At 51.9% G+C, this 189761-nt stretch carries 175 protein-coding genes, 2 tRNA genes and 8 pseudogenes (1 of these 185 only partly in view); 94 read left to right on the top strand and 91 right to left on the bottom strand.

Features of this window, described 5'->3' with window-relative positions:
- Positions 1-111: 111 nt before the first annotated feature.
- The 5 genes and pseudogenes from ACJHYR_RS07360 to efeU form a co-directional block, all read right to left on the bottom strand.
- A pseudogene (locus tag ACJHYR_RS07360) lies at positions 112-459 on the bottom strand (hypothetical protein); the annotation flags it as partial.
- Positions 460-1045: 586 nt separating this feature from the next.
- Entirely contained in the window at positions 1046-1834 is a 789-nt protein-coding gene (phoH, locus tag ACJHYR_RS07355; RefSeq protein WP_000533533.1) for a phosphate starvation-inducible protein PhoH, read from the bottom strand.
- A gap of 625 nt (positions 1835-2459) precedes the next feature.
- Entirely contained in the window at positions 2460-3731 is a 1272-nt protein-coding gene (efeB, locus tag ACJHYR_RS07350; protein ID WP_001586893.1) for an iron uptake transporter deferrochelatase/peroxidase subunit, read from the bottom strand.
- A gap of 5 nt (positions 3732-3736) precedes the next feature.
- Positions 3737-4864, bottom strand: coding sequence for an iron uptake system protein EfeO (gene efeO / locus ACJHYR_RS07345; RefSeq protein WP_000154380.1), 1128 nt, complete (start codon positions 4862-4864; stop codon positions 3737-3739).
- 57 nt (positions 4865-4921) lie between these two features.
- On the bottom strand, positions 4922-5752 hold the full coding sequence (gene efeU, locus ACJHYR_RS07340) for an iron uptake transporter permease EfeU (protein WP_001586891.1): 831 nt from the start codon (positions 5750-5752) through the stop codon (positions 4922-4924).
- A gap of 1190 nt (positions 5753-6942) precedes the next feature.
- On the opposite strand from efeU, the gene ACJHYR_RS07335 reads away from it, so the two are divergent.
- The gene (locus ACJHYR_RS07335) at positions 6943-8286 is read left to right on the top strand and encodes a hypothetical protein (RefSeq protein WP_072837508.1); all 1344 of its coding nucleotides are present in this window, start codon (positions 6943-6945) and stop codon (positions 8284-8286) included.
- A gap of 147 nt (positions 8287-8433) precedes the next feature.
- Here the strand turns inward: ACJHYR_RS07335 and putP are convergent, their stop codons facing one another.
- Together putP and ACJHYR_RS07325 are read right to left on the bottom strand one after the other, a co-directional pair.
- Positions 8434-9942, bottom strand: a complete 1509-nt coding sequence (gene putP, locus ACJHYR_RS07330; RefSeq protein WP_001586888.1) for a sodium/proline symporter PutP — start codon at positions 9940-9942, stop codon at positions 8434-8436.
- Between the two features lie 158 nt (positions 9943-10100).
- Positions 10101-10310 (bottom strand): hypothetical protein, encoded by a 210-nt coding sequence (locus ACJHYR_RS07325; RefSeq protein ID WP_000979512.1) that lies wholly within the window; start codon positions 10308-10310, stop codon positions 10101-10103.
- Positions 10311-10364: 54 nt separating this feature from the next.
- Here ACJHYR_RS07325 and putA point away from each other — a divergent pair, with 54 nt between their 5' ends.
- Positions 10365-14327 carry a trifunctional transcriptional regulator/proline dehydrogenase/L-glutamate gamma-semialdehyde dehydrogenase gene (putA, locus tag ACJHYR_RS07320; RefSeq protein WP_059327878.1) on the top strand — a complete coding sequence of 1321 codons (3963 nt, stop codon included), beginning with the start codon at positions 10365-10367 and terminating at the stop codon, positions 14325-14327.
- Positions 14328-14366: 39 nt separating this feature from the next.
- On the opposite strand, the gene rutR is transcribed toward putA, so the two are convergent.
- The gene (gene rutR / locus ACJHYR_RS07315; protein WP_000191701.1) at positions 14367-15005 is read right to left on the bottom strand and encodes an HTH-type transcriptional regulator RutR; all 639 of its coding nucleotides are present in this window, start codon (positions 15003-15005) and stop codon (positions 14367-14369) included.
- 287 nt (positions 15006-15292) lie between these two features.
- On the opposite strand from rutR, the gene rutA reads away from it, so the two are divergent.
- Genes rutA through rutG form a run of 7 tightly spaced genes read left to right on the top strand, consistent with a single transcriptional unit; the run spans position 15293 to position 20735 of the window.
- On the top strand, positions 15293-16384 hold the full coding sequence (gene rutA, locus ACJHYR_RS07310) for a pyrimidine utilization protein A (RefSeq protein WP_042028155.1): 1092 nt from the start codon (positions 15293-15295) through the stop codon (positions 16382-16384).
- Positions 16384-17076 (top strand): peroxyureidoacrylate/ureidoacrylate amidohydrolase RutB, encoded by a 693-nt coding sequence (gene rutB / locus ACJHYR_RS07305; protein ID WP_072837509.1) that lies wholly within the window; start codon positions 16384-16386, stop codon positions 17074-17076. The genes rutA and rutB overlap by 1 nt, the downstream gene beginning before the upstream one ends.
- 11 nt (positions 17077-17087) lie before the next feature.
- Positions 17088-17474 carry a 3-aminoacrylate deaminase gene (gene rutC, locus ACJHYR_RS07300; RefSeq protein ID WP_001126796.1) on the top strand — a complete coding sequence of 129 codons (387 nt, stop codon included), beginning with the start codon at positions 17088-17090 and terminating at the stop codon, positions 17472-17474.
- Positions 17475-17481: 7 nt separating this feature from the next.
- Complete coding sequence (gene rutD / locus ACJHYR_RS07295; RefSeq protein ID WP_001586885.1) at positions 17482-18294, top strand: pyrimidine utilization protein D; 813 nt, start codon at positions 17482-17484, stop codon at positions 18292-18294.
- Positions 18291-18881, top strand: coding sequence for a malonic semialdehyde reductase (locus ACJHYR_RS07290; RefSeq protein WP_001586884.1), 591 nt, complete (start codon positions 18291-18293; stop codon positions 18879-18881). The genes rutD and ACJHYR_RS07290 overlap by 4 nt, the downstream gene beginning before the upstream one ends.
- Positions 18882-18891: 10 nt before the next feature.
- Positions 18892-19386 (top strand): NADH-dependent FMN reductase RutF, encoded by a 495-nt coding sequence (gene rutF / locus ACJHYR_RS07285; RefSeq protein ID WP_001028095.1) that lies wholly within the window; start codon positions 18892-18894, stop codon positions 19384-19386.
- A 20-nt stretch (positions 19387-19406) separates the two neighbouring features.
- Positions 19407-20735, top strand: a complete 1329-nt coding sequence (rutG, locus tag ACJHYR_RS07280) for a pyrimidine utilization transport protein G (protein WP_059327877.1) — start codon at positions 19407-19409, stop codon at positions 20733-20735.
- 82 nt (positions 20736-20817) lie between these two features.
- Here the strand turns inward: rutG and ACJHYR_RS07275 are convergent, their stop codons facing one another.
- Positions 20818-20925 (bottom strand): general stress protein, encoded by a 108-nt coding sequence (locus ACJHYR_RS07275; RefSeq protein WP_001273654.1) that lies wholly within the window; start codon positions 20923-20925, stop codon positions 20818-20820.
- 372 nt (positions 20926-21297) lie between these two features.
- Between ACJHYR_RS07275 and wrbA the strand changes: the two genes are divergently transcribed.
- Together wrbA and ACJHYR_RS07265 are read left to right on the top strand one after the other, a co-directional pair.
- Entirely contained in the window at positions 21298-21894 is a 597-nt protein-coding gene (gene wrbA / locus ACJHYR_RS07270; protein ID WP_001151437.1) for an NAD(P)H:quinone oxidoreductase, read from the top strand.
- Between the two features lie 20 nt (positions 21895-21914).
- Positions 21915-22142, top strand: coding sequence for a YccJ family protein (locus tag ACJHYR_RS07265; RefSeq protein WP_001143120.1), 228 nt, complete (start codon positions 21915-21917; stop codon positions 22140-22142).
- A gap of 37 nt (positions 22143-22179) precedes the next feature.
- Here the strand turns inward: ACJHYR_RS07265 and agp are convergent, their stop codons facing one another.
- On the bottom strand, positions 22180-23421 hold the full coding sequence (agp, locus tag ACJHYR_RS07260) for a bifunctional glucose-1-phosphatase/inositol phosphatase (protein WP_001400190.1): 1242 nt from the start codon (positions 23419-23421) through the stop codon (positions 22180-22182).
- A 291-nt stretch (positions 23422-23712) separates the two neighbouring features.
- Positions 23713-24972, bottom strand: a complete 1260-nt coding sequence (locus ACJHYR_RS07255) for a YccE family protein (protein ID WP_042028131.1) — start codon at positions 24970-24972, stop codon at positions 23713-23715.
- A gap of 259 nt (positions 24973-25231) precedes the next feature.
- On the opposite strand from ACJHYR_RS07255, the gene cbpA reads away from it, so the two are divergent.
- Positions 25232-26152 carry a curved DNA-binding protein gene (gene cbpA, locus ACJHYR_RS07250; protein ID WP_000420641.1) on the top strand — a complete coding sequence of 307 codons (921 nt, stop codon included), beginning with the start codon at positions 25232-25234 and terminating at the stop codon, positions 26150-26152.
- Complete coding sequence (cbpM, locus tag ACJHYR_RS07245; protein WP_062882333.1) at positions 26152-26457, top strand: chaperone modulator CbpM; 306 nt, start codon at positions 26152-26154, stop codon at positions 26455-26457. Before cbpA ends, cbpM begins: the two co-directional genes overlap by 1 nt.
- Positions 26458-26549: 92 nt before the next feature.
- Here the strand turns inward: cbpM and torD are convergent, their stop codons facing one another.
- From torD to torC, 3 genes are read right to left on the bottom strand one after another with little or no spacing between them, the layout of a single operon-like run.
- On the bottom strand, positions 26550-27149 hold the full coding sequence (torD, locus tag ACJHYR_RS07240; protein WP_024042224.1) for a molecular chaperone TorD: 600 nt from the start codon (positions 27147-27149) through the stop codon (positions 26550-26552).
- Complete coding sequence (gene torA, locus ACJHYR_RS07235; protein WP_042028126.1) at positions 27146-29692, bottom strand: trimethylamine-N-oxide reductase TorA; 2547 nt, start codon at positions 29690-29692, stop codon at positions 27146-27148. The genes torD and torA overlap by 4 nt, the downstream gene beginning before the upstream one ends.
- Positions 29692-30864, bottom strand: coding sequence for a pentaheme c-type cytochrome TorC (gene torC, locus ACJHYR_RS07230; RefSeq protein WP_001586877.1), 1173 nt, complete (start codon positions 30862-30864; stop codon positions 29692-29694). Before torC ends, torA begins: the two co-directional genes overlap by 1 nt.
- Before the next feature lie 129 nt (positions 30865-30993).
- Here torC and torR point away from each other — a divergent pair, with 129 nt between their 5' ends.
- On the top strand, positions 30994-31686 hold the full coding sequence (gene torR, locus ACJHYR_RS07225; protein ID WP_001120117.1) for a two-component system response regulator TorR: 693 nt from the start codon (positions 30994-30996) through the stop codon (positions 31684-31686).
- Here the strand turns inward: torR and torT are convergent.
- Positions 31659-32687: a TMAO reductase system periplasmic protein TorT gene (gene torT / locus ACJHYR_RS07220; RefSeq protein WP_001264958.1), complete on the bottom strand. Its 1029-nt coding sequence runs from the start codon at positions 32685-32687 to the stop codon at positions 31659-31661. The genes torR and torT overlap by 28 nt on opposite strands.
- Positions 32688-32769: 82 nt before the next feature.
- Here torT and torS point away from each other — a divergent pair.
- Together torS and ACJHYR_RS07210 are read left to right on the top strand one after the other, a co-directional pair.
- Positions 32770-35513, top strand: a pseudogene (torS, locus tag ACJHYR_RS07215) (TMAO reductase system sensor histidine kinase/response regulator TorS).
- 71 nt (positions 35514-35584) lie between these two features.
- Complete coding sequence (locus tag ACJHYR_RS07210) at positions 35585-36658, top strand: 4Fe-4S binding protein (RefSeq protein ID WP_000818458.1); 1074 nt, start codon at positions 35585-35587, stop codon at positions 36656-36658.
- A gap of 48 nt (positions 36659-36706) precedes the next feature.
- Here ACJHYR_RS07210 and ACJHYR_RS07205 read toward each other — a convergent pair whose 3' ends face one another.
- The 4 genes from ACJHYR_RS07205 to cspG are packed head-to-tail and all read right to left on the bottom strand — an operon-like array spanning position 36707 to position 37486.
- Entirely contained in the window at positions 36707-36880 is a 174-nt protein-coding gene (locus tag ACJHYR_RS07205) for a GnsA/GnsB family addiction module toxin (protein ID WP_001019197.1), read from the bottom strand.
- Positions 36870-37100 carry a protein YmcE gene (gene ymcE, locus ACJHYR_RS07200; protein ID WP_001309400.1) on the bottom strand — a complete coding sequence of 77 codons (231 nt, stop codon included), beginning with the start codon at positions 37098-37100 and terminating at the stop codon, positions 36870-36872. The genes ACJHYR_RS07205 and ymcE overlap by 11 nt, the downstream gene beginning before the upstream one ends.
- Complete coding sequence (locus tag ACJHYR_RS07195; RefSeq protein ID WP_071524879.1) at positions 37075-37263, bottom strand: cold-shock protein; 189 nt, start codon at positions 37261-37263, stop codon at positions 37075-37077. The genes ymcE and ACJHYR_RS07195 overlap by 26 nt, the downstream gene beginning before the upstream one ends.
- Positions 37264-37273: 10 nt before the next feature.
- Positions 37274-37486, bottom strand: coding sequence for a cold shock protein CspG (gene cspG, locus ACJHYR_RS07190; protein WP_000066490.1), 213 nt, complete (start codon positions 37484-37486; stop codon positions 37274-37276).
- A gap of 285 nt (positions 37487-37771) precedes the next feature.
- Here cspG and cspH point away from each other — a divergent pair, with 285 nt between their 5' ends.
- Positions 37772-37984, top strand: coding sequence for a cold shock-like protein CspH (gene cspH / locus ACJHYR_RS07185; protein WP_000087763.1), 213 nt, complete (start codon positions 37772-37774; stop codon positions 37982-37984).
- On the opposite strand, the gene appA is transcribed toward cspH, so the two are convergent.
- The 10 genes from appA to hyaA form a co-directional block, all read right to left on the bottom strand.
- Positions 37972-39282, bottom strand: a complete 1311-nt coding sequence (gene appA, locus ACJHYR_RS07180; RefSeq protein ID WP_001314609.1) for a bifunctional acid phosphatase/4-phytase — start codon at positions 39280-39282, stop codon at positions 37972-37974. The two genes, cspH and appA, sit on opposite strands and share 13 nt — an antisense overlap.
- A 79-nt stretch (positions 39283-39361) precedes the next feature.
- The gene (gene cbdX, locus ACJHYR_RS07175) at positions 39362-39454 is read right to left on the bottom strand and encodes a cytochrome bd-II oxidase subunit CbdX (RefSeq protein WP_000270305.1); all 93 of its coding nucleotides are present in this window, start codon (positions 39452-39454) and stop codon (positions 39362-39364) included.
- A gap of 12 nt (positions 39455-39466) precedes the next feature.
- Positions 39467-40603 carry a cytochrome d ubiquinol oxidase subunit II gene (gene appB / locus ACJHYR_RS07170; protein ID WP_059327875.1) on the bottom strand — a complete coding sequence of 379 codons (1137 nt, stop codon included), beginning with the start codon at positions 40601-40603 and terminating at the stop codon, positions 39467-39469.
- Positions 40604-40614: 11 nt separating this feature from the next.
- Positions 40615-42159 carry a cytochrome bd-II oxidase subunit 1 gene (gene appC / locus ACJHYR_RS07165; protein ID WP_000263562.1) on the bottom strand — a complete coding sequence of 515 codons (1545 nt, stop codon included), beginning with the start codon at positions 42157-42159 and terminating at the stop codon, positions 40615-40617.
- A gap of 133 nt (positions 42160-42292) precedes the next feature.
- Positions 42293-43150: a hydrogenase expression/formation protein gene (locus tag ACJHYR_RS07160; RefSeq protein WP_000004927.1), complete on the bottom strand. Its 858-nt coding sequence runs from the start codon at positions 43148-43150 to the stop codon at positions 42293-42295.
- Positions 43147-43545 (bottom strand): hydrogenase-1 operon protein HyaE, encoded by a 399-nt coding sequence (gene hyaE / locus ACJHYR_RS07155; RefSeq protein ID WP_001578118.1) that lies wholly within the window; start codon positions 43543-43545, stop codon positions 43147-43149. The genes ACJHYR_RS07160 and hyaE overlap by 4 nt, the downstream gene beginning before the upstream one ends.
- Entirely contained in the window at positions 43542-44129 is a 588-nt protein-coding gene (hyaD, locus tag ACJHYR_RS07150; protein ID WP_000003627.1) for a hydrogenase 1 maturation protease, read from the bottom strand. Before hyaD ends, hyaE begins: the two co-directional genes overlap by 4 nt.
- Positions 44126-44833, bottom strand: a complete 708-nt coding sequence (hyaC, locus tag ACJHYR_RS07145) for a Ni/Fe-hydrogenase b-type cytochrome subunit (RefSeq protein ID WP_001186413.1) — start codon at positions 44831-44833, stop codon at positions 44126-44128. Before hyaC ends, hyaD begins: the two co-directional genes overlap by 4 nt.
- Positions 44834-44851: 18 nt before the next feature.
- Positions 44852-46645, bottom strand: coding sequence for a Ni/Fe-hydrogenase large subunit (hyaB, locus tag ACJHYR_RS07140; RefSeq protein WP_000107386.1), 1794 nt, complete (start codon positions 46643-46645; stop codon positions 44852-44854).
- Positions 46642-47760 carry a hydrogenase 1 small subunit gene (gene hyaA / locus ACJHYR_RS07135; RefSeq protein ID WP_001058323.1) on the bottom strand — a complete coding sequence of 373 codons (1119 nt, stop codon included), beginning with the start codon at positions 47758-47760 and terminating at the stop codon, positions 46642-46644. Before hyaA ends, hyaB begins: the two co-directional genes overlap by 4 nt.
- 426 nt (positions 47761-48186) lie before the next feature.
- On the opposite strand from hyaA, the gene ACJHYR_RS07130 reads away from it, so the two are divergent.
- From ACJHYR_RS07130 to tusE, 3 genes are all read left to right on the top strand, one after another.
- Positions 48187-48274 (top strand) — tRNA-Ser (locus ACJHYR_RS07130).
- 206 nt (positions 48275-48480) lie between these two features.
- Complete coding sequence (yccA, locus tag ACJHYR_RS07125; protein ID WP_000375136.1) at positions 48481-49140, top strand: FtsH protease modulator YccA; 660 nt, start codon at positions 48481-48483, stop codon at positions 49138-49140.
- 90 nt (positions 49141-49230) lie between these two features.
- Positions 49231-49560: a sulfurtransferase TusE gene (gene tusE, locus ACJHYR_RS07120; RefSeq protein ID WP_000904442.1), complete on the top strand. Its 330-nt coding sequence runs from the start codon at positions 49231-49233 to the stop codon at positions 49558-49560.
- Here tusE and yccX read toward each other — a convergent pair.
- Positions 49557-49835, bottom strand: coding sequence for an acylphosphatase (yccX, locus tag ACJHYR_RS07115; protein WP_000048224.1), 279 nt, complete (start codon positions 49833-49835; stop codon positions 49557-49559). The two genes, tusE and yccX, sit on opposite strands and share 4 nt — an antisense overlap.
- A gap of 94 nt (positions 49836-49929) precedes the next feature.
- On the opposite strand from yccX, the gene rlmI reads away from it, so the two are divergent.
- On the top strand, positions 49930-51120 hold the full coding sequence (gene rlmI / locus ACJHYR_RS07110; RefSeq protein ID WP_059327873.1) for a 23S rRNA (cytosine(1962)-C(5))-methyltransferase RlmI: 1191 nt from the start codon (positions 49930-49932) through the stop codon (positions 51118-51120).
- 57 nt (positions 51121-51177) lie between these two features.
- Entirely contained in the window at positions 51178-51495 is a 318-nt protein-coding gene (hspQ, locus tag ACJHYR_RS07105; RefSeq protein ID WP_001295356.1) for a heat shock protein HspQ, read from the top strand.
- Positions 51496-51539: 44 nt separating this feature from the next.
- Here the strand turns inward: hspQ and ACJHYR_RS07100 are convergent, their stop codons facing one another.
- Positions 51540-51953: a CoA-binding protein gene (locus tag ACJHYR_RS07100; RefSeq protein ID WP_000665218.1), complete on the bottom strand. Its 414-nt coding sequence runs from the start codon at positions 51951-51953 to the stop codon at positions 51540-51542.
- A 172-nt stretch (positions 51954-52125) separates the two neighbouring features.
- Here ACJHYR_RS07100 and ACJHYR_RS07095 point away from each other — a divergent pair, with 172 nt between their 5' ends.
- On the top strand, positions 52126-52788 hold the full coding sequence (locus tag ACJHYR_RS07095) for a DUF2057 family protein (RefSeq protein WP_000847791.1): 663 nt from the start codon (positions 52126-52128) through the stop codon (positions 52786-52788).
- Between the two features lie 95 nt (positions 52789-52883).
- Positions 52884-53342 carry a methylglyoxal synthase gene (gene mgsA, locus ACJHYR_RS07090; protein WP_000424181.1) on the top strand — a complete coding sequence of 153 codons (459 nt, stop codon included), beginning with the start codon at positions 52884-52886 and terminating at the stop codon, positions 53340-53342.
- Positions 53343-53373: 31 nt separating this feature from the next.
- Here the strand turns inward: mgsA and helD are convergent, their stop codons facing one another.
- Positions 53374-55428 (bottom strand): DNA helicase IV, encoded by a 2055-nt coding sequence (gene helD / locus ACJHYR_RS07085; RefSeq protein WP_001305911.1) that lies wholly within the window; start codon positions 55426-55428, stop codon positions 53374-53376.
- Positions 55429-55550: 122 nt separating this feature from the next.
- Between helD and ACJHYR_RS07080 the strand changes: the two genes are divergently transcribed.
- Both ACJHYR_RS07080 and yccS read left to right on the top strand, forming a co-directional pair.
- On the top strand, positions 55551-55997 hold the full coding sequence (locus tag ACJHYR_RS07080) for a YccF domain-containing protein (RefSeq protein ID WP_001261235.1): 447 nt from the start codon (positions 55551-55553) through the stop codon (positions 55995-55997).
- Positions 55998-56006: 9 nt separating this feature from the next.
- Positions 56007-58169 (top strand): YccS family putative transporter, encoded by a 2163-nt coding sequence (yccS, locus tag ACJHYR_RS07075; protein WP_000875037.1) that lies wholly within the window; start codon positions 56007-56009, stop codon positions 58167-58169.
- On the opposite strand, the gene sxy is transcribed toward yccS, so the two are convergent.
- Complete coding sequence (gene sxy / locus ACJHYR_RS07070) at positions 58132-58761, bottom strand: CRP-S regulon transcriptional coactivator Sxy (protein WP_000839153.1); 630 nt, start codon at positions 58759-58761, stop codon at positions 58132-58134. The two genes, yccS and sxy, sit on opposite strands and share 38 nt — an antisense overlap.
- Before the next feature lie 218 nt (positions 58762-58979).
- On the opposite strand from sxy, the gene sulA reads away from it, so the two are divergent.
- Entirely contained in the window at positions 58980-59489 is a 510-nt protein-coding gene (gene sulA / locus ACJHYR_RS07065; RefSeq protein WP_059327871.1) for an SOS-induced cell division inhibitor SulA, read from the top strand.
- A 355-nt stretch (positions 59490-59844) separates the two neighbouring features.
- Positions 59845-60897, top strand: coding sequence for a porin OmpA (gene ompA, locus ACJHYR_RS07060; protein ID WP_001305912.1), 1053 nt, complete (start codon positions 59845-59847; stop codon positions 60895-60897).
- A gap of 76 nt (positions 60898-60973) precedes the next feature.
- On the opposite strand, the gene matP is transcribed toward ompA, so the two are convergent.
- Positions 60974-61426: a macrodomain Ter protein MatP gene (gene matP / locus ACJHYR_RS07055; RefSeq protein WP_000877161.1), complete on the bottom strand. Its 453-nt coding sequence runs from the start codon at positions 61424-61426 to the stop codon at positions 60974-60976.
- 185 nt (positions 61427-61611) lie between these two features.
- Here matP and ACJHYR_RS07050 point away from each other — a divergent pair, with 185 nt between their 5' ends.
- Together ACJHYR_RS07050 and fabA are read left to right on the top strand one after the other, a co-directional pair.
- Positions 61612-63372, top strand: coding sequence for a Lon protease family protein (locus ACJHYR_RS07050; protein ID WP_001586869.1), 1761 nt, complete (start codon positions 61612-61614; stop codon positions 63370-63372).
- Between the two features lie 68 nt (positions 63373-63440).
- Positions 63441-63959, top strand: a complete 519-nt coding sequence (fabA, locus tag ACJHYR_RS07045; RefSeq protein ID WP_000227927.1) for a bifunctional 3-hydroxydecanoyl-ACP dehydratase/trans-2-decenoyl-ACP isomerase — start codon at positions 63441-63443, stop codon at positions 63957-63959.
- A gap of 69 nt (positions 63960-64028) precedes the next feature.
- Here the strand turns inward: fabA and rmf are convergent, their stop codons facing one another.
- The 6 genes from rmf to rlmKL all read right to left on the bottom strand — a co-directional run bounded on the left by rmf (position 64029) and on the right by rlmKL (position 72067).
- Positions 64029-64196: a ribosome modulation factor gene (rmf, locus tag ACJHYR_RS07040; RefSeq protein ID WP_000828648.1), complete on the bottom strand. Its 168-nt coding sequence runs from the start codon at positions 64194-64196 to the stop codon at positions 64029-64031.
- A gap of 255 nt (positions 64197-64451) precedes the next feature.
- Entirely contained in the window at positions 64452-65015 is a 564-nt protein-coding gene (gene pqiC / locus ACJHYR_RS07035; RefSeq protein ID WP_000759128.1) for a membrane integrity-associated transporter subunit PqiC, read from the bottom strand.
- Positions 65012-66652, bottom strand: coding sequence for an intermembrane transport protein PqiB (gene pqiB / locus ACJHYR_RS07030; RefSeq protein WP_000445541.1), 1641 nt, complete (start codon positions 66650-66652; stop codon positions 65012-65014). Before pqiB ends, pqiC begins: the two co-directional genes overlap by 4 nt.
- A gap of 4 nt (positions 66653-66656) precedes the next feature.
- Positions 66657-67910, bottom strand: coding sequence for a membrane integrity-associated transporter subunit PqiA (pqiA, locus tag ACJHYR_RS07025; RefSeq protein ID WP_000333164.1), 1254 nt, complete (start codon positions 67908-67910; stop codon positions 66657-66659).
- A 129-nt stretch (positions 67911-68039) separates the two neighbouring features.
- Positions 68040-69947, bottom strand: coding sequence for an ABC transporter ATP-binding protein (locus ACJHYR_RS07020; protein ID WP_072837506.1), 1908 nt, complete (start codon positions 69945-69947; stop codon positions 68040-68042).
- Positions 69948-69958: 11 nt separating this feature from the next.
- Positions 69959-72067 (bottom strand): bifunctional 23S rRNA (guanine(2069)-N(7))-methyltransferase RlmK/23S rRNA (guanine(2445)-N(2))-methyltransferase RlmL, encoded by a 2109-nt coding sequence (rlmKL, locus tag ACJHYR_RS07015; RefSeq protein WP_059327868.1) that lies wholly within the window; start codon positions 72065-72067, stop codon positions 69959-69961.
- 243 nt (positions 72068-72310) lie between these two features.
- Here rlmKL and ycbX point away from each other — a divergent pair, with 243 nt between their 5' ends.
- The gene (gene ycbX, locus ACJHYR_RS07010) at positions 72311-73420 is read left to right on the top strand and encodes a 6-N-hydroxylaminopurine resistance protein YcbX (protein WP_072837505.1); all 1110 of its coding nucleotides are present in this window, start codon (positions 72311-72313) and stop codon (positions 73418-73420) included.
- Here the strand turns inward: ycbX and zapC are convergent.
- Together zapC and pyrD are read right to left on the bottom strand one after the other, a co-directional pair.
- Positions 73417-73959, bottom strand: a complete 543-nt coding sequence (gene zapC, locus ACJHYR_RS07005) for a cell division protein ZapC (protein ID WP_001305913.1) — start codon at positions 73957-73959, stop codon at positions 73417-73419. The two genes, ycbX and zapC, sit on opposite strands and share 4 nt — an antisense overlap.
- A gap of 173 nt (positions 73960-74132) precedes the next feature.
- The gene (gene pyrD / locus ACJHYR_RS07000) at positions 74133-75143 is read right to left on the bottom strand and encodes a quinone-dependent dihydroorotate dehydrogenase (protein ID WP_001305914.1); all 1011 of its coding nucleotides are present in this window, start codon (positions 75141-75143) and stop codon (positions 74133-74135) included.
- Between the two features lie 236 nt (positions 75144-75379).
- Here pyrD and ssuE point away from each other — a divergent pair, with 236 nt between their 5' ends.
- From ssuE to ssuB, 5 genes are read left to right on the top strand one after another with little or no spacing between them, the layout of a single operon-like run.
- The gene (gene ssuE / locus ACJHYR_RS06995) at positions 75380-75955 is read left to right on the top strand and encodes an NADPH-dependent FMN reductase (protein ID WP_001263931.1); all 576 of its coding nucleotides are present in this window, start codon (positions 75380-75382) and stop codon (positions 75953-75955) included.
- Positions 75948-76907 carry an aliphatic sulfonate ABC transporter substrate-binding protein SsuA gene (gene ssuA / locus ACJHYR_RS06990; RefSeq protein WP_001244355.1) on the top strand — a complete coding sequence of 320 codons (960 nt, stop codon included), beginning with the start codon at positions 75948-75950 and terminating at the stop codon, positions 76905-76907. Before ssuE ends, ssuA begins: the two co-directional genes overlap by 8 nt.
- Entirely contained in the window at positions 76904-78049 is a 1146-nt protein-coding gene (gene ssuD, locus ACJHYR_RS06985) for an FMNH2-dependent alkanesulfonate monooxygenase (protein WP_072837504.1), read from the top strand. Before ssuA ends, ssuD begins: the two co-directional genes overlap by 4 nt.
- Before the next feature lie 11 nt (positions 78050-78060).
- On the top strand, positions 78061-78852 hold the full coding sequence (gene ssuC, locus ACJHYR_RS06980; RefSeq protein ID WP_000235189.1) for an aliphatic sulfonate ABC transporter permease SsuC: 792 nt from the start codon (positions 78061-78063) through the stop codon (positions 78850-78852).
- The gene (ssuB, locus tag ACJHYR_RS06975) at positions 78849-79616 is read left to right on the top strand and encodes an aliphatic sulfonates ABC transporter ATP-binding protein (RefSeq protein ID WP_001090481.1); all 768 of its coding nucleotides are present in this window, start codon (positions 78849-78851) and stop codon (positions 79614-79616) included. Before ssuC ends, ssuB begins: the two co-directional genes overlap by 4 nt.
- 205 nt (positions 79617-79821) lie before the next feature.
- On the opposite strand, the gene pepN is transcribed toward ssuB, so the two are convergent.
- The gene (gene pepN / locus ACJHYR_RS06970) at positions 79822-82434 is read right to left on the bottom strand and encodes an aminopeptidase N (protein WP_072837503.1); all 2613 of its coding nucleotides are present in this window, start codon (positions 82432-82434) and stop codon (positions 79822-79824) included.
- A gap of 265 nt (positions 82435-82699) precedes the next feature.
- Here pepN and pncB point away from each other — a divergent pair, with 265 nt between their 5' ends.
- The 4 genes from pncB (at position 82700) to aspC (ending at position 88537) form a co-directional block, all read left to right on the top strand.
- Positions 82700-83902, top strand: a complete 1203-nt coding sequence (gene pncB, locus ACJHYR_RS06965; protein WP_001305916.1) for a nicotinate phosphoribosyltransferase — start codon at positions 82700-82702, stop codon at positions 83900-83902.
- A gap of 168 nt (positions 83903-84070) precedes the next feature.
- Complete coding sequence (gene asnS, locus ACJHYR_RS06960; protein WP_000117881.1) at positions 84071-85471, top strand: asparagine--tRNA ligase; 1401 nt, start codon at positions 84071-84073, stop codon at positions 85469-85471.
- A gap of 602 nt (positions 85472-86073) precedes the next feature.
- Positions 86074-87162 (top strand): porin OmpF, encoded by a 1089-nt coding sequence (gene ompF / locus ACJHYR_RS06955; RefSeq protein ID WP_000977917.1) that lies wholly within the window; start codon positions 86074-86076, stop codon positions 87160-87162.
- A 184-nt stretch (positions 87163-87346) separates the two neighbouring features.
- Positions 87347-88537 carry an aspartate transaminase gene (aspC, locus tag ACJHYR_RS06950; protein WP_000462687.1) on the top strand — a complete coding sequence of 397 codons (1191 nt, stop codon included), beginning with the start codon at positions 87347-87349 and terminating at the stop codon, positions 88535-88537.
- A 50-nt stretch (positions 88538-88587) separates the two neighbouring features.
- On the opposite strand, the gene gloC is transcribed toward aspC, so the two are convergent.
- From gloC to cmoM, 7 genes are all read right to left on the bottom strand, one after another.
- Positions 88588-89235, bottom strand: coding sequence for a hydroxyacylglutathione hydrolase GloC (gene gloC, locus ACJHYR_RS06945; RefSeq protein WP_001109449.1), 648 nt, complete (start codon positions 89233-89235; stop codon positions 88588-88590).
- 26 nt (positions 89236-89261) lie between these two features.
- The gene (locus ACJHYR_RS06940) at positions 89262-89810 is read right to left on the bottom strand and encodes a YcbK family protein (protein ID WP_001295932.1); all 549 of its coding nucleotides are present in this window, start codon (positions 89808-89810) and stop codon (positions 89262-89264) included.
- A 180-nt stretch (positions 89811-89990) separates the two neighbouring features.
- Positions 89991-91838 carry a L,D-transpeptidase gene (ldtD, locus tag ACJHYR_RS06935; RefSeq protein WP_000926003.1) on the bottom strand — a complete coding sequence of 616 codons (1848 nt, stop codon included), beginning with the start codon at positions 91836-91838 and terminating at the stop codon, positions 89991-89993.
- 260 nt (positions 91839-92098) lie between these two features.
- Positions 92099-96559, bottom strand: coding sequence for a chromosome partition protein MukB (gene mukB / locus ACJHYR_RS06930; protein ID WP_000572624.1), 4461 nt, complete (start codon positions 96557-96559; stop codon positions 92099-92101).
- Positions 96559-97263 carry a chromosome partition protein MukE gene (mukE, locus tag ACJHYR_RS06925; protein WP_001295931.1) on the bottom strand — a complete coding sequence of 235 codons (705 nt, stop codon included), beginning with the start codon at positions 97261-97263 and terminating at the stop codon, positions 96559-96561. Before mukE ends, mukB begins: the two co-directional genes overlap by 1 nt.
- Positions 97244-98566, bottom strand: a complete 1323-nt coding sequence (gene mukF / locus ACJHYR_RS06920) for a chromosome partition protein MukF (RefSeq protein ID WP_001288850.1) — start codon at positions 98564-98566, stop codon at positions 97244-97246. Before mukF ends, mukE begins: the two co-directional genes overlap by 20 nt.
- Positions 98563-99348, bottom strand: a complete 786-nt coding sequence (gene cmoM, locus ACJHYR_RS06915) for a tRNA uridine 5-oxyacetic acid(34) methyltransferase CmoM (protein WP_001298300.1) — start codon at positions 99346-99348, stop codon at positions 98563-98565. Before cmoM ends, mukF begins: the two co-directional genes overlap by 4 nt.
- 135 nt (positions 99349-99483) lie before the next feature.
- On the opposite strand from cmoM, the gene elyC reads away from it, so the two are divergent.
- On the top strand, positions 99484-100239 hold the full coding sequence (gene elyC, locus ACJHYR_RS06910) for an envelope biogenesis factor ElyC (protein WP_000899598.1): 756 nt from the start codon (positions 99484-99486) through the stop codon (positions 100237-100239).
- Here elyC and ACJHYR_RS06905 read toward each other — a convergent pair whose 3' ends face one another.
- From ACJHYR_RS06905 to ACJHYR_RS06840, 14 genes and pseudogenes are all read right to left on the bottom strand, one after another.
- Positions 100240-101133, bottom strand: a complete 894-nt coding sequence (locus tag ACJHYR_RS06905; protein WP_000436922.1) for a YcbJ family phosphotransferase — start codon at positions 101131-101133, stop codon at positions 100240-100242. It abuts the gene before it with no gap.
- 153 nt (positions 101134-101286) lie between these two features.
- Positions 101287-102033 (bottom strand): 3-deoxy-manno-octulosonate cytidylyltransferase, encoded by a 747-nt coding sequence (gene kdsB / locus ACJHYR_RS06900; RefSeq protein WP_059327867.1) that lies wholly within the window; start codon positions 102031-102033, stop codon positions 101287-101289.
- The gene (ycaR, locus tag ACJHYR_RS06895; protein WP_000350058.1) at positions 102030-102212 is read right to left on the bottom strand and encodes a protein YcaR; all 183 of its coding nucleotides are present in this window, start codon (positions 102210-102212) and stop codon (positions 102030-102032) included. Before ycaR ends, kdsB begins: the two co-directional genes overlap by 4 nt.
- Positions 102213-102263: 51 nt before the next feature.
- On the bottom strand, positions 102264-103496 hold the full coding sequence (ycaQ, locus tag ACJHYR_RS06890; RefSeq protein ID WP_072837502.1) for a crosslink repair DNA glycosylase YcaQ: 1233 nt from the start codon (positions 103494-103496) through the stop codon (positions 102264-102266).
- Positions 103497-103532: 36 nt separating this feature from the next.
- Positions 103533-104519: a tetraacyldisaccharide 4'-kinase gene (gene lpxK / locus ACJHYR_RS06885; RefSeq protein WP_000570555.1), complete on the bottom strand. Its 987-nt coding sequence runs from the start codon at positions 104517-104519 to the stop codon at positions 103533-103535.
- Positions 104516-106264 carry a lipid A ABC transporter ATP-binding protein/permease MsbA gene (msbA, locus tag ACJHYR_RS06880; protein ID WP_000551266.1) on the bottom strand — a complete coding sequence of 583 codons (1749 nt, stop codon included), beginning with the start codon at positions 106262-106264 and terminating at the stop codon, positions 104516-104518. The genes lpxK and msbA overlap by 4 nt, the downstream gene beginning before the upstream one ends.
- A 36-nt stretch (positions 106265-106300) precedes the next feature.
- Positions 106301-108565 (bottom strand): annotated as a pseudogene (locus ACJHYR_RS06875) (ComEC family protein).
- 206 nt (positions 108566-108771) lie between these two features.
- On the bottom strand, positions 108772-109056 hold the full coding sequence (gene ihfB, locus ACJHYR_RS06870; protein WP_000167336.1) for an integration host factor subunit beta: 285 nt from the start codon (positions 109054-109056) through the stop codon (positions 108772-108774).
- Positions 109057-109215: 159 nt separating this feature from the next.
- A complete protein-coding gene (gene rpsA / locus ACJHYR_RS06865) occupies positions 109216-110889 on the bottom strand; it encodes a 30S ribosomal protein S1 (RefSeq protein WP_000140327.1) in 1674 nt (557 codons plus the stop codon).
- A gap of 110 nt (positions 110890-110999) precedes the next feature.
- Positions 111000-111683, bottom strand: a complete 684-nt coding sequence (cmk, locus tag ACJHYR_RS06860) for a (d)CMP kinase (protein WP_000125016.1) — start codon at positions 111681-111683, stop codon at positions 111000-111002.
- Positions 111684-111855: 172 nt separating this feature from the next.
- On the bottom strand, positions 111856-112620 hold the full coding sequence (gene ycaL, locus ACJHYR_RS06855; RefSeq protein ID WP_001305926.1) for a metallopeptidase YcaL: 765 nt from the start codon (positions 112618-112620) through the stop codon (positions 111856-111858).
- 169 nt (positions 112621-112789) lie between these two features.
- Positions 112790-114073, bottom strand: a complete 1284-nt coding sequence (gene aroA, locus ACJHYR_RS06850; protein WP_000445212.1) for a 3-phosphoshikimate 1-carboxyvinyltransferase — start codon at positions 114071-114073, stop codon at positions 112790-112792.
- Between the two features lie 70 nt (positions 114074-114143).
- Positions 114144-115232, bottom strand: a complete 1089-nt coding sequence (gene serC / locus ACJHYR_RS06845) for a 3-phosphoserine/phosphohydroxythreonine transaminase (RefSeq protein ID WP_000057148.1) — start codon at positions 115230-115232, stop codon at positions 114144-114146.
- Between the two features lie 198 nt (positions 115233-115430).
- Positions 115431-116123 carry a DUF421 domain-containing protein gene (locus ACJHYR_RS06840; protein WP_000642852.1) on the bottom strand — a complete coding sequence of 231 codons (693 nt, stop codon included), beginning with the start codon at positions 116121-116123 and terminating at the stop codon, positions 115431-115433.
- Between the two features lie 129 nt (positions 116124-116252).
- Between ACJHYR_RS06840 and ycaO the strand changes: the two genes are divergently transcribed.
- The 5 genes and pseudogenes from ycaO to ACJHYR_RS06815 form a co-directional block, all read left to right on the top strand.
- A complete protein-coding gene (ycaO, locus tag ACJHYR_RS06835; protein WP_001305927.1) occupies positions 116253-118013 on the top strand; it encodes a 30S ribosomal protein S12 methylthiotransferase accessory factor YcaO in 1761 nt (586 codons plus the stop codon).
- 405 nt (positions 118014-118418) lie between these two features.
- The gene (gene focA, locus ACJHYR_RS06830) at positions 118419-119276 is read left to right on the top strand and encodes a formate transporter FocA (RefSeq protein WP_000642546.1); all 858 of its coding nucleotides are present in this window, start codon (positions 118419-118421) and stop codon (positions 119274-119276) included.
- A gap of 54 nt (positions 119277-119330) precedes the next feature.
- Complete coding sequence (pflB, locus tag ACJHYR_RS06825; protein ID WP_001292809.1) at positions 119331-121613, top strand: formate C-acetyltransferase; 2283 nt, start codon at positions 119331-119333, stop codon at positions 121611-121613.
- Between the two features lie 191 nt (positions 121614-121804).
- Positions 121805-122545: a pyruvate formate lyase 1-activating protein gene (gene pflA / locus ACJHYR_RS06820; protein WP_000111043.1), complete on the top strand. Its 741-nt coding sequence runs from the start codon at positions 121805-121807 to the stop codon at positions 122543-122545.
- 98 nt (positions 122546-122643) lie between these two features.
- Positions 122644-122754 (top strand): annotated as a pseudogene (locus ACJHYR_RS06815) (LysR family transcriptional regulator); the annotation flags it as partial.
- Here ACJHYR_RS06815 and ACJHYR_RS06810 read toward each other — a convergent pair.
- Positions 122755-124185, bottom strand: a complete 1431-nt coding sequence (locus ACJHYR_RS06810; RefSeq protein WP_000918505.1) for an APC family permease — start codon at positions 124183-124185, stop codon at positions 122755-122757.
- Between the two features lie 209 nt (positions 124186-124394).
- The gene (locus ACJHYR_RS06805; protein ID WP_000109291.1) at positions 124395-125543 is read right to left on the bottom strand and encodes an MFS transporter; all 1149 of its coding nucleotides are present in this window, start codon (positions 125541-125543) and stop codon (positions 124395-124397) included.
- Between the two features lie 314 nt (positions 125544-125857).
- Here ACJHYR_RS06805 and ycaC point away from each other — a divergent pair, with 314 nt between their 5' ends.
- Positions 125858-126484 (top strand): isochorismate family cysteine hydrolase YcaC, encoded by a 627-nt coding sequence (gene ycaC / locus ACJHYR_RS06800; RefSeq protein WP_000165876.1) that lies wholly within the window; start codon positions 125858-125860, stop codon positions 126482-126484.
- 35 nt (positions 126485-126519) lie between these two features.
- Here the strand turns inward: ycaC and dmsC are convergent, their stop codons facing one another.
- The 5 genes from dmsC to ACJHYR_RS06775 all read right to left on the bottom strand — a co-directional run bounded on the left by dmsC (position 126520) and on the right by ACJHYR_RS06775 (position 132160).
- Positions 126520-127383: a dimethyl sulfoxide reductase anchor subunit DmsC gene (gene dmsC / locus ACJHYR_RS06795; protein WP_000534637.1), complete on the bottom strand. Its 864-nt coding sequence runs from the start codon at positions 127381-127383 to the stop codon at positions 126520-126522.
- Position 127384: 1 nt separating this feature from the next.
- Positions 127385-128002 (bottom strand): dimethylsulfoxide reductase iron-sulfur subunit DmsB, encoded by a 618-nt coding sequence (gene dmsB / locus ACJHYR_RS06790; protein WP_000213098.1) that lies wholly within the window; start codon positions 128000-128002, stop codon positions 127385-127387.
- Positions 128003-128012: 10 nt separating this feature from the next.
- Positions 128013-130457, bottom strand: coding sequence for a dimethylsulfoxide reductase subunit A (gene dmsA / locus ACJHYR_RS06785; RefSeq protein WP_000850305.1), 2445 nt, complete (start codon positions 130455-130457; stop codon positions 128013-128015).
- Positions 130458-130753: 296 nt separating this feature from the next.
- A complete protein-coding gene (locus tag ACJHYR_RS06780; protein ID WP_029399967.1) occupies positions 130754-131749 on the bottom strand; it encodes a tyrosine-type recombinase/integrase in 996 nt (331 codons plus the stop codon).
- A gap of 69 nt (positions 131750-131818) precedes the next feature.
- Complete coding sequence (locus ACJHYR_RS06775) at positions 131819-132160, bottom strand: helix-turn-helix domain-containing protein (RefSeq protein ID WP_000025789.1); 342 nt, start codon at positions 132158-132160, stop codon at positions 131819-131821.
- A gap of 103 nt (positions 132161-132263) precedes the next feature.
- On the opposite strand from ACJHYR_RS06775, the gene ACJHYR_RS06770 reads away from it, so the two are divergent.
- The 8 genes from ACJHYR_RS06770 to ACJHYR_RS06735 all read left to right on the top strand — a co-directional run bounded on the left by ACJHYR_RS06770 (position 132264) and on the right by ACJHYR_RS06735 (position 134797).
- Positions 132264-132785: a Cox family DNA-binding protein gene (locus ACJHYR_RS06770; protein ID WP_001206784.1), complete on the top strand. Its 522-nt coding sequence runs from the start codon at positions 132264-132266 to the stop codon at positions 132783-132785.
- 8 nt (positions 132786-132793) lie between these two features.
- Positions 132794-133000 (top strand): hypothetical protein, encoded by a 207-nt coding sequence (locus tag ACJHYR_RS06765; protein WP_029399966.1) that lies wholly within the window; start codon positions 132794-132796, stop codon positions 132998-133000.
- Positions 133001-133282: 282 nt separating this feature from the next.
- Positions 133283-133591 carry a DUF4761 family protein gene (locus ACJHYR_RS06760; protein ID WP_029399964.1) on the top strand — a complete coding sequence of 103 codons (309 nt, stop codon included), beginning with the start codon at positions 133283-133285 and terminating at the stop codon, positions 133589-133591.
- A 38-nt stretch (positions 133592-133629) separates the two neighbouring features.
- A complete protein-coding gene (locus ACJHYR_RS06755; protein ID WP_029399963.1) occupies positions 133630-133872 on the top strand; it encodes a DUF4754 family protein in 243 nt (80 codons plus the stop codon).
- Positions 133869-133994 carry a hypothetical protein gene (locus tag ACJHYR_RS06750; RefSeq protein ID WP_024211217.1) on the top strand — a complete coding sequence of 42 codons (126 nt, stop codon included), beginning with the start codon at positions 133869-133871 and terminating at the stop codon, positions 133992-133994. The genes ACJHYR_RS06755 and ACJHYR_RS06750 overlap by 4 nt, the downstream gene beginning before the upstream one ends.
- 80 nt (positions 133995-134074) lie before the next feature.
- Positions 134075-134368, top strand: coding sequence for a hypothetical protein (locus ACJHYR_RS06745; RefSeq protein WP_029399961.1), 294 nt, complete (start codon positions 134075-134077; stop codon positions 134366-134368).
- Positions 134369-134378: 10 nt separating this feature from the next.
- Entirely contained in the window at positions 134379-134588 is a 210-nt protein-coding gene (locus ACJHYR_RS06740) for a hypothetical protein (RefSeq protein ID WP_000125224.1), read from the top strand.
- Positions 134585-134797: a hypothetical protein gene (locus tag ACJHYR_RS06735; RefSeq protein ID WP_000095507.1), complete on the top strand. Its 213-nt coding sequence runs from the start codon at positions 134585-134587 to the stop codon at positions 134795-134797. The genes ACJHYR_RS06740 and ACJHYR_RS06735 overlap by 4 nt, the downstream gene beginning before the upstream one ends.
- Before the next feature lie 39 nt (positions 134798-134836).
- On the opposite strand, the gene ACJHYR_RS06730 is transcribed toward ACJHYR_RS06735, so the two are convergent.
- Positions 134837-135319 (bottom strand): hypothetical protein, encoded by a 483-nt coding sequence (locus ACJHYR_RS06730; RefSeq protein WP_029399959.1) that lies wholly within the window; start codon positions 135317-135319, stop codon positions 134837-134839.
- 234 nt (positions 135320-135553) lie between these two features.
- Between ACJHYR_RS06730 and ACJHYR_RS06725 the strand changes: the two genes are divergently transcribed.
- The 10 genes and pseudogenes from ACJHYR_RS06725 to ACJHYR_RS06680 all read left to right on the top strand — a co-directional run bounded on the left by ACJHYR_RS06725 (position 135554) and on the right by ACJHYR_RS06680 (position 142199).
- Complete coding sequence (locus tag ACJHYR_RS06725) at positions 135554-136108, top strand: DNA-binding protein (RefSeq protein WP_077248670.1); 555 nt, start codon at positions 135554-135556, stop codon at positions 136106-136108.
- Positions 136109-136428: 320 nt separating this feature from the next.
- A complete protein-coding gene (locus ACJHYR_RS06720) occupies positions 136429-136653 on the top strand; it encodes a derepression protein (RefSeq protein WP_410233106.1) in 225 nt (74 codons plus the stop codon).
- Between the two features lie 68 nt (positions 136654-136721).
- Positions 136722-137135 (top strand): hypothetical protein, encoded by a 414-nt coding sequence (locus ACJHYR_RS06715; protein WP_029399955.1) that lies wholly within the window; start codon positions 136722-136724, stop codon positions 137133-137135.
- A gap of 5 nt (positions 137136-137140) precedes the next feature.
- Positions 137141-139651, top strand: coding sequence for a replication endonuclease (locus ACJHYR_RS06710; RefSeq protein ID WP_029399953.1), 2511 nt, complete (start codon positions 137141-137143; stop codon positions 139649-139651).
- Complete coding sequence (locus ACJHYR_RS06705; protein ID WP_000196517.1) at positions 139648-140079, top strand: hypothetical protein; 432 nt, start codon at positions 139648-139650, stop codon at positions 140077-140079. The genes ACJHYR_RS06710 and ACJHYR_RS06705 overlap by 4 nt, the downstream gene beginning before the upstream one ends.
- Positions 140076-140270, top strand: coding sequence for a hypothetical protein (locus tag ACJHYR_RS06700; RefSeq protein WP_000086827.1), 195 nt, complete (start codon positions 140076-140078; stop codon positions 140268-140270). Before ACJHYR_RS06705 ends, ACJHYR_RS06700 begins: the two co-directional genes overlap by 4 nt.
- 11 nt (positions 140271-140281) lie before the next feature.
- Positions 140282-140596: a hypothetical protein gene (locus ACJHYR_RS06695; RefSeq protein WP_001080487.1), complete on the top strand. Its 315-nt coding sequence runs from the start codon at positions 140282-140284 to the stop codon at positions 140594-140596.
- Position 140597: 1 nt separating this feature from the next.
- Positions 140598-140807, top strand: a complete 210-nt coding sequence (locus ACJHYR_RS06690; protein ID WP_000951718.1) for a hypothetical protein — start codon at positions 140598-140600, stop codon at positions 140805-140807.
- Positions 140804-140938, top strand: a pseudogene (locus tag ACJHYR_RS06685) (hypothetical protein); the annotation flags it as partial. The gene ACJHYR_RS06690 and the pseudogene ACJHYR_RS06685, both read left to right, overlap by 4 nt.
- A gap of 550 nt (positions 140939-141488) precedes the next feature.
- Positions 141489-142199 (top strand): hypothetical protein, encoded by a 711-nt coding sequence (locus ACJHYR_RS06680; RefSeq protein ID WP_223942718.1) that lies wholly within the window; start codon positions 141489-141491, stop codon positions 142197-142199.
- 66 nt (positions 142200-142265) lie between these two features.
- On the opposite strand, the gene ACJHYR_RS06675 is transcribed toward ACJHYR_RS06680, so the two are convergent.
- Both ACJHYR_RS06675 and ACJHYR_RS06670 read right to left on the bottom strand, forming a co-directional pair.
- A complete protein-coding gene (locus ACJHYR_RS06675) occupies positions 142266-143321 on the bottom strand; it encodes a phage portal protein (RefSeq protein WP_000087835.1) in 1056 nt (351 codons plus the stop codon).
- Entirely contained in the window at positions 143321-145072 is a 1752-nt protein-coding gene (locus ACJHYR_RS06670; RefSeq protein ID WP_029400547.1) for a terminase large subunit domain-containing protein, read from the bottom strand. Before ACJHYR_RS06670 ends, ACJHYR_RS06675 begins: the two co-directional genes overlap by 1 nt.
- Positions 145073-145226: 154 nt before the next feature.
- Here ACJHYR_RS06670 and ACJHYR_RS06665 point away from each other — a divergent pair, with 154 nt between their 5' ends.
- From ACJHYR_RS06665 to ACJHYR_RS06590, 16 genes are all read left to right on the top strand, one after another.
- Complete coding sequence (locus ACJHYR_RS06665) at positions 145227-146063, top strand: GPO family capsid scaffolding protein (RefSeq protein ID WP_029400548.1); 837 nt, start codon at positions 145227-145229, stop codon at positions 146061-146063.
- A 28-nt stretch (positions 146064-146091) separates the two neighbouring features.
- Entirely contained in the window at positions 146092-147231 is a 1140-nt protein-coding gene (locus ACJHYR_RS06660) for a phage major capsid protein, P2 family (protein WP_077248672.1), read from the top strand.
- Positions 147232-147233: 2 nt separating this feature from the next.
- Complete coding sequence (gene gpM, locus ACJHYR_RS06655) at positions 147234-148010, top strand: phage terminase small subunit (RefSeq protein WP_045145341.1); 777 nt, start codon at positions 147234-147236, stop codon at positions 148008-148010.
- A gap of 102 nt (positions 148011-148112) precedes the next feature.
- Complete coding sequence (locus ACJHYR_RS06650) at positions 148113-148607, top strand: head completion/stabilization protein (RefSeq protein ID WP_045145342.1); 495 nt, start codon at positions 148113-148115, stop codon at positions 148605-148607.
- Positions 148607-148804 (top strand): tail protein X, encoded by a 198-nt coding sequence (locus ACJHYR_RS06645; RefSeq protein ID WP_045145344.1) that lies wholly within the window; start codon positions 148607-148609, stop codon positions 148802-148804. The genes ACJHYR_RS06650 and ACJHYR_RS06645 overlap by 1 nt, the downstream gene beginning before the upstream one ends.
- Complete coding sequence (locus tag ACJHYR_RS06640) at positions 148798-149088, top strand: hypothetical protein (protein ID WP_000256049.1); 291 nt, start codon at positions 148798-148800, stop codon at positions 149086-149088. The genes ACJHYR_RS06645 and ACJHYR_RS06640 overlap by 7 nt, the downstream gene beginning before the upstream one ends.
- Before the next feature lie 53 nt (positions 149089-149141).
- Positions 149142-149630, top strand: a complete 489-nt coding sequence (locus ACJHYR_RS06635; protein WP_202116435.1) for a lysozyme — start codon at positions 149142-149144, stop codon at positions 149628-149630.
- 56 nt (positions 149631-149686) lie between these two features.
- On the top strand, positions 149687-150034 hold the full coding sequence (locus ACJHYR_RS06630; protein ID WP_157919014.1) for a DUF2570 domain-containing protein: 348 nt from the start codon (positions 149687-149689) through the stop codon (positions 150032-150034).
- 131 nt (positions 150035-150165) lie between these two features.
- A complete protein-coding gene (locus tag ACJHYR_RS06625) occupies positions 150166-150630 on the top strand; it encodes a phage tail protein (protein WP_000920257.1) in 465 nt (154 codons plus the stop codon).
- A 57-nt stretch (positions 150631-150687) separates the two neighbouring features.
- Positions 150688-151302 carry a phage virion morphogenesis protein gene (locus ACJHYR_RS06620; protein WP_024211221.1) on the top strand — a complete coding sequence of 205 codons (615 nt, stop codon included), beginning with the start codon at positions 150688-150690 and terminating at the stop codon, positions 151300-151302.
- Positions 151299-151880 carry a phage baseplate assembly protein V gene (locus ACJHYR_RS06615; RefSeq protein WP_000990789.1) on the top strand — a complete coding sequence of 194 codons (582 nt, stop codon included), beginning with the start codon at positions 151299-151301 and terminating at the stop codon, positions 151878-151880. The genes ACJHYR_RS06620 and ACJHYR_RS06615 overlap by 4 nt, the downstream gene beginning before the upstream one ends.
- Complete coding sequence (locus tag ACJHYR_RS06610; protein ID WP_001354617.1) at positions 151877-152227, top strand: GPW/gp25 family protein; 351 nt, start codon at positions 151877-151879, stop codon at positions 152225-152227. Before ACJHYR_RS06615 ends, ACJHYR_RS06610 begins: the two co-directional genes overlap by 4 nt.
- Positions 152228-152230: 3 nt before the next feature.
- Entirely contained in the window at positions 152231-153127 is an 897-nt protein-coding gene (locus ACJHYR_RS06605) for a baseplate J/gp47 family protein (RefSeq protein ID WP_072837457.1), read from the top strand.
- Positions 153120-153683: a phage tail protein I gene (locus tag ACJHYR_RS06600; protein WP_072770464.1), complete on the top strand. Its 564-nt coding sequence runs from the start codon at positions 153120-153122 to the stop codon at positions 153681-153683. The genes ACJHYR_RS06605 and ACJHYR_RS06600 overlap by 8 nt, the downstream gene beginning before the upstream one ends.
- Before the next feature lie 3 nt (positions 153684-153686).
- A complete protein-coding gene (locus tag ACJHYR_RS06595) occupies positions 153687-155789 on the top strand; it encodes a tail fiber protein (protein WP_072837458.1) in 2103 nt (700 codons plus the stop codon).
- Positions 155789-156400 carry a tail fiber assembly protein gene (locus ACJHYR_RS06590; protein WP_045146043.1) on the top strand — a complete coding sequence of 204 codons (612 nt, stop codon included), beginning with the start codon at positions 155789-155791 and terminating at the stop codon, positions 156398-156400. Before ACJHYR_RS06595 ends, ACJHYR_RS06590 begins: the two co-directional genes overlap by 1 nt.
- 70 nt (positions 156401-156470) lie before the next feature.
- Here ACJHYR_RS06590 and ACJHYR_RS06585 read toward each other — a convergent pair whose 3' ends face one another.
- The 6 genes and pseudogenes from ACJHYR_RS06585 to ACJHYR_RS06560 all read right to left on the bottom strand — a co-directional run bounded on the left by ACJHYR_RS06585 (position 156471) and on the right by ACJHYR_RS06560 (position 162647).
- Positions 156471-156959, bottom strand: coding sequence for a phage tail protein (locus ACJHYR_RS06585; RefSeq protein ID WP_000979935.1), 489 nt, complete (start codon positions 156957-156959; stop codon positions 156471-156473).
- Between the two features lie 1127 nt (positions 156960-158086).
- Positions 158087-160282 (bottom strand): annotated as a pseudogene (locus tag ACJHYR_RS06580) (phage tail tape measure protein); the annotation flags it as partial.
- Positions 160269-160424 (bottom strand): GpE family phage tail protein, encoded by a 156-nt coding sequence (locus ACJHYR_RS06575; RefSeq protein WP_001115715.1) that lies wholly within the window; start codon positions 160422-160424, stop codon positions 160269-160271. The pseudogene ACJHYR_RS06580 and the gene ACJHYR_RS06575, both read right to left, overlap by 14 nt.
- An 8-nt stretch (positions 160425-160432) precedes the next feature.
- Positions 160433-160795, bottom strand: coding sequence for a hypothetical protein (locus ACJHYR_RS06570; RefSeq protein WP_000662443.1), 363 nt, complete (start codon positions 160793-160795; stop codon positions 160433-160435).
- 50 nt (positions 160796-160845) lie between these two features.
- Positions 160846-161364: a phage major tail tube protein gene (locus ACJHYR_RS06565; protein WP_045146048.1), complete on the bottom strand. Its 519-nt coding sequence runs from the start codon at positions 161362-161364 to the stop codon at positions 160846-160848.
- Positions 161364-162647, bottom strand: coding sequence for a phage tail sheath family protein (locus ACJHYR_RS06560; RefSeq protein ID WP_045146050.1), 1284 nt, complete (start codon positions 162645-162647; stop codon positions 161364-161366). Before ACJHYR_RS06560 ends, ACJHYR_RS06565 begins: the two co-directional genes overlap by 1 nt.
- A gap of 161 nt (positions 162648-162808) precedes the next feature.
- Here ACJHYR_RS06560 and ACJHYR_RS06555 point away from each other — a divergent pair, with 161 nt between their 5' ends.
- Together ACJHYR_RS06555 and ACJHYR_RS06550 are read left to right on the top strand one after the other, a co-directional pair.
- Positions 162809-163900: a contractile injection system protein, VgrG/Pvc8 family gene (locus tag ACJHYR_RS06555; RefSeq protein WP_223715960.1), complete on the top strand. Its 1092-nt coding sequence runs from the start codon at positions 162809-162811 to the stop codon at positions 163898-163900.
- Positions 163901-163943: 43 nt separating this feature from the next.
- Complete coding sequence (locus ACJHYR_RS06550) at positions 163944-164195, top strand: ogr/Delta-like zinc finger family protein (RefSeq protein WP_029400762.1); 252 nt, start codon at positions 163944-163946, stop codon at positions 164193-164195.
- 142 nt (positions 164196-164337) lie between these two features.
- Here ACJHYR_RS06550 and ACJHYR_RS06545 read toward each other — a convergent pair whose 3' ends face one another.
- Positions 164338-164553 (bottom strand): hypothetical protein, encoded by a 216-nt coding sequence (locus ACJHYR_RS06545; protein WP_001236182.1) that lies wholly within the window; start codon positions 164551-164553, stop codon positions 164338-164340.
- A gap of 677 nt (positions 164554-165230) precedes the next feature.
- On the opposite strand from ACJHYR_RS06545, the gene ACJHYR_RS06540 reads away from it, so the two are divergent.
- Complete coding sequence (locus tag ACJHYR_RS06540; protein ID WP_000078913.1) at positions 165231-165371, top strand: Hok/Gef family protein; 141 nt, start codon at positions 165231-165233, stop codon at positions 165369-165371.
- A 2580-nt stretch (positions 165372-167951) separates the two neighbouring features.
- On the opposite strand, the gene serS is transcribed toward ACJHYR_RS06540, so the two are convergent.
- The 5 genes from serS to lrp form a co-directional block, all read right to left on the bottom strand.
- Positions 167952-169244: a serine--tRNA ligase gene (serS, locus tag ACJHYR_RS06535; protein WP_000886683.1), complete on the bottom strand. Its 1293-nt coding sequence runs from the start codon at positions 169242-169244 to the stop codon at positions 167952-167954.
- Positions 169245-169334: 90 nt separating this feature from the next.
- Entirely contained in the window at positions 169335-170678 is a 1344-nt protein-coding gene (gene rarA, locus ACJHYR_RS06530) for a replication-associated recombination protein RarA (protein WP_000067755.1), read from the bottom strand.
- A 10-nt stretch (positions 170679-170688) separates the two neighbouring features.
- Complete coding sequence (gene lolA / locus ACJHYR_RS06525) at positions 170689-171300, bottom strand: outer membrane lipoprotein chaperone LolA (protein ID WP_001305929.1); 612 nt, start codon at positions 171298-171300, stop codon at positions 170689-170691.
- Between the two features lie 158 nt (positions 171301-171458).
- Positions 171459-175526, bottom strand: coding sequence for a DNA translocase FtsK (ftsK, locus tag ACJHYR_RS06520; RefSeq protein WP_042018323.1), 4068 nt, complete (start codon positions 175524-175526; stop codon positions 171459-171461).
- Positions 175527-175660: 134 nt separating this feature from the next.
- The gene (gene lrp / locus ACJHYR_RS06515) at positions 175661-176155 is read right to left on the bottom strand and encodes a leucine-responsive transcriptional regulator Lrp (protein ID WP_000228473.1); all 495 of its coding nucleotides are present in this window, start codon (positions 176153-176155) and stop codon (positions 175661-175663) included.
- A 544-nt stretch (positions 176156-176699) separates the two neighbouring features.
- On the opposite strand from lrp, the gene trxB reads away from it, so the two are divergent.
- The 9 genes and pseudogenes from trxB to ACJHYR_RS06470 all read left to right on the top strand — a co-directional run bounded on the left by trxB (position 176700) and on the right by ACJHYR_RS06470 (position 183389).
- On the top strand, positions 176700-177665 hold the full coding sequence (trxB, locus tag ACJHYR_RS06510) for a thioredoxin-disulfide reductase (protein ID WP_000537432.1): 966 nt from the start codon (positions 176700-176702) through the stop codon (positions 177663-177665).
- Between the two features lie 122 nt (positions 177666-177787).
- Positions 177788-179554, top strand: coding sequence for a heme ABC transporter permease/ATP-binding protein CydD (gene cydD, locus ACJHYR_RS06505; RefSeq protein ID WP_001043583.1), 1767 nt, complete (start codon positions 177788-177790; stop codon positions 179552-179554).
- A complete protein-coding gene (cydC, locus tag ACJHYR_RS06500) occupies positions 179555-181276 on the top strand; it encodes a heme ABC transporter ATP-binding protein/permease CydC (RefSeq protein ID WP_001202195.1) in 1722 nt (573 codons plus the stop codon).
- A gap of 41 nt (positions 181277-181317) precedes the next feature.
- Entirely contained in the window at positions 181318-182022 is a 705-nt protein-coding gene (gene aat / locus ACJHYR_RS06495; protein WP_072837460.1) for a leucyl/phenylalanyl-tRNA--protein transferase, read from the top strand.
- A pseudogene (locus ACJHYR_RS06490) lies at positions 182023-182167 on the top strand (hypothetical protein); the annotation flags it as partial.
- 59 nt (positions 182168-182226) lie between these two features.
- Positions 182227-182379, top strand: a pseudogene (locus ACJHYR_RS06485) (hypothetical protein); the annotation flags it as partial.
- Positions 182307-182525, top strand: a complete 219-nt coding sequence (gene infA / locus ACJHYR_RS06480) for a translation initiation factor IF-1 (protein WP_001040187.1) — start codon at positions 182307-182309, stop codon at positions 182523-182525. The pseudogene ACJHYR_RS06485 and the gene infA, both read left to right, overlap by 73 nt.
- A 253-nt stretch (positions 182526-182778) precedes the next feature.
- Positions 182779-182866 (top strand) — tRNA-Ser (locus ACJHYR_RS06475).
- A 124-nt stretch (positions 182867-182990) separates the two neighbouring features.
- Positions 182991-183389 carry a hypothetical protein gene (locus ACJHYR_RS06470; protein WP_012602745.1) on the top strand — a complete coding sequence of 133 codons (399 nt, stop codon included), beginning with the start codon at positions 182991-182993 and terminating at the stop codon, positions 183387-183389.
- Between the two features lie 117 nt (positions 183390-183506).
- Here ACJHYR_RS06470 and clpA read toward each other — a convergent pair whose 3' ends face one another.
- The 3 genes from clpA to yljB all read right to left on the bottom strand — a co-directional run bounded on the left by clpA (position 183507) and on the right by yljB (position 186307).
- Positions 183507-185783, bottom strand: a complete 2277-nt coding sequence (gene clpA, locus ACJHYR_RS06465) for an ATP-dependent Clp protease ATP-binding subunit ClpA (protein WP_000934041.1) — start codon at positions 185781-185783, stop codon at positions 183507-183509.
- 30 nt (positions 185784-185813) lie between these two features.
- Positions 185814-186134, bottom strand: coding sequence for an ATP-dependent Clp protease adapter ClpS (gene clpS / locus ACJHYR_RS06460; protein WP_000520781.1), 321 nt, complete (start codon positions 186132-186134; stop codon positions 185814-185816).
- A gap of 98 nt (positions 186135-186232) precedes the next feature.
- Positions 186233-186307 (bottom strand): protein YljB, encoded by a 75-nt coding sequence (gene yljB, locus ACJHYR_RS06455; protein WP_001406719.1) that lies wholly within the window; start codon positions 186305-186307, stop codon positions 186233-186235.
- Between the two features lie 149 nt (positions 186308-186456).
- Between yljB and cspD the strand changes: the two genes are divergently transcribed.
- A complete protein-coding gene (cspD, locus tag ACJHYR_RS06450) occupies positions 186457-186681 on the top strand; it encodes a cold shock-like protein CspD (RefSeq protein WP_000410785.1) in 225 nt (74 codons plus the stop codon).
- Between the two features lie 71 nt (positions 186682-186752).
- On the opposite strand, the gene macB is transcribed toward cspD, so the two are convergent.
- Entirely contained in the window at positions 186753-188699 is a 1947-nt protein-coding gene (macB, locus tag ACJHYR_RS06445) for a macrolide ABC transporter ATP-binding protein/permease MacB (protein WP_000188187.1), read from the bottom strand.
- Positions 188696-189761: the 3' portion of a macrolide transporter subunit MacA gene (gene macA, locus ACJHYR_RS06440; RefSeq protein ID WP_001544419.1), read on the bottom strand. It continues 50 nt past the right edge of the window; 1066 of the gene's 1116 nt are visible here — the last part of the coding sequence; the start codon falls outside the window, past its right edge; it ends in the stop codon at positions 188696-188698. The genes macB and macA overlap by 4 nt, the downstream gene beginning before the upstream one ends.

Here is a 189761-nt window from a genome sequence, read left to right as displayed (position 1 = left end):
CATACTCCTCCGGCAGAAGCAGAAAAAGCTTATTATGCTTCCATCGGAAACGATGATCTGGCAGCCTGAGTTCACAGATAAAACACTCTCCAGGAAACCCGGGGCGGTTCACTGGCAATGGATATGACAATAATGTCCAAACCATTTCTCCAGATTATCAAAATAGATTTTTTCACAACGCGTAATTAACCACTCTTTTCCTTCCAATAAAATACCTTCGGCAACCATTCCCTGAAATAACTCATCTCGTTCTTGCCAACGAGAGTCACGATAGGTTTTCTGCGGTGTATAGCTCCTTGTCGACGCCTTAGCAGCAGGGGAAGTTGCAGAGGAAGGGACTGGTTGCGATTTAGTGATGATTACCGATGAGGCAACTTTTCGGAGTGTCAATTTTCTGGCAACAGCAAAACCGGCGACAAATGCAATTGTCAAACAAGTTACAAAAACCATAAAGCTCATAATTAATCTTCACCTATCCATGTTGATTATATTTCATTACTAACGCTACTCGCTGTAGCGAGTTACATGCCAACAATTCAACGATCTATATATAGTTAGTATCATGTTTTGATTATTACAACCATCCCTATTTTGCCATTGCGGCTTGCCGTCCACAAAAAATAACAACACACAATATTAGCCAAAAAATTAATTAAGATTAACCTTATATTTTTAATATTATCCCTAAAAAAAATCAGGAGAATATATTCGGTGTTAATCAGTCAGTCAAATTTTGGCCCATTGTTGATTAAACCTCATACGCAAAATTGGCACCAGACCTCCTGTACAGGTTGAATGGCTGGAAAAAGATAGGCAGATACTCGCTTTTTGGGCTTCTGGAAGAAAAACTCTCCGCGCTGGCGGCATTACACTGGTCGGGTGCTATGACGAAAAATGCCTGGTAAGAGTATCTAAACCAGAATTCATTTCAGCTTATCAACACGCTCAAAGTCGCCCCCCTGAACGTTAACCTGAAGTGAAAGTCTTTGCTGTTAATGAAATAAAACAAAGCCCGGTTCGCCCGGGCTCTGCGCCGATAATACACTTAACTGTATGCATGTAGCGTACGTTGGCAAAGTGCCGAACGTACGCAATCCTCTTTACCGAATCGGACGATGCCGACCATTTCATCTTCTTCGAAACGTTCCAGCGCGTCACTTAATCCGGAGCACACGCCGCGAGGCAAATCGCATTGCGTGATATCACCGTTGACGATAACCGTCACGTTCTCCCCGAGGCGGGTTAAAAACATTTTCATTTGCGCGGCAGTCACATTCTGCGCCTCGTCAAGAATGACGACTGCATTTTCAAAGGTACGTCCACGCATATAGGCGAACGGCGCAATTTCCACCTTCCCTATTTCCGGTCGCAGGCAGTACTGCATAAAAGAAGCCCCTAAGCGCCGGACCAGCACGTCGTAGACCGGACGAAAATAGGGAGCAAACTTTTCTGCGATATCTCCAGGTAAGAAGCCAAGATCTTCATCGGCTTGCAGAACTGGACGGGTGACGATAATCCTGTCGACATCCTTATGTATCAGGGCCTCTGCCGCTTTTGCTGCGCTGATCCAGGTTTTTCCGCACCCGGCTTCGCCCGTGGCGAATATCAGCTGCTTACTCTCAATAGCCTTCAGATAGTGCAATTGCGCTTCATTTCGCGCGAGGATGGGCGAGGTATCGCGACTGTCGCGGGCCATACCAATGGCTTCTACGCCGCTCATCTGCACAAGCGAGGTGACCGATTCTTCTTCACGCTGCTTATGGCTGCGCGAATCCCGTCTCAGCACACGTTTTGCCTCGCGACGAGCTTTGATCACTGCTTTTTGTCTTCCCATGGAGAGCACCTTGAGTTGTTTGTATTCATCACACGCGCCGTTGGCAGCGCGATTATGCGCACGAACATCAGAGGGTTGGCTTCCTTGTAAGCCATAGTTTGCTTTTGGATAAAATGCCGAAAAACGGCTACGCGCACCGTTTACGGCGTCGGTAACACAAGAAAAGAAAGGATGAGGTTGAAAATGCAAAGTGACGAGATGACTACCGGAGGAGAAATCTCCGCGAGTGGTGGCGCGTTGATTATCTAAAACATGTCCACTACAGGACGTTACCATCCGCGATCTCCATAGTGACTGACTATCACTGCCGGGAACTTCCGCTGCTACTTAATAATTACAACAGATCTCGCATTCATTGCAACATTATATTCACTTATATTTAACTATAAAACATCATTTCAGTGACATTAGTTTCTACTGGAAAGATGACAGAGTGATGACAGTGATAAAAAAACTGTGTGCTTTCAGCAGGATTCGCAGGGCTGGTAAAAGCTTGCCGGATGCGGCGTGAACGCCTTATCCGGCCTACCGACCCGCACCGATTGTAGGCATGATAAGACGCGCATGCGTCGCATCAGCGCACGAACGCCTGGTGCGGCACGAACGCCTTATCCGCCTGAAAACATTAAACCCGCAATAACGCGCTTCCGAGATAATCGTTCGTGTCCTTCACCCCCGGCAGCGCAAAAAAATAACCGCCGCCGATAGGTTTAACGTATTCCTCCAGCGCTTCGCCATTGAGCCTTTTTTGTACTGTCAGGAAGCCTTTTTCCAGATCGTGTTGATAGCAGACAAACAGTAGCCCCATATCCAGTTGTCCGGAGTTGGTGACGCCCAGTGAATAACTGTAGCCACGACGCAGCATCAGGCTGGACTCACTCTCCGCCGTGCGGGGATTCGCCAGCCGGATATGGCTGTCCAGCGCGATCACCTTCCCCTCCGGATCGCTGGCGTAATCAGGCACATCATGCTCATGCTGCATTCCCAGCGGCGCGCCGGTTTGCTTATCACGCCCAAATATCGTCTGCTGCTCTTTCAGCGGCGTTCTGTCCCAAAACTCCACCCGAAACTGAATCAAGCGTACTGCCTGATAGCTGCCACCGATTGTCCACGCAGGCTCCTGCTGATCTGCCGTTACCCACACCACTTTTTGCATCAACTTATCATTCTGGCTATCGGGATTGGCAGTGCCGTCTTTGAAACCCAGCAAATTAATCGGCGTCTCTTTGCCTTTACTACGCGCCGCGTGATCGGAAATAAACCCTTCCCGCTTCCAGCGCACACTGAGCAAATCCGGCGTGTGTTTGATGATATCGCGCAGCGCATGGATCACCGTATCCTGGGTGTTGGCGCAAATTTGTAGCAACACATCACCATGACATAATGCTGCATCAAGCGAGTCGTTGGGGAAACGCGTCATCTTCTGCAACTTTTTCGGCATCTGTGGCGCAAGACCAAACCGTTCATCAAACAACGAGTGACCAACTGACAACGTGATGGTGAGATTATCGGGCGCAATGTAGCCGCCAAGAATGCCAGAATCGAGTGGTGGCAGGCGCGGATTTGGCGTTTCTGGTGCCGCTCCGCCCTGAGTCAGAAAAGCAAAACGCTGAGTCAACAAGCGAAACAACCGTTCAAGATCGGCTTTATCGCTGGCAAGCACATCAAACGCCACCAGCATCATTGCGGCCTGTTGTGGCGTCAGGATCCCTGCCTGATGCTCACCATAAAACGGTTGTTTCTCATTGCGTGCATCCGGTGAAAGCGTGCCCGGTGCACTTTGCGTTTTTTGTGCATGAGCGACCGGACAACTTCCTGCCAGCGCCAGCGCACCAATCCCTTTCAGTAAACGTCGGCGTGACGGTTCATTCACGCCGTTTTCATCTTCATACTGCATAACGCTTAATCCAGTCCCAGCACACCGCGAAGTTGCGCCAGATCTTCCGCCAGCGCAGTAATCGGCCCTTTCAACGCGTTCCGGTCGGCATCGGTCAATTTGTCGTAGGTTTCAAAACCGTCTTTAGTACGGTATTTCGCCAGAATGGTATCGACCTTTTTGAAATTGGCATCGACTTTTGCCAGCAGTTCCGGGTTGGCCTTTTGCAGTTGTGGACGCAGCAGATCGACAATTTTCTGCGAGCCTTCAACGTTAGCCTGGAAATCCCACAGATCGGTGTGGCTGTAGCGATCTTCTTCACCGCTGATTTTGCTGGCTGCCACTTCCTCAATCAGTCCGGCTGCACCGCCGACCACTTTTGAAGGTGGGAAAGCCAGTTCACTGATGCGTTTTTGCAAATCGACCACATCGGTATAAAGCTGGTCAGCGTACTTATCCATCCCTTTGGTGGTGTTGTCGCCAAACAATGCTTTTTCCAGACGGTGGAAACCGGTGAATTTTGGATCGGCGGCTTTTTGCTCGTAATCATCTTCACGGGCGTCAATGCTACCATCCAGATCGGAGAACAGTTCAGCAATCGGTTCAATGCGCTCATAGTGCTGGCGCGTCGGCGCATACAGTGCTTTTGCTTTTTCGATATCGCCTGCTTTAATCGCGTCGGTAAAGGCTTTGGTGTCGGTCACCAGCTGCGTGGTTTCCGCCATGACATACGCTTTATATGCAGTAATTGCACCACCAAGACTTAACAGCGCATCACTTTGCGCCGCATCCGCCGTTGCCTCACCTTTGACAATCAACTTCCCTTTCGGGTTAGTCAGCAGACCGCAGGTCATATCGTATTCGCCAGGCTGTAAATTCGCCGTCATTTTCTGGCTAAAGCCAGGGGCGATATTTTCTCGCTCTTCCACCACCATCACGCCTTTGAGGATCTCCCACTCCAGCGCCTTCTGGCTGTGGTTCTGAATAATGAACTGTGTTTTCCCGGCGTTAACCGTAATGGTCATCGGCTCGCACTGCTTATCCGTCACGGTCACTTTGACTTGCGGAATATCGGCGGCGTTAGCCATAAAAGCAGAAGAGAACAGCGCAGCCACGCTCAACTGCAATGCGTTACGGCGGAAGTTAATGGTCATGACGAGACTATCCCTTTAAAGTATGTTGTAACTAAGCAAGAGTTTGCGTCGTATTTGCTACGCGGAGCGAGACGCTGTCGCCCCTGCGCGTGGTGGCAGGGCAAATGCCACCAGCGCCGGGATGAGATAAATAAACCAGACGGCGACTTCGCTGACACTTGGCGCTTCCTGATAGCCAAAAAACCCTTCCATCAGCGTGCCAAACAGCGAGTGAGTTGACAGCACCGCGCTCATATCGAAGGCGATTTCCTGAAAGTGGTTCCACAATCCGGCTTCATGAAATGCGCGAATGGCACCAGCTGCCAGCCCAGCGGCGACGAAGAGAATAAACAGACTGGTCCATTTAAAAAATGCACCAAGATTGAGGCGAATACCGCCCCAGTAGAGCAGGAAGCCAAGCACCACGGCTGTAGCAAGACCGAGCATTGCACCCAGCGGCGGCCAGATCCCGACATCTTGTTGAAATGCCGCCAGCAGGAAAAAGACCGACTCCAGCCCTTCCCTTGCAACGGCAAAAAAGACCATCATCACCAGCGCCCAGCCATGATGATTTCCACGCTGCAATGCGCTATCGACTGCCTGTTCCAGTTGCACTTTGACGTTGCGCGACACTTTGCGCATCCAGAAAACCATCCAGGTAAGGATCACCACGGCGATCACCGCCACGATACCTTCAAACAGTTCCTGTTCTTTTTGCGGAAATTCGCCGGTGGTTTCGTTAATGAAGATACCCAAGCCCAGGCACAACGCAGCGGCAAACAGCACGCCAATCCACATCACACCAATCCATCGGCCTCGCTGGGTACGCTTAAGATAGCTGGCAATCAAACTGACAATCAGCGCGGCTTCAAGTCCTTCGCGCAACATAATGAGAAACGGAACAAACATGCCACCCACCCTTAAACGTTTTTCTGAGTCAATCTATGCAAAGAAAAGTAAATCGCAGTGATAGCGATTATCATTACGATAAAGAAAAATACAAGCGGAATGTTTATAAAATGATGTTGGAATGTAAAAATGAGGAGATCAAATCCGGAGAAAAAAGCGATTATTTTAAGGTATTTAGCTGACTTTTCGCCCGGCAGATGAAGCTTGCACGAATGTTGGTGGCGACAAACTCGCTGCAGCGTGCCCCGAAGGGTTGAATTTTCATTTTGTCGTTTCACAAAAGAACGTTGTTTTTTGCTTATTAATAGATAGTGATAAGGTTGTGAATAAAATTATACCTCATCTCCTCATCGAATTTTTCGCCCCAACCTAAACAGGAGAAAACGTGTATTTAAGCCTGGAATGAGCGATTTTTGATAGTGCGTAATTAACCCCAAAAACTATAATCCTCCTTATTATATTTCCAGTGATATCATTTTATGGCTAATGCTATATACAATTCTACATCACGATAAAACGAAGCAGGATGCGAATTAAAAAAGTCACATAGAATAAAAATAGAAATCTTAACCAAAAGTAAGAGATTCTCGTGAAAATCAATCATCAAACACACTAACACATAAAAATCAATAAGCTGATAATTACTCAAAGCTTTTTACTCACGATTTTTTACTATATTATTACAACCCCACTAGTATTGAATACAGAAAGAGAAGGAATAAGATGAGACGCCACTGTTTTCAGATGAACCCTGTAATTAGGGTCGAGCATATAATCCATCTATTTCTCGGTCGATGAATTTGAAAATCTTACGCGTTAATTTTCCCTCTGGCCAAGGGCTAACATCGAATTAACAACAAGGCTCACGAATAATTGTAACTACGTACTTTATGAAACACAGGAAGAAATTATTATTTACCGCGATGATTCAAGGCGTAAAAAAAATAACAATCTTCATGAAACTCACCCCGATGGCAGCATTGTAAATTCGCCAATAACTGGCATTCCTCCTGCTTTTTACGGGTGCTTTCGTAGTTACACCATTAACACCAGAATGAGCGGATTGATTACTACATCAAGAACGCATCCGAAGTGTACATCCTAGTGCGCAGACTGAATCGCCCGGAGCCATGCGGATGGCTACGACTTAATACGAATCATTAACCCTGTAAGGATACGGAGAGCATGACATGAGACCAATATCCAACCTCAATACGAGCGCAGCAACCTATATTCCACCGCAGCAACTCCCGAGTAGTTGTCTGGAAACTTTGTCGCTTCTGGTGCAGATGAATAATTATATCAAAAGGGATGCGGACTACAGCACGGGCATGGCTGTTACTCCACTGGTTCCTGAAGAGGTTCACTTGCTGGCTGTTGCGATGACAACCGAACTACATCGACATCAGTTTCAACCGGTGGTAAATGCAAATGATCTGCAACTTCCTGAACCGTTCACCTTCGATGTTGCCGGTTTCACCATCACCTTCACGAAGACGCAAGAGCATGACAACACGGGCACTCTCGTGAAAATTGCAGTCAGTAAGAACGGTGTATGCACCAGCACAAATATTGCTCTTGAGCTGTTTCACTCCATCGTCACAACACTGATGTCACGCAGTCAGTATGGAACATTTGATCTCTGGTCCGTACGGCCAATACTCACGGATGAAAGTCAAAACAGGGTGCATGAAGCAGCTCGCTACTCCCCGGCCCAACAATACGGAGGAGAAGAAACACACATTACCAACAACGGCATGCGAGAATTTGGAAATATGTCCCCGCTGGCGTGGCGTAACGATGGGGAATTACAGCAATCGTGTAATACAAGCAACTTCCCACCAAATAATGCAAATGACGACATAAACAACACCAGGCAGACCACCGAGGACCAGCCAGAGGCGGACGAGCCACATCAATATGTTAAATTGACTGTCGACGACATGCGAAAATGGGCGGCTATGGACCAGCAGGCGCGAAACGATCTAGGGGGAGTTCAAGGATGGTGTACGCGCAATCATTTTAATATCAAAAATGCCAGGAATTACCTGACCGATCACGGCCTGAACTACGCGGGAGAGGTAAAGGTAAACGGGCCGCATGAATATGCCAAATTCACCCTTGAACATATCCGCCAGTGGGCAGCCTTAGACAAGAAGGTGCGAAAACCGGTTGGTTATTTAGAAAAGTGGTGTAAGGAAAGAAACCTCTCGCGGACTACTGCCAGGAACTACCTGAAGAACGACGGGCTTACCGCCCTGGGTGAGTTGAAGCTGAAAGGGCCGCAGAAATGTGTCTCTTTCACCTTCGGGGACATCGTGCAATGGGCGAATATGAGTCAGGAGGATCGTGACCGCGCAGGGGGAGCCCACAAGTGGAGTAAAGGACGGGGCTTCCAGTGGTCTACTTCCAGATCCTACCTGAAATTGAGCGGAATGACGGTGCAAGGCGCGAAAAAACTGGCGTGGCTGCAAAGTAGCGGGAATATGTCGAATCCACACTATCTCGCCCAACCTACCAGCCGCAGGACATAAGCTGAAGGTACCGATAGCGGCAATTTTGTTCATCTGAGCCAGGTGGCAAATAGCAATTGCCCCCGAACGCTCCCTGCCAGGCAATTTATACGGCATGGCAGGGAACATTCGGATTAAAAAGCAAAAGATAAATTATTGCTCTTCAGCTTACCCTTCCTGCAACCGTGACGGCGGAGCCGAATGATAGTGCGCATCGGCCTCGGCAAAGCGTTTTTGCATCGCCGCTGACGGCGCTTTACCCAGCAAACTAAACACTACAATCCCGATACTACCAAAGATGAAGCCCGGAATAATTTCGTACAGTCCCAGCCAGCCGAACTGCTTCCAGACGATAACCGTCAGCGCACCGATGATCATCCCCGCCAGCGCACCGTTGCGCGTCATGCGTGACCACATCACCGAGAACAGCACCACCGGACCAAACGCTGCGCCAAAGCCTGCCCACGCGTAGCTCACTAAGCCCAGCACGCGGTTTTCCGGGTTTGCCGCCAGCGCAATGGCCACCAGCGCCACCACCAGCACCATCACACGCCCTACCCACACCAGCTCTTTCTGGCTGGCCTGTTTACGCAGAAACGCTTTGTATAAATCTTCGGTAATCGCACTGGAACATACCAGCAGCTGGCAACTTAACGTTGACATTACCGCTGCCAGAATCGCCGACAGCAGAACCCCGGCAATCCACGGGTTAAACAGAATTTGCGCCAGTTCGATAAACACGCGTTCAGCGTTCTGGTTTACCGCACCTGCTACCGCCGGGTGCTCATTAAAGTAAGCGATACCAAAGAAGCCGACAGCCACCGCCCCTGCCAGGCAGAGGATCATCCAGGTCATACTGATACGACGCGCATGGACAATGCTGTGGTGAGAATCCGCCGCCATAAAACGCGCCAGGATGTGCGGCTGCCCGAAGTAACCCAGCCCCCAGCCCATCAGCGAGATAATGGCAACAAAGTTCAGCCCTTTGAGCATATCGACGTTTTCGATGCTCTTTTGTTTGATCACTTCCAGCGAGTCGCCAAACCCACCAACGCTAATGATTACGATAACCGGCGTCAGGATCAGGGCAAAAATCATCAGGCTGGCCTGTACAGTGTCAGTCCAGCTCACCGCGAGGAAACCGCCAATAAAGGTGTAAAGGATCGTCGCCGCAGCGCCCGCCCACAGAGCCGTTTCGTAGCTCATGCCAAAGGTACTTTCAAACAGACGCGCGCCTGCCACGATGCCCGAAGCGCAATAAATGGTGAAGAACAGCAAAATCACCAGCGCGGAGATAATACGCAAAATACGGCTTTTATCTTCAAAGCGCCCGGTGAAATAATCCGGCAATGTTAAGGCGTTATTGTTGTATTCGGTATGCACACGCAACCGCCCGGCCACCAGCTTCCAGTTAATCCACGCGCCTAATGTCAGGCCAATGGCGATCCAACTTTCGGAAATCCCGGAAAGAAAAACTGCGCCCGGCAACCCCATTAACAGCCAGCCGCTCATATCCGACGCACCCGCCGATAATGCCGTCACGAATGGCCCAAGGCTACGACCGCCCAGAATATAGTCGTCGAAGTTTTTCGTTGATCGCCAGGCGATAAACCCAATCAATATCATGCCAAAGATATAGACACAAAATGTCACCAACATCGGTGTGCTAATAGCCATCTAAAGTCTCCAAAAAATTATTATCGGCAATGTCGAAACTTGCCGTTATATCTGCCACCGGAACGGGGTAACAGAGTTTATGTTTTACCAGGGCGACCGTATCCTGCCGGAAGCGCTGGTTATTCACAATCGATTTAACACACCATTTACATTAAATTTTAGTGCTCAGCGACACTATTTTTCATCAGGTTGCACTCTCTCACATTTTTTGCGGTTGCACCTTTCAAAAATGTTAACTGCCGCAGAGAAAAAGTCTGAGTTATTTTTTTAATCCCTGTCATATCGATTTCTATTATTAACATTTCATTCATTTTTAAGCTTGCTACGCAGGTCACATTTAACATAGTTGCACAAAGTTGCAACATCATGGATATTTCACGATAACGTTAAGTTGCACCTTTCAGAACAACAGGAGTAATGGCATGGGAACCACCACCATGGGGGTTAAGCTGGACGACGCGACGCGTGAGCGTATTAAGTCTGCCGCGACACGTATCGATCGCACGCCACACTGGTTAATTAAGCAGGCGATTTTTTCTTATCTTGAACAACTGGAAAACAGCGATACTCTGCCGGAGCTACCTGCGCTGCTTTCTGGCGCTGCCAATGAGAGCGATGAAGCACCGACTCCGGCAGAGGAACCACACCAGCCTTTCCTCGACTTTGCCGAGCAAATTTTGCCCCAGTCGGTTTCCCGCGCCGCGATCACCGCGGCCTATCGCCGCCCGGAAACCGAAGCGGTTTCGATGCTGCTGGAACAAGCCCGCCTGCCGCAGCCAGTTGCTGAACAGGCGCATAAACTGGCATATCAACTGGCCGATAAACTGCGTAATCAAAAAAATGCCAGTGGTCGCGCAGGTATGGTCCAGGGGTTATTGCAGGAGTTTTCGCTGTCATCGCAGGAAGGCGTGGCGCTGATGTGTCTGGCAGAAGCGTTGTTGCGTATTCCCGACAAAGCCACCCGTGATGCGTTAATTCGCGACAAAATCAGCAACGGTAACTGGCAGTCACACATTGGTCGTAGCCCGTCCCTGTTTGTTAATGCCGCCACCTGGGGGCTGCTGTTTACCGGCAAACTGGTTTCCACCCATAACGAAGCCAGCCTCTCCCGCTCGCTGAACCGCATTATCGGTAAGAGCGGTGAACCGCTGATCCGCAAAGGTGTGGATATGGCGATGCGCCTGATGGGCGAGCAGTTCGTCACTGGCGAAACCATCGCGGAAGCGTTAGCCAATGCCCGCAAGCTGGAAGAGAAAGGTTTCCGTTACTCCTACGATATGCTGGGCGAAGCCGCGCTGACCGCCGCAGATGCACAGGCGTATATGGTTTCCTATCAGCAGGCGATTCACGCCATTGGTAAAGCGTCCAATGGTCGTGGCATCTATGAAGGTCCGGGCATTTCAATCAAGCTGTCGGCGCTGCATCCGCGTTACAGCCGCGCCCAGTATGACCGGGTAATGGAAGAGCTTTACCCACGTCTGAAATCACTCACCCTGCTGTCGCGTCAGTACGATATTGGTATTAACATCGATGCCGAAGAGGCCGATCGTCTGGAGATCTCCCTCGATCTGCTGGAAAAACTCTGTTTCGAGCCGGAACTGGCAGGCTGGAACGGCATCGGTTTTGTTATTCAGGCTTATCAAAAACGCTGCCCACTGGTGATTGATTACCTGATTGATCTCGCCACCCGCAGCCGTCGCCGTCTGATGATTCGCCTGGTGAAAGGCGCGTACTGGGATAGTGAAATCAAGCGCGCGCAGATGGACGGCCTTGAAGGTTATCCGGTTTATACCCGCAAGGTGTATACCGACGTTTCATATCTCGCCTGTGCGAAAAAGCTGCTGGCGGTGCCGAATCTAATCTACCCGCAGTTCGCAACGCATAACGCCCATACGCTGGCGGCAATTTATCAACTGGCGGGTCAGAACTACTACCCGGGTCAGTACGAGTTCCAGTGCCTGCACGGTATGGGCGAGCCACTGTATGAGCAGGTCACCGGGAAAGTTGCCGACGGCAAACTTAACCGTCCATGTCGTATTTATGCTCCTGTCGGTACCCATGAAACGCTGCTGGCGTATCTGGTGCGTCGCCTGCTGGAAAACGGTGCTAACACCTCGTTTGTTAACCGTATTGCTGACACCTCTTTGCCACTGGATGAACTGGTTGCCGATCCGGTCACTGCTGTAGAAAAACTGGCGCAACAGGAAGGTCAAACTGGATTACCACATCCGAAAATTCCCCTGCCGCGCGATCTTTACGGTCACGGGCGCGACAACTCGGCAGGGCTGGATCTCGCTAACGAACACCGTCTGGCATCGCTCTCTTCTGCCCTGCTCAATAGTGCACTGCAAAAATGGCAGGCCTTGCCAATGCTGGAACAATCGGTCGCGGCTGGTGAGATGTCGCCCGTTATTAACCCGGCAGAGCCGAAAGATATTGTGGGCTATGTGCGCGAAGCCACGCCGAGTGAAGTAGAACAGGCGCTGGAAAGTGCGGTTAATAACGCACCAATCTGGTTTGCCACGCCTCCGGCTGAACGCGCGGCAATTTTGCATCGCGCTGCCGTGCTGATGGAAAGCCAGATGCAGCAACTGATTGGTATTCTGGTGCGTGAAGCCGGAAAAACCTTCAGTAACGCCATTGCCGAAGTGCGCGAAGCGGTCGATTTTCTCCACTACTACGCCGGACAGGTGCGAGATGATTTCGCTAACGAAACCCACCGTCCATTAGGGCCTGTGGTATGTATCAGCCCGTGGAACTTCCCGCTGGCGATTTTCACCGGGCAGATCGCTGCCGCACTGGCGGCAGGTAACAGCGTACTGGCAAAACCGGCAGAACAAACGCCGCTGATTGCCGCGCAAGGGATCGCCATTTTGCTGGAAGCGGGTGTACCGCCAGGCGTGGTGCAATTGCTGCCAGGTCAGGGTGAAACCGTGGGCGCGCAACTGACGGGTGATGATCGCGTGCGCGGGGTGATGTTTACCGGTTCAACCGAAGTCGCTACGTTACTGCAACGCAATATCGCCAGCCGCCTGGACGCTCAGGGTCGCCCTATTCCGCTCATCGCTGAAACCGGCGGCATGAACGCGATGATTGTCGATTCTTCAGCACTGACCGAACAGGTCGTCGTGGATGTACTGGCCTCGGCGTTCGACAGTGCGGGTCAGCGTTGTTCGGCGCTGCGCGTGCTGTGCCTGCAAGATGAGATTGCCGACCACACGTTGAAAATGCTGCGCGGCGCAATGGCCGAATGCCGGATGGGTAATCCTGGTCGCCTGACCACCGATATCGGTCCGGTGATTGATAGCGAAGCGAAAGCCAATATCGAGCGTCATATTCAGACCATGCGTAGCAAAGGCCGTCCGGTGTTCCAGGCGGTGCGGGAAAACAGCGAAGATGCCCGTGAATGGCAAAGCGGCACCTTTGTCGCCCCGACGCTGATCGAACTGGATGACTTTGCCGAATTGCAAAAAGAGGTCTTTGGTCCGGTGCTGCATGTGGTGCGTTACAACCGTAACCAGCTGCCGGAGCTGATCGAGCAGATTAACGCTTCCGGTTATGGCCTGACGCTTGGCGTTCATACGCGTATTGATGAAACCATCGCCCAGGTCACTGGCTCGGCGCATGTCGGTAACCTGTACGTTAACCGTAATATGGTGGGCGCAGTGGTGGGTGTGCAGCCGTTCGGCGGCGAAGGGTTGTCCGGTACCGGGCCGAAAGCAGGCGGTCCGCTCTATCTCTACCGTCTGCTGGCGAATCGCCCGGAAAGTGCACTGGCAGTGACGCTCGCGCGTCAGGATGCAGAGTATCCGGTCGATGTGCAGTTGAAAGCCGCATTGACTCAGCCGCTAAATGCACTGCGGGAATGGGCGGCAAACCGTCCAGAATTGCAGGCGTTATGTACGCAATATGGCGAGCTGGCGCAGGCAGGAACACAACGATTGCTGCCAGGGCCGACGGGTGAACGCAACACCTGGACGCTGCTGCCGCGTGAGCGCGTGTTGTGTATTGCGGATGATGAACAGGATGCGCTGACTCAGCTCGCCGCCGTGCTGGCGGTGGGCAGCCAGGTACTGTGGCCGGATGACACGCTGCATCGTCAGTTAGTGAAGGCATTGCCATCGGCAGTCAGCGAACGTATTCAACTGGCGAAAGCGGAAAATATAACCGCTCAACCCTTTGATGCGGTGATCTTCCACGGTGATTCGGATCAGCTTCGCGCATTGTGTGAAGCCGTTGCCGCGCGGGATGGCGCAATTGTTTCGGTGCAGGGTTTTGCCCGAGGCGAAAGCAATATCCTTCTGGAACGGCTGTATATCGAACGCTCGCTGAGTGTGAATACCGCTGCCGCTGGCGGTAACGCCAGTTTAATGACGATCGGTTAAACAGGTAGCCGGAGGATGTTACAACCTCCTCCGGCATCTTTAACGTGGTCGAATCCCCTCAATAATAATTCGCTGCACGTTTTCAACCGTTTGATTGAAAAATACCTCATCGCGCAACGTCGCGCCTGTCACCGCCTCCACCTGAGGGGCGAAATCGGCGTAATGTTGAGTGGAAGCCCAAATCATAAAAATCAAATGCTGCGGGTCAATCGGCGCGAGTTTGCCGCTTTTTACCCAACCGGCAATCAGCGCCGATTTCTCATCAATTAATGCCTTCAAATCGCCCGTCAGTTCATCCATTAACAGCGGCGCGCCTGCCAGCATCTCCATACAGAACAGGCGCGAAGCCTGCGGATAATCGCGTGAGACTTCCAGCTTCAGACGGATGTACTCTTTGATCGCCGCCAGCGGGGCGAAATCTTCACGAAACGCTTTTAACGGTGCCAGCCAGATATCGAGAATCTGCCGCAGCACGGCAATATACAGCGCCTCTTTTGACGGAAAGTAATACAGCAGATTGGTTTTTGAAACACCCGCCAACTCTGCGATCTGCTCCAGCCTTGTGCCGTGAAAACCGAATTGTGAAAAAGTGTCCAGTGCTGCGCTAAGAATCGCTTTTTTCTTCGCGCTCACTGCGCGCGAACGTTTACCCGTTGTTTTCACTGCGCCTTGCGTCATGCGCTCTCCCCTCTTGTAGATTGGCAACAGGATAGCAAAACCCCTGCCCGGCCTCGACCTTCTGCACTTTCATCGCGCACGGATGCATGTTTTATGTGCAACTGTTTTGACCGTTTAGTCCACTTTTTTCCAGATATTTTAGACAACTTAACATTAACATATTAATAACATTCACTTTTTAAAAACTGGCATCCGCTTTGCAAACAAACCATTACGCGGCTGAAAAGGATATGCAGGATGCAGCGCCCCGTCTGACTTTCACTTTACGAGACGAAGAGAGGTTGATGATGAAAATTGGCGTATTCGTACCTATTGGCAACAACGGCTGGCTCATTTCGACCCACGCGCCGCAGTACATGCCGACCTTTGAACTGAATAAAGCCATTGTGCAAAAAGCGGAGCACTACCATTTCGACTTCGCCCTGTCGATGATCAAACTGCGTGGCTTTGGCGGCAAAACTGAGTTCTGGGATCACAACCTTGAGTCGTTCACCTTGATGGCGGGGCTGGCAGCCGTGACCTCGCGCATTCAGATTTACGCCACTGCCGCCACCTTAACGTTACCTCCGGCAATCGTCGCCCGTATGGCCACAACCATTGACTCCATCTCTGGCGGGCGTTTTGGCGTCAACCTCGTGACTGGCTGGCAAAAGCCCGAGTATGAGCAGATGGGTATCTGGCCTGGCGATGACTATTTCTCCCGTCGTTACGACTATCTCACCGAATATGTTCAGGTGCTGCGCGACCTGTGGGGCACGGGCAAAAGCGATTTTAAAGGCGATTTTTTCACCATGAATGATTGTCGCGTCAGTCCGCAACCGAGTGTACCCATGAAAGTGATCTGCGCCGGGCAAAGCGACGCTGGCATGGCGTTCTCCGCTCAGTATGCCGATTTCAACTTCTGTTTCGGCAAAGGCGTAAATACACCCACGGCTTTCGCCCCGATCGCTGCGCGGATGAAACAGGCCGCAGAGCAAACCGGGCGCGACGTTGGCTCTTATGTGTTGTTTATGGTGATTGCCGACGAAACCGACGATGCCGCTCGCACCAAATGGGAACACTACAAAGCGGGCGCGGATGAAGAGGCGTTAAGCTGGCTAACCGAACAAAGTCAGAAAGATACCCGCTCCGGTACTGACACCAACGTCCGTCAGATGGCCGATCCCACTTCGGCGGTAAACATCAACATGGGGACGTTAGTCGGTTCTTACGCCAGTGTTGCTCGCATGTTAGATGAAGTCGCAAGCGTGCCTGGTGCCGAAGGCGTGCTGTTGACCTTCGATGATTTTCTGTCGGGAATCGAAACCTTCGGCGAGCGCATTCAACCACTGATGCAGTGCCGCGCCCATCTCCCTGCGCTGACTCAGGAGGTGGCATGATGACAATCTTAACCGCTCGACCGGAAGCCATTACCTTCGATCCGCAGCAAAGTGCGCTGATCGTGGTGGATATGCAAAACGCTTATGCCACGCCAGGCGGCTACTTAGATCTCGCCGGGTTTGATGTCTCAACCACTCGCCCGGTCATTGCCAACATTCAAACCGCCGTGACCGCGGCACGAGCAGCAGGGATGCTGATCATCTGGTTTCAAAATGGCTGGGATGCACAGTATGTCGAGGCTGGCGGCCCCGGCTCACCAAATTTTCATAAATCGAACGCCCTGAAAACCATGCGTAAGCAGCCGCAGCTACAGGGGAAATTGCTGGCGAAAGGCTCCTGGGATTATCAACTGGTGGATGAACTGGTGCCGCAGCCTGGCGATATTGTGCTGCCGAAGCCACGCTACAGCGGTTTCTTCAATACGCCGCTGGACAGCATTTTGCGCAGCCGTGAAATACGCCATCTGGTTTTCACTGGCATCGCTACCAACGTCTGCGTCGAATCGACGCTACGCGATGGCTTTTTTCTGGAGTATTTCGGCGTGGTGCTGGAAGACGCAACACACCAGGCGGGGCCGGAATTTGCACAGAAAGCCGCGTTGTTCAATATCGAAACCTTTTTTGGCTGGGTAAGCGACGTCGAAACGTTCTGCGACGCGCTTTCTCCCACGTCCTTTGCTCGTATCGCTTAAGGAGTTTAACGATGCCAAAATCCGTAATTATTCCCGTTGGCAGCAGCGCACCGCTGGCTCCCTTCGTTCCCGGCACGCTGGCTGATGGCGTGGTGTATGTCTCCGGTACGCTGGCTTTTGATCAACATAATAACGTGCTGTTTGCCGATGACCCAAAGGCGCAAACCCGCCACGTTCTGGAAACCATCCGCAAGGTGATCGAGACGGCGGGTGGCACGATGGCGGACGTGACCTTCAACAGCATCTTTATTACCGACTGGAAAAATTACGCCGCGATTAACGAAATCTACGCCGAGTTTTTTCCGGGTGACAAACCGGCGCGATTCTGCATTCAGTGCGGACTGGTAAAACCTGACGCGCTGGTGGAAATCGCCACAATTGCGCATATCGCCAAGTGAGGCCGCGATGAAACTTTCACTCTCACCTCCCCCTTATGCTGATGCGCCCGTAGTGGTGTTGATTTCGGGTCTTGGCGGTAGCGGCAGTTACTGGTTACCGCAACTGGCGGTGCTGGAGCAGGAGTATCAGGTAATCTGTTACGACCAGCGCGGCACCGGCAATAATCCCGACACGCTGGCAGAAGATTACAGTATCGCCCAGATGGCAGCGGAACTGCATCAGGCGCTGGTAGCCGCAGGGATTGAGCGTTACGCGGTGGTCGGCCATGCGCTCGGTGCGCTGGTGGGAATGCAGCTGGCGCTGGATTATCCCGCGTCGGTAACTATGCTGGTCAGCGTTAACGGCTGGCTACGAATAAACGCCCATACGCGCCGCTGTTTTCAGGTTCGCGAGAAGTTACTACATAGCGGCGGCGCGCAGGCATGGGTGGAAGCTCAGCCATTGTTCCTCTATCCCGCCGACTGGATGGCGGCCCGCGCACCTCGCCTGGAAGCTGAAGACGCGCTGGCACTGGCGCATTTTCAGGGCAAAAATAATTTACTGCGTCGACTTAACGCCCTCAAACGCGCTGACTTTAGTCGCCATGCGGATCGCATCCGCTGCCCGGTGCAAATCATCTGCGCCAGTGATGCTCTGCTGGTGCCATCAGCATGTTCCAGTGAACTTCATGCCGCCCTGCCCGATAGCCAGAAAATGGTGATGCGCTATGGCGGACACGCCTGCAACGTGACCGATCCCGAAACGTTTAATGCTTTGTTACTCAACGGGCTTGCCAGCCTGTTACATCACCGTGAAGCCGCCTGTAAGGAATTGCTATGAACGAAGCCGTTAGCCCTGGTGCGCTTAGCACCCTATTCACCGATGCCCGCACTCACAACGGCTGGCGGGAGACACCCGTCAGCGATGAGACGTTACGGGAGATTTATGCCCTGATGAAATGGGGGCCGACATCAGCTAACTGTTCTCCGGCACGGATCGTGTTTATCCGCACTGCAGAAGGAAAAGAACGTCTGCGCCCGGCGCTTTCCAGCGGCAATCTGCAAAAAACCCTGACCGCGCCCGTCACCGCGATCGTCGCCTGGGACAGTGAATTTTATGAACGGTTACCACAGCTGTTTCCTCACGGCGATGCCCGCAGTTGGTTTACCTCCAGCCCACAACTTGCCGAAGAAACAGCGTTTCGCAACAGTTCCATGCAGGCGGCCTATCTGATCGTCGCCTGCCGGGCGCTGGGGCTGGATACCTGCCCGATGTCCGGCTTTGACCGTCAACACGTGGACGACGCCTTTTTTACGGGCAGCACGCTGAAGAGCAATCTGCTGATTAATATCGGCTATGGCGATAGCAGCAAGCTTTATGCGCGCCTGCCACGTCTGTCCTTTGAAGAAGCCTGCGGGCTGTTGTAAGGAGCAAACTATGAACATTGTCGATCAACAAACTTTTCGCGATGCGATGTCCTGCATGGGCGCGGCGGTCAATATCATCACCACGGACGGTCCAGCCGGGCGCGCCGGGTTCACCGCCAGCGCCGTCTGCAGCGTGACCGATACGCCGCCCACATTACTGGTGTGCCTGAATCGTGGGGCGTCCGTCTGGCCGGTATTCAATGAAAATCGAACGCTATGTGTAAATACACTTAGCGCCGGACAGGAGCCGCTTTCAAACCTTTTTGGCGGCAAAACGCCCATGGAACACCGCTTTGCCGCCGCCCGCTGGCAGACTGGTGTGACCGGATGCCCGCAACTGGAAGAGGCACTGGTTTCGTTTGACTGCCGTATCAGCCAGGTGGTGAGCGTCGGCACCCACGACATTCTGTTTTGCGCCATCGAAGCGATTCATCGTCACGCCACCCCCTACGGGCTGGTGTGGTTTGATCGCAGTTATCACGCGCTGATGCGCCCTGCTTGTTAACCTCCTTAAGGAGACAGCTGATGGCAATGTTCGGTTTTCCTCACTGGCAGTTAAAATCGACCTCTACAGAGAGCGGCGTGGTCGCGCCGGATGAACGATTGCCGTTTGCTCAGACGGCAATAATGGGCGTTCAACACGCGGTGGCGATGTTTGGCGCAACGGTGTTAATGCCGATTCTGATGGGGCTGGATCCCAACCTTTCCATTTTAATGTCGGGGATCGGCACGTTACTGTTTTTCTTTATTACCGGCGGGCGCGTCCCCAGTTATCTCGGCTCCAGCGCGGCTTTTGTCGGCGTGGTGATCGCCGCGACGGGCTTTAACGGTCAGGGCATTAACCCGAATATCAGCATTGCGCTGGGCGGGATTATCGCCTGTGGGCTGGTTTATACCGTCATTGGCCTGGTGGTGATGAAAATCGGTACGCGCTGGATTGAACGACTGATGCCGCCAGTGGTGACGGGTGCGGTGGTGATGGCGATTGGCCTGAACTTAGCGCCTATCGCAGTGAAAAGTGTATCGGCTTCGACCTTTGATAGCTGGATGGCGGTAATGACAGTGCTGTGTATTGGGCTAGTGGCGGTGTTTACCCGTGGCATGATCCAGCGATTATTGATTCTCGTAGGATTAATTGTCGCCTGTCTGCTGTATGGCGTGATGACCAACGTTTTAGGGCTGGGAAAAGCCGTCGATTTTACTCTCGTCAGCCATGCTGCCTGGTTCGGTTTGCCACATTTTTCCACTCCTGCTTTTAATGGTCAGGCAATGATGCTGATTGCGCCCGTGGCGGTGATTCTGGTGGCAGAAAACTTAGGTCATCTCAAGGCGGTCGCCGGGATGACCGGACGCAATATGGATCCATATATGGGGCGGGCATTCGTGGGCGATGGGCTGGCAACGATGCTTTCCGGCTCTGTCGGCGGTAGCGGCGTGACCACCTATGCTGAAAATATCGGTGTGATGGCCGTGACAAAAGTCTACTCGACGCTGGTGTTTGTTGCTGCTGCCGTCATCGCCATGCTGTTGGGCTTTTCGCCGAAATTTGGCGCGCTGATTCATACCCTTCCAGCACCGGTGATTGGTGGTGCATCAATTGTTGTGTTCGGGCTGATTGCCGTCGCAGGCGCAAGGATCTGGGTACAAAACCGTGTCGATTTAAGCCAGAACGGTAATTTGATTATGGTCGCAGTAACCTTAGTGCTGGGCGCGGGTGATTTTGCTCTCACGCTGGGCGGTTTTACGTTGGGAGGGATCGGTACAGCCACCTTTGGCGCGATTTTACTCAATGCGTTGTTAAGCAGAAGGTTGGTTGACGTTCCACCGCCAGAAGTTGTTCATCAGGAGCCATAAACAGAAAACCGCCGGGGTTACCGGCGGTGATGACTTTTTGACGAGTTTCAGACAAAAATACATTCGTCATGGATTAGCCCGGCTAGTTGTCGCTTTTACCGTGACTGCTCTTGCCACCTTTTTTACCTGCTTCTGATGCTCTTTCGCGGTCTTCTGCAAAATTGCCGGAACCGCCACGATGGTTTGCCATTACTGACCTCCGTCTGGGTATAGACATCATATTGCATAGAATTAACGCGGCGTATGGCAGCTGCCATATTTTCGCTACGTGGGACTAAGCTTAGTGAACTGACGCGGGCAGACCCGCATTTAGTAATATCCTGCAACAGCTTCTTAGCGAGAATAGATATCATCTCCAATAATTATCCATAAGCCGCTCTTATGATTAAAAAAACGCAATGAGATAAAAATGTGTCATTTTGCGACAAAATTACGTGCTTGTGAAAGTTGTTATAAATCAAATAAGTGGTTGTGAAATTTGCACTCTGAAAAGGACGTCTTATCTTTAAATAAGTGGTAGCGAATCGCTACGGAATAGAGATAACACGAGGAGTGGTTAGAAATGGCTAAAGTTCTGGTGCTTTATTATTCCATGTACGGACATATTGAAACGATGGCACGCGCAGTTGCTGAGGGTGCAAGCAAAGTGGATGGCGCAGAAGTTGTCGTTAAGCGTGTACCGGAAACCATGCCGCCGCAATTATTTGAAAAAGCAGGCGGTAAAACGCAAACTGCACCGGTTGCAACCCCGCAAGAACTGGCCGATTACGACGCCATTATTTTTGGTACACCTACCCGCTTTGGCAACATGTCCGGTCAAATGCGTACCTTCCTCGACCAGACGGGCGGCCTGTGGGCTTCCGGCGCACTATACGGAAAACTGGCGAGCGTCTTTAGTTCCACCGGTACTGGCGGCGGTCAGGAACAAACCATCACATCCACCTGGACGACCCTTGCGCATCACGGCATGGTGATTGTCCCCATTGGCTACGCAGCGCAGGAATTATTTGACGTTTCACAGGTTCGCGGCGGTACGCCGTACGGCGCAACCACCATCGCAGGCGGTGACGGCTCACGCCAGCCAAGCCAGGAAGAACTGTCTATTGCTCGTTATCAAGGGGAATATGTCGCAGGTCTGGCAGTTAAACTTAACGGCTAATCTTCAACAGGAGGATACGCATGCCAACTCAAGAAGCGAAAGCTCATCACGTCGGTGAATGGGCATCTCTGCGCAATACGTCGCCGGAAATAGCCGAGGCCATTTTCGAAGTCGCCGGGTACGACGAAAAAATGGCGGAAAAGATTTGGGAAGAAGGTAGCGATGAAGTGTTAGTCAAAGCCTTTGCTAAGACCGATAAAGATTCGCTTTTTTGGGGCGAACAGACCATCGAACGTAAAAACGTTTAATACGCGACTCCCCCGCTTCTCGCGGGGGAGTTTTCTGTTATTTCACCGCTTCATTCAACACGCTATCAAACTTATCCATTGGGCAGAAACCGTTGGCATCTATCGGACAACCGCTTAATTCCAGCGTCACGCGCTGCGCAGGTGCCTGAAGGGTTAACGCATCGGCATTACGTAACTGTTCCGCACTCTGGTACACATATTCAATTTTCATCAAATCGCGATTGGCTTTGCTGTCATGCCAACGCTGGAAAACGATTTTGCCGCCAATCGGCGTGCGTTCGTTCTGGTCATGCAACTGATACGGTTTGAAATCCAGCGCCGTTAATAGAGAGGCAATGTTGGAGTCGTGCCCAACTAACACCGTGATTTTCGGTGCGCTGGTGCGATCGGTGACCAGGGCTTTGTCGATATAACTGACCAGCGGTTTCGCAACATTGCGCGCCACTTCCGGTGAGGTAAACAGGCTGTCCTGGTAACCGTTTTTCAGCTTCGACAACACCTTCCACTGCTGGTCAGATTTGATTTCTCCCCAGGCCACCTGATCCATCGGAAAACCTTCGTAATATTGCAAAGTAAACGCATCTACCAGCGAGTTGCCGACTTTCAGCGGCCCGGAAACACCTGGTTCTTGTTGATACTTCGCGCTAAAGGTATTTTTGCCATCCACCAGCGAACATTGTTGTTTCTCTTTACAGGCAGGGGAATCTTTATAGTTAACGATTTTTTCCAGTAGCTGGTAGCTGTCGGTAAGCTGGAGTTTACCGAGCTCTTTCTCCATTGCCGCCACCGCCTGTTCACTGAATGCGGCGGAATCATCGGTGATCACTGGGTTAAAGGTTGGGTCCATAGTGCCCATTTTTTCCTGATGATGAACAGGAATATCACACCCGGGGAATGCGCCGGTAATAAAGAACTGTGCAGTCGCAACGGTACGTTGCAGACTATTGGCATAGGCATATACGGTGTCCGGCGGCGGGCATTCCCCCGATTTTACCATCCCCTGCTCTGCCAGCCATTCACGCATGTAATGGCCCATATACACTTCGAGCACGCCACCTTTGGTGGTGAGTTGCCCACCGGGGACGTCCCATTCTGGCCATTTATTCGGCGTCGACTGCTCCAGCACACTGCCATTGTTCGCCAGCGGCGCACGTAAGTTATGGCGGCTCATCATGAGCACTTGCTGTAGCTGATAGCCTTCCGGTACGGTTTGTGCCTGAGCATTTGAAGCGAGTAAAACTATCCCTGCCACAGTTGCGGCGATTAGCGTTTTGTTCATTCCTGGCACCTCTTTTGTTATCAATCACTAAAGAGTGTGACAGAAATATGACTTTTTTCCGGGAACAGGTTCGCAAAATGGCTTGTTGAAAACCTGTTTTTCTATATACATCTTCAAAAACAGGCAAGGTTTGACGCAAACTATGCCTGATTAGCCCCTGCCTCGCGTACGCCGCTGATAATTGCACCTGTGGCTAAACAGAATATCTGCGGCGTTTCCAATACAGAGACAATATTTACCAATAAAAAAGTGTGAGACTAATAACAATGGTTTTAGCATATGCCTTTGCCATTAAATTGCATAACGATTTAAATAGTCAAGTTGCGCATTCATTTCCTTATTGTTTAACTTGTAAGCCTGAGCAAAAAGTTCAGGAGGGAGGTAAACGTCATAATGATTGCCAGTATTCATTAAATAACCACACTCAAGGTCTTCATCTGTTGAAAAGGATTCGTTCCCCAAGGAAATTGATGCCACATTACTGGTAACAATAAACGATGAGCAAATGCTATCTGAAAGAGCAGTGAGGAAATTTTTCACCTCATTAATCCTCTTCTCTGGGTCGGTGTCTAAAACAAGGTGTGTCTTGTTATCATTAAATATAAACTCGGGTAAATGCAGTATGCATTTTTTGTCATTCAAGCAACTATCAATAAATTCTTTTTTAAAAAACAAAAAACTCCATGATAAAAAACTACCCCGCCCCTGAATTTTGTTGTCAGATTGTAGATCAACGCCAAATAACGTCTTTACATCTTCCCTGAGATTATAGAATGCCGTATCAACAAGAACCTCGATCGTTTTTTTATCAACCATTTTAATGAATTCGTCGTAAACTTCCTTTTGCGTCTTATAACTGACCAGCGCCCATGAATAATCATGTTGTTTTAAAACCAGTATAGCTCTTAACAGACAATATCCATCGCCATCTACAGGAGCATATTTTAATCCTAATGCCTGGTTAGTTTCACTCTGAATAAAAGATATACCAGACAAATCAATGCCAGAATCCAAATCAGATATTCCCGGCGTATTTATCCGCTCTGGCTGGATACTCATATTTTCATTATCATCTAAACAATACTCAGAAAAAACATCATCACACGCAGTAATGTTTTCAATATATTCCATAAAGCCATACCAATAATAACCTTTAAAATCTGTGATAGACTCTGCCCCTCTGCCCGGTAAGGACACTCTAACAATATTAACATCTTCAACATATTGTATAGTATATGTAATACCTCCTGAAACCCCTGAATAAATTTGTTTATCATTAGTACGCAATGTTTTCATAAATAATGATAAATCATTATCATTCTGTATTTCCTCAAATTCTTTTTCTAGTGAATCGCATTCCAGGCATGGAATGTAGTCTTCAGCTTGTTGACGTCTGATTTCTTTATACAACTGAATAAAACACACAAGTGTGTTTTCAAAAAGCGTGATTGAATATTTTTGATTTTTTTCGTGCTCATTTTTTATATTGCTCCATGCTTCTTTCAAATAATTATTTGCAGTGCAACTAATTCCATGTATATTACTACTCATATATAGCGCCTATAAAATTTAATAAATAATGACGCCCCAGTTAAACTTAAAGTGCCTGTTTCAACTATCAAAAATCGCTCACCCTTTTTCACCTGTTTAAAATATGTTCAACACCCCACCTTGAGGCGACCTCCTCTCCGCGATGATTTCAATAACATATTCTGTGTTGGCATATGAAATTTTGAGGATTACCCTACACTTATAGGAGTTACCTTACAGGGGTTCCTTCAATTTGAGTTGATTTACGCGAGATAACGCTATGGAATTAAAGGATTATTACGCCATCATGGGCGTGAAACCGACGGACGATCTCAAGACAATCAAGACCGCCTATCGTCGACTGGCCCGCAAATACCATCCTGATGTCAGCAAAGAACCGGATGCCGAAGCCCGCTTCAAAGAGGTCGCTGAAGCCTGGGAAGTGTTAAGTGATGAACAACGTCGCGCTGAGTATGATCAGATGTGGCAACATCGCAACGATCCGCAATTTAGCCGTCAGTTCCAGCATGGCGACGGTCAGAGTTTTAACGCCGAAGATTTTGACGATATCTTCTCGTCAATTTTCGGTCAGCATGCCCGCCAGAGCCGTCAACGCCCCGCCACACGCGGCCACGATATTGAAATCGAAGTGGCGGTATTCCTCGAAGAAACGCTTACTGAGCATAAGCGTACCATCAGCTATAACCTGCCGGTTTATAACGCCTTTGGCATGATCGAACAGGAAATCCCGAAAACGCTGAATGTGAAGATCCCGGCGGGCGTCGGCAATGGTCAACGCATCCGCCTGAAAGGCCAGGGGACGCCGGGCGAAAACGGCGGTCCAAATGGCGATTTGTGGCTGGTGATTCATATTGCGCCACATCCGCTGTTCGATATTGTCGGCCAGGATCTGGAAATTGTGGTGCCGGTTAGCCCGTGGGAAGCGGCGCTGGGTGCTAAAGTCACCGTTCCAACACTGAAAGAAAGCATTTTGCTGACTATCCCACCTGGCAGTCAGGCCGGGCAACGATTGCGCGTTAAAGGCAAAGGTCTGGTGAGCAAAAAACAGACCGGCGATCTGTATGCGGTACTGAAAATCGTGATGCCGCCGAAACCGGATGAAAACACTGCCGCGCTGTGGCAACAACTGGCAGACGCCCAGTCGTCTTTTGATCCACGTAAAGATTGGGGGAAAGCATGATGGCTAATGTTACGGTGACTTTTACTATTACCGAATTTTGCCTGCATACCGGCATCTCTGAAGAGGAGTTGAATGAAATTGTCGGTTTGGGAGTGGTTGAACCGCGTGAGATCCAGGAAACAACCTGGGTATTTGACGACCATGCCGCCATTGTGGTGCAACGCGCAGTACGCCTGCGTCATGAACTGGCTCTGGACTGGTCGGGGATCGCGGTGGCGCTGACGTTAATGGATGATATTGCGCACCTGAAGCAGGAAAACCGCCTGCTACGCCAGCGGCTTTCCCGGTTTGTAGCTCATCCGTGATGTGTGTTTGCCGGATGTGTTGACGCATCCGGCAACTGCGCCCTGATGCCTGATGCGACGCTAAACGCGTCTTTTCAGGCGCACAAACGACGTTATCTGTTTTGGTGGTCGCTCTCCACTAACACCAGCAATAACTGGCTTAGTGCCGCGTAAAAACCAAAGCTGTCATACTGACGACAACGCGCAACAAACTCTGGTAACCATTGCCACAGCGCCGTCAGTGTTTTTTCCCGCAAACCGTCGATTCTTCGCGCAGGAACGCTCCCCTCTCCCAGCGAAAAATGCAGATGACTCAACAACTCGAGATAGATCGCCAGATGATCTGCCGGTTCGTTGAAATTGCCGCTGGTTTCCATCCCTGCCTCAACTAACAAACGTTTAATCTCTTGCTCGTCCTGTTTGTAGGCCGATGCATACGGCAGCGCAGCTTGTTTGTCGGTCATCAGAAACAGGCCGCAAAAGTCAGCGGCCAGTTCCAGACGGGCATCGTCACGTACGGTCAGGGCTGCAATACGGTTTTCCAGCTCATTCACCGCCGCAGTGAGCGGCGGTTCACTTTTCAGCAACGAAAACCATTCAGCCATCTGCGCACTGGCGATTTGCGTCAGTTGTTCATCGTCCAGTTCACGGGAGAACAACTGCGCCAGCCAGGCGTAAACACAGGCAATCTGTTGTGCTGTCAGCGTGGTCATGATTTCACCTGCGACGCGGGAACATATTCGCACTGCGCCACCATCTCAACAGGGCCGTTAAACGCCGTCACCTGCTCCACTGTTCCGTTGTACTTCTCAATTTCCACCAGCGTGGTATGCGCACTGGTCGCCTGCGCCAGCTGAGAAGTACCGATGTCGATGGTCAACACGTTGGGGTTACCGTATTTGCACAGCGCACCAGGCTCGCCGCCTTTATCTGGATCGTACCATGCCCCTTCATGAATTCGCGCCACGCCGGGTGCATAACGGTCAGAAACCACTGCCCCTGCCAACACCTGACCACGAGCGTTAAAGACGCGTACCACATCACCGTTACGAATACCGCGTGCGCTGGCATCCTGCGGGTTAATGAACACTGGCTCTTTGCCCGCTACCGTATATTGCTGACGCAGCGTTTCCGACTCACATAACTGCGAGTGAAGTCGGAAATCAGGATGCACAGATTGCAGATGCAACGGATACTTCTGCGAGCCAGGCCCACCGTGGGAGCGTTCGATTTTCTCAAACCACATCGGATGCCCCTGACAATCGTCGTAGTTCATATCGGCGATAGTTTTCGAGTAGATCTCAATCAGGCCACTCGGCGTGCCCAGCGGTTCGAGATCCGGATCTTCGCGGAATGCCTGGTGACGAACAAACATCTGCGGATGGTCAAACTCGACATACTCTTTGTTATTCCAGAAGTCATCAAACGCTGGCAGATGAACGCCGCGTCCTTTGCCCTGTTGTACACCTTCCTGCCAGATGCGTTTCAGCCAGCCCATTTCGTCCAGCCCTTCGGTAAAGGCTTCTTCGCGATTAAAGCGACGGCACAGCTCGCGGAAAATATCGAAGTCGTTGCGCGCCTCGAACTGCGGCGGCACGACCTGTTTCATGGCGATAATGCCACGGTTGGAGTGGTTGCCGTACTGGTCGAGATCGTTACGCTCAAACTGCGTGGTCGCAGGCAGTACGATATCGGCAAAGCGGCAGGTTGAGGTCCACTGATTATCTATGGCGATAACCGTTTCCAGCTTACGCCAGCCTTCAATAATGCGGTTGATCTGCTGATGGCGATGGAACGGGTTAGTTCCGGCAAAAATACACATTTTCAGCGGCGGCAGTTTTACCGATTTACCGTTCCAGTTGATCACTTTCCCCGGTTCGAGGATCGCATCGACAAAACGGGCAATCGGAATGGTGCTGCTGTAGCCTTTGTAATCACTGTTGTCGTGAACAGGCGGAATCGACGAAGAGCCGGAGAAACCACTCAGAATAACGCCTTTACGCCCCGGCGTGCCTGCGCCGTTATAGTGCCAGCCAAAACCAAAGCCACCACCTGGCAGGCCAATTTGCCCCAGCATCGCCGCCAGAACGACAATCATCCACGCCCACTGTTCACCGTGCTGCATACGCTGAACGCACCAGCCAGCAATAATCTGCGTTCTGTTCGCCGCCATCTGCCGCGCCAGCCCACGAATGGTTTCGGCATCAATGCCGGTCAGTTTTTCAGCCCATGCGGCATCTTTCGGCTGACCGTCTTTCTCACCCAGCAGGTACTGCAGGAACTGCTCAAAACCTACACAGTAGTTAGCGAGGAAGTTTTTGTCGTACAGGTTTTCACTGTACAGCGTATACGCCAGCGCCAGTTGCAGCGGCACGTCAGTTTGCGGGTTAACCGCTATGTGCTTCACATGCTCGCGCCCCAGATACTCATGGGTGGATGTGACAACCGGATCGATGCTGATGACCTCAATTTCACCGGCGGCGACTTTCGCTTTTAGCTGCTCGTAATATTCATAAACATCGTGATCCGGGCACCACCAGTTCGCTTGCTGGTTTTTCAGCAAATCGGAGCCCCACAGCACAATGGTTTTGCTGTTCTGCAATACCAGCGGCCAGGAGGTTTGCTGTTCATACACTTCCATCGAACCGACTACGCGCGGCAGGATCACCTGCGCAGCACCGGTAGAGTAATCTCCGCCCGTACCAACGCTATTACCATGCAAGGCAATCGCTTTCGCCAGCATCCCCGAAGCGTTATGGAACATCCCCGTCGATTGCCAACCACTGGCGGTCAGCAAGGCACTCGGCCCGTGCGTTTTCTGCACACGTTCCAGTTCTTCATAGAACATGTCGAGGGCTTCATCCCAACTCACGCGCACAAAACGGTTATCACCGCGCTGGGAGGTGTCGCTCAGATGGCGCTTACGCAGCCAGTCCACACGTACCATCGGGTAACGAATACGCGCCGCGTTGTGTACGTGATCCGGCAATCCGGCGATCATTTTCGACGGATATTTATCCAGTTCGAACGGTTTTGCCGCCACAAAGCGACCCTCCTTCACCGTCGCGCGGATAGCCCCCCAGTGCGACCCGGTAAGAATGCCCTCTTTCGAGGTGACAGCCTCAGTCGCCGCTTGCGCCGCAGTCGCACTGCGCGGCGTTAACAATGACGGCCCCAGCATCCCGGCGACGGTTAAGCCGCCGAGTTGTGCCAGAAAACGCCGACGTGATGCCTGAAAGAGATCGTTATTGTTCATTATTTTTCTTCCTTCTTATCGCCGTGAGCCTTACCTGCGGTGTCAGACGCATTCATTTGCAGATATTTCAACAAGGTGCGTTCTTCACGTTTATCGAGGCTGGTAAAGCCAATCATGCCGTTGAGCGTGCCGATCCAACCGTTAGCGTCAAAGTGAGAGATTTCCGGTGCGCCGTGGCACTGGTTACAGGTGCCGTTGTACAACGAATCAGCATAAGCCCAGATCGGTTTGATATCGTTCACCATGTCACCTTTCTTCATCCACGCAGTGGCCTGCAACTTGCTCCACTCGGTATCAGTGTCGGCAACGGTGGTTTTCTCCAGCGTTTTCACCTGCTGCTGCACATCACCACGAATCGAGGCAACAAAGATGCGTTTGCCAGGGAACTGGGTGAGTACACGCTGACGTCCGGCGCTTTCTGTCCAGCCGGTAATTTCAATTTGCAGCCAGTCGCCGTCACGTTTAAGGACTTTCACTTCCGAGGCAGGCAGCAGAGAACCAGAGGCTTCTTTATCGCCTTTCGCCGCATAAATCGGCTTAATATCAATGGAGTACAGTGTGTCGCCACTGCCATTAGCACTGGCGCGCAGCTCATCGAACTGCTTACGGAAGCCGCTACTCATATCCGGCAACTGGTGGGCAATACCTTTATGACAGTCGATGCAGGATTGATTATCTTTCGCTGCCACCTTCATCTGACGCGCCGCTTCAGGATGCTGCTTCGCATGATCCATCGCGTCGTAGTTATGGCAGGAGCGGCAGGTTGCCGAGTTGTTTTCTTTCATTCGCGCCCATTCACGCTCGGCAAGTTCCGCGCGTTTGGCTTCGAATTTTTCAGGTGTATCAATAGAGTGGGCAATAAAGGTCTGGTAGATATCGTTGCTCGCTTCCAGTTTGCGCTTCACCATGCCTGGAATATCCGGCGGGATATGACAGTCATGGCATTCAGCTCGCACGCCGGAGGCGTTCTGGAAATGCACCGACTGTTTATATTCTTCATACACCGGTTGCATACTGTGGCAACTGACACAAAATTCGGTTGTGCTGGTGACTTTGATCCCAACGTGTGGCAATACAATCAGCGCAATGCCAATCACAATCCCAATAGCGACCAGCGCCAGTACCGACCAACGAGCACTGGGTCGGCGTAGCGCGTTCCAGAATTTCCGCATAATAGCCCCTGTAAAATTATGGTTTAGTGAAGCGATCTTAATGAGTAAATATGAACAGCGGCACTGGTCAGGATGAACGGCTTACGGCAGAATATGAACAGATATGAACAGAATGAGTAAAACTCTCTGATGCCACATCACATTGTTATTGTTGAAGATGAGCCGGTTACCCAGGCGCGATTACAATCCTACTTCACTCAGGAGGGGTATACCGTTTCCGTTACGGCGAGCGGTGCCGGGCTGCGGGAAATTATGCAGAATCAGCCGGTGGATTTAATTCTGCTGGATATCAATTTGCCCGATGAAAATGGCCTGATGTTAACTCGCGCCCTGCGAGAACGCTCAACGGTAGGGATTATTCTGGTTACCGGACGCAGCGATCGGATTGACCGTATTGTTGGGCTGGAAATGGGTGCAGACGATTATGTCACCAAACCGCTGGAACTGCGCGAACTGGTGGTACGAGTGAAAAATCTGCTCTGGCGAATCGACCTCGCGCGACAGGCGCAACCACTCACTCAGGACAACTGCTATCGCTTTGCGGGTTATTGCCTGAATGTGTCGCGCCATACGCTGGAGCGAGATGGCGAGCCAATTAAACTGACCCGCGCAGAGTATGAAATGTTGGTGGCATTTGTGACGAATCCGGGCGAAATTCTCAGCCGTGAACGTCTGCTGCGTATGCTTTCTGCGCGTCGGGTGGAAAACCCTGACCTGCGCACCGTCGATGTGTTAATTCGTCGTTTACGCCATAAACTCAGCGCGGATTTACTGGTGACGCAACATGGTGAAGGTTATTTCTTAGCCGCTGATGTGTGCTGATAATAATAGACCGGACGAAATCCCCCCGGTGACAGCGAGCGGTGGATATGTTCGCGGTCGGCATTTTTCGGCGTCAGAACTAAAATCGGTGGGCTGACATTATCAGACACCGATTGCCCCTGTAATTGCCTGATGGCCTGCTCAACCGCCAGTTCCCCCTGCCAGACCATTTGATCGCTGGCAGCCATAATCACTCTTCCCCGCTTCAGCCCGCGATACACCTGATGTGAAAGATAAAACGATACCACGGTAAGCGGCGTTTTCAGGTTACGCCCTTCCCCCATTGCCGCCTCTGCCGCAATGGCCGTTCCGGCAACGACGTCGATTTCTGGATGGCGCTCCAGCATCTCCTGCAACAGGTTACGCTGGATTTCAATATCGTTATCACCAAGCGCAATATCAACAATACGCACCGGGCTTCCGGCAATGGCTGCGCGAAAACCCTCGACCATCTCCTTACTGCCCCCGGCGTTATCGGGTCCGGGCATCAACAGCACGTTCAGTGGTTTACCGTGCGCCCATTGCACCAGATATCGCCCAGGTTGATAGCCCATCTGAAACCAGGGTACACCAACGCGGCTTTTCACCTGGGGAGCATCAATAGCATTTACCAGTTCGATCACCGGCAGACTTGCTACCTGCTTTTGCAGGTCGGGAAATGACGTCGTGCTACTACCGAGCAAAATGGCCTCTGCGCCCCACTGTTTACACTGGTCGATTTGTGCTTGCTGGGTAGCCAACTGGCTGTAGCCGCCTGCCTCCAGCACTTTTAAATCCACACCGTAGCGGCGAGCAGCCTCCTGCATACCATAGTTCAACGATAACCAGTATGAATCTTTCAGGCTGGGATAAAGCGCGCACAGTTTCCATGCGCGTTTGGCTTTAAGCGGCGTAGAGGCTTGTACCGTGTAATGCTGCGCATCATGCCAGCGCAACAGGTTATCAGCCGAAAATGCCGACAACATGAAAAGGGAAAGAAGTAAAAATAGCAGTACGCGCATGATAGCCTCATCAATAATAAGGCTTTATGCTAGATGCATTCCACTTTGCGACTCAACCTTTTTCACCTTAAGTGCACCGACCGTGAATTTAACCCTGACCCGAAGACTCTGGATGGGCTTTGCCCTGATGGCGCTGTTAACCCTGACCAGTACCCTGGTGGGATGGTACAACCTGCGCTTTATCAGCCAGGTGGAAAAAGACAACACTCAGGCATTGATTCCTACCATGAATATGGCGCGCCAGTTGAGCGAAGCCAGCGCCTGGGAACTTTTCGCCGCGCAGAACCTGACCAGTGCCGATAACGAAAAGATGTGGCAGGCGCAGGGGCGAATGCTCACCGCACAAAGCCTGAAGATTAATGCGTTGCTGCAAGCGTTACGGGAACAAGGTTTTGATACCACCGCTATTGAACAACAGGAGCAGGAGATCTCCCGTTCGTTACGTCAGCAAGGGGAACTGGTGGGGCAGCGTTTGCAACTGCGCCAGCAACAACAGCGACTCAGTCAGCAGATAGTCGCCGCCGCCGATGAGATCGCACGCCTGGCGCAAGGTCAGGCGAATAATGCGGCAACCTCCGCCGGAGCGACCCAGGCCGGGATTTACGATTTGATCGAACAACATCAGCGTCAGGCCGCAGAAAGTGCACTCGATCGGCTGATTGATATCGATCTTGAGTATGTTAACCAGATGAATGAACTGCGCCTTAGCGCCCTGCGGGTGCAGCAAATGGTGATGAATCTGGGGCTGGAACAGATCCAGAAAAATGCGCCAACGCTGGAAAAGCAGCTCAATAATGCGGTGAAAATTCTGCAACGTCGGCAAATACGCATTGAAGATCCGGGAGTTCGTGCTCAGGTTGCAACAACGTTAACTTCCGTTAGCCAATATAGCGATTTGCTGGCGCTGTATCAGCAGGACAGTGAAATCAGTCATCGCCTGCAAACTCTCACGCAAAATAACATCGCCCAGTTCGCGCAGTTTAGTAGCGAAGTCAGTCAACTGGTCGACACCATTGAGCTGCGTAATCAGCACGGTCTGGCGCATCTGGAAAAAGCCAGTGCACGCGGGCAGTACAGCTTGTTATTGCTGGGGATGGTTTCACTTTGCGCACTGATTCTGATCCTCTGGCGCGTGGTTTATCGCTCAGTCACGCGTCCACTTGCCGAACAAACGCAGGCGCTGCAACGCTTACTGGACGGTGATATCGACTCCCCTTTTCCGGAAACCGCTGGCGTGCGGGAGCTGGACACCATCGGGCGGCTGATGGATGCGTTTCGCAGCAGTGTTCATGCACTGAATCGCCACCGCGAACAGCTGGCGGCACAGGTCAAAGCGCGTACAGCTGAATTGCAGGAACTGGTGATAGAACACCGACAGGCACGGGCGGAAGCAGAAAAAGCCAGCCAGGCAAAATCGGCGTTTCTGGCGGCGATGAGCCATGAGATCCGCACACCGCTGTACGGTATTCTCGGCACCGCACAGCTGCTGGCAGATAACCCCGCACTTAACGCCCAGCGCGATGATTTGCGCGCAATTACTGACTCTGGTGAATCGTTGCTGACCATCCTCAACGATATTCTCGATTATTCGGCTATCGAAGCAGGCGGCAAGAATGTTTCGGTCAGCGATGAACCCTTTGAACCGCGCCCGCTGCTGGAAAGTACCCTGCAATTAATGAGCGGACGGGTGAAAGGTCGCCCGATTCACCTGGCAACAGAAATTGCCGACGATGTACCGACTGCGTTAATGGGCGATCCGCGGCGTATTCGTCAGGTCATTACCAACCTGTTGAGCAACGCTCTGCGTTTCACCGACGAAGGGCACATTATCCTGCGTAGTCGCACTGATGGCGAACAATGGCTGGTCGAAGTGGAAGACAGCGGCTGCGGTATTGATCCCACGAAACTGGCTGAAATCTTCCAGCCATTTGTTCAGGTTAGCGGCAAACGCGGCGGCACCGGGCTGGGGCTGACTATCAGTAGCCGTCTGGCCCAGGCGATGGGCGGCGAACTGAGCGCCACCAGCACACCGGAGGTTGGAAGCTGTTTTTGTTTACGCTTGCCGTTACGTGTTGCCACTGCCCCCGTGCCAAAAACAGTCAATCAGGCGGTGTGTCTGCACGGTTTACGTTTGCTGTTAATTGAAGATAACCCGCTAACCCAGCGAATTACCGTTGAGATGCTGAACAACAGTGGTGCGCAGGTCGTTGCTGTTGGCAATGCCGCGCAGGCTTTAGAGGCACTGCAAAATAGCGAACCGTTTGCTGCCGCACTGGTGGATTTTGATCTACCGGATATCGACGGCATTACGCTTGCCCGACAACTGGCACAGCAATATCCGTCGCTGGTTTTGATTGGCTTTAGCGCCCATGTCATCGACGAAACGTTGCGCCAGCGTACCAGTTCGCTATTTCGCGGGATTATCCCTAAACCGGTGCCGCGTGAAGTGCTCGGTCAGTTACTGGCGCACTATCTCCAACTGCCAGCTAATAACGAACAACCGCTGGATGTATCGCAACTCAATGAAGATGCTCAGTTAATGGGGACGGAGAAGATCCACGAATGGCTGGTATTATTTACACAACATGCCCTGCCGCTTCTCGATGACATCGACATTGCCCGCGCCAGTGAGGATAGCGAGAAAATAAAGCGTGCCGCGCATCAGCTAAAAAGCAGTTGCTCGAGTCTGGGAATGCGTAGCGCCAGCCAGCTATGCGCACAACTGGAGCAGCAGCCATTATCTGCCCCCCTTCCACACGAAGAAATTACACGCAGTGTTGCCGCTCTGGAAGCATGGTTAATAAGAAAGACCTGAACACGATTTGAATCAATATCAGCCAGTTAAGAACAACTAGAATAGTGGCATTTGGTATGCAACTTAACGGACTGGCAAAATCATGGCAGAGAAAAAAAGAACCCGCTGGCAGCGGCGGCCAGGCACGACGGGCGGCAAATTACCGTGGAATGACTGGCGCAATGCCACGACCTGGCGTAAAGCGACGCAATTATTACTGTTGGCAATTAATATTTATATTGCCATCACGTTCTGGTATTGGGTGCGCTATTACGAAACGGCAGGTAGTACGACATTTGTCGCCAGGCCAGGAGGCATCGAAGGCTGGCTACCGATTGCCGGTCTGATGAATCTGAAATATAGCCTTGCAACAGGCCAGTTACCGTCCGTCCACGCCGCCGCGATGCTGTTATTGGTCGCTTTTATCGTCATCAGTCTATTACTAAAAAAGGCCTTTTGTTCATGGTTATGCCCGGTTGGTACGCTTTCTGAATTAATCGGCGATCTCGGTAACAAACTGTTTGGTCGGCAATTTGTCCTTCCCCGCTGGCTGGATATTCCTCTGCGCGGCGTGAAGTATTTGCTGTTGAGTTTTTTTCTCTATATCGCGTTATTGATGCCCGCTCAGGCGATTCACTATTTTATGTTGTCGCCCTACAGCGTGGTGATGGACGTTAAAATGCTCGATTTCTTTCGTCATATGGGGACCGCGACATTAATCAGCGTGACCGTTTTGCTGATTGTCAGTCTGTTTATTCGCCATGCCTGGTGTCGTTATCTTTGCCCATATGGCGCGCTGATGGGCGTGGTTTCGCTATTGTCGCCGTTTAAGATTCGTCGCAATGCCGAAAGTTGTATCGATTGTGGCAAATGCGCAAAAAATTGCCCATCGCGGATCCCGGTCGATAAATTAATTCAGGTACGAACCGTGGAATGTACCGGTTGTATGACTTGCGTAGAGTCATGTCCGGTAGCCTCAACATTGACCTTTTCACTGCAAAAACCTGCGGCAAATAAAAAAGCCTTTGCGTTGTCTGGCTGGTTAATGACGCTACTGGTTCTGGGGATTATGTTTGCGGTGATTGGTTACGCAATGTATGCGGGAGTATGGCAAAGCCCGGTGCCGGAGGAATTGTACCGACGCTTAATTCCCCAAGCGCCAATGATTGGGCACTAAATTAGCAACAAGCGGAACATCACCTCGCACGGGGTGATGTTCACAAAATCACATTATTTTGATTTTGACATCATAACTTTCAAGCCCGGTCATTTTTTCTCGTGCGGTGAAGCGAATTTCAGAGACTTCTTTCCCTGTATTCTTGTTCAGCTCGGCGATTTTTTGCGCGATAAAGTCAGCGATTTCCGTTTCGGCTTGTTTTTTTAACTCTTCAATATTCACTGTTAACCTCTTCTGGTCTTAAAAGACAGCAACACGCCAGTAAGGTGTTGGTTCCCGGTACCCTGGTCAGGTAAGAAATGTTATAAGCCATCTCCCCGAAAGATTCAATAATCAACAGGTTATCGCTTACTATACATACAGCGTTGAAGAAAAATAAGGCTGATATAAAAAAGGCTCCACGAGGGAGCCTGATATTATTTTGTGAAATCCAGCGGCGCATGGTCAGTGCGTATTTGCAGCGCGACGTTATCAAAGGTGATCATCGTCGATTTACAAAAAATACACTTTGCCCCTAAAGGATTTCGCTCCGTCACATCGAATGCTGATGTGCGGTACTGTGAACCATGACAACATGGACAGCGGAAATGGAGATGTTGAGTAATAACGGCAACCTTAGAGCGTAACAACGTTCGCTGCCGCGGGACCACGTTGCCCCTGCTCAATAGAAAATTCAACTTTCTGATTTTCGTTCAGCGTGCGGAATTCATTGCTCTGGATGGCGGTGAAATGGACGAAAACGTCTTTGCTGCCATCATCAGGAGTGATAAAGCCAAAACCTTTATCTGCGTTAAACCATTTTACTAAACCAGTCATTTTATTAGACATATTTTACTTCCTTCATTTTGGGCCTTTTGGCAAACAGGGCTTTAATACAGAAACTACTTAGTGTTCAGGAGAGAGACTCAAAAGAAGGGGATAATGCCTGATAATGAGAACTGCTTTAGTAAACTACTTTGTATGCTGTCTGTCTTTCAAACCGACGCAGCTATTAACGCATGATAATTGAGATTAATCAAATTTTATTTTAGCCGTCCGGCGGTCTTAAATATCGCTGGCTTTATTTTATTAACCCCGTATAGTGCAGCGCAGTATTTTCAGTAAGGAATTTGTTTGTCCCGTAAAATGACAGGAATTGTCAAAACCTTTGATCGCAAAAGCGGCAAAGGATTCATTATCCCCTCCGACGGTCGTAAAGAAGTCCAGGTCCATATTTCCGCATTCACTCCCCGCGACGCAGAAGTGCTTATACCAGGATTACGTGTGGAATTTTGCCGCGTAAATGGCCTGCGAGGACCAACAGCGGCAAATGTTTATTTGTCTTGATGGAGAGCGCACGCCGGTATGCGTGCTTCATTCACGATTTGCGTAAAACCTGCCAACGAACACATGCCCTGCGCATTTCGCTCTTCACATCCTGCCAGGGTCAGTTTCACCTCTCCGGGCGGCGTATTTAATGACAGCGGCGTTTTATCACGCATCTGCTGTAAAGTCTGGAAGACCAGCGAAACCTGAATCCACTGGCTGTTATCGCTTAGCCGACGCCAGCGTTCAAACACCAGTTCCCCCCCTGGCGGCGTGTTATCCGGCTGACCTGGAAGCGTCCAGTTGAGCTCCAGTGCGCCGCCGAGATTTGCCAGATTAGTATCGTGTCCGGCAATAAACAGCACTGAAGTGGGTAATGTCACACCATACGCCTGTTTTTGCGGTGGATGGGGCGTCAACGCTGCCATGATCAAATCCAATAACGGGGTGGCGCGACTGCGGGCAACCTCTGGCGTGCGTTGTAGTAAATAAAATTGCGCGTTATGCAAACTTAGCAAGGTGTTCCACTGGTGTGAATCAGTGATCCTTCCCCACCCCGGCTCCGGCATTCCCTGTGCTTGTTGCAGGAGAAATATTTCCGTCAGCATTGATGCGAGGCTTACCGCACCGGTTAATGAAACATTGTCGGCGCTCACCTTGAGTTCCGATGGTAATGCCTGCGTTAATGAACAGCTTTCGTCCTGTTTCTCACGGTTAAGGCACAAGTTTGATTGCGGAAAATTAAGCACCCGTTCCAGTTCGCGAAACGCCGTTTGCCGATGCCCGGTAAAGTCAGCAATTGACCCTCCTGCCCTGCTGAGGATCGCGTCAGTCACGTTCGCGTTATCCAGTTGGCAAACGCCAGTTTTTAGAGGATTAAATAACGGATCGGGACTGGACGTATCTGCCTGGGTATGTACGGTTATTGCACAGTCAGGTGCCAGCCCGGCGGCGAAGGCTTCGCCTGTTTTACGGGTACGCTCGTCGACATCAGCAATAATCGCGACCTGACCAGGCTGCGGGCAGCCCTTTTTCGTCAGCAATCCGTCGGCTACCAGACGCTGGCGTTGGTAATGTCCGAGATAGGCGATCAGCTCACCACCGCGCGGTGTCAGCCAACCCAGTTTTACCGGCCAGGTTGGCCATGCGTCTGGGGTGACATCCTGCATCAGTTGCGTGGCCTTGGTTGGTGCACGCACACCATGACGACTGACAATCACCACACTTTCCAGCTTCAGCTCCGGCTCACTCTGAGCGAATGCAGATTGCGGGGTTAACGGAATCAGAAGAGATAAAAATGGGATCAAGATCGCTTTCATCGATATGTTTCCGCTTTTCATATCCGACATTATTGATTGCCTGATACGACGCTAATGCGCCGCATCAGACTTACGTTCGTTAACTTTTCAATCGCGGGTCCAGCCATACCAACACAAGGGTGGAGAGCGAACACATCAACAAAATGCCGACGAACCAAAGTAAATACCACATTGTTCCTGCTCCTTAGTACAGCTCGTTTTCGTTACGGCGGAGAGTTTCTGTTGTCATGCGCCCCCACATTTTGTAGTAGCTCCAGAGAGTGTAGAGCAACACAATGGGCAAAAATATCAGCACGATTACCAACATGATGCTCAGCGTCAGCTGACTGGAAGTACTGTCCCACAACGTCAGGCTGGAGATCGGACTCACGCTTGACGGCATGACAAAGGGGAACAGCGTGATGCCTGCCGTGAAAATCACGCCAAATTGCATCAATGACGCCATCAAAAATCCCCAACCCGGGCGACCACGATAAATCGCCATCACCGTCAGCAATGGGCAGAAGAACCCCAGCAGCGGGAAGATCCACAGAACGGGCGATTCGACGAAATTATTCATCCAGGCACCAGGTAGCACTGCCACCAGTTTCATTAACGGATTGGAAGAACCGTTAGCATCCTGGGCGAGCAGTACAAAGCCATCAATACCGACCCACAGCCAGTAACCCGCCAGCAAAAAGCACAGCATCACCAACAGTGCAGCGCGTTTAGTCGCCAGCTGTGAACGCAGATGAATCGCACCAACAGTTTTTAGTTGTAACCAGACGCCACCTTGCAAAATCACCATCCCAAGGCTGAGCAATCCGCACAATAAAGGGAATGGCGTCAGCAGTTGCCAAAAGCTGCCGAGATATTCCACGCGTAATTGCGGTGTGAAGGCAAACGGCACGCCGAGCAGCAAGTTGCCGAAGGCAATACCGAAGACTACCGGCGGCACCAGACTGCCGATGACCAGACCGGCATCCCACATTTTACGCCAGCGTGCATCGGCAATTTTTCCGCGATAATCAAAGGCCAGCGGGCGGAAGAACAGCGAGCACAGCACCAGGATCATCGCCACATAAAAGCCGGAAAACGCCGCTGCATACACTCTGGGCCAGGCGGCAAATAATGCCCCACCTGCGAGGATTAACCAGACCTGATTGCCTTCCCAGTGCGCGCCAACGCTGTTTATCACTATCCGACGTTCATCATCATTACGCGCCACCAGCGGCAGCAGACAGCCGATCCCCATGTCAAATCCGTCGGAGATCATAAAGACCACCAGGATCACGCCAATCAGCAGCCACCAGATGAAGCGCAATGTTTCATAATCAAACATGATTTTCTCCTTTACCCCTGTTGCTGCGTCGGTTGTTCACTCTGCATCGCGCTCGGCCCCAGACGGGCATATTTCTGCATCAGGTAGACTTCGGCGATTAAGAACAGGGTGTAAAGCCCTACGATCATGATCAGTGAGAAAGCCAGTTGTCCTGTGGTTAAAGCGGAGTGCGCGAAGTATGTCGGTAAGATGTCCTGTATCGCCCACGGCTGACGACCAAACTCGGTCATAAACCACCCGGCTTCAATCGCAATCCACGGCAGCGGCAAACTCCAGAGCGCCATTTTCAGCACCCAGCGATGCTGGTCGATTTTGCCACGCAGCGTCTGGACAAGCGCAATAAGCATCACCAGTAGCAGCAGGGAACCACAGCCCACCATGATGCGGAAACTCCAGAATACCGGCGCAACCTGAGGTATCGCGCCACGCATCGCCGCCTGGTACTGTGCGGCTGTGACATGATTCATATCCGGCGCATAGCGGGAGAGCAACATGCCGTAACCAAGGTCGCCTTCCAGCTCCCGAAATGCCTGCAACACATGCGGCTCACGATTGCCTTGCGATATTTCCTGCATTAACAGCCAGGCCATACGTCCGCGTTGCAAGCGTGGGTAGGTTTCAGCCATCAAATTCTTCAGACCCGGCACGGGTTTATCTAATGAGTGAGTGGCGAGGATCCCTAGCAGCGCGGGAATTTTGATGGCAAACGCATTGCGTTCTTGATCCTGTTCCGGCCAGGCAACCACATGGAACGGCGCAGGTGCCGGTTCCGTTTGCCATTCCCCCTCCATCGCCGCCAGTTTTACTGGTTGTACTTGCGCGACTTCATACGCAGAACTGTCTCCGAGTTGCAGCGTACCGATAATCGCCAGAGTACCGAAGACGGAACCGATGGCAAACGAGCGTAATGCAACATCGCGCTCCCGTCCGCGCAGTAAATACCAGGCGCTGATCGCCATAATAAACATGGCCCCGGTCACGTAGCCCGCCATTACGGTGTGCACAAATTTCACCTGGCTGACCGGGTTAAAGACCAGCTCGCTGAAGCTGGTCATTTCCATGCGCAGGGTGTCGATATCAAAATGCGCACCGGTCGGGTATTGCATCCAACCGTTGGCATTCAATATCCACAACGCAGAGAGATTTGAACCGAACGCCACCAGCCACGTCACCAGCAGGTGCTGGTATTTATTCAGCCGTTGCCAGCCGAAGAAGAACAGCCCGACAAAGGTGGATTCGAGGAAGAAGGCCATTAATGCTTCCATCGCCAGCGGTGCGCCAAAAATATCGCCCACATAGTTGGAATAGAATGACCAGTTAGTACCAAACTGAAACTCCATCGTCAGGCCGGTAGCCACGCCAAGAGCAAAGTTGATACCGAAGAGCTTACCCCAGAAGCGCGTCATATCGCGGTAGATTGTTTTGCCGGTGACCACGTAAATGGTTTCCATGATAGCCAGCAAAAAAATCAGCCCCAGGGTAAGGGGTACAAATAAAAAGTGATACAGCGCGGTCAGAGCAAACTGCCAGCGCGATAAATCAATGACATCCCACATGCGCACTCCTGTAGGCGAAGAGAGAAAAATAACCCGTTAATGGTAGATCTCCCTCTTTATCCTGAAACTCTACGACCAGAGGTATTCGCCGATTGCGATATTCATAAGCCTGAAAGCGATACTTACCGTCTTTTTACGTCGGTGCAGCTTCCGCCAGCCACTGACATACCTCGCTAAGCCGCTGCGCAGAGTCGACCAAATCTTCTGGCGCTGCCAGCACCACTTCCGGTATTGGGCAGATTTCATAACTTTCCAGTAACGGGCCTTTTAAGGTGTCCGTACAGCGTAAATGCCAGACATGGCGTAACCCCGTGGCGTTGATATAGCTCTCGCCATAGCCAATGGTACGAATCTGAATATTTCCCGGCCCACAGAGACGTGAGAGAAAAAGCCGGTCAGCCTCGCTGATGGGTAATTGCGTCAGATTAATGCTGTGCGGCTGCGCGTCGGGGTTACGTACATGCGCCAGTAACTCATGCGCCAACGGTAGGCCATTCATCAGGCCATCAATGGGCGGCGGTAACAGCGAATCTGTCGGCAAGAGATTTTGCGTTGCCGCCTGCCACAACGCCAGCGGCGCGCAGCCAGCCTCCAGTTTGTCCTCCAGCAACTTTTCGCCGCGACGTCTGCGCACCCGCCATAATCCGCAGAAGATCGCCTCCTGTATTTCACTTTCACTGTCGTCAGCCTGCTGAATGCGCACTGACACTTCCCCTTCCCCGAGAAGTGTATTGATAAAGTGACGATCGTCGGCGTTGAGATTTAACAGATCGACTGCCAGCACCTCGCCCAACGGCGGCTGGCATTCGCTTAGTTGATGTTGTAACTCGTTTAACAGCGCAATCACCTGCGGGCTGTGAGCACATTGCTCCAGGGCCGCCATACTCGGTTCACCATTCACCCGACAGGTGATCGGCAGTGGATTCATGCTGAAACTGTCATCGTTCGGTTGCGTTCCTGGCCCCAGCAGATGGAAAAAAGTTTCGCTCATGAGGCACGCTCCTGTTGTGGTTCGACAAGCCCACGCATCAGGTTTATCAGTTCCGCCCACGGGTGAATACCATTCAGCACGCCGCGATAGTTTCCGCCGGTAAACACTAATGTGGCGGGAAAGCGAAAGACGCCAAAGCGATCGCCGATGGCTTCGCTCTGCTCAAGGTCAGCAATCGCTACCTGCCATGTAAAGTCTGGAAACTCGCGCAATAATTCGCCAATCATTACCGGATTATCGCTGACCTCTGGCGTGCGTTTCGGGTCACTGCTTAATAACACCACGCCGTCTGGCGCTTGCGTAAGCCAGTCGTCAAGACGGGATTCACTGACCGGCGTCCAGCCGCGCGCCAGCATTCGTTGCCACAACGCATCAAATGGCGTGTCGTTGCTCATCTCTGCTCCTCCAGCGTCATCCGGTACTGGCGCAAGCGAATGCCTTCATAATTTTCCATCGACAGACAGTCATAATTGAGACAGCGCGATTCATTAGCCGGTTGCGGCACAATTCCCCATGCAGCCAGCTGCGCCAGCGCCGCCTGTTCCGCTGCGGGCAGTTGCTCCCGTGCCAGTTCGCTCAGGCTACCGCCGTAGTCGTCGAGCATTGCGGGTTGCAGACCGACGAGGGCAATATGTGCTGGCAAATGACCACGTATATCCGCCAGCGCCAGCACTTCGGAGAAGCTGTTCTGGTGCAGGCTCATTTTCTTCGCGCTGAGATAAGCCGGAATGCGTTCTCCGGCATATGTTCGCAGCGTTCCGGGTTCCAACCCGTAATCAATGGCGTCGAGAATCAGCAAGTGGCTGGCGCTTTCGACATACCCCAGCAAGTTCAGTCCCTGAGTGCCGCCATCAACAATCTCGACTTCATCGGGCCAGTGGTAATGGGCATACAACCGTTCCGCCACCCGCACGCCGAAGCCTTCATCGGCCCACAGCAGATTGCCCAGCCCCATTACCACCACGCGTTGCTCGCTCATGAACGCTCCTTGTTACTTATTTTGCCAAATTTGTGGCTACGGTAGCCGTTGACCATGGTGGAGATCACTGTGTCGTCGGACATGATGTCTTCACGCAGCGCCATGTAGACATGACCGATCACAAACGCGCCAATCAGCCACATCCCCAGCCGATGCCAGCTGTGAATGTCCATTGAGTTGCCGCCCGTCCAGTAGAAAAATTCCACCACATAACGGAACGGCGCAAAAATAGCGTACTGGCTGTGTTCGCTGTACAGCGCAAAGCCGGTGATGATCATAAAAACTGACATCAGGAAATAGCCGAACATCGCCGCCTGGGCGATGGGGTTATGGCCTATATCGGCACTCGGACGTTTTGCCAGAAACAGATACCAGCGGATTTCATACCACACGCCCTGCCACCAGCTTTTACGCCATACCGGCACGATAAACAGCTCGCGGGAGTAACGATTGCCAACAAAAGCCCAGTAGATCCGCATCAGCAAGACCACGGTAAAAATCATCCCGGCGCTGAAGTGAATTAACCTGATGTAGCCCATATAGAACAGATACGTCGCCTCGCCGCTGACGGAAGGTAGCGGCTTGCCGATAAAGTAACCGGTGACCATCAACACCGCCATGCATAACACCGTCAGCCAGTGCCATATCCGCACGGGTGCTTCAAAGACATAGTGACTGACAACGTTGTCGCTTTTCTGTTGCATGATGATTCTCCTTCGCTGTTAACGCACCTGCACGGAGATCAGCTCGCTACCGTCGTCGCCCAGCACGTGTGTTGAACAGGCGAGGCACGGATCAAAGCTGTGCAGAGTACGCAGGATCTCCAGCGGTTGCTCGGGGATCGCCATTTTGGTGTTCATCAGCGCCGCTTCATAAGCGCCAATTTGCCCTTTAGGATCGCGCGGGCTGGCGTTCCAGGTGGTCGGCACCACGCACTGATAGAGATCAATCTTGCCATCGCGAATGGCAGCCCAGTGGCCTAACGCCCCGCGCGGCGCTTCGGTAAAGCCGACGCCACGGCACTCTGTCGGCCAGGTTGTAGGTTCCCATTTTTCAGTGGAAGCAGTGGCGAGATTGCCGTTTTTCAGATTGGTCATCAGCTTATCGAAGAAATACTGCAACTTACCTGCGGCCCACTGCGCTTCGTGCGCGCGACACAAAATGCGGCCCAACGTTGACTGGATGCCGGAAAGCGGCAGGTTCAACGCTGACATCATGCGATCGACCGACTCAACGGTCGCCGCATCGCCTTTGTGATAAGCGATTAACGTGCGTGCCAGCGGCCCCACTTCCATCGCGTTACCGCGCCAGCGTGGCGCTTTGATCCACGAGTAGCGTTCCTGTTCATTCAGCTGCTGAATGTTGGTATCGCTGCCTTTGACATCGCCGGGGTTGTACCACGGGTCGGTGATGCCATCGAACGGATGACGCCCAACCTGATCGTTGGGATAACGATACCAGGCGTGATCGACAAACTCCTGCACCTGCTGCGGATCAACCAAATCCACTGGCAGCACATTGTTGAAGTCGCCGTTAATCACCGCGCCGCCAGGCATCAGCAGACTTTTCTCACCAAAGTCGTTGGCAATATCCGGGAATGCGCCATAGCTGAGGACGCATTTATCAGAAAGACCCGTGCCGATTTCGCTCCACGGTTTGTTGAACTGACCAATGGCTAAGGCGTCGGGGATCATCACGTTGTTAATGAAATCCGCCGTGCGGGTGATAATCGACTGCACCAGGTTCAGGCGTTCCATATTGACCGCCCCGACCGCGCCGCTTTCGTCAATGTTAATGGCGCAAGGCATCCCGCCGACAATCCAGTTTGGATGCGGGTTTTTACCGCCAAAGACAGCGTGGATTTTGACAATTTCACGCTGGAAATCGAGAGCTTCGAGATAGTGGGCAAAGCCCATCAGGTTGGCTTCTGGCGGCAGTTTGTACTGCGGGTGCCCCCAGTAGCCATTGCGGAAGATCCCCAACTGGCCGCCTTCAACGAATTTCTTCAGGCGATTTTGTACGTCGAAGAAATAGCCAGGGGATGATTTCGGCCAAGAGGAGAGACTTTGCGCCAGTTCGGAGGTTTTCCGCGGGTCGGCTTTCAGCGCATCTAACACATCGATCCAGTCCATCCCGGCAAGCTGATAGAAGTGCACCAGATGATCGTGGCACCAGAGCGTTGCCAGCATAATGTTGCGGATGATATTGGCGTTGTCCGGCACTTTAATACCGATGGCATCTTCGATGGCGTAAACCGAAGCCAGGGCGTGTACGCCAGTACAGACGCCGCAGATACGTTCAACGAACGCCCACGCATCGCGCGGGTCACGCCCTTGCAGGATGATCTCCAGCCCGCGAAACATGGTGCCGCAGGAGACGGCATTGGTGATCACATTCTGATCGTTAATATTCACTTCGCAGCGCATGTGGCCTTCAATGCGCGTAATCGGGTCGACCACCAGGCGGCGTCCGGCATTATTGATGGTGTATCCCTGAGTTTCGTACTGAGTGCTCATGCCTGTTTATCCTCATTGCCTGGCTGATGTTCGGTTTCTGTAGGTTGCTGGTTATGACGTCTGCGCTGGTCAACGGCGCTGGCGACTGCGTGCACACCAACAGCCGCTGCCACCACGCCAAGCGCGGTTAAACCGACGGTGTCGGCGGTGGAATGAGTACCCATTTGTGGAATATCTACCACGCGGCTGTAGAACGAACCGCGATCCCAGAAACCATTTTCCGCACAACCCAGGCAGCCGTGACCTGACTGGATCGGGAAGGAAACGCCATCGTTCCAGCGTGTGGAGGAACAGGCGTTATAGGTGGTAGGCCCTTTGCAGCCCATTTTGTACAGGCAGTAACCTTTGCGGGCAGCGTCATCATCCCAACTCTGGACGAACTCTCCGGCGTCGAAATGAGCGCGGCGATAGCATTTATCGTGGATTCGCTGACCATAGAACATCAACGGACGGCCCATTCTGTCGACATCTGGCAAGCGATCAAAGGTCACCATGTAAGTAATGATGGCGCTCATCACATCCGGGATCGGCGGGCAGCCAGGTACTTTGATAATAGGTTTGTCGGTGATGACTTTGTCGATAGGCGTTGCCTGCGTCGGATTGGGTCGCGCGGCCTGCACGCAGCCCCAGGACGCGCAGGTTCCCCAGGCGATAATCGCGCTGGCTCCGGCAGCGGCACGTTTGAGTTTCTCAATAAACGGTCGACCGCTGCTGATACAGAACATCCCCTGCTCGCCCAGCGGCGGATTACCTTCTACTGCGAGGATATATTTGCCATTGTATTGCGTGATGATGTCTTCAAAGACTTCTTCCGCCTGGGTTCCGGCGGCAGCCATCAAAGTATCGTCGTAATCGAGGGAAATCAGGGAAAGGATGACGTCCTTTGCCAGCGGGTGAGCGGAGCGGATAAAAGATTCGGTACAGCAGGTGCATTCCAGACCGTGGATCCATACCACCGGAATGCGCGGTTTGTTCTCCAGCGCCCAGGCAATCTTTGGTGCCATTCCCGCGCCTAAGCCCAGCGACGTGGCAGCCAGACTACAATATTTGAGAAAGCTGCGCCGGGTAACGCCCTGACGCCGCATGGCCTGGTAAAATGTTTCCTCGTTATTCATATCGCACGTCTCTTCTCCTTGCGACACCGGCAGGACACCGGGCGCTTATGGTCGGCAAGCGACGTCCCTGTAGCAAGGCAAACCATCGCTTCACGTGAGATGCTGAAAACGAAAGCTCATCCTTCTGCACTGGCGCACGTCGCCAGAAAGTAATGTTAATAAAGCGTAGTGAAATTTTTGCACAAAACAATAAAAACTGTGTGGATTTATCTTTTAGCGATAAAAATGGACCTATTTTTCTTTTTGCCGGGCGGTGGGGATGTTTAGCCAGTTGCTAAACGAGTAAAAGAGAAGGAATTCATGGTGATGAAATGATCAATCTGCTGTTATTTCACGCTATCAATGCACTTTTGGCTGTTTTTCAGGCAAACAAACAAATTAGGGGTTTACACGCCGCATCGGGATGTTTATAGTGCGCGTCATTCCGGAAGTGTGGCCGAGCGGTTGAAGGCACCGGTCTTGAAAACCGGCGACCCGAAAGGGTTCCAGAGTTCGAATCTCTGCGCTTCCGCCAAATAAGATAAGGGGTTAGCTAAATGCTAACCCCTTTTTCTTTTGCCTGTCGAAATTCTCAGGGCGTTATATTTGCTTAATGACCTGATAATCCGCTGTTAAACCTGTTCCAGATCAAATGCGTAAAGATGGGTAAAACTTCTGGGTGCCCTTACGCATTATCATTATGCTGCTTAATTAATTACATCTGTCATAGAGAGTGACTCAATGGATCGTATTGTTAGTTCTTCACATGACCGTACATCGCTGCTTAGCACCCATAAGGTGCTGCGTAATACCTATTTTCTGCTGAGCCTGACGCTGGCCTTTTCGGCGATTACCGCAACTGCCAGTACGGTGCTGATGCTGCCATCTCCGGGTCTGATTCTGACGCTGGTGGGTATGTATGGTTTGATGTTCCTGACCTATAAAACGGCGAATAAGCCGACCGGGATTATCTCCGCATTCGCCTTTACCGGTTTTCTGGGTTATATCCTCGGACCAATTCTGAACACCTATCTGTCTGCCGGAATGGGTGACGTAATCGCTATGGCACTGGGCGGAACGGCGTTAGTGTTCTTCTGCTGTTCTGCATATGTGCTGACCACCCGCAAAGATATGTCATTCCTTGGCGGTATGCTGATGGCGGGTATTGTGGTGGTGCTGATTGGTATGGTTGCTAATATCTTCCTGCAACTGCCTGCTCTGCATCTGGCGATCAGCGCGGTCTTCATTCTGATCTCCTCTGGCGCTATTTTGTTTGAAACCAGCAACATCATTCATGGCGGTGAAACGAACTATATTCGTGCCACGGTTAGCCTGTATGTTTCGCTGTACAACATCTTCGTCAGCCTGCTGAGCATTCTGGGCTTCGCCAGCCGCGATTAATCTCGCCCAGGGTTACTTACCGAGCCTCGCTTTATGCGGGGCTTTGTTTTTTGTTACACTGCCGCCAGTCTGATTAAGGTAGTAATAATTATGCTGATCTTCGAAGGTAAAGAGATAGAAACGGATACCGAAGGCTATCTCAAAGAAAGCAGCCAGTGGAGTGAGCCGCTGGCAGTGGTGATTGCAGAGAACGAAGGGATTTCGCTGTCGCCAGAACACTGGGAAGTGGTGCGTTTTGTACGTGACTTCTACCTGGAATTTAATACGTCTCCGGCGATTCGTATGCTGGTAAAAGCGATGGCGAATAAATTTGGTGAAGAAAAAGGTAACAGCCGCTATTTATACCGACTGTTTCCGAAAGGTCCGGCTAAGCAAGCCACCAAAATTGCTGGCCTGCCAAAACCGGTAAAATGTATTTAATGGATACGAAAATCGGTTAATTCCCCCGAGGGATGATGCGGCTCGCTGAGCACCCGTTCTACACGCGCAGAACGCGGGCCGCCACTCTTTAACCACTGCATTAATTTTTCTACCTGCCCTTCTTCACCGCAGGCAACCACTTCCACGCTGCCATCGTCAAGATTTTTGGCGTACCCGGCTAATCCCAGTTTTTTCGCTTCGTACTGCGTGGTATAGCGAAATCCAACGCCCTGAACTCGCCCGTAAACCCAGGCAATTATGCAGACTTTCGACATTGCTGCTCTCCTTATCCTTAATGGACGCGTTGCAAATCCATGGAAAACTCCGGACAATGACGCCCATTTCTTTGCATCGACAGAAAAGTAAATTATGAGTGTACGTTTAGTGTTAGCCAAAGGGCGCGAAAAATCATTACTTCGTCGCCATCCGTGGGTCTTTTCCGGGGCCGTTGCCCGCATGGAAGGTAAAGCCAGCCTCGGTGAAACCATCGATATTGTTGATCATCAGGGAAAATGGTTAGCACGCGGCGCTTATTCGCCAGCTTCGCAAATCCGGGCACGCGTCTGGACGTTTGACCCGTCTGAGTCTATCGACATTGCTTTTTTTTCCCGCCATTTGCAACAAGCACAAAAATGGCGTGACTGGCTGGCGCAAAAAGATGGCCTCGACAGCTATCGTTTAATCGCCGGTGAATCTGATGGCCTGCCGGGTATTACTATCGATCGTTTCGGTAATTTTCTGGTGCTGCAACTACTGAGTGCTGGCGCAGAATATCAGCGCGCGGCATTAATTAGCGCCCTGCAAACGCTGTACCCGGAATGTGCGATTTACGATCGCAGCGATGTTGCGGTACGTAAAAAAGAAGGGATGGAGCTGACCCAGGGCCCCGTCACCGGCGAGTTGCCGCCTGCCCTGCTGCCGATTGAAGAACACGGCATGAAGCTGCTGGTGGATATTCAGCACGGACACAAAACGGGTTACTACCTGGATCAGCGTGATAGCCGCCTGGCTACCCGCCGCTACGTTGAAAATAAACGCGTACTGAACTGTTTCTCCTATACCGGTGGTTTCGCCGTATCGGCACTGATGGGCGGTTGCAGCCAGGTTGTCAGCGTTGATACCTCCCAGGAAGCCCTGGATATTGCACGGCAGAACGTTGAGCTGAACAAACTGGATCTGAGCAAGGCTGAGTTTGTCCGTGATGATGTCTTTAAATTGCTGCGTACTTATCGCGATCGCGGTGAAAAATTTGACGTTATCGTGATGGACCCGCCGAAGTTTGTTGAGAATAAAAGCCAGTTGATGGGCGCGTGTCGTGGCTATAAAGATATCAACATGCTGGCGATTCAGTTGCTGAATGAAGGCGGTATTCTCCTGACTTTCTCCTGTTCCGGTCTGATGACCAGCGATTTATTTCAGAAAATCATCGCGGATGCCGCAATTGATGCCGGTCGTGATGTACAATTTATAGAGCAGTTCCGTCAGGCAGCCGATCATCCGGTGATCGCTACCTATCCGGAAGGGCTATATCTGAAAGGGTTTGCCTGTCGCGTCATGTAACTTGAAATGTGGAATTTTACCCTTATATCAAAGGTAAAGATTTCCCGGGAGGTGACTATGATTGCCAGCAAATTCGGTATCGGCCAGCAGGTCCGCCATTCCCTGTTAGGTTATCTCGGAGTGGTCGTGGATATCGACCCGGTTTATTCGCTCTCTGAACCGTCGCCTGATGAGCTGGCGGTGAATGACGAGCTTCGCGCCGCTCCGTGGTATCACGTGGTGATGGAGGACGATAACGGCCTACCGGTTCATACCTACCTGGCTGAAGCCCAGCTAAGTAGCGAATTGCAGGATGAACATCCTGAACAGCCATCCATGGATGAGCTGGCGCAGACCATCCGCAAACAACTTCAGGCCCCGCGTCTGCGTAACTAATCCCTGAACAAATCCCCGGAAGGTTTTGGCCTTCCGGGGATTTTTTATTTGGCCAGGCCCAGGCGAGGGATCTCAATAGCCGGGCAGCGATCCATCACCACATTTAACCCGGCATCCCGTGCCAGTACTGCCGCCTGCTCATTAATCACCCCCAGTTGCATCCAGAGGGTTTTCGCGCCAATGGCGATCGCTTCCTGCGCCACGCCCCACGCCGCTTCTGAATTCCGGAAAACATCGACCATATCGACTTTTTCCGGAACTTCTGCCAGCGTGCCATACCCCTGCTGGCCCAGCAGCGTTTTGCCGGCAACTTTTGGTGAAACCGGAATGACGTGATACCCCTGGTCGAGTAGATATTTCATCACGCGATAGCTGGGACGATCGGGTTTGTCGCTTGCCCCCACCAGCGCAATGGTGTGAGTGGACGTTAAAATGCCTGCAATATCGGTTTCTTTCATTATTTCCTCCAGACTGTTTAACAAAGTGTACGACAAAGCCGACATGCCAACCATGCAGCTAATACGAATGAATGAGAGCAAAAGCGGGAAATATGTCTATATGTTAGTAAGTATGATTAAAGAAAAATTTTGACACATTATTATTCGGGCGGTCTTTTGACAGGAGCTACCTATGAAAACCGGCATCGTGACCACCTTGATTGCATTATGTTTGCCGGTATCCGTTTTTGCCACCACGCTGCGGCTTTCAACCGATGTCGATCTTCTGGTACTCGACGGTAAAAAGGTTTCCAGCTCTCTGCTGCGCGGTGCGGACAGCATTGAACTGGATAATGGACCGCATCAGTTAGTGTTTCGCGTTGAGAAGACGATTCATCTTTCCAATAGTGAAGAACGGCTGTATATCTCCCCACCGCTGGTGGTCAGTTTTAATACCCAGCTCATCAACCAGGTCAATTTTCGCCTGCCTCGTCTGGAGAATGAGCGGGAAGCTAACCATTTTGATGCCGCGCCGCGCCTTGAATTGTTGGATGGCGATGCGACGCCGATTCCGGTAAAGCTGGATATTCTCGCCATTACCTCAACGGCAAAAACGATTGATTATGAGGTCGAGGTTGAACGCTATAACAAATCCGCGAAACGCGCTTCACTACCGCAATTTGCCACGATGATGGCAGATGACAGTACGCTGCTTTCGGGTGTTTCCGAGCTGGATGCTATTCCACCGCAGTCTCAGGTGCTCACAGAACAACGGCTGAAGTATTGGTTTAAACTGGCTGACCCACAAACGCGAAATACTTTCCTGCAATGGGCGGAAAAACAACCATCTTCCTGAGATTTTTGTGCCTGTGCGCAGGCTTTTTCGGTCTTTCTCTTGCAGCGATAAGTGCTTACAGTAATCTGTAGGAAAGTTAACTACGGATGTACATTATGGAACTGACGACACGCACTTTACCTGCGCGGAAACATATTGCGCTGGTGGCACACGATCACTGCAAACAAATGCTGATGAGCTGGGTGGAACGACATCAACCGTTACTGGAACAACACGTACTGTATGCAACAGGCACTACCGGTAACTTGATTTCCCGTGCAACCGGCATGAACGTCAACGCGATGTTGAGTGGCCCAATGGGGGGTGACCAGCAGGTTGGCGCATTGATCTCAGAAGGGAAAATTGATGTATTGATTTTCTTCTGGGACCCACTAAATGCCGTTCCGCACGATCCTGACGTGAAAGCCTTGCTGCGTCTGGCGACGGTATGGAACATTCCGGTCGCCACCAACGTGGCAACGGCAGACTTCATTATCCAGTCGCCGCATTTCAACGACGCGGTCGATATTCTGATCCCCGATTATCAGCGTTATCTCGCGGACCGTCTGAAGTAATATTGCACAGGTGGCAAACGCCACCTGTTTCTTACGGTTTTCTCGCCACCGGCACATCCAGATTTTTCAGTATTTCCACAAAGGGAGAGGGATTCTCTTTGTTAAACAGTGCCCATACCCGATGGCGTGCCCGGGTCAGCGCCACGTACATTAACCGCCGTTCTTCAGCGTCCGGGAAATCCTCAACCGGTGGCAGTAGCGCCTCTTCCATAATCGACTCCCGCGCCGCAGCCGGAAAACCATCACTTCCCTCCTGCAAGCCAACGATGATGACGTAATCCGCCTGTTGCCCTTTGCTGGCATGAATGGTCATAAAGTCGATTTGCAACTTCGGCCAGCGTGTTGCCGCTTTTTCCAGGCTGGCAGGCCTCATGTGATGGTAACGCGCCAGGATCAGAATGCGCTCTTCCGGTTTGGCATAACCAGAGAGCTTATCCAGCAAAGCGTCAAGATGGCTCTCATCCAATAACGTGACGGCTTTTTTGTCTCCATTGGTTAAGCTGTTTAGCGGCTTTTTCAGCTGGCCTGGGTTCTGCTGAATAAACCGGTTTGCCACCTCACCGATACGACTGTTAAAACGGTAAGTCGTGTCTAAATCGCAGCGATCGCCTTCACCAAAGTTTTCATGGAAAGCGGTGGTGAGCGACATTTGCGCACCGCTGAAGCGATAAATCGCCTGCCAGTCATCACCAACGGCGAACAACGTCGTCTGACTGTTTTGCTTGCGTAATGCCGCTAACAACGCTGCGCGCTGCGGCGAGATATCCTGAAATTCATCAACCAGAATATGCTTCCACGGGCTGATAAAGCGACCTTTCTCCAGAATCACAATCGCCTGGTGAATCAGGCCCGAAAAATCGACAGCGTTTTCTGCCTTCAGCGCACCTTTCCAGGCTTTTAATAACGGGGCCATCAACTTGATACGTTTACTGAACAGATCGCGAATCTCTTCGGGTGCACTGGCAATCATTTCTGCCTGTGCGCCACCGTGCATCCGCATCAGACTTACCCAACGATCGAGGCGTGAGGCAAGACGACGCTGTAATTTTTCATCATCCCAGAAGTTACCTTCTGGCACTGACCACTGCATTTCTTCCGTCAGCCATTGCCGCCAGCCCTTCGCCTGCGCTTTCTTTTCGCTGCATTGCTTGCGCCACTCAGCAATAAAGAGTTCATGACGGGCAGCGGTATCATTTTCCAGTTTGCTGACTATCGGAACTTTTTTGCTGCCCTGCTGAATAATATGCAGCGCCAGCGCATGAAACGTGCGTGCGGTAATGTCTTCGGTATGTAGCCGTTCGCGAATACGCTCGTCCATCTCTTCAGCGGCTTTGCGACCAAACGCCAGCAATAAAATTTGCTCAGGGGACGCTTCACCACGCGCCAGCAACCAGCCTGCACGGGCCACCAGCACCGACGTTTTTCCGCTTCCTGCACCAGCCAGCACTAACAGAGAATGCTCGCCATTAACGACTGCCCGGGCCTGCGCCGGATTCAGCGGTGAAGACTCGACCTGGCGGAAAAAATCTGCATACTCGGTAAGCATGGCTTCTGTATACGCCTGGTTATGCTGCAACCGAGCGCTTTCAATATCTTTCAACCAGGCCTGACATTTACGCCACGCCTCACGGCAGTTATCGAATTCTTCCAGTCGGTTAACCGGCAACGGCAACGCCGACAAAGCCTGGCGGATTTGTTGCTGAATGCCAGAGGTTTGCTCACGCGTCAGCCATTTATTTTCTCCAGTGCGCGTGGCAATCAAATCCAGTTGCTGGAGTAAAACACCAGACGCAATTTCGCTCATCTCGCCACTCCACCGCCGCCAGTGAGCATCAAGATGATGGTAAAAACGCTGCGTCTCGCCCCATTCGGTGCCGTGCAGACGCACCACTTTTTCGTCCGGCAGTACAAATTCCAGCTCGCCCCATACCAGACCGCGCTTACAGTGAATCGCCAGTAATTGATTGAAAGGAATAAGGTATTCGTGGCGATCACCGGAGACTTTAATCCCGGCATTGAGGATCACCGCCCGATCGTAAGGGTGCTGTGCCAGACGTTTTCCAAGCGTTGTCGCTTTCAGTTCCATGACTCTGTAGATCCACACGAAATGATTTCTTATCAGTGTAACCGTCAGAGAAAACGTGCTCCAGCCCAAAAAAACGTTACAATTGCCGCCCATTACTGAAAACCACAGTAAAGCGAGGTTTTATGCGTACCGTTTTGAACATTCTGAACTTTGTGCTTGGCGGATTTGCCACCACTCTGGGCTGGCTGTTGGCGACTCTGGTCAGTATTGTGCTGATTTTTACCTTACCGCTGACACGATCCTGCTGGGAGATCACTAAACTGTCTCTGGTGCCTTATGGCAATGAAGCTATTCATGTCGATGAACTGAACCCGGCTGGCAAAAATGTGCTGCTGAATACTGGCGGTACGGTATTGAATATTTTCTGGCTGATTTTCTTTGGCTGGTGGTTATGCCTGATGCACATTGCAACGGGCATCGCACAATGTATTTCCATCATTGGCATTCCTGTCGGCATTGCGAACTTTAAAATTGCCGCTATCGCACTATGGCCGGTCGGTCGTCGCGTGGTATCGGTAGAAACAGCGCAAGCTGCGCGTGAAGCCAATGCACGTCGTCGTTTTGAATAATCCACTAATATGGCCTTTATGCTAAGTCCTTTGCTCAAACGCTATACCTGGAACAGCGCCTGGCTGTATTACGCGCGTATTTTTATTGCGCTTTGTGGAACCACAGCGTTTCCGTGGTGGCTGGGTGATGTAAAACTGACGATTCCGCTGACGCTGGGGATGGTGGCAGCGGCGCTGACCGATCTCGATGACCGGCTGGCGGGACGTTTGCGTAACCTCATCATTACGCTGTTCTGCTTTTTTATCGCCTCGGCCTCAGTAGAATTGCTGTTTCCCTGGCCCTGGCTATTTGCAATTGGCTTAACGCTCTCTACCAGCGGCTTCATTTTGCTCGGCGGTCTGGGTCAACGCTATGCAACAATTGCCTTCGGTGCGTTACTGATCGCCATTTACACTATGTTGGGGACGTCACTGTATGAGCACTGGTATCAGCAGCCGATGTATCTGCTGGCCGGTGCCGTCTGGTACAACGTCCTGACACTTATTGGTCATCTACTGTTCCCGGTCCGCCCGCTGCAGGACAACCTGGCGCGTTGCTATGAACAACTGGCGCGTTACCTTGAGCTCAAGTCACGCATGTTTGATCCTGATATTGAAGATGAAAGCCAGGCACCGCTGTACGATTTGGCTCTCGCCAACGGTCAGCTGATGGCGACATTGAATCAGACGAAACTCTCGCTGCTGACCCGCTTACGTGGCGATCGTGGTCAACGGGGAACGCGTCGCACGCTGCATTATTACTTTGTCGCGCAGGATATTCACGAGCGTGCCAGCTCTTCTCATATTCAGTATCAAACATTGCGTGAACATTTTCGCCACAGCGACGTGCTGTTCCGTTTTCAGCGGCTGATGTCGATGCAGGGCCAGGCGTGCCAGCAACTGTCACGCTGTATTTTGCTGCGTCAGCCTTATCAACATGATCCGCATTTCGAGCGCGCTTTTACGCATATTGATGCTGCGCTGGAGCGGATGCGCGATAACGGCGCACCTGCCGATTTACTCAAAACACTGGGATTTTTGCTGAACAATTTACGCGCCATTGATGCCCAACTGGCAACAATTGAATCAGAACAGGCCCAGGCACTGCCCCATAATAATGACGAAAATGAGCTCGCTGATGACAGCCCGCACGGATTGAGTGATATCTGGCTGCGTCTTAGCCGTCACTTCACGCCGGAATCCGCCCTCTTCCGTCATGCGGTAAGAATGTCGCTGGTGTTGTGCTTCGGCTACGCCATCATTCAGATAACCGGAATGCATCACGGGTATTGGATCTTGCTGACAAGTTTGTTTGTCTGCCAGCCAAACTATAACGCCACGCGCCACCGCCTGAAGTTAAGGATTATTGGTACGCTGGTAGGTATCGCCATTGGCATTCCTGTGCTGTGGTTTGTACCGTCACTGGAAGGGCAACTGGTGCTACTGGTTATTACCGGCGTGCTCTTTTTTGCCTTCCGTAACGTGCAATACGCCCATGCAACGATGTTCATCACACTTTTGGTGCTACTTTGTTTTAACTTGTTGGGTGAAGGTTTTGAAGTGGCGTTACCTCGCGTAATCGATACGCTGATTGGTTGTGCCATTGCGTGGGCGGCGGTGAGCTACATCTGGCCTGACTGGAAGTTTCGCAATCTGCCGCGCATGCTCGAACGTGCCACCGAGGCCAACTGTCGCTATCTCGATGCCATACTGGAGCAATACCATCAGGGGCGTGATAACCGTCTGGCGTATCGTATTGCCCGCCGCGATGCACACAACCGTGATGCTGAACTGGCGTCGGTGGTATCAAATATGTCCAGCGAGCCGAACGTTACCCCGCAAATTCGCGAGGCCGCGTTTCGGTTGCTGTGCCTTAACCATACGTTTACCAGCTATATCTCAGCCCTCGGTGCTCACCGGGAGCAGTTAACTAATCCTGATATTCTGGCGTTTCTTGATGACGCAGTTTGCTATGTTGATGACGCGCTACATCATCAACCTGCTGATGAAGAACGCGTCAATCAGGCATTAGCTGGCCTGAAACAGCGAATGCAGCAACTTGAACCGCGGGCAGACAGCAAAGAACCTCTGGTCGTACAACAAGTCGGGTTATTGATTGCATTACTGCCAGAGATTGGTCGTCTGCAACGCCAGATTACTCAAGTTCCGCAGGAAACTCCTGTTTCGGCGTAAGAGAGTCAGCCCATTCTGCAAGCTCCTGGCGGCGTGCCACCGGGAGCGCAGCTTCATGAATGCCGATAATGGCCCCTTCAAGCATAAACAGAATCTTTTCTGTCACCAGACTGTTTTGCTGCCGCAGTCGCAACCAACACATTTTTGCCCCAAGTATACGTAACGCCCGTACATCCTTAATCCCCACCTCCCCGAGAATCGCTTCCAGATGAAAAGACATATTGGGCAAATCTTTCAGTCTTTCCCGGGTATTGCGCGTGCTTTTCTCTTTCAGCGCTGCATCGAGAGAATATTTCGACAGACGCACCAGCTTCAGTTGATTTCGCCATAGACTTTCATCAACCCGATAGTAATTGAGGGTAACGGATCGGCCACACTTTTTATATGTCAGCCAGACAGGCGGATGTTTTACACAGTACTGTGCACTTTGCTCACAAGCACGAAGATACAACTCACCATCAGAAACCATCGCAAACACCGTGTCGTCAACGGTCAGGCTGTAACTACCAAACAATGATCGGTATTCAATTGTGCCCAACGTTGCCAGGTATTCTTGTGATTTATAGATCCGCTTATAGGAGAGGCTTTTCATAAAATTCCTTTTAAAATCATAACATAAAAGAATGATTCACATTAACGGATCCGTTAACTACGAAAATAGGCAACTTATTCTTAAGGGGCAAGATTAATTTATGTTTTCCCGTCACCAACGACAAAATTTGCGAGGCTCTTTCCGAAAATAGGGTTGATCTTTGTCGTCACTGGATGTACTGTACATCCATACAGTAACTCACAGGGGCTGGATTGATTATGTACACTTCAGGCTATGCACATCGTTCTTCGTCGTTCTCATCCGCAGCAAGTAAAATTGCGCGTGTCTCTACGGAAAACACTACAGCCGGGCTTATCAGTGAAGTTGTCTATCGCGAAGATCAGCCCATGATGACGCAACTTCTACTGTTGCCATTGTTACAGCAACTCGGTCAGCAATCGCGCTGGCAACTCTGGTTAACACCGCAACAAAAACTGAGTCGGGAATGGGTTCAGGCATCTGGGCTATCCTTAACAAAAGTGATGCAGATTAGCCAGCTCTCCCCTTGCCACACCGTGGAGTCAATGGTTCGCGCTTTACGCACGGGCAATTACAGTGTGGTGATCGGTTGGTTGGCAGATGATTTGACTGAAGAAGAGCATGCTGAACTTGTTGATGCGGCAAATGAAGGTAACGCTATGGGGTTTATTATGCGTCCGGTAAGCGCATCCTCTCACGCAACGAGACAACTTTCCGGGCTAAAAATTCACTCTAATTTGTATCATTAAGTAAATTTAGGATTAATCCTGGAACTTTTTTTGTCGCCCAGCCAATGCTTTCAGTCGTGACTAATTTTCCTTGCAGAGGCTTGTCTGAAGCGGTTTCCGCGATTTTCTTCTGTAAATTGTCGCTGACAAAAAAGATTAAACGTACCTTATACAAGACTTTTTTTCATATGCCTGACGGAGTTCACACTTGTAAGTTTTCAACTACGTTGTAGACTTTACATCGCCAGGGGTGCTCGGCATAAGCCGAAGATATCGGTAGAGTTAATATTGAGCAGATCCCCCGGTGAAGGATTTAACCGTGTTATCTCGTTGGAGATATTCATGGCGTATTTTGGATGATAACGAGGCGCAAAAAATGAAAAAGACAGCTATCGCGATTGCAGTGGCACTGGCTGGTTTCGCTACCGTAGCGCAGGCCGCTCCGAAAGATAACACCTGGTACACTGGTGCTAAACTGGGCTGGTCCCAGTACCATGACACTGGTTTCATCGACAACAATGGTCCGACCCACGAAAACCAACTGGGTGCAGGTGCTTTTGGTGGTTACCAGGTTAACCCGTATGTTGGCTTTGAAATGGGTTACGACTGGTTAGGTCGTATGCCGTACAAAGGCGACAACATCAACGGCGCATACAAAGCTCAGGGCGTTCAGCTGACCGCTAAACTGGGTTACCCAATCACTGACGATCTGGACATCTACACTCGTCTGGGTGGTATGGTATGGCGTGCAGACACCAAGGCTAACGTACCTGGTGGCGCATCCTTTAAAGACCACGACACCGGCGTTTCTCCGGTCTTCGCTGGCGGTGTTGAGTACGCGATCACTCCTGAAATCGCTACCCGTCTGGAATACCAGTGGACCAACAACATCGGTGACGCACACACCATCGGTACTCGTCCGGACAACGGCCTGCTGAGCCTGGGTGTTTCCTACCGTTTCGGTCAGGGCGAAGCAGCTCCAGTAGTTGCTCCGGCTCCAGCTCCGGCTCCGGAAGTACAGACCAAGCACTTCACTCTGAAGTCTGACGTTCTGTTCAACTTCAACAAAGCAACCCTGAAACCGGAAGGTCAGGCTGCTCTGGATCAGCTGTACAGCCAGCTGAGCAACCTGGATCCGAAAGACGGTTCCGTAGTTGTTCTGGGTTACACCGACCGCATCGGTTCTGACGCTTACAACCAGGGTCTGTCCGAACGTCGTGCTCAGTCTGTTGTTGATTACCTGATCTCTAAAGGTATCCCGGCAGACAAGATCTCCGCACGTGGTATGGGCGAATCCAACCCGGTTACTGGCAACACCTGTGACAACGTGAAACAGCGTGCTGCACTGATCGACTGCCTGGCTCCGGATCGTCGCGTAGAGATCGAAGTTAAAGGTATCAAAGACGTTGTAACTCAGCCGCAGGCTTAAGTTCTCGTCTGGTAGAAAAACCCCGCTGCTGCGGGGTTTTTTTTCGCCTTGCGTAAATTGAACTGACTTTCGTCAGTTATTCCTTACCCAGCAATGCCTGCAGATCCTGCTTCAAAGAAGACATTTTATTCGCGTATTTCTCTTTGTTTTCCGCATCTTCAATCAGCTGAACAATCGTTTCAGAAAGCGTTTTACCGCGACGCTGCGCAAGACCAGCCAGACGTTGCCAGACAATAAATTCCAGATCGATCGATTTTTTGCGCGTATGCTGGTGTTCCGCATTAAAATGGCGCTTCCGTCTGGCCCGAATGGTTTGCTTCATGCGATTGACCAGTTCCGGATTCATATGCTTGTCAATCCAGCCATTTACCAGCACGGGTTCATTTTCCAGCGAGAGCAACACATCGACGGCTTCCTGGGCGGCACTGGCTTCTATGTAACGGGTGATTAACTCCCCTTCGCGATGCTTCTTCACCAGATACTTCCATTTCCAACCGCTTTCAAGATTTTCAAGTTGTTGATATTTCATAGCGATCTCAATGTTACCGTGTAACTCTTTACAGAATATCAGCTTTTTCGGCCAGTGAAGAAAAGAATCTCCATCCTGTGAGCTTTAACGCCCATGCCAGGAGTATTGTCGGTGCTTTCTACGTGTGCTGTAGTGCCGGTTACGGTATAATCGCAGCTTTGACAACAGACTAAAAAACATCAACTTTGACCATTACGAAACTTGCATGGCGTGACCTGGTTCCTGATACCGATAGCTATCAGGAAATATTTGCTCAGCCACATTTGATTGACGAAAACGATCCTTTATTCAGTGATACTCAACCGCGACTGCAATTTGCGCTGGAGCAGTTGCTGCATACCCGAGCATCCTCCTCTTTTATGCTGGCGAAGGCCCCGGAAGAGTCTGAGTATCTGAATCTTATTGCCGATGCCGCGCATGCGCTACAAAGCGATGCAGGCCAACTGGTGGGCGGTCACTATGAGGTTTCCGGGCACACCATCCGCTTACGTAACGCAGTGAGTGCAGATGATAATTTTGCGACTTTAACGCAAGTTGTCGCTGCCGACTGGGTAGAAGCGGAACAACTCTTTGGCTGCCTGCGCCAGTTTAATGGCGACATTACCCTGCAGCCAGGTCTGGTGCATCAGGCAAATGGCGGTATTCTCATCATCTCTTTGCGTACACTGCTGGCGCAACCTCTGCTGTGGATGCGGCTGAAAAATATCGTTAACCGCGAGCGTTTTGACTGGGTTGCGTTTGATGAGTCGCGCCCTCTCCCCGTCTCAGTGCCTTCGATGCCATTGAAGCTGAAAGTCATTCTGGTAGGCGAACGCGAATCATTGGCTGATTTCCAGGAGATGGAACCAGAGCTTTCAGAGCAGGCTATTTATAGCGAATTTGAAGACACTCTGCAGATTGTCGATGCGGAGTCAGTAAGCCAGTGGTGTCGCTGGGTGACATTAACCGCCAGACATAATCACTTACCTGCACCGGGAGCGGATGCCTGGCCGGTACTTATCCGCGAAGCAGCACGCTACACCGGTGAACAAGAAACACTTCCGCTTAGCCCGCAGTGGATCCTCCGCCAGTGTAAAGAGGTCGCCTCCCTGTGCGATGGCGACACCTTCTCCGGCGAGCAGCTAAACTTAATGCTGCAGCAGCGTGAATGGCGTGAAGGTTTCCTCGCTGAACGCATGCAGGATGAGATCCTTCAGGAGCAAATCCTGATTGAAACCGAAGGCGAACGCATCGGGCAAATTAACGCCCTTTCGGTCATTGAATTTCCGGGTCATCCACGCGCTTTTGGCGAACCTTCTCGCATTAGCTGCGTTGTGCATATTGGCGATGGTGAATTCACCGACATCGAACGCAAAGCGGAGCTTGGCGGCAATATCCATGCGAAAGGGATGATGATCATGCAGGCGTTCCTGATGTCGGAACTACAGCTTGAGCAACAGATCCCCTTCTCAGCATCGCTGACATTTGAGCAGTCATACAGTGAAGTGGATGGCGATAGTGCCTCGATGGCTGAACTCTGCGCCCTGATAAGCGCCCTCGCCGATGTGCCGGTGAATCAGAGTATCGCTATCACAGGTTCAGTCGATCAGTTCGGTCGCGCCCAGCCGGTCGGTGGTTTAAATGAGAAAATCGAAGGCTTCTTTGCTATTTGCCAGCAACGTGAGTTAACGGGGAAACAAGGTGTCATTATCCCCACAGCTAACGTTCGCCATTTAAGTCTTCACAGTGAACTGGTGAAAGCGGTAGAAGAAGGTAAATTCACCATCTGGGCAGTAGACGATGTGACTGACGCACTGCCGTTATTATTAAATCTGGTGTGGGATGGCGAAGGCCAAACGACGCTGATGCAAACCATCCAGGAACGTATCGCGCAAGCATCGCAACAGGAAGGACGTCACCGTTTTCCATGGCCATTACGTTGGCTGAACTGGTTTATTCCGAACTGATCGGACTTGTTCAGCGTACACGTGTTAGCTATCCTGCGTGCTTCAATAAAATAAGGCTTACAGAGAACATGGTAGATAAACGCGAATCCTATACAAAAGAAGACCTTCTTGCCTCTGGTCGCGGTGAACTGTTTGGCGCTAAAGGCCCGCAATTGCCAGCACCGAACATGCTGATGATGGACCGTGTGGTCAAAATGACCGAAACGGGTGGTAACTTCGACAAAGGGTATGTTGAAGCAGAACTGGATATCAATCCGGATCTATGGTTCTTCGGATGCCACTTCATTGGCGATCCGGTTATGCCGGGATGCCTGGGCCTGGACGCAATGTGGCAGCTGGTAGGGTTCTACCTCGGCTGGCTGGGCGGCGAAGGTAAAGGCCGCGCGCTGGGCGTTGGCGAAGTTAAATTCACTGGTCAGGTATTGCCGACAGCGAAAAAAGTGACCTACCGTATTCACTTTAAACGCATTGTTAATCGTCGTCTGATTATGGGTCTGGCAGATGGCGAAGTGCTGGTTGATGGTCGTCTGATCTATACCGCCAGCGACCTGAAAGTCGGTCTGTTCCAGGATACGTCAGCCTTCTGATTACAATCAGACAGAGTATCAAAAGGCGAAACCTCCGCAATGCGGAGGTTTCTTTTTAAAGAGACAGAATCAGGCCATTACTACCCTGTCCGCCATGGCTTCTCGCCAGCCTCCCAGCCATTGTGACCTTTGATTCAGCGTCTGATAGGGACACATTTCTTTTGAGCGTCCGGCTATGCCGGCCTGATAACCACGTTGATGTGCCCGTTCCAGGCGATCTCGTTTTTGTCTCTTCATGCCTCGTTTCCCTCATACTGGTTTCTGGTGGAAAAGAAAACAGTGATTACTAAATGTGCAATCACAGTTAAGCAATACCGCGAATCATAACTGCCGTCAATGCGCAAAATTCACGCCACTGTCATATTTGTGAGCTACACGGGCATGTCGGTTGTACAAAAAATGTGAAGAGGAACAACTTTTTCCGCAAGTTAGAAACAAAAAAACCGCCTCAGGCAACATACCGGAGACGGTTATATTTACAAATCTTTATGATTACGGTAGACGCTTTATCTCTTGCGCAATAGAAGCGGCTTCCTGACTCCAGACACTGGCCAGCACTTTAACCATTTCATCGTAACCATCCTGCGTTTGCACCCCTTCCAGACGGAACGGACGTTTGATCAGTTGTCCCTGGTGGTTCAACAGCCACTCACCACTGACAATGACCTTGCCATCATATCGCCCGTTAAACTCCGTTACGGTAACATTGAGCGTATCCTGGGCGCTTCCCAGAGGCTGGGAGGCAACCACCCAGCCGGGCAGTTGCGTGCTCAGGTTGGCAACCAGGGTGTTGCGCAACTGTTGATCCAACGGGCTGGCCCACAAGTTGTTGTTGGCAATCACATACTTCACATCACTCGTTTGATAAACCACACCATTTCCGGCCAGATAGTCAGGAACAGCGACCTGCACTACCCATAACAGGCGATTACCCTGGCTGGCGGTACTTTGTGTACCGCTCTGCACCACAGGTAACTGGTAATAGTTTTTATTAATTTCGCCGGAGCTGCATCCGGCCAGCCACAGTGCCGCAATAGTCACTAGCCACTTTTTCATTGTTTCGCCCTCTTCGGCTCTGGATCTTTTTTGTCCTTCGCTTCAAATACCAGCGCGTTACTCTTCTCGTTGAGCGTTTTCAGCACCGGTTGCAGTTCTCGCAACACCTGATCAAGTCGCTGCATATCCGCCACCATCTTGTTGTAGGCTGCGGAGCCAGGCTGGAATCCCTGCATGCTGCGATTCAATTCACGCAACGTTGACTGCATATCCGTCGGTAACTGCTGCATCGACTGGCTGGCGAGGATCTTGTTCATGCTATCCAGCGTCGTTTGCAGGTTTTTCATTGTGCGCTGACTTTCAGAAAGCGTACTGGTTGCCTGTTCAATCATCGGATTCAATGGCAGTTTGTTGATCTTATCCAACGCTTCCATCAGTCGTTGCTGGATTTGCGCCAGACCGCCGCTAACGGTCGGGATAATCTGATAACCATTAAATTCACGAATACCGGTTATTGCAGGCGTATTTGGATAGAAATCGAGATCAACATACAGTGCGCCAGTGACCAGGTTTCCGGTTTTCAGCGATCCGCGTAAACCACGTTTCAACAATTCGCCAAGGTGCTCAACAACATCCGCATTTTCGCCAAGCTGCATTTTCAGCCGCTCTGGCTCGATACGAATCAGTACCGGAATACGGTAATCATCGTTAAATGTCTGACGCATATTCGGCGCAAAGAATGGCACTTTGCTTACGGTACCCAGGCGAATACCCCGGAATTCTACCGGAGCTCCCGGTTGCAGACCGCGTACCGAATCTTTAAAGAACATCAGATAATCAATGTGATCGGTGTACAACGAATCCTGAATGCTCTTCTGATCATCATACAAAACGAAAGCTGTTTTCGGTGCCACTGGCTGCCCTAAATCCAGACCTTCCGGCACATCAAAGCTGACACCGCCACTAAGCAGCGTTGTCAATGAGCCCATCTCCACACGCATTCCCGCTGACGTCAAATCAACCGCAATGCCACTATCTTTCCAGAAGCGAACATTGCTGGTCACCAGTCGGTCATAAGGTGCATTGATGAACAGTTGATAGCTGATATTGCGTTTTTGCGTATCGAAGGTGCTGGTTTCAACCGAACCTACCCGATAGCCACGGAACAGCACGGGATCTCCTGGCGAGAGCTGCCCGGCTTTTTTGCTATCGAGAATCACACGGATACCTTTCGCATCAGGCGGGGCCAACGGTGGCGAGTCCAGCAAATCGTATTTATCCATTTTGCTGCCTTTCGCGCCTGGCTGCAGTTCGATATAAACCCCAGACAGCAGCGTTCCCAGGCCGCTAATCCCTTCTCGACCAATCTGCGGTTTCACCACCCAAAAGACGGTATCTTTATGCAGCAATTTTTCCATACCGGAATTCAGCCGCGCTTTGATTTCAACGTGCGTCAAATCATCAGCCAGTGTGGCGCTTTCAACCACGCCGACGTCAACGCTACGGCTTTTAATGGTGGTTTTGCCACCTTCAATTCCTTCCGCATTCGCGGTGATCAGGGTCACTTCCGGTCCCTGATGGCTGTAATGATAAAAAAGAACCCAGGCCCCAATGAGCGCCGTGACGATAGGAAATATCCACACGGGAGACCAGTTCTTCACTTTCTGGATTTTGGCTTCCCCATTATTAGATTCCATACTGTCAGGACTCCTCATGCTCTGATTCAGGTTGACGATCCCACGACAAACGCGGGTCAAACGTCATAGCAGAAAACATTGTCATTATGACGACTAAAGCAAACATTAATGCACCCATTGCCGGATAAATACTCATTAAACCTCCCATACGCACCAGCGCCGAGAGCACCGCGATAACGAAAACGTCAATCATCGACCAGCGGCCTACAAACTCAACAACTTCATAAATCAAATGCATTCTTTCACTGTCGCGCTTGCCATGCCCTTTGGCATCCCAGCACAGCCACGCTATGGCGATCATCTTTAACGTTGGCACCATAATACTGGCCAGAAAGATAACCGCAGCGACGGGATAAGATCCTTCGCTCCATAACAGGATGACCCCAGCGAGAATCGTCGATGGCATCTTCGAACCTAATAAATCCGTCACCATGATGGGCAAAATATTAGCCGGAAGATACAGCATGATGGACGTTACAAGCAGCGCGAGTGTCCATTGCAGGCTGTTTCTACGCCGAACGTACCCTTTAGTACCACAGCGCGGGCATACGGGTTCATCAGCAGGAAGGATTGCCGTACAACAGGAGCACGAACGTAACCCCTGACGTATCCCCGTGACGCCAGGTTTTAGCGGCTGGCGCAGTGCTGGCATCGGGGCGATATCGTCCCACAACCAGCGACGATCAACGCACTGAAAGGCGCGCAGTTGCAGGACACAAAATAAACACCAGGGGAGAAAGCTACTGCCGACACCAATGCTGCCGTAGGCCATCAGTTTAACGAAACTGACCAGCACACCCGCGAGGAAAATCTCCGCCATTCCCCAGGTTTTGAGTTGAAAAAGCACTCGTGCCAGTTGCTCTTTTAAACGGACCGGTAATTCCGCGCGATTCACCAGTAACAGAATGGTTATCAGACAAAACGCGGGAACCAGTTGCACAAACAACAGGAAAAAGGTGCCGAGGCTGGCGTAGTCCTCAGAAAAAAGCACGCCGGGAATTTCCAGTAATGTAATTTCACTGGTGACTCCCGCAACGTTCATATTCACAAAAGGAAACAAGTTGGACAGCAACAGCATGAACAGTGCAGCCAACGCATAGGCGGTGGGACGCTGCCGAGGGGCATCCCACGCCACGGTTAACGTTGTGCCACACCGGGGACATGCCGCTTTCTGACCATGCTCAAGGCGCGGTAACGCCACCAGCATGTCACACTGCGAGCACAGGATGTGCTTCGCGGCATGATGATGTTCGCACATTGGTACTCCTTAATGATGCGCTATTTTACAGATGACTAACAAAGTGTTGGTTTTCATGCCTGATTAACCCAGTTCATCAGGCAATTTTACCGTTGTCAGCTGTCTCTGTTTAAATCGACTATTTTGCGATCAGCCACCATTTTTTAACGCTTCAAGATACTCCCAGCGTTCAAAGGCTTGCTCCAGCTCCTGCTCTGCAGCAGCCATATCAGCGAGCACTTTTTGCGTCTGCTCATGCGGCTGACTGAAGAAGGAAGCATCCGCCACCTGCGTCTGTAGGGCTTCCAGCTTCGCCTCCAGATCTTCGAGCAATTGCGGTAGCTGCTCCAGTTCACGCTGCAATTTATAGCTTAATTTGCTACTGCTGCGTTTTACAGTTTCTGCTTTTGGCGCGGCGGCTTCTTCGGTTTTTTTCACCGCAGGCTGTTTGAGCGCCACATACTGTTCTTGCTGACCACGGGCATCATGATAACCGCCAACATAACGACCAATTTTACCGCCGCCTTCGAAGATCCAGCATTCTGTAACGGTGTTATCGACAAACTGACGATCGTGGCTCACCAGCAATACCGTGCCCTGGTAGCTGTCGATCAGTTCTTCCAGCAGTTCCAGCGTTTCAACATCAAGATCGTTGGTCGGTTCGTCAAGAATCAATAAGTTGCTTGGTTTGAGGAACAAACGCGCCAACAACAAGCGGTTACGCTCACCGCCAGAAAGCGCACGTACCGGCGTCATCGCCCGTTTCGGATGGAACAGGAAGTCCTGCAAATAGCCCAAAACATGGCGTGGCTTGCCGTTAACCATCACCTCTTGCTTACCTTCAGCAAGGTTATCCATCACCGTTTTATCGGGATCCAGTTCCGCACGGTGCTGATCGAAATAAGCCACTTCCAGTTTGGTGCCAACGTGAATACGCCCGCTGTCCGCCTGAAGCTGACCGAGCATCAGTTTCAGCAGCGTGGTTTTGCCGCATCCATTCGGACCAATCAGGGCAATTTTGTCGCCACGTAGAACCTGGGCAGAAAAATCTTTCACCAGTTGCTTACCGTCGACCTGGTAGCAAACGTCTTCCATTTCGAAAACGATCTTACCGGAGCGGCTGGCCTCTTCCACCTGCATCTTTGCGGTACCCATCACTTCGCGACGTTCGCCACGCTCGCGACGCATTGCTTTCAGGGCGCGTATGCGGCCTTCATTACGGGTACGGCGTGCTTTGATCCCCTGGCGGATCCACACCTCTTCCTGCGCCAGTTTGCGATCGAACTCGGCATTTTGTAGTTCTTCCACACGCAGAGCTTCTTCTTTTTCCAGCAGGTACTGGTCGTAATTCCCTGGATAGGTCACAAGTTTGCCGCGATCGAGATCAACAATGCGCGTCGCCATATTGCGGATAAACGAACGGTCGTGGGAGATGAAAATTATCGTCCCATTGAAGGTTTTAAGGAATCCTTCCAGCCAGTCGATGGTTTCGATATCCAGGTGGTTAGTCGGTTCGTCGAGCAGCAATACGCGCGGATTGCTCACCAGCGCGCGTCCTAATGCCGCTTTACGCAACCAGCCGCCGGAAAGCGACGACAGCGCAACGTTAGGATCTAACCCCAGTTGCGCCAGCACTTCGTTGATGAGGTTTTCCAGCTGCCACAGGTTGTGGTGATCCAACTGTTCCTGAACTTTTGCCAGTTCGTTGAGATTTTTCTCGCTCGGGTCGTTCATCACCAGGCGCGAAATATCGTGATACCGCTTCAGGTATTCCGCTTGTTCTTCAATGCCTTCGGCAACGAAATCATAAACGCTACCCTCAACGTTACGCGGCGGATCCTGTTGCAGACGAGCGACAATCAAATCTTGCTCGTAAATAATGCGACCGTCATCCAGCCCCTGTTCACGGTTGAGGATTTTCATTAACGTCGATTTGCCTGCGCCGTTACGGCCTACCAGACAAACACGTTCGTTATCTTCGATATGCAGTTCTGCGTTATCGAGAAGCGGCGCGTCGCTGAACGACAGCCATGCGCCATGCATACTGATTAATGACATTACTATTCCTTTCAGGCTGCGGTAATCAGCCAGCAGTTGTGGATCTGGCGGTTACGGGCGAAATCCTGGGAGAGCGTTTTTTGCGTAATTTCTTGTGCTTTCAGTCCCAGTTTTGCCAGTCCGTCAAGATCCATACGGAAGCCACGTTTGTTGTTTGAGAACATGATCGTCCCACCAGCACGCAGCAGACGTTTCAAATCTTTCATCAGCGCCAGATGATCGCGCTGAACATCAAACGCATCTTCCATTCGTTTTGAGTTAGAGAAGGTTGGCGGATCGATAAAGATCAGATCGAACTGTTCATTTGCCTCACGCAGCCACGCCAGGCAATCGGCCTGAATCAGGCGATGCGCACGCCCGGTTAGGCCATTCAGACGCAGGTTGCGTTCTGCCCACTCCAGATAAGTACGCGACATATCCACGGTGGTAGTGCTGCGTGCACCGCCTAATCCCGCGTGCACGGTGGCGCTGCCGGTATAAGAGAACAGGTTGAGGAAATCTTTGCCTTTGCTCATCTGACCGAGCATACGACGGGCGATACGGTGATCGAGGAACAGACCGGTATCGAGGTAATCCGTCAGGTTCACCCACAAGTGAGCGTTATATTCGGTGACTTCGAGAAACTCGCCCTTCTCGCCCAGTTTCTGGTACTGATTTTTGCCCTTCTGGCGTTCACGGGTTTTCAGCACCAGTTTGTTTGGCGCAATCCCCAGTACCGAAATGGTTGCAGCGATAATATCGAACAGACGCTGACGCGCTTTGTGCGCATCAATAGTTTTTGGCGGCGCATACTCCTGCACCACCACCCAGTCGGCATAACGATCAACGGCAACGTTATATTCCGGCAGATCGGCGTCATACAGGCGGTAACATTCAATCCCTTCCTGGTGAGCCCACTTCTCGAATTTTTTGAGGTTCTTACGCAGGCGGTTAGCGTAGTCTTCCGCTACCATCGCCGGTTTGCTGTCTGGAGTGCTTTCGGCAACGTGGTAATTTTTCTGTACGCAGTCCAGCGGGCCGTTTTTCGCCTTGTACTGTTTGTCTGCACGCAGCTGCAGGCAGCTGAGCAGATCCGGCGAGGCACTAAACAAAGAGAGATTCCAGCCACCGAACTGGTTTTTCATGATTCGGCCCAGCAGACTATGTAGCGCAATCAGCGCCGGTTCGCTGTCCAGACGTTCACCGTATGGCGGGTTGCTCAACACTGTACCGTACGGCCCTTTCGGCAGCGGATTGGTCAGTTGCGCGACATCTTTCACCTCAAAGGTGATCAGTTCACCAATCCCCGCAAGACGGGCGTTAGTGCGCGCACGTTGAATCACCCGTGCGTCGCTGTCCGAACCGTAAAAATGAGAGCTATACTCAGCCAGGCCTTTACGGGCGCGAGTTTGCGCTTCCGCTTTCACTTCCTGCCAGATAGCTTCATCATGCTGTGCCCAGCCGCTAAAGCCCCAACGCCCACGGTGCAAGCCAGGTGCGCGATCGGTCGCCAGCATCGCTGCTTCAATCAGCAACGTACCGGAACCACACATTGGATCGAGCAGCGGTGTTCCTGGCTGCCAGCCGGATCGCATCACAATCGCGGCTGCCAGGGTTTCTTTGATCGGCGCAATACCAGCACGATCGCGATAGCCACGCAGATGTAAACCATCACCACTGAGATCAAGGGCGATACTGGCAGTTTCTTTATGCAGCCAGACGTTAACGCGGATATCCGACGCATCGCGATCAACATTTGGACGCGGCAGATTTTTCCGCGTGAAAGCATCGACGATCGCGTCTTTCACTTTCATCGCACCGTACTGACTGTTGCGGATGGTGTCATTCAAACCACTGAAGTGGACAGCGAAGGTCGCACCAGGATTAAACATCTCTGTCCAGTTGATCGCCTGAACACCGAGATAGAGGTCTAAATCGCTGTAAACCTTACACTCGCCCAGCGGCAACATAATACGCGAGGCCAGGCGGCTCCACATCAGGCTCTGGTAAACAAGCCGTGTGTCGCCCTTGAAATGGACCCCACCCTGAACCACCTGGCATTCAACGGCCCCCAGGTTTTCCAGTTCAGTTTTTAACAGCTCTTCCAGCCCACGGGCCGTACTGGCAAACAGAGAATTCATATCGTCACTTTTACTCTAAGAGCCTACCGCAGTAGGCGTAATTGTTGCAGTCAGTCTGGACATGGACAGCGCGGAGAAACCGGAGCGTACACAAGTACGTGAGGATTTCGAGCACAACCCAGGGCCAAACTGACAAATAAAATAGCCTAATGGGACAGGCGCTAAGAAAATTGTTGCGCATTATAGCTAATAAGCGCGTCATGTCATAAAGTTGAGGGCTTATTTTCATTTGAGGACCGCACCGTGGCGACATTAACCCGGCTTTTTATTCATCCTGTTAAATCGATGCGCGGCATTGGTCTTACACATGCCCTGGCAGATGTCAGTGGTCTGGCCTTCGATCGCATCTTTATGATCACGGAACCTGACGGTACGTTTATTACCGCTCGCCAGTTTCCGCAAATGATACGGTTTACTCCTTCACCCGTGCATGATGGCTTGCATCTCACCGCACCAGATGGCAGTAGCGCATATGTTCGTTTTGCTGATTTCGCCACACAAGACGCACCAACCGAAGTTTGGGGCACACATTTTACCGCGCGAATTGCGCCAGACGCGATCAACAAATGGCTAAGTGGATTTTTCTCCCGCGAAGTGCAGTTGCGCTGGGTGGGGCCACAAATGACGCGGCGCGTGAAACGCCACAACACTGTACCCCTGTCATTTGCTGATGGCTATCCTTACCTTCTTGCTAACGAAGCCTCGTTACGTGATCTCCAACAACGTTGTCCGGCCAGTGTAAAAATGGAGCAATTCCGCCCCAATCTGGTGGTTTCCGGCGCGTCAGCCTGGGAAGAAGATAGTTGGAAAGTGATTCGTATTGGTGATGTGGTGTTTGATGTGGTTAAACCTTGTAGCCGCTGTATTTTCACCACCGTCAGCCCAGAAAAAGGGCAAAAACATCCGGCAGGCGAACCATTAAAAACATTGCAATCTTTCCGCACTGCCCAGGATAACGGCGATGTCGATTTTGGCCAGAATTTAATTGCCCGTAATAGCGGCGTAATTCGCGTTGGCGATGAGGTGGAAATTCTGGCAACGGCTCCGGCTAAAATTTACGGCGCAGCCGCCGCTGATGATACCGTCAACATCACGCAACAACCGGACGCAAATGTAGATATTGACTGGCAGGGACAGGCATTTCGTGGAAATAACCAGCAGGTGTTGCTGGAGCAATTAGAAAATCAGGGAATTCGTATCCCTTATTCTTGCCGCGCGGGCATTTGTGGAAGTTGCCGTGTTCAGCTTTTAGAAGGCGAAGTCACGCCGCTGAAAAAATCAGCAATGGGCGATGATGGCACCATTCTTTGCTGTAGCTGTGTACCGAAGACTGCGCTTAAGCTGACGCGTTAGACTGCCTGTTCGAGGCTGAAGCTGTCAACATTAACCTGCGGTTTCAGCCTGTCGTTCATGATTTTGATGGCGTCGCCCAGCTGCATCGCGCGACCCGCAATAACAACGCAGGGTTGTGCCAGCAGGCATAGTGCGGCATTTTCGCCAGATTCAACGACCAGCAAATTGACTTGCTCGTGAGTGTCGCTCAACCAAACGCAGGCCGCATCGCCCGGCATGGGCACCCACATTTCACCATGGGAAACAAAATGCCAGCTTTTCGGCATTTGCGGTTTGAGATAACGAATTGCTACCAGTGCATTCAGCACCAGTTCGGCTTTTTGTTCTTTAGATAAATTATAATCGCGGCATTTTTCTTCAAATGAGAAATAGAGCGCGGCGTCGTCAACGCAAAAGCCTGCGGGAGAAAAGGCATCTGGAGTCAACATTTTGCGCGCAAAACGTGAGCGAAATAGCATACCATTGGCTAAATCGAGCATCATTCGATCGTGCTCTTCATCGTAATACCAACGCCAGTTATCGTCTGGTTTAATTCGCATTTGCCTCTCCCCTACCCTATAAAACCGCAGCAACACAATCCATTGTCGCTTCGCTTAATAACCTCAACAATAAAAGTACAAAATGTCTAAATAAGCAACAGCGATGAATATAAAACAACCAGGGCTGAAAATAAAGCCCTGATTATCTTATAAAGAGGAATTCGAAGAAATAATTAGATATGGGTAACGATTTCTTTAATCAGCGGCGGACCTTTAAAAATAAAACCAGAATAAATTTGCACCAGTGAGGCCCCCGCAGCAATCTTTTCACGCGCAGCGATAACCGAGTCGATGCCGCCAACACCGATGATCGGTAAGCGACCATTTAATTCCTGTGATAAACGGCGAATAATTTCGGTGCTTTTTAACTGAAGCGGACGACCACTTAAGCCACCGGTTTGATCACAATTTTTCATTCCCTGAACCAGAGAACGATCGAGTGTGGTATTGGTTGCAATAACGCCATCAATATTATGGCGAACTAAACTATCGGCAACCTGGATCAATTCTTCTTCAGAAAGATCCGGCGCGATCTTCACTGCGATCGGCACATATTTATGGTGCATCGCTTGCAAATCATTTTGCTTATTTTTAATCGCGGTTAAGAGATCATCCAGCGCTTCGCCATATTGCAGAGTACGTAATCCCGGTGTATTCGGCGATGAAATATTGATGGCGATATATCCCGCATAAGCATAGATTTTTTCCATACAAATCAGATAGTCATCTTTACCCTGCTCCACCGGCGTATCTTTATTTTTGCCGATGTTAATACCCAGGACGCCATCATAATGGGCTTTTTTTACGTTCTCTACGAGGTTATCAACGCCAAGATTATTAAAGCCCATACGGTTGATCAAACCTTCGGCATCTACCAGACGAAAGAGACGCGGCTTGTCATTACCTGGCTGTGGACGTGGCGTGACGGTACCGATCTCGATCGATCCAAATCCCATCGCGCCTAACGCGTCAATGCACTCCCCGTCTTTATCAAGACCGGCTGCCAGACCAAGCGGATTTTTAAACGTCAGGCCCATGCAGTTAACAGGTTTCGCAGGCACTTTCTGCCGCACCAGTGCTTCAAACGGCGTTCCTGTAATACGGCGTAATTGCTGAAAAGTAAACTCATGAGCGCGCTCTGGATCGAGCTGGAAAAGGGCTTTACGAACGAAGGGGTAGTACATGAACTCTCCTGGATTCCCGGTGTGCAAACCGGGGGCGTATTATGTGCGAGTTCGGACCAAAAGGGAATTGACCTGTGGCAATAAATAGCAAACGTTTTCTTATTGCGCTTTTTTTATGCTTTTTTTGGCTTTTCTTCCTCAGATAAATCATTTCGACTCGCGGACGCCCTCTGTCAGACTGACCGAATTGTTATCAATGTTAACAAAACAAGAACAATTGGTTATAAGGAGAGAGTATGCGTGTCATCACCCTGGCGGGTAGTCCTCGCTTTCCTTCTCGTTCCAGCTCCTTGCTGGAATATGCGCGGGAAAAACTAAATGGCCTGGATGTAGAGGTTTATCACTGGAATCTGCAAAACTTCGCCCCGGAAGATCTACTTTATGCTCGTTTCGATAGTCCGGCACTCAAAACCTTCACCGAACAGCTGCAACAGGCCGATGGGCTGATTGTCGCCACGCCTGTGTATAAAGCCGCCTATTCCGGTGCGCTGAAAACCCTGCTCGACCTACTGCCAGAACGTGCGTTGCAAGGCAAAGTGGTGCTACCGCTGGCGACGGGCGGTACGGTGGCCCATCTGCTGGCGGTCGATTATGCCCTTAAGCCAGTTTTAAGTGCGCTGAAAGCCCAGGAGATCCTGCACGGCGTGTTTGCCGATGACTCACAGGTGATTGATTACCACCACAAGCCGCAGTTCACGCCAAATCTGCAAACCCGTCTTGATACCGCGCTGGAAACTTTCTGGCAGGCGCTGCACCGCCGCGATATTCAGGTTCCCGATCTTCTGTCTCTGCGAGGTAATGCCCATGCGTAACATCATTCAACTGGCGCTGGCGGGATTACTTAGCGTCTCTACGATTGCGGTTGCTGCAGAATCCTCTCCTGAAGCGTTACGTATAGGCTATCAGAAAGGCAGTATTGGTATGGTGCTGGCAAAAAGCCACCAGTTACTGGAAAAACGCTATCCGCAAACCAAAATCTCCTGGGTGGAGTTCCCCGCTGGCCCACAGATGCTGGAGGCGTTAAACGTTGGCAGTATTGATCTCGGCAGTACCGGAGATATTCCGCCAATCTTTGCCCAGGCTGCCGGGGCTGATTTGGTGTACGTGGGCGTCGAGCCGCCGAAGCCCAAAGCCGAAGTGATTCTGGTGCCAGAAAACAGCCCGATCAAAACCGTAGCCGATCTTAAAGGTCACAAAGTTGCCTTTCAGAAAGGTTCCAGCTCGCACAATCTTTTACTACGCGCACTACGCCAGGCCGGGCTTAAATTCACGGATATCCAGCCCACTTACCTGACGCCTGCCGATGCTCGCGCCGCGTTCCAGCAAGGTAACGTCGACGCATGGGCTATCTGGGATCCCTACTACTCCGCTGCATTATTACAGGGCGGCGTGCGGGTGCTAAAAGACGGTACCGATCTCAATCAAACCGGATCGTTTTATCTGGCTGCCCGTCCGTATGCAGAAAAAAACGGCGCTTTTATTCAGGGCGTACTGGCAACCTTTAGTGAGGCCGATGCGTTAACCCGCAGCCAGCGCGAGCAAAGCATCGCTTTACTGGCAAAAACGATGGGCTTACCAACGCCGGTGATTGCCTCTTATTTAGATCATCGCCCCCCTACCACCATCAAACCGGTTAACGCCGAGGTTGCCGCCTTACAGCAGCAAACGGCAGATCTGTTTTATGAAAACCGTCTGATGCCGAAAAAAGTCGATATTCGCCAGCGTATCTGGCAGCCCACTCAACTGGAAGGAAAACAATTATGAGTCTGAATATGTTCTGGTTTTTACCAACCCACGGTGACGGGCATTATCTGGGAACGGAAGAAGGTTCACGCCCGGTTGATCACGGTTATCTGCAACAAATTGCGCAAGCAGCGGATCGTCTGGGCTATACCGGCGTGCTGATCCCAACGGGGCGCTCCTGCGAAGATGCGTGGCTGGTTGCCGCGTCGATGATCCCGGTGACGCAACGGCTGAAGTTTCTTGTCGCCCTGCGTCCCAGCGTAACCTCTCCTACCGTTGCCGCCCGCCAGGCCGCCACGCTTGACCGTCTCTCGAATGGTCGTGCGTTGTTTAATCTGGTCACAGGCAGCGATCCACAAGAGCTGGCAGGCGACGGCGTGTTCCTTGATCATCGCGAGCGCTACGAAGCCTCGGCGGAATTTACCCAGGTCTGGCGGCGCTTATTGCTGGGGGAAACCGTCAATTTCAACGGTAAACATATTCATGTGCGCGGAGCCAAACTACTCTTCCCGCCGATTCAACAGCCGTATCCTCCGCTTTACTTTGGCGGATCGTCAGATGTCGCGCAGGAGCTGGCGGCAGAACAAGTAGATTTCTACCTTACCTGGGGCGAACCGCCGGAACTGGTTAAAGAGAAAATCGAACAAGTGCGGGAGAAAGCTGCCGCGCATGGACGCAAAATTCGTTTCGGTATTCGTCTGCATGTGATTGTTCGTGAAACCAGCGACGAAGCGTGGCAGGCCGCCGAGCGGTTAATCTCGCATCTTGATGATGAGACTATCGCCAAAGCACAGGCCGCATTCGCCCGGACGGATTCCGTAGGACAACAGCGGATGGCGGCGTTACATAACGGCAAGCGCGACAATCTGGAGATCAGCCCCAATTTATGGGCGGGCGTTGGCTTAGTCCGCGGCGGTGCCGGGACGGCGCTGGTGGGCGATGGTCCGACGGTCGCCGCGCGAATCAACGAATACGCTGCACTTGGCATCGACAGTTTTGTGCTTTCGGGCTACCCGCATCTGGAAGAAGCGTATCGGGTTGGCGAGTTGCTGTTCCCGCATCTGGATGTCGCCATCCCGGAAATTCCCCAGCCGCAGCCGCTGAATCCGCAAGGCGAAGCGGTGGCAAATGAATTTATCCCCCGTAAAGTCGCGCAAAGCTAAGGAACAAAATGATGGCAACGCCAGTGAAAAAGTGGTTATTGCGCGTTGCCCCCTGGTTTTTACCGGTGGGCATCGTGGCGGTGTGGCAACTGGCCTCCTCAGTTGGCTGGCTGTCGACGCGTATTTTGCCCTCACCGGAAGGGGTAGTGATGGCGTTCTGGACGCTCTCCGCCAGCGGCGAATTGTGGCAGCATCTGGCGATCAGCTCCTGGCGGGCGCTCATTGGCTTTTCAATTGGCGGATCGCTGGGCTTGATTCTGGGACTGATTAGCGGGCTGTCGCGCTGGGGAGAACGGCTGCTGGATACCTCAATTCAGATGTTGCGCAACGTGCCGCATCTGGCGCTGATCCCGCTGGTGATTTTGTGGTTTGGCATTGATGAATCCGCAAAAATCTTTCTGGTGGCGCTTGGCACGCTATTCCCCATTTATATCAACACCTGGCATGGCATCCGTAATATCGATCGCGGGCTGGTGGAGATGGCGCGTAGCTATGGATTATCCGGCATACCGCTGTTTATCCATGTGATCCTGCCTGGCGCCCTGCCCTCAATTATGGTCGGCGTGCGTTTTGCGTTGGGCCTGATGTGGCTGACACTGATCGTTGCCGAAACTATTTCTGCCAATTCCGGCATTGGTTATCTGGCGATGAATGCGCGGGAGTTTCTGCAAACGGACGTGGTGGTTGTCGCTATTATTCTTTACGCCCTGCTCGGCAAACTTGCTGACGTCAGCGCGCAGCTGTTAGAGCGCCTCTGGTTGCGCTGGAACCCGGCTTATCATTTGAAGGAGGCCACGGTATGAATACTGCTCGTCTGAACCAGGGCACACCATTGTTGCTCAATGCAGTAAGCAAACATTACGCAGAAAATATCGTCCTGAACCAACTGGATTTACATATTCCGGCAGGTCAGTTTGTGGCGGTGGTGGGCCGCAGCGGTGGTGGCAAAAGTACCTTGCTGCGCCTGCTGGCAGGTCTGGAAACGCCAACCGCTGGCGATGTGTTAGCGGGTTCCACACCGCTGGCTCAGATTCAGGAAGACACGCGAATGATGTTTCAGGATGCGCGTCTGCTGCCGTGGAAATCGGTGATTGATAACGTTGGGCTAGGCCTTCAAGGTCAGTGGCGCGATGCCGCGCGTCGGGCGCTGGCTGCGGTAGGGCTGGAGAATCGCGCGCGGGAATGGCCTGCCGCACTTTCTGGCGGGCAGAAACAGCGTGTGGCGCTGGCAAGAGCGTTGATTCATCGACCAGGTTTATTATTGCTTGATGAACCGCTCGGGGCGCTGGACGCCCTGACTCGGCTCGAGATGCAGGATTTGATTGTGTCACTTTGGCAGGAGCACGGCTTTACCGTACTGTTGGTGACGCATGATGTGAGCGAAGCGGTAGCAATGGCGGACCGGGTGTTATTAATTGAAGAGGGAAAAATTGGTCTGGATTTGACGGTGGATATCCCCCGTCCGCGCCGGTTAGGGTCGGTGCGATTAGCGGAGCTGGAAGCGGAAGTGTTGCAACGGGTGATGCAGCGTGGGCACTCTGAACAACCGATTCGGCGTCATGGTTAATATGCCGGATGTGGCGCACAAAACCAGCAGTTTCAACGGATTGTAGGCCTGATAAGACGCGTCAAGCGTCGCATCAGGCATTTGGGCACGGCTGCCGGATGCGGCGTGAACGCCTTATCCAGCCTACAAAACCAGCATTTTCAACGGACTTGTAGGCCTGATAAGACGCGTCAAGCGTCGCATCCGGCATTTTGGCTCAAAAGTATCAAGCCAGTGCTTTAGTTATCTTCTCGTACAGATCGCCAGAGAGATTTTCCAGCCCTTTCAACTGTTCCAGCGCCGCGCGCATTTTCTCCTGACGTTTGGCATCATAACGTTTCAGGCGAATCAGCGGCTCAATCAGGCGCGAAGCCACCTGCGGGTTACGGCTGTTGAGGTCGGTAAGCATTTCCACCAGGAACTGGTAACCGCTGCCATCTTCAGCATGGAACGCTGCCGGGTTGCTGCCCGCAAACGCGCCAATCAACGAACGAATACGGTTCGGGTTGCTCATGGTAAATGAGCGATGCTGCAACAGGCCACGCACCGTCTCCAGCACATTCGCCGCCGGGCTGGTGGCTTGCAGGATAAACCATTTATCCATCACCAGACCATCCTGATGCCACTTGTCGTCGTATTCCTGCATCAGCGCGTCACGGCAAGGCAGCTGTGCAGCAACCGCCGCAGAAAGCGCTGCCAGCGCATCGGTCATATTGTTTGCTTCATGGTATTGCTTGCTCACCAGCACGTCAGCCAGATGCGTTTCACCAAAAGCAAGGAAGCGCAGGCAGGCATTACGCAGAGTGCGTTTTGCAATATCTTCATGCTCAACACGGTACTCGCTCTGGTAATTCGCGTTGTAAATAGCCAGTAGCTCATCCGCCAGTTCAGTCGCCAGAGTACGAGTGAGTGCTTCGCGTACTTCAGCAATAGCAATCGGGTCGATGATATCGAACAGTTCTGCCATTTCATTGACGGAAGGCAGCGTCAGGATTTCTGCCGCCAGTGCCGGATCAATCTTCTCATCAAGCAGTACCGCGCGGAAAGCATCAGCCACATGCACCGGCAGAGACAGCGGCTGCCCTTGCTGATGACGGGCGACGTTGAGCTTGATGTAGGTTGCCAGCAGGCTTTGCGCCGCATCCCAGCGGGAGAAATCATTACGCGCATGACGCATCAGGAAGGTCAGTTGCTGATCGCTCCACTTATATTCCAGTTTCACTGGCGCAGAGAATTCGCACAACAGCGCAGGCACCGGCTGGAAGTAGACATTATCAAAAACAAAGGTCTGTTCAGCCTGGGTGACGTTCAGCACCGAATTCACCGGATGACCGCCTTTCTGCAACGGGATCACTTTGCCTTCGTTGTCATACAATTCGATGGCAAACGGAATATGCAGCGGCTGTTTTTCTTCCTGATCCGGCGTGGCTGGCGTGCGCTGGCTGATGGTCAGGGTGTACTGCTCGGTTTCCGGATTGTAGTCGTCTTTGACGGTCACAACCGGCGTACCGGACTGGCTGTACCAACGGCGGAAATGGGAGAGATCGACATTTGACGCATCTTCCATTGCCTGAACAAAATCGTCGCAGGTTGCCGCGCTGCCATCATGGCGCTCGAAATAGAGCTGCATCCCTTTCTGGAAGTTTTCTTCGCCCAGCAGGGTGTGGATCATGCGAATCACTTCCGCGCCCTTCTCGTAAACGGTCAGGGTGTAGAAGTTGTTCATCTCAATGACCATATCCGGGCGGATCGGGTGCGCCATCGGGCTGGCGTCTTCCGCAAACTGCAATCCGCGCATGGTACGCACGTTGTTGATACGGTTTACCGCGCGAGAACCAAGGTCAGAGCTGAATTCCTGATCGCGGAAGACGGTTAAACCTTCTTTCAGGCTGAGCTGGAACCAGTCGCGGCAGGTCACTCGGTTACCGGTCCAGTTATGGAAATATTCATGGCCGATAACGCGTTCAATATCGAGGTAATCTTTGTCGGTGGCGGTATCGGTGCGGGCCAGCACATATTTGGAGTTAAAGATATTCAGACCCTTATTCTCCATTGCGCCCATATTGAAGAAATCCACCGCGACGATCATATAGATGTCGAGGTCATACTCCAGGCCGAAGCGCTCTTCATCCCATTTCATTGAGTTTTTCAGCGAGGTCATCGCCCACGGCGCGCGATCAAGGTTGCCGCGATCGACGTACAGCTCCAGTGCTACTTCGCGACCAGAACGCGTGGTAAAGGTGTCGCGCAGTACATCAAAGTCGCCTGCCACCAGCGCAAACAGGTAGCATGGTTTCGGGAACGGGTCCTGCCACTGTACCCAGTGACGTCCGTTTTCCAGTTCGCCTTGCGCAACGCGGTTACCGTTGGAAAGCAGGAAGGGATATTTGGTTTTATCGGCAATAATTTTGGTGGTAAAACGCGCCAGTACGTCCGGGCGGTCAAGATAATACGTAATATGGCGGAAACCTTCGGCTTCACACTGAGTGCAAAGCGCATCGCCTGACTGATAAAGCCCTTCCAGCGCGGTATTCGTCGCCGGGCTAATTTCATTAACGATCTTAAGCGTAAAACGCTCCGGCAAATTACTGATGACCAGTGCGCCCTCTTCTTCTTTCCAGGCGGTCCACGGCTCATCATTAATATGAACAGAAACCAGTTTAAGATCTTCGCCATCAAGACGAAGCGGAGCATCTGATGCACCATGACGGACAGCCTGGCTGACCGCGGTAACGACCGTCTTTTGCGCGTCCAGGTCAAAGGTCAAGTCAATATCAGTAATCTGGTAATCCGGCGCACGATAATCGTGACGGTATTTGGCTTGTGGCTGTTGAGTCATAAATAACCTTTAGCATCTTTGATAGAGTCTGGTGTTCAGTCTATTCCTGTTGCGTAAATCGCGCTATGCAGAATCTTCATCTTTTCAGGTACAAACGCCTTTATTGCTACATTTTTATAACATACACCGCGTAATGCCATCGACCAGAAAGGTGGCATATGGTGTGATCGGGGTTCAATAAATTGCGAAACAAGGTATACTCCAGCAGTTCCTGAAGATGTTTATTGTACTAAACGCTCCTGTACGAGGACGCTACTGCGCACCTATGACACAATTCGCTTCTCCTGTTCTGCACTCGTTGCTGGATACAGATGCTTATAAGTTGCATATGCAGCAAGCCGTGTTTCATCACTATTACGATGTGCATGTCGCGGCGGAGTTTCGTTGCCGAGGTGACGATCTGCTGGGTATTTATGCCGATGCTATTCGTGAACAGGTTCAGGCGATGCAGCACCTGCGCCTGCAGGATGATGAATATCAATGGCTCTCAGCCCTGCCTTTCTTTAAGGCCGACTATCTTAACTGGCTACGCGAGTTCCGCTTTAACCCGGAACAAGTCACCGTGTCCAACGATAATGGCAAGCTGGATATTCGTTTAAGCGGCCCGTGGCGTGAAGTCATCCTCTGGGAAGTTCCTTTGCTGGCGGTTATCAGTGAAATGGTACATCGCTATCGCTCACCGCAGGCCGACGTTGCGCAAGCCCTCGACACGCTGGAAAGCAAATTAGCCGATTTCTCGGCATTAACCGCCGGTCTTGATATGTCGCGCTTCCATCTGATGGATTTTGGCACCCGCCGACGTTTTTCTCGTGAAGTACAAGAAACCATCGTGAAACGTCTGCAACAGGAATCCTGGTTCGTGGGCACCAGCAACTACGATCTGGCGCGTCGGCTTTCCCTCACGCCAATGGGAACACAAGCACACGAATGGTTCCAGGCGCATCAGCAAATCAGTCCGGATCTTGCCAACAGCCAGCGAGCTGCACTTGCTGCCTGGCTGGAAGAATATCCCGACCAACTTGGCATTGCATTAACCGACTGCATCACTATGGATGCTTTCCTGCGTGATTTCGGTGTCGAGTTCGCCAGTCGCTATCAGGGCCTGCGTCATGACTCCGGCGACCCGGTTGAATGGGGTGAAAAAGCCATTGCACATTATGAGAAGCTGGGAATTGATCCACAGAGTAAAACGCTGGTTTTCTCTGACAATCTGGATTTACGCAAAGCGGTTGAGCTATACCGCCACTTCTCTTCCCGCGTGCAATTAAGTTTTGGTATTGGGACTCGCCTGACCTGCGATATCCCCCAGGTAAAACCCCTGAATATTGTCATTAAGTTGGTAGAGTGTAACGGTAAACCGGTGGCGAAACTTTCTGACAGCCCTGGCAAAACTATCTGCCACGATAAAGCGTTTGTTCGGGCGCTGCGCAAAGCGTTCGACCTTCCGCATATTAAAAAAGCCAGTTAATATCATCAGGGAGCTAATCGGCTCCCTTTTTTTACCTTTAATTCCGAAATCTTTCGCTGCATTTGCGAATTCTGCTTGTCTGATTGCAGATGCCAGGTAACATAGGTATCCCCCCATTTACGGGTGGACAAGTGTTTATTTTTTCCGACTATTAACAGAGAGAATATTATGAGCGTTGTGCCTGTAGCCGACGTACTCCAGGGCCGCGTAGCCGTTGACAGCGAAGTCACCGTGCGCGGATGGGTACGTACCCGCCGAGATTCAAAAGCTGGCATCTCCTTCCTCGCCGTTTATGACGGTTCCTGCTTTGATCCTGTACAGGCTGTCATCAATAATTCTCTGCCCAATTACAATGAAGACGTCCTGCGTCTGACCACCGGTTGCTCGGTCATTGTGACGGGTAAAGTCGTGGCATCGCCGGGCCAGGGGCAACAATTTGAAATTCAGGCCAGCAAGGTTGAAGTTGCTGGTTGGGTTGAAGATCCAGACACTTACCCGATGGCGGCAAAACGCCACAGCATTGAGTATCTGCGTGAAGTCGCTCACCTGCGTCCGCGCACAAACCTGATTGGTGCCGTCGCGCGCGTTCGCCATACGCTGGCGCAGGCGCTGCATCGCTTCTTTAACGAGCAGGGATTCTTCTGGGTTTCAACGCCACTGATTACTGCGTCTGATACCGAAGGGGCTGGCGAAATGTTCCGCGTTTCTACGCTGGATCTGGAAAACCTGCCGCGTAACGATCAGGGCAAAGTGGATTTCGACAAAGACTTCTTTGGTAAAGAGTCTTTCCTGACCGTATCTGGCCAGTTGAACGGCGAAACCTACGCTTGCGCATTGTCCAAAATTTATACCTTCGGCCCGACTTTCCGTGCTGAAAACTCCAACACCAGCCGTCACCTGGCGGAATTCTGGATGCTGGAGCCGGAAGTGGCGTTTGCTAACCTGAACGATATCGCGGGTCTGGCTGAAGCCATGCTGAAATATGTCTTCAAAGCGGTTCTCGAAGAACGCGCTGACGACATGAAATTCTTCGCTGAACGCGTAGATAAAGATGCCGTTTCACGTCTGGAACGCTTCATTGAAGCCGATTTTGCGCAGGTGGATTACACCGACGCAGTGACTATTCTCGAAAACTGCGGCAGGAAGTTTGAAAACCCAGTTTACTGGGGCGTTGATCTCTCTTCTGAGCATGAGCGTTATCTGGCGGAAGAACACTTTAAAGCACCGGTAGTGGTTAAAAACTATCCGAAAGATATTAAAGCGTTCTATATGCGCCTTAACGAAGACGGTAAAACCGTTGCGGCTATGGACGTTCTGGCTCCGGGCATCGGTGAGATCATTGGTGGCTCCCAGCGTGAAGAACGTCTGGACGTGCTGGACGAGCGTATGCTGGAAATGGGCCTGAATAAAGAAGATTACTGGTGGTATCGCGATCTGCGTCGCTACGGTACTGTTCCGCATTCCGGTTTCGGTCTTGGTTTTGAACGCCTGATTGCTTACGTAACTGGTGTGCAAAACGTGCGTGATGTGATTCCGTTCCCACGTACTCCGCGTAACGCCAGCTTCTAATTTAGCGTCTTCAAGAGCCAGCACCCGCTGGCTCTTTTTTTATCCTTTCTGTCAAGTTATCTGTTTGTTAAGTCAAGCAATCTATTTGCAACCCCGCCATAACGATCATCCTGTTACGGAATATTACATTGCAACATTTACGCACAAAAAATAACCCGCATTCTTATTGCGGATTAGTTTTTTCTTAGCTGATAGCACAATTTTCATACTATTTTTTGGCATTCTGGATGTCTGAAAGAGGATTTTGTGCCAGGTCGATAAAGTTTCCATCAGAAACAAAATTTCCGTTTAGTTAATTTAAATATAAGGAAATCATATAAATAGATAAAAATTGCTGTAAATATCATCACGCCTCTATGGAAATATGACGGTGTTCACAACGTTCCTTAATTTTTACTTTTGGTTACATATTTTTTCTTTTTGAAACCAAATCTTTATCTTTGTAGCACTTTCACGGTAGCGAAACGTTAGTTTGAATGGAAAGATGCCTGCAGACACATAAAGACACCAAACTCTCATCAATAGTTCCGTAAATTTTTATTGACAGAACTTATTGACGGCAGTGGCAGGTGTCATAAAAAAAACCATGAGGGTAATAAATAATGATGAAGCGCAATATTCTGGCAGTGATCGTCCCTGCTCTGTTAGTAGCAGGTACTGCAAACGCTGCAGAAATCTATAACAAAGATGGCAACAAAGTAGATCTGTACGGTAAAGCTGTCGGTCTGCATTATTTCTCCAAGGGTAACGGTGAAAACAGTTACGGTGGCAATGGCGACATGACCTATGCCCGTCTTGGTTTTAAAGGGGAAACTCAAATCAATTCCGATCTGACCGGTTATGGTCAGTGGGAATATAACTTCCAGGGTAACAACTCTGAAGGCGCTGACGCTCAAACTGGTAACAAAACGCGTCTGGCATTCGCGGGTCTTAAATACGCTGACGTTGGTTCTTTCGATTACGGCCGTAACTACGGTGTGGTTTATGACGCACTGGGTTACACCGATATGCTGCCAGAATTTGGTGGTGATACTGCATACAGCGATGACTTCTTCGTTGGTCGTGTTGGCGGCGTTGCTACCTATCGTAACTCCAACTTCTTTGGTCTGGTTGATGGCCTGAACTTCGCTGTTCAGTACCTGGGTAAAAACGAGCGTGACACTGCACGCCGCTCTAACGGCGACGGTGTTGGCGGTTCTATCAGCTACGAATACGAAGGCTTTGGTATCGTTGGTGCTTATGGCGCCGCTGACCGTACCAACCTGCAAGAAGCCCAACCTCTTGGCAACGGTAAAAAAGCTGAACAGTGGGCTACTGGTCTGAAGTATGACGCGAACAACATCTACCTGGCAGCGAACTACGGTGAAACCCGTAACGCTACGCCGATCACTAATAAATTTACAAACATCAGCGGCTTCGCCAACAAAACGCAAGACGTTCTGTTAGTTGCGCAATACCAGTTCGATTTCGGTCTGCGTCCGTCCATCGCTTACACCAAATCTAAAGCGAAAGACGTAGAAGGTATCGGTGATGTTGATCTGGTGAACTACTTTGAAGTGGGCGCAACCTACTACTTCAACAAAAACATGTCCACCTATGTTGACTACATCATCAACCAGATCGATTCTGACAACAAACTGGGCGTAGGTTCTGACGACACCGTAGCTGTGGGTATCGTTTACCAGTTCTAATAGCACACCTCTTTGTTAAATGCCGAAAAAACAGGACTTTGGTCCTGTTTTTTTTATGCCTTCCAGAGCAATCTCACGTCTTGCAAAAACAGCCTGCGTTTTCATCAGTAATAGTTGGAATTTTGTAAATCTCCCGTTACCCTGATAGCGGACTTCCCTTCTGTAACCATAATGGAACCTCGTCATGTTTGAGAACATTACCGCCGCTCCTGCCGACCCGATTCTGGGCCTGGCCGATCTGTTTCGTGCCGATGAACGTCCCGGCAAAATTAACCTCGGGATTGGTGTCTATAAAGATGAGACGGGCAAAACCCCGGTACTGACCAGCGTGAAAAAAGCTGAACAGTATCTGCTCGAAAATGAAACCACCAAAAATTACCTCGGCATTGACGGCATCCCTGAATTTGGTCGCTGCACTCAGGAACTGCTGTTTGGTAAAGGTAGCGCCCTGATCAATGACAAACGTGCTCGCACGGCACAGACTCCGGGTGGCACTGGCGCACTACGCGTGGCTGCCGATTTCCTGGCAAAAAATACCAGCGTTAAGCGTGTGTGGGTGAGCAACCCAAGCTGGCCGAACCATAAGAGCGTCTTTAACTCTGCAGGTCTGGAAGTTCGTGAATACGCTTATTATGATGCGGAAAATCACACCCTTGACTTCGATGCACTGATTAACAGCCTGAACGAAGCTCAGGCTGGCGACGTAGTGCTGTTCCATGGCTGCTGCCATAACCCAACCGGTATCGACCCTACGCTGGAACAATGGCAGACACTGGCACAACTTTCCGTTGAGAAAGGCTGGTTACCGCTGTTTGACTTCGCTTACCAGGGGTTTGCCCGTGGTCTGGAAGAAGATGCTGAAGGACTGCGCGCTTTCGCGGCTATGCATAAAGAGCTGATTGTTGCCAGTTCCTACTCTAAAAACTTTGGCCTGTACAACGAGCGTGTTGGCGCTTGTACTCTGGTTGCTGCTGACAGTGAAACCGTTGATCGCGCATTCAGCCAAATGAAAGCGGCGATTCGCGCTAACTACTCTAACCCACCAGCACACGGCGCTTCTGTTGTTGCCACCATCCTGAGCAACGATGCGTTACGTGCGATTTGGGAACAAGAGCTGACTGATATGCGCCAGCGTATTCAGCGTATGCGTCAGTTGTTCGTCAATACGCTGCAGGAAAAAGGCGCAAACCGCGACTTCAGCTTTATCATCAAACAGAACGGCATGTTCTCCTTCAGTGGTCTGACAAAAGAACAAGTGCTGCGTCTGCGCGAAGAGTTTGGCGTGTATGCTGTTGCTTCTGGTCGTGTGAACGTAGCCGGGATGACACCAGATAACATGGCTCCGCTGTGCGAAGCGATTGTGGCAGTGCTGTAAGCGTTAAAAACAATGAAGCCCGCTTAAAAAGCGGGCTTTTTTATGCGCCTTTACCAGACGGGCATTTCGTCTTGCAGGAAGGGATTATGCAGACGCTCATAACCAAGTGTGGATAATGGTCCGTGACCCGGAATAAATGTCACGTCATCCCCCAGTGGCAGCAACTTATCTTTGATTGAAGAAATCAGTTGATTATGATCGCCACGCGGGAAGTCACTGCGCCCTACTCCGCCTTTGAAAATAACGTCGCCAGAAATCAGCAGCTTTGCCCGATCATCAAAAAACACGACATGACCCGGCGTATGCCCAGGGCAATGTAACACCTGTAAAGCCACATTCCCTATGCTGATGGTATCGCCTTCGTTCAGCCAACGATCCGGCGTCAGCGGCTGGCACTCTTCCAGACCAAACATACGACTTTGCGCAGGCAAGCCTTGCAGCCAGAACTCATCTTCTTTTTCCGGGCCAAAAACCGGCACGCCGTAATGTTGCGCCAGTTCCGCCGCTGCACCAACGTGGTCCAGATGACCATGCGTCAGCAGGATCTGCATCAGTGTCAGGCCGCTGGCGTCAACTTCCTGTTTGATTTTTTCCGCATCGCCGCCAGGATCGACCAGTGCGGCCAAGCGGGTTTGTTCACACCAGATCAATGAACAGTTCTGGGAGAATGCGGTGACCGGAATAATACGATAGTTCATACTGCCCCTGTTTCGTTAAGCAATTGCTACCAGTGCCGTGCTGGCCCGGTATCAATATGCACAAAGTTACTACGTGGGTAATATCCTACACCACCTGCGCGCATAGATAACGCGGCTTTGCGAATATTGCTTAACGCGATACCTTCAATATGGAAATCCATCGCCTGCCCTTTCGTGTGATAGCTTTTCTTCGCTACTCCACGGCTGCGGGCGCGTAGTTCATTGTTGGTATCAATGGAACGATAACCGGAAATGAGTTGCACCGGTTTGCGGGTACCTAATAACCCTTGCAGGCGATACAACTGATCGAATAATCCTGGGTCGATGGACTTTATTTTGTTCGCGCGGTAATCGCGGAAAAAATGGTTAAGTTTTGCCAATTCTTCCTGAATATAGCCTCTGCCATCGAAAAACTCCGCTTTGATTGACTCTCCGGTATGAAGATTATTGAGTGTCAAAATGCGCGGGCGTGGGGTAGAGAGTGTTGCAAACGCAGGGGTCGGCAGGATGGCGGCACCGAGTGCAACGCCACCAAGCGCCAGCAGTTTGCGGCGATTAGCGTCGAATTTGTCCATGATAATCAAGTCTACAGGTCAATGTTATCGTTTATATGCACTTCTGGCGCACAAGAGGCACCTTAACCGTCAGTAAAGCTGACGTCAAGATGACTCAACCCCAGCAGTGACGGGGGCTGCAGAGAATCGCCCCCGATCATGCTAATTATTACGACAACTGATTTCCCCGAACTGCTTCATTTACCTGATTAATTGTTCCGCTTTCGATACGATTTGCGAGCTGGATCGCGCAGGCAGATCATAATTGTAAATATCTGTACGATACTGGGTACGACCATCTGCACCAACAAAGGCAGTCAGGTAGTAGAGATTCACCGGAATCGACTGCCGAATATTGACGTAACGCGTATCGCCCTGCTTCAGCGCATCAGAAATACGTTTGTCATTCCATCCTGCATCCTGCAACAGCATATTCGCCAGATCAGAAGCTTTATTCACTCGTACACAGCCTGAGCTCAATGCGCGTGTATCACGCTTGAACAGATTGTGGTTCGGCGTGTCATGCAAATAAATGGCCTCTGAACTCGGCATATTGAATTTATAGCGCCCCAGCGAGTTCCGTGGGCCTGGAGCCTGCTGGAAGCGAAACGGTAAATTCGAGGCCGTGATTGTAGACCAGTCAACCTGCCATGGGTCAATCGCTTCTCTGCTGTTCCAGCCGCGCATCACCGTATAGCCATGGCTTTCGAGATATCCCGGATCGTTGCGCACTTTCGGCAGAATATCTTTGCGTGCCAGAGTTGGTGGTACGTTCCACGGCGGGTTTACCACTACGTTGTTAAGTGCACTGCTCATCATCGGCGTTTTGCGATCGGGGCGACCGACAATGACTCGCGAATCCAGCACCTGATTGCCGTTCTGATAGTAGACCAGCGAATAGGCCGGAATGTTAACCATGATCCCGGTAGAAAGCTCTGTTGGCAGCAAGCGCAATCGCTGGATGTTGAGTGCCAACACGCCAGCACGCTGGGCGGGCGTTACGTTTAACCAGTCACGCGTTGCCGGGCCAATAGCGCCATCTGCTCCCAATCCTTGCCATGCCTGAAAACGTTTAACGGCTTCCACCAGTTCATTATCGTAGGCGGCACGAACGGCAGGCGCAGGTTTACTACGAGACGTCGTTTGCTTGTCCATCGGCTTAGTTTCTGCTGTTTCAACAGTAACAGCGGATGGGCTGACTACCGTGTCAGTTGGCGTGTCATCGCCAGGTAGAGTAATTTTCGGCCCCCCGTCCAACATGCCTGTGCGTTGCAATATTTCGCGCAACGCCGGTACGTCGTTACTCCACTGCCCTGGGCGCAACGTTGCTTTACCGGTCAGTTGAGGCCACGGTTTGGTGTCACTGAGTAAGGCCAGTAACGATTCATGCATCGCCGCATATTGCGGATGCTGCGGTGCCAGTCCTGCAACAAACGTCGGCAATTGACCTTTATCCAGCGCCAGCTGCCATTGGTTAATCACCGAAAGCGGCGGCGTTGCAAGCGCATAAGGTTTACTGCTATATAGCCAGCGAGTGCCTTTGACTGGAATATTTGCAATGAAATGGAGATAGCCCATCATCGCATCAGAGAGCACGACGTCGCGTGCCATCCCGTTAACACCAGGATCGGTCAGTAACTCTACCCATTTATTAAACTGCGGCTGGAAACCGGCAATCGCCACCTCGGCCAGCTGTTGCTGGAAGGCTTTAACAGCATCACGGTTTTCCCACATGGGTTGCATATCGCGTGCGGCATACAACAGTTGAAGCTGGTTAAGATAAACCGGCTTGTAACCTGCGGGTAATTGAGATTCGATTTGCGTGCGGGCTTTTTCTGCCGCACCTTCAGGCAATGGCTGGATCCCCGCCATTATTGCCGTGGCTTGCGCCTGCGGCAGTGCCTCGCCCTGTTCACTGACAGCCACCGGGCTGTCGCCAGGGATTACTTCAGGCTCATCGGCCTGCGCATTGAACAGTGGAGCGAATGTTACGGCCAGGCACAAACTGATTGCCGACAGCCGACGACCACACATCATATTAAGCAACATCCCTTGCCCCCTGTTTTTATCATACTCTGAATAGCCAGGCTGTTATTTTACGACTTGCCTGTACAACGCCAATACTCACGAAAGTATGACGAGCAAGCCTGTTACTCATCAGGCTTATCTTCAGTATATAAACGCCGATACGTTTTTACATAACCTAATGTAAAGAAGTTTAAAGAAAAGCGCGCCGTAATGTGCCACTTTTTTAGTGCAGAAACGGAGTTTTCGGAAAAAGAAAAGGCGGCATTGCTGCCGCCTTCATTTTAACTCGCCTGGGAAGGCGCTTCGTCACTTCCTGGAAGCGTTTCAGGGAGTTGCGGCGCAAATCCTCGCAGGCCGACGACGTGAACGTGTTCGGTATTCTGGAAGACTTTACGTACCAGTTTATAGGTGGTGCCTTTTTCCGGACTGATATTTTCCGGCGCTGCGATGATGAGCTGCATTTGCAAACGTTCACACAATTCAAACAGCGTGGCGATAGAACGGGCGTCCAGTCGCGCGGCTTCATCGAGGAACAACAGGCGGCAAGGAGAGATATCTTTACCGCGCAGGCGGCGAGATTCATCTTCCCAGCTTTGTACCACCATCACCAGAATCGACATACCGGTACCAATCGCCTCACCGGTCGACAATGCACCAGACTCTGCGCGCAACCAGCCATCGGAACCACGGTTAACCTCAACTTCCATTTCCAGATAGTTGCGGTAATCCAGCAGTTCTTCGCCAATGGTCTGCGGCGTGCGCTGCCCCATATCAATCTGCGGATTAAGACGCTGATACAATTTCGCCAGCGCTTCCGAGAAGGTCAGACGGTTGCTGTTAAACAGATCCTGATGCTGCTCATGCTGTTCAGAGAGCACATCCAGCAGCATGGCGTGCGTTTCACGCACGTTCACGTTGAGGCGCACGCTGTTCACCTGACCAAACGATACGTTCTGCAACCCCTGGTTGAGCATACGGATACGGTTCTGCTCGCGCTGAATGGTTTTGCGAATGATGTTCGCCACGCTGCGGGAACTGATCGCCAGTTTCTGTTCACGGGAGGTTAATTCTTCGGTCAGACGGCTAAGTTCGATCTCCATCTGTTCGATAGCTTCCACCGGATCATCGGTACGAATAATATCCTGACGAATACGTTCACGCAGATGCTGATAAACCGCCACGAAGAACTGAATTTTACGCTCCGGACGTTTCGGATCTTCCGACATGCGCAGCACGTCGCGCAGATGTTCGTTATCCGCCACCGCCAGACGCAGCGCACCTAACGCCTTATCCGACATGGAACGCAAATCATCAGCGGAGAGATAAGCCAGCTCACGACGGTGTAAGCGGCGCTCAACGCCGTTATCTTTCACCATGCGCATCACCGCACACCAGCCCGCTTTGGCGGTCACTACCTGCTCGCGCATCTCAAAGTAATCCCGCTCCAGCTTGCGCAGTTTGCGGGTCAGGTTGTCCATCTCCGCTTCGCAGAAGGTGAGCGCTTTTTCCAGTTGATTGCGGCGCGAACGGTTATTGCTCAGTTGCGCGTGCAGCTCGTCACGGCGAATACGCGCCCGCTCTTCTGCCCCGCTATCAGCTCGCACGCCGATATCCTGCAATTCACGTTGCAGATCATTGAGTAGCTCTTTTTTGGTGTCGTAAGAACTTTTCAGCGAAGCCAGCACCTGGTTGTACTGACTCAACTGCGCTGCGTGTCCGCGCAACGCTTCACGCGCGCGGGTACGCTCCGCTTCCGCCTGTTCCAGACGTTCACGCAGTTTTTCGTTGAGATCGCTGTTACCGCTAAGCATTTCTGCCGAGTCAGAGTAGCTAAAGTGCGCACGACGCTGCACCACTTCCGTCAGGGCAAACGCCTGCTGACGGGCATCGCGCTGCATCTGCTGAGAGTACGCGTAATCTTCTTTTAACTGTTCGAACTGTTCCGGGTCACTCTGCAATACCGAAACGATCGGTTCCAGTTTCGCCAGTTGATTACCGAACTGCTGAACAAAACGCGCGGCTTCCTGGGCTTCATCCAGACGTTCGCGGATTTCATCGACGCGATCTGCCAGGCTGTCATCAGCCAACAGGTTGAGACGCGGCAGAATGCGGTTCAGCGCCGTAACGCCCTCTTTCGCCTGCTCAAATTGAATACGCTGCTGCTGGTTATCATTTTCATGATTACTCAGCGCCCGCTCCAGTTCGACGCGACGGCTGTTCAGTTGACGGATTTCTGCTTCCGGGTCAGACTCAAACGCCACCGCCAGATGACTACCGATAAAGCGGCTGAACGCCTGATGCAGACGCTGGGTTTTCTGTACATCAAAGGAGAGCGTGGCGAAGCGTTCGGAAAGCACTTCACGCTCGGCATGGAGGCTTTCAATACGGCTTTCACGCGCAGCACGACCAAACAGCGGCACTTCCGGGAAACGTGAATAACGCCACTGACGATCGGCGATTTTCACCACCACCGCTTTTTCCAGCTCATCAACGCTGAACACGCTGTCATCGAATGACTGCGGATCCCCTTCGATCAGATAGAGATCTTCCGGGCAATCGGTCAAGCCTTCCAGGTGTTCGGTTACCTGTGACAGATCTGGCACCACAATGGCGTGGCGTGACGGGCCATACAGCGCCGAGAAGTACGGCGCATCTTCCAGGCTAACGTCGTCATAAATTTCTGACAGCAGCACGCCGCCAAAACGCTCCGCCAGCGCATTCAAACGCTGGTCTTCAGAACCACCTGGCTGGCTTAAACGTTCGATCTCTTCATCGACGGCGTTTTTGCGCGCGCCTACTTCATCGCGTTCAACAATCGCCTCGCGCTCACGCTCCAGCAACTGTTGCAGATATTCGGTGACGTCCTGGCTGGAGGAGAACTCTTCGCCGCACTGTTCGCTCAACTGGTTGAGACTGTTTTGCGCAGCCAGCCAAACCGGCGCACGCTGCATCAAACTCTGAATGCGAGACTGCAGCTGTTCCTGCTCCTGACGCAGTGCCATACGCTCTTCGCGGGCGTTAGACACGCTATCGGAAAGAGAGGCAATGCGCGCTTCCAGCTCCTGATGCAGAGCTTCCAGTTCATCAATATCAAAATTCTTGCCCTGACGTTTGCAGAAATCTGCCAGCAGGCGTTCGGCTTCTTGCTGCTCGCGCAGACGCTGTTCCAGTTCGCTTAAGCGCATCCGCAACGGTTGAACCTGCTCTGCCAGGTGACGCTGATCGACCCCTTCGCGCAGCAGTTCGCGAGCGACATCCCACGCCTCGTTACGCGCCAGCGGGCCGTTGATTGCCACCACCAGCTGATAAGCCTGCTCAAACTGGCTGTGCGCGGTTTGCGCCATGCTCATTTTCTGCTCAAGAGAGAGCATTTTTTCAGTCGCTTCCAGCTCTTTCGCCTGGAAGGTTTCCAGCCATTCGGCGGCGCTGTCGGCGGTTAAGTCCGGCAGATGGCACAGTTCTTTGGCACGATTAAGCGCAGCAACCGCCTGGTTATACTGGATCGCGCGCGTTTGCTGGACGTCCAGCGCCTGCTGATAGTCAGCAAGCTGGCTTTTCAGCTCGTCCACTTCCAGTTCGGCAGCTTCCGCACGAGCCTCGTTCTCTTCCTGGCGTTCGATGGCTTCTGCCACCACTTCGTTTTGCTCTTCCAGACGGATCTGCAGCTCATCGAGATCCGCTTCGTAACGTTCGATCTTCTCCTGCTGACGCAGTGCGGTTTGCACCAGGTTCAGGTGATCGCTGGCCGCCTGATAATCTGCTTCCAGATCGCCTTCGGCACCGTTGTGCTCTGCCAGCTCACGCGCCATATCGACGTGTTTGTACTGCTCAGCCGCCAGTTGCTGACGCGAAGTGTGTAGCTCGCGACGAAATTCCAGGGCTTTGTCGAGATGGACACGGCGCTCGTTGGCGTGACGCATGTAGTCCGCCGCCACGTAGTTGGTGGCTTCGCTGATCAGATGCTTAAACAGGTCACGGTCCGACTGGGTGACACGAATCGCTTCCAGCGTCATGCGGTTTTCGCGCAGCGCCGCTTCCATGTCCTGGAACGCTTTCCGCACGCCGCTGTTTTCCGGCAACAGGTAGTCGCGCAGAGAGCGCGTAATGGCGCTGGAGATCCCGCCGTACAGCGAAGCTTCGATCAGACGATAGAATTTGCTACGGTCAGACGCTGAGCGCAGACGACGCGCGATGATGCCCAGATCGAACATCAGCGAGTGGTAATCGGTAATGGAGTTGAACTGCTTAAACTGCACGCCTTCCATCGCCTCGAGCTTGTCTTTCAGCTCGTTCAGCGGCAGTACACGCGCCTGGCGTTCGTTGAGGGTTTCGGTCACCAGCTGCGTCGGCAGCACCGACATCGGCAGGCCCTGAATGGCAAACGGTTTGATATCGACTTTACGATCGCGTCCGGCAACCTGTTGCAGACGCACACCGACCACCACACGCTGGTGGCGCGAGTTAATGGTGTCGAGCATCGAATAACAGACACCCGCTTTCAGCTTACCGTGCAGACCTTTATCGCGCGAACCGCTGGTGGCCCCGGCTTCCGTAGTGTTACGGAAATGCAGCAGGGTCAGGTCGGGGATCAGCGCCGTAACGAACGCCGCCATGGTGGTGGATTTACCCGCCCCGTTACCGCCGGAGAGCGTCGTAACCAGCTCATCGAGGTCAAAAGTTCGGGCAAAAAAGCCGTTCCAGTTAATCAGCGTCAGTGAGCGAAATTTACCGCGTTCAATCATTATTCTTCCTCTCCGCTATCTGGCTGACTCTCTTCGGTTTCATCGTTGAGTTGCAGATGATTTTCAATCGGCATTGCTTCGCCATCACGAATCAGGCGACGCTGTGCTTCACGGGGATCGTCGCCAGCACGCACATCGGCTCCGAAGCGGAACACCGATTCGGTAATGCGGAACTTGCTGCTGTCGTGGCCCATAAACCACACCATACCCAAACGACGCAGACGGTTGAGCGAAGAACGTACTTTTTCCTGCAACTTCTGGCGGTCAACGTCTGAACCGGTTGAACGGTTGTTCACCAGTTTCAGCAGTTTCGCTTCATCGGCCAGGGTGAGCAGTTCGTCGTACAGTTCCTGCTGGGTGAAAATCCCCTCGTTCGCCAGCCGTTCCGGGCTGAGATAGAGATAACAGAGGATTTTCCCGACCATCATATCCAGTTCCGACAAGACGGAACGCGGGATAAGAGTGGTGGAACGTGGGCGTAAATAGAAGAACCCTTCCGGTGCACGAATAAGCTCAACGTTATAACGCGCGTAAAACTCTTCCAGATATTCCTGAAAATCCATCAGGAATGCATGATTATCCAGTTCGTCGAGGCCAATATGGCGGCCTGAACGTAAGGCGCTGTCCAGCGCCGGAAATAACGGATTCGCCAGCGCCTGCGCCAGCTTAACCGGCATCACTTGTTCAATATTTGTCGATGACATGCGCCTGTACCTTGGCTCCGTAATCATTAATCGGCTGCCATTTCGCTGGCAGTCCGGTGAAATCTGCTTGCGCTACGCCAAGACGTACCGCCTGATCAATAACAATGCGCGCAACGTCAAAGTGACGTGCACGCGGATACTGTGACAGATATTCGCGTACCACCAGACCAAGATCCAGCGGCACTTGTCTGGTTTTGTACACGGCAAGTTGTTCTTCAATGATCGCCGCCAGCTGTTCGCGGATCTCGTTAAACTCTTCGTACTCCAGATCCTCAGGAAGTTCTCCTGTCACTTCTTCATCGCGCAGAGCCATCTCTTCGTCACGCATATCCAGCAGACGATCGGCATTGGCATAAGTTAGCGCCCACGGCTCATCAAAATAGGTTTGTACCGACTGACGTAACCGCTGAGCAAAGACGCGGTTTTTATCCATATCGATCGCAGTACGAATAAATTTGTGTACGTGGCGGTCGTAGCCAATCCACAAATCGATGGATTGCTGGCCCCAGCTGATAATACGGTCAAGTTTGCTCTGCAGATCGAATACCAGACGATCGACAAAATGCAGATCGTCATGGGTCATCGTCGCATCCTGAATGCGTAACAGGTTGGCCTGCAATTTATCGCCTGCCGCTTCCAGCGTATCCTGCAATTCACGCAGCGTGCCGGAAGTTTCTGAAAGCAACAATTCACAGCTGGAAATCGCCGCCCGCCAGTCTTTGTTCAACAACTGGGCGATATCATCCTTCACCTGCTGCTGCTGTTCATCCATCAGACGTTGCGTCAGGTCGATACTGTCGAAAATTTCTGCTACCGAATATTTCAGTGGCGCATAAACATTACGGTGCCAGTGAAATTCATCACCGCCCTCTTCGGCGGCATCTGCTGCGCGTTTGAGCTCACCCGCCACAATCGACAATTGCATAGAAAGGCGCAGCGTAGAAAACTCGCGCTGACGAATGTAATAGTCAGTGATGCCAATGCCGAGCGGCGTCAGACGGTAAATTGCGTTCCCTTCCGCCTGCTCGCTGGTAAAGCGGTTCAGCAGACGTTGACGCACCATGTCGTTGATCGCGTTGTTGGCGCGCACGCCGATGGTTTCGCTGGTTTGCTCAAACGCATCACTCACATGGCGGAATGCATCCACCAGCTCGCCTTCACTCATCTCACCATCCAGACGCTCGCCGTTCAGCGTGGCAACCGCCAGCAGAAAAGAGAGTCGGTCTACCGGCAGCGAGATGGAGAAGTCATTTTTTCTGGCCCAGGCAACCAGTTCGGGGACTGTCTGGGAAAATTCACTCATACTTTATCCTTGCTCTGCGGTTTGCGCGCGGTGACATGAATATAACGCCCCAGGGTAATATACGGTTCCTGACGGCAATAACGCGTTTCTAATTCAAGTAATGCTTCATAGCAGTCGCGCTGCTGGTGCTTCTCGCGCAGATAATCATGAAACACGCGAACGCCTGTCTTACCCATAATTTGCCAACCAGCTTCTTCCAGCCACAGATAAACCTGCGCCGGGTCGCGTGGATAATCTGGCGAAAGCGTCCGTTTTTTCTTTTTCGGCATTCCCGCCTGCACGTAATCAAAATTCCCGGCGACCATGTTATGCATCAGCAAGCCGTGCGCATTGTAGAACATTAACGACAACACACCGCCTGGACGCAACACTGACCACAGGGTCTGTAATACGCTGCGGGGATCGGCCACCCACTCGAGCACCGCATGGAACAATATCAGATCAACGGGCGTTTCCAAATGCGAAGCAACATCCTGAGCGGCGCAATGTATAAATTGCATGTTGTCGCTCACACCTTTTGCTTCTGCCGCCTGTTTTGCGCGGTCGATCATCTGCGCAGAAAGATCGCATAAAATGACCTGATGCCCGCGCTCAGCCATTTTGATTGCGGTCTGCCCTTCTCCACCGCCAGCATCCAGCACACGCAGTTTTTGCGGGCCCATTTCCGCCAGCACGCGATCGAGATCCTGCCACAGAATAGCCTGTCGAAGCTGCCCTTTGGTGGTGCCGTAAATGTTACGGGAAAACTTTTCCGCAATATCATCAAAATTGCGATCCTGCATTGCTTTCTCCACCGGTTGGCTAAGACGTTTTCTGATAAAGACGCTATTTTGTCACAGCCACGGCGAGAATGAACCCGTCTGGTGTAATATCGCTGGCGATCCCTTGCTATATGGTTAAAAAAGGAACCAGAAAGGATGCTTTTTACACTGAAAAAAGTGATTGGCAATATGTTGCTGCCACTTCCGCTGATGTTGTTGATTATTGGCGCTGGCCTGGCGCTGCTGTGGTTTAGCCGTTTTCAAAAAACCGGGAAGATTTTTATTAGCATTGGGTGGCTGGCGCTCTTGTTATTGAGTTTGCAACCGGTAGCCGACCGCCTGCTGCGTCCCATCGAAAGCACCTATCCGACATGGAATAATTCGCAAAAAGTGGACTATATCGTGGTGCTCGGAGGTGGTTATACCTGGAACCCGCAGTGGGCACCAAGCTCGAATTTAATCAATAACAGTCTGCCCCGCCTGAATGAAGGTATTCGCTTATGGCGCGAAAATCCGGGATCAAAACTGATCTTCACGGGAGGCGTAGCAAAAACCAATACGGTGAGTACAGCGGAAGTAGGTGCCCGAGTTGCGCAATCGCTGGGCGTGCCGCGCGAGCAAATTATCACCCTGGATTTGCCAAAAGATACCGAAGAAGAAGCTGCGGCAGTGAAACAGGCGATTGGTGACGCCCCTTTCCTGCTGGTGACCTCCGCATCACATCTGCCGCGGGCGATGATCTTTTTTCAGCAGGAAGGGTTAAATCCGCTACCAGCCCCGGCGAATCAGTTGGCCATCGACTCGCCGCTTAATCCGTGGGAACGGGCAATCCCTTCTCCGGTCTGGTTGATGCATAGCGATCGTGTTGGCTATGAAACGCTTGGCCGCATCTGGCAGTGGCTAAAAGGTTAGTCAGGCGAGCCACGGCAAGAGTGATTTTGATGCCAGATCGAAGTTGCGCCGACTAAATCGTCCGGTATTAACCAGTTGCGCAACTTCATCCCATAACACATACAACCAACGCCGCCAGATGAATGACTCCGCCACTGGCGCGCGTTGCAGGTAACTCCAGAGCAAATCTTCCGCCAGAGAATTATCCATTAGTCGGAACAGTTCGTATTCTCGCGGTGCCCAAAGCATTAGTCCCGGCCCGACCATCGCCAGTAACTGATCGCTGCGCGAATCTTTCAGCATGCTGCGTAAACAGAAGTTACCGTGAATCAGCACACAATTGTCGTTAAAGCCTTCAAATAATGCCGGGAGACATTCGCGAGTACGAAACAGGATCCGCTTATCCTGCATCGTTAGACCGGTGTTATTGAACTGATTGAGCGTGGTCCATAGCACTTCAACATGTTGCCGGTACCATGAGGGCCAGAAATTTTCCTGAGTATTGTCGACCGCGCCGACGCAACCGCGACTGTCCTGACGGTGCCAGGCCAGTAAGGCTTCAACGATTTGGTCTTTGAGTTGTTCCCAGCGTTCTGGTGTTCGGGCTGGTGCCTCCACCGAAACACCACGCATCCGCTCCAGTAGCAGGACATCGGGGCCGGGGTGTTCTTCATGCGTCATCACACCATAAATAGTCGGCATACGGACAGTCCCACTTCTTGCCAGCATGGTGGTTTTCCATGCCAGTTGTCGGGCTTTTCCGGGCGTACTAAAGCTTCTTGCCATTAACGGCATTGGGTTTCCCTGGCTGTCATACAAAGCCCACAACGCCGTATCCGCTTTTTCATTGACGCACTCAATACGACTGAGTTTTTCGCCCAGTAAATGGCTTAATTCGGCACGCAGCTGTTCCATTCAGATTACCCTCATAAAAGCTACTGCTTTCATAATGAGCGCCAATATAAAAGATGTCACCTGAATGAGATCAATTGTTGAAAAGAAAAATTGAGGAAAATCGTAACGGTACGACACTCCTCCCAAAATTGGCTGGAGTGTCGTGAAGTGAAATTAGCGCATTTCAGCGCGAACGCGCTCGAGATCTTCAGGGGTATCCACACCTGTGCCAGGAACTTCCTGAGCGACAGCAACATGGATTTTTTCGCCGTACCACAGAACACGAAGCTGCTCTAACATTTCGATGTGTTCTAACGGACTTGGCTGCCAGTTGACGTAACGACGGATAAAGCCTGCACGGTAGCCATAAATACCAAGATGACGCAGGAAGTTATCGCCAACGGTTTCAAGGCCTTTTGCAAAACGATCACGATCCCACGGAATGGTGGCGCGAGAGAAGTACAGTGCATACCCTTCAGAGTCGAGGACCACTTTCACCGCATTCGGGTTAAACGCTTCCTCCGCATTGTGGATTGGCACCGCCAGAGTCGCCATACCCACCTGACGCTGGGCGAGATTATCAGCAACCTGACGAATGATTGTCGCAGGGATCATCGGTTCATCCCCCTGCACATTAACGATCACCGTGTCGTCGCTGAATGCGCATTTTTCGACAACTTCCGCCAGACGTTCTGTTCCTGACTGATGATCGGCGCGCGTCATACATACTTCACCGCCAGCGGCTTCAACAGCGCGAGCAACATCCTCATGATCGGTTGCCACGATGATGCGCTCGGCACCTGATTCGCGCGCGCGTTCAAGAACATGAACAATCATGGGTTTGCCGTTAATATCAACCAATGGTTTACCGGGCAGACGCGTGGACGCGTAGCGCGCGGGAATAATGACCACAAAACTCATGATTTACTCTCATCAGCAGTCAGCACGCGGGCTTCCGTTTCCAGCAACACTGGAATGCCATCGCGCAGCGGGAAAGCCAGGTTGTCCAGTTTGCAAATAAGTTCTTGTTTTTCCTGGTTATACCAAAGTTTTCCGTTGCAAACCGGGCAGGCAATGATTTCAAGCAGACGATGATCCATAGTTCCTCCAGATGGATCGGGTTATGAATGCATAAATCTTATCATAATCATTTATGCGACGGGGTCTATTTCCCAGCCGGTGCGGCAATCAGTAAAGAGGCCTTGCGGGCAGCGTCCTAATGTCACCCGCGTTGCCTGCTGCCAGTTAGCGAAATCAGTAATCGCCTGACGTAACCCTTTTTGCAGCGTTGTCGTTGGTTTAATGCCTTCCTGTAACCACAGAGAGATAACTTCAAGGATGCCTGTCTGGCGATGCATTTTGGCATCCATTCGCCCAACTAATTGCCCACGATGTAATAACGGCAGAACAAAATAGCCATACTGGCGTTTCGGCGCTGGGGTATAGCACTCCAGCCGGTAGCTAAAATCAAAAAGCTGCTCTGCGCGTTTGCGATCCCAGACAACAGGATCAAAAGGCGAAAGTACCGCGCTGTGCGTTGCAGTGAGCTTTCCGGCCAGCGCACGCTCGAGTAGCGGCAGCAAATCAGCATGCAGCCAAAGATTGCCCAATTTTTCAACATGCACAGCAATGATTTGCTGCTGTTCAGCCCTCGCTTCGCGCCACGCCGCCAGTGCCGGACGTTTCAGCCGATAGTAATCTGCCAGCCACTGTTCGCGGAATATTCCCAGGCTACGCGCACTGTTATCCAGCATGATGATTTCTGCTTCTGTTTGCGAAACGAGATCGCGCTCATCATCCCAGTCAGGCATGACTCGGTGGGTTAAATCATAAACGCGCTGGAAGTTGCGCCGTTCAATCACCATCACCTTTCCGGCAGTAAATAAACCTTCCAGATGCCGTTTATGCGGCTTCCATTCCCACCAGCCGCTTGCACCTTTACGAGGATGCTCAAAATCGGCTGAACGTACCGGCCCCTTATCATGAATATGCTGAATTAACTGTGCAATTTCCGCCTCATGTTCCTGCATCCAGGCGTCTTTGTATTTCCAGCCCATTTTTTCAGGTGCCAGCATGCGGTGGCGAATAAGACGAAAGTCGCTACGCGGCATAAAGCAGGCTTCATGCGCCCAGTATTCCATTAATTCACCACGCGCCAGAGACTCATCCAGCCACTGGGCAGGATAATTTCCCAGACGACTGAGAAGCACCAGATATGGACTACGGGCAACAATATTAATGGTATCGATTTGCAGCAAGGACATTCGGGAGATCGTTGCCGGAATATCCTCCAACGACGCTCGACGGCGGGGTTTGTTTAACAGGCCTTGCGCGGCGAGGTGAAGATTACGCGCATCAGCAAGAGAGAGGTGCGGCAGCGACATTCATGACTCCATCAATCGAACGCTGCCGCGGCGTAACTAGTTGCCAGAAGCCAGCGAGGTTAGTTGCGCAAGCAGTTTCGCTGGTTCATCACCTGAAAGCTGTGCGTCTACAGGCAAATACCACCAATTTTCTTCTGCAAAGGCCCGGCATTTCACCGCATCTTTTTCAGTCATTACCAGCGTTTGCCCGGCGCTTACCAACGCGCTGACATCCGCATGATTCAAAGACTGATGATCGGCCAGCGGTACACATTTTTCCGGTTGTACGCCGCACATCTTCAGCGTGGCAAAAAAGCGCGGCGGATGTCCAATCCCCGCCATCGCCACTACATGTTCAAGCTGAGCAACGTCACAACGCATACCGGTACGTAAATTCACCGCCTGACCCGGCAGCAGATGCATGGGGATTTCACCGCTGCGTGGGACACCGCCGTTGACGATTACCGCATCAACCGACTTTAAGCGCCCCGCTCGCTCACGCATTGGCCCCGCCGGCAACCACCAGCCATTGCCAAAGCGACGCACACCATCAACAACGACAATTTCCACATCACGCGCCAGACGGTAATGCTGTAAACCGTCGTCGGTTACGATGATCTGCACATCAGGGTGTTGCGCCAGAATGGCTTTTACCGCATCAGAACGCACGGGAGAAACCGCAACGGGCGCGCCAGTGCGTTGATAAATCAACACAGGTTCATCACCCGCCTGTGCTGTGGTGGTATCTGCCGACAATAACAGCGGATAAGATTCAGCCTTACCACCATATCCCCGCGATACTACCCCCACGCGAATACCGCGCTGTTGCAGCTGTTCCACCAGCCAGACAACGACCGGGGTTTTTCCATTGCCGCCTGCGGTGAGATTACCAACCACGACAACCGGTACGGGGGCACGCCAGGCGCGCTTCAGTTTTAGTTTATAGCAAAGACGGATCGCGCCACTCACCAGGCCATACAACCAGGAGAGTGGCAGCAATAGCCGCCACAAAGGGGATTCACCAGACCAGATTTTTTCGATCATTGGCCAAACTGCATTTTGTGAAGTTGCGCGTAAACGCCACGGTGCTCAAGCAAATCGTTATGCGTACCGCGTTCCACAATGACACCATCCTCGACGACCACGATTTCGTCTGCCTTTTCAATGGTAGACAAGCGGTGGGCAATCACCAGAGAGGTACGGTTTTTCTGCAACTCATCCAATGCCGCCTGAATCGCACGTTCAGATTCGGTATCCAGCGCCGAGGTAGCTTCGTCCAGAATCAGAATCGGGCTATCACGCAACAAGGCTCGAGCGATGGCAATACGCTGACGCTGACCGCCAGAGAGCAGCACGCCGTTTTCACCAATCACTGTATCGAGACCGTTATCCATCTTATTGATGAAGTCCATGGCGTAGGCCATACGCGCCGCTTCTTCAATTTGCTCACGGCTGTACTGTTCAGTCCGTGCGTAAGCAATGTTGTTAGCAACAGTATCGTTAAACAAATGGACATTCTGCGACACCAGAGCAACCTGGTTACGTAACGACGCCAGGGTATACTCGCGCAGATCGTGACCATCCATCAGGATTTCGCCTTCATCAATATCGTAAAAACGCGTGATCAGGCTGGCGATGGTTGATTTACCCGAACCAGAGCGTCCAACCAGAGCAACCGTCTTCCCTGCCGGAATTTTCAGGTTGATGTTACGCAATGCGGGTACGTCACGTCCCGGATAAGTAAAGGTGACATTGCGGAATTCCACGTCGCCAGTCGCACGCTCGATCACGCGCTTACCTTCGTCTTTCTCCTGCTCACTGTCCAGAATGGTAAACAGCGTCTGACAAGCCGCCATACCGCGCTGGAACTGGGCGTTAACGTTGGTCAGCGATTTCAGTGGACGCATCAGTGCAATCATTGAAGAGAAAACAACGGTAATCGTACCGGCAGTCAGGTTATCCATAACACTTGGGAAGCTCGCCGCATACAGAACAAACGCCAGCGCCAAAGAGGCGATCAGCTGAATGATCGGATCAGAGATGGAAGAGGCTGAAACCATTTTCATCCCCTGAAGACGCATTCGGTTACTGACTTTATCGAAGCGTTTCGTTTCCACTTCCTGACCACCGAAAATCAATACTTCTTTGTGGCCCTTCAGCATTTGTTCTGCGCTGGTGGTCACCTGCCCCATGGTGTTCTGCATGTTTTTACTGATGTTACGAAAACGCTTCGATACAACGCGAATCGCAATCGAAACAATCGGTGCCAGCACAATCAAAATGATCGACAGTTGCCAGCTGTAATAGAACATCATGATGAACAGGCCGATGATCGACGCACCTTCACGCACAACAGTAATCAGTGCGCCGGAAGAAGAAGAAGCAACCTGTTCGGAATCGTAGGTGATACGTGACAACAGCGTACCCGTTGACTGTTTGTCAAAAAATGAAACAGGCATTCCCATCATGTGACCAAACAGGCGGCGACGCATAGTCATTACCACCTTTCCTGATACCCAGGAGATACAGTAGCTGGAGACATAGCTGGTGATACCACGTAAAATCATCAGCCCGATCACCACCAGCGGCATCCACACCAGCACGGAGCGATCTGTTTTACCAAAGCCATCATCAAGAAGTGGCTTAAGGAGCGATAACATGAAGGTATCGCTGGCTGCGTTGAGGATTAACGCTACGCCCGCCACGATCAGACCCGCTTTAAAAGGCGCAATGGTTGGCCACAGTCGGCGGAATGTCTGCCACGTAGAGAGATCTTTGTCGTTATGCATTCAAAAAACCAGCATTTGTTGAAATAGCCGCATATTCTACCCGTTATCCACTGGCACGCCAAACCACTGATGATACCAACGAGGTAAAATTTGCTCTCTGAGGCTGCTAATCCGCCAGCCTTGCGCTGAAAAATTGACCGTCACTTGACCCTGATGTGGAGTATCAAGCCACTTATAACCTTGTTGTTGATAGCGATGCTTAACTTTGTTGGAGGGCAATCGCCATGCGTTATAGCGCGATGCCGATGCGAGTGCCACTTTTCCATTCACTCGCTGAATTAATGGCAACGATGATGAGGTATTACTGCCATGGTGAGGTACCTGAAGCAATGTTGCCTGCACTTGCTGCCAGTAACGGCTTAGCATCTTTTGTTCAGCGGGGGCTTCAATATCACCGGTTAGAAGAATGCTATTCGTCCCGTCATCAACCTTAACCACACAGGAATGGTTATTTCCTTTATCGTTGCTAGCTTGTAAAGGCCAGTGCGCGCTGAAACGCAATCCTTGCCATTGCCACGCTTCGCCACGCACACAGGGCTGATGATGTTCCCAGTTTAACGGACTTCTGATCCATAACATCGGCCATGTGTGCAATATTGAGTCCAGCCCTCCCCGGTGATCCAGATGTTCATGACTCAGAATAACGCCTTCCGGTTCAAGATTATGCCAGTGGAGCCAGGGGATAATCAGTTGTTGCCCACTATCCCCTTCGGGCCAGGCCAGTCCCGTGTCATAGAGAATCGCTTTGCCGTTTCTGGCTATCACCATTGCCAGCCCTTGCCCGACATCAAGCATGTACACTTGCCACTCGTCAGGTCGAGGTTTTTGCCACAGCGGCCAGCACATCAGCAAGCCTCCAGCCACACACATTGCTGGCAACGTTCGCCAGGCGTTTAATCGCCATACCACCAGTAAGAACCATGGGGAAAATGTTAGCCATTGCCAACGTTCAGCAATGTTGATCCACCCTTCCGGCAAACTCTTTAACCCCCAGAAAAGTAAAGCCAAAGACCGGTCGGCAAGAAACCATAACCCCTGTTCCAGGATTAACGGCCCGCTTAAATGCACAACCATCGCGGCGAGGATCAATGGAACCGTGATAAATGTCACCAGGGGAATTGCAAATAGATTTGCAATAAACGAGGTCAGACTAATGCCATGAAATATGACGATTTGCACGGGCATAAGCAGGAGGGTGATTCCCAGCTGCAGATGGATGAGGGAAACAACCGCGCGCAATACCGGCGGCAGTTGCCACTCCGGACAGGGAAACCACTGATACCAAAAAATCAGTGCCGCGACCGCAGCGGCAGAGAGCCATAAACTTTGCGAGAGAATGGCAACAGGATCCATCAACAAAATTGCCGCCAGACAACATATCCATACATCCCAGCCACTCCATTGTCGCCCACTTAACTTAAGCATTCCCCACATGGCAAGCGCCACCACGGTACGCAATGCAGGAGGTTGCATCCCAGTCAGCCAGGCATAAAAAGCAGCACAGCAGATTCCGCCAATTAATGGCATTTGCCATTGGATCCAGCGCCCGGGCAGAAAAACTTGCCCACCGCGAATGAGTCCGGCAGCCAGCAACGCCGCAAAAGCGATATGCAATCCCGATATCGCCATTAAATGCGCCGTTCCAGTATCGCGCATGATATTTTTGATTTCTTTGGGAACGGATAACCGTTCCCCCATACCTAAACCAAGAATAACCGCATTCCACATATAGGGTTGCAGCGTTGTTTATAATGACGCCAGATACTGTGCACGCAGGCTACAATTCGGTTCAATGACACTTGCCTGCAGAAATCGGCCGGTGAGCGGCTGATGCTGGGCAATGGCATAACGCTGGCTATCAAAGCCGCCATCATTAAGTTGACCATGAACTGCACGAACTTTGAGTTTCATTGACCACAGTTGTCCAGCACAAACCGCTTGCGGAAGATATTCGCCATACAGCACGAGGCCTGGCGCAGGGAATATACGTCGACCTTGTAGATGAGTAATTTGACCGTAATGAGTGGTCATACCGTCAGTAGCAGTGATCTCAACAATTGCATCCTGCGTCGCGCCAGTTAAGGTTTCTCCTGCCCACAAAATTTGCTTTGCTGCTAATATGCCCCAAACGAAAAACAGCAACGTCAGCGCGATATAACGGACAGTTTTAAAAGGGATAAATACCAGTACGCAGGCGAAGACGGTCAGAGACGCAAGGGTTAATGTCCCAGGCAATTGGGGCAAAATCAGCAACGGAAAAATTCCGCAAATTATGCATACGCCGACTGTCGTTATTTTCATGCACCCCTCCCTGTTTATGGAAAGTGTGCAACTTTGTTGAGCGGTTGTCTGGTGGGAATTTTGCGTTCCCCGAGGCACGTTCAGAAGAATTTAACGAGAGGGTGAAAACTGCTCAAAACTCTGCGAGGCAGCTTCCAGTTCCAGATTAGAGAAATGAAAAAAGCACCCGACAGGTGCTTTTCTCGCGTTCAAGTTTGAGTAAAAACTTAACCGTAAATATTGGCGCGATCGCGCAGTTCTTTACCTGGTTTAAAGTGAGGAACGTATTTTCCTTCCAGTTCTACTTTATCGCCAGTCTTCGGATTACGTCCGGTACGTGGTGCGCGGTAGTGCAAAGAGAAACTGCCGAAACCGCGGATTTCAATACGCTCGCCCTGCGCAAGAGTCGAGGCCATATGCTCCAGCATCTCTTTTACTGCATCTTCAACCGTCTTGGCGGGAATGTGCGATTGCTGGGTGGCAAGTCTTTCTATCAATTCTGACTTGGTCATGATTCCTCCGGTTCCTTAAAGGCAAATTAAGCGGCTGCTGTTGCTGCATTGATTAAGGGCGGCCGTAGCCGCCCTTAGTGCTTGATTACAGGACGAAACCTGCAATCTGTCAAGTAAACTCAACAAACTTCGGAATAAAAATCCCGAAGAGTCAGAGAATTACTCGCCTTTAGCTGCTTTGAAAGCTTCAGCCATTGCGTTGTTGGAGAAGTTTGCATCTTCCTGTTTGTTAACAGTTGCGATTGCATCTTTCTCGTCAGCTTCGTCTTTCGCACGAACAGACAGGCTGATTGCGCGGTTTTTACGATCAACGCCGGTGAATTTAGCTTCAACTTCGTCGCCAACGCTCAGAACCAGGGTAGCGTCTTCAACGCGGTCACGGGATGCTTCAGAAGCACGCAGGTAACCTTCAACGCCGTCAGCCAGTTCTACGGTTGCGCCTTTAGCGTCAACTGCAGTTACTTTACCGGTTACGATAGCGCCTTTCTTGTTCAGAGCAACCCAGTTGTTGAACGGATCTTCTGCGAGCTGTTTAACGCCCAGGGAGATACGTTCACGTTCTGCGTCAACCTGCAGAACAACTGCAGCGATTTCGTCGCCTTTTTTGTATTCACGAACTGCTTCTTCGCCTGCAACGTTCCAGGAGATGTCAGACAGGTGAACCAGGCCGTCGATGCCGCCGTCCAGGCCGATGAAGATACCGAAGTCAGTGATAGACTTGATTTTACCTTCAACACGGTCACCCTTGTTGTGGGTTTCCGCGAACTGCTGCCACGGGTTAGCTTTGCACTGTTTCAGACCCAGGGAGATACGACGACGTTCTTCGTCGATATCCAGAACCATAACTTCCACTACATCGCCAACGTTAACAACTTTGGACGGGTGGATGTTTTTGTTGGTCCAATCCATTTCGGAAACGTGTACCAGGCCTTCAACGCCTTCTTCGATTTCAACGAAGCAGCCGTAGTCGGTCAGGTTGGTCACGCGACCAGTCAGTTTGGTACCTTCCGGATAACGTTTAGCGATAGCTACCCACGGATCTTCGCCCAGCTGTTTCAGGCCCAGGGATACACGGGTACGTTCGCGGTCGAACTTCAGCACTTTAACAGTGATTTCATCGCCAACGTTGACGATTTCGCTCGGATGCTTAACGCGTTTCCAGGCCATGTCAGTGATGTGCAGCAGGCCGTCAACGCCGCCCAGATCAACGAATGCACCGTAGTCAGTGAGGTTCTTAACGATACCTTTAACTTCCATGCCTTCCTGCAGGTTTTCCAGCAGCTGATCGCGCTCTGCGCTGTTTTCGGATTCGATAACGGCACGACGAGAAACAACAACGTTGTTGCGCTTCTGATCCAGCTTGATTACTTTGAATTCAAGCTCTTTGCCTTCCAGGTGCAGAGTGTCACGCACCGGACGAACGTCTACCAGAGAACCTGGCAGGAACGCACGAATACCGTTCAGCTCAACAGTGAAGCCGCCCTTAACTTTGCCGTTGATAACACCGGTAACAGTTTCAGCATCTTCGTAAGCTTTTTCCAGCGTGATCCAGGCTTCGTGACGTTTAGCTTTCTCACGGGACAGCAGAGTTTCACCGAAGCCGTCTTCTACTGCGTCCAGAGCAACGTCAACTTCGTCACCTACCTGGATTTCCAGCTCGCCCTGGGCGTTTTTGAACTGCTCAGCCGGGATGGCGGACTCAGATTTCAGACCAGCGTCAACCAGTACTACGTCTTTGTCGATAGCAACAACAACGCCACGAACGATAGAACCCGGGCGGGTTTCGATTTCTTTTAAGGACTCTTCAAAGAGTTGAGCAAAAGATTCAGTCATGTTTAATCTTCAGGTTTATATTTAACGTCCACCTGGCTCCATGCCGGATGGGGTTGTTTAACATACCCGCTGTCATTCCATTGCAACGGGGGTACTGCAAATTCGGTCGCTTATGCGAGAGCCAATTTCTGGCGCGCGTATTGTAGCGCTTTTTCAATCACTTGCTCAATGCTTAAGGTGGTGGAATCCAACACTAAAGCATCGGCTGCCGGAACCAGTGGCGCTACCGCTCGGTTACGATCGCGGTCGTCGCGTTCTTTGATCTCGGCCAAAAGGCGCTCAAAGTTAACACTAAAGCCCTTCTCCTGCAACTGTAGCATGCGGCGATGCGCACGTTCTTCCGAGGAGGCGTCAAGGAAAATTTTCACTGGCGCATCAGGGAATACCACCGTTCCCATATCGCGGCCATCGGCAATCAAGCCTGGTAATTCGCGAAACGCGCGTTGGCGACGCAATAATGCTTCACGAACGCGTGGGAATGCCGCGACTTGTGAAGCAGCATTCGCCACTTCCTGAGTACGAATTTCGCCGCTGACATCTTCCCCTTCGAGGATCACTTCCAGATTGCCATTGGTCGACACAAAACGTACATCCAGATGGGATGCCAGCGGCACCAGCGCATCTTCCGATGCAACATCAACATGGTGATGTAATGCCGCCAGTGCCAGTACGCGATAAATTGCACCCGAGTCCAGCAGATGCCATTGCAACGCTTCCGCCATAGCCTTACACAAGGTGCCTTTCCCTGCACCGCTTGGGCCATCAATGGTAATAACCGGGGCAATTGCCGTCATCTTTATCTCCTTAAAACAGGCGTACCGTTAACATAACCGCGCGCATTATACGCGCCGACGCCACAAATCGTTAACGTTGTGTGCAAAAACCAGTTTTGTCTGTATTCAGATGGGGATTTATTGCGCAATTATAGCGGGCTGGCAGAAGACCAGCCCGAAAGATGACAATGATTTACTTACCAGAGGCGATACGATCACGGATGTGTTGCGCACGCTCTGTTGATGGTGGGTGAGAGTCAAACATGGACTGGGTACGACCGCCATCCAGGCTGGCCAATTTTTCAAAGCTGCCAACCAGCCCCTGGGTGCTGATGCCACGTTTCTTCAACAGATCAAAGGAGAAATCATCTGCTTCGGACTCTTTATCGCGGGAGTATTTAGCATTGATCGCGCCTTCTGCGATATCACCTAATTGTGAGCGAGAAAGCTGGGAAGCCACACCGCTGGTAGCGGAAATCGCATCACGTGCGGCAACGATCGCATAAGAAGCTTTCATTTCAGCCAGCGAGTGACCCAACGCGACGTGGCCCAGTTCATGACCCAGAACGCCTTCAATTTCGTTGTCGTTCATCATGTCCATCAGGCCACTGTAGACACGAACACAGCCGTTCGCCATCGCCCATGCGTTGACGTCGCTGGTCATATAAACCTTATAGTTGACCGGCGTGCCATTAATATTGTTACCCAATGCTTTGGCGATTTTTGCCAGACGTTTACCGTACTTGCTGGATTTACTTGCGACTTGATTGCCGCTGTCCATTTCGGCACAGCCCTGATTGGCGATTGCTTTAGCATCAGCATCGCTTAATGTTGCGGCTTTATAAGCATTCAGACCTGAGCTGATAGCCAAATCGGTATTAATACCGTGCGTATTCTGACATCCTGTCAGTAAGGCTGCAGAGGTCGCAATCGCCAGCAATAATTTAGTATTCTTCATGTGAATCATCCGTTGATTAATTATATATAAACATTATGTATCAACAAGTTACATTGATAATTAACGCTACCATTAATAAAAATACCCCACAAGGTCCGAAAAAAAACGCCGGCAATGTGCCGACGTCTTTGAAAAGAAAGGATTGTCTATGTTATCGCCCGTTATTCATTCAGCCGGGTTGACTTATCCGCGCCAATTGCTCGAAATAGTCTGGAAAAGTTTTAGCGGTACATTTTGGATCAAGAATCGTCACAGCCGTATCTGATAATGCGACCAGCGAGAAACACATCGCCATCCGGTGATCATTGTATGTTGCGATCTCGGCAAAGTTCAGTTTTTCCGGTGGAGTGATACGAATGTAATCGTGCCCCTCTTCTACTTCCGCACCAACTTTACGCAGTTCTGTTGCCATCGCAAACAGGCGATCGGTCTCTTTAACACGCCAGTTATAGATATTGCGCAGCGTGGTGGTGCCTTTTGCAAATAACGCCGCCGTGGCAATGGTCATCGCCGCATCAGGAATATGGTTCATATCCATATCAATAGCGTTCAGTTCACCCCGCGTGCAGGAAATATAATCATCGCCCCAGCAAATGGTCGCGCCCATTTTTTCCAGCACATCAGCAAAGCGAATATCACCCTGCATACTGTTGCGTCCAATGCCGGTCACTTTTACAGTACCGCCTTTGATTGCTGCTGCTGCCAGGAAGTAAGAAGCGGAAGATGCATCGCCTTCGACCAAATAAGTACCCGGAGACTGATAAGACTGCCCGCCTTTAACGACAAATTGTTGATAGTGCTGATTTTCAATTTCAACACCAAACGTCTTCATCAGATTGAGTGTGATGTCGATGTAAGGTTTAGAAACCAGATCGCCTTTAATACGAATCACCGTATCTTCCGGCGCAAGAGGCGCAGTCATTAACAGTGCGGTGAGGAACTGGCTGGAAACGGAGCCATCAACTTCAACGTTGCCGCCAGTAAAGCCGCCCTGTAAACGCAATGGTGGATAATTTTCTTGTTCCAGGTAAGTGATCTTCGCCCCGCCCAGGCGCAGCGCATCCACCAGATGACCAATGGGGCGTTCTTTCATACGCGGTTCACCGGTCAGCACAATATCATTGCTACCCAGACAAAGAGCTGCCGCCAGCGGACGCATTGCCGTTCCGGCGTTACCGAGGAACAACTCCAGGGCACCTTCTGCGTGTAATGGACCGCCGTTACCGATGATTTCGCAACGCGTACGATCAGCTGAAAGCGTATAGCTTACCCCTAACGCTGCTAATGCATTCAGCATATGGCGCACGTCATCGCTATCCAGCAGATTGGTTAATACTGTTTTGCCGTGTGCTAATGCCGCCAGCAATAAAGCGCGGTTAGAAACGCTCTTGGAACCGGGCAGATTAATAGTGCCATCGACACGAGCGATGGGTTGTAACGTCAGGGATTCCATGAACTCAACTCTCTACAACAGAAATAAAAACCCCACAGGCTGGCTGTGGGGATTAAGCAAAATTTCGGCATTAGCCGTGACGGCGTTCGAACTCAATCATGAAGTCTGTCAGCGCTTTAACGCCTTCCAGCGGCATGGCGTTATAAATAGACGCGCGCATTCCGCCGACCACACGGTGACCTTTCAGCGCATGAAGGCCAGCAGCAAAAGACTCTTCAAGGAACAATTTGTCAAGCGCACTGTCCGCCAACTGGAACGGCACGTTCATCCGCGAACGGTTAGCTTTCGCCACGTCATTGCGGTAGAAATCGCTGTTATCAATCACCCCATACAGCAGTTCTGCTTTTTGCTGATTGATTTTATCCATTTCAGCTACACCGCCGTTCGCTTTCAGCCATTTAAAGACCAGACCAGACAGATACCAGGCAAATGTCGGCGGCGTGTTAAACATGGAGCCGTTATCGTTGAGGATGGAATAATCCAGAATCGACGGACACGCGATATTCGCTTTGCCCAGCAAATCTTCACGAACGATGACGATTGTCAGGCCTGCCGGGCCGATATTTTTCTGCGCGCCAGCGTAAATCACGCCATAACGGCTGACGTCAATCGGACGGGAAAGAATGGTTGAAGAGAAGTCGGCGGCGACCACCACATCTTTGCCGAAGTCTGGCGTTTCGTCGATAGCGATACCGTCGATGGTTTCATTCGGGCAGTAATGCATATAAGCAGCATTATCAGAGAGTTGCCATTCGCGCATTGGCTTAACCGCGCGCAGACCATCAACAGTCACTTTGGCGTCGAAGACATTAGGCGTGCAATATTTTTTCGCTTCTTTAATGGCACTTGCCGCCCAGTAACCGGCATCAACATAATCTGCGGTGGTTTTATCACCGAGAATATTCAGCGGAACAGCAGCAAACTGACCGCGACCGCCGCCATGGCAGAACAATACCTTGTAGTTGGAGGGGACATTAAGAAGATCGCGAAAATCCTTCTCGGCTTCCTCTGCAACCTGAATGAACTCTTTGCCACGGTGACTCACTTCCATCACCGACGTACCAAGACCGTTCCAGTCGCGCAGTTCCTGTTGAGCCTGTTTAAGCACCTCTGCCGGTAGCATTGCCGGACCAGAACTAAAATTGAAGATTTGAGCCATTTCCCCTCACCACGTTGCGTTGCTATTAACCTGCGGTCAATCGATTGCGACCACAGGTAATACATTATTCCTGTGGCTATCGGTTTTATCATTCAGTGACACACATCGCAATGAGTAAAACCGTTGAGGGCAAAAATGTGGCTTGCATCACACAAAAGAATCTCTCGGATTATTAGCAAAAAGCCGATGTTTTTACTGTCACGTCACCCGTTTTGCCCGACTTGCCTTCGTCCATTCTGGATTTGCACAGCGCGGACATAATTGTTTTTCCCCCGCGTTCATATGAATGATTTCACTGCAACGAATGCAGGCATAGTCCGCCGACTCGGGTACCACTTTGTAACGCTGAGTACAGTCACTGGGTAAAATAAGTAAGCCCGGTTTCACCTTGTCATCTTCAAAGAAATAGACACTGATTTGCCCGTTGGTTTCGAGAATCGCCAGACGTACTTGCCCCAACTGCTCTACACCGCGCAATCGTAGCTCCATAAAGAACTCAAATTCCGTCATGTTGGAGTTATTGAGTTTCGACCAGGCCAGCTCGCCATCTTCAATAATGACAACCGGCTTACCTTCCAGAAGATCTTCCAGTTTTTCACTGTGTGCCATCAACCACATTACCAGGCGGTATAACAACGCCAGAGTAATAAAGACGATAAGTACCGGGACCATCGGCACATCATCATAAAACGCCACATCTCCCGCCGCTGATCCCAGCGTCAGAATGATTAACACTTCAAAAAGCGACATCTGCCGCACACCGCGTCTTCCGGTCATTTTGAGGAACAAAAAAACCAGTACAAAGGTATAAAGACTACGTAGTGCCACTTCGCCAAGGAAATCAAAAGGCACTTTATCAAATGCCATACGGTGGAGATCAAACGCCTTCATTTTTATGCTCTTATCGTGGTTTATCCACTAAAAGCATAGTCAACAGTTCATCGGCATGGCGGCGGTGATAGCGCCTTTGAGATAAAACCCGTATTATTGCGCGCTTTCCGTACGACTAAAGTGATTTTCATGACGCAAACATTTATCCCCGGCAAAGATGCCGCACTGGAAGATTCCATCGCTCGCTTCCAGCAAAAACTTTCAGACCTCGGCTTTCAGATTGAAGAGGCCTCCTGGCTGAATCCGGTGCCTAACGTCTGGTCTGTACATATTCGCGACAAAGAGTGCGCACTGTGTTTTACCAACGGTAAAGGCGCAACCAAAAAAGCGGCGCTGGCTTCTGCACTCGGTGAATATTTCGAGCGTCTCTCAACCAACTACTTTTTTGCTGATTTCTGGCTGGGCGAAACCATCGCCAACGGTCCGTTCGTGCATTATCCCAACGAAAAATGGTTCCCACTGAGCGAAAATGACGATGTGCCAGAAGGGCTGCTCGATGACCGTCTGCGCGCATTTTACGATCCGGAGAATGAACTGGCCGGCAGTATGCTGATTGACCTGCAATCCGGTAACGAAGATCGTGGTATTTGCGGTCTGCCGTTTACGCGCCAGTCCGACAATCAGACCGTTTATATTCCGATGAATATCATTGGTAACCTGTACGTTTCTAACGGTATGTCCGCTGGCAATACCCGCAACGAAGCACGCGTTCAGGGGTTGTCCGAAGTTTTCGAACGCTACGTGAAAAACCGCATTATTGCTGAAAGCATCAGCTTGCCGGAAATCCCGGCAGACGTGCTGGCGCGTTACCCAGCGGTGGTTGAAGCCATCGAAACGCTGGAAGCAGAAGGTTTCCCAATCTTTGCTTATGATGGTTCGCTTGGCGGCCAGTATCCGGTGATTTGCGTGGTACTGTTCAATCCTGCTAACGGCACCTGCTTTGCCTCTTTCGGTGCACATCCTGATTTTGGCGTAGCACTGGAACGTACCGTGACCGAGCTGCTGCAAGGTCGTGGCCTGAAAGATTTGGATGTGTTTACTCCGCCAACCTTCGATGATGAAGAAGTTGCTGAACATACCAACCTCGAAACGCACTTTATCGATTCCAGCGGTTTAATCTCCTGGGATCTGTTCAAGCAGGATGCCGATTATCCGTTTGTGGACTGGAATTTCTCCGGCACTACGGAAGAAGAGTTTGCTACGCTGATGGCTATCTTCAACAAAGAAGATAAAGAAGTTTATATTGCCGATTACGAGCATCTGGGCGTTTATGCTTGCCGAATTATCGTGCCTGGCATGTCCGATATTTATCCGGCTGAAGATCTGTGGCTGGCGAATAACAGTATGGGCAGCCATTTACGTGAAACGATTCTTTCGTTACCAGGCAGCGAGTGGGAAAAAGAAGATTACCTGAACCTCATCGAGCAACTGGATGAAGAAGGTTTTGATGACTTTACCCGCGTGCGTGAGCTGTTGGGTCTGGCGACCGGGTCGGATAACGGTTGGTACACCCTGCGTATCGGTGAATTAAAAGCCATGCTGGCGCTGGCTGGTGGCGATCTGGAACAGGCTCTGGTCTGGACCGAATGGACGATGGAGTTTAACTCATCAGTATTTAGTCCGGAACGCGCCAACTATTATCGCTGCCTGCAAACGTTGTTATTACTGGCGCAGGAAGAAGATCGCCAGCCGCTGCAATATCTGAATGCGTTTGTTCGCATGTACGGCGCAGATGCCGTGGAAGCCGCCAGTGCGGCAATGAGCGGCGAAGCGGCGTTTTATGGCTTGCAACCAGTAGATAGCGATCTGCACGCGTTTGCTGCACATCAGTCGTTGTTGAAGGCCTACGAAAAGCTGCAGCGCGCCAAAGCAGCATTCTGGGCAAAATAAAATCAAATAGCCTTCGCAATGTAGGCTTAATGATTCGTCTGAGTTATATTACGGGGCGTTTTTTTAATGCCCCGCTTTACATATATTTGCATTAATAAAATAATTGTAATTATAAAGTTAAATATCGGTAATTTGTATTTAATAAATACGATCGATATTGTTACTTTATTCGCCTGGTGCTCCCTTTTAATTAACTGTTTTAGCGGAGGATGCGGAAAAAATTCAACTCATTTGTTAATTTTTAAAATTTATTTTTATTTGGATAATCAAATATTTACTCCGTATTTGCATAAAAACCATGCGAGTTACGGGCCTATAAGCCAGGCGAGATATGATCTATATCAATTTCTCATCTATAATGCTTTGTTAGTATCTCGTCGCCGACTTAATAAAGAGAGAGTTAGTGTGAAAGCTGACAACCCTTTTGATCTTTTACTTCCTGCAGCAATGGCCAAAGTGGCCGAAGAGGCAGGTGTCTATAAAGCAACGAAACATCCGCTTAAGACTTTCTATCTGGCGATTACCGCCGGTGTTTTCATCTCAATCGCATTCGTCTTCTATATCACAGCAACCACTGGCACAGGCACAATGCCCTTCGGCATGGCAAAACTGGTTGGCGGCATTTGCTTCTCTCTGGGGCTGATTCTTTGTGTTGTCTGCGGAGCCGATCTCTTTACTTCCACAGTGTTGATTGTTGTTGCTAAGGCGAGTGGGCGAATCACCTGGGGTCAGTTGGCGAAAAACTGGCTAAATGTCTATTTTGGCAACCTGGTCGGCGCACTGCTGTTTGTACTTTTAATGTGGCTTTCCGGCGAGTATATGACCGCGAATGGTCAATGGGGACTAAACGTCCTACAAACCGCCGACCACAAAGTGCACCATACTTTTATTGAGGCCGTCTGTCTTGGTATCCTGGCAAACCTGATGGTATGTCTGGCAGTATGGATGAGTTATTCTGGCCGCAGCCTGATGGATAAAGCGTTCATTATGGTGCTGCCGGTCGCGATGTTTGTTGCCAGCGGTTTTGAGCACAGTATCGCAAACATGTTTATGATCCCGATGGGTATTGTAATCCGCGACTTCGCATCTCCGGAATTCTGGACCGCTGTCGGTTCTGCACCGGAAAATTTTTCTCACCTGACCGTGATGAACTTCATCACTGATAACCTGATTCCGGTTACGATCGGTAATATTATCGGCGGTGGTTTGTTGGTTGGGTTGACATACTGGGTCATTTACCTGCGTGAAAACGATCACCATTAATGGTTGTCGAAGTACGCAGTAAATAAAAAATCCACTTAAGAAGGTAGGTGTTACATGTCCGAGCTTAATGAAAAGTTAGCCACAGCCTGGGAAGGTTTTACCAAAGGTGACTGGCAGAATGAAGTAAACGTCCGTGACTTCATTCAGAAAAACTACACTCCGTACGAGGGTGACGAGTCCTTCCTGGCTGGCGCTACTGAAGCGACCACCACCCTGTGGGACAAAGTAATGGAAGGCGTTAAACTGGAAAACCGCACTCACGCGCCAGTTGACTTTGACACCGCTGTTGCTTCCACCATCACCTCTCACGACGCTGGCTACATCAACAAAGCGTTGGAAAAAGTTGTTGGTCTGCAGACTGAAGCTCCGCTGAAACGTGCTCTTATCCCGTTCGGTGGTATCAAAATGATCGAAGGTTCCTGCAAAGCGTACAACCGCGAACTGGACCCGATGATCAAAAAAATCTTCACTGAATACCGTAAAACTCACAACCAGGGCGTGTTCGACGTTTACACTCCGGACATCCTGCGTTGCCGTAAATCCGGTGTTCTGACCGGTCTGCCAGATGCTTATGGCCGTGGTCGTATCATCGGTGACTACCGTCGCGTTGCGCTGTACGGTATCGACTACCTGATGAAAGACAAACTTGCACAGTTCACCTCTCTGCAGGCTGATCTGGAAAACGGCGTAAACCTGGAACAGACTATCCGTCTGCGCGAAGAAATCGCTGAACAGCACCGCGCTCTGGGTCAGATGAAAGAAATGGCTGCGAAATACGGCTACGACATCTCTGGTCCGGCTACCAACGCTCAGGAAGCTATCCAGTGGACTTACTTCGGCTACCTGGCTGCTGTTAAGTCTCAGAACGGTGCTGCAATGTCCTTCGGTCGTACCTCCACCTTCCTGGATGTGTACATCGAACGTGACCTGAAAGCTGGCAAGATCACCGAACAAGAAGCGCAGGAAATGGTTGACCACCTGGTCATGAAACTGCGTATGGTTCGCTTCCTGCGTACTCCGGAATACGATGAACTGTTCTCTGGCGACCCGATCTGGGCAACCGAATCTATCGGTGGTATGGGCCTCGACGGTCGTACCCTGGTTACCAAAAACAGCTTCCGTTTCCTGAACACCCTGTACACCATGGGTCCGTCTCCGGAACCGAACATGACCATTCTGTGGTCTGAAAAACTGCCGCTGAACTTCAAGAAATTCGCCGCTAAAGTGTCCATCGACACCTCTTCTCTGCAGTATGAGAACGATGACCTGATGCGTCCGGACTTCAACAACGATGACTACGCTATCGCTTGCTGCGTAAGCCCGATGATCGTTGGTAAACAAATGCAGTTCTTCGGTGCGCGTGCAAACCTGGCGAAAACCATGCTGTACGCAATCAACGGTGGCGTTGACGAAAAACTGAAAATGCAGGTTGGTCCGAAGTCTGAGCCGATCAAAGGCGATCTCCTGAACTACGATGAAGTGATGGAGCGCATGGATCACTTCATGGACTGGCTGGCTAAACAGTACATCACTGCACTGAACATCATCCACTACATGCACGACAAGTACAGCTACGAAGCCTCTCTGATGGCGCTGCACGACCGTGACGTTATCCGCACCATGGCGTGTGGTATCGCTGGTCTGTCCGTTGCTGCTGACTCCCTGTCTGCAATCAAATATGCGAAAGTTAAACCGATTCGTGACGAAGACGGTCTGGCTATCGACTTCGAAATCGAAGGCGAATACCCGCAGTTTGGTAACAACGATCCGCGTGTAGATGACCTGGCTGTTGACCTGGTAGAACGTTTCATGAAGAAAATTCAGAAACTGCACACCTACCGTGACGCTATCCCGACTCAGTCTGTTCTGACCATCACTTCTAACGTTGTGTATGGTAAGAAAACTGGTAACACCCCAGACGGTCGTCGTGCTGGCGCGCCGTTCGGACCGGGTGCTAACCCGATGCACGGTCGTGACCAGAAAGGTGCAGTAGCCTCTCTGACTTCCGTTGCTAAACTGCCGTTTGCTTACGCTAAAGATGGTATCTCCTACACCTTCTCTATCGTTCCGAACGCACTGGGTAAAGACGACGAAGTTCGTAAGACCAACCTGGCTGGTCTGATGGATGGTTACTTCCACCACGAAGCGTCCATCGAAGGTGGTCAGCACCTGAACGTTAACGTGATGAACCGTGAAATGCTGCTCGACGCGATGGAAAACCCGGAAAAATATCCGCAGCTGACCATCCGTGTATCTGGCTACGCAGTACGTTTCAACTCGCTGACTAAAGAACAGCAGCAGGACGTTATTACTCGTACCTTCACTCAATCTATGTAATTAGATTTGACTGAAATCGTACAGTAAAAAGCGTACAATAAAGGCTCCACGAAAGTGGGGCCTTTTTTAGCACGAGAGCCTTTTTTGTCAGCTATCTATACTTTAAGGTGACTGCCAAAACAGACTCGACGTAGCCTTCGAGCTGCGCACCAACACGGCCTCAGATGGGCCACATCTGGAGAAACACCGCAATGTCAGTTATTGGTCGCATTCACTCCTTTGAATCCTGTGGAACCGTAGACGGCCCGGGTATTCGCTTTATCACCTTTTTCCAGGGCTGCCTGATGCGCTGCCTGTATTGTCATAACCGCGACACCTGGGACACGCATGGCGGTAAAGAAGTTACCGTTGAAGATTTAATGAAAGAGGTGGTGACCTATCGCCACTTTATGAACGCTTCCGGCGGCGGCGTTACCGCATCCGGCGGTGAAGCAATCCTGCAAGCTGAGTTTGTTCGTGACTGGTTCCGCGCCTGCAAAAAAGAAGGCATTCATACCTGTCTGGACACCAACGGTTTTGTTCGTCGTTACGATCCGGTGATTGATGAACTGCTGGAAGTAACCGACCTGGTAATGCTCGATCTCAAACAGATGAACGACGAGATCCACCAAAATCTGGTTGGAGTTTCAAACCACCGCACGCTGGAGTTCGCCAAATATCTGGCGAACAAAAATGTGAAGGTGTGGATCCGCTACGTTGTTGTCCCAGGCTGGTCTGACGATGACGATTCAGCGCATCGCCTCGGTGAATTTACCCGTGATATGGGCAACGTTGAGAAAATCGAGCTTCTCCCCTACCACGAACTGGGCAAACACAAATGGGTGGCGATGGGTGAAGAATACAAACTTGATGGTGTTAAACCACCGAAGAAAGAGACCATGGAACGCGTGAAAGGTATTCTTGAGCAGTACGGTCATAAGGTAATGTTCTAATTTCCCCGTAAAGCGGCAACTTTATTGAGTTGCCGCTTTTTTATTCCGCGCTGCATAAATAATTCAGAGCTCTATTTCTAACGCCCTTACAGCACAGCTTCCAAATGTATTACCCAAACCGCCAGTATATGTCCTGCGGCTTGCGCGCATTTCTCGATTATGTAAAAACGGGTCAGATCTGCCAGAGTCAGCGTCATCGACCACAATAATTATTTACCATTCGCTTTACGCGCCAGCAGCGGGAATATCAGTCCTAATCCTACCAACACAAACGGCGTTGCAACATTCAGCGCCAACTGGAAGGTCCACTCTGCAGTGAAGGCTTCCATTTTCGGGAAGATCCCCGTCAAACAGGCAAAAGCGGTAAATGCAAAACACCAAATTCCGACGGTCATTGCCAGCGGCTTATTACGAATAAAGACATATTCCGGCTTATATTTCTGCGCCAGGCGAACAACTGCAATAAATGCAACAAATACCCATAAATAACGCAGCGGCATCACTACCGAGTTAAGATTCAACAGCCATTTATAGAGATTGTTCATATCACCAATGCCGAGAGTCGGTAGCATTATCAGGATCGCCACCAGCACCAGGGTCAGAAAATAGCCATTAACGGGCGTACCAGAAGCGTTGGTACGACATAAACTGGCTGGAATATATTTGCTGTCAGCATCGCCTAATAACACTTTAAGCGGCGCATCAATCGAGAATACCAGCGCAGCTACTTGTCCCAGGGTATTCGCAATGGCATAAATCACCATTAAAGTATTACCCATGTTGTAATACTCGCCCAGCTTCTGAAAGGCGTAATACTGACCGTTAGTCATTAAGTCATCCGGGATATTACGCGAGTCAAACATCATCCCCATCGCCAGTGAGCCCAGAATGGCACAAACCGCAACCATCACCGCCAGGCATAACATCCCTTTTGGAAATTCTTTTCCTGGGTTGCGCGTTTGATTAACGTAAGGAGAAATCTTCTCTGCTCCGCCAACCGCGAAAACCAGCATTGAAATAGTGGTAATGTAGGTAAAGTCGATATGAGGAATGAACGTTTCCCAGGTAATGTTTGTGGTCGCAATATGCACTTCAGTAATCGCAGGCGCGGTTACCGCCATCGCCACATACAGGAGCGACATAACAAACATCGCAATCCCTGCCACAGAACCGACGATTTTCAGCGATTTCATACCGCGTGAAGCAACCCACATAAAGAAGATAAACAGCACCAGCGTTAACCCCTGTAACGCTACGACTGAATATTCTTTGATTAACGAACCGTCGCCTTTCATCGCCCAACCGAGCGCAATCAGTATTGCCTGGGGTTTTTGTGCCAGATAGGGAATATGCACTACCCAGTAGGTCCACGCGGCGAGGTAAGCCAGTCCGGGTCCCATCGTGTGTTTAATCCAGGTACTGACCCCGCCCTTCCCATCTTTGAAGGTCGAGCCTAACTGACCAACAATTAGCGCATAAGGTGTGAAATAGAGCGCAAAGATAAACACCCATGAAAAAACAACCACCAGCCCCTGGTTGGCGTAGTTATTAACAACGTTGCCAAAACCCCAGACAGTGATAAAAGACATCAGCGCAATGTTGTACCATCGCAGCTGTTTTTCCTGAACATTCCCAGCCATAGACAAATCCTTCGCCAAAATTAAAGGGGCATCTGTAAAACGAGGGATTATGCGCGGCAAATAAGAAGTGCGGAAATAGCGAAATGCAAAATTATAACCTGCTGCACATTTTATTTTTAAACGAATAAAATTTGGAATAAAGCAAGTCAGATAGAAGAAACAAAAAAGCAGAGTGTGAAACAGTAAGTTCACACTCTGCTTGAATTCATTTACACGTGAGCAACGGGTTTCGGCGTATGACCGGCGTTGCGAAGCAGCATCAGCAAATAGATAAACGATACGCTGGCGATCATGATAAACAATAAATTATCGGAGAAATTCTGCATTAGCATGGCAGTAAATGACGGGCCAAGCAGACTTCCCACGGTATAGCTCAACAGTAAGGCCTGGTTCATCGCCACCAGTTGATGATGTTCAACTTTCTCGCAAGCCCATGCCATCGCCACCGGATATAGCGTAAAGCCAGCGGCACCGAGGATGAATAACGCTGGGGCCATCGCCGCCTGGCTAAGCATCGCGATACTGCCGAGAATGACGACAAAGACCTGAACACGCAACACCAGCAGTCGACCAAACTTATCCGCCAGACGTCCAATCGGCCATTGTCCAAGGATACCCGCACTGACCAGTACCGCCATCCAGAAACCAATGCTGGCATTGCTCACCCCTTTGTGATTGAGGAACAGCGGCATCAGGCCATATAGAGATCCCAGAACGATTCCTGAGATAATGCAGCCATTCACGCCAAGCCGCGCCTGACGGAGTTTTAGCATTGACGTAATTGACGTCGAATCATGGTTTTCAGCCTGCTGATTCAGCACACGCGTAAACAACAGCGGTAAGATCCCTGCCAACGTCAAACCTGTAACCCACGGCAATACGGACATCAGCTCGGTTGAAACTTTGCTGACCAGTAACTGGCCTAAAAACGTTCCCACGTAATAAACCATCATATACGCAGCAAGCAAACGCCCACGGTTACGTGACGTCCCACTGCACATCAGCGCGCTCTCAACAACCACCCAAATCATGGCACAGCCGACGCCGGCGACAAAACGCCAAGCCAACCAGCTCCAGAATCCAATCATTAGACCAAGGCCGGCACAGCCAGCGGCAAAAATGAAGGAGGCCAGATAATAGCTGCGGTTAAAGCCAATGCGCTTAATGACATACCCTGTCAGCAATGTACCGACCAGGTTGCCGGTAAAATAGGATGAGCTGACAACGCCTACCTGCCATGTGGACATATGTTCCTGGGCGAGCCAAAGCGGCACGAGTGTATTTAACACTGCGATCGCCAGAGTCAACAAAAGCAGGCCAGACAGCAAAAGCATGACAGGCCGGGTATACGTGGACATGAATTAAAACCGTGAGGAAGTTCAAATTTCATGCGCATCATGCCACCGCCAAAAACATTGTCAATGGGTGAAAATACGCGCATATCGCAGCGGAGGTATTATCGATTTATATTACTCATTCATAACGCTAATGCTGGAGAGACGATTAATCTCATCTGATTGTTTTTATTGATCTAACACAAATTTCATACGCTTCGTTCAGTCGAAAAATTTCATGGTCACAGCAAACTCATATTTCCCGTCTATGCTTTCAGAGCAATGCATCGCGTCTGACCGATTTCAGACGTACCACTGACTCTCGAAAGGAGAAGAGGATGACCAAACCGTATGTTCGTCTTGATAAAAATGATGCTGCCGTTTTGCTTGTTGATCACCAGGCTGGTTTACTTTCCCTTGTACGGGATATCGAACCCGATAAGTTTAAAAATAACGTGCTGGCGCTGGGCGACCTGGCTAAGTATTTCAACTTACCTACTATTCTTACCACCAGTTTTGAAACCGGTCCTAACGGCCCATTAGTTCCAGAACTGAAAGCACAGTTTCCCGATGCACCTTACATTGCTCGCCCGGGAAATATTAACGCCTGGGATAACGAAGATTTTGTAAAAGCTGTCAAAGCGACAGGTAAAAAACAGTTAATTATTGCCGGTGTGGTAACCGAAGTTTGCGTGGCATTCCCGGCGCTTTCAGCCATTGAAGAGGGGTTTGATGTATTTGTCGTGACTGATGCATCAGGGACCTTTAATGAAATTACCCGGCATTCGGCGTGGGATCGCATGTCGCAAGCTGGTGCGCAATTGATGACATGGTTCGGCGTGGCTTGCGAGCTGCACCGTGACTGGCGTAATGATATTGAAGGACTGGCGACGTTGTTCTCTAACCACATTCCTGATTATCGTAATTTGATGACCAGTTATGACACATTAACGAAGCAGAAATAAAAGAGAACCGGGGTCGAAACCCCGGTTGTTACTGATTAGCTTGCGACGGCCATCCCCACGGTCATATGCAAACCATAGAATACGCCGCGACCGATTAATTCCCCTGCCAGAAGCAGAATGAATGATACGGAAAGTAGCGGAACCGCAGGCTGATAACCTTTTAGCTGTGGTGCAATCCACAAGCACAGGGCAACAGCCAAAAGCACGATCCGCCAGGACATCAGCGCACCATAGTCCGGCACCAGCGCTGCGGCCTGCTGCACAGAGCTATGAATAGTCGCCAGCTCTGCGCCCTGCATCACTGACACCACGCCACTCACTACCAGGGCCAGTACAGAAATGGCTGGCAGCAGACGCATCGCCCAGCCATCGACGCCAGCCAGACTCAGCAACAGGTAACCCAGTAACGGGCCGCCCATAAACATCGTCAGGAAGAAGCCCATCGGCGTCCAGATGCTGTACCAGGTCGGAACGGTATCAATGCTGTTATACACACGCACCATCATCCAGACAAAGATGACGCCAAGAACCATCGTCACTATCAGCCACAGCGTACGCAATGCCGGTGACAGCTTTTTCAGCATTGCCAGCAACCAGCCGATGCCACCAACAGCAAAAAAGATCGAACCGCTGGCGATTTCGTTACTGAGTGCTGAAGCCCCTACCCGGTTGAGCGAGTTAAAGGCGCGCATCGGTGAACCAAGATGAAGCATAGAGGCGATAAAGCCAATGCCCATCAGCACCCATAAACCAAACATGCAGGCAATAACACGCTGCTGGGCTTCTGCTCGCAGGTCGCCTTTGAGCAGCGCCAAAGCCAGAACGATAAAACCACCCGCTACACATTGCCCGAAGACCGTGAAGATCATCAGCGGCCATTCATGCCATCCACTTCCCATCTCACACCTCCTTCGGGTTTGCCAGATAGCCAGTGGTATCCCCGGTCGGGCGGCTGTTGGCATTGGGTTTGATCACAATATTCGGTTTGGTAAAGTGAGCTCGCGGCAACGGCGCAACGGCCGCCAGATCGCCATGTTTTTTACGCAGCTCGTCGATAGGGCCGAAATCCAGCGCCCGCAGCGGGCAAGATTCAACACAGATCGGCTTTTTCCCCTCCGCAACACGGTCATAACAACCATCGCATTTGGTCATATGGCCTTTCGTTTCGTTATATTGCGGTGCGCCATACGGGCAAGCCATATGGCAGTAGCGGCAGCCAATGCACACATCTTCATCGACCACAACAAAACCATCTTCACGTTTATGCATCGCACCGCTCGGGCAGACTTTAGTACAAGCCGGATCTTCGCAGTGGTTACATGAAATCGACAGATAGTAGGCAAACACGTTCTGGTGCCAGACACCGTTATCTTCCTGCCAGTCGCCGCCAGCATATTCATAAATGCGGCGGAAGCTGACTTCTGGCGTCAAATCTTTGTAGTCTTTACAGGCCAGCTCGCAGGTTTTGCAACCGGTGCAACGGCTGGAATCAATAAAAAATCCATACTGGGTTGTCATCGGTTACTCCTTACACCTTTTCAACCTGAACAAGGTTTGTATGTGACGGATTCCCCTTAGCGAGAGGAGACGGACGTTGAGTGGTCAGTACGTTGATACAACCGCCCTTATCGACACGTTTTGCATCCGGGTCATACCAGGCACCTTCACCTAGTGCGACCACACCCGGCATCATTCGTGGCGTCACTTTCGCCTCAATATGAACCTCACCACGATCGTTAAAGATCCTGACTTTATCGCCGTTGTTGATACCGCGTTTTTGGGCATCAAGCGGGTTGATCCACATTTCCTGACGGCAAGCCGCTTTCAGCACATCAACGTTGCCGTAAGTTGAGTGAACGCGAGATTTATAGTGGAAACCCGTAAGCTGCAGCGGATATTGTTTGTTCAGCGGATCCTGATAACTTTCAAAGCCCGGCGTATAGATCGGCAGTGGATCGATCACATCGCCTTCTGGCAATTCCCAAGTCGCGGCAATGTCAGCCAGCGCCTGCGAATAAATCTCAATTTTACCCGATGGCGTGGTCAGTGGATTTGCCTGAGGATCTTCACGGAAAGCTTTATAAGCAACGTGGTGCCCTTGTGGGTCGCGCTTTTTAAAGATCCCCTGCTTGCGGAACTCTTCAAACGTTGGCAGTTCAGGAATCGCTTCCCGCGACTGGGCATACAGATGCCGCATCCACTCTTCCTGTGTACGGCCTTCAGTAAACTGTTGCTCAACGCCAAGACGTTTTGCCAGTTCGCTGGTCATTTCATAGATGGTCTTACATTCAAAGCGCGGTTTAATCACCTGATCGTTGAAAATCACGTAAGACATATTCCCGCAGGATGCATCCAGTGCAAAGTCCATCTGTTCGGAAGCGGTGCAGTCAGGCAGCAGGATGTCAGCATATTTCGCTGATGAGGTCATGTGGCAGTCGATAACCACAATCAGCTCGCACTTCTTATCATCCTGAAGGATTTCATGGGTACGGTTGATTTCAGAATGCTGGTTAATCAGGCAGTTACCGGCATAGTTCCAGATCATTTTGATCGGCACATCCAGCTTATCTTTCCCGCGCACACCATCACGCAGCGCTGTCATTTCCGGGCCACGTTCAATGGCATCGGTCCACATAAACATCGAAATGCTGGTCTGGATCGGGTTTTCGAGGGTCGGCATACGGACAAACGGTAAGCTGTATGAACCTTCACGCGCGCCGCTGTTGCCTCCGTTAATACCAACGTTACCGGTCAGAATCGCCAGCATCGAGATAGCACGGGTTGCGATTTCACCGTTAGCGTGACGCTGCGGGCCCCATCCCTGGCTGATAAACGCCGGTTTGGTACTGCCGATTTCACGAGCCAGTTTGATGATTTTGTCTGCCGGAACACCGGTGATTTGCGAGGCCCATTCCGGCGTTTTAGCCACGCCATCTGGCCCTTCACCCAGAATATAAGCTTTATAGTGACCATTTTTCGGCGCACTGGCTGGCAGTGTTTTCTCGTCGTAGCCAACGCAATATTTATCGAGGAATGCCTGATCCACCAGGTTTTCGGTGATCATGACATACGCCAGACCGTTAACCAGTGCGGCATCTGTTCCCGGACGAATGGGGATCCACTCATCTTCGCGCCCGGCTCCGGTGTCGGTATAGCGCGGATCGATGATGATCATGCGAGCATTAGATTTCTGACGCGCCTGTTCAAGATAGTAAGTCACCCCACCGCCACTCATTCGCGTTTCGCCAGGGTTATTACCAAACAGCACTACCAGTTTACTGTTTTCGATATCCGACGGGCTGTTACCATCTGCCCAGCCGCCGTAGGTATAGTTCAAACCTTCCGCAATTTGCGCGGAAGAGTAGTCACCGTAATGGTTCAGATAACCGCCGCAGCAGTTCATCAGGCGAGCGACCAGGGTATTTCCCGGCGGCCAGGAGCGGGTCATGGTGCCGCCCAGCGTACCGGTACCATAGTTCAGATAGATAGACTCGTTGCCGTACTCTTTGATCAGGCGCTGCATATTGGTCGCGATGATGTCGTAGGCTTCTTCCCAGCTAATGCGCTCGAATTTGCCTTCACCGCGCGCCCCGACTCGTTTCATCGGATATTTCAGGCGGTCCGGATTGTAGACACGGCGACGCATGGAACGCCCACGCAGACAGGCGCGCACCTGGTGCAGGCCGTCATAGTTGTCATCGCCGGTATTATCCGTTTCAACATATTTAATTTCACCGTCCACAACGTGCATACGTAGCGGGCAGCGACTACCACAGTTAACTGTACAGGCGCTCCAGATAACCTTTTCGTCTGATTTTGTTGGAATGGCGCTATCGACAGCGTGCGCAATCCGACTAAAAGGTAATGTTAATGCGCTGCTGGCCATTGCCAGGCCGCCGATCGCTGTCGTTTTTACCAAACCACGGCGACTCACCTCAGCAGCCAATACCGCATCAGGGATTTTCGTTTTCATAATGGCTCACTCAAGCTTGCTCACGATTGATTCCAGTAACAAACCGTATTGTGTAATTATTTCTATAGCAGGTCGCTATATAGGTTTGTATACATCGAATAATTTGAAAATCAAAGAGATAGGTAGATTTTCACTCGAAAGTAGTATTACGTGTAAGTGAGGAGTAATTATTGTTCGGTATCAAAGGGAGACAAAAAAAGCGCCCGCAGGAGATTTAACGGTACTTACTCCTCTTGCTGATTTCCTTATTTTTCAATAAGTAAACAAAAACAAGGGGAGCAAATTATCACAAATAATTACTGGTCGATGGACAGTTTATGGACACTTTCAGCCAGCGGATTAAAGCTGATCGCATCCTGTAAAAAGTCCGGTGAAAAATGCGCATACGTCATCGTTTGCTGAATCGTGGCGTGACCCAGGATCCTCTGCAACGTGACGATGTTCCCGCCGTTCATCATGAAATGCGTGGCGAACGTGTGCCGCATGACATGCGTGGCCTGCCCTTTGGGTAAGTCGGGCTTCACCTCCTGAAGGATCTCCCTGAAACTGAGATAATCAACCTGATATAACAGGCCGGTCCGGCGGGTTTTAATTAACGGCACAACGGAATCAGCTACAGGAACCGAGCGCGATTTCCCGTTCTTTGTGTTAAAGAACGTCACCCTGTTACCCACGATGTGTTCCCCGCGAAGCGTTGACGCCTCTTTCCATCTGGCCCCGGTCGAAAGGCACAGAATGGCAATGCGTCGTGCATCACCCTCAAGCCGTTTCAGAAGGCGATCAATCTCGTCATCTGAAAGAAAGGCCATTTCTGTATTCTGAACCTTGAGTTTACGTATTCCGCGCACAGGGTTTTCGTTATGATAAACCTCCGCGTCAATTAACAACGAAAACATCGCAGATAAGGCGCACAGGTCGCGATTGATACTGGACGGCATCAGTCCCGCCTGCAACTTATCCGAGCGATACTCAATCACGAATTTTCGTGTCATCTGGCTGGCGCGCGGGTCCCCCATTTCACGTATCACCTTCTCCAGTCTGGTTCTGTAGGTATCACCATATGCCTGATTACGACCATCAAGCATCCACCACACCTCAATCAGTTCTGATAACCGCCGTTGATCGGCGGGCCTTGCCTGCCACGGGTTATTGTGGAAATTCTGAAGAACGTATCTTTCGAATTCCTGCGCCTTTGATTTCAGGGTGAAAATCTTACGAATCCGCCTTCCTCCCGCCCCCTGAGGCCTTACATCAACCTGATAACGTCCGTCTTTGAGTTGCTTAATCGACATGATCAGCACCTCCGACGGATAAACCTGTTAACCCCTGCTTACTGAACGCCGCCCGTTCAATATACAGCGTCAGCCAGCATTGCGGCCTGATTGGGGTGATTTTTGGGTATTGCGGGTTGAAACCTGATCGTCCTCCGACTGCGTGGAGCCATCAAGAGAGAGAGCCGGGGCGATCTGACCGGCAACAGGTAGCGTCTTATCTTTGATTAGCCAGAACATATATTTTTCAAACCGATCCACTTGAAGGACGGCCTCAACAATCTTTGCTCTGGCGATCTTTTGCCCTGACTCATAATTCCTGACAGTTGCCAGAGATAACCCTGTAATATCAGCAAATTGCTTTTGAGTTAGCCCTTCCGTCTTGCGTATCAAACGCAACTTTTTCGCATAGTCTATTGACAAGATACTCATTTGGGGATTAATCTCCTACAAAAGATAACCGTACGATTATCTTTACAAGTCATCAAAAATCATCAAAAGGCGCAACAAGCGCACCAATGCAAGAGGATAACAAATGCGGGAGATTATTGCCGACAAAGAGTTATCTGGCGCTCAACCGGTTCAGGATGATGGCGCGGACAATGAATTCATTGAAGCTGCCAACGACAACGAACACCTGGAAACCAAAACCAGACCGTCCTACAAAAAGGGCGCAACCCTACGACTGGACGGCCCAGTCGCAGGACTTGTGTCACTGGAAAAAGGGGCTGCCTATCTGGGGGTAACAAAATCTGCGCTACGCGCCGCCATTCAGCGCGGGCAGATGCCGGGTCACAAAACGCGCTCAAATCCCGAAGATGAAAAGTCAGACGGTACATGGTGGTTTAACGCCAAAGCCTGGGACGAACTAGCCGACGAACTACTGGAGTGCGAACCGCCAGAGTGGCACAACTGGAAAAGCTACTGGACGTACGACCGCAAGAAAAGAAAGTTTTCACCGGCAAACAAGGAGGACTGCCAGACCGTTAAAGGTAAGCAGGTTTACTCCCCCAGAGTTTCAAAACTGGAGCAACTCAAAAACAACCAGCCCGGCTAAACACGAAAATGACCAGCAATATCATCAATGCCGTTTTGAACATTATATTCCTGGAATTAGGCGTAGTAGTGATTTATCTGCTTGGCAAGCTAACAGGACAAAAAGAACGTTTTATTGTCCTCAACGTTCATTACGTCGCAGCTTATTCTAAAGGGCTTTTTCCAATAGTTGTTGGCGCGGGACTTACAGCGTTTGTCATCTGGCTCATCAGGTAGAGGCACACAACGTAATCATTCGTAGCTATATTTCCGCAATAGTATTCAAGTAAAGGAAGACAACAACATGAAACCAAGACAAAGATTAACCTCCAGAAGTAGTGACGCATTGCACTTTAAAGCAAAAGACATAATAGCCACAACAAAGGTAGGAGCATAAGTCTATATACACTTTCAGAATTTCTATCTGGAGAGAATATTAAAAACGGAAGAGGAAGCCAATGAGTATTTGTTATTCATGAAAGATTGCATAGAAGGAAAAATAAGCGCAGGAGATAAATAATGCGAAAACATTATTCACAGCCACATTTCCGCAACAGTGCACCACGCAGCAATAACCGCTGGAGCCTGCGCGAAACACACGCAACGCCGGGCGGTCATGCTGTAAAACAGACTGGTCAACACACCTGGCTGATTGAGCAGGCCGGACTCGTGATCCACAGATGCCACCGCAATCCGTTTACCGGAAACCGCATTTTTGCACTGAGCAGCGGCGACAATCAGTTCGGACAGGATTTCACACTGCACGAAGCCTTGCGAACTGCCGACCGCTTAATCGAGGGGCGCAGCTTTCAGCATACCGACTACTAAGGCAAAAGGAGTCTTAATAAGACAGAAGAGGCAGCAAGATGAAAAGAGCCTATAAAGAACTCATTAACGACGCGCTTCAGAATTACCATTACGGACTTACAAGCCGTGGCACTAACGGTGACGCTGTTTCACTTGCAGCACTGACTACAGCAATCAAGGGCCTGACCTGTTGCGCCTTTGGTTCCGGAGATAATGAAGCTCTGACGGAATTACAGGCCATTAATAAAGACCTGTCTGAAGGAAACGTAATAACCCCCTTTGTAATTCAGGAGGAAGCATGAGCGTATTTATGTCATGGTTAATTCTTATCCTTGCCATTATTTGCGCTGTGGGGATTATGCGGGTAATTAACAGCATTAACACCATTGAATCGTTATTTACTGGCGATAAGCGCCGTAAATAAACAGGCGTTTAACACCAGAAACAACCAGAAACATCCGCTCACGCGGAGGGGTTGACCCGCTCAAAAAGGAGAAATCAGGAATGCTTAATAATAAAAAAAACCGAATCATTGATAACAGTGAACAGGTCAACAAAATAATCGAAGGCACAAACAAATTAATTAAGAAAAAAAACAAACTAAGCCGTGAATTAATGGAACATCCGGAAGAAATATTATTAGCCATGATGCACCAGACAGAAGCGATAGCCATCGCCCTTGCCGTGCAGGCGCTTTCTGAGTTCCGGGAAGAAAACATCAGGCTGGCTCAGGAGCTGAAAAACCTCAGACGTCAGCTTCAGAGCACTGAGGCTGGCACGTCATCACGAATACACTGAGGGCCACACCATGACTGCAATTCTGAGAAGACGCAATAAAACGCTTTTTACCGATACATCCGGGATGGAATACGAAGTGGAAAGCAGTGTCATCGCCACCACCACCCGATGCCCGGCAGGTGACGAACTGATTTACGTCCACCTGACGGACGGGTCACAGATAACCGTCCTGACAGAGTCATGGCGCGAACTCGAGATAATAAGCGAGGTAAGAACATGAGCAGCAAACACGATACCAACGCACGCAGACCAGGCAAAGAGGCGCGTCACCATATCGCCGTAATGCGCAACCTGCTTATGAGTGAAATCGACGATTTTGTGGCAGGCCTGGGGCAACCGGGCGAACCAGCAACACCAGGCCAGATACACAGGGAATTACGCCGCCGCGTGGAAAACGTCGTGGATTACGTCATAAACCCGAACGACTGACGGGAACATGGCGAGCGTCAGATGACACACGCAGGGCACTTATCGGGAAAAACCGATCGTAATGGCAGCCATCATCTTTTCAGCGAAAGAGAGAGATTCACGATGACTGATATTCAGAGACATACAGGCTTTGTTGTACGCCACATTTTCCATGCATTCCAGGACAGGAGAGTCATGCATCTCAAGCTCTGGAAGGCGTGCCAGCAGAGCTTCCGTACTGAGGAGGGCGCTTTTGGTAATCAACTCATTGTAGCGATGGGCATGCTCACTCGCCGCCTGCGCACGTTGCCCGAAACGACATATGAAATTACAGGCTCCGAGAACCACCACCACTGCCCCAAGCACCCAGCCGAAATGCCAGCCGGCTACGATGAACGCACCCGCCGCAAGGATCAAAATGTTGATGATCGCATCAAGGCGACGATTGAATACCGCCGCGATGCGCTCCAGCCAGTAGCTGTACCAGAGACGGAACATGACCTCATCCCGTTCTCTCGATTTTTTACGTTGGTTGTTTTGCATGGTGTTTTATCCCTCATCGTCATCGCTCTGCCCCTAATCAGCGCAGAGTGCAGGGTAACCTGGCTCGTGGAATTTTTGCAGCCAGACATCTTTACCCCCGGGCGTGTTGAACAAAGTGTCCGCCAGATCCACTGAACGGCGGATTCATCAATGCTAACACGCCCTTCTTTTCCGGTTGAAGGCGAAAAAACCGGACCATTACCCCGACACAAAACAGAACAACGGAGAACAACTATGCCCGCACTTAAACCTATGGGTGTATCAGGTGTACCACCGAAGCATGTCAGAGCCTGGACACAACAGGAAGATGCTCTACTGGTCGGTTTATACCCCTCCCACACCGTACCAGAACTGACAAAACACTTTCAGAGAACCGGGCCAGCAATACGAAGCCGCATCCGTCTTTTGCTCTCTCAGGGGGTTATCCACACCAAACAACCCCCCCTGAATACAAAAGAACTCAACACGCTCATCAGGAATCGCCACACAAAAACCATCCGGGAACTCGCGAATGAACTGGGGCGCTCGACATCCACGGTGGGACTGAACCTGAGAAAAAGAGGGTACCGGTTCAGGAAATACGGGGAACTCCACCACAGAGCCAGATACAGCGATCACCTGGTGGAGTTGGTAACTGAACTGCGCGATGAACAGGGGATGACATTCAGCGAAATCAGAAAGTACATCCGGGACACGGCCGGGATATCCCTTAAAAGATGGGTCCTCGCCCGGCTTTACGCACGATATACCGCCGCTGACACCGTGCTTTGCGAACTGCTACCGGACTGAGTAACCACTATGCACACACAAAAAAACCGCTTGCCATGCCGCAATCAGTCAGGTTACATTTCCGCTGCACCTCATAAAACGGGTGCCGGGATTGCAACCCCCGCTGACAACTACAGCGCACAACCGCGCCAGCGGTTTTTTTGTGCGTACCGTATCGCCACGTCTTTTTCGCGCCAGAATTATGGCGGGGCGTATGGGGCCGACTTCGGTCGGGCCGGTTTCTGTAGTTGCCGGTGGTTGCAACCCTGTACGTCTCGCCACCCAGAATTGCAACCTCTGGATGGTGAGTTTTCAAAACTTGCAACTACAGAGGCCACACCATGGCAAACCGCAAACAACAGCGCGCATACGCTGCGCGTCGTCACATCCAGACTGAAATCAACCGCAGACTTTTCCGCGCATTCCGCGTCGCGCATATCATGCACTTCAATATGCTGCATGAGCGCAGCCACGCACTGTCAAACATGTATTCCGCCGCTGTATTCAGCTACCTGGCGGATGACCTGCGCGAGCTGCAGGACCTCATTAACCAGCACCACCACTAATCAACATCCCGGAGCCATCCCGCCCCCGTACGCGGGAGGCTTCCGCACGTCCGTTTCCGGAGGTTCTCATGAAGAGCGTTAAGGGACTTTCAGATATTCAGGATTTTTTTAACTGGATGTGGGCGGTGGATCCACGCCTCGCTTCCCGTCTCAATGACCTGCACGACTATTACCGCCGCGCCTGTAAACAGGCAGCCCGCAGCGCTGCCACATACGGGGATTTTTCCTTCACCGTTGACGACCGTTACCGCGTGGATGTCAGAGACCAGAACCACAGCCTGGAGCTGGGCCTGTTCCACATCAACGGGTGCGACAGCAGCGTTATCAGCTGGTCATCGTCAGAAATGGTGCTCGTTCTGGAAATGACCACCCACAGCGTGGTCGTGAAAGGGATTAAAACAGCAGAAGACTTTATCGCTGAATACCAGCGCCTTCTTGTGCTGTACCGGGCTGCATTTCAGAAGGCAACAGCAGGGGAGTAAGCGGAATGAGCCATCACCACACGCACCTGGCGTACCCGTGGAACGCCCCGCTGCCGGTTATTGATCCTGAGACATTCGGCAGAGCATTACCGCAGAAGCCAACCGCATTACAACGGGCAATCCGTGACTACCTCACCGAAGACATTCGCACTGAGGCCCGGCTGGATGAAGAAACCGTGGCCTTCCTGACAACCACGGACAAAGGTAAGCAAATTAATTCACACCTTCACCGGGACGAAGAGCGGCAGATAAGGCTGGATAAGCTGGCACGACACAGACGCGAAAATCCGCCAACGGCGGTATCGGAGGCGATAGCCGAACTTCGCACCCTGCCCTCGTTTCTTGCCAGTGTGTTGATCCGTGATCTGGCACGACTGAACCGGAAACAGCAAAGTGCCCGCAGTGAAGGTGTAAAAAACAACAGCGCATACGTGGCCGATAATTTCGTTCGCCGTGGACTGCGTGCGCGCCTGAAACGTATTGAAAGGGTTAACGACCGCTTTGCAACGCCGGCATTCAAAACCACCGTCGTGCGCCATCGCCTTGAAGAACTGCTCACACTGCCGCAACTCACCCGTGACGAAATCCAGCGCATCGCCACACTGACAGCCCAGGCATTCGCCGCAGAATTTGAACGCATATGTGATGAAGTTCTTGAACGGACAGGCAAGGATAATGACAGCCCGGTTATCTGGCTGCTGGCCTACCAGAAGGTGGCACGCACAGCCTTAATTCTGGGCATGGTCCCGCCATACTGGCCGGAACTCGAAATCAGGCACAACCGACGCACACCGCCGGACCCTGAACGGGTTCCGGGTGCGGTACTGCGCATCACCTGCGCGACCTGGTGGAACAACCAGTTACGCCACGTCGCCGATCTCTGGCGGGAGGAGTTACTGCGCGCCGCCGGCAGAGTGTCACGTAAACAATCCCCCTATATCAGCCATGAGTCACTACTGGAGTTCCGCGAGAAGCGCCAGCGCACCTGTGACTTTCTCAAAAGCTGGGATATTGAAAACGAAGACGGCGAGCGCCTGAGTCTGGAGGACGTGTACTGGGCTGGCCTGGGTAATCCACGCAACCGCCGCAATGAAATGATGGTCTGCGTCAGAGGGATGGAGATGGTGGCCGAATTACGGGCTGACGTCGCATTCTTCATCACAGTAACCACCCCTTCCCGCTTTCACAGCGTGAACGAGAACGGCAGCCTGAACCCGAAATACAACGGTGCCACAGTACGAGATGCCAGTGATTATCTGGTTTACGACTTCTTCGCAGCCGTAAGAAAAAAAATAAAAAAAGAGGGGCTGGGCTGGTACGGCGTGCGAACCGCTGAGCCACACCATGACGGCACGCCACACTGGCATATGCTGGTATTCACTTCCCCGGAGAACGCAGAGCGCATCATCGAAATTATGCGCGAAGCAGCAATTAAATCAGATCGCCACGAACTGGGGGACGATATTTCACCGCGCTTTAAATGCGAGAAGATAGACCCGGAAAAAGGCACACCGGCAAGCTATATCGCAACCTATATCGGTAAGAACCTGGACGCCAGCGCTTTCCACAACAATGATCCGAAAACCGGAAAACCTTACGTTGATGAGGAATCCGGGAAAACCATGGCGGAAACCGTGGAGAACGCCATTGCCTGGGCAAGCCTTCACCGCATCCGTCAGTTCCAGTTTTTCGGCATTCCGCCCCGCCAGGTATGGCGTGAACTCCGCCGCCTTGCAAGCCAGATGGAGCGCAACCCGGCATCACCGAAGCACCTCGATCATGACGATATTGACGCCATTATGGCTGCCGCAGATGTGGGATGTTTTGCCACCTACATCATGAAACAGGGTGGTGTGCTCATTCCGCGCAACCAGTATCTGGTCCGCACCGCATACGAAACCGCAGACGAAGCCAACGACTACGGTGAATTCCCTCAACGTATCTACGGAATCTGCGCCCCGTCGCTCGGAGAGCGGTACACCATATGCACCCATCCGGACGAGTGGAAACTGGTTAAAAAAGAAACAATACCAGACAACCGCACGGGCGAGGGTTTTGACCTTCAGGGCGACCCCGTCGCCCCTTGGACTCGTGGCAATAACTGTCCCCGGGATGAAAAAACAGACAATCACGGACCAGAAAACAGGCAGGACCCCGGACGACTGACGCTTCCCGAAGAGAACCTGGAAAGCTGGCTGAATACGTTAAGCAGGGGCGATCGGAGAAAACTGCGTAATCAGATTAAAAATCAGCCGTCGGGCGCAAAAACCGGACAAAACGACACCACACCGGCATCTGACACCCCTGTAAGGGTGGGGATTGTCGTGCCTGCGGATACCGCGACGGACACGCAAATCGCCCGCGAACTTGATGCGCTGGGTGTGCAGTTGCCTGACGCGGCCATCATCTCCGTGCGTAACGGTGCCCGTGTGCGTCTGGATAACGGGGGAACAGCGTACTGGGATGAGTCAGCCCGTCACATCATCACAGAGCAGCCAGTGGAGGCGGGAGCATGACGCGATTTTGCTGCACCATGCAGCGCCCACAGTTTGAGGCCATCATGCGCCAGCGTATGCCGGTGCTGACACTGTTCAGGCCTGCCACAAGGCCACAACCGGGCGACGAGCTGGAAATCACGATAGTCAGCCCCGATCGCACCACGGAGACCACCATCGCCGACATACTCAACAGGCGGCCGGGCAGCGAGAGCCATAGCTGGACTGTCGTCATTCGTCCGCGCCGTTCGCCGGAGGAACCGGAGCCGTGCACGCCTGCCGGGAAAATCATGCAGAGATATCACGAAGAGCGGACACGCAGGCACAACGGCGGACTGGCCAGAACACTGAACACAGTCAATCACAAGGCCGCGCTGGCGCGAATGGTCTTTTCACCACAACGCAATTCATTCGCCAGACCAGCACAGAACGGGAGGAAACAACAGTGAGCAGAATATTACTTTTTCTGCTGTTTTTCGCGCCATTCGCACAATCAGCCACGCCGAACTGCGTAGCGAAAAAGAGCAACACCGTTGTCATTGTCCAGTGTGATGACGGCACGGTAACAATCACCGACTCGAGCAAAGGAAGCGTCATTGTCTGCCGTAAAGAGAAACCCTGTCAGCGAACCGAACTTTGAAGGAAAAATATATGAACAGGAAACAGAAGCAGGAACTGAAAGGCTTCTTACGTAAAGAAATTGCCAGGCTGGAAGATGTGGAATCTCAGTCATCAGATATTCCATTCGGAATGGATATCAACGACGCCTGTATGCTCCAGGTATACCGCATAGCTCAGGCTGCACTACAGGCAAAACCGTCAGATGGACTGGTTAGAGCAGTACGTTTCTATGAACTGGTAAAGCGTGAGAATCCGCCAGTCGAAACCGGAGCATGGCAAGACGCTGTTGACTGGGTGCTCAAAGAGGCTTGTCAGGTTGTAAACACTGGCATCAAAGGAGACTGATATGGCTATTGCCGCAAGTTACACCATGCATCTCTATTGTGATTGTCGCCAGTGTACAAATGGTAAATATCAAACGCCAGACTTCGGTGAATATATCGGTACGTCATGGACTGGCTGTGCAAAAGAGGCGCGTAAGGATGGCTGGCGAATAAGCAAAGACAAAACTCGTGCTTTTGCGCCCGGGCATAAAGTTTTGAGGATTAACAAATGACCACTATAACCAAAGAGCGACTACTGACAATCAGGCAGTGGCGCGAAACATACGGACCTGGTAGCAACGTTGTACTGCCAGCCGAAGAAGCGGAAAAACTGGCACGGATTGCTTTGGCATCGCTGGAAGCAAAACCAATAGGTGCTTTCCACATTGCAGAACAGCAGGTCGATGGCACAAGTGACTACATCAAGGATGGGGAGTACCGCTTGCTGACATCTGAAGAACAAAAGATAGCCCAACTTTTAGGCGATGCATGGAACCTGTATTTTACATTGCCAGTTGAGCATCCAATGGGTAGAGATGAATTTTGCCGGGCAATTCATCATTGCCAAAATATGGTGTTGGCACGCCCTGCCATCAGGGCGCTGGCCAGTAAGGGGCAAGGCTATAAATAGATGAGCAAAACGCCCTCCTCCAGGGCGTTTATTTCAATGCACAATAGTGCACAAATTTGCACAATTTTTTTGAACGACTTTTTGCCCTTCCGGCCCGTGTGGCGTCTGGATCCGTCGGGGATCCGTGCGTGCACGAAAAAAGGCCTTTTTCTGCGCGCAGGTGACGGGGGAACAGCCCGCGTTTCAGGGGGTAAATAGCATTCCCTGAACGATGTTGCAGCGACACAACAGAATGGCTGTATTTCTCACGCTGAGCGTAAAAAAGACGTAAAAGCTTGATTTGATGGGGGTGAAAGATAAGGCCGTCAAAATCGCACTGAGGCAGCGAGAATATGTCGTCAGAGTTGCGGGGTTGCGTAAGCATCCGCCCGGCGATGATGGCTACAAGGTTGGAGATGTTGTGAAATTATCTGAAGGAATAACCAGCTTGCAGGAGAACCCGGGCAAAGTCAGAATAGCGGCAGGCATCAACTCAAAAGAGGATAATGTCATGAGCCACTTTAATGATTTATGCCAGATCAATCGTGAAGCTGAAGAAAAACGCGCTGAGGCAGCTCAAATTTTGCGGGATGAAGCGGCAAGGCTGATTGATTTCTATGAAGAATGGCTGGGGCTTCCATCCATGTACTGGGAAGACGATGATGGCGACCTGCACCGCTACGTGGAGACAGGCTTGCCATGTAAGACAGCGGCGGATTTTAGTCCTCTTTCAGTCCACAATATCGCATCTGCACCAGACAATATTTTCCGCATGGCCGTGCGAACCTGGGTTAAGTCATCTGACAGCAGCTACCCGGTAAGCGTGGTTATTGCACTTGAATTATATTCAGTAGATGCGGAACGGGTGTCTCTGAGAGTCCGGGTGGAAGACGATATTTCTGTTCGCGTATTTATCAATAAACCCAGCGAAGAAGCCTGGGGCGATGTTGTTATGCACATGAAAAAGCACATCGCTAATCACCTGAAAAAGCGAGCGCCATCAGCACTTCGTTAAGCAGAGCTGGAGAGTCGGGGCATAAATTTTTTATGCCCCGGCGAAGCAGCAGACAAGCGAAGCGCGTCAGGATATGGGCTGGGTGTCTAACAGTGCGTAAGGGTTAAAACGGATCACCTCTTCGCCCAGCCAGTCGTTGACGTGTTTCATTGCTTCCATGACGGGCATCAGTTCGTTAATGGCAAACACACGGGCTGCCTTCTCCACATCCCCGAATGACCCCTTCTCACCCGGCATGGCCCCCATCAGCTGCGGCGGTACACGGTGCACGGACAGCACATCATCACGCGATGCAGCCTTGACGTTCATGAACTCATCCTTTGCGGTGATTTGCTGAAACGGCAAAATCTGTACGCCATCCTTACCACCTCCCGCCGCGTGGATGAGCAGATTTTTAAACGCCCCGCCACCACGCGCGCTTTGCAGTGTTTCCCGCAGTTTTTCCATGCTTTCACGGTCAACCTGCGCCGCACCGATGTAGACAATACAGCCCGCGTGTGAGCCGTTATCGTAGTAGAGCTTGCGGAAGATATCGGCGGAATGTGACAGGCTGGCAGACAGCAGGCCGCCCAGGTAATCCGGCATCCCGTAAATCTCCTGGTTGATATCAGGATTCATCAGGTGGCATATCGTCCCCTCACGAAAGCGGTACTCTTCCTGTCCTTCCTGTATATACCACCATGATTTCATATCGCTGCCACGTCGCATGTATTTCGCCAGCGCCCGGCGCAGGGCCAGCGGTTCGCCAAGCATGTTGCGCCGCAGCTCAAGACAGGCATTACCGAACACAAACCAGTCCATCGCCACCCCGGCGAACTCCTGGCGGGACAGCAGAGGATGTGGAATATAGCAGCCCAGCAGCACATTACGTTTGAAGCTGAGCGCCGACTGGTGCCAGGACGTCTGGCGGGCAGCCCGTGCCAGTCCGTACCAGTCAACGGGCGTTTCAAACCACCGCCCGTTGTCGGCGCAGTACATGCTGTCCAGCAGGTCGGCCCCTGACAGCCGGTAAGGTCCTTCAAACGTGAAGGCACTCAGTGTCGGGTCGCTTCGCAGGGAATCCGCAAGGCTGCCCTGCGCTGCGCGGGCGTTCGTACGTCGTTGTTTATTTTTTCTGCTCATCAGAACTCCGTAACACTGAAGGGGGCGGCATCATGTTCACCGCCGACAGGTTCGTTGATAACGGCCAGCATGGTGGCCCATGCAAGATCGCCATGGCTTACGCCTCTTGCGCGATCTGTTTCGTAGGTGATAAATCCGGCCTGCGTTTTTGTTTTGCGTACCGCGTTAAAGGCGCTCACCAGTTCGCGCTCGCTGCGGTCGTACTCCCACCGCCCGGCGCGCATGAGCTGCAGCATCTTCAGAACCAGCGTGCGCTTTGATGACAGGGTGAAGGTGTAGGGAATGGCTGCCGGAAAAAAGCGCTTCACAATCTGATACACCGCATCCCCGTGACCGCCGGTTACGTCAATACCGATATGCTCAACGTTATAGCGAAAGGTGAACTCTTCAATCACCTTCGCCTGCGCCTCAAACTCCAGCCCCTGCACCCGCCGCGTCTCCACGGTGCGAAAACGCCCGCCCGGTACGGCTGGCGGCACCACCACGACAACCGCCCCGCTGTCACCGTTCCCGCTACTGCCGTTGGCGTCGTACCCAATCCACACAGGGCGGTTCCCCATCGGACGCGGTGCAAACGGCTTCCAGTCCGGCCACTCGTCGTATCCGTCAACACCGCAGCCAATCAGGATATTCAGGTTAAATGCCGATTCCCCTTCGCGAGCAAATTCACACATGTAGAGATTGCGGAACTCGTCTTCAGTGTTATTGCGCCGGATTTTGTCAATGTTGGTTAACGTCCATCCCTGACTGACCACATCTTCCAGCGTCACAATTTGCCGCCAGATATAGTCAGGACAGATAAGGCCGTTATGAAGCGCATTCCAGCTCACATCAAAATGCTGACGTTTATGAGTACGAAGCCCTTCATTCCAGTGATCGCCGTTCCAGTATGCATACGCCTCATGTGTTTCACTTGATGGCGTGGAAAAATAGGTACACCGCAAACCATCCAGCGTTGCCATAGCAGCAGCCACCTTGCGCAGCTCTGCGAAACGCCCCGTCCAGAAAAACTCATCAAAATACAGATTCCCTGTGTACGCTTGCGCGGTGGCCGCAGAAGTGCCGAGAAAATGCAGCTCTGCACCGTTGGAGAGGATGACTTTATCGCCCCCTTTCAGTTCCACATCAACTTCAGATGCAGCCTTCTGAATAATGCTTTTAAACTGGAGCGCCTGACGACGAGACGCAGACAAAAAAATCTGGTTACGCTGGTAAGGTTGTGCCACATCGTCACGCAGCGCCATCAGCAGCGCTTCCTGCGCAAAATACCAGGTCGCCCCAATCTGGCGGGATTTCAGGATCATCCTGTCAGTAATTCCGGCACGCTCACAGGCACCGATAGCATCAAGCCATTTGCGCTGGTGTCCGGCCAGCCTGTCGGTAATTTTTTCCCGCAGCGCCGCGATCTGTTCCGGCGTGAAATGATTTTTGTGTTTTTTCGCCCGGCCTTTCTTTCCTGTTGCCGTCTCATCCGGCAGACCGTCATGCAGCTTTTTAAGCTGACGGGTCAGCAAATCAATTTCCTTAAAGTCCCCGCCTGTTTTATTCTGTTTTTCCGTGAGCTGAATGAGTCGCGCATCCATGGACTGCGTGACACGCTGAACCGGGGGCGTCTCATCCCACTGGTCGCGTTTTTTCCACGAATGGATCGTGTTCTGGTTGATACCCATAAGGCGGGAAATTTCCGCAACAGGGTAACCCTGCCAGTACAGCTGGCGTGCCCGCTGGCGAACAAATGTATCCTGAATCATTTCTCCCCCTCATGTGATTCAGGCAGTTTACTCACCCCTTACAGGCCTCCTGCCATGCCCGGTGTTGTCGGCATTCGCTTACAACAAACGCACTTTGTCTGTCCCTGCCCCGTTTTGCCATCATGAGACAAACGATCATCACGAGGGCCCGACAATGCCTGAACAGAAAAAAACATCCCGTAAAACATTCCGCGTGGCCGTTTCCGGTCCCACCGCAGACGGTCGCGAAATCAGTGCCGCAGATTTGCGCGCGGCGGCCAGTAACTTCAACCCTGAGATTTACGGCGCACGCGTGAACGTGGAGCACTGGCTTTCACCGGTTCCGTCCAGTGAATTTTCCGCCATGGGTGATGTGACGGCACTGAGCACAGAAGAAATCACCGAAGGTCCGCTGGTCGGTCGTACTGCGCTGTATGCGGAAATCGAACCCACCGACCGCATGAAAAATCTGGTCTCCCGGGGTAAGAAAATTTACTCCAGTATTGAGCTGGCACGAAATTTCACCCCTACGGGCACCCCGTATCTTATTGGCCTTGCCATGACAGACACCCCGGCAAGCATCGGCACGGAGCGTCTTCAGTTCGCCCTGCAGCAGCGCCGTTCGGTCATGACCTTCAATAATCAGCAGACGGAAGCACCGATGTTCTCTGACGCCATTGAGGCTGAAGTGATCGAACTGACGGAGCGCCGCAGCGAGGAAGGTGCGCAGTGGCTTAACCGCGTGATGAACATGATTGGGCGAGGACGCAGGGCTGACGACACCCGGTTCTCCCGCATTCATGACGCCGTTGAGGGGATAGCCTCATCGCATGCCGACCTTCTCGACCGCTTCAGTGCACTGGAATCGCGCCATCAGGCAGACAGACAGAAAATCGCCACCCTGTCCACTGAGCTGGCAGAGCTGAAAAACAGACTGCGCGGACTGGACGCTGATCAGGAAAGTCGTTTTACGGCAACCGGCGGGCAGTCCAGACAACTGGCTGACTACTGACAGAAATAACCACAAGAGGTGATAACCGATGAATCTGATCATGAGCGATGCCGCGCGGGCCGAGCTTTTTGCTTACCAGGCACAACAGGCGGAGATGAATAACATCACGATATCTGCGCTCTCCTCCCGCTTTTCGGTACAGCCGGCAGTGCAGCAGAGATTTGAAAACGCATCAAAGGAAAGCCATGATTTTCTTCAGAAAGCCAACAGCATTGGTGTGACAGAGCAGAAAGGTGAAAAGGTACTCCTGGACACCACCGGGCCGGTTGCGCGCACGAACAGCAGTTATGACGGTACAAATCGTCGTAACCCGCTGAATGTGGTGGACATGAAAGCGCGACGCTATGAGTGCGAGCAGGTGAACTACGACACCTTCATCTCCTACCCTCAGCTTGACATGTGGGCCGGACACCCTGACTTCCAGCTGCGTGTGAGTCGCCAGATTGCCAGACAGGTGGCACTTGATCGCATCATGACAGGTTTTAACGGTACGCACCATGCGGAAGTCTCGGATATAAAAAAACACCCGCGACTTGAGGACGTCAATAAGGGGTGGCTGCAGGATATCAGGGACCAGGCCCCGCAACGCGTCATGAAAGACGTGATGCTGACTGCGCGCAATATGGACAATTCGGTGGCATACACAGGCAGATACGCCAATCCCGATGCACTGGTCCAGGATGCACGCTCATCCCTGCTTGACGAATGGCACAAGGACGCAGACGACCTCGTTGTCATCATGGGGCGAAACCTCTTTAACTCCCTGCGCCTGCCGGTCCTGAACAGTATCAGCATGCAGAATGCGAATGCCGAACTGCTTGCCGGACAGCTCATTGTGTCAACGCGGACCATTGGCGGCCTTGATGTGTACCTTGCGCCATTTTTCCCGGCTCAGTCAATGCTCATCACCTCATTCAGCAACCTGTCGGTTTACTGGCAGAAGGGGTCCATGCGTCGTCTCATGAAGGATGAGCCCGAATACAACCGTATCGCCATCTATCAGTCCGTTAACGACTGCTATGTGGTTGAGGACCATGGTAAGTGCGCACTGATTGAGAATATCAGCTTTGCCACATATGACCATGACGCGCCGGACTGGTACCGGGAGGGCATAAAAGCACTGTCAGCGCAGGCTGAAGACAAGGATGCAGGGGAAGAGGAGGATTAACCATGCTGACACCGGCACAGGCTCATTTCCAGCACGTGATGGCTTTACGGGCAGGAACGGCAGCAGAAAACGAGGATATCGTGGCCCGCACGGCTCATGAGCAGGTCCTTCACCGTCTGCGCCTGGCACAGCAACGCATAAAGGGCGTCCAGGCAAAAGCGGCAAAGGCCGCGCTCAAGCGTGAAATGCTGCCGGGTTTTGCAGGCTGGATAGACGGCACGCTGGAAGCCGACGGCGGACAGCAGGATGAGGTGATAGCCACACTCATGGTGTGGGCCGTGGACTGTGGCGACCTGGCGCTTGCACTGCGCATCGGGGATTATGTGGTTCGCCACAACCTCACGATGCCTGACAACTTCGGGCGTACGGCAGCCACGGTACTGACCGAGGAAATCTGCAACCCTGTTCTGACACAGGCCGGAACGGATGCACACGCCGATTTGTCCGGCTACATCGAACCGCTGGACACCCTCTGGCAAATTGTCGCGAACCGGGACATGCCCGATGAGGTCCGCGCCAAGCTGTGCAAGGCATGCGCCTTTGCCCGTCGTGGCCTGACCGATGCCGACAGCATGGCGGTGAGTCTGAAGCTGTTCCGTGAGGCAATGCACCTTAACCCGAATGCGGGGGTAAAACGTGAGATTGCCACGCTTTCACGGGCCCTGAAAAAGGCCGGACAGGATGAAGCCGCTGCCGCACAGGAGCCTGCGGCACAGAAAGATACAACCAGAGAACAGACCACGACGCCGAAGGCGAAAGCGAAGGCGAAACGTGGTTAACGGCTGACCCCGTCAGAAGGCGGCGTGCCGGGCGTTCCGGTTACGGTTTTCCGTTCCCCTTACACCCGGCACCCACCGCCTTTTTTTCTGAAGGAGCGATTTATGAGCATGGTCGCAAGACCGGAAGCCGCCCCTGCACGGGACGATATCCCCGACACCGACGACGGCGACGCCACCATCACCGCCGGGGCATTCTGGCCGGAGATTGTGCTGCGGGAGCTGCGCCTTGCAGTACGCCTGCCGGGCCGCATCACCTCCACACGTCTGGCGCACGTTGCCACGGGAGCCGTGGCTCACGTCACGCGGGAGCTGGAAGAGTGGCAGAAGGCGCAGTCTGCCGCAGGGTTCAGCATCCTCGCAGAAGTGCCTGCCGCCACCATCAACGGTGAGAGCGTCAACGTATGGCATTACCGCAACGCCGTCTACAGCGCCACCCGCGCCCTGATTCTGGAACGCTGGCGGGATGTGGACACCACTGATAAAGGGGACCGCCGGGCTGACGCACTGGATGAGCAGATGGAAGACTTATGGCGCGATGTGCGCTGGTCCGTGGCAGATATTCTGGGTCGCCCCCGTCTTTTTGCGGAGCTGGTGTGATGAAAGTGAGGGCACTCCAGGGGGATACCGTCGATTTACTCTGTTTCCGGCACTACGGCACCACGCAGGGGGTGACCGCACAGGTACTTGATGCCAATCCAGGGCTCTGCCGCCAGGTAATTCTGGAAGCGGGACAGGAGGTGGAGATGCCGGAGCCGGAAAGGAAACAGCAACGCGAAAAGGTAAAGCTATGGTGACGGGATTTTTTCAGCGCGTCAGTGACTGGATCACCTTCTGGGCGTCAGTGACGGCAACAACCATTGGTGTTATGACCATCAGCGAAAAAATTGCGCTGGCCGGGCTGCTTCTGGGGTCACTTTCCGCCATCCATGCCTGGTGCCACCGCAGGCGTACGGAGCAGGCAATGAAGCGCCGCAATGACCTTATCGCCCGCATCCTGGCACGTTCAGAAAACCGCGAGCTTCACGACGGTGAGAGACGGGCACTGGACAGCGTGAGACAGGACGGAGAAGAGCGGTGAAACTGCCGGTAAAACGTTATGCGGTGGCGGCCATTGTGGCGCTGGGCGTCTCCATGGCACCCGGTGAACTGAGAACCTCACGGGAAGCACAGATAAAAATCGCCACCCGGGAAGAGTGCCGGGCGACACCGTACCGTGATATTGCAGGAGTAATGACCGTGGGATGTGGTTCAACAGGGGGCGTGGAGAACCGGGTTTACGGAGAAAAGGAGGTGGCCCGCCGCTGGGTGAATGACCTGCGGCACGCGGAAAACTGTATCAACCAGAACTTCAGCGGTGCCGCCATGCCCCAGTCCGCCTTTGAGGCGATGACCGACGCGGCGTTCAACGTCGGCTGTACCGGCCTGATGTGGTACCGGGACAGGAGCGGCAACCGGCAGCGCACCACCATCTGGAAGCACGCACAGGCGCACCGCTGGGTGGCGATGTGCGGGAGACTGACCGATTTTGTCAACAGTGGCGGACGCCGCTCACAGGGGCTGGTTAACCGCCGGGAGGAGTTCAGACAGTGGTGTCTTCGCGACACGGGAGGCAGCACATGAGACCGGTTTACGCCGTGATTGTTGCCCTCATGGTGACCACCCTGACGGCGGCGGCCATGTGGCAGTCATACCGGCTGGGGCGTGCCGGTGAGGCACGTGACGCCGCAGAGCAGCAGCTGGGCGAATACAGCCGGGCGCTGCGTGAGTCCTCCGCCGTTATCAGCGATGCCTCCGCCGTACTGCATGAGGTGATGACGCAGCGACAGAAAAGGGCACAGGAAGGAGAAGTCAGACGTGAACAGCTTCGCGAAATTGCTGCGACGGATGAGTGCGCCGGCACTCTTCCTGACCACCGTTTTACTGACCGGCTGCGCGAACACACGGAACGCGCCACTGCCCGCGCCCTCCTTCCGGTTCATTCCGGCGGGACTGACGACGGGAACACGGCCCCCGCCCTTCCCTGAACACCCCACCTGGGGAAATATCGGGATATGGAGCGACAGCCTCCTGGATGCACTGGAAACCTGCAACGCAGACAAACGGGCCATTGAGGCGATGGAGCGCCGGAGACTCAACCGACAGAACGGAGAGGCGCATGCTGAAAAGTAAATCCCTGAGCACACACATGAGTACAGCGTGCCGGTGGTGCAGGGCCAACCCGGAAAAGTTCACCGTGTTCATTGAACGTGGCGGGATAGAGACCACCGGCGAGACGCCGACGTTCGTGTACAACTACCGGCTGGTGATGTTCGTGATGGACTACACGGGCGATCTGGACAACCTGACGCTTCCACTGATTGTCTGGCTGGCAGAGAACCAGCCGCAGTTGCTGCTTAATCCTGAGCGCAACAACGATATTCAGTTCACGGCGGCCATTAACGACGACGACAGCGCGGACGTGCTGTTTGAGCTGCCGTTACGTGAACGCGTGCGCGTCACCCGCAGGGATGACGGCACCCTCATGACAGAACATCTACCGGAGCCGAAATCACGCATCCCGCAGGACGGCGACTGGTCACACATTCTGGAGGATGTGACGTGGAACATTGTCACCGGATAACACGCGGAGAATGTTATGGGGAAACTGAGATACCGTAACCTCGTTCCCGCTGAAGGAATGAGTAACATGTTTGTCAATATCCGGCTGGCAACCAGCCCGCAGGCAGTGAAGCGCATTGCCGCGCATGTGGGTAAGGAGCTGCGGCGCGTGAACCAGAGCCGGATGCGCGCCCAGAAAGCGCCGGACGGTTCGGTGTGGACACGCCGTAAACGCCGTATATCACGCCTTCAGGAGCGCATCAGCTTTATCTGGCAAAACCAGAACCGCACCCTGAAAAACTGGCATCACGGTTCAGGAAAATACGGCCAGACCATCACCGGCTGGGATGAAGACCGGAGCGGCATACGTACCTTTTACCGGAGTGATATCCTCCGTTTCCTTGAAATCAGGACACGCCGCATCAACCGTGACACCACAAAAACGGTGCCGATGTTTGCGAAGCTGCGCACGGCCCGTTATCTGAAAGTGAAGGCGGACGCATCAGGCGTGACGGTGGGCTACAGCGGCGTGGCGGCACGCATTGCCCGCGTTCACCAGTTCGGGGAGCGCGACCGGGTGGCCGCAGGGATGTATACGGATTATCCGGCCCGTGAACTTCTTGGAATAACACCGGCAGATGAACGACTTATTCAGCGTATCATTATGGACAATATCGCGAGGGCTGTGGCATGAACGCGGAATTAATGCGCCTTATCAGCAACATCATCAGAACCGGCGTGATTTTCGACGTGAACCCGCAGACCTGGGAGGTCCGGGTGCGCAGTGGCGGACTGGAGACAGGCTGGCTTCGCTGGAGCACCGCGCGGGCGGGCGCGTTCAGTGTCTGGGTGCCGCCAGCCACCGGTGAACAGGTGGCGTTCGTCTGTATCGGTGGTAATCCCGAAACCGCGATAATCATCGGCAGCCTCTGGAGCGATGATATCCCGGCACCGGGCAGCACACTGAAGGAAATCATCATGACAGCACCGGACGGTGCGGTATTCCGCTACGATGCAGACGCCGGTGCACTGGAGGTTAAGGGGATTAAAACAGCCAGCATTCAGGCCGACACGCGCATCACCCTGGACACGTCGGAGGTGGTGTGTACCCGCAAACTTATCACCGCCACCCTGGAGGTGCAGAACGGCGGCGAGATGCGCGGCAGCATATCCCACAGCGGCGGCAGCCTGACATCCAACGGTATCACCGTTCATACGCACACCCACGGTGGCGTCAGGACGGGCCCGGGCACCACGGGAGGCCCGCAATGACCGCTGTTTACAGGGGGATGAACCCGCAGGGAACCGGCACGCTGAGCGACAGCGAACACCTGAAAAACAGCGTGCGGGATATCCTGACCACACCGCCAGGCAGCCGGGTGATGCGCCGCGAATACGGCAGCCTGTTACCGGACCTCATCGACGAGCCCATGAACGACACCACGCGTTTACAGTGCATGAGCGCCACGGTGACTGCGCTGGCGCGCCATGAACCCCGTATAGCACTGCAGAACGTCGATGTGAACTGGCGGGCTGGCGGACGCGCCGTGGTGACGTTATCCGGCATCATCACCGAAACCATGCAGAACATCACATTCAGTATCACCCTGAGGGAGTAAATCATGCCTTCCGTTGACCTGTCACAGTTACCGGAACCGGCCATCATCGCGCAGCCGGATTTTGAGTCCATCCTGGCAGACATTAAAACCATGATGGTGAGCTCCTTCCCGGAAGAATACCGCGCCGCCGTCACCCGTGCCCTTACTCTGGAATCCGAGCCATTGAACATCATTTCCCAGGCCATGGCCTTTCGTGAAATGCTGCTTCGCCAGCGCATCAATGAAGCCGCCCGCGCCTGCATGCTCAGCCACAGCCGGGGCAGTGACCTGGACAATCTGGCCGCCAACAACAACACCCGCCGCCTGGTCATTCATCCGGCCACTGATACCACGGAAGCAGTGATGGAAAGCGACACATCGCTGCGTCTGCGTGCCCAGTCAGCCTGGGACGGCCTGAGTGTGGCCGGACCGTCCGGCGCGTATGAGTATTTTGCCCGGAGCGCAAGCGGTCTTGTCCGTGATGCGCGCGCCATCAGCCCGTCACCGGCCACAGTCACCGTCTCCATCCTGTCAGCAGACGGTGACGGCACCGCCGGTGAGGCGTTACTGAACGCGGTGCGCACCGCCCTGAATGCCGAGAACGTGCGCCCGGTTGCCGACCGCCTGACTGTGCAGAGTGCTACCATCGTGAACTGGGAAATGGAAGCGAAGCTGTATTTTTATCCAGGGCCGGAGTCTGAACCCATGCTTGCGGCCGCTGACGCCGCTTTCCGTGCATGGCTGGCAGACCAGGGCCGTATCGGTCAGGACGTGGCCCTGTCAGCCATCACTGCAGCGCTGCATGTTCACGGTGTCCAGCGCGTTGAGGTCATAAAACCCACGCAGAACATCACCATCAGTGACACTCAGGCAGCCAGATGTACCACATTCAGCATCAGCGAAGGAGGACGCAATGAGTGACAGGAAAAAAACAGACAGCGCACAGCACAGTACATCACTGCTTCCACCGTCCGCAGGGCCATTCATGCGCGCCACAGAGGCGACAGGAGCACGCATCAGTGCCATACCGGTGGACGCCGACACCCTGTGGTCGCCGGACCGCTGCCCTGCTCACCTCCTGCCCTACCTTGCATGGGCATGTTCCGTTGACAGCTGGGACCGCAACTGGCCGGAAGAGACCAGGCGACAGGTGATTCGGGACGCATGGATGATACATCGCCACAAAGGGACCATCAGTGCACTCCGCCGCATCGTTGAACCACTGGGCTACCTCATCCGTGTATCAGAATGGTGGGAGTTTGACGGCTCGCCCGGGACCTTCACCATTGAGATTGGCACACTTGAAACCGGAGTAAGTGAAGAGGTGCATGAAGAAATGGAGCGTCTGATTGCCGATGCGCGCCCCGTCAGCCGCCACCTCGTGGGGCTTAGTATCATCCAGGAAATACACGGTGCCATTTACGCCGCTGCCGCAGGTTACGACGGCGACATCATCACCATTTACCCGGAAGACTGAACCATGAGCACGAGAAAATTCAGAACCCTTATCACCGACATCGGGCTGGCAAAGCTGGCCGCAACAACGGCGCCTGGCGGTAAACCTGTACGCCTTACGCACATGGCTGTAGGGGACGGCAATGGAGAGCTTCGTCAGCCGCAGAAAAACCAGACATCGCTTTACAATGAGGTCTGGCGCCAGTCTGTCAACCGCGTCTTCACCGACCCGGAGAACCCGAACCGCCTCATCGCCGAACTGGTCATTCCTCCTGAAACCGGCGGATTCTGGGTGCGTGAAATTGGTGTGTTTGATGATACAGGTACAATGATTGCAGTAGGAAATACCGCTGAAAGTTACAAGCCCACCAGAGAGGAAGGTTCAGGGCGGGCGCAGATATTCCGTGCAGTAATCACCGTCACCTCCGACGCCGTGGTGGAACTGGTCATGGACACAACAACAATTCTGCCGACCACGGACTACATTGATGAGAAAATGGCGGAACACGCACGTTCCCGTAACCACCCTGACGCGACACTGACAGAAAAAGGATTCACCCAACTGAGCAGCGCCACAAACAGCACCTCTGAAACACTGGCCGCCACACCGAAGGCCGTCAAGGCTGCATATGACCTTGCAGCCGGTAAAGCAGCCGCCAGCCACACCCACCCGTGGAATCAGATAACTGGTGTGCCATCAGCCTCGCTGACGGCAAAAGGCACCGTACAGCTGAGCAGCGCCACAAACAGCAATTCCGAAACACTGGCGGCCACACCGAAGGCAGTAAGTGATGCACTGAGCATGGCGTTCGTGAAGCCAACAACATCCCTGGGGGAAACAGACCTGAACACTCTGGGGCGTAAGGAAGACGCGGGAGATTATTACCAGCAGAGTGACTCAGGTGCGAGAACAGACAGAAACTATCCTGTAGAGAAGGCAGGAGAGTTACGCATCCGTGTTGGTGCATGGGGATTCTGCCAGCATGAATACACGAGCTGGGATCCGCCACGAAAATTTATCAGGACAGTTACCGGAAACTTTAACGGTAACGGCCCATGGTCAGAGTGGGTGGAGGTGACAAACACAGATGCAACAACTGGACGCAAAGGCATCGTACAGCTGAGCAGCGATACAAACAGCAATTCCGAAACGCTGGCGGCCACACCAAGAGCCGTCAAGGCTGCATATGACCTTGCAGCCGGTAAAGCACCCGCCAGCCACACCCACCCGTGGAATCAGATAACAGGTGTGCCATCAGCCTCGCTGACGGCAAAAGGCACCGTACAGCTGAGCAGTGCCACAAACAGTGAGTCAGAGACTGAGGCCGCCACCCCCAAAGCGGTTAAAGCCTTACACGATATGCTGACGAGCAAGTATACAGGACAGGATGCAACCACCGGACGCAAAGGCATCGTACAGCTAAGCAGCGCCACAAACAGCAATTCCGAAACGCTGGCGGCCACACCAAAAGCTGTTAAAGCTGCGTATGACCTTGCCAACAGCAAAGCCTCGGCAGCCCACACTCATCGCTGGGCTCAGATCACAGACGCCCCTGTTTTTTCGTCTGTTGCCCGCGTCATCATGGGTAAACAAAGCATAAAAGATATTCTTGATTACTTTGGTTTAGGAGAAGGCTCGACGCTGCCAGTTGGCGTACCCGTTCCGTGGCCTTCGTCAAGACCACCTGAGGGGTGGTTACAGTGCAACGGTGCCGCATTCACGCGTACAAAATACCCAAAACTGGCGGTGGCCTACCCTGACCTCAGGCTACCAGATTTGCGCGGGGAATTTATTCGTGGATGGGATGACCTGCGAATGATTGACAGGGGACGCTTATTGTTATCCACACAGGAAGCAACATATATTTGTACCGCCATACAGGCGTACCACGGCGTAGCGGGAGGTGCAGATATTCAGGCAGGGATTTCATTTGCATCACATGATAACGACATCATAAACATAACCCCTGATCAACCCAGAACCGGTAACGGCATCCTGTACGGCACAAAACCAGTTGACAGATGGGCAATAGCCAGAGCCGGTAAGCTGGTGAGTAATGAAAAAGACAGATGGATAGCGATCAGACCGCGCAATATCGCTTTTAATTATATTGTGAGGGCAGTTTAATGAGTAACACTGCAGTTCTGGATGAAAACGGTATCGCCACTTTCGCAGGCGATATCACTGTATATCACTATGATGAGGAAACCCGGGAATACACCTCATCCTCTGTGGAGTATCTCGCCCTGGGGGTGGGTACCCCGGCACATTCATGCGCCGATGCCCCGCCAGAGGCAATGCCGGGTTACGTGATTTGCCGGACGTCCACGCTGGACGGGTGGGAGTATGTCCCCGATCATCGTGGAGAGACGGTATACAGCACAGAGAACGGTAATCCGGTCCAGATTACCCAACCAGGTGACTACCCGGAAGGGACAACGACAAAACAGCCTGCCACACCATGGGATACCTGGAACGGTGAGGCGTGGGTAACCGATACAGAACGGCAGCAAGCCGAAGAGCTGGAGGTTGCCAGACAGCAACGCAAGGAACGGGTGGATCAGGCGATGAAGTCCATCGACCTCATCAACCTTAAGTTGCGGGCAGGTCGCAGTCTGACACCAGAAGAAACGGCAAAACTGAATGCCGTGCTGGATTATATCGACGAGCTGAACGCACTGGATATCAGCACGGAGCCTGAAATAAGCTGGCCGGAAACACCACCAGAAATGGAATGAGCGGGGAAAAGGAACGGGCATTCATAAATAATTCATCATGCAGGTGCCGCAAGAATGCGGCACATTACCTTCACATCAGATCATTTACGCCGCTTACTGTGGTATTCCAGACCGAACTTAACTTCCCTTTCATTCCCGAAAGCATATCAGACACCGGCGACGAGGCCATACTCTCCCGCAAATCCTCATCACAGCGTTCCAGACTGACAGTGAACTCAATTTTTTTGGCCTTACCGTGGCGGTCAAGTTCGCTTCGCGTTGTGCGGACAGCCGTTATCACATACATGCCGTATATCTGCCCCACACCGTCAATCAGCGGCCATGGGCGACCAGTGTAAGCCTGCGTCGTTAAAAGGCTGAGGGAAACCTCACCGCCGGTAATTTCGGGATAAAGCACACCGGACAACGTGATCTGGTCGTCACCCGCCCCGATATACTGCCAGCTGGCCGAACGATTGATGCGTTCATTTTTAACGTGGCGCCAGGTTTTATTATGTTGCAGTTGTTGATGAGGCAGCGTACGCAACTCAAAAACAAACATGCCGTAAATCATCATCATGAGAGGTACTCCTAATCTCTGTCACGGAAACTACCGACTGTCTGGCGGATACGGCGTTCCATTTCCGCACGGACGGCATCACCCACCATTTTTGCCAGTTCGCGCGGGTTTTGCGTGTGAACATCATGCAGGTGAATATGCAGTTCGCCAGTTAATCCCCATGGTGCCGGCTCACTCTGGCGCGGTCGGGGCGATGCGGGGGATATGGGCTGGCGCACAGCCTCAACCACCGGACGGGATGTTGCCGCCATCACTGGTGTCATTAGCGGGGAGAACGTCGGCATGACATCGTGAGTCATAACCGGTTTGATCACCGGCGGAACCACTGGCGTAATATTACCGGACAGTACCGGACGGACGACCGGAGGAATAACCGGCACATTATTCACGGACACCACCGGCTTCACGACCGGCGACACGTTCGCCGTGGTGGATATCAGCGGCGAAACACTGACAGGCGGTGGCGCTGGCAGCGGTGGCAACGAAGGCACACTGACCGACGGCACCTGCGGCAGTCTGACAGGTGGCTCACTGACACTACCCGGTAACAGGGAAGCTGCTCGGTTAAAGCGTTCCTCCTTCCACTCACCACGAACGGCCAGCGCTTCCGGCAGGTTTTTAAAGATAATATCGCCGGGACCAGCGCGTTTTTTCGCCTGTTTCGCCTCATCCAGCAGACCACCGGTGTTATCGACGATTTTGTTCAGGCGGCGCATAGTGCCGGTATTCTCCCCCGTCAGGGGTGGTTGCCCCCCTTTGGGTTTTTCGCCGTCTTTTTTATCCTCGTCCTTTTTCGGCGGATTAATGACGTTAACATCCGCCAGAAGCATGGCAGCTTTCTCGTTCAGCAACTCCTTCTGTTTTAGTTCTTCCGCCTTTTTCCGGGCGCGCTCAACCGCCGACGGAATCAGCCCGAGTTTTTCCAGCACCCGGGTTAATGAGTCAATCAGCAGCGTAACCGGACCGGTCACCAGATTGCTGATAAACTCCCCTACCTTCTGCCCGAACGTACGCCCGGCTTCCGTGCACTTGTCCAGCTCATCCTTTGTTGTGCTTACCGGCGCGAACAAATCCACGACCCACTGCCACACACGCCCGATTGTCTGCCCGACATACTCAAACAGCGGTCCCAGTGGTGCCACAGCCTCGCGCAGTGGCGTAAGCCCCTGCCACAGGCCGGACAAGAACCCGCCCACGACAGCCTTCAGCTGGTCCCAGTGCCGCCAGATAAGCACTGCCGCACCGACCAGTGTCGCCACCACAAGGCCCACCGGACTTAACAGAAAACCCAGCGCCCCGCCAAGTGCGCCCACCGCACCACTCACCATCCCCCACAGTGCGGGCAGACCTGACAGTCTGAGCGCCAGTATTCCGATACCGCGCCCCAGTGAAATCAGTGCGCCGCCAGGTGAAGTGAACGCAGCCAGCAGACCACCACGCAGCGCGCCAAGTCCCGCCTGCACACCACGAAGCCGCCCCGCAACTACGCCCAGCAGTGCAGCAAACCGTCCGGCACCGGAGGTGATACCGACAAACAGCACGCGCCAGCCACCGATACCGCCCAGCGGACCACCGAGTACGCCGCGCAGCTGCGTCAGTAACGGCAGCGCACGACCGAGGCCGGATGTGCCGGTCAGCAGGGCAAACCCAAGACGCAGTTTTGCCAGCGGCCCCATCAACACACCAGTGGCAAGTGACAGCGCCCCCATGGCCGCAACCGCAGCCAGCAGTACACCACCGGCAATCAGCAGTTGTTTTGTCAGTTCAGGGTGCGCCTGAGCCAGCGCGGTGACTTTCGCAATAACCCGGGTGAACGACTGCGTGACAGAACGCAGCGGCCCGTCAACGAGGTCAGCGACACGGATACGCAGTCCTTCCCATGCGCTGTTCAGTGATTTCAGGTCACCGTCCAGGTTATCAGCCATAACACGGGCAGTGTGATTAAGTTCCCCGGTGGCCAGTTCAATCTCCTGCGTAAGACGGGGAAGATTATTTTCCCCCGCCGCAGTGACAAGATTCATCAGGGAAACATAGGACTCCTGCCCGGCAATAGCCCTGAAAAAGGAGACCTGCGCGGCATTACCGTATTTTCGGGTGGCCTGGTACAGCTCATTCAGGATATTTTCCATCCGGCGCATGTTCCCGTAAGCATTCTGCGTCTCCACGCCAAGCTCTTTCAGTGCCATTGCAGCGGCCTTCGGCGGATCAACCAGACGTGACAGACTGGCACGCAGCGCCGTACCTGCATCACTTCCACGGATCCCCACACTGCCAAGGACACCCGTCATGGCTGCCGCCTGTTCAAGGGACAGGCCAAGTGAAGCTGCAACCGGACCCGTGTACTTCATGGTTTCACCCAGTGAACGGAGATCCGTATTGGTTCGTGTGAAGGTGGCGGCCAGCGTGTCACCCACGCGATCCATCTGGTCAGCGGACAGACCAAACTGTGTGAGGATATTCGAACTGATATCGGCAGTCTGTCCCAGGTCCATCCCTGCAGCCATTGCCAGATCAAGCACGCCGGGTAGCGCCGCCTGTATGGCCTGTGGTGTGAAGCCGGCCATGGCAAGGAACGCCTGACCGCTGGCAGCATCACCGGCGGTAAACTGCGTTTCAGAGCCCAGCTTAATGGCCTGTTCGCGCAGCGCCTTAAACTGCGGACTGTTTTTGTCAATACGGGTCAGCGCCTGGACGCGTGACATCTCCTTACCAAAACTGACCGCCGGTTGCAGGAAACGTCCGGCCGCATAGCCGCCTGCCGCCGCCGTACCAACCGCCGTAAGTCCGACCGTTTTAAGTTTTCCCGCCGTCTCCTGAGCACGGGAATATTGCTGGCGTGCCTGCGTGACACGTGCCAGCGCCTGCCGTTCGCGTTCCAGCTGGTCGTTGTATTGCTGTGTTCGCCGTATGGCCTGTTGAATGGTGTTGTCACTGCCGGAAAGCGCAATACCGTGGCGCCGCAGCTCACCACCCAGTTCGCGCATTCGCTGAACTTCACGCGCACGGACCTCATTGAGACGCTCAAGTTTGAGGCTCAAATCGTTCATCAGCTTTTTCTGTTTGTCAGACAGCACGGTTCCGGCGCGCTGAATTTGCTGAAGTGCGCTTAACTGGCGTTGCGCCCTGACAATGCCGTTTCCGGCCTTGTTTGCAGCCTCGCGGGCGCGATCAAATGAACGGGCGTAGCGTTCCAGGTTTTTGATCGCACCCTGCGTTCTCTGTATGGAGTCGCCAAGCTGGCCCATCATGCGACGGGCGTTTTCGGTGGGACGGGTCAGCCTGTCAACAGCGCTGAAGGCGACCCGTATATCAAGCGTTTTCATGCTCTGCGTTCCCGCTGCGAAGGGCCGCCCGCTCACGCCAGGCGACCACCTCGCCGGGATCCATCAGGAAGATTTCAGCGGGAGACCAGTTGAAAATAACGGCGATATCCGCCACAAAGTCTTCAATGTGCTCAAAGGGCACGACGGTTATCAGCCTGCCGTCGCCGCCCCGCTCTTCCCGCCAGAGTCCTGACCGGCCAAAAAATTAACCGCCACCCCGCACAGCTGAATAAAATCAGCGGACCCCATGCGCTTAAGCAGAACCTCGTCCAGTCGCGGCGAAGTGACGCGCGGGAGTAACTCAAACATCGCGTCCGTTTTCATGTTCAGCACGTCAAGCAGTGACAGCCCGCGCAGTGAACCGGCCTGCTGTACAGCAGGCGTGATTTCCACATACGTGATTTTTTTGTTACCGAGCACAAGGGGCGTTTTCAGCGTCACGCCGCGCTCACTGGTCACGTCCGCCGCATCAGCACCGTCAGTAACAGGGGCAACAACCGGATTTTCTTTCATGCATAAAACCTCAAATCAGGGGGCGACGCCGCGCGCCGCCGTGGGAAACATTAACCACCAAGACCAATCGCCGAGCGCACGCGGTCCGGGAAGACGTTTTTGCCGTCCTTGCGTTCGATGTGGTTCAGTAAATCAATCTCCAGCACCGGACGGTCGTTAATGCTGAGTTTGTAGTAGGTACTCCTGACCGCATAGGTGTGAGACGTGACCTCACCCTGTTTTGCCTCCCCCGTATCAATTTCCGTCACGCGGCCGCGAAGCTCAATTTCATACAGGTCGCTCTGCTCTTCATCGTTGTAGTACTCACCGACAAAGCGCAGCAGCGTACCGTCGATCGTGCCGCCGTACTTAAGGAACAGTTCGCGGGTCGGCCCGCCCATGGTGAAACTCGCATCCAGCGCGCCGTCATCCAGACCAAGGTCGATATTCACCGCGCCGGCCATACCACCACCGCGATAGGCTTCCGTTTTACGGGTCAGTTTGGGGGGCGTGAAGCCGGTCACCCTGCCAATCTGGTTCACCCCGTCAGTAAACAGCGTGAACACCCTGAGATTTTTTGGTACGGCCATTAAGCACCTCCAAGCGTCGCAAATGCAGGACCAAAGAATTCATCAGTAAACGCCTGGTAAAGTTCCATATCCTCAAGCGGCGGAACGGGCGTGTACTTGTAGCGGATACGCACGCGTCCCTGACGAAGTTCCGTGGTGCTGTTATCCACCACGTCATACCAGCACTCCGCACCAATGAGACGTCCTGACGTAACCAGCGCATCCAGTTTTGCGCGAATTGCGCTTAACACGTCTTTCACATTAGCAGGGGTCAGCGGGGCATCAATCGTTTCAAACTGCGCTTCCGCAATGGAATCAGCCAGCACCTGAGCGGTTCGCGTGTACACCTCAAAGATATACGCCTTCGTTTCCGGCGTACGGTTGCCCCAGAAGCGGAAACCGTTACGGCAAATGATGGTAGTGATTTCCTTGTTGTTGAGATTGTTGGCATCGCTGTCTTCGGACTGAAGGGACCAGAACACCGGGCTGGAAATACCCAGCACATTTCTTACCGGCACGTTGGACAGCGATTTATGCCAGCCCTGTTCGTGGTCAATACGTGCACGTAAACCGCAGGCGTACGCCGCAGCCGGGAAGACCTCATTAGCGCCGGATTTCGGGTTATGGGCGATGAAGTCCGGCCAGACCAGCATAAGTTCGCGCTCGTTAAATCTGGCGCGGTAGCTGATTGCATCGGCGGGCTTCTTGCAGTTGTGACAGCCCGCGTAGACAAATGCGCGAAGTTTTTCTGCAATTACACACAGGGATTTTGTGACAGCTTCAGTATCCAGTCCGGGAGCTGCGATGATGCGCGGACGGTAACCGATGGCATCATCCTGTTCAGCTATCAGAAGTGCATACATACCGGTATAATTACCGTCGCCATCCGTGCCACCAATGACATACTGGTCCTGCGTTTTGTGTGGGTATACAGGATGTGCATCTTCAGACTCATCAATACCAAAAAATGCCCTGTCTTCAGGATCCAGATGACCGAATGATGTAACTCCTGTATCCGGGGCGCCCTGAGAACTGGCATCAGGAACGCGCACCACAATCACCTTCGTGCTCACCTGGTCGGCGACAGCCTTAAGCGATTTGTAAAGCGTCCCCTTTGTGCCGGCCTTACCCAGCACATCACTGACGCGGGTCAGCAGTGTGGGTTTGTTCAGCGGGAACAGAGTTTCATCCGCGTCATCTGCCGTAGCCACAATACCAATAACACTGGAATCCACATCATTAATGGCGGTGGCAAGGCCGGTACTTTCCCTTACGCGCGCACCATGAAAGCGTGTTTCACTCATATGTTTCACCCTTGTCTGGCTGGTTGATTTTGCGTAATCATTACCCACACACGCGGTAATCTCACCCCTTTGATGTTGTCTCCTGACAGCGACAACAAAACAGCCATTCAACGCCGCTGCGGTGCATGAAACCATTACAGAACGCACCAGGAGAGAACACCATGAAAGAGCTGTCAGTTACCGTTCCGTCACCGGATATCGACATCACCATCAACAACAACACACTGGCAAACCTCACAGAGCGACTCATGACGCTGACCCTGACGGATAACCGGGCCTTTGAGGCAGACCGCGTCACCCTCACCCTTGACGATACGGACGGGCAGTTACAGTTGCCACCACGTGGCGCACGCCTGAGAGTGATGATTGGCTGGCGAGGAGAATCACTGGTTAACAAGGGCACCTACGTCGTTGATGAGGTTGCGTGGGAAGGACCTCCAGATAAACTGATCATCACCGCCAGCAGCGCAGATTTTCGGGAAGAGTTCAACGTGAGGCGGGAGGTATCCTGGCACGACGTGACCGTAAAACAGGTTGTGTCAGCCATCGCTCACCGCTACGGCCTGAAGACACAGATAAGCGAAATCCTCATGGATATCGAAATTGACCACGCTGACCAGACCGAAGAGAGCGATATATCCTTCCTGACCCGCATGGCTGAAATGCTGGGTGCGATTGCCACCGTAAAAAACGGCAGCCTGTTATTCATTCTGCCGGGTGGCGGAACCGGGCCGGACGGAAGAGCCCTGCCTTCGTTCGCCATTACCCGCAGCAGCGGCGACAGTCACCGCTTTCGCATTGCTGACCGTGATGCGTATACGGGGGTCCGGGCGCACTGGCTCGATCTGAAGTTCGGGCACAAGAAAAAAGTGAACGTGAAGCGACGCAGGGAAGCCGGGAAACAGAAACAGGAGAAGAGCAGCAGCCGGGAGGGTGATTACATGGAAGGCGCGGAAGGGAACGTCTACGTTCTGCGCAGGACTTACCAGAATGAAGAAACCGCACGACGTGCAGCTGCGGCAAAGTGGCAGGAGTTACAGCGGGGAGCAGCGGCATTCTCCATCACTCTGGCACGGGGTCGTGCCGACCTGTATCCCGAAATGCACGGCAGGGTAACAGGTTTTAAAAGCGAGGTGGACAATCAGGACTGGATTATTGCCAGGGTGGAGCACATCATAGATGAAAGCGGCTTCACCACACAACTGGAGCTGGAAGCGAAAATCCCCGAATGGATAGCAGATTCAGGCGGATAAAATTAAAATGAGCCATCTCCACTCAGCCAGATAAGGAGAAGCCATGTTCCGTTGTCCCCTATGCGGTGCATCCGCACGTATCCGCACCAGTCGCAATGAAAATGATTCAGGCACAGTTCGCCTGAAGTACTACCAGTGCAATAACCTCGAATGCGGGATCGGCTTTACCACACTGGAGGGTTTTAACAAATTCACATCAAAACGCGCCCCGTCGCCGCAGGGTACAGAGCGGATACCGTGGGAAGATTTTCCGGGATCTCACAGGGGGAATACTCAGATTAATCTTGATATTTAAGAACAATAATCAGGTTGAGAGGACATCATAAGGCAAGTAGATTAACGGCAGATACTTTCCCGCAACCACGGGCAAGTATTTAATTATCCATGATGAAATATGACCTAAATTGTTTTTTGCCCGCCGGAAAGCGGGCATTTTTTTATTCTTTTGTGGTTATGGGGTCATCAGGAACCACGTGCAGATTATATTTTTGTTTTTTTGGCGTTCCTCCGGCAGCAACGAGTTCATCAATAAGACACTGACACGCCTGAACATCCCGGGCATGTCTTAGTTTCACCTTTATTGATTTAACCTTATCCTCACCGGAGGAGAAATGCAGTTCAATCTCAATATCGTTTCTTCGGAACAATCTCATACGCCCCCTGAATATATCAGAAATACTAGTATCGAAAAATGAGAAAACAGTTAGACAGGAGAAACATATTAACACAAATCATTTATACCTATAGATGAAATTATAATTTCATTCATGAATATGATAGATAACTATATTGTGAACAAAATGAAAAATGACTAAATTAAAAATGGGCATGGAGGAATGCCCGGTTATCAATATAATGTGACGTAGATCATTGTTTTGCCCGCCGGAGAGCGGGCATTTTTTTTGCGCCTGCCATCGAGGCGCCTTCCCTGGCGCACACAAAGCAGCCCTGATTTTCCATGAAAACTTCAGGGTTGAGCTGCGGGCACAAAGTGAGTAGATTAGCTACGGGTACCTCCCCCTGACAACAGGAAGGGTGTCCATTATCCATGATATACAAACGAAAAGTCTTGTTTTTTGCCCGCCGAAGCGCGGGCATTTTTTTATGCATCAGACAAGATACAGCCCACCCCAACTGACACCTGAAATATTGCCGCAACAAAAAGAAACAGTTAAATTACGCGCGGGTGCCTTTCGGCTGATGGCCGGAGGGAAAACCTGAAGGCCGGATGTGGAAAGGCCCCGGAAAACATTTCTGTTTAACCGAGGCCCTAACCGCATTACCTTGACAAGTGAAAGGTTAGCGCCTCTCCGGAAAAGGAGCAAGTGCTATGTCGCAAAAATCGCTTACGGCCATCACGTTCTGCGTGACGGCAATCCTCATCATCTGGATATTGCACGGTTCGCTGTGCGAAATACGGATGAGCTTCTGGGGAGCGGAGTTTGCGGCGTTCTTACAATGTAAGAAGTAAGGAAACCGCGACGGGGGAGCAATCCCCCGTCAATCGGTTGCCAGGGTAAGGTCGATAAGGCACCCTATCTCACAGACATGAACAACAAACCCGCAGCATAAAAACTGCGGGTTTTCTTTTTGGTGTCCTCACCGACTTGAAACAGTGATCAGACTATAAGACAAAGCCCGCAATGTTGCGGGCTTACTCTACCTCTCGAAAATGTGGTCACTGCGTGGACATACGCTGATACAAATCCTTTATATCAATAAATTAAATCTTTGTTTTTTTCATCAACAATGATTTAACCTTATCCTCACCGGAGGAGAAATGCAGTTCAATCTCAATATCGTTTCTGTGGAACAGCCTCATAAGACAACCTCCTGAATTCATCAGAAACACAGTCAACTGAAAACCAGAAAGCAGACAAACAGTGGACACACATTAATACAAATCATTTATACCTATAGATGAAATTGCAGTTTCATCTATAACATGACAGGTAACAATATTGTGAAAAAACTCAAAACTCGTTAGATTAAAGATGGACAGAGCAATGCTACTTTATCAATAACATGTAACCTGTACTTCCTTATTTTGCCCGCCGAAGCACGGGCATTTTTTTTGCGCCTGCCATCGAGGCGCCTTCCCTGGCGCACACAAAGCAGCCCTGATTTTCCATGAAAACTTCAGGGTTGAGCCAAAAGCACAAAGACAGTAGATTAACCACGGGTGCCTTCCACCTGACAACAGGAAGGGTGTCCAGTATCAATGACAGACAACTCACATTGCTGTTTTGCCCGCCGGAAAGCGGGCATTTTTTTATTCTTTTGTGGTTATTGGGTCATCAGGAACAACATGCAGATTATGCTTTGATTTTTTTGGTGTTATTACAGCAGCAACGAGTTTATTAATAAGACACTGACATGCCTGAACATCCCTGACATATCATAATTTCACTTTATTTTTTTAGCTTGTCCTTTCTGGAGCAGAAATATCTCAACATCGTTTCTGTGGAACAACCTCATTTGCCCCTGAATGTATCATAAATATCAGCATCGGAAAACCAACAGCAATACAGAAGAAACATGTTAATGCAAATCACTTATACCTATAGATGAAATTACAGTTTTGTTCATAAATATGATAAGTAACTATATTGTGAATAAAATGAAAACTAGCTAAATTAAACGTGGGCATGGTGGAATGCCTCGTAATCAATAATACATGATCCGTACTTCCTTGTTTTGCCCGCCGGAAAGCGGGCATTTTTTTGGCGGTTACCATCGCCTCACCTTCCTGGTTCACATGAAGCAACCCTGATTTTCCATGAAAACTTCAGGGTTGAGACAAAAGCACAAAGACAGTAGATTAACCACGGGTACCTTCCACCTGACAACAGGAAGGCTGTCCAGTATCAATGACAGACAACTCACATTGCTGTTTTGCCCGCCGGAAAGCGGGCTTTTTTTGGCAGTTATCATAGCCGCACCTTCCTGGCACATATGAAGCAACCCTGATTTTCCATGAAAACTTCAGGGTTGAGACAAAAGCACAAAAACAGTAGATTAACCACGGGTGCCTGCCACCTGACAACAGGAAGGGGTGTCCATTATCCATGATATACAAACGAAAAGTCTTGTCTTTTGCCCGCCAAAGCGCGGGCATTTTTTATGCATCAGACAAGATACAGCCCACCCCAACTGACACCTGAAATATTGCCGCAACAAAAAGAAACGGGTGCCTTTCGGCTGATGGCCGGAGGGAAAACCTGAAGGCCGGATGTGGAAAGGCCCCGGAAAACATCTGTGTTTAACCGAGGCCTGACCCTTCCTACCGTGACAAGTGGAAGGTTAGCGCCTCTTTGTAAAAGGAGCAAGCGCTATACCGCAAAAAACGATTATTGTTGGCATTTTATGCCTGACAATAACCCTGGTCATCTGGATGGTCCACGATTCGTTATGTGAATTCAGCTTTGATATCTGGGGAGCGCGTTTTGCGGCGTTCTTGCAGTGTAAACCGTAAGAAACCGCAGCGGGGGAGAAATTCCCCGCTATCCGGTTGTTGGGGTGGGCCGATATGGCGCCCTTTCCCTGTAGAGACAAAACAAAAAACCAGATTTGCCCGCCATTGAGAGGGCTTTTTTGTCACCCTCACCAGTGAGGGCATCATCATTCAGAGGCGCGTAAGCCACCCGGCGTTAACATCCTGCCTGTCAACCCTGGCCGCAGAGTCTGAACGGCAGGTACCGGAAGGAGTACCAAAAACATCCCTGACAAGTTCCGCCACCTTCCCGATATCATCAGGTGTCACATTCCTCACCTCGGCCGTGATCCGTGGCGTACCATCATCGTTAACAAGAGTGGCTTTAAAGCTGGTGCGAAGGGAAAACAACATCAACATCCCCTCCCTTTGGTTCGTTGCACTGACGGCACGACACCATCAGGAAAAAGAAAAGCCCACAACGTCAGTATTGTGGACTTTTTTCTTCAAAGATGGACATTATCTGGACACATGAAAATAAAATCCATTTATTTTCATATAGTTAAGTACCATGCAAAAGCGCCCGCAGGCGCTTTTTAGATTCAGAAAAATTGGGTATTAGCCAATATATTCCAGTCCGTTCATATACGGACGCAGAACTTCTGGTACTTCAATACGACCATCAGCCTGCTGATAGTTTTCCATTACTGCAACCAGCGTACGACCAACAGCCAGACCAGAACCGTTCAGGGTATGAACCAGACGGGTTTTCTTGTCCGACTTGCTGCGGCAACGTGCCTGCATACGACGTGCCTGGAAATCCCAAACGTTGGAGCAGGAAGAGATCTCACGGTAGGTGTTCTGTGCCGGGATCCATACTTCCAGGTCGTAAGTTTTGCAAGCGCCAAAGCCCATGTCGCCAGTGCAAAGGATGATTTTACGGTACGGCAGGCCCAGCAACTGCAGGACTTTTTCTGCATGACCAGTCATCTCTTCCAGCGCCGCCATTGAGTCTTCCGGGCGCACGATCTGCACCATTTCAACTTTGTCGAACTGGTGCATACGGATCAGACCACGGGTGTCACGACCATATGAACCGGCTTCAGAACGGAAGCATGGGGTGTGGGCGGTCATCTTAATTGGCAGATCATCTTCATCGATGATTTCACCGCGCACCAGGTTGGTCAGCGGAACTTCTGCCGTTGGGATCAGCGCATAGTTACTGGTGTCTGCTTCTTCTTCCAGCGGACGAGTATGGAACAGATCGCCAGCAAATTTCGGCAGCTGACCCGTACCGTACAGCGTGTCTTGGTTAACCAGGTACGGAACATAGTTCTCACTGTAGCCATGCTGTTCGGTATGCAGATCCAGCATAAACTGCGACAGTGCGCGGTGCATGCGAGCAATCTGCCCTTTCATTACCACAAAGCGGGAACCGGTCAACTTAACTGCGGCTGCAAAGTCGAGGCCAGAGTGCATTTCCCCCAGCGTCACATGGTCACGAACTTCAAAGTCAAACTCACGCGGGGTACCCCAGCGGCTGACTTCAACGTTGTCATTTTCGTCTTTACCTACCGGCACTTCATCTGCAGGCAGGTTAGGGATGGTCAGCGCGATATCGCGAATTTCAGCCTGTAAAGCATCCAGCTCGGCTTTTGCTGCATCCAGCTCTTCGCCCAGTTTGTTCACTTCCAGACGTAAAGGCTCGATATCTTCCCCGCGCGCTTTCGCCTGGCCAATGGATTTCGATCGGGAGTTACGCTCCGCTTGCAGGTTTTCCGTTTTGACCTGCAATACTTTACGACGCTCTTCAAGAGCGCCCAGCTTATCTACATCCAGCTTAAAGCCCCGGCGTGCCAGTTTTTCAGCGACTGCGTCTGGCTCATTACGCAGCAGATTGGGATCGAGCATGCTTATCCTGTGCTTATCGAATTAAATGGGAGATGTGGCCACAGCCTGCGACCACAGGGATACAGTAACAACATTACCGCAACGATAACATTAACGGTAGCGTTTTATGGGGCTATTTTGATCCTGTTCAGCCAGCCAGGCGAGCTTTTCGCCAATCTTGCCTTCAAGGCCCCTGTTTGTCGGGAAATAATAGCGTGTTTGTGCTATTTCCGGCGGGAAGTAAACCTCACCGGCAGCATAAGCGTTTGCTTCATCATGAGCGTAACGATATTCCTGCCCGTAGCCCATTTCCTTCATTAATTTCGTCGGCGCATTACGCAAATGAACCGGCACGTCATAATCCGGACGTTCGCGAGCATCGGCCAGCGCGGCTTTAAACGCGGTGTAGACAGCGTTGCTTTTTGGCGCGCAGGCGAGGTAAACAATCGCCTGAGCAATGGCGCGTTCTCCTTCCGCCGGGCCAACTCGGGTAAAGCAATCCCAGGCCGCAATTGCCACCTGCATCGCTCGTGGATCAGCATTACCCACATCTTCCGACGCTATCGCCAGACAGCGACGCGCGACATATAACGGATCGCCACCGGCAGTAATAATTCGCGCATACCAGTACAGCGCCGCATCGGGTGCGCTACCACGTACCGACTTATGCAGTGCGGAAATGAGATCGTAAAAGCGATCGCCTTTGTTATCAAAGCGGGCGCTACGTTCACCGGCGATTTCGGTCAGTAATTCAGGCTTCAGGACCCGCTTACCGCTATCATCGACTTCGGCCATATCCGCCATCATTTCCAGCGTATTTAACGCCCGGCGCGCGTCGCCATTCACCAGTTCAGCAATGGCGCGTCGCGTTTCATCTGGCAGAACTATATCCTGACCACCATAGCCACGGGTTTTGTCTTCCATCGCCTGAGTAAGCACCTGCTCAATATCCTCTGTACTCAGGGATTTCAGCAGATAGACACGGGCACGGGAAAGCAGTGCCGAGTTAAGTTCAAACGACGGGTTTTCAGTGGTTGCGCCAATAAAAGTGATGGTGCCGTCTTCAATATGTGGCAGAAATGCATCCTGCTGGCTTTTGTTGAATCGGTGAACTTCGTCAACAAAAAGAATAGTGCGGCGACCAGCATTGCGGTTTTGCCGAGCGCGCTCGATCGCCTCGCGAATCTCTTTCACGCCAGAAGTAACGGCAGAAATACGTTCCACATCAGCGTTCGCATAGCGGGCAATCACTTCAGCGAGGGTTGTTTTGCCGGTACCCGGCGGCCCCCAGAGGATCATAGAATGCAAATGCCCGGCTTCGATAGCGCGCGGCAACGGCTTCCCCGCAGCCAGCAAATGTTGCTGGCCGATATACTGTGCTAAATTTTCTGGCCGCATACGCGCGGCCAGAGGTTGAAAAGTATTATCCGAAAAATCGAGCGACAGATTGCTCACTCAGGTGCCTCTACTTACGTTGATCATCTACCGTGACGCCTTGCGGCGGGGTGAAGGTAAATTTCGCTGCTTCCACAGCCCCATTTTGCTGGGATTTCAGTTGATAACTGCTGCGCTGATCGTCCTGCTCCACCGCGCTAAACTGATGGATCGTGCCATCACGTCCCACGTTAATGGTGAACTGCTTCAGATTGCCATTGCTGGCTTTCGGCGTCAGGACAAAGTCATCGCCATTCTGTTTGATATTGTACTGCTGCCAGTCGCTGGACTGGTTGCGGGCAATCAGCATAAACGGCGTATTACCGGTGGCATCTTTCAGCCAGGTTGCCGTAGCTTGCTCAACGAACGGGTTATAGAACCACAGTGTTTTACCGTCAGAAACCAGAATGCTTTCATCAGGTTGAGTCATATGCCAGTTGAATAAGTTTGGACGTTTCACCCACAGATCGCCCTGACCTTCCTGCACCGCCGCGCCGCTACCGTCAGTCACTTTTTGTGTGAAGCTGGCGTGGAAGCTGCTGACTTTATCCAGGCGGCTTTTCAGATCGCTTGCGGCATCAGCCCAAACGCTGCTTGCTACTAAGCTTGAGAGTAATGCACAGGTGATGGCAATTTTTTTCATCATTATTCCTCAAATTACGTCACTCCCGACCGGGAGTTCCCTCTACTCTCTATTCCAGGCTAATAATCAGCTTGAGGAAAGAAGAAAATACTGAATTTTCAGTTGATAGAGTGCCGGATGCAACGCTACCGCGCCTTATCCGGCCTACGATGCATTAATTAGTCAAACGGCGGTGGGGCCAGCACTTCACGATTACCGTTGTGCCCCTGTTCGCTGACAATCCCCTGCGCTTCCATCTGTTCGATAATACGCGCTGCACGGTTATAACCAATGCGGAACTGACGCTGTACGCCAGAAATTGATGCTTTGCGTTTTTCAGTGACAAACTGCACCGCCTGATCGAACAACGGATCCAGTTCTTCAGCGCCATCGAAACCGCCCGCGCCACCTTCGCTTTCACTGTCGGAGGTGATGCCATCAACATACTGTGGGCGACCACGCGCTTTCCAGTCCTGCACCACGGCATGAACTTCCTGATCGCGAACAAAAGCACCATGAACACGTACCGGCAACGTGGAGTTCGGCCCAGAGTAAAGCATATCCCCCATACCCAGCAGTGATTCCGCGCCAGCCTGATCAAGAATGGTACGTGAGTCAATCTTACTGGATACGGTAAAGGCGATACGGGTCGGAATATTCGCTTTAATCAGACCAGTAATAACATCAACCGATGGACGCTGCGTTGCCAGTACGAGGTGGATACCCGCGGCACGGGCTTTTTGCGCCAGACGTGCTATAAGCTCTTCCACTTTTTTACCTACCGTCATCATCAGGTCGGCAAATTCGTCCACCAACACCACAATGTACGGTTCTTTTTTCAGCACCGGATGCTGGGCATCCATACTGTCACCCGGCTTCCAGTACGGGTCTGGAATCGGACGCATCATGCGATCGGCTTCAGCAATTTTTTCGTTATAACCCGCCAGATTACGCACACCTAGGGCGGACATCAGCTTATAACGACGTTCCATTTCATTTACGCACCAGCGCAAAGCGTTGGCAGCATCTTTCATGTCGGTAACGACTTCCGTTAACAGATGCGGAATGCCTTCATAAACCGAAAGCTCCAGCATTTTCGGGTCGATCATGATGAAACGCACATCTTCTGGCTGTGCTTTATAAAGCATGCTCAGGATCATCGCGTTCACCCCGACAGACTTACCGGAACCGGTAGTCCCCGCAACCAACAAGTGCGGCATTTTCGCCAGATCGGCAACCACCGGCTCACCGGCGATATCTTTACCCAGCACCACGGTTAATGGCGACGGATTATCGCGGAATTTGGCGTTATCCAATACTTCGCGCAGATAAACGGTTTGTCGTTTTTTATTCGGTAACTCCAGACCTACATAGGGTTTGCCAGGAATAACTTCAACGACACGCACCGCCACCGTCGAAAGTGAACGGGCAAGGTCCCGTGACAAGTTAGAAATGCGCGCCGCTTTTACGCCCGGTGCCAGGTTAAGTTCAAAGCGAGTGATAACCGGCCCCGGAGAGTAATTGACGACATCGGCTTTAATACGGAAATCAGCCAGACGCGCTTCCACCAGGCGCGCCATTTGTTCAAGCGCAAAGGTATCTACCGGCTCCACTTCGCTCGGCGGCGGCGTCAGCAAATCCAGAGAAGGCAGCGGCGTCGTCGGTTTATGCAACGGACGGCTGTCACCATTGCGCATCAACAGCGGATGAAGCAGGGTATCCTGCGGCTGTGGCGCAACTGGCTGTTGTGGCTGCTGATACTGCGGCTGCGGTGCAACCGGTTGTTGCAGCTGTTGATACTGCTGCTGCGGCGCAACCGGCTGTTGCGGCTGCTGATATTGCTGCTGTGGCGCAACCGGTTGTTGCGGCTGCTGATATTGTGGCTGCGGCGCAACCTGCTGTTGTGGCTGCTGATACTGCTGCTGCGGCGCAACCGGCTGTTGTGGCTGCTGATACTGCTGCTGCGGTGCAACCGGTTGTTGCGGCTGCTGTACAGGTTCAACAATTGGCGTAAACAACGGTTCGTGTGGACCATCATCCAGCAACGCTTTCATTGGCGAAAATTCAAAATCATCCAGCGAGAACGGATTCGCCCCAGCCGGTTGTTCGCCGGAATAACGTTGTTGTTGAGTTTGCGCAAACTGACGAGCCAGTTCAGCCTCTGCCGCAGCATCTGCATCTTCTGCGTTTACGGGCACATCATGTTGATACTGTTCGCCATAGCGTTGCTGCTGTGTCTGGGCGAACTGACGTGCCAGTTCATCCTGCTGCATCGCATCGATTTCATCATCGTTGTACTGATCGCCAGAATCGTACTGATTGCGCTGGGCTTCACGGGCTTTTTCTTCCGCCGCACGCTGTGAGGGCAGCTTAATACCGTAAGACGCCAATTCACGACGAGTTGGCACGCGGATACGTTTCGGTCGTGGCAACTGCGGGCCAATCCCCTCTTTGACCTGCGGACGCGGTCCACCGCTATTTGCCAGACTGAAGACTGGCGCGGCAACGGTTGCGGCAGCCCCCGTCGCCAGTGTCGCTTTTTTCACGCCAGATGCCAGCGGAGAAACAGCGGCAGCGGCTTCTACTGGAGGTACTGCTGCAACAGAAGGTGCTTTCAGCGAAGATTTGATCGGTTCTGGTTCTTTAACCGGTTCTGGAATCGGTTGATACCAGGCCGCAAGTTGTTCACGTTCACGGGCTCGCTTCTCTTCCACTTCTTCAAAGTAGTAAAGCGGCGGACGCGCGGGTTTTGTCTCTTCTACAACGGGTTCAGGCTCCACAACAGGCTGCTGTTCAACAGGTTGCGGCTGTTGGTACAACGGCTCCTGAGCGACTGGCTGCTGATAAGTTTGCTCAGTCTGGTATGTAGACTGTGGAGCAAAAGTGGATTGCTGCTCTTCGGCTTGCCAGGCGTTACCTGCCACCGATTGTTCTGGCGCAGGGGCGTAATACGACTGTTGCGCAGACTGTTCCGGCGCAGTTGCGTAATACGGTTGCTGAACAGGTTGTTCCGCCGCAGGCGCATAATACGGCTGCTGTGGCTGTACAGGTTGTTGCAGCGGCTCATTATATTGCACTGCAGGCTGCGCATATTGTGGCTGCTGTGGGTAACCTTCCGGTGCAGGAGCAATCACCGGCTCTCCCGTTTGTGGCCCCGGTACAGGCTGCCAGGCTACTGTAGGTTGTGCAGGTGCAACATCAACAGAGGCAACAGATGGCGTCTGAGTCACAGGTTCAACCGGTGCAGCCCAGCTTTGCGTCGCCGTGGTAGCAGCAGCTGCTACAGCAACAGGTTCGGTAATTGGCGCACCGTTTAATAATGGATCGTACTCGTCATATTCTGGCTGCGTTGCACGATTGCCCGAAAAGAGGACGTCGTCAGGGTCGGCAGCCACACCGCGTGCAGTGTAGGTAATCTCTTCGTCATCATCCATCCGCTTACCGGAGAACAACGCAGCGTCTGTTTGCCGCCCCATCGGATTAATGAATTTTTCCGCCAACCGTTTACGACGCGCTAGCGCGCCGCGAAGAATACGAGCACGGCGTGATTCATGCTGTTTGCCGTGATTTTCATCTTCATACTCTTCGTCATCTTCATACTCATCTTCATCGACCCAGGTATCATCGCGACGGGTACGATTACTGGCGAAGGTAAGAATATTTAAAATCCAGCCGCCGAGTTTTTCAGCAATGGTCACCCATGACCAACCGGTGAACAGCGTCAGGCCCGCTGCCCAAACGCAGAGCAGCGCAATAGTTCCCCCGCTACTGTGTAGCAGTGGTTGTAGCGTAGTGCTTAGTAAGCTGCCAATGACGCCACCGGAGGCAAAATACCAGATATCGTCAGCGTTGATTGCCGCCAGACCACAGGAGGTAAGGATGAGCGCCAAAACGCCAATGATGCGTAGCGAAACGGCAAAATAATCAATGTATTCGTCGCTGGACTGATGACGCCAGGCAAACCAACAACCGCCGACAATAATGACGGGAATGGTGTAAGCCATCACGCCAAAAATAAAGAACAGCGTATCTGCCAGCCACGCACCGGGCATCCCACCTAAATTATGGATAGGTTCATGCCAGGCCGTTTGCGACCAGCTGGGGTCCGAAGGGTTAAAGCTTAGTAAGGCAGCCATCAACCAGACGGCAAACAGGACAATAAGGATCAGCAACGCCTCCAGAAGGCGGCGGCCGCTACTTAACTTTGTCAATGTGACTTCTTTGTCTTCAGTGTATTCCTGGCTCAAGAAAGGCTCTCCAGGTTACAGGCTTTTCCTGCCCGATGCTAAAACGGACAACAGTACCAGGTTACCCCAGTACTGTTGCTGTATGGATTAACAGGAGTGTAATCAAAATACGCCGATTTTGCACCTGTTCCGTGTTAGCGCGTCTTAATAACCAGACGATTACTCTGCTTGACTTCTTCCATAACAACGTATGTCCGTGTGTCATTGACGCCAGGCAGACGCAGCAGGGTTTCCCCCAGCAACTTACGGTAAGCTGACATATCCGGCACGCGTGTTTTCAACAGGTAGTCGAAATCACCGGATACTAAATGACACTCCTGAATTTCTTCAAGTTTTTGTACAGCGGTATTGAATTGTTCAAACACATCCGGTGCGCCACGATTCAGAGTAATCTCAACGAATACCAGAAGTGATGCATCCAGATAATGGGGGTTCAGCAGCGCCGTATAGCCCTGAATAAACCCTTGTCTTTCCAGCCGACGCACACGCTCAAGGCACGGCGTTGGGGAAAGTCCCACACGTTTAGAAAGCTCGACGTTAGAAATACGCCCATCCTTTTGCAACTCATTAAGAATGTTACGATCGATACGGTCGAGATCTTTGCCAGGGCGCTTCTTGCTATCTACCATTATTATTGTCTCTCTGTATTCCTTCCCTACTCCTGTCTGACCCTGAAACATCACTGTTCAGAGTCGCTACCCGTCACGATAGACCGAAATCATGAAGATTCACGGCGCGCAATGCCTGGGTCTACGGTGAGAAGACCGTTGCCTTGTGGCAGCTATCGACATCACGAATGGCGTCTGTCCACGCCATACGTAGATTTCACTAGCACGGTAAACATGGTATTTACATGCATGGTTATGCGCATATAAGAATACTGTTTTTTTTCTTCCTCGAATGTTTTCGCAAAACACCAGGGGATTGTCAAAGCAAAACATCGATTTTTAGTACAACATGCCAGATATTCATTACCAGAGGCGTTTATTCATCATTTAATTGGCTTATAAAGCGGGAAATTTAAGTAGCAGAGGTGATAATGACGGGAGAATTTGACCGTCTTATCGATGCTGCCGATTGCACAAATTGTTAACAAAATCGTCATACTCTTTTTTTACGTCTGTAAATTCCCTACAATTCTGCCCATTGTCTGCCAACAACTATGGGGATCTCATGGGCACGACCAAACACAGTAAACTGCTTATCCTGGGTTCAGGCCCGGCGGGATACACCGCTGCTGTCTACGCGGCGCGCGCCAACCTGCAACCTGTGCTGATTACCGGCATGGAAAAAGGCGGCCAACTGACCACCACCACGGAAGTGGAAAACTGGCCTGGCGATCCAAACGATCTGACCGGTCCGTTATTAATGGAGCGCATGCACGAACATGCCACCAAATTTGAAACTGAAATCATCTTTGATCACATCAACAAAGTTGATTTGCAGAATCGTCCGTTCCGTCTGACTGGCGATAGCGGCGAATATACTTGCGACGCGCTGATTATTGCCACCGGAGCTTCTGCACGCTATCTCGGCCTGCCATCTGAAGAAGCCTTTAAAGGCCGTGGAGTTTCTGCTTGTGCAACCTGCGACGGTTTCTTCTATCGCAACCAGAAAGTTGCGGTCATCGGCGGCGGCAATACCGCGGTTGAAGAGGCGCTGTATCTGTCTAACATCGCTTCGGAAGTGCATCTGATTCACCGCCGTGACGGTTTCCGCGCGGAAAAAATACTTATTAAGCGTCTGATGGATAAAGTGGAGAACGGCAACATCATTCTACACACCAACCGTACGCTGGAAGAGGTGACCGGCGATCAGATGGGCGTCACTGGCGTTCGTCTGCGCGATACGCAAAACAGCGATAACATCGAGTCACTCGACGTTGCCGGTCTGTTTGTTGCTATCGGTCACAGCCCGAATACTGCCATTTTCGAAGGGCAGCTGGAACTGGAAAACGGCTACATCAAAGTACAGTCGGGTATTCATGGTAATGCCACCCAGACCAGCATCCCTGGCGTCTTTGCCGCAGGCGACGTGATGGATCACATTTATCGCCAGGCTATTACATCTGCTGGTACAGGCTGCATGGCAGCACTTGATGCGGAACGCTACCTCGATGGTTTAGCTGACGCAAAATAATTTTACAAATCAGTAACAAAAGTAAAGAAGGCGACACCATGCGACTATGGGTCGCCTTTATTTTTTCCTCGTTGTAACATTGCTCTGCAAATAATTCTGATAACTCACCTGCTAAGCGTGCAATGAATAAATCCCGTCAAAAAGAGTTAACCCGCTGGTTAAAACAGCAAAGCGTCATCTCCCAACGTTGGCTGAATATTTCTCGTCTGCTGGGCTTTGTGAGCGGCATATTGATCATTGCCCAGGCCTGGTTCATGGCGCGAATTCTGCAACATATGATTATGGAGAATATTCCCCGTGAAGCCCTGCTGCTTCCCTTTACGTTACTGGTTCTGACCTTTGTACTGCGCGCATGGGTGGTCTGGTTACGCGAACGGGTGGGTTATCACGCCGGGCAGCATATCCGCTTTGCCATCCGCCGTCAGGTTCTCGACCGTCTGCAACAAGCAGGGCCAGCGTGGATTCAGGGTAAACCGGCGGGGAGCTGGGCGACGCTGGTACTCGAGCAAATTGACGATATGCATGATTACTATGCACGCTACCTGCCGCAAATGGCGCTGGCAGTGTCGGTGCCGTTGCTGATTGTGGTGGCTATCTTCCCCTCTAACTGGGCTGCGGCGCTCATTCTGCTGGGCACTGCTCCGTTAATTCCGTTGTTTATGGCGCTGGTTGGAATGGGGGCTGCCGATGCTAACCGACGTAACTTTCTCGCTCTTGCTCGCTTAAGTGGGCATTTTCTCGATCGCCTGCGCGGCATGGAAACATTGCGTATTTTTGGTCGTGGTGAAGCTGAAATTGAAAGTATTCGTTCTGCTTCGGAAGATTTCCGCCAACGGACAATGGAAGTGCTACGGCTGGCGTTTTTATCCTCCGGCATTCTCGAATTTTTTACCTCGCTGTCAATTGCTCTGGTGGCGGTCTACTTTGGTTTTTCCTATCTCGGCGAGCTGGATTTTGGTCACTATGATACTGGCGTGACGCTGGCTGCGGGTTTTCTGGCCCTGATCCTTGCGCCGGAGTTTTTCCAGCCATTACGCGATCTCGGTACGTTTTATCATGCTAAAGCCCAGGCTGTTGGCGCAGCTGACAGTCTGAAAACGTTTATGGAAACCCCGCTCGCCCATCCGCAACGTGGTGAGGCGGAATTAGCATCAACCGATCCGGTGACCATTGAAGCCGAGGATCTGTTTATTACATCACCAGAAGGTAAAACGCTGGCTGGACCGCTGAACTTTACTTTGCCAGCAGGCCAACGTGCAGTGTTGGTTGGTCGCAGCGGTTCAGGTAAAAGCTCACTGCTGAACGCGCTTTCTGGTTTTCTCTCATATCAGGGATCGCTACGAATCAACGGGATAGAATTACGCGATTTATCACCGGAATCATGGCGTAAACATCTCTCCTGGGTTGGGCAAAACCCACAATTACCGGCAGCAACACTACGGGATAACGTACTACTGGCACGACCTGATGCCAGCGAACACGAGTTACAAACAGCGCTGGATAACGCCTGGGTCAGTGAGTTTCTACCGCTCCTGCCACAAGGCGTTGATACGCCTGTTGGCGACCAGGCTGCCCGCCTTTCCGTGGGGCAGGCACAGCGCGTGGCGGTGGCCCGAGCATTACTAAATCCCTGTTCGCTATTACTGTTGGATGAACCCGCTGCCAGCCTTGATGCTCACAGTGAACAGCGCGTAATGGAGGCGCTTAATGCCGCCTCTCTGCGCCAGACAACGTTAATGGTCACCCACCAGTTAGAAGATCTTGCTGACTGGGATGTCATTTGGGTAATGCAGGATGGTCAGATTATTGAGCAAGGACGTTACGCGGAATTAAGTGTGGCTGGTGGCCCATTCGCCACATTACTGGCCCATCGTCAGGAGGAGATTTAAATGCGCGCTTTGCTACCCTATCTGGCACTGTATAAACGTCATAAATGGATGTTAAGTCTTGGTATTGTGCTGGCAATTGTCACGCTGCTCGCCAGTATCGGTCTGTTGACACTTTCCGGCTGGTTCCTCTCGGCCTCAGCGGTAGCGGGGGTTGCCGGACTGTACAGCTTCAACTATATGCTACCCGCTGCGGGCGTGCGTGGTGCAGCAATCACCCGTACTGCCGGGCGCTATTTTGAACGTCTGGTAAGTCACGACGCGACTTTCCGCGTGTTGCAGCATCTGCGCATTTATACCTTCAGCAAATTGCTGCCCCTCTCCCCTGCAGGACTGGCGCGCTATCGTCAGGGCGAATTGCTCAACCGCGTGGTGGCGGATGTTGATACGCTCGATCATCTTTACCTGCGCGTTATCTCGCCGCTGGTGGGCGCTTTTGTGGTGATTATGGTGGTGACAATCGGGTTAAGTTTCCTTGATTTCACCCTCGCCTTTACGCTGGGCGGCATTATGTTACTGACGCTTTTCCTTATGCCACCACTGTTTTATCGTGCGGGAAAAAGCACCGGGCAAAATCTGACTCATCTTCGCGGGCAGTATCGCCAACAACTGACGGCCTGGCTGCAAGGGCAAGCTGAGCTGACCATTTTTGGTGCCAGCGATCGTTATCGCACGCAGTTAGAGAATACCGAAATTCAGTGGCTGGAAGCGCAACGTCGTCAATCTGAACTCACCGCATTGTCGCAAGCGATAATGCTGCTCATTGGCGCGTTAGCGGTGATCCTGATGCTGTGGATGGCGTCTGGCGGCGTTGGCGGCAATGCTCAACCCGGCGCGTTAATTGCCCTGTTTGTCTTCTGCGCGTTAGCCGCGTTTGAAGCACTGGCACCAGTAACGGGTGCATTTCAGCATCTGGGGCAAGTCATTGCCTCTGCCGTTCGGATCACTGACTTAACGGATCAAAAACCGGAAGTCACCTTCCCTGATACCCAAACTCGTGTTGCCGATCGCGTTTCGCTGACGTTACGGGATGTTCAATTCACTTATCCGGAGCAATCCCAACAGGCACTTAAAGGGATTTCTCTTCAGGTAAACGCCGGGGAACATATAGCGATTCTCGGGCGAACCGGATGCGGCAAATCAACACTGTTACAACTGCTGACCCGCGCATGGGACCCGCAACAAGGCAAGATTTTGCTTAACGATAGCCCCATAGCCAGCCTGAATGAAGCGGCTCTACGACAGACCATCAGCGTTGTTCCTCAGCGAGTGCATCTGTTTAGCGCCACGCTGCGTGATAATCTGTTACTCGCCTCACCTGGCAGTAGTGATGAGGCTCTGGCGGAGATCTTGCGTCGCGTTGGTCTGGAGAAGCTGCTCGAGGATGCAGGTCTCAACAGTTGGTTGGGTGAAGGCGGACGCCAGCTCTCCGGTGGTGAACTGCGCCGTCTGGCTATCGCCCGTGCGCTGTTACATGATGCGCCGCTGGTATTGCTGGATGAACCTACAGAAGGCTTAGATGCCACAACCGAAAGTCAGATCCTTGAATTGCTTGCAGAAATGATGCATGAGAAAACGGTGTTAATGGTCACCCATCGACTTCGCGGACTCTCTCGTTTCCAACAAATAATAGTGATGGACAACGGGCAAATTATTGAGCAAGGTACTCACGCAGAACTGCTTGCCAGACAGGGGCGTTATTACCAGTTCAAGCAGGGTTTGTAAGCTATTATTGAACGATCCGACTTGCGTGGAGTTTTGCGGTCATGCGCCTGGTTCAGCTTTCTCGCCATTCAATAGCCTTCCCTTCCCCGGAAGGCGCATTACGTGAGCCTAACGGCCTGCTGGCACTGGGGGGCGATCTTAGCCCTGCGCGCCTGTTAATGGCTTACCAGCGTGGTATTTTTCCGTGGTTTTCTCCAAGCGACCCCATCCTCTGGTGGTCGCCCGATCCTCGCGCGGTGCTTTGGCCTGAATCACTGCATATCAGCCGTAGTATGAAGCGATTTCATAAACGCTCGCCCTATCGAGTCACGATGAATTACGCTTTTGGTCAGGTCATTGAAGGCTGTGCCAGCGATCGCGAAGAAGGAACCTGGATCACGCGTGGCGTGGTCGAAGCCTACCATCGCCTTCACGAACTCGGTCATGCCCACTCTATTGAAGTCTGGCGTGAAGATGAGCTTGTCGGCGGTATGTACGGCGTGGCCCAGGGAACGCTATTTTGTGGCGAGTCCATGTTCAGCCGGATGGAAAATGCGTCTAAAACGGCGCTTCTGGTATTCTGTGAGGAATTTATTGGTCATGGCGGTAAACTTATCGACTGCCAGGTCCTTAACGATCACACAGCGTCGCTTGGTGCCTGCGAAATTCCCCGCCGGGATTACCTCAATTATCTCAATCAAATGCGCCTCGGACGATTGCCGAATAATTTCTGGGTACCACGGTGCTTGTTTTCACCACAAGAATGAATGTTTTCGGCACATTTCTCCCCAGAGTGTTATAATTGCGGTCGCAGAGTTGGTTACGCTCATTACCCCGCTGCCGATAAGGAATTTTTCGCGTCAGGTAACGCCCATCGTTTATCTCACCGCTCCCTTATACGTTGCGCTTTTGGTGCGGCTTAGCCGTGTGTTTTCGGAGTAATGTGCCGAACCTGTTTGTTGCGATTTAGCGCGCAAATCTTTACTTATTTACAGAACTTCGGCATTATCTTGCCGGTTCAAATTACGGTAGTGATACCCCAGAGGATTAGATGGCCAAAGAAGACAATATTGAAATGCAAGGTACCGTTCTTGAAACGTTGCCTAATACCATGTTCCGCGTAGAGTTAGAAAACGGTCACGTGGTTACTGCACACATCTCCGGTAAAATGCGCAAAAACTACATCCGCATCCTGACGGGCGACAAAGTGACTGTTGAACTGACCCCGTACGACCTGAGCAAAGGCCGCATTGTCTTCCGTAGTCGCTGATTGTTTTACCGCCTGATGGGCGAAGAGAAAGAACGAGTAAAAGGTCGGTTTAACCGGCCTTTTTATTTTGTGATATGTATGAAGTACTTTGGAAGTATAAATCCATAACTTGTCTCGATGTAGATATACTGCACAACTTGTTTACAGTATGAGCAAACAATAATTATCATTAAAATTCTTCTTGACCGTTTTACTCCAACTCCCTATAGTAGCGCCCCGTTGCCACCCATGAGGTTTGGCAGCAAAACAATTTGGTGAGGTGTCCGAGTGGCTGAAGGAGCACGCCTGGAAAGTGTGTATACGGCAACGTATCGGGGGTTCGAATCCCCCCCTCACCGCCATATTCAAAGAAGAGCTCGTACGAAAGTGCGAGCTTTTTTTTCGCATATTGCACTCCAGGGGGGATGAGAAGCCCCGACCGGGGTTCGACAACTGGCGCAGCCAGTTGGACAGACCACGAACACAGTGAGTGGGCTGCCCGCAGGGCGAGCGAAGCGAGTCAATCCCCCCCTCACCGTCATATTTAAAGAAAAGCGCGTACGAAAGTACGAGCTTTTTTCGCATTTTATCTGCCTGTTCGACAGTGAACCAGCAGAGGAGCAACAGTTCGTTAAGTACGAATTTCTAAGCAGCCTGTACGGCAGTGAACCATCAACATCCACTTCATTTGCCGAATACAGCTTTCTAAGCTGCCTGTACGGCAGTGAACGCGTTCGCAAAGGTTTTACCGCACCCCGTCGATTTCTAAGCTGCCTGTACGGCAGTGAACTCAAATACTACACGTTTAGCTCGTTGTTAATAAAGCAAAATCATCTCATTTTCCTGCTGGCACCCTTTTTTATTCTTACCTTCCAGCACCATTAATTATCAACAACTTACCTTCACCTCCAAAAATAGGGTTTTCACCGCCCCAGCCTACAAACAAAAAGTCCGTAACCTCTTTCGAGATTACGGACTTCACCAACCTACCTGACAATCAGATTAATGCGCTGCTTCCGCCTTGTGCTTTTGTGCACTCTGGAATCCATAAGTCAGCTCATTTTTCTCTTTATCCAGCGCAACCGTCACCTGACCGCCGTCCACCAGCGAACCAAACAACAGTTCGTTGGCGAGCGGTTTTTTCAGGTTGTCCTGGATGACACGCGCCATCGGACGTGCGCCCATTGCCCGGTCGTAACCTTTCTCGGCCAGCCAGTTACGCGCTTCCTGGCTCACTTCCAGAGAAACACCTTTCTGATCCAACTGAACCTGCAACTCGACGATGAATTTATCCACTACCTGATGGATCACGTCGGTGGAGAGATGATCGAACCAGATAATGTTGTCGAGACGGTTACGAAACTCCGGCGTAAAGATCTTCTTGATCTCTTCCATCGCATCGGTACTGTTGTCCTGGTGGATAAGACCAATCGATTTACGCTCAGTTTCTCGTACCCCAGCGTTGGTGGTCATCACCAATACCACGTTACGGAAGTCCGCTTTGCGTCCGTTGTTATCGGTCAGCGTACCGTTGTCCATCACCTGCAACAGAATATTGAACACGTCCGGGTGCGCTTTCTCGATTTCGTCCAGCAGCAGCACCGCATGTGGATGCTTGATGACCGCATCAGTCAGCAAACCGCCCTGATCAAAACCAACGTATCCCGGAGGCGCACCAATCAGACGGCTGACGGTATGGCGTTCCATATACTCGGACATATCAAAGCGCAGAAGCTCAATGCCCAAAGCTTTCGAAAGCTGTACCGTCACCTCTGTTTTCCCGACCCCGGTAGGGCCTGCAAACAGGAACGAACCGACCGGTTTATGTTCGTGACCTAAACCTGCACGCGCCATCTTAATGGCTTCAGTCAGCGCCTCAATGGCTTTATCCTGACCGAAGACCAGCATTTTCAGGCGATCGCCGAGGTTTTTCAGGGTATCGCGGTCACTCTGCGAAACACTCTTCTCTGGAATGCGCGCAATACGGGCCACCACGGACTCAATATCCGCCACATTAACGGTTTTCTTGCGTTTGCTTACCGGCATCAGGCGTGCGCGAGCGCCCGCTTCGTCGATAACGTCAATGGCTTTATCCGGCAGATGACGATCGTTAATGTATTTCACCGCCAGCTCTACCGCTGCACGCACCGCTTTTGCGGTATAACGCACGTCGTGGTGCGCTTCATACTTCGGTTTCAGGCCATTGATGATTTGAACAGTTTCTTCGATCGACGGTTCAGTAATATCAATTTTCTGGAAGCGACGCGCCAGAGCACGGTCTTTCTCGAAAATGTTGCTGAACTCCTGATAGGTTGTCGAACCAATTACGCGAATTTTACCGCTGGAGAGCAGCGGTTTGATCAGGTTAGCCGCATCGACCTGGCCACCAGAGGCTGCACCCGCACCGATAATGGTGTGGATCTCATCAATAAACAGGATGCTGTTAGTATCCTGCTCCAGCTGCTTGAGCAACGCTTTAAAACGTTTTTCAAAGTCGCCGCGATATTTTGTGCCCGCTAACAGAGAACCGATATCGAGAGAGTAAATCGTACAGTCAGCCATCACTTCCGGCACATCGCCCTGAACAATTCGCCAGGCAAGACCTTCCGCAATCGCGGTTTTACCGACACCAGATTCCCCCACCAGCAGCGGGTTGTTTTTACGGCGACGGCAGAGAACCTGAATAGCACGCTCCAGCTCCTTCTCACGACCAATCAGTGGGTCGATTCCTCCCACGCGCGCAAGCTGATTCAGGTTCGTCGTGAAATTCTCCATACGTTCCTCCCCACCAGCTTGTTCTTCGCTGTTTGGCTGGCTGCCAGGATCAGAAGACTGTGTCGGCTCGTCTTTACGCGTGCCATGAGAGATAAAGTTCACCACATCGAGACGGCTGACTTCATGTTTACGCAACAGATATGCCGCCTGCGACTCCTGTTCGCTAAAAATAGCGACCAGAACGTTTGCACCGGTAACCTCATTGCGACCGGAGGACTGGACATGGAAGACCGCACGTTGCAGTACACGCTGAAAACTCAGCGTCGGCTGTGTGTCGCGCTCCTCTTCACTGGCAGGCAGAACGGGTGTGGTTTGTTCAATAAAGGCTTCCAGTTCCTGACGGAGCGCAACCAAATCCACAGAACACGCTTCCAGCGCCTCCCGGGCAGATGGGTTACTGAGCAGCGCCAGTAACAAGTGCTCGACGGTCATAAACTCATGACGGTGCTCGCGCGCTCTGGCGAAAGCCATATTTAAACTGAGTTCCAGTTCTTGATTGAGCATAGGCACCTCCCCCAATTTTTATGCCTGCATTCAGGCTTTTTCTAGCGTACACAGCAATGGATGCTCATTCTCCCTCGCGTACTTGTTCACCATCGCCACTTTGGTTTCTGCAACCTCGGCGGTAAAGACTCCGCAAATGGCCTTCCCCTGGTAGTGAACAGCGAGCATCAATTGCGTTGCACGTTCTACATCATAAGAAAAGAATTTTTGTAACACGTCAATAACAAACTCCATCGGAGTGTAATCATCATTGACTAATATCACTTTATACATAGATGGCGGTTTTAGCGCGTCGCGAACTTTTTCTTCCGCCAGTTGATCAAAGTCCAGCCAGTCGTTCGTTTTACCCATTGTCAGTTATCATCTTCGGTTACGGTTATCGGCAGAACGCCCTGCCGCTGACAAGAGCTTATTTGCCTGACCAATCTACTCCACATGATAGATAACTATCATCTATCGTTGGCATCAGCGACATCTGTCACATTCCTGTCAATAGCGTTAACTGCTTCAAATTTTTGATTCATACCTGCCCCCTGGCCCCTGTCAAATGCTTGACGGCTCGCCCTAATTCTCTAAATTGTATTTCTAGAGTTGGCGAGGTTTTGAACAGCCCCCTCTCTGACCCCGGTTTATTCCATCTTACTTGTATAAGATTTGCGAAGGATGTCGAAGCATGGAAAAGGGTACTGTTAAGTGGTTCAACAATGCCAAAGGGTTTGGTTTCATCTGCCCTGAAGGCGGCGGCGAAGATATTTTCGCTCATTATTCCACCATTCAGATGGATGGTTACAGAACGCTAAAAGCTGGACAATCCGTTCAGTTTGATGTCCACCAGGGGCCAAAAGGCAATCACGCCAGTGTTATTGTGCCCGTCGAAGTAGAAGCGGCAGTCGCATAGCTCTTCTGTCTCATTGTGTACATCCTAAAGGCAAAATGCCAGCCCGATCGGCTGGCATTTTTATCTCAAAATTACTCTCGTGCCAGAGCATCTACTGGATCCAGTCGTGCCGCATTTCGTGCGGGTAACCAGCCAAATAAAATCCCGGTGACCGTCGAGCAGAGAAACGCCAGCAGCAGCGCCAAAGGTGAAAAACCAATCTCCCAGCCGGGTAAGAAAAGCTGCAAGGTGAAAGCAATTAACAGTGACAGTGTTATTCCCAACGCGCCACCGACCAGGCAAACCAGCACGGCTTCGATCAGGAACTGTTGCAAAACATCGCTTGCTCGCGCACCTACAGCCATGCGAATGCCAATTTCCCGCGTCCGCTCGGTCACTGACACCAGCATAATATTCATTACACCAATACCGCCCACCACCAGCGAAATCACCGCCACCAGCGTAAGAAACAGTTGTAAAGTACGTGTGGTCTTTTCAACGGTTTTCAAGACGCCGTCCATGTTCCAGGTAAAGAAATCCTTCTTACCGTGGCGCAGTGAAAGTAAACGCGTGAGTTGCTGTTCCGCCTCGGCGCTGTCAAATCCTTCTTTCACCCTGACAGTAATGGAGTTCAGCCACGACTGGCCCATAACTCGCCCGGACATCGTGCTGTAAGGTAGCCAGACACGCAGCACTTTACTGCTACCAAACATCGACTGTTTTTCTTCCGCCACACCAATGACTCTGGCGGGCATATTGCCGACCAGAATCACCTCGCCAACCACATCTGCTTTATGGGGGAAAAGCTGGCGGCGAGTATTACTGTCGAGCACCACCACCTGCGCACGACCGTTCAGCTGCTCCTGATTAAAGGTGTTCCCTTCACTGAAGGTCATGCCATAGACATTAAAATAATCGCCGCTCACGCCATTGGCACTGGCAGCAACATCAACATTGTTATAACGCAGGCGCAGGTTTTGCGAGACGGCAGGTGTGGCTGAGGCGACCCACGGTTGTTTTTGGATGGCGATTAAGTCATCGTACTTCAGCGCCTGCTGATATTGCGGATCGTCATCGCCAAAATCTTTCCCGGGATAGACATCAATAGTATTCGTACCAATAGAACGAATATCCGCCAGCACCATTTGTTTGGCGGCGTCGCCCACCACGACAATTGAAACCACCGACGCAATACCGATAATAATCCCCAGCATGGTCAGTAAAGTACGCATTTTATTCGCTGCCAGCGCCCTCCATGCCATCGTCAGCGCCTCGTTAAAACCACTGACAAACTGCCGCCAGCCAGAGGCCGTGTTGACAACAGGTTCCGTCCCGCCAGCAACATTCACTTTTTCAACGGCGGGAGGATTGCGCACAATTTCGCCGTCGCGAATTTCGATCACCCGCTCGGCCTGAGCAGCGACCTGCGGATCGTGGGTAACGATAATCACCGTATGCCCGCGATCACGCAGCTGATGCAGGATCGCCATCACCTCTTCGCCAGAATGGCTGTCCAGTGCGCCGGTTGGTTCATCGGCAAGAATTACCTGACCGCCGTTCATCAATGCCCGCGCGATGCTGACGCGCTGTTGCTGACCACCCGAAAGCTGTGCCGGATAATACTCTGTACGGTCTTCCAGCCCCAGTCGTTGCAGCAACTCCTGGGCGCGAAGCAGCCGCTGTTTCCGCTCAAGACCGGCATAGACGGCGGGTACTTCAACGTTCTGCTCGGCGGTTAAATGCGAAAGCAAATGGTAACGCTGGAAAATAAAGCCGAAGTGTTCGCGACGCAGTTGCGCCAGCGCATCGGCGTCCAGCGTGGCAACATCCTGACCGGCTACGCGATAGGTGCCGCTGGTGGCCTTATCCAGGCAGCCGAGAATATTCATCAGGGTCGATTTACCGGAACCCGAAGCGCCGACAATCGCCACCATCTCACCAGCATAAATATCGAGGGTGATGCCCTTCAGCACCTCAACCTGCTCATCACCGGCAGGATAGCTGCGACGAATATCCTTTAATTCGAGCAAAGGCGTCATTGTGCAGCTCCTGGTTTGGCCTCACCAATCACCACTTCATCGCCCGCGTCCAGCCCTTTGACAATCTCAACATCGGTATCGTTACGTGCGCCAATCGTCACTTCACGTTCGCGTGTTTCACCATTACGCAACAATTTGACTTTATAACGATTATCGCCAACCGGATCGCCTAACGCCGACAGAGGGATCGTCAGCACATTTTTCACATCGGTGAGCTGAATATGCACTTGCGCGGTCATATCCAGCCGCAGCAAACCATTGGGGTTGGGGACTTCAAAACGGGCGTAATAGAAAATAGCGTCGTTAACCTTTTCCGGCGTCGGTAGCACATCCTTGATTTGCCCTTCGTAGCGCGTCAGCGGATCGCCAAGCACCGTAAACCAGGCTTTTTGCCCCGGCTTCAGGTGGATTACATCCGCTTCAGAAACCTGCGCTTTTACCAGCATGGTGCTCATATCTGCCAGCGTCAGAATGTTCGGTGCTTGTTGTGCGGCAATCACCGTCTGGCCTTGCAGAGTGGTGATTTGCGTGACTTCCCCGGCCATCGGGGCAACGATGCGGGTGTAATCGAGATTGGTTTTAGCCGTATCGAGTGAGGCCTGATTGCGCTTGATTTGCGCGTCAATGGTGCCAATTTGCGCCTGTTTCACAGCCATCTCCGTCGCGGCGGTATCGAGATCCTGCTGTGAAACCGCCTGCGTTTGTGCCAGACGTTGCTGACGGGAATACGTCACCCGCGCCAGTTTCAGCTCCGCTTCCGCCTGCTGCCGCTGCGCGCGTAGCTCCATCAGCGTTGCTTCCACCTCCTTGATCTGGTTTTCAGCCTGTTCAGGATCAATAACCCCTAAAAGCTGGTCTTTTTTTACTTTATCGCCAATCGCCACCGACAGCGTTTTCAACTGACCGCTGACCTGCGCGCCCACATCAACCTTACGCAGCGCGTCCAGCTTTCCGGTCGCCAGCACGCTTTGCTGTAAATCACCGGGGCGCACAATCAGCGTCTGATAAGTCGGCACGGGTGCGTTAAGAATTCTCCATAACGTAATCAGCCCGGCAATGACT

This window comes from Escherichia sp. WS1450 (genome assembly GCF_046487395.1).
Classification (GTDB): Bacteria; Pseudomonadota; Gammaproteobacteria; order Enterobacterales; family Enterobacteriaceae; genus Escherichia; species Escherichia coli.
Note: the sequence above shows the minus strand (reverse complement) of the source record. Positions and strands in the feature narration are given on the sequence as shown.

Bases quoted from the DNA above. Each gene is read 5' to 3' on its own strand.
- phoH (WP_000533533.1), bottom strand. From the start codon at position 1,834: ATGGGAAGACAAAAAGCAGTGATCAAAGCTCGTCGCGAGGCAAAACGT.
- efeB (WP_001586893.1), bottom strand. From the start codon at position 3,731: ATGCAGTATGAAGATGAAAACGGCGTGAATGAACCGTCACGCCGACGT.
- efeO (WP_000154380.1), bottom strand. From the start codon at position 4,864: ATGACCATTAACTTCCGCCGTAACGCATTGCAGTTGAGCGTGGCTGCG.
- efeU (WP_001586891.1), bottom strand. From the start codon at position 5,752: ATGTTTGTTCCGTTTCTCATTATGTTGCGCGAAGGACTTGAAGCCGCG.
- ACJHYR_RS07335 (WP_072837508.1), top strand. From the start codon at position 6,943: ATGAGACCAATATCCAACCTCAATACGAGCGCAGCAACCTATATTCCA.
- putP (WP_001586888.1), bottom strand. From the start codon at position 9,942: ATGGCTATTAGCACACCGATGTTGGTGACATTTTGTGTCTATATCTTT.
- ACJHYR_RS07325 (WP_000979512.1), bottom strand. From the start codon at position 10,310: ATGATGTTGCAACTTTGTGCAACTATGTTAAATGTGACCTGCGTAGCA.
- putA (WP_059327878.1), top strand. From the start codon at position 10,365: ATGGGAACCACCACCATGGGGGTTAAGCTGGACGACGCGACGCGTGAG.
- rutR (WP_000191701.1), bottom strand. From the start codon at position 15,005: ATGACGCAAGGCGCAGTGAAAACAACGGGTAAACGTTCGCGCGCAGTG.
- rutA (WP_042028155.1), top strand. From the start codon at position 15,293: ATGAAAATTGGCGTATTCGTACCTATTGGCAACAACGGCTGGCTCATT.
- rutB (WP_072837509.1), top strand. From the start codon at position 16,384: ATGACAATCTTAACCGCTCGACCGGAAGCCATTACCTTCGATCCGCAG.
- rutC (WP_001126796.1), top strand. From the start codon at position 17,088: ATGCCAAAATCCGTAATTATTCCCGTTGGCAGCAGCGCACCGCTGGCT.
- rutD (WP_001586885.1), top strand. From the start codon at position 17,482: ATGAAACTTTCACTCTCACCTCCCCCTTATGCTGATGCGCCCGTAGTG.
- ACJHYR_RS07290 (WP_001586884.1), top strand. From the start codon at position 18,291: ATGAACGAAGCCGTTAGCCCTGGTGCGCTTAGCACCCTATTCACCGAT.
- rutF (WP_001028095.1), top strand. From the start codon at position 18,892: ATGAACATTGTCGATCAACAAACTTTTCGCGATGCGATGTCCTGCATG.
- rutG (WP_059327877.1), top strand. From the start codon at position 19,407: ATGGCAATGTTCGGTTTTCCTCACTGGCAGTTAAAATCGACCTCTACA.
- ACJHYR_RS07275 (WP_001273654.1), bottom strand. From the start codon at position 20,925: ATGGCAAACCATCGTGGCGGTTCCGGCAATTTTGCAGAAGACCGCGAA.
- wrbA (WP_001151437.1), top strand. From the start codon at position 21,298: ATGGCTAAAGTTCTGGTGCTTTATTATTCCATGTACGGACATATTGAA.
- ACJHYR_RS07265 (WP_001143120.1), top strand. From the start codon at position 21,915: ATGCCAACTCAAGAAGCGAAAGCTCATCACGTCGGTGAATGGGCATCT.
- agp (WP_001400190.1), bottom strand. From the start codon at position 23,421: ATGAACAAAACGCTAATCGCCGCAACTGTGGCAGGGATAGTTTTACTC.
- ACJHYR_RS07255 (WP_042028131.1), bottom strand. From the start codon at position 24,972: ATGAGTAGTAATATACATGGAATTAGTTGCACTGCAAATAATTATTTG.
- cbpA (WP_000420641.1), top strand. From the start codon at position 25,232: ATGGAATTAAAGGATTATTACGCCATCATGGGCGTGAAACCGACGGAC.
- cbpM (WP_062882333.1), top strand. From the start codon at position 26,152: ATGGCTAATGTTACGGTGACTTTTACTATTACCGAATTTTGCCTGCAT.
- torD (WP_024042224.1), bottom strand. From the start codon at position 27,149: ATGACCACGCTGACAGCACAACAGATTGCCTGTGTTTACGCCTGGCTG.
- torA (WP_042028126.1), bottom strand. From the start codon at position 29,692: ATGAACAATAACGATCTCTTTCAGGCATCACGTCGGCGTTTTCTGGCA.
- torC (WP_001586877.1), bottom strand. From the start codon at position 30,864: ATGCGGAAATTCTGGAACGCGCTACGCCGACCCAGTGCTCGTTGGTCG.
- torR (WP_001120117.1), top strand. From the start codon at position 30,994: ATGCCACATCACATTGTTATTGTTGAAGATGAGCCGGTTACCCAGGCG.
- torT (WP_001264958.1), bottom strand. From the start codon at position 32,687: ATGCGCGTACTGCTATTTTTACTTCTTTCCCTTTTCATGTTGTCGGCA.
- ACJHYR_RS07210 (WP_000818458.1), top strand. From the start codon at position 35,585: ATGGCAGAGAAAAAAAGAACCCGCTGGCAGCGGCGGCCAGGCACGACG.
- ymcE (WP_001309400.1), bottom strand. From the start codon at position 37,100: ATGCGCCGCTGGATTTCACAAAATAATATCAGGCTCCCTCGTGGAGCC.
- cspG (WP_000066490.1), bottom strand. From the start codon at position 37,486: ATGTCTAATAAAATGACTGGTTTAGTAAAATGGTTTAACGCAGATAAA.
- appA (WP_001314609.1), bottom strand. From the start codon at position 39,282: ATGAAAGCGATCTTGATCCCATTTTTATCTCTTCTGATTCCGTTAACC.
- cbdX (WP_000270305.1), bottom strand. From the start codon at position 39,454: ATGTGGTATTTACTTTGGTTCGTCGGCATTTTGTTGATGTGTTCGCTC.
- appB (WP_059327875.1), bottom strand. From the start codon at position 40,603: ATGTTTGATTATGAAACATTGCGCTTCATCTGGTGGCTGCTGATTGGC.
- appC (WP_000263562.1), bottom strand. From the start codon at position 42,159: ATGTGGGATGTCATTGATTTATCGCGCTGGCAGTTTGCTCTGACCGCG.
- ACJHYR_RS07160 (WP_000004927.1), bottom strand. From the start codon at position 43,150: ATGAGCGAAACTTTTTTCCATCTGCTGGGGCCAGGAACGCAACCGAAC.
- hyaE (WP_001578118.1), bottom strand. From the start codon at position 43,545: ATGAGCAACGACACGCCATTTGATGCGTTGTGGCAACGAATGCTGGCG.
- hyaD (WP_000003627.1), bottom strand. From the start codon at position 44,129: ATGAGCGAGCAACGCGTGGTGGTAATGGGGCTGGGCAATCTGCTGTGG.
- hyaC (WP_001186413.1), bottom strand. From the start codon at position 44,833: ATGCAACAGAAAAGCGACAACGTTGTCAGTCACTATGTCTTTGAAGCA.
- hyaB (WP_000107386.1), bottom strand. From the start codon at position 46,645: ATGAGCACTCAGTACGAAACTCAGGGATACACCATCAATAATGCCGGA.
- hyaA (WP_001058323.1), bottom strand. From the start codon at position 47,760: ATGAATAACGAGGAAACATTTTACCAGGCCATGCGGCGTCAGGGCGTT.
- yccA (WP_000375136.1), top strand. From the start codon at position 48,481: ATGGATCGTATTGTTAGTTCTTCACATGACCGTACATCGCTGCTTAGC.
- tusE (WP_000904442.1), top strand. From the start codon at position 49,231: ATGCTGATCTTCGAAGGTAAAGAGATAGAAACGGATACCGAAGGCTAT.
- yccX (WP_000048224.1), bottom strand. From the start codon at position 49,835: ATGTCGAAAGTCTGCATAATTGCCTGGGTTTACGGGCGAGTTCAGGGC.
- rlmI (WP_059327873.1), top strand. From the start codon at position 49,930: ATGAGTGTACGTTTAGTGTTAGCCAAAGGGCGCGAAAAATCATTACTT.
- hspQ (WP_001295356.1), top strand. From the start codon at position 51,178: ATGATTGCCAGCAAATTCGGTATCGGCCAGCAGGTCCGCCATTCCCTG.
- ACJHYR_RS07100 (WP_000665218.1), bottom strand. From the start codon at position 51,953: ATGAAAGAAACCGATATTGCAGGCATTTTAACGTCCACTCACACCATT.
- ACJHYR_RS07095 (WP_000847791.1), top strand. From the start codon at position 52,126: ATGAAAACCGGCATCGTGACCACCTTGATTGCATTATGTTTGCCGGTA.
- mgsA (WP_000424181.1), top strand. From the start codon at position 52,884: ATGGAACTGACGACACGCACTTTACCTGCGCGGAAACATATTGCGCTG.
- helD (WP_001305911.1), bottom strand. From the start codon at position 55,428: ATGGAACTGAAAGCGACAACGCTTGGAAAACGTCTGGCACAGCACCCT.
- ACJHYR_RS07080 (WP_001261235.1), top strand. From the start codon at position 55,551: ATGCGTACCGTTTTGAACATTCTGAACTTTGTGCTTGGCGGATTTGCC.
- yccS (WP_000875037.1), top strand. From the start codon at position 56,007: ATGGCCTTTATGCTAAGTCCTTTGCTCAAACGCTATACCTGGAACAGC.
- sxy (WP_000839153.1), bottom strand. From the start codon at position 58,761: ATGAAAAGCCTCTCCTATAAGCGGATCTATAAATCACAAGAATACCTG.
- sulA (WP_059327871.1), top strand. From the start codon at position 58,980: ATGTACACTTCAGGCTATGCACATCGTTCTTCGTCGTTCTCATCCGCA.
- ompA (WP_001305912.1), top strand. From the start codon at position 59,845: ATGAAAAAGACAGCTATCGCGATTGCAGTGGCACTGGCTGGTTTCGCT.
- matP (WP_000877161.1), bottom strand. From the start codon at position 61,426: ATGAAATATCAACAACTTGAAAATCTTGAAAGCGGTTGGAAATGGAAG.
- fabA (WP_000227927.1), top strand. From the start codon at position 63,441: ATGGTAGATAAACGCGAATCCTATACAAAAGAAGACCTTCTTGCCTCT.
- rmf (WP_000828648.1), bottom strand. From the start codon at position 64,196: ATGAAGAGACAAAAACGAGATCGCCTGGAACGGGCACATCAACGTGGT.
- pqiC (WP_000759128.1), bottom strand. From the start codon at position 65,015: ATGAAAAAGTGGCTAGTGACTATTGCGGCACTGTGGCTGGCCGGATGC.
- pqiB (WP_000445541.1), bottom strand. From the start codon at position 66,652: ATGGAATCTAATAATGGGGAAGCCAAAATCCAGAAAGTGAAGAACTGG.
- pqiA (WP_000333164.1), bottom strand. From the start codon at position 67,910: ATGTGCGAACATCATCATGCCGCGAAGCACATCCTGTGCTCGCAGTGT.
- ACJHYR_RS07020 (WP_072837506.1), bottom strand. From the start codon at position 69,947: ATGTCATTAATCAGTATGCATGGCGCATGGCTGTCGTTCAGCGACGCG.
- rlmKL (WP_059327868.1), bottom strand. From the start codon at position 72,067: ATGAATTCTCTGTTTGCCAGTACGGCCCGTGGGCTGGAAGAGCTGTTA.
- zapC (WP_001305913.1), bottom strand. From the start codon at position 73,959: ATGCGAATTAAACCAGACGATAACTGGCGTTGGTATTACGATGAAGAG.
- pyrD (WP_001305914.1), bottom strand. From the start codon at position 75,143: ATGTACTACCCCTTCGTTCGTAAAGCCCTTTTCCAGCTCGATCCAGAG.
- ssuE (WP_001263931.1), top strand. From the start codon at position 75,380: ATGCGTGTCATCACCCTGGCGGGTAGTCCTCGCTTTCCTTCTCGTTCC.
- ssuA (WP_001244355.1), top strand. From the start codon at position 75,948: ATGCGTAACATCATTCAACTGGCGCTGGCGGGATTACTTAGCGTCTCT.
- ssuD (WP_072837504.1), top strand. From the start codon at position 76,904: ATGAGTCTGAATATGTTCTGGTTTTTACCAACCCACGGTGACGGGCAT.
- ssuC (WP_000235189.1), top strand. From the start codon at position 78,061: ATGGCAACGCCAGTGAAAAAGTGGTTATTGCGCGTTGCCCCCTGGTTT.
- ssuB (WP_001090481.1), top strand. From the start codon at position 78,849: ATGAATACTGCTCGTCTGAACCAGGGCACACCATTGTTGCTCAATGCA.
- pepN (WP_072837503.1), bottom strand. From the start codon at position 82,434: ATGACTCAACAGCCACAAGCCAAATACCGTCACGATTATCGTGCGCCG.
- pncB (WP_001305916.1), top strand. From the start codon at position 82,700: ATGACACAATTCGCTTCTCCTGTTCTGCACTCGTTGCTGGATACAGAT.
- asnS (WP_000117881.1), top strand. From the start codon at position 84,071: ATGAGCGTTGTGCCTGTAGCCGACGTACTCCAGGGCCGCGTAGCCGTT.
- ompF (WP_000977917.1), top strand. From the start codon at position 86,074: ATGATGAAGCGCAATATTCTGGCAGTGATCGTCCCTGCTCTGTTAGTA.
- aspC (WP_000462687.1), top strand. From the start codon at position 87,347: ATGTTTGAGAACATTACCGCCGCTCCTGCCGACCCGATTCTGGGCCTG.
- gloC (WP_001109449.1), bottom strand. From the start codon at position 89,235: ATGAACTATCGTATTATTCCGGTCACCGCATTCTCCCAGAACTGTTCA.
- ACJHYR_RS06940 (WP_001295932.1), bottom strand. From the start codon at position 89,810: ATGGACAAATTCGACGCTAATCGCCGCAAACTGCTGGCGCTTGGTGGC.
- ldtD (WP_000926003.1), bottom strand. From the start codon at position 91,838: ATGTTGCTTAATATGATGTGTGGTCGTCGGCTGTCGGCAATCAGTTTG.
- mukB (WP_000572624.1), bottom strand. From the start codon at position 96,559: ATGATTGAACGCGGTAAATTTCGCTCACTGACGCTGATTAACTGGAAC.
- mukE (WP_001295931.1), bottom strand. From the start codon at position 97,263: ATGTCATCGACAAATATTGAACAAGTGATGCCGGTTAAGCTGGCGCAG.
- mukF (WP_001288850.1), bottom strand. From the start codon at position 98,566: ATGAGTGAATTTTCCCAGACAGTCCCCGAACTGGTTGCCTGGGCCAGA.
- cmoM (WP_001298300.1), bottom strand. From the start codon at position 99,348: ATGCAGGATCGCAATTTTGATGATATTGCGGAAAAGTTTTCCCGTAAC.
- elyC (WP_000899598.1), top strand. From the start codon at position 99,484: ATGCTTTTTACACTGAAAAAAGTGATTGGCAATATGTTGCTGCCACTT.
- ACJHYR_RS06905 (WP_000436922.1), bottom strand. From the start codon at position 101,133: ATGGAACAGCTGCGTGCCGAATTAAGCCATTTACTGGGCGAAAAACTC.
- kdsB (WP_059327867.1), bottom strand. From the start codon at position 102,033: ATGAGTTTTGTGGTCATTATTCCCGCGCGCTACGCGTCCACGCGTCTG.
- ycaR (WP_000350058.1), bottom strand. From the start codon at position 102,212: ATGGATCATCGTCTGCTTGAAATCATTGCCTGCCCGGTTTGCAACGGA.
- ycaQ (WP_072837502.1), bottom strand. From the start codon at position 103,496: ATGTCGCTGCCGCACCTCTCTCTTGCTGATGCGCGTAATCTTCACCTC.
- lpxK (WP_000570555.1), bottom strand. From the start codon at position 104,519: ATGATCGAAAAAATCTGGTCTGGTGAATCCCCTTTGTGGCGGCTATTG.
- msbA (WP_000551266.1), bottom strand. From the start codon at position 106,264: ATGCATAACGACAAAGATCTCTCTACGTGGCAGACATTCCGCCGACTG.
- ihfB (WP_000167336.1), bottom strand. From the start codon at position 109,056: ATGACCAAGTCAGAATTGATAGAAAGACTTGCCACCCAGCAATCGCAC.
- rpsA (WP_000140327.1), bottom strand. From the start codon at position 110,889: ATGACTGAATCTTTTGCTCAACTCTTTGAAGAGTCCTTAAAAGAAATC.
- cmk (WP_000125016.1), bottom strand. From the start codon at position 111,683: ATGACGGCAATTGCCCCGGTTATTACCATTGATGGCCCAAGCGGTGCA.
- ycaL (WP_001305926.1), bottom strand. From the start codon at position 112,620: ATGAAGAATACTAAATTATTGCTGGCGATTGCGACCTCTGCAGCCTTA.
- aroA (WP_000445212.1), bottom strand. From the start codon at position 114,073: ATGGAATCCCTGACGTTACAACCCATCGCTCGTGTCGATGGCACTATT.
- serC (WP_000057148.1), bottom strand. From the start codon at position 115,232: ATGGCTCAAATCTTCAATTTTAGTTCTGGTCCGGCAATGCTACCGGCA.
- ACJHYR_RS06840 (WP_000642852.1), bottom strand. From the start codon at position 116,123: ATGAAGGCGTTTGATCTCCACCGTATGGCATTTGATAAAGTGCCTTTT.
- ycaO (WP_001305927.1), top strand. From the start codon at position 116,253: ATGACGCAAACATTTATCCCCGGCAAAGATGCCGCACTGGAAGATTCC.
- pflB (WP_001292809.1), top strand. From the start codon at position 119,331: ATGTCCGAGCTTAATGAAAAGTTAGCCACAGCCTGGGAAGGTTTTACC.
- pflA (WP_000111043.1), top strand. From the start codon at position 121,805: ATGTCAGTTATTGGTCGCATTCACTCCTTTGAATCCTGTGGAACCGTA.
- ACJHYR_RS06810 (WP_000918505.1), bottom strand. From the start codon at position 124,185: ATGGCTGGGAATGTTCAGGAAAAACAGCTGCGATGGTACAACATTGCG.
- ACJHYR_RS06805 (WP_000109291.1), bottom strand. From the start codon at position 125,543: ATGTCCACGTATACCCGGCCTGTCATGCTTTTGCTGTCTGGCCTGCTT.
- ycaC (WP_000165876.1), top strand. From the start codon at position 125,858: ATGACCAAACCGTATGTTCGTCTTGATAAAAATGATGCTGCCGTTTTG.
- dmsC (WP_000534637.1), bottom strand. From the start codon at position 127,383: ATGGGAAGTGGATGGCATGAATGGCCGCTGATGATCTTCACGGTCTTC.
- dmsB (WP_000213098.1), bottom strand. From the start codon at position 128,002: ATGACAACCCAGTATGGATTTTTTATTGATTCCAGCCGTTGCACCGGT.
- dmsA (WP_000850305.1), bottom strand. From the start codon at position 130,457: ATGAAAACGAAAATCCCTGATGCGGTATTGGCTGCTGAGGTGAGTCGC.
- ACJHYR_RS06780 (WP_029399967.1), bottom strand. From the start codon at position 131,749: ATGTCGATTAAGCAACTCAAAGACGGACGTTATCAGGTTGATGTAAGG.
- ACJHYR_RS06775 (WP_000025789.1), bottom strand. From the start codon at position 132,160: ATGAGTATCTTGTCAATAGACTATGCGAAAAAGTTGCGTTTGATACGC.
- ACJHYR_RS06770 (WP_001206784.1), top strand. From the start codon at position 132,264: ATGCGGGAGATTATTGCCGACAAAGAGTTATCTGGCGCTCAACCGGTT.
- ACJHYR_RS06765 (WP_029399966.1), top strand. From the start codon at position 132,794: ATGACCAGCAATATCATCAATGCCGTTTTGAACATTATATTCCTGGAA.
- ACJHYR_RS06760 (WP_029399964.1), top strand. From the start codon at position 133,283: ATGCGAAAACATTATTCACAGCCACATTTCCGCAACAGTGCACCACGC.
- ACJHYR_RS06755 (WP_029399963.1), top strand. From the start codon at position 133,630: ATGAAAAGAGCCTATAAAGAACTCATTAACGACGCGCTTCAGAATTAC.
- ACJHYR_RS06750 (WP_024211217.1), top strand. From the start codon at position 133,869: ATGAGCGTATTTATGTCATGGTTAATTCTTATCCTTGCCATTATTTGC.
- ACJHYR_RS06745 (WP_029399961.1), top strand. From the start codon at position 134,075: ATGCTTAATAATAAAAAAAACCGAATCATTGATAACAGTGAACAGGTC.
- ACJHYR_RS06740 (WP_000125224.1), top strand. From the start codon at position 134,379: ATGACTGCAATTCTGAGAAGACGCAATAAAACGCTTTTTACCGATACA.
- ACJHYR_RS06735 (WP_000095507.1), top strand. From the start codon at position 134,585: ATGAGCAGCAAACACGATACCAACGCACGCAGACCAGGCAAAGAGGCG.
- ACJHYR_RS06730 (WP_029399959.1), bottom strand. From the start codon at position 135,319: ATGCAAAACAACCAACGTAAAAAATCGAGAGAACGGGATGAGGTCATG.
- ACJHYR_RS06725 (WP_077248670.1), top strand. From the start codon at position 135,554: ATGCCCGCACTTAAACCTATGGGTGTATCAGGTGTACCACCGAAGCAT.
- ACJHYR_RS06720 (WP_410233106.1), top strand. From the start codon at position 136,429: ATGGCAAACCGCAAACAACAGCGCGCATACGCTGCGCGTCGTCACATC.
- ACJHYR_RS06715 (WP_029399955.1), top strand. From the start codon at position 136,722: ATGAAGAGCGTTAAGGGACTTTCAGATATTCAGGATTTTTTTAACTGG.
- ACJHYR_RS06710 (WP_029399953.1), top strand. From the start codon at position 137,141: ATGAGCCATCACCACACGCACCTGGCGTACCCGTGGAACGCCCCGCTG.
- ACJHYR_RS06705 (WP_000196517.1), top strand. From the start codon at position 139,648: ATGACGCGATTTTGCTGCACCATGCAGCGCCCACAGTTTGAGGCCATC.
- ACJHYR_RS06695 (WP_001080487.1), top strand. From the start codon at position 140,282: ATGAACAGGAAACAGAAGCAGGAACTGAAAGGCTTCTTACGTAAAGAA.
- ACJHYR_RS06690 (WP_000951718.1), top strand. From the start codon at position 140,598: ATGGCTATTGCCGCAAGTTACACCATGCATCTCTATTGTGATTGTCGC.
- ACJHYR_RS06680 (WP_223942718.1), top strand. From the start codon at position 141,489: ATGGGGGTGAAAGATAAGGCCGTCAAAATCGCACTGAGGCAGCGAGAA.
- ACJHYR_RS06675 (WP_000087835.1), bottom strand. From the start codon at position 143,321: ATGAGCAGAAAAAATAAACAACGACGTACGAACGCCCGCGCAGCGCAG.
- ACJHYR_RS06670 (WP_029400547.1), bottom strand. From the start codon at position 145,072: ATGATTCAGGATACATTTGTTCGCCAGCGGGCACGCCAGCTGTACTGG.
- ACJHYR_RS06665 (WP_029400548.1), top strand. From the start codon at position 145,227: ATGCCTGAACAGAAAAAAACATCCCGTAAAACATTCCGCGTGGCCGTT.
- ACJHYR_RS06660 (WP_077248672.1), top strand. From the start codon at position 146,092: ATGAATCTGATCATGAGCGATGCCGCGCGGGCCGAGCTTTTTGCTTAC.
- gpM (WP_045145341.1), top strand. From the start codon at position 147,234: ATGCTGACACCGGCACAGGCTCATTTCCAGCACGTGATGGCTTTACGG.
- ACJHYR_RS06650 (WP_045145342.1), top strand. From the start codon at position 148,113: ATGAGCATGGTCGCAAGACCGGAAGCCGCCCCTGCACGGGACGATATC.
- ACJHYR_RS06645 (WP_045145344.1), top strand. From the start codon at position 148,607: ATGAAAGTGAGGGCACTCCAGGGGGATACCGTCGATTTACTCTGTTTC.
- ACJHYR_RS06640 (WP_000256049.1), top strand. From the start codon at position 148,798: ATGGTGACGGGATTTTTTCAGCGCGTCAGTGACTGGATCACCTTCTGG.
- ACJHYR_RS06635 (WP_202116435.1), top strand. From the start codon at position 149,142: ATGGCACCCGGTGAACTGAGAACCTCACGGGAAGCACAGATAAAAATC.
- ACJHYR_RS06630 (WP_157919014.1), top strand. From the start codon at position 149,687: ATGTGGCAGTCATACCGGCTGGGGCGTGCCGGTGAGGCACGTGACGCC.
- ACJHYR_RS06625 (WP_000920257.1), top strand. From the start codon at position 150,166: ATGCTGAAAAGTAAATCCCTGAGCACACACATGAGTACAGCGTGCCGG.
- ACJHYR_RS06620 (WP_024211221.1), top strand. From the start codon at position 150,688: ATGAGTAACATGTTTGTCAATATCCGGCTGGCAACCAGCCCGCAGGCA.
- ACJHYR_RS06615 (WP_000990789.1), top strand. From the start codon at position 151,299: ATGAACGCGGAATTAATGCGCCTTATCAGCAACATCATCAGAACCGGC.
- ACJHYR_RS06610 (WP_001354617.1), top strand. From the start codon at position 151,877: ATGACCGCTGTTTACAGGGGGATGAACCCGCAGGGAACCGGCACGCTG.
- ACJHYR_RS06605 (WP_072837457.1), top strand. From the start codon at position 152,231: ATGCCTTCCGTTGACCTGTCACAGTTACCGGAACCGGCCATCATCGCG.
- ACJHYR_RS06600 (WP_072770464.1), top strand. From the start codon at position 153,120: ATGAGTGACAGGAAAAAAACAGACAGCGCACAGCACAGTACATCACTG.
- ACJHYR_RS06595 (WP_072837458.1), top strand. From the start codon at position 153,687: ATGAGCACGAGAAAATTCAGAACCCTTATCACCGACATCGGGCTGGCA.
- ACJHYR_RS06590 (WP_045146043.1), top strand. From the start codon at position 155,789: ATGAGTAACACTGCAGTTCTGGATGAAAACGGTATCGCCACTTTCGCA.
- ACJHYR_RS06585 (WP_000979935.1), bottom strand. From the start codon at position 156,959: ATGATGATGATTTACGGCATGTTTGTTTTTGAGTTGCGTACGCTGCCT.
- ACJHYR_RS06570 (WP_000662443.1), bottom strand. From the start codon at position 160,795: ATGAAAGAAAATCCGGTTGTTGCCCCTGTTACTGACGGTGCTGATGCG.
- ACJHYR_RS06565 (WP_045146048.1), bottom strand. From the start codon at position 161,364: ATGGCCGTACCAAAAAATCTCAGGGTGTTCACGCTGTTTACTGACGGG.
- ACJHYR_RS06560 (WP_045146050.1), bottom strand. From the start codon at position 162,647: ATGAGTGAAACACGCTTTCATGGTGCGCGCGTAAGGGAAAGTACCGGC.
- ACJHYR_RS06555 (WP_223715960.1), top strand. From the start codon at position 162,809: ATGAAAGAGCTGTCAGTTACCGTTCCGTCACCGGATATCGACATCACC.
- ACJHYR_RS06550 (WP_029400762.1), top strand. From the start codon at position 163,944: ATGTTCCGTTGTCCCCTATGCGGTGCATCCGCACGTATCCGCACCAGT.
- ACJHYR_RS06545 (WP_001236182.1), bottom strand. From the start codon at position 164,553: ATGAGATTGTTCCGAAGAAACGATATTGAGATTGAACTGCATTTCTCC.
- ACJHYR_RS06540 (WP_000078913.1), top strand. From the start codon at position 165,231: ATGTCGCAAAAATCGCTTACGGCCATCACGTTCTGCGTGACGGCAATC.
- serS (WP_000886683.1), bottom strand. From the start codon at position 169,244: ATGCTCGATCCCAATCTGCTGCGTAATGAGCCAGACGCAGTCGCTGAA.
- lolA (WP_001305929.1), bottom strand. From the start codon at position 171,300: ATGAAAAAAATTGCCATCACCTGTGCATTACTCTCAAGCTTAGTAGCA.
- lrp (WP_000228473.1), bottom strand. From the start codon at position 176,155: ATGGTAGATAGCAAGAAGCGCCCTGGCAAAGATCTCGACCGTATCGAT.
- trxB (WP_000537432.1), top strand. From the start codon at position 176,700: ATGGGCACGACCAAACACAGTAAACTGCTTATCCTGGGTTCAGGCCCG.
- cydD (WP_001043583.1), top strand. From the start codon at position 177,788: ATGAATAAATCCCGTCAAAAAGAGTTAACCCGCTGGTTAAAACAGCAA.
- cydC (WP_001202195.1), top strand. From the start codon at position 179,555: ATGCGCGCTTTGCTACCCTATCTGGCACTGTATAAACGTCATAAATGG.
- aat (WP_072837460.1), top strand. From the start codon at position 181,318: ATGCGCCTGGTTCAGCTTTCTCGCCATTCAATAGCCTTCCCTTCCCCG.
- infA (WP_001040187.1), top strand. From the start codon at position 182,307: ATGGCCAAAGAAGACAATATTGAAATGCAAGGTACCGTTCTTGAAACG.
- clpA (WP_000934041.1), bottom strand. From the start codon at position 185,783: ATGCTCAATCAAGAACTGGAACTCAGTTTAAATATGGCTTTCGCCAGA.
- clpS (WP_000520781.1), bottom strand. From the start codon at position 186,134: ATGGGTAAAACGAACGACTGGCTGGACTTTGATCAACTGGCGGAAGAA.
- cspD (WP_000410785.1), top strand. From the start codon at position 186,457: ATGGAAAAGGGTACTGTTAAGTGGTTCAACAATGCCAAAGGGTTTGGT.
- macB (WP_000188187.1), bottom strand. From the start codon at position 188,699: ATGACGCCTTTGCTCGAATTAAAGGATATTCGTCGCAGCTATCCTGCC.